Below are 223,967 nucleotides of genomic sequence, written 5' to 3' on the forward strand. Positions count from 1 at the left end.
CGGCGGCCGCCGCGGAGGCCGCGCGCGACGCCGCCCTGCGGGTCTGGCGCAACCGCAACGCCCCCGACGTCCCGCGGGCCCGTGCGGCACTCGCTGCCTTCGGCGCCGCGCTCGACACCACGGATTGGTTCGCCCCGGGCGCGCCGCCTCCGGAGGTCGCGAATGACGCGGCGTTCTTCCTGCAGCAGACCGGCGGCTGCGGGGAGGCCGCCGAGGCAGTCCTGCTGCTCGACGTGGTGCTGCGGGCGGCGCCGTCGCGCGTGCCGGCGCGGCTCAACCGCGCCGACGCTCTGACCCGGCGCGCGGCCTGCGCGACGGACGGCGTGGCCCGGGCCGAGGCGGCGGAAGAGTATCGCCTGTACTGCACGGCGCAGGGGCCGGGCTCCGTCCCGCGCGCCATCGCCCGGCGCATCGCAACTGCACTGGAGGTGCCGCGTCTCAATGCCGCCGCCTGCCGGCCGCGTCTCGGTGCGCACCGCGCCGTCGTGGCGGGCGACGCGGCAGCGCTGGCTGGCCTTCTCGCGCAGGCGCCCGAGGATGCCATGGCGGCAGATGCCCGCGGCCAGTATCCGCTTGGCCACGCGGTTGCGCGGCGCGACGTGGTGGCGGCGCGGCTGCTGCTCGAGGCCGGGGCGGACCCTGATCGCGCCGGACAGTCCGCCTATGCCTATCCACCCCTGGTCAGCGCGGCGTGGAATGGCGATGTCGCGATGCTCGGCCTGCTGGTGGCGCACCGCGCCCGGGTCGATCCGGTCAATCCGCCCGTGCTCCCGCTGCTGGCCGCGGCGCAGGCGGCGCGCAGCCAGGACGCCGGCACCGTGCGTGCCATGCTGACGCTGCTGCTCGACGCCGGCGCGGCCGTGGACGCGACCAATGCCGAAGGTGCGACGGCCCTGATGGAAGCCGCGGGCGCGGCCGCCCCGCCCGAGCTCATCGCGCTTCTGGTCGGACGCGGCGCGGCGGTCAATCGCGTCAACCGCTACGGCCGGAACGCGGCATTCGCCGTCGCACCCTTCGTCCCGGCGGCGGATGCGACGATGGCGGCGCTGATCGCGGCGGGCGTCAATCTCGACCAGCAGGACCAGCGCGGGACGACGCCGCTGAACCAGCTTTTCGCCTGGAGCGGGCGCAGCGGCGCGGTGGTACGCCTGCTCGCCGCGCGCATGCTTGCCGCCGGCGCCGACCCTCGTCTGCCGGACATGGAGCGCCGCAGCGCGCTGTTCCGCGCCGCGACCTCGGGCGACGTGGCGCTGACCGAACTCATGCTGGCCGCACCCGCGCGCGGCCCCTACCCGGCATCCGACGATCCCGTGCCGCTGCTGCGCCGGCGCCTGGCCGACGCCACCCGGCAGGGCTGCCCGTGCGTGGCGGAATGGCGGGCTATCCTTGGGCTGCTCGGCGCGGAATGATGGCCGCCAAGCCGCAATCGCAGAAGAAGGCCACCCCGCCATGCCCGTGAACCCCGCCGACCAGACCGTGTTCGGCGCGCTGTATGGCACCGACGCGATGCGCGCCGTCTTCGCCGAAAGCGCGTATCTGCAGCGCATGCTCGACGTGGAGGCGGCCCTCGCCCGGGCCCAGGCAAAACTCCTCATCGTGCCCGCCGAGGCGGCGGCCGAGATCACCGCCGCCGCCGATGCGGCGCGCCTCGACCTGCCCGCACTCGCTGCGGCGACGCGCAACACTGGGTACCCGGTGGTGGGCCTGGTGCGCCAGCTCTCGGCACTCGCGGGTGCCGAGGCGGGGCGCTGGACACATTGGGGCGCGACCACGCAGGACATCATGGATTCCGCGACGGTCCTGCAGATGCGCGACGGGCTGGACCTGATCGAGGCGGACCTGCGCGCGCTGTGTGCGGCGCTCGCCGCGCGGGTCGCCGAGCATCGGGACACGGTGATGGCCGGGCGTACCCACCTGCAGCACGCGCTGCCGGTCACGCTGGGCTACAAATGCGCGGTGTGGCTTGCGCCGCTTCTTGCGATGCTGGAGCGGCTGGAGCAGCTGCGGCCGCGCGCGCTACGCCTGCAGTTTGGCGGCGCGGCCGGCACGCTGGCCTCGCTCGGCGATGACGGGCTCGCGGTCAGCGCGGCGTTGGCGGAGGAACTCGCCCTGCCCGAAGCGGACATTCCCTGGCACGTCGCGCGCGACGGTCTCGCCGAGGCGGTGTGCTGGCTCGGCCTCGTCGCCGGCGCGCTGTCCAAGCTCGCGACCGACGTGATCCTGCTCATGCAATCCGAAGTCGCCGAGCTGTCGGAACCCCATGTCGCCGGACGCGGCGGCTCCTCGACCATGCCGCAGAAGCGCAATCCCATCTCCTGCGAATACATCATCGCCCAGGCCCGCAGCGTGCACGCGCTGGTGCCGCAGATGCTGGCCGCGATGGCGCAGGACCAGGAGCGCGGCACCGGGCCGTGGCAGGCGGAATCCCTCGCCATCGGTCAGGCGTTTCTCCTCACCCACGGGGCCGTCGTGCAGGCGTGCACCATCGCCGAGGGCATGGTCGTCGACGCCGCGCGCATGCGCGCCAACATCGAGGCGACGGGCGGGCTGATCATGAGCGAGGCGGTGATGATGGGGCTGGCCCCCTCGCTCGGCCGGGGCGAGGCGCATCACGCGGTGAACCACGCCTGCGACGTCGCGCTCGCGACCGGCGTCTCGCTCGCCGAGGCGCTGAAGGCGGAACCCGCGCTCGCCGGGCAAATCGACGACGCGATGATCGCGCGGCTGACCGAGCCCTCGGGCTATCTCGGTGCGGCGGGGGCGTTCTGCGACCGGGTGCTGGCGCGGAGTGCCGCGCTGCTCGGCTGACGCGCGCGCGGATTCACCGGGCGTTTACCTGGCGCGGGCCATCATCGGCCATCGCGCCAGGACGGCGCGCAAGGATGTCCGGCATTGAAAACCAATCCGCGCAGCGTCGCATCCCCCGGGCCGGACACCGGCCGCTTCACCTTCGCGCGCCTCGCCGCCGCATTGCGCTGGCGACGCCCGCCGCCGCCGGCCTCGCCCACCGCGCCGGCGCCGCTCGCCGCGCCGGCGGAAAGCCTCGCGCTCATGTTGCGCGTGCTCGCCGAGGAGATGCTGCGCCTCAAGCACGAGGGCGCCGAGGTCAGCCGCAGCCTCGCCGAGGCGGCCGCCGCCGGCCGCCAGATGCATGACGCCGTGCGCGAGGCCAATGCGCGCCTGGCCGAAAGTGCGAGCCTCAACACCGCGACGGCCGAGGCGCTGTGCCTGCTGCCGGGCATTGTCAACCGCCAGGCGGACCGCATCGACAGCCTCTCCGACAAGGCCGAGGCGCTGCTGTCCCAGCCCGCCGCCGATGCCGGCCTGCAGGCCACCATCGCCCGGCTCGAAGCCGCGCGCCCCGACCCCGCCTTGGCCCAGGGCGTGATCGCGGCGACCGAGCGCCTGGAAGCCCTGATCGCTACGCTGGAACAGCGCGCGGATCCGAGCCTGCTCGATCAGGCCGCACAGCGGATCGACGCCGCATCGCAATCCCTCGAGGCGCTGCCGGCCGCGATGGAGGCGCGCCTGGACACGGCGGCGGCGGCCACGCTGGGCGAGGTGGAGGCCAAGATCGCCCGCGTGGTGGCCAAGCTCAGCCGCCTCGCCACGACCGCGCAGGGCGGCCTCGATGCCCGCCTCGGCACCGGCCCGGCCTGGCCGCCGGAGGCGGCCACACCGATCCGCCGCGTGTCATGAACCCGGCCGCGGGACGCGGCGATAAACAATTGCCGCGTCTCCTGACGCGACCGCCGGAGGCGGCCACACCGATCCGCCGCGTCTCCTGAACCCGCGCCAGCCTTGCCGGACGGGCAGGGCCGCGCCACCTTGCAGGCATGGCGCTCTCCCTCTCCATCCTCGACCAATCCACCATCGCCGCCGGGCGTGACGCCGGTGCCGCGGTCGCCGAAACCCTGGCCCTCGCGCGCAAGGCCGATGGCTGGGGCTATGCCCGCTATTGGCTCGCCGAGCACCACAATTCGCAGGCCCATGCCGGCAGCGCGCCGGAGATCCTGATCGCCGCCATCGCCGCGACTACCCGGCGCATCCGCGTGGGCTCGGCCGGGATCATGCTGCCGCACTACGCCTCGCTGAAGGTGGCCGAGCAGTTCCGCGCGCTCGAGGCCGTCGCGCCCGGCCGCATCGATCTCGGCGTCGGCCGCGCGCCCGGCTCGGATGGCCGCACCGCCATGGCGCTGAACCCGATGGCGATGCGCCAGGTGGAGGACCGCTTCCCCGCCCAGGTGTCCGAGCTGCTCGGCTGGACTGGAGAGGGGCTGCCGGTCACCCACCCGCACGCCGCCATCACCGCCCAGCCCGCGGTCAGCACCCGCCCGCAGCTCTGGATCCTGGGGTCGAGCGAATACGGCGCCCAGCTCGCGGCCTATTTCGGGCTGCCCTATTGCTTCGCGCATTTCATCACCGATGGCGGCGGCTGCGCCGAAGCGCTGGCATTGTACCACGCGCAGTTCCGCGCCGATGCCGGCAACCTCCCGGCCGCACATGCGGCGCTGGGCGTCTTCGCACTCGCCGCCGACACCGAGGCCGAGGCCGAACACCTGTTCGCCTCGCGCGCGCTGTCGCGGCTGCTGCGCGACCGCGGCCGCTTCGTTCCGCTCCCCTCCCCCGAGGAGGCGCTGGCCTACAACTACACGCCGGCCGATCGCTCCCGCATTGCGCAGTTCCGCGAGCAGGCCATCATCGGCACCCCCGCGCAGGTGCTGGGCAGGCTGGAGGCGCTGGCCGGTTCGGTCGGCGCGGCGGAGATCGCGATCCTTTCGCCCTGCCACGACCCCGTGGCGCGGGCGCGCAGCTACGAGCTGATCGCGCGCGAGGCCGGTCTCGCCCAGGCGCTGCCGATCGCCGCCTGAGGCGTCTTTACGCCACGCCTACATCGGCGGCGCACCGATCGCATCGCACGCTTATGGTCTTCCGCCGCATGGTGTCGGGCAGGAGGACTTCATGCCCGTCGCCGCTCTCGCCTCGCCCCGCCCATCCCACGCCAGGCGCTCCGCCGCCCACCCACCCCCTGCCGCCAGCCTGCTCGACGAGGCGGAAGCTGGCCCTGAGGATCGCGTCCTGATCGTCGGCGCGGCCAGCGTGGACCTGCTCTGCGACGCCATGCGGCATGGCTGCCGCGGCGCGATCGAGGCGGTGACGCCCTCGATGCACCCCGAACCCGCCGATGTCGTGGTCGCCCCGCGCGTCGCCACCGAAGCCGAGGCAGTCGCTGTGCTGACCTGCGCCAGCCGAGCGCTCGGCCAGCGGCCGCAGGGCGGACGCCTGGCGGTGCTGCTGCCCGGCGCACCGGCGCGCGGCATCGCCCGCGTCATCACCGCGCGGCTGCACGCGCTGGGCTTCACGCGCATCCGGCTGCGCGCCCTGGCCGAAGGCGGGCTCATGCTCGTCTGCCGCCGCGCGCCGACGCCCGCCGCGTCGTAGCCAGCCCCTTTTTCCAGGAGCTTACCGTGTCCCACGGAGCCATCGGATTCGCCGGCTCGATCCCGGCGCTCGTCACCCCGTTTCGCCGCGAGGATGGCGCGATCGATTCCATCGCACTCGCCGGCCTCGCGGCACGCGCCGTCGCGCGCGGATCGAGCGGTGTCGTCGTCTGCGGCAGCACCGGCGAAGGCCCGGCGTTGACCGCCGAGGAGCATGCGGGTGCCGTGCGCGTGGTCGCCCAGGCGGTGGGCGCGCGGGTGCCGGTGATCGCCGGCGTCGGTGCGCCCTGCACGGAGGCGGCTATCCAGCTCGCCCAGGCCGCCGAGCGTGCCGGCGCCGCCGCGCTGCTGTGCGGCGCGCCACCCTATGTGAAGCCGGGGCAGGAGGGTCTGTTCGCCCATGTCCGCGCCATCGCGACGGCGTCGGGGCTGCCGATCATGCTCTATGACGTGCCGTCCCGCGCCGGCGTCGCCTTCGCGGACGCGACCATCGCGCGGCTGCGGGAGGCGGGGCTGATCCATGCGCTGAAGGATGCCAGCGGCGATCTCTCCCGGGTGCCGCGCCTGCGGGCGCTGTGCGGGCGGGATTTTCCGCAGCTCTCGGGCGACGACGCGACGGCGCTCGCGCATCTCGCCATGGGTGGGGCCGGCTGCGTCTCGGTGAGCGCGAATGTCGCGCCCGCGCTCTGCGCCGCGCTGCAGCAGGCCTGGGTCGCGCGCGATATGGATCGCGCCGCGGAGATCCGCGACGGGCTCGCCCCGCTCGACGCGGTGCTGTTCGCCGAGACGAACCCCATTCCGGTGAAGGCGGCGCTCGGGCTACTGGGGCTTGCCGACGCCATGCCGCGCCTGCCGCTGCTTTTGGCCAGCCAGGCAACCCGGCAGCGGCTCTGCGCCGTTCTTGCCGAGGTCATGGCGCTGGAAGACGGGCGGGCGCGGGCGATCGAAGCGGGTGCACCGCAGGGCCGAGCGGCGGCGTGAATTCACTGGGCTTTTCCGCGCTCGTTGTTCTAGGATTGTTCCGTCCTGCGATATCCCGCGCGCGGTGTGCGCGGGACGGCGCCGAAAGTAAGGAATTCCCATTTGCGGGGCAAAAATCGTTCATTGCCCGATGCTTGCGGAAAACGCGACGGGTAAGGGCTCCTTACTTCCTTACCCGAGCTGGTGGTCCTTCACCATCTCGCGGATCTTCGTCTTGAGCAGCTTGCCCGTGGCCGTGTGCGGCAGGCTGTCCACCACCAGCACGTCGTCGGGCATCCACCACTTCGCGATCTTGTCGGAGAGGTAGGTCAGCACGCTCGCCTTGGTCGGGCTGGTGCCGGGCTTGGGCACCACCAGCAGCAGTGGCCGCTCATCCCATTTGGGATGCGCGACCGCGACAACGGCGGCCTCGGCCACGTCTGGATGCCCCACCGCGAAATTCTCGATGGCGATAGAGCTGATCCACTCGCCGCCGGACTTGATCACGTCCTTGGAGCGGTCGGTGATCTGCATGTACCCGTTCGCGTCGATCGTCGCGACGTCGCCGGTGTCGAAGAAACCCTCGGCGTCGAGGATGCCGGCGGGGTCCACCTTGTAGTAGGCCGCCGTGATCGCGGGGCCCTTCACCTTCAGCCGCCCAAACACCTCGCCATCCCAGGGCAGGGCCGTGCCGGCATCGTCGGTGATGGTGATCTCGACGCCGAAGGGCGGCGGTCCCTGCGTCGATTGCAGGTCGAGCAGCGGCTGGCCTTCGAGATGGGCGACCTCGGGCTTGGTGTAGCAGAGCGTGCCCACCGGCGAGCACTCGGTCATGCCCCAGGCGTGCAGCACGCGCACGCCGTATTCGCGCTGGTAGGCGTCGATCAGCGCCGGCGGGCAGGCCGAGCCGCCGATCGCAACCGTCTTCATCGTGGACAGGCGGTCGCCGCTCGCGCGCAGGTGCTGCAGCAGCATCATCCAGATGGTCGGCACCGCGGCGGAGAAGGTGACGCCCTCGCTCTCCAGCAACTCGTGCACCGAGGCACCGTCGAGCTTGGCACCAGGCAGCACCAGCTCGGCACCGGCCATCGGGGCCGCGAAGGGCAGGATCCAGCTGTTGGCGTGGAACATCGGCACCACCGGCATCACCACGTCCCGCGCGGTGAGCGCGAACATGTCGGCGGCGTTCATCGTCATCGCGTGCAGCACGTTGGAGCGGTGCGAATATAGGACCCCCTTGGGGTCGCCCGTGGTGCCGGAGGTGTAGCACAGCCCCGCGGCGGTGCGTTCGTCGAGGCTGTGCCAGGCGTAGTCGGCGTCGGCCTCGGCGAGCCAGGTCTCGTAGGCAACGGCGCCGCGCAGTGAGGTCTCGGGCATGTTCGCGGTGTCCGTCAGCACGACGAAGCGCTGGATGTGGGGCAGCTGCGGCGCGAGCTTCTCCAGCAGCGGGACGAAGGTGAGGTCGATCAGCGCGAGGCGGCTTTCGGCGTGGTTCAGGATCCAGGCGATCTGCTCGGGGAACAGCCGCGGATTGACCGTGTGGTAGATCGCGCCGATCCCGCTGATCGCGTACCAGGCCTCGACATGGCGCCAGGTGTTCCAGGCGAGTGTGGCGACGCGGTCGCCTTCGACGATGCCTTCCATGCCCAGGCGCTTGGCCAGCTGCAGGGCGCGGGTGCGCAGCGTCGCGTAGTCGGTGCGGTGGATGGGGCCCTCGACGGAGCGGCTGACGACGGCGCGGCGGGGATGCTGGATCGCCGCGTGGTCGATCACCCGATGGATCAGCAATGGCCAATCCTGCATCAATCCGAGCATGGCGTTCTCCCCCGGGCCAGTTTGCGGCCATTCTATTCCCAGTGCTTTACATACTGCCACAGACGCGCTCCGGATGCCGCCATCGGCGCCGATCGTGCGCCAAGAGGAGAGCATCATGAGCATTCAACTCGGCCAGGTCGCGCCGGATTTCGAAGCCGAAACCACCCAGGGCACCATCAAGTTCCATGAGTGGCTGGGCAGTTCCTGGGGCGTGCTGTTCAGCCACCCGAAGGACTTCACCCCGGTCTGCACGACCGAGCTGGGCGAGACCGCCCGCCTCAAGCCGGAATTCGACAAGCGCAACGTGAAGGTCATCGGCCTGTCGGTGGATCCGCTGACCAGCCACGGCCTGTGGGAAGCCGACATCGAGGAGACCCAGGGGACCGCGGTGAACTTCCCCATGATCGCCGACCCAGACCGCAAGGTGGCCGCGCTGTACGACATGGTGCACCCCGAGGCCGACCCCTCGATCACCGTGCGCACGGTGTTCGTGATCGATCCGAACAAGAAGATCCGCCTTTTCCTGGTCTATCCGCCGAGCACGGGGCGGAATTTCGACGAAATCATCCGGGTGATCGACAGCCTCCAGCTCACCGACCGGACCAAGGTGGCGACGCCGGTCAACTGGCGCCCGGGCGAGCGCGGCATCATCCCGCCCTCGATCACGGATGAGAAGGCGCGCGAATTGTTCCCCCAGGGGTGGGAAGCCAAGAAGCCCTATCTGCGCTATGTGGAGGTGAAGTAGCCGGGGCAGGCATCGCATCCGGCCGATGTTGTTGGAAGAGTCCCATGAGCACTGTGCCGGATGTGAGTGCGACCGAAGCCTGGGCGGCGCTGGCGAGCGATCCCGAAGCCGCCCTGGTCGATGTGCGCACCGACGCCGAATGGAACTTCGTCGGCCTGCCGGACCTCGCGCCGGCGGGCAAGGAGCCGGTGTTGATCCCCTGGCAGGTCTACCCCTCCATGCAGGTCAATGGCGCCTTCGCCGAGCACCTGCGCAAGGCGGGGCTGACGCCGTTGAAGAAGATCTATTTCCTGTGCCGCTCCGGCGCGCGCTCGCTCGCGGCGGGGCAGGCGGCGCAGGCGGCGGGGTTTCCGCACGCCTTCAACATCGCCGCCGGCTTTGAAGGGCCGGTCGATGCGGAGGGCCATCGCGGCACCGTCTCCGGCTGGAAGGCTGAGGGCCTGCCCTGGCGCCAGCGCTGAGGACGCGATGCGGCGCACCTTCACCCGCACCGCGTCGCCATATCTCGCCCCCGTCAGCGAGCCATTCGATTTGTTGTTTGAACCGCTCGGCGTGCCGCATGATGGGGGGGAATGGCTGATCCACCCTCACCTTCCGCCGACGACCTTGTACGGGCATGGCCGGCTGCGCCTGCTGCCGGGTGTGCCCAGGCATCGATGCGGCACCGCCGGCTGATGCCGCACATGCGACGCTGACGCCGGCCATGGAGATCGCCGAACTGCCGCGCGAGGGCCTGCTGCGTCGCTTCCGCGTCGTGCTGCCGCCCGGGCCCATCGGCACGGAGTGCGCCCGTCGCCTCGCCGAACTCGCCGCCGGTCTCGACCAGAACGGGGCGCTGCCCGAGGCACAGCGCAGCGCCATGCTGCGGCGTTCAGAGGCCGCCATTCACGCCGACATCCTCGGCCAGGCGATCGAGCGCGCGATAGCCAACATCCTGCGTGACTTCGGCATAAGGCCGGCGGCGCGCCCCTCCATCACCCTCGAACCGCGCGCGACCGATGGCGCCCATGTCGTCGCGATCAGCCTCGAGGCGCTACCGGAGGTGACGCCGCCTGAGCTCGGCACGATCACGCTCGATTGCGTGACGGCAGAGCCGGATGCCGCCGAGGTCGATGCCGCGCTGCAGGCCCTGCGACGACGGCACGGCGTCTGGCACGCGCTGAACGATGCCGGCGCGGCGCCGGGCGACGAGATCACCTGCGACATCAGCGCCTGGGTCGCGCCGAACCTCCTGCGCAACCCCGGCGCCCAGTGTGTCGACGAACATGGCCAGGCCTTGCCGCTGCATTGGGAGCTGCTGCCGCACGGCACGCTGGTGCCGCGTGTCGCCGGCAGCGGCATGACGGACGGGCATGGCTACCTGGACCTGCGCTACCAGGGGCGCGTGACGCCTGATACCCCTGCAGTGCTCGCCTTCGACGCCCGGAACGCGGTGCCGGCGGCGCCGGGCCAGTTGTTCACGCTCATGGCCGACATCCGCCTCGTCGCCGGCGTGCTGCCGCAGGACGTCGAGGTCACGCTGTCGCTCGACGAGTTTGCCGGCCCCGCGCCGCGCGCGCTCGGTGCCCATGCCGCGCGCGTCATGCCGGGCGATGGTGCGGACTCACCCGCCCTGGTCTCGCTGGCGGCGCAGGCCGGGGCGGATGCGGCGCTGTCCCATATCCGCGCTGCGCTTTATGTCGGCGGCACCGCGCATGACGCGGTCGACTTCACCCTCCGCGTGGCGTCGCCCTGCCTGCTCTCGCCGACCCTCCCGCCGGCCACGCCGCACCCGGCGCTGCGCGCCGAGCGCTTCGCCTGGCGCCTGGGCGAGGATGGCGCGCTGCCGGGCCTCGATCCGGAGTTGGCGGGGCTACGTCCGGGCGAGGTGCGGCGCGTGAGCCTCACCGCGCCGCTGCGCTCCGCCGCGCTGCCCGATGAGCTCGCCGGCCGCGAGCTGGTGGTGGAGGCCCGCGCCCATGCGCTGCGCCGCCTGGAATTGCCGCCGCTGGACGAGGAATTCGCGAAGCTCTGCGGCCAGACGGATCTCGCCGCGCTGCGCGTATCGCTGGCCGATGATCTCCGCCAGGAGTTCGCGGCCATGACGGTGCGGCTGCTGCGTCACGCGCTGCTCGCCCGCCTCGCCGATGCCGATGCGGCGCAGGGCCTGCCGCCCTCGCTGGTGGAGGCGGAATACCGGATGCTGGCGAAGACCGCGCCCCAAAGCGAGGGCGCCACGCTGCGCGCGCTGGCGGAGCGCCGGCTGCGGCTGCGGATGGTGTTGCGCAAGCTCGGCGAAGGCTTCGGCCTGAACATCGCCGCGCGCGACCTTGAGGCCGCGCTCACCCAGGAAGCCGCACGGTTTCCCGGGCAGGAGGCGGAGGCGCTGGCCTTCCTGCGCGGCAATGCCGCCGCGGCGCGGCGCGTGGCCGACCAGCTCTGGACGCGGCGCGTCATCGAGCACGCACTCACCCGCGTGCAGCTGCGCGAGCAGGTGGTGAGCGCGAGCGCGTTGCGCGACGCGGCGACGCGCGCGGCCGCCGGGCCCGGCCTCGACGATGCGCATGGCTGAGGACCGATCGCCGAACCCGAAGCTTGTCGTCTTTTTACCGAAACCATGGATGGGGGACCAAGTCATGACCGAGCGCCTGACGATCGAGACGGAGTTCCTGTTCCGCCTGACGCTGGAGGTCGCGGCGCCGGAGAACGTCGGCAGCGCGGCCGACCATGAGCTGCGCGTCATTGCGATCACCGGCGGCAACTTCGAAGGTCCGCAGCTGAATGGCACCGTGCTGCCGATCGGCGCCGACTGGCTGCGCGTGGAGCCGGACGGCACCGCGCGGATCGACGTGCGCATCACCTTGCGCGAGGCGAGTGGCGCCCTGATCCAGGTGAACTATGCGGGTATCCGCACCGGTCAGCGCGACGTTCTCGCGCGTCTCGCCGGCGGCGAGGCCGTGTCACCCGACGAATATTATTTCCGCGCGACCATGCGCTTCGAAACCGCGGCGCCGCAGCTGCTTTGGCTAAACCGAACACTCGCCATCGCCACGGGTCAGCGGCCACCAAGCGGTCCCTGCTACGATGTCTATGCGGTGAAATGACGACGGCGCGGTCGTGCCGCATCGGGCGCGCCGCTCCTTCGGCTCAGCAGGTCGGCACTGTGTTCTCGCGCCGCTGACGGAATGATGCGCGGTTGGCATAAAGCCATCGCGGATGTGTTCGCCGCGCTGCTTGTCCAGCGTGGACCAGATGCAACCCGCATTGCACGACCTCGTTAATTGCGGCGACCGGCTGCGCTCTGCTGCGATGCACATGGGCGGGCGACGGCGAGCGAAAGCACCACGCCAGCACCTCGGAGGGGATATCCTCATGCACTACATCATCAACGCACAACCGATGGATGTGATCGCCGATCCGCGCACGTCGCTGCTGGATATGCTGCGTGACAATCTCGGCCTGATGGGCACGAAGAAGGGATGCAACCAGGGCGCATGCGGCGCCTGCACGGTGCTCGTGGACGGCGAACGCATCAACGCCTGCCTCGCGCTCGCCGTGCAGTACGAGGGGCGAGAGATTACGACCGTCGAGGGATTGTCGGGTGGCAGTGACGCGCTCCATCCATTGCAGAGCGCCTTCATCGAGCATGATGGATTTCAATGCGGCTACTGCACGCCCGGCCAGCTCTGCTCGGCGATCGGCATGCTCGGCAAGATCGAGCGCGGCGTGCCCAGTGCCGTGACCGCGGACCTCTCCGCCGAGACCATGGCGCTCGACCACGACGAACTGCGCGAGCGGATGAGCGGCAATCTCTGTCGCTGCGGGGCCTATAACGGCATCGCCGAGGCGATCACCAAGGTGCACGCCAAGGTGCCGGCATGAACCCCTTCACCTATGAGCGCGCCGCGGACGGCGCAGCCGCGATCCGGCTCGTGAGCGACAATCGCCAGGCGAAGTATCTCGGCGGCGGCACCAACCTCGTGGACCTGATGCGCGAGCAGGTGGAGCGGCCCAAGCTTCTGGTGGACGTCACGGCGCTCTCGCGCGAAATCGAGGCGCGCGAGGATGGCAGCGTGCTGATCGGCGCCGGCGCGACGAACACCGCCGTTGCCGCCGACCGCACCGTGCGCGAGCGATTTCCCCTGCTGTCGCGCGCGATCCTCGCCGGCGCGAGTGGGCAGATCCGCAACATGGCGACGGTCGCGGGCAATATCCTGCAGCGCACACGCTGCACCTATTTCTATGACGAGGCCGCCCGCTGCAACAAGCGCGAGCCCGGTGCCGGGTGCGATGCGATCGACGGCGTCAACCGCATCCACGCCATCCTCGGCGCCTCGCCGAGCTGCGTCGCGACGCATCCTTCTGATATGTGCGTGGCACTCGCGGCGCTGGACGCTGTCGTGCATGTGCAAGGCCCGGGCGGCGATCGCACGGTGAAGCTCGTCGACCTGCATCGGCTGCCTGGCGGGCGGCCGGATATCGAGACGGTGCTCGACGCGCAGGACCTCATCACCGGCGTCGAATTGCCGGCGCTGGGCTTCGCTTGGCGAGCCACCTACCGGAAGGTGCGCGACCGCGCGAGCTATGCCTTCGCGCTTGTCTCCGTCGCCGCCATGGTCGACGTGCAGGGCGGCACCATCCGCGACGTGCGGCTCGCCCTCGGCGGCGTCGCGCACAAGCCTTGGCGCGCCTGGAAGGCCGAGGAGGCCCTGCGCGGCCGCCTCGCGACGCGCGAAAGCTTCGCCCAGGCCGCCGAGGCGGAACTCGCCGATGCGGCGGGGCTCCGCGACAACGCCTTCAAGATCGAACTGGCCAAACGCTGCATCGTCGCGACGCTCGGCGATCTGATCGGAGAAACCGCATGACGAGCATCCAGGACGCCGCGCAGAGCCTTCTGAAGACCGCGATCGGGCTGGTTCCCGCGCGCTGGCTGCCTGGCGGCTCGCCTGATCCGTTGATGCAGAAGCATGGGCTGATCGGCGCGCCGGTATCGCGGCTCGACGGCGCGCTGAAGGTGCGCGGCAAGGCCCGCTTCGCCGCCGAGGTGCCGATGCAGGGGCTGACCTACGCGGCCCTGTTGCACAGCACGGTCGCGCGCGGCCGCATCGTTGCACTCGACATCTCGGCGGCCGAGGCGGCGCCGGGCGTCGTCTTCGTGATGACCTACCGCAACGCGCCGCGCATGGCGTCGCCGGCGCTGATGAACACCAAGCCCAAGGCGGCTGGCACCTCCAACCTTCCGGTCATGCAGGACGCCGAAATCCACTGGAACGGCGAGCCTGTCGCCGTGCTCCTCGCCGACACGCAGGAGCAGGCCGACCACGCGGTGACCTTGATCCGCGTGACCTATGAGACGGCACCGGCGATCACCGATTTTGATGCCGCGAAGGGCAGCACCCGCGTGCCTGCCAACATCCTCGGCGAGCCGCCCTCGATCGAGCGGGGGAATGCCGAGGCCACGCTCGTGCAGGCCGCGTTCCAGGTGGACTGCACCTACGCCACGCCGGCGCACAACCACAACGCCATCGAGCTGCATGCCGCGACGCTCGCCTGGGAAGGCGACAAGCTGATCCTGCACGACGCCACGCAGATGGTGAACAACGTCGCGTGGACGCTCTCGCAGATATTCGGGATCAAGGAGGAGCAGGTCCATGTCCGCTCGCCCTATGTGGGCGGCGGCTTCGGCGGCAAGTCGTTGTGGAACCACCAGATCCTCGCCGCCGCCGCATCGCGCGTGAGCGGACGGCCGGTGCGCATCATGCTGCCGCGCGAGGGCGTGTTCCGGTCCGTCGGCGGCCGCACCATGACCGAGCAGCGCGTCGCCCTCGGCGCGCGTTCGGACGGCAAGCTCACCGCGCTCATCCACACCGGCACCGCGGCGATGACCCCGCACAATGAATGCCCCGAGCAGTTCAGCTTCCCCGCCCGCCACCTCTACGCGGCGGAGAACATCATGATCGCGCAGCGCGTCGCAGACATGAACATCGTGGCCAACACCTTCATGCGCGCGCCGGGTGAATCGATCGGCACCTTCGCGCTGGAATGCGCGATGGACGAGCTCGCCGAGGCGATGCAGATCGACCCGATCGAGCTGCGCCGCCGCAACGAGCCGGCCAAGGACCCGACCTCCGGCAACGAATTCTCCTCGCGCCACCTGACCGAGGCCTATGGCCGTGGCGCCGAGCAGTTCGGCTGGGAGAAGCGCAGCGCCACGCCAGGGGCGCGGCGAGACGGCGAGTGGCTCATCGGCATGGGCATGGCGACGGCGACCTATCCCTACTACCGCATGCCTGGCGGCGCGGCGCGCATCCGCCTCACCGCCGATGGGCGCGCGACCGTCTCGACGGCGGCGCATGAGATGGGCATGGGCACCGCGACGGTGCAGACGCAGCACATCGCGGAACGGCTGGGCCTCGCCATGGACCAGGTCGTGTTCGAGCATGGCGACACGGCGCTGCCGCCCGGCTCCATGGCGGGTGGTTCCTCGCAGACCGCATCGATCGCGGCAGCGATCATCGCCGCGCATGACGCGTTCAAGGCGGCGCTGCTGAAGCTCGTCGGCAATGATTCACCGCTCGCCGGCCTGAAACCGGATGCGGTGGAGGCGCGCGACGGCGGCCTGTGCAGCAGCGAGGAGCCGGACAAGCACGAGACCTACGTCTCCATCCTTCGGCGCGCGGGCCGTGAGGAATTGGTCGCCGAGGCCTCGGCACCGCCGCCGCTGGAGGCGCAAGAATTCTCCATGCACTCCTACGGCGCGCAATTCTGCGAGGTGCGCGTGAGCGAGATCACCGGCGAGGTGCGCGTCAGCCGCTTCCTCGGCTCCTTTGATTGCGGGCGCATCCTCAACGCGAAGACGGCGGCCAGCCAGTTCCGCGGTGGCATCATCATGGGCCTTGGCCTCGCGCTCATGGAGGAGACGCATCGCGACCCGCGCACGGGCCGGATCATGAATCCCTCGCTCGCCGAGTACCACGTGCCGGTGCACATGGACGTGCCCAAGATCGACGTGATCTGGACCGACATCCCCGATCCACACTCGCCGCTGGGCGCGCATGGCATCGGCGAGATTGGCATCACCGGCGTTGGCGCCGCGGTCGCGAATGCCGTCTACAACGCGACCGGAAAGCGCATCCGCAAGCTGCCGATCTCGCTCGACAAGCTGCTGTAGGCATGGGTTATCCGCGCAACGCCTTGATCTGCGCGGGATAGCCGGAGGGGTCGACGGTCACGTCGATCAGCGAGGGCCCGGGCAGCGCCAGCGCTTCGGCGAAGGCGGCCTCGAGTTCCGCTTCGCTCTCGGCGCGGAACCCGGCGACACCCAGGGCGCGCGCAGCCGCGGCGAAGTCGACCCGCGGCCAGTCCAGCGCGCCGTCCGGCAGGTAGCGCGTGCCTTTCTTGATGTCGATGAGGCTCAGGCATGCATCGTTGAACACGAGTACGACCACGCGCGCGCCGAGCGTGGCCGCCGTCGCCAACTCGCCGAGCTGCATGAGAAGGCCGCCATCGCCGATGCAGGCGATGGCGCCCCGCACGGGATCGTGCTGCGCCGCAGCGATGGCCGCTGGCAGCGCGAAGCCCATCGTCGCCAGACCGTTCGAGATGAGAAGATCGCCGGGACGTTCGGCCTCCCAGAAGGTGGTGACCGGGAACATGTGGGCGCCGGCATCGACCGCCACGCGCGGGTCGGCGCCGGCGCGTCGGCAGGCGGCCTGCGCGATCTCCACGACCGCCTGCGGCCCAAGGCCGCGCCCGCTGCCGGCATTGCCCAGGGCCTGGCGCCAGGCGGTCCGCAGCGGCACGATCTCGCCCTGGTTCCATGCGCTCGGCGCGGCATCCTCGGCGAGCGCGGCCAACATCGTGCCCAGGGCGCCGTAGCAGCCGACCTCCGTTGCGCGATAGGCGAGCGGTCGCGGCGCCGTTCCGCAATCCAGCACCGGCACCGACCATCGCCAGGGGCGGGGGATGAACTCCACCGGGTCGGCGCCGAGCAGCAGGATGAGGTCGGCCTCATCCAGGACGGGTCCTTCGGCCGCGCCGCCGGTGAACACGCCGGCGAAGTGGGTATCAGTGTCGGCGATCGCGCCCTTCGCCTTGTAGGTCACCAGTGCCGGGCAGCCGAGCGCCGCCACCAGCGCGCGCGCGCCCTCGGCCGCCGCAGGGTCCAGCATCTCCAGCCCGAGGATCGCGACGGGGCGCTTTGCCGACGCGAGCAGCGCCCGCGCGGCGGTGAGGTCCGGCGTAGGATTGGCGGGCTTGGGCGGCAGGGGCTCTGCGGTCGCCGGCCCACGTGCGGCCTCGGCGGATAATTCGATCAGCGCGGCGCCGCGCGGGGCGGTCATCACGGCGGCAAGGGCACCATCAACCGCGGCCCCGGCGCCCGACGCGCCGACGTCGAAGGCGACTTTGACCACCGGTGCCAGCATAGCCGCATGGTCGAAATACTGGTGCGTCGCGAACGCGCGTTCTGCCGGCGCGAATCCGTCCGCCACCAGCACCAGCGGCGAACGTTCCAGCGCGGCATTCGCCATCGCGTTGGCCATGTTGCCGACGCCAGGCCCCCGGGTGCAGAGCGCCACACCCGGCGCTCCGGACAGCTCCGCCGTCACCGACGCCATCACCCCGGCGGCGAATTCATGCCGCGCGAGCACGAAGCCGATGCCGACGCGCCGGGCCGCGGCGATGAGGTCGAGGCTGGAGCCACCCCCGGGCACGCCGAAGATGCGCTGCACCCCGGCCCGCGCGAATGCGGCCGCCAAGACATCCGCCGCCGTCATCGCTGTCATCCCCGCATTCTCCCTGCCCGACGAGACTACGCAGGCCCGCGGCGGCACAAAACCCCATCCGCCGCATGGCTGGGCAACGCGCTGCCGCAGGCTTGGGCAGACCAGGTCGGCGCCGAGCCATTTCCCTGGGAGATCGCGCTTGCACCCTGGCCCGCTTCCTGCAACCTCCTCATTGGAACTGCATTCTGGACGAGCGCCAAAGGGGAGCCTCACCTTCTATGCCGATGGAGCCTTTTGCGCTGCCCAAAGCTTTTGATGAAATGAACGGCAATGACGGGCTGCGCGCCTGTTTCGCGGGCGTCGCCAGGTGGCTCGATGGCACCAGCCACGATGCGCTCGGCGTGAAGCGGCGCGAGGCGGAGCTGCTGTTCCGCCGCATCGGCATCACCTTCGCTGTGTACGGGGAGGGCGGCGACCCGGAACGCCTGATCCCCTTCGACCTGATCCCGCGCGTACTCGGCCAGGGTGAATGGCAGCGCCTGGCGCGTGGCCTGGAGCAGCGGGTCCGCGCGCTGAACCTGTTCCTCAAGGATGTCTACGGTAAGCGCGACATCATCCGCGCCGGCAAGATCCCAGAGAGCCTGATCCTGGGCAACGAGACCTACCGCCCGATCATGGAGGGGTTCGTCCCGCCGGGCGGTGTCTACACCCATGTCTCGGGAATCGACGTGGTCCGCACCGCGCCCGACGAGTTCTTCGTCCTCGAGGATAATTGCCGCACGCCGTCGGGCGTCTCCTACATGCTGGAGAATCGCGAGGCGATGATGCGCCTCTTCCCCGAGCTGTTCGCGACGCACCGGATCGCCCCCGTCGGCCACTACCCCGAGGAACTGCTCGAGACGCTGAAATCCGTGGCCCCGGAACGCTGCCCCGGCACGCCCCGCGTCGTGCTGCTGACGCCCGGCGCCTACAACAGCGCCTATTACGAGCACTGCTTCCTTGCGGACGAGATGGGCGTCGAGTGCGTCGAGGGCGCGGACCTGTTCGTGCGCGACGATATCGTCTTCATGCGCACGACCAACGGTCCCCAGCGCGTCGACGTGATCTATCGCCGCATCGACGATGAATACCTCGACCCCGAGGCGTTCCTGCCCGATTCGATGCTGGGCGTCCCCGGCCTGATGCGCGCCTACCGCGCCGGCAATGTCGCACTCGCGAACGCGCCGGGTGCGGGCATCGCCGACGACAAGGCGATCTACCCCTACGTGCCGGAGATGGTGCGCTTCTATCTCTCCGAGGAGCCGCTGCTCTCCAACGTCCCCACCTACCTGTGCGAGCGCGATGCCGACCGCGCCTATGTGCTGGAGCACCTGGACGAGCTGGTCGTGAAGCTGACCCATGGCTCGGGCGGCTACGGCATGCTGGTGGGCCCGCATTCCACCCACGCCCAGCGCGAGGAATTCGCCGCGAGGATCAAGGCCAAGCCCGCCGAATACATCGCCCAGCCAACGCTCGCGCTCTCCACCGTGCCCACGCTTGTCGAGGCCGGCATCGCGCCGCGCCATGTCGATCTGCGTCCCTTCATCCTGACCGGCGGCAAGGGCGTCCGCATCATCCCCGGCGGTCTCACCCGCGTGGCGCTGCGGGAGGGCTCGCTGGTGGTCAATTCCAGCCAGGGAGGCGGCACAAAGGACACCTGGGTGCTGGAGGATGACGCGGTGCCGGCATCGGGCCAGTCGCAATCCCAATCCCAGTCGGGTGGCGGGTTCCAGTCGCAATCGCAGGCCCAGTCGCAATTGCATGAGGGCGGGCCGCAAGCGCAATCGCAGTCGCAGCGGCAGGGGGGCTGACGCCATGCTCAGCCGCACCGCCGACAGCCTGTTCTGGCTCGGCCGTTACACCGAGCGCGCCGGGAATGTTGCCCGTGGGCTGACGGTCGCCGCGCGCATGGCCGGCCTCACCCATCGCGACGAGGAATGGCAATCCCTGCTCGTCGCGACCGGCGCCGAGACGGGTTTTTTCGAAAAACATGAGGAGCCGACGCGCGAGGCGGTGCTGCACCACCTCATCCTCGACCCCGACAACGCGTCGGGGCTGCTGCCCTCCATCGAGGCGGCGCGGCGCAATGCGCGACAGGTGCGCGCGGCCCTCACCGTCGACATGTGGGAAGCGATCAACGACACCTGGAACGAGGCGCGCAAGCTGGCACCGGCGGCCCTCACCGTGGACGGGCTCGCGCCGTTCCTGGATTGGGTGAAGGCGCGCTCCCTGCTGTTCTACGGCGCCGCCGCCGACACCATGCTGCGCGACGAGGCGTGGCGCTTCACGCACCTGGGCACCATGCTGGAACGCGGCGACAACACCGCCCGCCTGCTCGACGTGCGCCACACCATGCTCGCCAAGCAGCCCGAGGCCGAGGGCAGCGCCATCGACTACCTGCAATGGCAGGCGGTGCTGCGCTCCGTCTCGGCGCAGCGCGCCTACCAGTGGCTCTATCACACCCGGCTGCAGCCGAACCTGGTCGCGGAACTGCTGATCCTGCGCCAGGAGCTGCCGCGTTCCATGATCGCGTGCTACCGACGCGTGGACCAGACGCTGGACGCACTGGCCAATGCGGGCGGGGGCAGGCGGGGTGAGTGCCACCGGCTCGCCGGGGAATTGCACGCCAAGCTCAAATTCGGGCGGATCGAGGCGATCATGGATGGCGGGCTGCACGAGTTTCTCACCGAGTGCATCGACCGCAACGTGGCGTTGGGCGGCCAGATCGCGACGTTCTATCTGACGCATTGAGAAGCAAAGCCGAGCGATCAGCTCCGACAGCGCGAAATATGCGCGATATCCGGCACCCCATTCGATTGAAGGTTGATGCACGTTCAGGTTGCATTAATGATGATCGTTGCGCCCTCTGGGCGAGAACGCTCACCAGAGAGCAAGCGCGCCATGTGGCTGATGAGGATGTTGCGACGTAGTCTTGCCGGCTTGGACCGCGCGCCTCGTATCGCGCAGACCGACCCGTCGCGTCTCAGCGGTCGGCTGCACCCGGGGTTCGCGGAGGATGCCGGCGCGACGCAGTTCGGTGTCAGGCCTAGGTTCCTCCCATCGAGGGCAGCCCAGAGCACCCGGACAGGCTGGCAGGGACAAGGGACCCGCAACGCCGCCGATCATGAGGCGCCATTTTCCAGCACCGGTCCGACCGGCCATCGAAGCCGCATGCGGGAAAAGCTGCTCGAACGCGGACCGGGCGCCCTGGCGGACTACGAGGTCCTCGAGATGCTGTTGTTCTTTGCGTTCAAGAAGGGCGACACCAAGCCGCTCGCGAAGGCGCTCATCAACAGGTATGGCAGCTTCGCCGCCGTGCTGACCGCGCCGCAGAAGGACCTGCTCGACATGCGTGGGCTCGGTGAGCACAGCGTCACCGCCATCAAGCTGGTGCAGGACGCGGCATTGCGCTTGGCCAAGGCCGAGGTCGTGGACCAGCCGCTGCTCAACAACTGGGACCGGCTGATCGACTACCTCAACGCCGCGATCTCACGCGAGAAGGTCGAGCAGTTCCGCGTGCTGTTTCTCGACGCCAAGAACCGTCTGCTCGCGGACGAGGCGCAGGCGCGCGGCACCGTCAACCACACCCCCGTCTACCCGCGCGAAGTCATCAAGCGCGCACTCGAATTGCACGCGACGGCGCTGATCCTGGTGCACAACCACCCGAGTGGCGACCCGACGCCGAGCCGCGCCGATATCGAGATGACGGCCGAAATCAAACGGGCCGGTGAGGTCTTCTCCGTCGTGGTCCATGATCACCTGATCATCGGCAACGGGCGGCATTTATCGTTCCGGCGGGAGCGTTTGCTGTGACCTGATCACACTCCGACCGCCTTTTGGGTTTTGATGCGCGGCGGCAGGGCGGTCTAGACTGATCTCATGCAGGCCCTTGCTCCACGCGAAGCGCTTTCGGATCTCTGCCGCCGCTTCGGCGTGGAGACGCTGGACCTGTTCGGCTCCGCCGCAACTGATCGCTTCGATCCGCTGCACAGCGACGTCGACCTCCTTGTGCGCTTCGGCCCTCATGCGCGGGAGCATCGCTACGCCGAGGCATTTCTGAGCTTCCACGCCGCGCTGGAATCGCTTCTCGGACGGCCCGTGGACCTCCTGTCCGAAGCGTCCATCGAGAACCCCCACCTCCGCGCCGCCATCATGGCCGAATGCGTGCCGCTCTTTCCATGACGGATCGCGCCGCGGCGCTGCTGTGGGACGCCGCACGCTCTGCCGATCGCATTGCTCAATTCCTCAACGAGCGCGCCTGCACAACTTTGGCCAAATACGTGGAAGACGAACTGCTCCACGCGGCAGTCGAGCGCCAGTTCGAAATCATCGGCGAAGCCCTCGCCGCGCTTCGGCGCGATCACCCGGAGCGCGCATCCGCGATCCCGGACCTTGCCACCATCATCGCCTTCCGCAATCGCCTGATCCACGGCTACGCCTCGGTCGATCACGCCCTCGTCTGGAGCGTCATCACCGACCATCTGCCCGGCTTGCGCGCATCCCTGCCGCGCACCTGATCACTCCCCCAGCGCCGCCCCTTCACGCCGCCGATCCGCGCCGCCATCGATGGCGACCGCACTCCCGTCTCGCCGAATGCGGATCGCCTGCAACCCCGACCCGAGCGTGCCGATCACCACCCGGTGGCCCATCGCCTCCAGCGCCGGGCCGAGTGCTGCCATCGGCGTCTCCGCCTCCAACTCAACCGTCGCGCCCAGGGTCAGCACGTGCGGCAGGTCGATTGCCGCCTGCGGCGAGAGGTTCCAGTCCAGCAGCCCGACCAGGGTCCGCGCGACGAAGCCGATGATGCGCGCCCCACCAGGCGAGCCCACGATGAAAGCGAGCCGACCCTCCTCATCGAACACCAATGTTGGTGACATCGAGGATCGTGGCCGCTTGCCCGCACCCACCGCATTGGCGACCGGCCGGCCCTCCACCTCCGGGCGGAACGCGAAGTCGGTCAGCTCATTGTTCAGCATGAAGCCGCGCACCATCACCTGCGAACCGAACACGGCCTCGATGGTCGTGGTCATGGACACCGCATTGCCCGCCTCGTCGACGATGGCAATGTGGCTGGTGCCGTGTTCGGGTTGTTCCTCCTGCGCCGCATAGGCCGCCTCGCGCCAGGGCGGGTTGCCGGCACGGGGCAGGGCGGGCATCGCGCGCAGCCGGTCCACCAGCTGGGCGCGCGCCGTCAGGTAGGCACGGTCGAGCAGCCCGCGCACGGGCACGCGCACCTGGTCCGGGTCGCCTAGATAGGCGGCGCGGTCGGCGAAGGCGAGGCGCCCGGCCTCGGCGATGAGGTGCGCGGCGTCGAGGCTGTTGGGCGCGAAGTGCGACATGTCGAAATGCTCGAGCACGCCGAGGATCTGGCCGATCGCGACACCGCCCGAGGAGGGCGGCGGGAAGCCGCAGACGCGCCGCCGCCGGTACTCGGAGCACACGGGCTCGCGCAGCCGCGGCTGATACGCGGCGAGGTCGTCCATCGTCATGAGGCCGGGGTTGGTCGGGTGGCCGCGCACCGCATCGGCAATGTCGGCGGCGATCGGGCCGCGATGCAGCGCCGCAGCGCCATGCGCCGCGATGGCGCGCAAGGTGGCGGCGAGTGCGGGGTTGCGCAGCCGTGTCCCGGCTGCAACCGGCTGTCCCCGTGCATCGAAGAAATAGGCGCGCGCGGTGGGGTCCTCGGCGAGCCGCCGGCCATCCCGCGCGATCTCGCGCGCGAGGCGCGGGGAGACGGTAAAGCCGGCCTCGGCCAGCGCGATGGCGGGCTCGAACAGCCGTGCCCAGGGTAGCTTGCCGTGCAGCCGATGGGCGGCCTCCAGCGCGGCGACGGTGCCGGGCACGCCGACCGCGCGGCCGCCCACGACCGCATCGGCAAAGGCCATGGGGTCTCCGCTGCGCAGGAACAGGGCAGGGGTCGCCGCGGCCGGCGCCGTCTCCCGCCCGTCGATCGCCGCGATCCGGCGTTCGGCGGTGTCCCAGTGCAGGATCAGCGCGCCGCCGCCGATGCCGCTCGACTGCGGCTCCACCAGTGTGAGCACCATCTGCACCGCGACCGCCGCGTCGATCGCTGTTCCACCGTCGCGCAGCATCGCGAGCCCGGCCTCGGCGGCCAGCGGATGCGCCGCGGCCACCATGTGCCGCTGCGCGAGCGGCTGCGCCGAGGCCGGGAGCGCGAGCAGCAGGAACCCGAAGATCAGGCGGCGCATGGCGTCTCTCGATTTGTTCCGACATGCTCATGCCATGACCGAAGCCCGCCGCCAACGAGGCCGCCGCGCCGGCGCGACCGGGACAGGCGCCGAAGCCATCGCGGCCGCCCTGCTCATGGCCGAGGGCTGGACTGTGCTCGCGCGGCGCGCCCGCACCGGGGCGGGCGAGATCGACCTCATCGCGGAGCGCGACGGGCTGCTCGCCTTCATCGAGGTGAAGGCGCGCCCCTCGCTGGCCGAGGCGGCCTATGCGCTCGGCCCGCGCCAGCGCGCGCGGCTGATCGCAGGCGCCGAGGCCTGGCTCGCGGCCAATCCCAGCCATGGCGGCGCGGGGATGCGCTTCGACGTGATCCTCGTCGCGGCGGATGGAAGCGTGCGGCGCGTCGCCGACGCTTTCCGGATCGGCGACTTATGACGCCCGCGGGCGGATGAAGAGCTGTTCCATCACCGGTTCGCCCCACTGGTCGCCGGGGCGTTCATCCGCCATCGCGAAGCCGTGGCGCTCATAGAGGCGGCGCGCCGGGTTGAGGCCGGCGAAGGTCCACAGCCGAGTCTCGGCAAAACCCTGCGCATCGACATGGGCGAGAGCGGCCTGCAGCAGCGCGCGCCCGATCCCCGTGCCTTGGGCAGCTTCGTGCAGGATGAACCAGCGCAGATGCGCAGCCGGGGCCATGTCCTGCCCGTCGATGGCGATGGTGCCGATCACCGTCTCCCCATCGAGCGCAGCCCAGATCTGGTTGCGCGTATCGCGAAGTCGGGGGACGAATTCCGCGAGGCCGCCGGCGACCACCGCCTCGAAGCGCGGGCCGAACCCGAACGCCTGGGCGTAGTAGCGCGCGTGCAGTTCGGTGGTGCGGCCGAGCAGGCCGGGGCGCCAGCCGCAGGCGATGGTAAACGGCATCACGGCACTGCGCTCCCCTTCGCTCCCGATGCATCCCGCCTGGAAGGCTGACACACGCTTGCCATATGCGGTCCCATGGCGAGCCCGTGCATTGATGTCTGCAAGTTCGACGACGAGACCGGATGGTGCCTCGGCTGCGGGATGCGGCGGAAGGACAAAAAGCTGTGGAAGAAGGATCGCGACACGCGCCCTGACATTCGCGCCGCGCTGCCGGCGCGGCTGAGCGCGCTCGCCGCCTCGGGCAACCGGGTGGGTACCGACGCCAAGGGCCGCAAGCACGACTGAACGCGGGTCGGGGCGCTGCCCCCGTCGGAGGGTGGGGGAGGGCACTCCCGCTGCTTGCTTACCCTGCTTTCCGATGCCTGTAGGCCAGCGCTTCGGCCACGTGCACCCGCGCGATCTTCGCCGCTCCCGCCAGGTCGGCGATGCTGCGCGCCACCCGTAGCGTGCGGACATGCGCGCGGTTGGACAGGTAGAGCTTCGTCGCGGCTTGTTCGAGCAGCCGCGCCGCCTCCGCATCCAGGCTGTCCTGCAGCGGCCGGAACTCGGCCTCCGCATTGTCCACGCCCCAGCGTCCACGCGCCCACTCCCGTGCGCGAGCCACGCGCTCCGCTACCGCGCTGCTCGCTTCGCCTGGTGGCGCATGGATCAGCTCCGCCGGCGTCAGCGGCGCGATCTCGATGCTCATATCCATCCGGTCGAGCAGCGGCCCCGACAGCTTGGCCTGGTACGCCTCCCCGCAGCGCGGCGCCTGGGAGCAGGCCCGGCGCGGATCGGCGAGATACCCACAGCGACAGGGATTCATCGCCGCCACCAGCTGGAACCGCGCGGGGTAGTTCACCCGCGCATTCGCCCGGCTGATCGTCGCACGCCCGGTCTCCATCGGCTGGCGCAGCGCCTCCAGCGCCGGTCGCGGAAATTCCGGCCATTCGTCGAGGAAGAGTACGCCGCGATGGGCCAGGCTGATCTCGCCCGGCTTCGTGCGATGGCCGCCGCCGACCAGCGCCGCCTGGCTTGCCGAGTGGTGCGGGTCGCGGAAGGGTGGGCGCTGCACCAGCCGCCCGCCTTCGAGCATGCCGGCGACGGAGTGGATCATGCTCACCTCCAGCGCTTCCTCCGGCGCGAGGTCCGGCAGCAGGCCGGGGATGCGCGCGGCGAGCATGGATTTCCCCGCCCCTGGCGGCCCGAGCATGAGCAGGTTGTGCGCGCCGGCCGCCGCGATCTCGATGGCGCGCTTGGCGGCCTCCTGCCCGCGCACCTCTGACAGGCAGGGCCCCCGCGCCGCACCAGACGTCATCTCCGGCAGCTTCGGCGGGGCGAGCAGCTGCACCCCGCGGAAATGGTTGAGCAGCGACGGCAGATCCGGTGCCGCGAGCACCGAGATCCGCCCCGCCCAGGCCGCCTCGCCACCCTGCGCCGCGGGGCAGATCAGCCCCAGCTCCTGCGCCGAGGCCCCGATCGCGGCCGGCAGCACGCCCGCCACGGGATGGATGCCACCATCCAGCGCCAGCTCCCCCAGTGCGGCGTATTCCGCGACTTCCTCCGCCGCGATTACGCCCATCGCGACCAGTACGCCGAGCGCGATCGGCAGGTCGAAATGCGACCCCTCCTTGAGCAGGTCGGCCGGTGCGAGATTGACCAGCACGCGCTTGGGCGGCAGCGACAAGCCGAGCCCGATCAGCGCCGCGCGCACCCGCTCCCGGCTTTCACCCACGGCTTTGTCGGCAAGCCCCACCAGCAGGAAGGCCGGCAGGCCCGGCGCAATCTGCACCTGCACCTCCACTGGCACGGCCTCGATGCCGGAGAATGCGAATGTGGCGATGGTGGCGAGCGACATGGTGCAACCCTGCCGTGCGCTTCATCCACTTACAACCCAGAATTGTTACGCGGCCGCGGCAGTCTCCGCCGCGCGCATAAGACGCAGGAAATTCCCCGACCAGAGGAGGCCCAGCGCCGCATTATCATAGCCGCGCCGCTCCAGCTCCTCGGTCACCGCCGCGCTCTCCGCGGCATTCGCCCAGCCGATCACGCCCCCGCCGCCGTCAAAATCCGAACTCAGCCCGACATGTTCGATCCCGATGCGCTTCACCGCATGGTCCACATGGTCCGCGATGTCGCTGACATACGCCACCACCGGCTTGCCCGGCTCCCCGCTGCGCAGGAAGGAGGACACCGCCGTGATCTGCGCCAAGCCGCCGGAGTCGCGCAGCGCATCCAGCTGCTCGTCATCCACATTGCGCGGATGCGCGCGCAGCGCCGCGCAGCAGGTGTGCGTCGCCACCACCGGAACGCGCGAGACCTCCACCGCCTGCATCATCCCCTTCTTCGAGACATGGCTGACATCGACCAGCAGTCCCACCCGATTCATCTCGGCGACCGCCTTCACCCCCAGCGGCGACAACCCGCCATGCTCCTCGGCCGGATCACCCAGATCCGGGCGCGGAATCGCACTGTCGGACAGCGCGTTGTGGCCGTTATGCGTGAGCGTCAGGTAGATCGCGCCCATGTCGCGCCACTTCGCCAGCAGGCCAAGATCACGCCCCATCGCATAGCCATTCTCGACCGCGGCGATCACCATCTGCGCGCCGGCTTCATGCGCGGCGACAATCCCGGCGCTCGTCGTGCAGTACCGCCGCGCCTGGCCATCCGCACGACCACGGATGTGATGCAGCATCGCCTCCGCGCGCGCCGCGGCGGCGGCATGGCCGGCATCGTCGCGCCGCGCCTGGGGCAGGTAGGCGATGAACACCACACCCTTCAGCCCGCCACGCGCCATCTTGGGGAAATCGACGCAACGGTCGGTCTCGAAAGTGGCGTCAGGCGGGTTGGGCCACCGAATGTCGACGTGGGTGTCCAACGTCAGCAGATCGAAGTGGTTCATTGAAAGACTCCAAGAAGGCTGGGGAAAAGAATCTCCCCAGACCCCATTCTTTTATTTTTGCTTACTGGGGCGGCGGCAAGCGCGGTCATCGTCCGAGAAAACCACCCAGGAACCGCGCGAGCAAATCCCCCAGATGATCGACCGCGTAGCCACCCTCCTGCACGAAAACCACTGGCACCCGCAGCCCCGCAATCAACCCACCCGCTCGCGCGAAACCCTCATCGGAGACGCCCAACGCATTCAGCGGCTCATGCACCGAAGCATCGAAGCCCAGGCTCACCACCAGGGCATCCGGCGCGAATGTATCGACCCGCGAAATCCCCGCCGACACCGCCTCCAGCCAAGGCCCGTCATCACTCCCGACCGCCACCGGCAAGTTCACGTTGAACCCTTCGCCAGAGCCACCGCCCCGCTCATGCGCACGGCCAACATACCAGGGGTAATAGCCATCGGGATCACCATGCACCGAGACGGTCAGCACATCCGGCCGCTCCCAGAAAATCCCTTGCGTGCCATTGCCGTGGTGGCTGTCGATGTCCAGCACCGCCACCCGCGCGGCACCACCGCGCAGCAGAGCCTCCACCGCCACCGCCGCATTGTTCAGGTAGCAATGGCCGCCGGCGCGCGCCGAATAGGCGTGATGACCGGGCGGCCGACACAACGCATAGGCGGAACCGCCCGCCAGCACCGCCTCCGCCGCCGCCAGAGCACAGCCCGCGGCATCCACGCTGGCCGCCCAGGTCCCGGCCCCGATCGGGCACGCCGTATCCGCCGTGTACCACCCCACCTGCCCAATCAACCCGCCTGGCGCCGCACCCTGTGCCGCCATCTCCGGCGCGGGGTGGATATTGGCGACAACCTCCGGGCCGGCGCCGCCCAGCCGCTGCCACGCCGCATGCACGCCTTGAAGAAAATCAAGATAAGCGGCGCTGTGCACCGCCTCCAGCGCATCGCGTGGCGCCCGTGCAGCGACCTCCGGCGCCAAGCCCAGCGCGGCCAGACCGCTACGCAGCGCCTCCGCCCGCGCGGGCACTTCGAAGTTCGGGCGAACCGCGCCGCGCATCAGGAAAAACCGCGGCGCGTGCTGCGCATCGCCCGGGGCATGGAACGTCTTCATGCACGAAGGCTAGAAGCCCCGCACATGCCTTGTCCATGCGCGGCGCGCCGCCTAGCCTTTGCGCCATGCCCAACGCACCCCCGCTCGACCCCGGCGTCCGCCGCGCCATCCTCGATGCCGCGAAGTCCCTGGAGGCGGAGAGTATCGATGCGCTGAGCACGCTGGTCCGCTGCCCCTCCACCCTCGGCCACGAGCAATCCGCGCTCGCCGCGATGACCACCCTCTACCTCTCACTCGGCCTGGAACCACAAGGCGTCCCCACGCGGGCCGAGACGCTGGCATCCCACCCAGGATTTTCGCCTCCGCTCATCCCCTATGAAGGCCGCGACAACGTCGTCGCCATCCACCGCCCGCGCACCACGCTCGGCCGCAGCCTGGCCCTGCAAGGCCATGTCGACGTGGTGCCCGAAGGTGCCGCCGACCTCTGGATCACGCCGCCCTTCGAACCCGCCATCCGGCAGGGGCGCATGTACGGCCGCGGCGCTGGCGACATGAAGGCCGGCATCGTGAGCTATTGCATGGCCTTCAAGGCGCTCACGCTCGCTGGCCTGCAACCCGCCGCCGAAGTGCAGATGCAATCCGTCATTGAGGAGGAATGCACAGGCAATGGCGCGCTGGCCTGCATGCTCGCCCTCCCCCCCACCGACGCCGTCATCATCCCCGAACCTGGCCCCGGCCTGCCGGCGATGTACTCCGCGGAAGTCGGCGTTGTCTGGGCCTGGATCACCGTCACCGGCCGCCCCACCCATGTGCGCGACATGCAGGCCGGCGTGAACGCCATCGAGGCCGCCACCGCCATCGCCGCGCGATTCAAGGACTACCAGCGCGAGATGAACAAGGGCGAGCGCATTCACCCCAGCTTCCACGGCGTGAACCACCCGGTGAACGTCAACTTCGGCTCCATCGAGGGCGGCGAGTGGAACAGCTCCGTCCCCACGCGCTGCCGCATCGGGCTACGCGTTGGCGTGATGATGGGCTACACGGCGCAACAGACGAAGCGCGACATCGAAGAGATCGTCGCCGAAGCCGCGCGCGACGAGACCTTCCGCGGCGCCAAGGTGGCACTCGAATTCAAAGGCTTCATGGCCGATCCCTGCGTCTTCGACATGGCCTCGCCCATCGCGCTGATGGCGAAGCGCAACTTCACCGAGGTCTCGGGTGCGACGCTGCGCGACTATCCCGCCACGGGGCTGACGGATGGCCGTTTCTTCGCGCTTTACCAGAACACGCCGGTCGCCTGCTTCGGGCCGGACGCGCAGGACATCCACGGCATCGACGAAAGCGTCGGCCTCGACTCCATGCACGACATCACCAAGACCATCGCGCTCTGCATCGCCGAATGGTGCGGGGTGGAGACGCGCACATGAGCAACATCCCCCTCTCGCCCCAGCGCCTCTGGGACAGCCTGATGGACATGGCGAAAATTGGCGCGACGCCGGCAGGCGGCAACAGCCGCCAGGCGCTGACCGGCGCCGACGCAGAAGGCCGCCGCCTGTTCATGGAGTGGGGCCGCGCCCTTGGCCTCACGCCCATCATCGACCAGGCCGGAAGCATCGGTCTGCTGCGGCCCGGCCGCGATCCGTCGCGCAAGCCCGTGGCCGTCGGCAGCCACCTGGATACCGTGCCGACCGGCGGCCGCTTTGACGGCGTGTACGGCGTTCTCGCCGGCCTGGAGATCCTGCGCGCCCTGCACGAAGCCGGCGCGGAAACCGAAGCCCCCATCCTCGTGATCAACTGGACCAACGAGGAGGGCGCGCGCTTCTACCCGCCCATGGGGGCGAGCGAGGTTTCCATGGGCCTGCGCCCACTGCCCGACCTGCTCGCAACGCAGGAACGCGCCGGGCCGGAAACCTTCGCCGACGCGCTCGCGGCAACCGGCTTCGCGGGCGAAGCAAACCCCGCCATCTTCCGCGACATCGCCGCCTATTTCGAAACCCATATCGAGCAGGGCCCCATCCTGGAGCGCGAGGGCGCCGAGGTCGGCATCGTCAGCCACGCGCTGGGCGTGATGACCTTTGCCGTCACCGTCGAGGGCCGCGACGGTCATGTCGGCTCCCCCATGGAAGGCCGTGCGGATGCGCTCGTCGCCGCGGCCGCCCTGGTGCTGGCCGCCGAACGCATCGCGCTCGCCCATGCGGGGCTCGGCTCGGTCAATCGCCTTGCGCTGTTTCCCGACACGCGCGGGACCATTCCCTCCCGCGTCAACCTCGGCGCCAGCCTGCGCGGGCAGACGCAGGAAGGGCTCGATGCGATGCTCGCGGAATTCCGCGCCGAGGCCGACCTGGTGGCGCTGTCGCGCGGTGTCACCATCACCATCACGCAGGATTGGGGCTACCCGATGGTCCCCTTCGACCCGGTGCTGAAGGGCCGGCTGGAGGTCGCCGCCGACCGCCGCGGCATCGTCCGCCGCACCCTGGCCACGCCGATCGGGCACGACGCCATCCATGTCGGCCGTGTGCTGCCGGCGGCGATGCTGTTCATCCCCTGCCATGGTGGCCTGTCGCACAACGAGGCCGAGAGCATCACCCCACGCTGGGCTGAGGCGGGCCTGATGGTGCTGGCGGATGCCGTGCTCGAAACCGCCGGCCTGGTGCGCGCGCCATGAGAATCGCGATCGGCGGCTTCCAGCACGAGAGCCATTCCTTTGCGCCCATGCCCACGGGTTGGGCGCAATTCGCCCGACCCGGCGGCTTCCCGGCGCTGCAACACGCCGCCACGCTCGTGGACACGATGCGCACCACCTCCGTGCCCATCGCCGGCGCCATCGCCACGCTCGAAGCGGCGGGTGCGACCATCGCGCCGCTCGCCTGGTGCTTCGCCAACCCCGCCGGCCCGGTCACGCCCGACGCCTTCGAGCGCATCGCGGCCCTCACGCTTGCTGCGCTGTCCGACGCGCTCGATGCCGGCCCCATCGACGGCGTCTTCCTCGAACTCCACGGCGCCATGGTCGCCGTCGATTTCCCGGATGCCGAGGGCGAATTGCTGCGTCGCGTCCGCGCGGTGGTCGGGGCAAGCGTCCCCATCGCATGCAGCCTCGACCCGCACGCGAACAAGACCGCCGCGATGGTCGAACTCTCGGACGTGATGGTGCCCTACCGCACCTACCCGCATATCGACCAGAAGCAGGCCGGCGCCCAGGCAACGCGCATCCTGCTCGACATGATCCGCACGGGAACCCGCCCCGCGAAATACTTCCGCGAGCTCGACTTCTGGACCCCGCTGCCCGGCCAATGCACGCTCGTCGCGCCCATGGCGGACGTGATGGCCGAACGCGCGCGCCTGGCTGAAGCCCCCGGCATCGTCGAGCTCGGCTTCTGCTTCGGCTTTCCCTACGCCGACTTCCCCGGCTGCGGCATGGCCATCGCCACCTATGCCGACACGCCCGCGCAAGCCGCCGAGGCCACCGACGCCCTCGCCCGCTTCATCACCTCGCGCGAAGCCGAATTCGCCCGCGGCGCCATCCCCGCCAGCGAGGCCGTCGCCGAAGCCATCCGCCTGGCCGCGACCGCCACCAAACCCATTGTCCTCGCCGACACCCAGGACAACCCCGGGGGCGGCGGCCACGGCGACACCACGGGCCTGCTCGCCGAACTCATCGCTCAAGACGCGCAGGGCGCCGTCCTCGCGCTGATCAACGACGCGGATTCCGCCGCCGTCTGCCACGCAGCAGGGCAGGGCGCCACCATCACCCTCAGCCTCGGCGGCAAAAGCGACAACGCACCACTCCCGGTCACCGGCACCATCGAAGCCCTGACCGACGGCCGCTTCATCTGCACCGGCCCCATGGGCGCCGGAAACCCCGCCGACCTCGGCCCCACTGCCCTCCTGCGCATCGGCGGCGTCCGCGGCATCATCGTCACCCGCAAAATGCAGGCCCTCGACCAGGCCCTCCTCCGCCACATCGGCATCAAACCCAGCGAACAGAAAATCCTCGCGCTGAAATCCTCCGTCCACTTCCGCGCCGACTTCCAACCCATCGCTGCCAACGTCATCATCGCCGCCGCCCCAGGGCCCGTCGTCGCCGACCCCTCGACCCTCCCCTTCACCCACCTCCGCGACGGCCTCCGCCTCCGCCCTGGCGACAACCGCACGACACAGGGCGGGCGGCGGGAAGAGTAAGCAAGGCCAGGGGCTCTGCCCCTGGACCCCGCCAGGATCGTGTCGATCCTGGACCTCCATTCGTTGGTTCTTGGGATCGGGGTTGGTTCTGGGTCGTTGATCCGGAATGCCTGTCATCGGGAGAGGGTGGCCGTCACGCGCTCTCATCTGGTGATCGCTTCCCGGCCACCCTCTCCCGATGACAGGCCCTGATAAAAGTCCAGAGCCCACCATCCAAACCCAGGACCAACACAGGCAGGGGCCCGGGGATCGGCGCGATCCCCGGCGGGGGTCGAGGGGGCGGAGCCCCCCGCCTTTCTTTCCCTTCACCCTCGCCCCGCCCTGGGTCATGCTGCGTCTGCACAGTGCAGGGGTGGGTGTCATGGCGGAGCCGTTGTCTCGGGTGGTGTTTGATGCCGTCATGGCGCGTGCGGGCATTGTGTTGAGCGATGCGGAGGCGGAGGGCATTCGCGCGGCGTCGGCGCATGTGCAGCGGTTTGCGGCGGCGGTTCGGGTGCCGCGTCCGGTGGGTGCGGAGCCGGCGACGGTGTTTGCGCCATGAGCACGCCGAGCATTGCCGAAGCGCTGAAGGGGTTTGCTGACAAGACGTTGTCGCCGCGCGAGCTGGTGCATGATTGCCTCGATCGCGCGCAGCGGCTGAACCCGGTGATCCATGCCTTCATCCGCTTCACGCGGGAGGCGGCGATGGCGGCCGCGGCGGAGAGCGAGGCGCGGTGGATGGCGGGCACGCCGATGGGGCCGTTGGACGGCATCCCAATCGCGCACAAGGACATCTACGAGACGGCGGGTGTGCCGACGACGGGGCATTCGCGCGTGCTGCTGGACAACACGCCTGCCGAGGATGCGGCGGTGGTGCGGCTGTGGAAGCAGGCCGGCGCGATTTCGCTGGGCAAGCTTGCGACGCATGAGTTCGCCTGGGGCGGACCGTCGTTTGATCTGCCCTGGCCGCCGGCGCGCAATCCTTGGGACATCTCGCGATTCACTGGCGGCTCATCGTCGGGGACGGGCGCGGCGGTGGCGGCGGGGGTGATCCTTGGGGGCACGGGGTCCGATACGGGCGGGTCCATCCGCATGCCGGGCGCGCTGTGCGGCGTGGCGGGCATCAAGCCGACTTACGGGCTGTGCTCGCGCGTCGGCGTGCTGCCGCTGGCGTCGAGCCTCGACACCACCGGGCCGATGGCCTGGACGGTGGAGGATTGCGCGTTGCTCCTGCAGGCCATGGCCGGGCATGATCCGCACGACCCGTCCTCGGCGGATCGTCCCACGCCGGACGTCCTGACGGGGCTGCGCGATGGCGTGAATGGCGTGCGCATCGGCGTGATCCGGCATTTCCATGAGGTGGACATGCCGGTGAGCCCGGCGATGCAGGGCGCCATCGACGCCGCCATAGGCGCGCTGCGTGAGGCCGGCGCCACGATCGGGGAGGCGACGCTGCCCCCGCTCGACGCGTTCAACGCCGCCGGCTGGCTGATCCTCGCGACCGAAGCCTTCGCCGCGCATGAGCCCTGGCTGCGCGCCCGCTTCCGCGACTATGGCGAGTTCCTGCGCGAGCGCCTGGCGGTGGCGGCGACGGTCTCGGGTGCCGACTACATCCAGGCGCAGCGGCGCCGGCGGGAGCTGTGCGCGGCGGTCACCGGGAAGATGGAGCAGTTCGACATCCTGCTCACCGCGGCCGCCCCGGGCGAGGCGCGGCCGATCGAGCAGATGACCAAGTGGGCGAGCTTCGAGGGGCCGAACTTCACCATGCCCTTCAACCTCACGGGGCAGCCGGGGCTGGTGGTGAATGCGGGCTTCTCGCCGGCCAACCTGCCGCTGGGCGTGCAGCTGATCGGGCGGCCCTTCGAGGATGCACTGGTGCTGCGCGCCGGCCAGACTGTCGAGCAGGCGCTGGCGCTGGGCGGGCGGCGACCGAAGCTGCCGGTCTGAGACGCCGGGCGGACATGTCTCGGGCTTGTCCGTCGCACCTAACCGCAAGTCGCGCTATGGCTGGCGCGACCGAGGGAGCGAGGCCGATGACCGAGGACGAGAAGACCGCACTGCTCGCGCAGATCCACATGATGCTGGATGACCGCGCCGAGGGCGCCTACGGCCTGACCGACATCACCCAGAAGCAGCACGCCCTGCAATCCGCCTGGCTCGCCGAGCGCGACGGGCACCCGGCGTCGATGATCGCCGCCGCGCTGATGCATGACATTGGCCACCTGGTGCACGACCTCGGCGAGAACCCCGCCGCGCAGGGCATCGACGACGAGCACGAGGATGTCGGGAACGCGTGGCTCGCCCGCGCTTTCGGGCCGGAGGTGACCGAGCCGGTGCGCCTGCACGTCGCCGCCAAGCGCTACCTCTGCGCGACCGAGAGCGACTATTTCGGGAAGCTCTCGCCGGACAGCGTGCGCTCCCTCGCGCTGCAGGGGGGCCCGATGTCGACCGAGGAAGTCGCCGCCTTCCGCGCGCTGCCGCAGGCGGAGGCGGCCGTGCAGCTTCGTCGCTACGACGAGGAGGCGAAGGTGAAGAACCTGGTAACTCCGCCGGTCGGGCATTTCATGCCTTATGTGGAAGCCTGCCTGGCCTGACGCCTATTCCGGCATGATGCCGGCGCGGGTGATGAGATCGCGCCAGGCCGGCACCTCGCGCGCAACCCGCGCGGCGAGGGCGGCCGGCCCGTCGGGGCGAACGATGAAGCCCGCGTTGCGCATTCGCCCGCGCGTCTCCGCATCGCCCATCACCGCGGTCGCCACCTGGGCGAGCCGGTCGATCACGGGTTGCGGCGTACCGGCCGGCGCATAGCTGCTCAGGAAGGTCTCGCTGATGAAATCGGCATGCCCGAGCTCCACCATCGTGGGCACCTCGGGCAGGTCGAACCAGCGCTCCGGTCCGGTCAGCGCGATGGCGCGTACCCGCCCGGCCTGAATCTGCGCATGCGAGGAGGCGAGCGCCGTCGCGCCGATCTCGGTGGTGCCGACGAGCACGGATTGCACCGTCAGCGCGGCGCTGCTGTGCGTGACCTGGACGAAGCGCAGGCCCTTGAGGATCGCGAGCCGCTCGCCGGCCAAATGCGGCGTGGAGCCGGTGCCGGGGTTGGCGAAATGCAGCCCACCCTCGGTGGCCCGCGCCCGCGCGACGAGATCGTCGAGGTTGCGGATCGGCGAGGCGATCGAGGCGAGGAACACGTCGGGCGAGGCGCCGAGCTCCGTGATCGGGGCGAAGTCGCGCACGGGGTCGTAGCCGGGGTTGCGGAACAGGGAGGGGTTCACGACGAAGCCGCTCGAGGCGATCAGCAGCGTGTGCCCGTCGGGTACCGCGCGCGCGGCCATCGCGACGCCGATATTGCCGCCCGCCCCGCCGCGATTCTCGATCACGACGGGCTGTCCCAGCGCGGGGGAGAGACCCTGTGCCAGGATCCGCGCGCAGATATCGGTCGGACCGCCGGGACCGAAGGGCACGATCAGGCGGATGGGTCGGTTGGGCCAGGATTGCGCGTGGGCGGGCAGGGCGAGGAGGGCTGGGGCGGCCAGCAGCGCCCGGCGTGCGATGGCGGCGTGACGTGGCGGCATGGCGCCTGGTTCCCCCGTGTTTTGCGCGAGCCTGCGGGCGCCGTACGGGCCGCGTCAAGCGTGCGTCAGAACCAGGCGCACACCGCCTGCGTCGTGACCAGGACGGAGCGCTGGGCAAAGCGCGCGCGGTAGGCGGTCTCGACAGGGGCAAAGCGCGCGCGCGCGTCGGGGCCCGCGAGGATCGTCAGCGTGCGGCTCGCCTCGCGGATGATGCGGCCTTCGGGGTCGCGCCATTGCCCGCGCGCCTCGCTGGCGGTGAGCCCGTCGGGGAAGGCGGGCGTCACGGTGCTGGCGAGGAAATCCTGCCAGTCGCGCTCGGCGACGCTGCCGCCGAGATAGGCGGTGAGCTGGGTCATCGGCGCCGTGCCGCCGTCGCAAGCGGGCACGCCGCCGGCGCAGCCGGCAAGCAGCAGCAGGGCTGGCACGCCCCTCACGGCAGATCCTTTCCGAAGAAGACCGTCCCCGGCACCTGGCTGTCATTGTAGCGCGGGATCGGCCGGAAGCCCGCCGCCCGGTACAGCGCCTGCGCCGCGGTCATGGAGGGGAGCGAATCCAGCCAGATCGCCCCATGCCCCAGTCCGACCGCCGCGCGCGTCGCCGCCTCCAGCAGCGCCCGGCCCAGACCCAGGCCGCGCGCCTCGGGCGCGACGTAGAGGCGCTTGATCTCGCCCCGCGCATCCCCGATGGACCGCAGCCCGACGCAGCCCAGCGGCGTCCCCTCCGCGGCGCGCGCCAGGATCAGCGCGCCGCCGGGTGGCGCGTATTGCCCCGGCAGGGTGGCGCGCTCCGCCGAGAAATCCTGCACGCCGATCCCCGCCGGCAGGCTCGCCGCATAAGCCTCGAACAACGCGGCGACGGCGGCGACGTCCGTCGGCGCCGATGCCTCCATGATGACGAAGCCCGTCACCGCCTCAGGCGGTGGCCAGCAGCACCACGCCCACCGAGATCAGCGCGATGGCGGCGGCGTGTTGCAGCGAGATGGTCTCGTTGAAGACGAAATACCCGATCAGCGCGACCACCACGTAGCTCGCTGCCGAGGAGGGCAGTGCGACGCTCATCGGGATGCGGCGCAGCGCCATGATGTAGAGCAGCGCCGAGCCGCCATACAGGCCGAGCCCCAGGATGGTGTGCACGCGGAACAGCTGCGCGATGAAGCCGCTGCCCTCCGCGACCGAGCCGGATGCGCCGTATTTCAGCAGCACCTGGCCGCCGAGCGAGGTGATGATCGCGGTGCCGAGTGCGAGCCAGTACAGCATCATCGCGCCGGCCTCACGATGGCGCGGACGACGCCGCGAACGACCCCCTGGGGCTTGCCATTCGCACTCATGAAGGCGCGCCCGACATATTCACCCATCACGCCGAGCACGAGGAACTGCACCCCCGCGATCAGCAGCGTCACCACCATGAGCGAGGCGTAACCGGACGGCGTCGACCCCATCATCGCCTCGATCACCACGATCAACGCGATGAACAGCCCCAGTGTTCCCATCGCGACGCCCGCGATGATGGCCAGGCGCAGCGGGAGGACGGAAAAATTGGTCGCGAGGTTCATCCACAGCCGCACCAGGCGCTTGACCGTGTAGTTCGACCGCCCCTCGACGCGCGCGAAATGCTTCACCTCGATGCTGTCGAGCCGCTGCGTCACCTGCATGAGCAGCCCGTCCACATAGGGGTAGGGACCGGCGTACTTCACCACCTCGCGTACGGCCAGCGCGCTCATGCAGCGGAACGAGGAGAGATACAGGCCGGGCGGCTTGTCCATCAGCTGGTCGGCGACCCAGTTGGCGAAGCGGGAGCCGAGATTGCGCCAGCCCTCGTGCTCCTTCACCGCGTAGCGGGTGTAGACGACGTCGTAATCGCCGTTGCGCGCGTGGTCGTAGATGCGCACGACCTCCTCGGGCGGGTTCTGCAAATCGTCGTCCATGGTGATGACATAGGCACCGCTGGCGTGGCGCAGCCCGGTCATGACCGCGTTGTGCTCGCCGAAATTCCGCGCATGCTCGATGTAGGTGAGCGGCACGGTGGCCCGCGCCGCGATGTCGCGGCAGACCTCTGCGGAATTGTCCGGGCTGCCGTCATTGACCAGGATGATCTCGAGCCCGCCCTCGGGCCTCAGCGCGGAGAGTGCGTCGACCAGCAGGCCGACGGTCGCGGCGCCGTTATACACGGGCACGACGATACTGAGCCCGATCGGCGCGGGCGGGATAGGATCCATCGGCAGGTCTTCCTCGTTCACGGCCGCGTCGCCACCACCAGCACGGAGCCGCCGGCGGGATAGCGGAGCCGCCGCCGCGCCAGCCAGTGTTCCACGACCGTCACGCCATGCAGGCTCGCATCCAACCATGGCGGGAAGGCGGCGACGTCACTGGCGCCGCCGGGCTCGCGGGCCATCACCTTGCGCTGCAACACCATCAACGGCAGCAGCAGCGCATTCCAGTAGCCGGCGTCGATCGCCGTGAAGCCGGCCGAACCCAGCAGCGCGCGGATACTGCGCGTGGTAAAGCGCCGCGCATTGTGGACCCGCGCGTCATGCGCGCTCTTCAGCCATTCGAAGGCCGGCAGGTTCAGGATGAGCGTGCCACCGGGCGCGAGCACGCGGTGCAACTCCGCCAGTGCCGCCGGCGGCTCGAGCGAGCGATGGCCCAGCACGTCCAGGCTGATGGCGGCGCCGAAACTGGCATCGGGGTAGGGCTGGCAGGTGATGTCGCCGACGGCAATAGGCAGTCCGGTCTTGGCCCGCGCACGGGTGGCGGCCTCGGCCACGTAGTCGAAGGCGACGATCGGCCGGGTTATCCCCGCGGCGAGCAGTGCGGCGACCATGCCCCCGGTGCCACAGCCGGCATCGAGCAGGGGACCCGGCGCGCCAGGCCGGTCTTCCAGCGCCGTGACGATCCGGGCACGCAGCGCGCGGTACCACCACATGCGGTCCTCGACCGCATCCATCAGCGCGTATTCGGCAGCGTCCATGCGCGGCTTCTGGCATCGGGTGGGGGCGACGTCCAGCGTCCCGGGACCGGCGGGTCTGGGATGCACGGCGCATTTTGTTGCAGGGGGCGCCTCGCCTTGGCCGCAATGGCGTTGCATGTTGCGCAAGCCGCAATGATGGGCGGCGCCAGGGAACATGACGCCACCACCCGCCAAAGCCGCAGACCCCTCTCTGGATGCCGAGCCGATTGCCCTGCCGGCCCCGCGCGTCTCCGGGTTGTCGGCGCGCATCGGCCTGTTGCGCGCCCTGGCCCTGGTGCCAGCGCTGGCCTTCCTCGTCGTGGTCCTCGCGCCACCGATGAACCATGACGTCGCGGCCGTGCTCAACTTCGCCGAGCGTTGGCTGGGCGGCGAGCGACTCTATCGTGACCTGATCGACGTCAACCCGCCGCTGATCTTCATGATCACGCTGATCCCGGCCGCACTCGGTTCCTGGACGCCGCTCGACGGGCCGGAGGCGCTGCTGGTCTGCGTGCTCGCCCTCTGCGTGGGTCTCTGGCGCATGTCGCACCTGCTGCGCCGCGGTCGCGCCGAGGGGCCGATCGAGGCGGCGGTGCTCGGCGCCATGATCCCGCTCACCCTGGTCATGGCGGGGTATGATTTCGGCCAGCGCGAGCACCTGATGGCGATCTGCGCCATCCCCTACGCGATCCTCGCCGCGCGGCGGATCGAGGGCCTCTACACCGGCCGCGCCCTGGCGATCGGCGTCACGCTGCTCGCTGCCCTCGCCTTCGCGCTGAAACCGCACTTCCTTGTCGTGCCGGCTCTGATCGAGGGCTTCGTGCTTCTCAAGCGCGGGCCGCGCCGGGCGCTGGCGGATGCGCTGCCCTGGCTGATGGCGGCGATATGGCTGGTCTATCTCGCCTCCATCCCGCTGCTGTTCCCCGAATATTTCGGCTACGTCGTGCCGCTGGTGTGGCAGTTCTACATCGACCTCGGCACCTTCGACGCCCTGGGCGTGCTGATGTCGCCGGTCCTCGGGCCGGCGGTGCTGGTGATGTTGTGCGCCATCGGCATCGCGTTCCGCCCGCGTGGTGCCAACCTGCCCAACCTGCTGCTGCTCGCCGCCATCGGCGCCTTCATCTCGGCCTGGGTGCAGCACAAGGGCTGGAGCTACCACGCTATCCCGGTGATCATGCTGAGCTGCCTCGCCATCGCGGCCGCGACCGGGCATTGGCTGGATTCCGTGGTGACGCCGGTGCGCCAGCCCGGCGCAGGGCGCGCCGTCGCCGTGGTCATGGCCGCGGGCATCGGCCTGTTCGCGGCGCGCGGCGAGGCGCCGTGGCGCGAGATCTGGTTCACCCAGCACATCGCCTCGCGCCTGACCAACCTGCTGCGCGCGGAAGCCTATGGGGAGCGGGTGCTGGTGCTCAGCCCCGACCTGTATCCGGTCTACCCGGCGCTGAACTACGCCCACGCGCAGATGACGCTGCGCACGATGAACCTGTGGCTGCTGCAGGGTGCGAATAGCGCCTGCCCAGCCTCGGGCGAGCGCTATCGGCAGACCTGGGAGATGAGCCGGGCGGAGTTCTTCGTCTACCGCACCGTCGCCGAGGATTTCGCCGCAGCCCCGCCCGCCGCGGTGCTGGTGGCCGACAATCCCGGCATTCCCTGGTGCGGCAGCGAGTTCAACTTCATCGAGTATTTCTCCCGCCATCCGCTGTTCGCCGAGACCTGGGAGCATTACCGCGAGGGTGGTCGGATCGACAATTACAGGCTCTACGTCCGGGAGAATTGAGTGGCCTACGAAGACTATCTCGGAAAAACCCAGACGCGCGAGGACCGGCTCGACACCCGCCTCGTCGAGGGGCTGTCGGCGACGCTCGGCCTCGTCCGGCCGGAAGGCGACATCCCGCCGCTGTGGCACTGGATGCTGTTCCAGGACTGGCGGGCGCCGGACGAGCTCGGCGAGGATGGTCACCCCAGGCGCGGCGGCTTCCTGCCCCCGGTGCACGACCTGCCGCGCCGCATGTGGGCGGGCGGGCGGCTCGACTTCACCGACAACGCGCTGCGCGCGAGCGACGGCGTCAGCCGCACCAGCACCATCGCCAAGATCAGCGAGAAGACCGGCGGGTCCGGCCGGCTGGTCTTTGTCACGGTGCGCCACGAGATCGCCAATGACCGCGGCCCGGTGCTAAGCGAGGAGCACGACATCGTCTATCGCGGCGCGGAGGGCGCGGCGGTGAAGCCGGCCGCCCCCGCACCGGACTGGCCCGATGCGGCACGCGCCACGCTCACGCCCGACGCGGTGATGCTGTTCCGCTTCTCCGCGCTGACCGGCAACGGCCACCGCATCCATTACGACCACCCCTACGTCACGGGGGTCGAGGGCTATCCGGGCCTGATCGTGCATGGACCGCTGCAGGCCACACTGCTCGCCGGCCATGCGCTGGCGCAGGCGCCGGGCAAGCGGCTTGCGCGGTTCGGCTTCCGCGGCCTGCGCCCCTGTTTCGATGGCCGCCCGCTGACGCTGCTCGCGCGCCACGAGGGCACCCGCATCCTGCTTGAGACGCGCGACGCGGAGGGGTGCACCTGCATGGCCGCCGAGGCTGATCTTGCCTGACATCCGCGCGCTCTCGGTGCCGACCGGCGCCGAGGCGACGCGGGGCATCGGGCTGGTTGTCGCGGGCTACTTGGTCATCACGCTCGCCGATGCCGCGGTGAAATGGGTGCTGCCGGAGATCGGCGCGGCGGCGGCGATGATCTGCCGCGGCGTGATCGGTGGCGCGGTGTTGCTGGCCATCACCCGGGGGCGGGGCATCTTCCCGCGCGACCGCTGGCTGCTCACCCGCCGGAGCCTCGCGCATTGCTGCGTCTCGGCGAGCTGGTACTGGGCCTGGGCGAACGGCATGCCGCTCGGCGACAGCTACGCGGTCGCCTGCCTGACGCCGCTGCTGATGACGCTGCTCGCCATCCCGATGCTGGGCGAGACGGTCGGCTGGCGGCGGATGACCTCCACGGCGGTCGGCTTCTGCGGCGTGCTGGTGATGCTCAACCCCGGCGGCGACCTGTGGCGCTTCGAGACGGCGGTGCTGCTCGTCGCCACCTGCATCATGGCGGTGACCCGCATCTGGACCCGCGTGCTCAGCCGCACCGACACGCCGGCCGCGATCGCCTTCTGGCTGATGGCCGCGCACATCCCGATGGGCCTGGCACTGCTGCCGGTCTTCCCGCCGCCGCAGGCTGGGCTGCCGGGGGCGGGCATCATTGCCGCGCTGCTGATCTTCGGCGCAGCGAACGCGGTCGCGCATTTGCTGTTCAGCCGCGCCTTCGCCCTCGCCCCGGTCTCGGTGCTGGCACCCTACGACTACACGCCCTTCCTGTACGGCATCGGCATCGGCTTCGCCGTGTGGTCCGAGGTGCCGGCCTGGAGCACGCTTGCCGGTGCGACGCTGGTCATCGCGGCCGGGATCTACAACCTCCACCGCGAGCGTGTGCGCCGTGCGGCGGAGCGCGCCTGATGGCCGAGGCACCGCGGCCCATGCGCCACGACATCCGCCGCGGTGCCCTGTTGATGCTGGGTGCGACGGCGCTGTTCACCGTCATGGGCGCCTTCGCCAAGGAGGCGAGCGTTCACCTGCCCTTTGTCGAGCTGATGTTCTTCCGCTCCGCGCTCGCGTTGCCGGTGGTGGTGGCCCTGGTATTCCGCGGCAATGCCTGGCGCGCTCTGCGCACGAAGCGCTTTCCCGGCCATGTGCTGCGCGCCTGTTCCGGCACCGCGGCGATGGCCTGCGGCTTCTACGCGCTGAGCGTGCTGCCGCTCGCCGAGCAGGTGGCGCTCACCTATACCTCGCCGCTGTTCGTGACGATGCTGGCGATCCCGTTCCTGGGCGAGAAGGTCGGCATCCATCGCTGGTCGGCGGTGCTGGTGGGCTTCGGGGGCATCGTCATCATGGCGCTGGGGCAGGGGGCATTCGCGGCCGGCGCGGCGGCGGGGCTCCTGTTCGGCACCATCGCGGCGGTGAGCAACGGGGCCTTCTCGGCGGTCACGACGCTGCTGGTGCGCGGCCTGTCCGCGACCGAGACCTCGACCACCATCGTGCTGTGGCAATCGGTGCTGATGACCACGATCATCGGGATGGCGCTGCCCTTCGTCTGGGTCACGCCCACCTGGTCCGAATGGCTGCTGCTGCTCGCGATGGGTCTGTTCGGCGGCATCGCGCAGGTGATGATGACGGAAGCCAATGCGAGCGCCCAGGTCTCCGCACTCGGCCCCTATTCCTACGGCGCGATCCTGTGGTCGATGCTGCTCGGCTGGACGGTGTGGGGGGACGTGCCGGGGGTCTCGACATTGGCGGGTGCGGCGCTGATCGTGGCGGCCGGCCTCTATATCCTGCATCGCGAATGGCAGCGGAGAATACGATGAGCATCGTCCATGTGCGCGAGGACAACCTGCCGCACGGCGCGGTCGAGGACACGGCGCCCGGCGTGCGGCGCATCATCTGCGCCAACCCGGGCCCCTTCACTTTCCGCGGCACCAACACCTACATCATCGGCAGCGGCCGGGTGGCGGTGCTCGACCCCGGGCCGGCGGACGCCGCGCATCTGGACGCGATCCGCCGCGCGACGGACGGCGAGGTGATCGAGCGCATCCTCGTCTCGCACACCCATCGCGACCATTCGCCCGGTGCGGCGCCCTTGCAGGCGCTGACCGGCGCGCCGACGCTGGGCTTCGGCCGCCATGCCGAGGGCGCCGATGGCGGCGACCATGATTTCTCCCCGGACGAGGTGCTGCCCGACGGCGCCCTGGTGGAGGGCGACACCTATCGCCTGACCGCCATCCACACGCCCGGCCATTGCGCCAACCACCTGTGCTTCGCGATGGAGGGCGGGGTGATGTTCAGCGCCGACCACGTGATGGGCTGGAGCACGACGGTGGTCGGCCCGCCCGACGGCAACATGGCGGACTATATGACAAGCCTCGCGAAGCTCGCCGCGCGCGACGGCGACGCCCCCTATCTGCCCGGCCACGGCCCCGCGATCCACGAGCCGGCCGCCTATGTCGCGGCCCTCGCGGCGCATCGGCGCGAGCGCGAGCAACGCGTGGTGGACGCGCTGGCCGCGCATGGCCCCGCGACGGTGGACGCGCTGGTCATGCCGGTCTACGGCCCGACGCTGGACGCCAGGCTGGTGGGCGCCGCCGCCCGCAGCCTGCTTGCGCACCTGATCAAGCTGGAGCACGAGGGCGCGGCGCGGCAGGACGGCCCGCTGTGGCGCCGGGCCTAGCCTTCTACTCCGGCCGGATGTTGCGCCGCCGGATCAGGCCCCCCCAGCGCTCGCCCTCGGCTGCCAGGTAGGCCGGAAACGCCTCCGACGTCCCACCGATCACGTCGATGGAGGCGTCCGAGAGCTTGGCCCGGACTTCGGGATTGTTCAGCGTGTCCCGCGCCGCCGCGGCGAGGCGCAGGATGATCGGCGCCGGCGTGCCGGCGGGCGCGAACAGACCGAAGTCGTTCGTCGCGAAATAGCCGGGCAGCCCGGCCTCGGCCAGTGTCGGGACGTCCGGCGCCTTGGCGTCGCGCGCGCGGCCAGTCACCGCCAGCGCCCGGAGCTCGCCCGAGCGGAGAAATGGGATCGCCGTGACGGTATCGACGAAGCCCATATTCGCCTCGCGCGTCAGCAGCGCCTGCAGCGCCGGCGCACCACCGCGATAGGAGACGTGCAGCATGTCCGTCCCCGACATCTCGAGCATCAGTTCCGGCGCGAGCTGCCCCACCGTGCCCGCACCGGGCGAGGCGTAGGAGAGCGTCCCGGGCGCGCGCCGTGCTGCGGCGAGGAGGTCGGCGACACTGGTGATGCCGCTCGCGGGATGGACGCAGATGAACATCGCGTTGCTGGCGAGCAGGCTGATCGGCGCGAAGGCGCGGTCATTGTCGTAGGGCAGCGGGGAGAACAGGTAGGGCGCGATGGCGAAGGTGCCGGTCGGCGCCACGCCCAGCGTATAGCCATCCGGGCGCGCGCGCGCGACGGCGCCATGGCCGATGGTGCCGCTGCCGCCGGTCCGGTTCTCGACCACGAAGGAGCCGCCGATGGTCGCGGGCATGTACTGCGCGAGCAGCCGGGCGACGTAGTCGGTCGATCCGCCGGGGGCGAAGGGCACGATGATCGTCACCGGGCGGGTGGGGTAGTCCGGCGCCTGCGCCCGGGCGGCGGGGATGCCGGTCGCGCCGAGCGCGGCCAGGCCGCCCAGCAGGGCACGGCGTTGGAAGGCCGCGTGGGGCCGGTGGATGTCGTTCATGGTCGTTCTTCCCTTGTCGTCGCTCAGTCCAGCAGCTCGAGCATCGCGCGCACGGCGGTCGCGTAGCCCTTCGCACCCAGGCCCGCGATCACGGCGGTCGCCGCGGTCGAGACGAGGGAGCGGTGGTAGATCGCCTCGCGCTTGTGGATGTTCGAGATGTGCAGCTCGATCAGCGGCCCGGGGAACATCTTCAGCGCGTCCAGCACCGGGATCGAGGTGAAGGTGAGCCCGGCCGGGTTGATGATGATGCCGGCGGCGGGCAGGTCGATGGCCTCGTGGATCCAGTCGACCAGCTGGCCTTCGTAGTTGGTCTGGTGGAACACGATGCCGGTCTCGCCGGCGGCGTCGCGGCACATGGCCTCAACCTCGGCGAGGGTGGTGTGGCCGTAGATTGCGGGCTCACGACGGCCGAGCCGGTTCAGGTTCGGTCCGTTCAGGACGTGGATGCTGCGGCTCACTGCGATCTCCTCGCGGCCAGATCCGTGGCCTTGGCGGCGAAGGTGGCGGAAGGCGCCGATATTGTAAACCGACAAAGCTATGATGCTCGGACGATAAGACGAACCTCATACGAAAAACGGGCTGGCTTGCCTTGCGCTCGGGCGACGGCTAGGTCGGGCGGACAACGGCACGGGCCAGTCCATGGAGGATGTTTCCGTCGGCGAGGCGGCCTATCGCAGGGTGCGCACCGACATCCTGTTCGGTCGCCTCACACCCGGGCAGCGCCTGGGCCTGGACTGGATGCGCCAGACCTACGGCATCAGCGTCAGCACCCTGCGGGAACTGCTCAGCCGCCTGTCATCGGAGGATTTCGTCACCGCCGAAGGCCAGCGCGGCTTCGAGGTCGCGCAGGTCTCGCCCGCGGATTTCCGCGAAGTGGCGGATCTGCGGCTGCTGTTGGAAACCCACGCGATAGGCAACTCCTTCGCCGCGGGAGGCCTCGACTGGGAGGGCCATGTCGTGGCGGCGCACCACCGGCTCGCGGCACTCGAGCGCCGCCTGATCGCCGGCGAGGCCTCCGAGGCGGAGGTCTGGAAGCGCTACGACTGGGAGTTCCACCGCGCCCTCATCGCCGCTTGTGGCTCCCGCGCGCTGCTGCAGGCGCACGCCGCCGCCTACGACCGCTATTTGCGCTACCAGATGGTGGCCGTGGTGTTCCGCGGCGCGGTCGCCGCCGAGGAGCACCAGCGCCTGCTGGAATGCGCATTGGCGCGGGACGCGGCGGCGGCCAGGCGCGTCCTGCAGACGCATATCGAAAGCTGCGTCTCGCAGGTCCTGCAGGCGGGCACGCTGGAAGCCCTAGCCAATGGCAATGCGGAGTCGACAGGGTCGCGTCGCCGGCGCGCCGAGGCCAAGCCCGCCTCCGGCGCTTCGAGGTAACTCCGTCCAGCGCTTGCGCACCGTACACGCGGGCGCGTTCTTTGATGCGCAGGCGCCGCCCCTGCGTCGGGCGCGCGTGCCCGACGCCTGAGAGTACACCTTACGCGCGCGGCGTGTAGCGCCAGACGCTCGCGGGGGGGAAGTTCAGCGGCGTCCACTCCTCGCGCTTGGCCACCAGGTCATGCTTCTTCCACGGCAGCGGCGAGGTGACGCAGTAGGAGAAATGGATGAACCCACGCCCCGGCGCCACCGCCTCCATCGCGTCGATGAAGCGGCGCTGCTCCGGCACCGGCAGAAGCACCAGCGGAATGCCGCACACCACGGATCCGATGCGGCCCTGGAAGCGGGCGGGCAGCAGCCGGGCGGTTTCCCGCGCATCGCCCTGGATGACCGTCACGCCGGGCAGGATGGCCCGCAGCATCTCGACCATGTCCGGCTCGATCTCGACCACGACCAGCTGCTCGGGCGGCAGGCCCGCCGCCAGCAGCGCGCGCGCGACCACGCCGGTGCCGGAGCCGAGTTCCAGCACGACCTCCCCATCCTTCGGCCAGGCCTGGCGCACGACGCGGGCGCAGAGCGCGGCGGAGGAGGGGATGATCGAGCCCATCCGCAGCGGGTGCGCCATCCAGCGCTTGAAGAACAGCATGGCACCACGGCCGGCATTGCCCTGCGGCGAGGCGGAGCGCTTCTGGTCGACGGTGAGGGAGGAAGTCCCGTTCGGAGGCGTCATGTGGCGGAGACCTGACCTTTGCTTGACGTTGGCGTTGCAGCACGCCTGACCATGGAGCGGCTAGCGCCGCTTTCGCGACAAACGTGTGACGATTCGACGACTCTGCGCTGACACAACCCGTTCAGGTCACCCGCGCCGTGTATCCTCTATCGTATGGCAATGAGTTTGCCGAGGCTGCCGGCCTGTAACAAGCGCCGCAGTGCACAAAACCGGACGCGCAACGATGGTCCGGTCCTCAACGCTGCCGCCAGGCCTGGGTCGCGCGGTTCACCACCCCACCCATGGCGACATGGAACAGCTTCACCGCCGCGGTGATGGCGAGGATTGTGCAGGCCATGGCGGCGGCGGCCGAGCCCTGTCCCGCCTCGTCCATATGGACCACCGCGATGGCTGCGAGCTTGGTGTCCGGGCCATAGAGGAAGATCACCGCGCTTACCGTCGTCATTGCGTTGACGAAGAGGTAGACGGCGATGTCGAGGATGGCGGGCAGGCAGATCGGCACGGTGACGCGGCCGAAGGTGACGAAGACCGGCACCCGCAGGCTCGCGCCCACCGATTCGAATTCAGGGTCGAGCTGCCGGATGGCCGTCATCGCGGTCAGGTGGCCCACCGTGTAGAAATGCACCAGGCAGTTCGCTACCAGGATGACCAGCCCGCCGTAGAAATACCCCAGCGGATTGGCCGGGTGATTGAAGAACAGGATGTAGGCGAGGCCGAGGACGAGGCCCGGGATGGCCAGCGGCAGCTGCGCCGTCAGCCGCAGCATCCCGGGGATCGGCCCACCCTGCGGCCCCCGCTCGAGCAGCCAGGCGATGGTGAAGATCGCCGGCGCCCCGATTACCGCCACCAGCGTCGCGAGCTTGACCGAGTTCCACACAGCGCCCCAGCCCGCCGGGTCGAAATTCTCGAAGGCGTAGTTCGCCGTGGTGAGCGTCAGGTTGTATGGCCAGAAGGTGATCAGCGACCCCCAGATGGCCACGCCCGTGAGGCCCAGCAGCACGCCCGCCACCACCAGGCAGTGCAGCAGGCACAGCCCGTCGCGCGCCGCGTTCGGCTTGGGCTGGTAGGACACGGCGCGGCCGGACATGGTGGCCTCGCGCTGGCGCTGCGCCCAACGGTCGATCAGGAACGCGGCGACGGCGGGCAGCAGCAGCACGATGCCGACCACCGCACCCATGTTGAAGTCGAGCTGGCCGACGACCTGCTTGTAGACGTCGGTCGCGAGGACCGGGAACTGCCCGCCGATCACCTTGGGGATGCCGAAATCCGTCATCACCAGGGTGAAGACGACGATCGCGGCCGAGACCAGCCCGTAGCGCGCCTGCGGCAGTGTCACCGTCATGAACACGCGCAGCGGCTTCGCCTTCAGCGCCGCGGCCGCCTCGTAAAGCCGCCCGTCCGAGGTCCCGAGTGCGACCGCCAAAATCAACGCCGCATGCGGGAAACAGGAAAACACCTGCGCCATGATGACGCCGACCGGCCCATACAACGGCTGCCCGAACAACGCCCCGCGCAGCATTCCCTGGTTGCCGAACAGCGTGATCAGCGCAAGCGCGGGCAGCAGCGAGGGCGCCAGCACCGGGATCAGCATCGCCGCGCGGAAGAAGCCCTTGGCCGGGATCCGGCTGCGGGTGAGCGCAAAGGCGTAGAAGAAGGCCAGCGGGATCACCAGCGCCGTGGTGAGCGCCGAGGTCCAGAGCGAATTCCAAGCGGCGGTGAACAGCGCCGGCGTCGTCACGTAGGTGGCGAAATTCGCCAGCCAGACGAATTGCCCCGCCTGGTTCGAGAAGGCGCGGCTGAGCAGCACGCCCATCGGCAGCAGCAGCGCCATCGCGAGTGTCATGAGCGCTACCCATTGCCCCAGGCGCATGATCTGCGCCGCGCGCGACAAGCGCGGCCGCACCACCGGCGGCGCCGGGATCAGCGAGGCGGGCAGCGTGCCGCTAGACATCCGTGGGGAACACCATCAGCGCCTCGGGCGGGAGTGCCACCGGGATCGCGGAACCCACGAAGGCGCCCAGGGCCGTGACCATCCCGGCCGGCACATCGGCGTCGAGCCGCAGCCGGCCGAGCTCGACCGAGACGCGGCTGAGCGCGCCCATGAACTCGACATGGGTAACCACGCCCTGATGGTGGCGCATGACCAGCGCCTCCGGCCCGATGCGCACATCCTCGGGGCGGATGAACACCTCCACGCGCGCGCCGTAGAGCAGGTGGGCGAGGCCGCGGGCCTCGAGGCGCAGGCCGTCGGGGGTGATCAGCATGTTGGCCGGCGTGTCGATCTTGGCGTCGAAATGCGCCGAGCGGCCGACGAAGCCCGCGACGAAGGGGGTGGCGGGGCGGCGGTAGATGTCCTCGGGCGTGCCGACCTGCTCGATGCGCCCCTGCGACATCACCACGATGCGGTCGGAGACACTCATCGCCTCCTCCTGGTCGTGGGTGACCATGATGGTGGTCACACCCAGGCGCCGCTGCAGGCTGCGCAGCTCCTGGCGGAGGTTGATGCGCACGATGGCGTCGAGGGCGGAAAGCGGCTCGTCGAGCAGCAGCAGCCCCGGCTCATTGGCCAGCGCGCGGGCCAGGGCCACGCGCTGCTGCTGCCCGCCCGAAAGCTGCGCGGGGTATTTCTGCGCCTGTTCAGGTAGGCCCACGGTGGTCAGCAGCTCGGCCACGCGCTCGGCGACGCGGGCGCGGGTCCATCCTCCGCCGCGCAGCCCGTAGCCAACATTCTGCGCAACCGAGAGGTTGGGGAACAGCGCGTAGGACTGGAAGACGATGCCGAAATCGCGCATCTCCGGCGGCAGCCCGGTGATGTCGCGCCCGCCCTGGGTGATGGAACCCGTGGTCGGCGGATCCAGCCCCGCGATGGCGCGCAGCAGCGTGGTCTTTCCGCACCCCGAGGGACCCAGGAAGGCCACGAACTCGCCCTGGGTGATGGTCAGGCTCACCCGGTGGAGTGCTGCGAAGGTGCCGAAGCTTTTCGCGACCTGCTGGATCACCAGATAGGGCGGCGCGGTGGGCGCCGTCGGCGCCTCCGCCTCCGCGCGGACGACGCCCGAGGCCATCAGCGCGGCGCCGACTTGCCGTCGAAGCGGCTCGCCCATTCGCGCAGGATGCGCTCGCGCTCGTTCGCCATTGCGCGGATGTCCTGGCTCACCAGGCGCTGCTCGAACTCGGCCGGGTAGCCGCGCACGGTGGACTCGACGCCGGGCAGCGCGAGCAGCGCGTACCAGCGGCCATAAAGCTGCATCGCCGGGCGCGAGACCGCGAAATCCGCCAGCCGCTGCGCGGCTTCGAGGTTGCGGGTGCCGCGGACGATCGCCGTCGCCTCGAGGTCGTAGCCGACGCCGTCGGTGGGCACGATGATCTCGAGCGGCGCGCCCTGGTTGCGCAGGGTCACCGCGCGCATGTCGAAGCTCAGGCCCATCGCGTATTCGCCGCGCGCGGCGTTGTTGCACGGCGCGCTGCCGGAGTGGGTGTAGACCTGGATGTTCTCGTGCAGGCCGGTCATGTACTGCCAGGCCCGCGCCTCGCCCTGCGCGCCCACCCAGCCGGCGATGGTCAGGAACCCGGTGCCCGAGGAGTTCGGGTTCGGCATCACGATCTGGCCGCGATAGGCGGGGTTGAGCAGGTCCGCCCATGTCGACGGGCGCGGCAGGTTGCGCTGCGCGGCCACCGCGGTGTTGAAGCAGATCGCCGAGACGAACGCATCCATCCCGGTCCAGGTCATCGGGCTGCGGTCGGAGCGCATTGCCGGGCGCAGGGCTTCCGCGCCGCGCGGCGTGTAGGGCTCCAGCATCTCCTGCGCTTCCATCTGCAGCAGCGAGAATGCGGACAGCCCCCAGATCACGTCGGCGCGGGGATTGGCGCGCTCGGCAATCGCCCGCGCGGTGATAACGCCGGTGGAATCGCGGACCCAGGCGATCTCGATGGTGGGCACGGCGGCCTCGGCGGCGGCCTTGAGCGGGGCGAGCTGCTCGGTCTCCAGCGCGGTGTAGACCATCAGCCGCGTGCGGGTCTGCGCCTCGGCCATGGCGGATGTCGCCGTCAGGGCGGCGAGTGCGAGCAGCGCGCGCTTGAGCATGGTGGTCCCCCTCGATGTTCAGAGCGGGATAGAATGCTCGCGACGACGTGCGTGTGACAATGCTGTGGCGCTTTGGGGAGGCTAGTGCAGCGCCATGCCCTTGAGCACCGCCGCGCGGTCATAGGGCGCCTCGGCGAGACTTTCGGGGTCCCACATGGACCGCTCGGCGGCGAAGAAATCGCCGTCATAGACGTGGATCGCGGCGCTGATCCGGCCGAGCGGATTGACCACCGAATGGATGATGTCCCGCCCCAGCAAGGCCACATCGCCCACGCCGAGCGCGGCGCCGCCGGCCGGCTCGATCTGGTACTTCTCCGGGTTGGGCAGCTTGCGCCAGAACACGTTGTCTTCGCGCCCCGAATACATGCCGATCACCGCCGCGAGCAGGTGGTTGTGCGGCAGCGTCACCTGCTGCGGCGCCCAGGCGATGTTCATCACGGTGAATTCGGCGCTGTGGTGCAGCACCTGGATGGCAGGCTTGTCCGGCGCGCCGAGGCAGCGCGCGATGCCGGCGGGGTCGCTGACGGCGCGCGCGACGACCTGGCGCATCGCCTGGCGGGAGCGTTCGGGCAGCGTCTCCCGAAGGTCGGCGATGAACTGGTCGAGGTCGAACATCGTGCAATCCCCTTGCGGCGGCAGGAGGAGATTACACGGGGATGAAAGTCGAAAATACCAAAATCGTCGCCGAAAAGGGAAATTTCATCCCTCGACCACTCAACCAGTAGGAAGTTGTCCTTCTGTCAGCCTGGCCTCGATGGCGTCCATCGCTGCCGGCAGGTCGGCGACGGAGTCGATCACGAGGTGCGCCCCACCCTCTATGAGCTGGCGGGTCGCCTCGGCGCGAAGCTCGGTGATCTCAGCCTCGTGCAGGGCCGCGAGTTCCTCGGCCGACAGCCCCGCGATGTTGCCCGACAGCGCCAGCCCCACGGCCCAAGCGCCGGCATTGCGCGCCTCCCCCAGTCCGGGCGGGGTGTCGTCGAACTTCACCACCGTCTCGGCCGGCCAGATGCCCATCTTCGCCATGGCGAACCACATCTGCAGCGGCGCGGGGCGGCCCTCGGGCAGATCGCCGGCGCAGACCATCACCTCGGGGGAAAAACCTTGCGCGGCGGCGAGGGGGGCGAGGCGCTGCATGATCGGGCGCGTGTAGCCTGTCGTGGAGCCGATGCGGATGCCACGCGCGGCGCACCAGTCGAGCGCGTCCTTGGCGCCGGAGATCAGGGCCGAATGGGCCTCGACGGCGGCGATGTTCAGCGGCTCGAAGATGTCGAAGATCGCGTCGATATCGGCGTCGCCGAAATCGCGCCCGTGCTTTGCGCGCCAGGCCGCAGCCACCGTGGGCGCGGTGCCGACCAGGCGAATATGGTCGCGCTTGGCCATGCCCATCGGCCCGCGCGCATCGGCAATGGCGATCGCGACGCCCATCTGCGCGAATGCCTCCACGAAGGCGCCCATCGGCGCACGCGAGCCATGGTCCAGCACCGTGCCTGCCCAGTCGAAGATCGCCGCCTTGATCATGTTGCGTACTCCAGTCCCATGAGGTCGTGCAGCACCTCCTGCGCCAGCCCGAAACCGGTGCTGGCCCCGGTGCCGGAGGTCACGGACACCAGCCGTACCCCCGGCAGAGGCGTCTCGAAGAACGCATCCGTCTCGCCGGAAGGATAGACGCCGATCCAGCGCTCGATCACGCGCGGTTCGATGACGAGCACGCGGCGCAGCTCGTCGAGGATGATGTCGTCCACGAAGCCGGGCTGGAACGGGTCCGGCGTCGCGGAATAATGATGCGAATCGCCCACAACCAGCGACCCGTCCGCGCCCTGCACGACGATGAGGTGGACGCCATGCTCCAGCGCCTCGGGCTGCTCGGCGGCTAACCGTGCACGTAGCGCCGGAAGGGAGGACGCGCCGTGATAGCCGCGGTAGCGATGCAGCCCGAGGTCGCTCATCACCGCCGCCGGCAGCCGCCAGCCGGGGTCCGCCACACGCAGCATGTGCAGCTTGCACAGCGTGACGCCGCGCGCGGCAAAACTCTGGCCGAACAGCGTGGTGATGTCGGTCCCTGGGCAGACCACGATGTGCTTCGCCGCGATGGCGCCGCCGGTGGTGCGCACCTCGCCCTCCGCGATGGCGGTCACCGCGGTGCGCCACTGGAACACCACGCCCATTGTCTCGAGATAGGCGGCGAGCTTGGGGATCGCCTCGCGGCTTTCGACGCGCAGCTCATGCGGGGAATGGAGCGCACCGGCGAGCGCGTCGCGCCGCAGCGGTTCGGGAAGCTCCGCGCCGCGCAGCAGACGGCAGCCTTCGCCCATCGGGCCGGCGGAAAACTCTTCCAGTACGGCCAGCGCCTCGGGCCGACGCGCCGCGACCAGCGTGCCGCGGTGATGCACATCGATGCGCGCGAGCGGCGCGATCTCCGCCCAGATGTTCCGCGCGCGGCGCGCCCTTTCCCAGGTCGCGCCCGCGCCCTGGCCGGTGACGGTGACGAAGCCGAAATTGCGGATCGAGGCGCCGTTCGCCTGCGCGTCGCGCTCGACCACCACCACGCGCTTGCCCGCGCGCGCCGCGAGATAGGCATGGGCGAGGCCGATGATGCCGGCGCCGATGATGATGATGTCGGGGGATCGATTGGGCATGGCTGATCCAAGCCGCGCGGGACATGGGACGCAAGCGCCATTCCACGCCGCGCGCCGCCAGGCTAGCGTCGCGACGTTCGGGCGGTGAAGGGATGGCGATGGCGGCGGGCGTGACATGGCCGTTGCGGCTGGCGGCCATGGTCGCGCTGGCGATCGGCATCGGCTGCGGCCTTGGCGCGTGGCATATCTGGTCCGACAATGCCCGCATGGTCCGGGTCGGCGTCGAGGTGCAGGGACGCATGACCGGCGCCTATCGCGAGGTGCAAGGGCGCGGCGGTTCCAGCCTCTACCCCACCGTCAGCTACCGCACGCGCGAGGGCCGGCTGATCATCGGCCAGGTCGAGCATGCCGTCGACAGGGCGGACATCGAAAGCAACCGCGTGGTCGCGCTTCTCTATGACCCCGACGACTCGCAGCGGGTCGATCTCGCCGCCACCGTGGCGGCGGGTGCGGGCGTGCTGCCCTGGCTCCTGGCCGGGCTCGGCCTTGCCGTCGCCGAGCTGAGCGCGATGGCTCTGCTTCGCCGGTGGCGCGCGATGCGGGGCCGACCCTAGATGAATTCGCCGCGCAAGAACCCCAGCGCCGGCAGCGGCCGCCAGCTGCGCGGCAGGTCTGCCCGCTTGATGGGTGCGACCGAGTAATGCGGCACGGGCTGCTTGGCGCGGCGGAGGAAATCCGCATAGGCGCGCACCTCGTTCGCCCGCCAGGCACGGTCGGCTAAGGCCGCGTCGCGGGAGCGGAATACCTCGGCCACGCGGTCGGCCTTGCCCGCCGTCGCGATGACGGCCCAGAGCGTATCTTCGTCCCCGCGCGGGATCGGCAGCAGCTGCATCACCCGCATGCAACGCCCGCTTGCCCGGCGGGGTCAAGCCCCGGCGCGGGACGCGTCGATCAAGCTCCGGCGCGGGACGCCATGACGAATGCGACGATCCCGGCCATGCTGCGCCGCATGACGCCGCCCCTCCTGCCAAGCCTGGCCCATCTGCCGCTGGGGCTTTTCGCCGCGCCGATGGGGGTTTGCGGACTGGGACTCGCCTGGCGCACGGCCGCCGAGACGCTGGCTGCGCCGGCGATCCTGGGCGAAGCCCTGCTCGCGCTCGGGGCCGCGACCTGGCTGTTGCTGCTGGGGCTGCATGGTCTGCGCGGCCTGCGCCACCCGGGCGCGCTTGCCGCCGACCTCGCCCACCCCGTCCGCGGCGCCTTCATCGGCGCCGTCACCATCGGCGCCATGCTGGCGGCCGGGGCGCTCGGGCCCTATGCGCCCGGGGCGGCGCATGCGCTGTGGTTCGTGGGTGCCTTCGGGCACCTCGCGGTCGCGGCGGTGACGCTGCGCGCGCTGCTGACCGCGCCGCGTGCGGTCGAGAGCCTGACGCCTGTCCTGCTGATCCCGCTGGTCGGCAACATCGTGGCCCCCGCGATCGGGGTGCGGCTCGGAGAACCCGCCCTGGGATGGGGTTTCTTCGGCATCGGCGCCTTCCTGTGGCTGGCGCTGCACCCCATCCTGCTCGGCCGGCTGGTCGCCGGGCCGGCCCTGCCGGCGCCACTGCGCCCGACGCTGGCCATCCTGCTCGCACCGCCCGCGGTGGGTGCGATCGCGCTGGTGCAGCTGAGTGGGACGCATGGCGTGGCGGCGTTGGGGTTGTGGGGCGCGGCACTGGTCGTGGCGCTCGCGCTGCTGCTGAACCTGCGCGACTTCCTGCGCCTGCCATTCAGCCTGAGCGCGTGGGGCTACACCTTTCCCGCCGCTGCCTTCGCCATCGCGACAATGGAGATGCTTTGGGCGCATGCGCCGGCCTGGGCCATGGCGGCCGCCTGGCCGGTGCTGGCCGCGGCGAGCGCCATCGTGGCGCTGGTCGCGACGGGGACACTTCGGCGCGCGATCAGCGGCGCGCTGCTGCGGCCCGAGCAGGAGCCTGTCCCTAAATGCTGACGACGCGAGCCAACCGTGCTTTTCCGCGTCGGCTGCGTCGCCCTCCTAGCCGACACGAAAAATCCCTCGCCGGCTTATCGCCGCCCGCCCTTCGGAGCAGGCTCGGTCCTCAATCCTGCCATTTCACCTGCAGGAAGGGTGCGGGCATCAGCAGCTTGTTCTCCTGCGTGACGATGAACGGCCGCACCTTGCCCAGATAGGCCTTCCAGGCTTCGCTCGCGCCGAGCTTGGCGCGGCGCTCGGCACGTTCTTCCAGGCTCTCATAGGCCCACATGTGGATGACCTGGTTGAGCGGGCCGAATTCTGTCGTGTAGTAGCCGACCAGCCGCCCCAGGATCGGCTTCTGGATCGCCAGGCCCTCTTCCCCATAGGCTTTGACGTAGGCGGGCGACGTGCCCGGCGCCAGCGTGTAGATGCGTTCCTCGACGATCATCGCGTTCTCTCCCTCGGATGCGTGATGAGGGACTAGAGCGCAGCCCGGCCCTTCGCGCCAGCCGGGGCGCGTGGCACAAGCGGGCCGTGCAGGAATACGACGCGATCATTCTGGGTGCCGGTGCCGCCGGCCTGATGGCGGCGATGACGGCGGGGGCGCGCGGCAAGCGCGTGCTGCTGCTCGACCACGCGGAGGAGGCGGGCAAGAAGATCCTGATCTCCGGCGGCGGCCGGTGCAATTTTACGAATTTGAACATCGCGCCGGACCGGTTCATCTCAAACAACCCGGCCTTCTGCCGTGCGGCCCTCGCAGGGTACACGGCGGCGGATTTCGTCGCACTCGTTCAGAAGCACGGCATTGCCTTTCATGAGAAGACACTCGGGCAGCTGTTCTGCGACGGTTCGGCGCGCGCGATTCTGGCCATGCTGCTGGAGGAGTGCGCGGCGGTGCACATCGACCTGCGCCTGGGCCAGCGCGTGACGGGCGTCACGCATGATGGGCGCTTCCGCGTGGCGACCGCGCACGCGACCCACACCGCGCCGGCGCTGGTGCTGGCGACCGGCGGGCTGTCGATCCCGAAGATGGGCGCGACGGACTTCGCGCATCGCATCGCGCTTCAGTTCGGGCTGCCGGTGATCCCGCCGCGCGCCGGGCTGGTGCCGCTGACCTTCGCCGATGATGCGCTGACGCTGATGCAGCCGCTCGCGGGGGTGGCGCTCGACTGCGTCGCCCGCGCCGGCAAGGCAGCCTTCGCCGAGGCGATGCTGTTCACCCATCGCGGCCTCTCCGGCCCCGCCATCCTGCAGGCGAGCTCCTACTGGAACCCCGGCGAGGCGATCACGCTCAACCTGCTGCCCGGGCGCGACGCGAATGCCAGCCTCGTCGCGCTGCGCGAGGCCCGCCCCAAGGCCGCGGCGCACAACGCGCTGGCGGATCTGCTGCCCGCGCGCCTGGCGACTGCGCTGGCGGCTGCCTACCTGCCACCGCGCACAATGGCTGAGCAGCCGGGTGCCGCGCTGCGCAAGCTGGCACAGATGCTGGGCGGCTGGCAGCTCACGCCGATGGGCACGGAAGGCTACGCCAAGGCGGAAGTGACGCTGGGCGGCATCGATACCGCGGCGCTTTCGCAGCGCGACATGCAGGCGAAATCGGTTCCCGGCCTCTTCGTCATCGGCGAGGCGGTGGACGTGACCGGCTGGCTGGGCGGGTATAATTTCCAATGGGCGTGGTCGAGCGGATACGCGGCCGGCGCGGCCATCTGAGGGAGGCCATCGTGGATTTCGCCCCCACCCCCGAACAGGATGCCGTGCGCGACGCCATCGCCCGCATCTGCACCCGCTTCGACGATGCCTATTGGCACGCGCGGGACCATGACGGTCGCTTCCCGAACGAGCTGCACCAGGCGCTGGCCACCGATGGCTGGCTCGGCATCTGCATGCCCGAGCGCTTCGGCGGCGCAGGCCTCGGCATCACCGAGGCCGCGATCATGATGCAGGCCATTTCCGAGAGCGGGGCGGGCATGTCGGGCGCGTCCGCGATCCACATGAACATCTTCGGCCTGCAGCCTGTCGTCGTTTTCGGCACCGAGGCGCAGCAGGCGCGCATGCTGCCGCCGCTGATCGCGGGCCGCGAACGCGCCTGCTTCGCGGTAACGGAACCCAACACGGGCCTGGACACGACGCAGTTGCGCACGCGGGCCGAGCTGCGTGGCGACCGCTACGTCATCAATGGCCAGAAGGTGTGGATCTCGACCGCGCAGGTCGCCGAGAAGGTGCTGATCCTCGCGCGCACCACGCCGATCGACCAGGTCAACAAGCGCACCGACGGGCTGAGCCTTTTCTACACCACTCTCGACCGCAGCCGCGTCGAGGTGCGCGAGATCGAGAAGATGGGCCGCAAGGCGGTCGATTCGAACCAGCTCTTCTTCGACAATCTCGAGGTGCCGGTCGAGGACCGCATCGGCGAGGAAGGGCAGGGGTTTGGCTACATCCTGCACGGCCTCAACCCCGAGCGCATCCTGATCGCCGCCGAAGCCGTGGGGCTGGGCCACGCGGCACTGCGCAAGGCCACCCAATACGCGAAGGAGCGCCGCGTCTTCGGGCGCGCCATCGGACAGAACCAGGCCATCCAGCACCCGCTGGCCGAGAACTGGATGCAGCTCGAGGCCGCGCGGCTGATGATCCTCAACGCCGCCTGGCGCTACGACCAGGGCCTGTCCTGCGGCGCTGAAGCGAACAGCGCGAAATACCTCGCGGGCGAGGCCGGCTTCAACGCCTGCCAGCAGGCGGTGATGACGCATGGCGGCTTCGGCTATGCGAAGGAATACCATGTCGAGCGCTACCTGCGCGAAAGCATGATCCCGCGCATCGCCCCGGTCAGCCCGCAGCTGATCCTGTGCTTCATCGCGGAGAAGGTGCTGGGCCTGCCGCGCAGCTACTGATCCAGCGCGCGGGCCAGCCCCGCGCCGATCCCACCCATTTCCGCGATCAGGCCGCCGGCGAAGGCATCGAGCGCGGGCAGCATCGCCGCCGCATGCGCAGCCGGAAAGGGACCAGGCGGCGCCATGCCCGCCCGCAGCTTCGGCGCGGCCACCACTGCGCGCGCGATCAGCGTATCGCGAAGCGTCGTGACCGCGCCGGCCGCGACCATCGGCGCGAGGGCCATGCGTAGCGGCGCCAGCAGGCCAGGGATCAGCGCGAGGTGGAGATACAGGCTCGGAACCGCATCGCCGATGCCGCCATGGAAGGCAGCCAGCGCGCGCACCTCGGCCGCGATTTCGGCGGGCAGCTCGGCAAGCTTGGGCTGCGCGGGCAGCGCCGGCAGCATCGGCGGCGGCAGCGCGTCGAGCGTGAGCGGCGCGCCCCCGATCGGTTCCCCCGCGATGGCCTGGCGCAGCGCCGTCAGCACCTGCAGGTTGGTGAGATTGCCGCGATTGTAGGTGTCCACCATCACGCGCAGCATCGCCTGGTCCACGCCATTCAGCCGCCGCGCGACCACCACGAAATCCGCGAAGCCGCCGGGTTCGCCCAGGCCCAGCATCGCCTCGCGCTCGCTGCGCACCGTCGCACTGCGGATCACGCCCTCGGCCGTCTCCACCATCCAGGCGAGCACGCCCGGCAGCGTCGCCGCGTGCCGCCAGATCAGGTTGACGACGGGAATGCCCATCGCGTCGCGCAGCCGCGCATAGAGCAGCGCGATTTCGCGCGGTGCCTCGCCCTCATGGATCTCCGCGAACGCCATGCCCGACTTCCCCCGTGATTGGACGCCTCCCGCGCACCCCGATAGGCTCGGCGCAAGCTCAGCAGGAGGGACCCCCATGATCCATGTACTCGCCATCATCACCGCGCTGCCCGGCAAGCGCGAGGAGATCCTCGAGCATTTCCGCGCCAACATGCCCGCGGTGCACGCCGAGGATGGCTGCATCGAATATGGGCCGGCGACCGACACGCCCGATATGGGGAAAATGCAGACGCAGCTCGGCCCGGACACCTTCGTGGTGATCGAGAAATGGGCGAGCCCCGAGGCGCTTAAAGCCCATGCGGCCGCACCCCACATGGCCGAATACGCCGCCAAGACGCGACCGATGATCGCGAGCCGCGTGATCCACATCCTCTCCCCCGCCGCCTGAGATGGCGCTGCATCTTCTCTCCACGCTCGGCCTGCAGGGCGTGATCGAACCGCAGCTCGGCGCGTTGTCCACGCGGCTCGGCACGCCGGTCACGGCCGAGTTCGCGCCCACCCAGGTGATGCTCGCGCGCATCGCCGAAGGGGCCCGCGGCGACGTCGCCGCCATCACCGAGGCCGGCATCGCCCGGCTTGCTGAACAGGGCATCGTCGAGGGCCGCCAGGTGAACCTCGCGCGCTCCTCGGTGGGTGCCGCGGTGCGCGCCGGCGCGACGCCGCCCGACCTGTCCACCGAAGCCAGCACGATCGCCGCGCTGCAAGCGGCGCCGTCGATCGTCTATTCGCGCCAGGGTGCCAGCGGGCTGTTCTTCGCCAAGCTGATTGCGCGCCTGGGCATCGCCGATGCGGTCAACGCGAAGGCCACCATCATCCCCGAGGGGTTCACCGGCGCCCTGGTCGCGCGGGGCGAAGCCGCGCTCGCCATCCAGCAGATGAGCGAGCTGCTCGCAGTGCCCGGCCTCGCCCCACCCGTGCCGCTGCCCGATGCGCTGCAGGAGAAGCTGGTCTTCACCGCCGCCGGCTTCGTCGGCGGCGATGCGGCGGCGTTGCTCGACGCGCTGGTCGCGCTGTGCACGCCTGACGCTTTGGTGGCACAGGGCCTCGCCCCGGCATGACGCAGCGCGGCGCCCTTCGTTTGGCCGTCGCGCTCGCCTGCATCGTGCCGCTGGGCGCGGGCGGGGCCGGGGTCCTGCTCGGCAGCGATTTCCTGCGCCTGCCGTCCGGCTACGTCTCCGCCGACAGCCATGTGCGCTACCTCTCCGGCCTGCTGCTCGGCATCGGGCTGGGGTTCGCGGCACTCATTCCGCGCATCGAGGTGCAGGGCGAGCCCTTCCGGCTCCTCACCTTCATCGTCTTTCTCGGCGGCCTCGCGCGGCTGGGCGGGATCTTCGCCATCGGCGCGCCGGACGCGCCGATGCTGTTCGGCCTGGCGATGGAACTGGTCGTGACGCCCGCGCTGTGCTGGTGGCAATCGCGCGTCCAGGCGGCCGCTCAGATCATCCCCAGCGACAGCGGCGCGATCTCGTCCCCGCTCCGCCCGCGATAGTCGAACTGGCCCGCATCGCGCAGCATCTTCGCCTGGGATTGCGCGAGGATGCCCGCGGCCTCCCGCACATCCAGCCCCACCGGCTTGCCGTCGCGCAGCACATGTTCGCCGCCCACCAGCACATGGCGCACGGCGCGGTCGGCGGCGTGGAAGACCAGGGAGCGCAGCGGGTCGCGCACCGGCTGCATCATCGGGTGGCTGAGGTCGAGCAGCACGCAATCCGCCTTCGCGCCAACCGCGAGCCGGCCCAGATCAGCCCGCCCCAGCGCGTCTGCGCCGCCCACCGTGGCCGCGTGGAACACGCTTGCCGTGTCGGCCGCCACCAGGTCCCTCGCGGCGTTGCGTGCGAGGAGGATGGCCAGCCGCATTTCCTCGATCAGGTTGTGCGGCGCCACGTCGGTGCCCATCGCCATCCGCACGCCGGCGCGGGAATAGCGCCCGAGGTCGCACAGATGCTCGCCATACCGCGCGAAGGGCGAGGGGCAATGCGCCACCGCCACGCCGCGCTCGGCCATAAGCGCGACGTCGCGCGACCCGTGCCAGCCGATCGAGGGATGGTCGTCGGTGAAGATCGCGTGGCCCAGAATGCTGCGCGGCGTCAGCAGCCCCAGCTCGCCCGCCCACTGGATCGGGGTCATCCCGTGCCGGCGGATCATCTCCCGCACCTCGACCACGGCCTGCGCGATATGGGTTGTGAAGGGCCGCCCGGTCGCTTCCGCCAGCGCCACGGAATCGCGCAGCAGGCCTTCCTCGCAGGTGTCGATCTGGGCGGGGAAGACGATGCCGGAAAGCCGGCCCGAATTGTCCCGCTCCGCCGCGTCCATGATCGCCTGAGCGGCGGCGAAGCCACGCCGGCCGCCCTCCGCATCCCACAGCCACTCCACGCTCTGCGGTGCGCTCATCCCCCATCGCGCCGAAGCATAGCCGGGGCCTACCCACACCCGCAGACCCGACTGCCGCATCACATCCATCCAGCCCTCGAAGGGCGCCGAGAGGTCGACCACGCTGGTCACCCCCGCGCCCATCAGCTCGGCATAGGCCAACCGCATCGCGGCCTCGCGCCCGGCGGCATCGAGCCGCATCGACTGGCTACGCTCGAACAGCCCGGTCATCTGCTGCTCCGGCACGCCGTGATCCTCGCGCACGCCGCGGAAGCTAGGCTCGGTGGTCGGGTGGGTATGGACGTTGACCAAGCCCGGCAGCAGCGCCATGCCGCTGGCATCGATGCCCTCGCCTTCCGTCTGCGGGTCATGCGGGCGGATGGCGGCGACCGCGCCATTCTCGATCCGCAGATCGACGCCGCGTGCATAGGCGTGGCGCCCCGCCGCCGCATCCCACAGCACTGCCCAGTCCGCATTCCTGATGAGCATCGCCGACCCCCTTCCGTGCAGGCGGGGATCGTGAGCCGCCCGGGCACGCCACTCAAGCCCGGATCTGGCCTTGGTTTCTGCGGGCGCGCGGGCGTATGAGAGAAAAATGGACACCGCCCTCGCCGACACCCTGACCGCCTGGCGCCGCCACCTGCACGCCCATCCCGGCCTCACCCTGCACGAGGAAGACACCGCCGCCTTCGTGGTGGAGAAGCTGCGCGAGCTCGGCGTCACCGAGATCGCCGAGGGCATCGGCGGCAACGGCGTGGTGGCAACGCTCCGCCGGGCGGGAACCGGCGGCAACCGCGCCGTCGGCTTGCGCGGCGACATGGACGCGCTGCCGATCCAGGAAGTCGCCCAGGACTTGCCGTGGAAGTCCCAAAATCCTGGCGTGATGCACGCCTGCGGGCATGACGGCCACACCACCGCACTGCTCGGCGCGGCCGCCCTGCTGCTCGCCGATGAGAGCTGGTCGGGCGCCATCCACCTGGTCTTCCAGCCGGCCGAGGAGGGCGGGCGCGGCGCCGAGGCGATGATCAAGGACGGCCTGTTCGCGCGCTTTCCGATGGAGCGCATCTTCGGCTGGCACAACTGGCCGGGGCTCGAGGCCGGCACCATCGCCGTGCATGACGGCCCGGTGATGGCCGCCGGCGCCCGCTTCATGCTCACCTTCGAGGGCCATGCCGGGCACGCCGCCCTGCCGCACATGACGCGTGACCCGGTGCTGGCCGCCGGCCACGCCATTGCCGCCGCGCAATCCGTGGTCGCGCGCAACATGGACCCGATCGCCGGCGGCGTCGTCTCCATCACCATGATGGAGGCCGGCGAGGCGCAGAACCAGATCCCGTCCCGCGCCGTGCTGAAGGGCACCGCGCGCTGGCTGCGCCCGGAGGATCGATCGGTAATCGAGGATGGGCTGCGCCGCGTCGCCGAGGGCATCGGCGCCACCTTCGGCGTCACTGGGTCACTGGAGTTCCGCCAGGGTGTCTACCTCACCTCGAATAGCCCGGCCGAGCGCGACATCGCGGCCGGCGCGGCCGCGGTGGGCGGGGCAGTGCGCCGCGATCTGCCGCCGGCGATGACCGGGGAAGATTTCTCGCGCTTCCTGGTCGAGGTGCCCGGCGCCTTCGTCTGGATCGGCAACGGGCCTTCGGAGGGCGGGCGCGAGCTGCATCACCCGCATTACGACTTCAACGATGCCATCCTGCCGCGCGCGGCAGGGTTCCTGGCCGAGGTGGCGAAGCGGGCGCTGGCGGGCGGTTAGCGCTTGCCTTTCACATGGCGCAACGATAGTCTAGGTATATAATCCTTGACAGGAACTCCGTTCCATGGCTGACTTCGCCCGTCGTGCCGTCATCGCGCTGGGTTTCGCCGCGATCATCCCCGCACGCGCCCAGGCGCCGCTGAGGGTGCTGTGCTCGACCGCGCTGCAGCCCGCGATGGGACCGATCGGCGCCGGCTTCGCGCAGGCGCAGGGCAGCCCCGCCCACGTCACCTTCGCCACCACCGGCGCCGTCCTCGCCCGCCTGCGCGCCGGCGAGCCATTCGCCGTCATCATCGCGACGCGCGCGGCGCTGGCCTCGCTCGCCGGCGAGGGCCGCGTCGCGGCGCCGAGCATCATCGGGATCGCCACCATGGCGGTCGGCGTCGCCATCCGCGCCGGCCAGCCGCGCCCCGACATCGCCACTCCCGAGGCGCTGCGCGCGGCGCTGCTCGGCGCCGGCCGCATTGCCTATTCGGACCCGGCGAGCGGGGGTACCAGCGGGGTGCATTTCGCGGCCATCGTCGAGCGCCTGGGCCTCACCGAGGCGCTTCGCGCGAAGGCGGTGCCGGTGTCGGGCGGCGGCAGCGTGGGCGAGGTGGTCGCGCGCGGCGAAGCCGATCTCGGCATCCAGATGCTGAGCGAATTGCGCGCGGTACCGGGGCTCGACCTGCTCGGCGCGTTGCCCGACCCGCTCGGCAACACCACGCCGCTGGCCGCCGGCCTAGCGCCGGGCGAGCCGGATGCGGGCGCGATGGCCTTCCTCGCCTTTCTGCGCACGCCGTCGGCGCAGGATGCGATGGGCGCCAGCGGATTGACGGTAAGCATGTAAGGCCACCTTACTTTCGGGCAAAAATCTGTTCGGATTCAACGTGTTGCGCGCTGGCGAAAGCAAGGGCGGAAGCAAGGTAGTAAGCTCTCCTTATCGCATGACGCGCCGCAGCCAGTCACTCGCCTCCGCGACCGCCCGGTCCGCCGCCGGTACCTGGCCGAGCGCGCGCAGGAAGCCGTGGATGGTGCCGGCGAACACCGCATGCTCCACGCCAACGCCGGCCTCGCGCAGCTTCGCGATGAAGGCGTGGTTCTCGCCGGCGAGCACGTCGAGCTCGGCGATGTGGACCAGCACCGGCGGCAGGCCGCGCAGATCCGCGCGCAAGGGAGCCGCGAAGGGCGTGACCCGCAGCGACGGGTCGAGGCAGTAGCACTCCCAGTAGAAGCGCATCTTCGCCTGGGTGAGGGTGAAGCCCTCGGCGAATTCGCGGTAGCTCGGCGTGTCGGTGGCGCTGTCGAGCACGCCGTAATTCACCAGCAGGCCGGCGAGCCTGATATCGGGATCCGTTTCGCGCAGCAGGAGCGCGACCCCGAGCGCGAGGTTGGCCCCGGCGGAATCGCCGCCCAGCACGATGCGCGCGGGATCGATCCCCCATTCGGCCCCGCCGCGGGCGAGCTGGCGCACCACCTCGGCGCATTCCTCGAGTGCGACCGGGAAGCGCGCCTCGGGCGAGAGGGAATAGTCCGGGCCGACCACCATGCACCCGGCGCCGGCCGCGTAGCCACGCATCAGACGGTCATGGGTATCAACCGAGTTCCACACCCAGCCGCCGCCATGGATATAGACCAGCAACGGCAAGGGGCTTTCGAGCACGGGCTTGTGCACCCGGCACAGCAGCCGCCGCCCGCGCACGGAGAGCCAGCGATCGCCCGATGCCGCCATCGCCGGGCCGCCCTGAGCGAGCGGGGCGTTCAGCGCCTCGGTCGTCTCGCGCCCGGCGCCGAGCGGGAGCGTCACGGGCAGCGGCGGGAAACCGGCGCCGCGCGCCTCCATCATGCGCTGGAACGCCAGCATGGCGGGGTCCCAGCGCGGGTCATCGGGCATGGTGAAGCCTCCTTGTCCAGGCAAGGTTGAATCCGCAACACATCGCGGCGCAAGGTCCGCCCGCATGCCGGACCCCAACCTTCTCTCGCTGCGGCGCAAGCCGGGCTTTTCTGACGCCGCCCTGCTTCGCCCGGCGAGCGTCGTGCTGGTCGCCGAGGAGGGCGAGCCGGCGGTGGCGCTGCTGGCGCGCAACATGGCCGCGGGCGGGTTCGCGGGGCGGCTGCTCGCGGTGGGCGTCGCGCCGGACGGGTTCGAGGCGTTCGGCACCATCGCGGCGCTGCCCGCGGCCCCCGACCTCGCCGTGCTGTGCCTGCCGGCCGCAGCGCTGGAGCCGGCGATGGTCGCGCTCGCCGCGCGCGGCTGTTTCGCGGCCATCTGCCCGGGTGCGGCGCCCGACCTGCACGGCATCGCGGCGCGCACCGGCGTGCGGGCGATGGGGCAGGGGAGTTTTGGACTGGCGATCCCCTCGATCGGGCTGAACGCCACGCTGTCGCACCTGGCGCCGCGGCGCGGACGGCTTGCGCTGGTGACGCAATCCTCGGCCCTCGCCCGCGCCGTGATCGACTGGGCGGAGGCGGAGAAGCTGGGTTTCTCGCTCATCGCGGGGATTGGTGGCAATGCCGATATCGGCTTCGCGACGGTGCTGGACTGGCTCGCGCGGGACACGGCAACGGGGGCTATCCTGCTCGACATCCGCCGCATCCGCGAACCGCGGCGCTTCGTCTCGGCGGCGCGCGCGGCGGCGCGGACCCGGCCGGTGGTGGCGTTGCGCGCGGGGGGGCGGCTGTTCGACGCCTCGGGCATCGCCGATGCGGTGATGGGGGCGGTGCTGCGTCGCGCCGGCGTGCTGCGCGTGGCGGGCCTCGAGGACCTGCTCGCCGCCGCGGAGACGCTGGCACGCATAGGCCCGATGAGCGGCACGCGCCCCGAGGGCATCGCGATCGTGGCGAACGGCACCGGCATGGCGCATCTCGCGGCGGATGCGATCCTGGCCGGTGGCGGACACCTCGCGCCCTTCGCGCCCGCGAGCGAGGCCGCCCTGTCGATCGCGCTGCCGCAAGGGGTGGCGTTGCGCAACCCGCTGATCCTCGGCCCCAACGCCTCGACCCGCCTGGGCGAGGCGGCGGTGATGTTGGCGGGCCTGCCGGAGGTCGGCACCGTGATCGCGCTGCACGCGCCGATGCCCGGCGAGAATGCCGGCGCCATCCGCGAGGCGCTGACGGCCGCCGCCCGGGCCAGCCGCGCCGCGCCCATCCTGGTCGGATGGGCCGGCCAGGCGACCGGCGGCTCGGAGCGGGCGGCGCTGGCCGATGCCGGGATCGCGGTGTTTCCCACGCCCGAGGCCGCCGTGCGCGGCTCGCTGCACCTCGCCGCCGATCGCCGCAACCGCGCCGCCGCCGCGGAACTGCCCGCCGCCGATATTCTCGACGTCGCGCCGGACCGCGCGGTGGTGGCGCGCCTGGTCGCGCGGCTGCGGGCCGAGGGCCGCCGCGCGATGAGCGAGGAAGAGGCGCTGATGGTGCTCGCCGCCTATGGCATGCCCACGGTGCCCGGCCGCGGCGCGCAGGGCGTGGAGGAAGCGGCCGCGGCGGCGCAGATGCTCCGTTATCCAGTGGTGCTGAAGGCGTGGGCGCCGGAGCTGCGGCACAAGACGGAGAAGGGCGGCGTGGTGCTGAACCTTGCTTCGGCGGAGGCGGTGCGAGAGGCGGCGCGGGCAATGGCGCGACGCATCCCGGCGCTCGCCGGCTATCTGGTCCAGCGCCAGGCGGCGCCGGGGCTGGAGCTGCGGCTGCGGCTTGGCGACGACGCGATGTTCGGACCCTGGATCGGCTTCGGGCGCGGCGGGACGGCGGCGGATATCGACCCTGACGAAGGTATCGACCTGCCGCCGCTGAACCGCACCCTGGCCCTGGCCCTGATGGCGCGGACCCGCGGCGCGCGCCTGCTCGACGGCTATCGCGACCACGCGGCGAAGGACCGGGGCGCCATCGCCGACAGCCTGGTGCGCCTCGCGCAGCTGGCTGTGGATTTTCCGGAGATCGAAACCCTCTCGATCAATCCCCTGCTGGCGGGCGCGGAGGGTGTGCTCGCGCTCGATGCCGCGCTGACCCTGCGCGCGCCCGGCGAGCGCGCGCGACTGTCGATCCCGCCCTATCCTGCCGGGCTCGCCAGCCCCTGGACGGCGAAGGATGGCAACCTTCTCACGATCCGCCCGATCCGGCCGGAGGATGCGGCGGCGCTGGGTGATTTCTTCCATGGCCTGAGTGCCGAGGATATCCGGCGGCGGTTCTTCTCCGCGCTGAAGGACCTGTCGCCGGCGATGAAGGCGCGGCTGACTCAGATCGACTACGACCGGGAGATGGCCCTGGTCGCGACGCGCCCCGTGCCGGGTGGCGCGGACGCCATCCTGGGCGTCGCGCGGCTGATCCGGGAGCCTGGGAGCCAGCGCGGCGAGTTCTCGGTGGTGGTCGCGGGCGCGCTGAAGGGGCAGGGGCTCGCCCGCACGCTCATGACGCGGATCCTGGACTGGGGCCGCGTCGAGGGCCTGCGGGAGGCGGTCGGCCAGGTGCTGGCGGAGAATGCGCCGATGCTGGCCTTCATGCGGGCGCTCGGCTTCACCATCCACCACCTGCCCGAGGAGGAGGGCGTGGTGGAGGCCCGCCTCACGCTATAGCGACATCCTTGAGCAGCATGCGCAGGCGTTCCGCCGCCGCTTCGCCCTTGAGCGCGTCGCGCCAGGCGGCTTCGGTCACGCGCTGATGGATGGCGACGGCGTCCTCGCCGGCGGTGATCATGGCGACGCCGATGCCGCCCGCCGGCGCCGCGTCGGGCGGAAAGGGGCCGGTGACCACGTGGGAGCGCTCGCGCCCGCGCAGCAGGATGAAGCCCGCCGCCGGCTCGGGCCCGGCGATGAGGCCGATCTGGACGCCGATCGGGCCACCCTCCATCAGGTTGGCGAGGTGTTCGATCTCCATCCGCGCCGCGTGCCGGCAGCGCGCCCGAACCCGGTCGGACAGGCGGTGCCCGGCGCAAAGGCCCTCATGGAGCAGGCGGCGCAGCCCGCTTTCGCCGAGCAGCGCGGTGATGGTGGGCTTGCGCTCGGCATGCAGACGGCGGCGCGCCTGGATCAGCCCGAGCAGCTGGTCGGCGGCGGCGCGTGCCTGGGCACGCTCGCTGCTGGCCTCGGCCAACTCGGTCCAGGCTTCGGTGAGGGCGCCCTCGAGGCCGTCGGTCGCGACCTGCAGGCACAGGGCGCCGCCGGCGAGCAGAATCTGGTCGGCCTGCTCCTCGGTCTGGCGCAGCCGCTCCTGGAAGCCGGCGGGGCGGGCAAAATACTCGACGCCGATGCCCAATAACGACAGGGGCGAGATTTTCAGCAGCTCCGCGAGGCGCCGGATCGTGTCCAGCTTGATGACCTCGCCCTTCTCATAGCGGTAGAGCGCGGCCCGCGAGACGCCGAGACGCGCGGCGATCTCCTCGGCGCGCAGCCCGGATTCAAGCCGGTAGCTGCGCAGCTGTTGTCCAATGTCTGCGAACCGCATGCTGATCTCCGAATGCCCGACATAGGCAAGGCCGCGTGACACGGTGTTGAATGTTATGAGACATGTCCCATAGCGAGCCACGCGGTGGAGTTTGCGGTCCTTTTTCGTGATAAGCAAGCGGTGATCGCGAGACCTTGTAGTAGGAGATGCGAACTTCAGCTCTCCTGCACCACCGTATACGAACCTAGCGTTTCTAATGCCTTGACCATCGCGGAATGGTCCCAGTCGGCGCCGCCGAGGCCGGCGCAGGCGGAGAAAAGCTGCTGGGCGTTCGCGGTGCCGGGAAGGGCCAGTCCCAATTCGCGCCCCGATTGCAACGCGAGGTTGAGATCCTTCTGGTGCAGCCGAATCCGGAAGCCGGGGGCGAAGGTGCCCTTGATCATGCGTTCGCCGTGCACCTCCAGGATGCGCGACGTGGCCAGCCCGCCCATCAACGCTTGGCGCACCTTGGCGGGGTCCGCGCCGGCCTTGGCCGCGAAGAGCAGGCCCTCGGCGACGGCCTCGATCGTGAGGGCGACGATGATCTGGTTGGCGACCTTGCAGGTTTGCCCGGCGCCGTTCTCCTCGCCGACCAGGGTGATGTTCTTGCCCATCAGGGCGAACAGGGGCTCCGCGCGAGCGAAAGCGGCCGCACTTCCGCCCACCATGATGGTGAGGCTGGCCGCCTTCGCACCCACCTCGCCGCCCGAGACCGGCGCGTCGAGGTAGTCGCCGCCTGCCGCGTTGATCTTCTCGGCGAAAGTCTTCGTCGCGGTCGGGCTGATCGAGGACATGTCGATCACGAGGCTGCCGGGCTTCAGGCCCGCGGCCACGCCCCCCGTGCCGAACAGCACCGACTCGACATCGGGGGTGTCGGGTACCATCAGGATGATGACCTCGGCGGCGGATGCGACCGCCGCCGCATCGGCCACCACCGTGACGCCGGCGCGGTCTTCGGCGGTGAGGCTGGCGCGCTCGGGCACGATGATGGTGTGCCCGCCGGCGCTAAGATGGCCGGCCATCGGCCGCCCCATAATGCCGAGGCCAATGAATCCGATCTGCATGGATGTATTCCTTCTCAGGCGCGGTAGGGGGCGAACCAGCCCAGGCCCGCCAGGGTGTCGCCGCGGGGGCGGTATTCGCAGCCGATCCAGCCGCGGTAGCCCAGGCCGTCGATCGCCTCGAACACGAAGGGCCAGTTGACCTCGCCGGTGCCGGGTTCGTTGCGGCCGGGATTGTCGGCGACCTGCATGTGGGCGATCAGGGGCAGGTGTCTTTCCACGCGCTTGACGATGTCGCCCTCGGTGATCTGGCAGTGATAGAGGTCGAACTGCATCCCCAGCTTCTCGGGCCCGACGGCGGCGATGATCGCGGCGGCCTGGTCGGTGGTGTTGAGGAAGAAGCCGGGGATGTCGCGGTGGTTGATCGGCTCGATCACCGGCTTCACGCCGATCTTGGCGCATTCCTCGGCCGCCCAGGCAAGGTTCGCGCCGTAGGTCGCGGTCAGGGTGTCCTGGGCGACGCCCGCCGGCGCCAGCCCCGCCATGACGTGCAGGCGCGGACATTCCAGCGTCGCGGCGTAGTCGAGGGCCTTGCGGATCGCGTCGCGGAACTCGGCCTGGCGGCCGGGTAGGGCGGCCATGCCGCGTTCGCCGCGCGACCAGTCCCCGGGCGGTGCGTTGAACAGCACCTGGGCGAGGCCGTTATCCTTGAGCCGGGCCGCGATATCGCTCGCGGGATGCTCGTAGGGGAACAGGAACTCGACGGCCTCGAAGCCCGCTGACCTGGCGGCGGCGAAGCGATCCAGGAAGGGGATTTCGCCGAACATCATCGACAGGTTCGCGGCAAATCTGGGCATGGGTCGGTTCCTCCTAGGCCGCGACGCTAGGCGCGGCACGCGCGCCGCGCCAGGGGCGCCACCGGCCGTGCGGGGCAAAATGACGGGTACGGTCCGGATTGCGGAACGGAAAGGATTGGCTGCGGCGTATTCCACTGCCATGACGGTTCGCGATGTTCGGTGCCTGCGACCGGACCGGCAGCAGGTTGGAGAGCAATGGAAGCTGATCGTCTGAAACCCGCCCGCCTGATCGGCATCGGCGCATTGGTCGCGCTCGGCATCGCCTGCTTCCTGGTGTTGAAGCCGTTCATCTCGGCACTGCTCTGGGCGGCGATCCTGTCCTACACCACCTGGCCGGTCTTCCGGCTGCTGCGCGAGCGCCTGCGGCTATCCGCGGGGGCGGCGGCGCTGGTCATGGTCACCGCGGAGTTCCTGCTGATCGGCCTGCCGCTTGTGCTCGCCGCCCCGACCCAACGCGAGGATATCGAAGGCCTGCGCCGCGCCATCGAGCGGCTGTTCACCGAGGGCATCCCCAATCTCGGCGCGTGGGCCAGCAACCTGCCGGTCGTCGGCCCGACCATTGCCGGGCTGATCGGCCAGGTGGACCTGGACCTGTCCGGCATCTTCGACCTGATCAAGCCCTATGCCGGCAACATGGCGCAGCTGGTGCTGGCCGGGCTGTTGTCGCTGCTGTCCGGGCTCGCCGAGCTGCTGGTCGCGATCCTGCTCGCTTTCTTTTTCTACCGCGACGGTCCTGCCATGGCCGAGCGCGTCGAAGCGCTGGTGGTGCGGATCGGCGGGGTCGATGCCGTGCGGCTCATCGCGCTCGTGGCGAACGTGACGAAGGGCGTCGTGTGGGGCCTGATCGGCACCGCCGTCGCGCAGGGGATCATGACCGGGCTGGGCCTGTGGATCGCCGGCGTGCCGCAGCCGGTGCTGTTCGGCATCGTGGCGGGCGCCGTCTCCATCCTGCCGGTCGGGGCACCGGTGGTGTGGATCCCCGCCTCGATCTGGCTGTTCACGCAAGGGTCCACGGGATGGGGCATCTTCATGGTGGTCTACGGCGCGCTCGGGATTTCCTCGATCGACAACATCATCCGGCCGATGATGATCAGCCGGGGTGCGGACCTGCCGCTGCTGCTGACCGTGCTCGGCGCGCTGGGCGGCGTCTTCGCCTTCGGCTTCCTCGGGCTGTTCCTCGGGCCGGTGGTGCTCGCAGTCGGCTATGTGCTGGTGCTGGAGTTCGCCACGGGCCGGAAGGTGGCGCCGGCGGATTGAGGCCTTTCCCCGGCGCGCCGCGCTGGGCTAAGGGAATTGACTTGCAGGGCGACGCTGGGATGGGGGCTTTCATGCGGCAATGGATTGCGGTGGCCTTGCTGGCCATGGTGCTCGGCGGCCATGAGGCCGCGGCGCGCACGGTGCGCTGGGCCGCCTCGGGCGACCCCAACACGCTCGATCCGCACAGCCAGAATGTCGGCACAGTCGCGATGGTGCTGCAGCAGATCTACGACACGCTGATCACCCGTACCGAGACCCTTGGCCTGGCACCCGGGCTCGCCCTCACCTGGGAACAGGCCGAGCCGAACCGCTGGCGGCTGACGTTGCGCGAGGGCGTGCGCTTCCATGAGGGTGAGGCCTTCACGGCGGATGACGTTGTGTTCTCGCTGACCCGCGCCCTGGCACCGACTTCGAATTTCGGCATCTATGTCGACACCATCGAGAGCGTGCGCGAGGCGGGGCCGCTCGCCGTCGACATCATCACCAAGACGCCCGACCCGATCCTGCCGAACAAGCTCGCCTCGGTCTTCATCATGTCGCGCAGCTGGTCCGAGCGGAACAACGCTCCCCGCCCGCAGAACACCCGCACGCGGGAGGAGATGTTCACCGTCCGCAACACCAACGGCACCGGTGCCTTCCGCATGACCGTGCGCGAGCCCGACGTGCGCACGGTGATGGCGCGCAACGATGCCTGGTGGGGCTGGCGCGAGCCGACCAGCGCCAATGCCAACGTCACCGAGATCGTCTTCCGCCCCATCACCTCGGACCCGACGCGCATCGCGGCCCTGCTCTCCGGCGAGGTGGATTTCGTGCTCGACCCGCCGCTGCAGGACCTCGCGCGGCTACGCGCCGCGCCGGGCATCCGCGTGCTCGAAGGGCCGGAGGTGCGCACCATCTTCCTCGCCTTCGACACCTTCCGCGACGAGCTGCTCTATTCCGACGTCCGCGGCCGCAACCCGTTCCGCGACCTGCGCGTCCGCCAGGCGCTGTACCACGCGATCGACATCGCCGCGATCAACCGCACGACCATGCGCGGGCAGTCGGTGCCGACGGGCACGCTGTTTCCGGCGCAGGTGAATGGCTACGTCCAGTCCGAGGATGTGCGCCTGCCCTTCGATGCCGCCCGTGCGCGCGCCCTGCTGACCGAGGCGGGATACCCGCAAGGCTTCGGGATCACGCTCGACTGCCCGAACAACCGCTACATCAATGACGAGCAGATCTGCCAGGCGATCGCCGCGATGTGGGCGCGCATCGGCGTGCGCACGCAGCTGAACGCGATGCCGCTCGCGCCCTTCTTCGCCAAGATCCAGCGTGACGACACGTCTGCCTACCTGCTCGGCTGGGGCGTGCCGACGCTGGACGCGCTGTATTCCTTCCAGTCGCTGCTGGCGACGCGCAACGGCGGGCAGGGCGACGGCATCTGGAATTACGGGCGCTATTCCAATCCGGCAATGGATACGCTGATCCAGCGCATGAAGGTGGAATCCGGCCCCGCGCGCCAGGCGACCATCACCGAGGCGCTGCGCCTGATGCGCACCGACGTGCCGATCATCCCGCTGCACCACCAGATGATCCCCTGGGCAATGCGCAGCACCATCGCCATTCCGCATATGGCGAACAACCAGCCCTACTTCCGCTGGGCGCGGGTGGAGTGATCGCGCAGGGCGGCACGCGCTGATGTTCGCCTTCATCGTCTCGCGCATCCTGCAATCGGTGCCGGTACTGCTCGTCGTCGCGCTGATCAGCTTCGCGATGTTCGCCTATGTCGGCGACCCGGTGTCGATCATGCTCGGGCAGGATTTCACCGAGGCGCAGCGCACCGCGCTCGTGGCCGAGCTGGGGCTGGACCAACCCTTCTTCGTGCAGTTCGCGCGCTTCGTCGGCAATGCGGTGCAGGGCGAGTTCGGCCTTTCCTACCGTCTGTCACGACCTGTCGCGCAGCTCATCGCGGAGCGCGCCCCGGCCACGCTGGAACTGGCCTTCTGCGCCGCGGGTGTCGCGCTGCTCGTGGGCGTGCCGATGGGCGTGTATACGGGGCTGTACCCGCGATCGCTGCTCAGCCGCGCCTTCCTCACCTTCAGCCTGATCGGCGTGAGCCTGCCGACCTTCCTGATCGGCATCCTGCTGATCCTGGTTTTCGCCGTCTGGCTCGGCTGGCTGCCGAGTTTTGGGCGCGGCGACACAGTCGCGTTGGGCTGGTGGAATACCGGCTTCCTGACGCGGAGCGGCCTCAAGGCGCTCATCCTGCCGGCAATCACGCTGGGTTTGTTCCAGCTCACCCTGATCATGCGTCTGGTGCGGTCTGAGATGATGGAGGTGCTGCGCACCGACTACATCAAGTTCGCCCGCGCGCGCGGCCTGACCAACCGGGCGATCAATTTTGGGCACGCGCTGAAGAACACCATGGTGCCGGTGATTACCGTGGTCGGGCTGCAGCTCGGCGCCATCATCGCCTTCGCCATTGTCACCGAGACGGTGTTCCAATGGCCAGGGATGGGGCTGCTGTTCATCCAGTCCGTGAGCTCGGCGGACATCCCGGTCATGGCGGCCTACCTGCTGCTGATCGCCTGCCTGTTCGTCACCATCAACCTGATCGTCGACCTGCTCTACTATGCGGTCGATCCGCGGCTGCGCGCCGGCCGCGGCAAGGGGCATTGAGGCCATGGCGAATGCCCTCGCGCGGTTGCGGGATTCCGATATCTGGTGGTCGTTCAAGCGTTCGCCGATCACCGTGCTGTCGGCGATCGTGGCGCTGGTCTGCATCGTGACTTCGGTCGCGGCGCCGCTGATCGCGCCGCACAATCCTTTCGATCTCGCCACGCTGAACCTGCTCGATGCCTTCAAGCCGCCGGCCTGGGTGGCGGAGGGCGAGGCGGACTACCTGCTCGGCACCGACGACCAGGGGCGGGACGTTCTGTCGGCCATTCTCTATGGCGCGCGCATCTCGCTGCTGGTGGGCTTCGCCGCCACCATCTTCGCGGCCTTCGTGGGCGTGAGCGTCGGGCTGCTTGCGGGCTTCCTCGGCGGCACGGTGGATGCGCTGCTGATGCGCATCGCGGACATCCAGCTGACCTTCCCTTCGATCCTGGTGGCCCTGCTCGTCGATGGCATTGTCCGCGCGGCGGTCGCGCGGGAGGTGCATGACCAGATTGCGCTGTTCGTGGTGATCGTTGCCATCGGCATCAGCGAATGGCCAAAATTCGCCCGGCCCGTGCGCGGCTCCACCATGGTCGAGCGCAACAAGGAATATGTGCTGGCGGCACGCGTGATCGGCGTCTCCTCCTTCCGCATCATGACCGGCCATGTGCTGCCCAATGTGCTGGGGCCGGTGCTGGTGATCGCGACGCTGAACCTGGGCCTGGCGATCCTGTCGGAGGCGACGCTGTCGTTCCTGGGCGTCGGCGTGCCGCCGACGCAGCCATCGCTGGGCACCCTCATCCGCATCGGCAATGATTTCCTGTTCAGTGGCGAGTGGTGGATCACCATCTTCCCGGGCATTGCACTGGTCGTGATGGTGCTGTCGGTCAATCTTTTGGGAGATTGGCTGCGCGATGCACTTAATCCGAGGCTGCGCTGATGGCGGCCATCCTCGAGGTGCGCGACCTGCGCGTGGAGTTCCCGACGCGGCGTGGCACGCTGGTGGCTCTCGACGGCGTCTCCTTCTCCATCGCGCCAGGTGAAGTGCTGGGCGTGGTGGGCGAATCCGGTGCCGGCAAGTCCATGACGGGCGCGGCCATCATCGGGCTGCTGGAGCCACCGGGACGCATCGCCGGCGGACAGGTGCTGCTGCAGGGCAAGCGCATCGACAACCTCCGCTACGAACAGATGCGGCGCATCCGCGGGCGCGAGATCGGCGCCATCTTTCAGGACCCGCTGACGACGCTGAACCCGCTCTATACCGTGGGCGACCAGCTCACGGAGACCATGCTCACCCATTTGCCGATCAACCCCGCCGAGGCCAAGCGGCGCGCGGTCGAATGGCTGGAGCTGGTCGGCATCCCCGCCGCGGCGCAGCGCGTGCAGAGCTACCCGCATGAATTCTCCGGCGGGATGCGCCAGCGCGTGGTGATCGCGCTCGCACTCTGCGCGGAGCCCAAGCTGATCGTGGCCGATGAGCCGACCACCGCGCTCGACGTATCCATCCAGGCGCAGGTGATCGCGCTGCTCAAGCGCCTGGCGCGGGAGAAGGGGACGGCGATGATGCTGGTCACCCACGACATGGGCGTGATCGCGGAGACCGCCGACCGCGTGGCCGTCATGTATGCCGGCCGCATCGCGGAGATCGGGCCGGTGCGGGAGGTGGTGAAGAACCCGCAGCATCCCTACACCGCCGGCCTCATGGCATCGATCCCGCCGCTCGACCGGCGCGTGAACCGGCTGGCGCAGATCGACGGCGCGATGCCGCGGCTGTCGGCCATTCCGCAAGGCTGCGCCTACAATCCCCGTTGCCCCAAGGTGTTCTCGCGCTGCGCAGTCGAGCGACCGGAGCTGATGGATGCCGGGACCACCCAGGCCGCGTGCTGGCTGCATGCGAAGGCGATGACCGATGCCTGACGCACCGCCCTTCGTCGAAGCGCGTGACCTCGCACGGTACTTCGATGTCTCCCGCCCCGCCTTGCAACGCCTGCTTGCGCGCGAAGGCAGGCGCACGCTGCGCGCCGTGGATGGCGTGTCGTTCTCGATCCCGAAGGGCACCACGCTGTCGCTGGTGGGCGAATCCGGCTGCGGCAAGTCCACCGTCGCGCGGCTGATCGTGGGACTGTACCCGCCCACTGACGGCCGCGTGCTGTTCGACGGCCAGGATCTGCGCCAGGCGCGTGCGGCGGCGTCCCAGCGCAGGCGGATGCAGATGATCTTCCAGGACCCCTATGCCAGCCTCAACCCGCGCTGGCGGGTGGAGGATATCGTGGCGGAACCGATCCGCGCCTTCGGGCTCGAGAAGGACGCCGCGGCCGTGCGCAAGCGGGTCGGCGCGCTGCTCACTCAGGTCGGGCTCGCGCCGCAGGACGGGGCCAAGTTCCCGCATGAGTTCTCCGGTGGACAGCGCCAGCGCATCTCCATCGCGCGCGCGCTCTCCTCCAACCCGGAGTTCCTGGTCTGCGACGAGCCGACCAGTGCGCTCGACGTCTCGGTGCAGGCGCAGATCCTGAATCTGATGATGGACCTGCAGCGCCGCCTGGGCCTGACCTACCTGTTCATCAGCCACAACCTCGCGGTGGTGCGCCAAGTGAGCGACACGATCGGCGTGATGTATCTCGGCCGCCTTGTCGAGGTGTCTCCTGCCGAGACGTTGTTCAACGCGCCGCGCCACCCCTATACGCGGGCTCTGATGGAGGCGATCCCGGACATGGCGATGACCGGCCGCGCGCGCGCGCCGGTCGGCGGCGAGGTGCCCAGCCCGATCAACCCGCCCTCGGGCTGCGCGTTCCACCCGCGTTGCCCCCTTGCCGATACGCGCTGCAAGGCCGAGCGTCCGGTGCTGCTCGCGGCGGGCGGTGCCATGGTGGCCTGCCACGCAGTGCAGGAGGGCCGCACCGCGGCCATGCCGGAGGCCGCATGACCTATTGCGTCGGGCTCTACCTCGATGACGGGCTGGTGATGCTGTCCGACACCCGCACCAATGCGGGCATCGACCACATCTCCACCTTCTCGAAGATGCATGTCGCCGAGTATCCCGGCGACCGCGTGATCTGCATGCTCTCGGCCGGCAACCTCGCCATCAGCCAGGCAGTGTGGAGCCGGCTGGAGGAAGGCGTGATGCTCGACGGTTTCCGCCAGACGCTGGGCGGCGTGCCGTCCATGTTCCGGGCGGCGCAGCTGTGCGGCGCCGCCGTGCGTGAAGTCTACGCGGCGGATGGGCCGACCATGTCCTCCCAGGGCATCTCCTTCGACGTGTCGCTGCTGGTCGGTGGGCAGATTGCGGGGCAGCCCCACCGGCTCTTCCTCATCTACGCCGCGGGCAACTTCATCGAGGCGACGGAGGACACGCCCTTCCTCCAGGTCGGCGAGCTGAAATACGGCAAGCCCATCCTCGACCGCGTCGTGCACCACGAGACCACGCTGATGGATGGCGTGAAGCTCGCGCTGATCAGCATGGATTCCACGCTGCGATCCAACCTTACGGTGGGCCCACCGCTGGACCTGATGGTGCTGCGGCGCGATGCGCTGGCTGTCACCTTCCGCAAGCGCATCACCGAGGACGATCCCTATTTCCGCTCCGTGCGCGAGGGCTGGTCGAACAGCCTGCGCGACGCCTATAGGGCGATGTCGTCGCCGGACTGGGCGATCTGACGCGCCTGACGCTTGGGGAAGAAACACCATGATCACACGCCGCCTCGGCATCGCCGCCGCCGCGCTCCTCGCCGCGCCCGCGCTGCGCGCGCAGCCCGCCTGGCCCGCGCGGCCGATGCGCATCATCGTGCCCTTTGGTCTCGGCGGCAGCGCGGATGTCGCGGCGCGGTTCCTGGCGGAGCCGTTGCAGCAGGCGTTCGGCCAGCCCTTCGTCATCGAGAACCGTCCCGGCGCCGGCGCCTCCATAGGCACCGAGGCGGTCGCGCGCGCGGCACCTGATGGCCATACCCTGCTGCTGATGTCGAACACCCACACCGCCAACGAGACGCTGCTGCCGAACCGCCCCTACGTGCTGCTGCGCGACCTCGCTCCGGTGGCCGCGATCAACGTCGCCTATCACGTGCTGGTCGTGCACCCCTCCGTTCCGGCGCGCAGCCTGCCGGAGCTGATCGCGTACCTGAAGGCCAATCCCGGCCGCGTGGACTACGCCTCCTCCGGCCCCGGGACGCCCTATCACATCGCCGGCGAGGTGTTCGCGGCCATGGCGGGGGTGGAGCTGAACCACATCCCCTTCCGCGGCTCGAATGAGGCGCGGACGGCTGTCATCGCGGGGCAGGTGCCGATGATGTTCGATGCCATCCCCACCATGCGCGAGCAGATCAGCGGCGGGCGGGTGATCGGGTTGGCGACGACGGGGCCCAGCCGCAACCCGCTGCTGCCGGAGCTGCCGCCGGTGGCGGAGACGCTGCCGGGGTATGAGGCCTCCATCTGGTTGGGGCTGATGGCGCCGGCCGCGGTGCCGCGGCTGATCGTCGACCGGCTGAACACCGAGGTGAATCGCCTGCTGTCGCTGCCGGCGACGCGGGAGGCGCAGGCACGCGCCGGGGCGCTGCCGCTGGTGATGTCAGTCGATGAGTTCCGGGCGTTCTTGGAAGCGGATGTACTGCGGCAACGCGAGTGGATCCGCATGGCGCGTATTACGGCGGGTTGAGCATGTCCGAGGTGTTGACGCTGTCGCTGGGGTGTTCGCTGTCGGACCGGACGCGGCCGGTGATCGATGGGCGGGTATCCATTCCGAATGTGCGGTTCCAGGTGGTGCAGGGGGAGCCGGAGGATCTGTTCCGCCGCGCCCTGCGGGAGCGGGCCTTCGAGATCGCGGAGCTGTCGATGGGGAGCCACATCGTCACCTCGGCGCGGGGGGATAGCGCGTATATCGGGGTGCCGGTCTTCTTGAGCCGGTCGTTCCGGCACAGCGCGATCTATGTGCGGAAGGATCGGGGGATTGCGACTGCGGCGGACCTGGCCGGGTGGGTGATCGGGCTGCCGGAGTATCAGCAGACGGCGGCGCTGTGGGTGCGCGGCATTTTGCGCGAGCAGTATGGGGTGGATACGCGGGCGATCCGCTGGCGGATCGGGTCGGAGCGGATTGCGATCACGCTGCCCGAGGGGTTCGACGTGGCGCCGGCGGGGGAGAGCCTGGATGTGGCGCTGGCGGAAGGGCGGATCGATGCGCTGATCGCGCCTCGGCCGCCGGGGTGCTTTTTGAACGGGACGGCGCCGGTGGCGCGGCTGTTTCCGGATTATCGGGCGGAGGAGGAGGCGTGGCACAAGGCCACCGGATTCTTCCCCTTGATGCATTGCCTGGCGGTGCGGCGCGATGTGGTGGAGAAGCATCCGTGGCTGCCGGTGGAGCTGTTCCGGGCGTTTGCGCGGGCCAAGGCGATGTCCTTGGAGGAGCTGGCGCAGGTGAATTTCCTGCGGGTGTCTCTGCCGTGGATTGCGGCGGAGGCGGCAAAGCAGAGCGCGTTCATGGGGGGGAACCCCTGGCCGTATGGGTTTGCGCGCAACCGGGATGAGATTGCGGCGATGATCCGGTTTGCGGTGGCGGATGGTCTGGCGGGCAGGGTGATGGAGCCGGAGGAGCTGTTTCACCCGAGTGTGCTGGGGCTGGCGGAGTAAGGTGGTAAGGTGGCTTTACCGGGTGGGGTGGGGTAAGTGGTTGATTTCGTTGGGTGTATGGTAAGGAAGTAAGGTTTTCCAGTATTTTTACTGGCTTCGCGAAGGGCAGGGCGCGCGTCGGCTTCGGCTAATATTTCTATAATGCGCCGGGGGGCCAAAAGCAAGCGTTCCGGCTGGGCTTGCCGGATATGCCGGCGCGCGGGACGGCGGTGTTGTGCGTCATTGTGTTCACGATGAGCCTATTCATCATGCTGCTGGCGTGTCGGGCGAAGGCGCAGCTGCAGATGGAGTCGAAGATCGGGACTCTGGCGGGGCCTCTGGTGGCTGGGTTGGCAGGGTATGGGTTGCTGCGGGTGGCCCGGCAGGATGTGGCGGGGAGGGGATAGGGATGGATTTGAACTCGGTTAAAGCCAGAGCGCGGAAGGCAACTGGTCCGCTAAAGGTAGCAGACCCAGGATCTGAGTATTGGGGCAATCGGACGAATGCAGGCCGTTCGCTTCCGCCCTACTATCTTGTCTACTTTCTTTTGGTTGATCTTTTGAATTTTAGAGATCTCGGGCGCAGTGAAAAGATAGCTTTTTCAATTCCTATAAAAATCAATAACACAACACTCATGATTGAATATCGTAAATTCGGCCTTGGAATTTTTGTCAAAGATTCTGTTGACGAGGTGGCAGCAGATAAAGCAGCAAAATTTATTCGTGCGGGAGTTGAGGCCGCGCAGCCGTATTTTGAATCCCTCGCAAGCGCTGCGGCCAAAGGTTCATCTCTAAATGTCAGAAACAACGCTGGAGAGCTTTTTGAGAGATTCACTTTCTTTGCGGAGTGTTACGCGTCAAAAATAAAAGAGGCAGAAGAAAGAAAGGATGAAAGAATTAGGACTAAATTACCACAAACTGGTAGTGCTTTAAGCGGTTATTCAATCACCTTTCCTTCGTACGATTTAAGTCGGGAAGCACGATGGTATGGCACAGCGGCCATAGAAGCATTTTTCAGCTGGACCGAGCACGTCTTCATTTTAATCGCTATACTCCAGGGAAAAATTGCAACCGGTGATGACATTGCAATCATCGCTGGAATAGAATGGAAGGAAAAATTCAAAAAATCGCTAGATATTTCTGACGCACTTACAAAAAAATTCTACGATCAACTGACACTACTTCGTAGTCAGGTGAGGAATTTTGTTGCCCACGGTGCCTTTGGAAAGAATGGCGAGGCGTTAAGCTTTCATTCTTCGGTTGGTGCTGTTCCACTGATTCTGCCAAGTCAACGATTGAAGAAAAAATTTATATTCGGAAATGGCATAGATTTTTTGCTTCCGGAAGCAATAAAAACAATTCAAGATTTTATTAGTCATATGTGGTCTGGAGATTTGTCTCCAGCGAAAATATACATAGAGACTGGACTTCCACTCATATTATCTTACGTAATCAACGGCAGATACAATAGCGCAATGATATCAGACGAAACAATGGAGGAATTTACTCATTTTCTTGGCCGCATGGTTGATGATGCAGCGAATATGGATTGGTGATAGGTCTATTTTGACGCCCGACCTGCGTCTGTGATGCATCTTTCCCCACCTTACGCCGCCCCCATCCCCAACCGCTCATCCCGCCGCCGCAGCAGCACAATCAACGGCAGCGCCGCCAGCACCATCCAGCTTTTCCCGATCACCTGCCCCCACAGGTAGGTCAGGCTCCCGAAGGCCAGCGTCAGGAACACGATGCTGTCCACCACCAGGCCCACAAAGCTGCTGGCGGCGACGGCGGTCAGCAAACCGCGTTTTTGCAGCGGCGTGTAGATGGCCAGGTCCGCGGTCTCGGAGATCAGAAAGGCGGCCGCGGAGGCCAGCACCAGCGCCGGCGGCGCGATCGCGGCGCTCAGGACCGTTCCCGCGAGAATGGCTGCAAACGTGTAGCGCAGGCCGAGGCGGCGCTGCACCAGGTCTCGCAGCACCAGGGCGGCGCCGATCATCAGCACGCCCGAGGGTGCGGTGATGCCGGGCGCCACCGGGATCAGGCAGGGGCCGTTGGGCACGCAGAAGGTGCCGACATTGCCGATCAGCCAATTGGCCGCGGGGATGCAGAGCGCGAAGGCGGCGAGGAAGACAAGGCCCTCGCGGGTGCGGCGTGTCATGGGGTGCTCGTCCAGGATTGCCAGCCGGTGCGGCGGAGGTCGCAGGCGGGGCAGGTGCCGCAGCCGTAGCCCCAGGGGTGCCGGGTGCTGCGGTCGCCGAGGTAGCAGCTATGCGTGTGTTCTTCCACCAGGGCCGTCAGCGTGGTGCCGCCGAGGCGGTGGGCCAGGTTCCAGGTGGCGTGTTTGTTGCGCCACATCAGCGGCGTGTGGAGGACCAGGCGGGTTTCCATGCCCAGGTTGAGGGCGACCTGGAGCGCCTTGATCGTGTCGTCGCGGCAGTCGGGGTAGCCGGAGTAGTCGGTCTCGCAGACGCCGGTGACGATGTGTTTGGCGCCTCGGCGGTAGGCCAGCGCCCCGGCGAAGGTGAGGAAGATGAGGTTGCGGCCGGGGACGAAGGTGGTCGGCAGGCCATTGGCACCCATGGTGATGGCGGTTTCGCGGGTCAGGGCCGTGTCGGAGATGGCGCGCAGCGCGTCGAGGCTCAGCGTGTGGTCCTCGCCCAGCTTCGCGTCCCAGGCCGGCCAGGCCGCGCGCAGCTGCGCGAGGAACGCCTGTCGCACCTCCAGCTCCACCGCGTGCCGCTGCCCATAGGCGAAGGCGAGCGTCTCGACGTGGGCGAAGCGGTCGAGTGCCCAGGTCAGGCACGTCGCGCTGTCCTGCCCGCCCGAGAACAGCACCAGCGCCGTGTCGCCGCTCGCATTGTTCCTTGGTTCGGTCAAAGGCGCTGTTCCTCCGTCCCGGCCACGCATTCGCAGCGCGCTCGGGTGGCGTCGGAGTCAAGGATCGCCGCAGGCGACCGGCGGAGCCGGCGCCCCCCGCGGCGGAGCCGCGAGACACCATGCGCGTCCTTGATGCCGGTGCCGACCGGGCGCGAGGCTGGAGTGAACCGGGCGACCCTCACAACCGCGCCACCGCCCAGCGCGCCGCTTCCGCCACCACGGGGTCCGCATCCTCGCAGCGGGCCACCGCGTGCTCCCGCAGCGCAGCGCTCCCGGAATTGCCGATAGCGATCATCACGTTGCGCACGAAGCGATCCCGCCCGATGCGCTTGATCGGCGATCCCGAGAACAGCGCGCGGAACCCCGCATCGTCCAGCCCCGCGAAATCCGCGAGCAGCGGGGCGGTGAGGGAGGCGCGGGGCGCGAAGTCGGGCTCGGCATGGGCATGGGCGAATTTGTTCCAGGGGCAGACGGCCAGGCAATCATCGCAGCCGTAGATGCGGTTGCCCATGGGCGCTCGGAACTCCTCCGGGATGGGGCCCGGGTGCTCGATGGTGAGGTAGGCGAGGCAGCGGCGGGCATCGAGGCGATAGGGCGCTGGAAAGGCGTCGGTCGGGCAGATGGACAGGCAGGCGGCGCAGCTGCCGCAATGGTCGGTCTCGGGTGGGTCGGGGGGGAGGTCGAGCGTGGTAAAAATCTCGCCCAGGAACAGCCAGGAGCCGTGGGTGCGGGAGACGAGGTTCGTGTGCTTCCCCTGCCAGCCGAGGCCGGCCTGCTGGGCGAGGGGCTTTTCCATCACCGGTGCGGTGTCGGTGAACACCTTCACCTGCTCGGCGGGGTGCGCCGCGACGATCCAGCGGGCCAGCGCCTTCAGCCGCTTCTTGAGCGTCTCGTGATAGTCGCGGTTGCGCGCATAGGCGCTGATGGAGGCACGCTCCGGCTGGCCGAGCGTCGCGAGCGGGTCGTCCTCCGGCGCATAGGAGAGTCCGAGCGCGATGACGGACACCGCCTCCGGCCACAGCGCCTGCGGGTGGGCGCGCTGTTCTGCGCGGCTCGCCATCCAGTCCATGGCGCCGTGGTGGCCCTCGGCGAGGAAGGCGTTGAGACGCGTGCGGGTCGCGTCGGGCAGCGTGGCACGGGTGATGCCGACAGCGTCGAAGCCCAGGGCGCGGGCCTGGGTGCGGATCGCGTCAGCCGCGGCCACGATAGGGTTCGACCTTCTGGTCCGGGATCCACACGCCTTCGGGCGCCGGGCTGGACTGCCAGAACACGTCGATCGGGATGCCGCCGCGGGGATACCAGTACCCGCCGATGCGCACCCAGGTCGGGCTCAGCAGCGCCACGATCCGCTGCGCGATGTCGAGCGTGCAGCTCTCGTGGAAGGCGCCGTGGTTGCGGAAGGATTGCAGGTAGAGTTTCAGCGACTTGCTCTCGACGATCCATCCATCCGGAACGTAGTCCAGCACCAGGTGCGCGAAATCCGGCTGTCCCGTGAGCGGGCAGAGGCTGGTGAATTCCGGCGCGGTGAAGCGGATGCAGTAGCGCAGCGCGGGGTGCGGGTTGGCGACGCGCTCGAGCAGCGCCGCCTCGGGCGAGGCGGGGGTGGGCGTGGTGCGTCCAAGCTGGGTGAGGTTTTCGGTCATGCGGGGTCCAGGGCGGCTTCGAGGCGAGTGGCCACCGCTTCGAAGCGGCCATCGAGGATGGCGGCGCGCAGCGTGCCGGTGACCTGCTGGTAATAGGCGATGTTGTGCCACGTGAGCAGCATCGGCCCCAGCATTTCCTCGCATTTGAACAAATGGTGCAGGTAGGCGCGGGAATGGTTGCGGCAGGCGGGGCAGGCGCAGCTGGCGTCGAGCGGCGCGCCGTCATCGGCGTGGCGCGCGTTGCGCAGGTTGAGCTGGCCGGCGCTGGTATAGGCGCGGGCCGTGCGGCCGGAGCGGGTGGGGATCACGCAGTCGAACATGTCGATCCCCCGCCGCACCGCGCCGATGATGTCGGCCGGCGTCCCCACCCCCATCAGGTAGCGCGGCCTGTCCGCCGGCAGCAGCGGCGTGGTCACGTCGAGCGTCGCGAACATCGCCTCCTGCCCTTCGCCCACCGCGAGGCCGCCGATGGCATAGCCCTCGAAGCCGATGGCGGTCAGCGCCGCGACGCTCTCGGCGCGAAGCTCAGCAAAGGTGCTGCCCTGGACGATGCCGAACAGCCCGTGGCCGGGGCGGGCGACAAAGGCATCGCGCGATCGCGCCGCCCAGCGCATCGACAGGCGCATGGACTCCGCCGCCTGCTCCTCGGTCGCCGGGAATGGGGTGCATTCGTCGAAGCACATCGTCACGTCGGCGCCCAGCAGATGCTGGATCTCGATGCTGCGCTCGGGCGTCAGGCGGTGCTTGGAGCCGTCGATATGGCTCTGGAAGGTGACGCCATCCGCGTCGAGCTTGCGCAGCCCCGCAAGCGACATGACCTGAAAGCCCCCCGAATCGGTCAGGATCGGCCCGTGCCAATCGGCGAATTTATGCAGCCCGCCCAGGCGCGCGATCCGCTCCGCCGTGGGGCGCAGCATCAGGTGGTAGGTGTTGCCCAGGATCATGCGCGCGCCGGTGGAGCGCACGGCGTCCGCCGTCATCGCCTTGATCGTGCCGGCGGTGCCGACCGGCATGAAGACCGGCGTGGGCACCTCGCCATGGGCGGTGTGTAGCGTGCCCGCGCGGGCGGCGCCGTCGATCGCGGCCGCGGTCCAATGCAGCGTCATGGCGCGCGCTCCAGCAGGCAGGCGTCGCCGTAGGAGTAGAAGCGATACCCCCCCGCGATCGCGTGCGCATAGGCGGCTCGGATGCGCTCACTCCCCGCGAAAGCGCTGACCAGCAGCAGCAGCGTCGAGCGCGGCAGGTGAAAATTTGTCAGCAGCAGGTCTGCGCTGGCGAAGCGATGGCCTGGCAGGATGTAGATGTCGGTGAGCCCGCGGAATGGCGCGATGCCGGTCGGCGTCGCAGCCGATTCCAGCAGCCGCAGCGCGGTGGTGCCGATGGCGATGACGCGCCCGCCCGCCTGGCGGGTGGCGTTGATCTCGGCCGCAGCATGCTCGGTTACCTCGCCCCATTCGGCGTGCATGCGGTGTGCGCGGGCGTCGGCATCCCGGATCGGCAGGAAGGTGCCGGCGCCGACATGCAGCGTCACAGTGCTCCGCGTCACGCCGCGCGCCTCCAACGCCACGAGCAGGGCAGGGGTAAAGTGCAGGCTCGCCGTGGGTGCCGCGACGGCGCCAGGGCGAGCCGCGAAGATCGCCTGGTAGTCGGCGCGGTCGCGCGCGGTCGGGCCATGCTCACGGGTGATGTAGGGGGGAAGGGGGACTTCGCCCGCGTGCTCCAGTGCGGCCTCCAGCCCGGGGCCGAAGCGCAGCAGCGCCGCACCGCCCTCCTGCCGCTCCACCACCGTGCAGTCGAGCGCCGGCCCGCCTTCGATCACGAGCGTATCGCCCGCATGCAACCGGCGCGCATTGCGGATGAGCGCATGCCAGCGCCCCTCGCCCTCGGCGCGGTTGAGCATGATCTCGATCCGCGCCTCGCCGCGCCGCGCGTGCAGGCGCGCGGGAATGACGCGCGTGTCGTTCACCACCATGCGATCACCAGCGCGCAGCAGGCCCACCAAGTCGGGAATGCGCAGATCGGTCAACCGCTCCGCCCCCACCTGCAGCAGCCGCGCCGCGTCGCGCGGTTCGGCAGGCCGCTGGGCGATACGCTCCGCGGGCAGGTCGAAATCGAAATCATCGAGGGAGAGTGGCTGCGGCACCGGGCGCCGGTAGCCCCTGGGACCGGCGGGCGCAAGCGCCCCGCGCCCGCAACGCTGCCGATTCTTCATCCCCCCGCCATGGGCGGCGCGGCGCCGAGGCGCTAGCCTTCCCCAACGGGACCAAAGGAGGGCGTGATGATCTGTCGTCTCTGGCGCGGCTGGGCGACGCCGCAGAATGCCGATGCCTACCAGGCCATCGTCCTGGGCAAGGTGATCCCCGAAATCGAGCAGCGCCACATCCCCGGCTTTCGCCAAATCGACGTGCTGCGCCACGACCGGGCCGACGAGGTCGAGTTCTGCACGATGATGTGGTTCGACAGCCTGGACGACGTCCGCGGTTTCATGGGCGCAGACTACACGGCGAGCCACGTCATCCCCGAGGCCCGCGCCGTACTCAGCCGCTACGACTCCCACGCGACGCATTTCGAGGCGCTGGATCGCCGCGTGCAGCATGCTTAACCCGGCGCGCGTCCTCTTCACGCTTGCGCTGCTCGCATTGCCGCTCGCGGCACAGGCGCAGCCCTTCACCTTCCTCGCCTTCGGCGACATGCCCTATTGCCGCCCGGGCGACGCCGCGCATTGCGAGCAGGAACAGCGGCGCCTCGACACGCTGATCGGGCGCATGAACGCCGCGCAGCCAGCCTTCTCGGTCTTCCTCGGCGACACCAAGGCCGGCAACGAGGCCTGCACGGATGCCATCGTCTTCGTCCGCACTGCGCGCTGGTTCGGACTGTTCGACCATCCCCTGGTCTATACGCCGGGGGACAATGAATGGACCGATTGCTGGCAGCCGCGCGCCGGAGGGCATGACCCGGTGGCCATTCTCGCGCGCCTGCGCCAGGCCTTCTTCGCGCGGCCGGAGAGCCTCGGGCGGGTGACGATGCCGCTGACCCGGCAGGCGGATATCGACCCGGCCAACACCACCTTCGTGGAGAATGCGCGCTGGGAGCATCACGGCGTCGTCTTCGCCACCGTGCATGTGGTGGGCTCGGACAACAACCGTCCGCCCGAGACGGGCGCGCAGCCGCCCGGCGCGGCCGAGGAATTCCCCGCCCGCGACGCCGCCAACCGCGCTTGGGTGGCCGCCGCCTTCGCCGAGGCTGAGCGCACCGGCGCATCGGCGATGGTGCTGATGTTCCAGTCCGACATGTTCTTCCGCGACCGCTGCGGCTTCGGCGATATCGAAGGCGTGCGCGCCACCCGTGCGGCGATTGCGGAAGCCGCGGCGAGGTTCGCCCGCCCGGTCCTGCTGCTGCATGGCGACAGCCATTTCTTCCTGGCCGACTACCCGCTGCGCGATGGTTCGAACCGCGTGCTCGGCAATGTGCTTCGGGTGATGGTACCGGGGGCCGAGGATATCCGCGCCGTGCGGATCGAGGTGGACCCCACTGCCGCGGAGCCCTTCGCGATCGCCCCCCTCGGGATCGCCGATCGCCCCCGCGGCCCGACCTGCCCCTGAACGGGCAGGCCGTGCCGCGCGCGGCGGCAATCCCGCGCCGGCGCGGGTTTTCGTGGCCCCCAAGGTGGATTGCGCGGCCTGCACCGGCCGGGCAGCATCCGCTCCTCGGATAGGGGGAGTTTTGGGATGTTGCGTTCGCTGATGACGGTCCTGGGCGCGATGCTGGCGCTGCCCGCCCTGGCGCAGATGCCCGCGAGCCTGCCTGCCGGCCCGCGCGTGCCGATCGTGGCCGTGACGCAGCCGCTGCCGACGCAGCCGCAATACACCCGTGTCGATGTGCCCTACCTGCGCGAGATGATGGCCGCGCGCACGGGCGGGCGGATCGAGGTGAACCTGTCCACCCATGCCGAGCGCAACCTGGGCGGGTCCGAGATCGTGCGCCTGGTGCGCTCCGGCCAGGCGGACATCGGCGGCGGCACGCTGACCACGCTGTCGGGCGACGTGCCCATCCTCGACGGCATCGATCTGTCTGGCCTGGCGCCGGATATCGCGGTGGCGCGGCGCATCGCCGATGCGGTGCTGCCGGTGGCGAACCGGGACCTGGAGCGGTTCGGCACGCGGCTCGTGCTGATGTATCCGTTTCCCGCGCAGGTGCTGTTCTGCCGCGCGGCTTTCACCACGCTGAACGATCTGCGCGGGCGGCGGGTGCGCACCTTCGGCAATTCACTGGTGGATCTGATGACGGCCATCGGCGCGCAGCCGGTCTCGATCGGCTTCCCGGAAGTCTATTCGGCGCTGGAGCGCGGCGTGGTCGATTGCGCCATCACCGGTACCGGCAGCGGAGCCGCGGCGCGCTGGCCCGAGGTCTCGACCCATGTCTCGACCTTGCCGCTGTCCTGGGCGGTCGCGGGGTATCTCGTGAACGTGGCGTGGTGGAACCGGCTTGATCCGGCGGTGCGGACCTTCCTCGAAGGCACCTTCGCGGAGATGCAGGACAAGCTGTGGGAGCTGGGCGCGGCCGCGACGCGCGACGGCATCGACTGCAACATCGGCAATACCGCCGCCTGCCGCATTCACAACATCGCGGCGCGGCCGATGACGGAAGTGGTGCCCACCGATGCCGACCGCGCGCAGGTGCGGCAGATCTTCGAGAGCACCGTCCTGTCCGGCTTCGTCCGCCGCTGCGGCGCGCGCTGCGGGGAGGTGTACAACCAGGTGATCGCGCCGCTCTCCGGTATCCGCTTCGGCGGGTGAGGGCGCTCACCGCTTGCCGGAAGGGATGCGCTTTGGTGGCATCCCTGATGGCGCATGTTGCGGGGTGGAACCACGTCGCCTGCGCGCTGTTCATCACCTTCGATATCGTCGCGCGCAGCCTGTTCGGATTCTCCTCACAGGCGACGGTGGAGGTGACGGGCTACATGCTCGCCGGCGGCATCGCCTGGGGGCTGGCACACACGTTGGCCAGGCGCGCGCATATCCGGGTGGATGTGCTGGTGAACCGGCTGGCGCCGCGGCGGCGCGCCTGGCTGCACATCCTCTCGCTCGCGCTGCTGCTGGGGCTTTCCGTGTTCATCACCTGGGCGGCGTGGGAGCTGGTGGATGAGAGCGCGCTGTTCAACGCGCACGACAACTCCGCGCTGCGCGTGCCGATGGTGGTGCCGCAGGGCATCTGGTGTTTCGGGATCGCGGCCTTCGTGGTGATGGCGGCGGTGCTGCTCGCGGAATCGATCATGTCGGTGTTGCTGGGCGACCCGGAGGCGGTGGATGCGCTGCTCGGCGCGCGCACGCTGGAGGATGAGACGGCGGAGGCGCTGGAGGCCGTTGCCATGGCGAAGGAAGCGCCATGATCGCGATCATTTTTCTGCTGCTGCTGCTGGTCGCGTCCATCATCGGCGCGGCGGCGACGGGGCAGGCGCTGCCGGTGGCCGAGATCATGATGCTGGTCGCGGTGTTCCTCGTCTTCTTCGGAGCGGGCGTCTATATCGCGGCGGTGCTGGGCGTGCTCGGCGTGCTGATCGGGCTGATCTTTTCCGACCGGCCCTGGTGGGCCTTCATGGGCCAGACGTTGTGGACGCCGACGAGCAACTACGTGTTGGTCGCCGTGCCACTCTTCCTGCTCATGGGCGAAATACTTCTGCGTGCGGGGCTTTCCGAGCGGCTGTATCGCGCACTCAATGTCTGGCTGAACCGGCTGCCGGGGGGCCTGCTGCACACCAATATCGCGAGCTGCGCGGTGTTCTCGGCGATCAGCGGAAGCAGCGTGGCGACGGCGGCTACGATGGGCTCCGTCGCGCTGCCGTTCTTCCAGGGCACGGCCTACAACCAGCGCATGGTGCTGGGCTCGCTCGCGGCGGGTGGCGCGCTCGGCAACCTGATCCCGCCGGGGATCACCTTCATCCTCTATGGGTTGATGACCGAGACGTCGGTGGGCGCGCTGTATATCGCAGCGCTGTTGCCCGCGGCGCTGGTGACGGCGCTGTTCCTGCTGGTCATCTTCGTCCACGGATTGCGCCACCCGATGGAGAAGCCGCCGAAGCTGCCACTTGGTGTAAAGATCCGTGCGCTGAGCGACCTCGTGCCGACGGCGCTGCTGATCCTGCTCGTGCTGGGCTCCATCTATGGCGGCTTCGCCACGGCGACGGAGGCCGCGGCGCTGGGTGTCGTTGGTGCGGCGTTCTTCGCGCTGCTCGAGGGCAAGCTGTCCTTCCGCATGATCAATGCCTCGGCCGAGGCGACGGCGCGCAACACCGCCCTGTTGGGCCTGATCCTGTTCGGCGCCTACCTGCTGAACTACCTGCTGACGACGATCAACGTGCCGCAGGCGCTCTCGGCCATGATCGCGGGCCTGCCGCTGCCGCCCTGGGCGATCATGCTGTCGATCATCGGGCTCTATATAGCGCTCGGGACCTTCATGGAGGGGTTTTCCATGATCATCACGACGGTACCGGTGGTGTTCCCGATCGTGATCGCGCTGGGGTATGACCCGATCTGGTTCGGGGTGATCGTGACCATGCTGGTGGAGATCGCGCAGATCAGCCCGCCGGACGGGACGGTGATGTATGTGCTGCAGGGGATGCGGCGGGATCGCGGTCCAATCACGGATGTGTTCGCGGGGGTGATGCCGTTCCTGGCCGTGTATCTGTTGGCGGTGGGGTTGATGATGGTGTGGCCGGGCATTGCGACTTGGCTGCCACTGGTGATGGGATCGGTGCGGTGAAGCCAATTAGGGTCGCGGTGGATATCGGGGGTACGTTCACCGACCTGCAGGTGTTCGACGGGCGTTCGGGCGCTGTGCATGCGTGGAAGACGCCGACGACGCCGGATGATCCCTCGGTCGGGCTGTTGCGCGGCGTGACGGAGGCGGGCGAACGCTTCGGGTTTGCGTTGGATGAGGTCGGGCTGCTGCTGCATGGCACCACCATCGCGACGAATGCGGTGCTCGAACGCAAGCTCGCGCGCGCGGCGCTGATCACGACGGCAGGGTTCGAGGATGTGCTGGAGATCAACCGGCATGTGCGCCGCGACATCTATGGGTTGGCGCCCGATCCCAACCCGGTGCTGGTGCCGCGCGATGCGCGCTTTGGCGTGGTGGAGCGGATGCGCGCGGATGGGAGCGTCGAGACGGCGCTGGATGGCGCGAGTGTCGCGGATTGCCTCGCGCGGATCGCCGCGATCGGTGCAGAGAGCGTCGCTGTCACGCTGATAAACAGCTTTGCCAACGCCGCGCATGAGCGGGAGATCGGCGCGATGATCGCGGCCGCGCGGCCGGATCTGCCGGTGTCGCTGTCGTGCGAGATCAGCCCGGAAATTCGCGAGTATGAGCGCAGCTCCACCACCGTGCTGAACGCGGTGCTGGTGCCGGTGGTGAAGGCCTATCTCGACCGGCTGGAGAAGCGCCTGGGCGAAGGCGGTTTCGCGCCGCTGGTGTTTCTGGTGCAGTCCAATGGGGGTGTCTGCTCGCTGGGGTTGGCGGCGGAGCAGCCGGCGCGGCTGCTGCTGTCGGGCCCTTCGGGGGGCGCGTTGGCGGCGGGGCGGCTCGCGCATCTGCTGGCGCGGCCGAACCTTGTTGCGGTGGATATGGGCGGGACGAGTTTCGACGTCTCGGTGGTGCAGGGCGGGCGTGTGTCGGTGATCACCCAGGGCGAGATCGATCGGCTGCCGGTGCGCCTGCCGATGGTGGAGATGCGCACCATCGGCGCCGGCGGCGGCTCGATCGCGGCGGTGGATTCCGGCGGGCGGCTGAGCGTGGGTCCTCGCAGCGCGGGTGCCAAGCCGGGGCCGGTCGCCTATGGGCGCGGCGGCGTGGAGCCGACGGTGACGGATGCGAACCTGGTGCTCGGGCGGCTCGATCCGGATTTCTTTCTGGGCGGGATGATGACGCTGGACATGCCGGCCACACGCGCGGCGATGGATGCGCGCGTGGGCGGGGCGCTGGGGCTTTCAGCGGAGGCGGCGGCGGAGGGAATCCTCACCGTCACCAATGCTGGGCTGGGGGCGGCGATCCGTCTTTCGCTGTTCGAGAAGGGGCTCGACCCGCGCGATTTCTGTCTGCTCTCCTTTGGCGGCGCCGGCGGGCTGCACGCGACCGATGTCGCCGCCGAGATCGGCATGCGCGAGGTCGCGTTTCCGCGCGAGCCGGGGACGCTGTCGGCGTATGGCATCCTGTTTTCCGACCTGGTGCAGGATTTCTCGCGCAGCGTGATGCTGCGGGCGGAGGCTGCGGCGCTGCCGAAACTGGCCGAGGCGATCGCCGCGCTGCGTGGCCTTGCCGATGCGCGGCTGGCCGCCGATGGCGTGGCGGCGGACGCGCGTCGCATCGAGATCGCGGCCGACATGCGCTATCAGGGGCAGGCCTTCGAGTTGCTGATCCCGTGGGGGGAAGTCGCGGTGCCGGACGCGACGTCGCTGGCCGCGCTGGAGGCGGATTTCCACGCCACCCACAAGCAGCGCTTCAGCTATGCCAACCCTGGCGATGTCGTGGAGATCGTGACGCTGCGCGCCATCGCGGTGGGCACGCTGCCCAAGCCCGAGGTGGGCGAGCCGGTGCCGGCGGCGCGACCCTCGGTGAAGGGCCGCCGCCGCGTCTTCGCGAACGGCGCCTGGGCGGAAGTCGATGTCTGGGACCGCGAGGCGATCAAGGACAGCGATGCCATCACCGGCCCCGCGCTGATCGAGGAAGCCTTCGCCACGCATTGGATCGCGGCGGGGTGGCGGGCGGCCCTTGGCCCCGCGCGCGCCATCATCGCGACGAGGAGCACGCCATGAGCCTGGGCCCCATCGAGATCGAGGTCATCCGCAACGCGCTGACGGCGGCGGCGGCGGAGATGGATGTCACCATCTGGCGCACCAGCCGCAGCACCATCGTGCGCGAGTTGTTGGACTACTCCACCGCCGTGTTCGATGCGGAGGGCAACAATGTCGCGCAATCCGCGCGCATTCCGCAGCACCTGAATTCCATGGGGGCGGCGTTGCGCACGCTGCTGGATCGCTTCGTCGATGCGGATGCCTGGGGCGAGGATGAGGTCGTCGCGACCAATGATCCCTATTGCGGCGCGCAGCACCTGAACGACGTCCTGGTCTTCAAGCCGGTCTTCGTCGAGGGCGTGCGCGTCGCCTATGTCGGCGCGCTGTGCCACCACATCGACATGGGCGGGATGGCGCCGGGCAGCTATGCGGCGACGGCCACCGAGGTGTTTCAGGAAGGCCTGCGCATCCCGCCGCTGAAGCTGATCGAGAAGGGCGTGCTCAACCAATCCGTCTGGGCGATGATCGGGCAGAATGTGCGCAAGCCCACGCTGATGCTGGGCGACCTGCAGAGCCAGTTGGCGAGCCTGGATGTGGGTGCGGCCTCGATCCGTCGCCTCGCCGCGCGCTACGGCTCCGCGGGCATTCTCGAAGCCTGCGTCCGCATCCTCGACATGAGCGAGGCGGCCATGCGCGCGGCGATCCGCGCCATGCCGGATGGGCGCTATGAGTTCGAGGATTGCCTCGACGAGGATGGCGTGAGCGGGCAGGTCGTGCGCCTTCATGCGGTGATGACCATCGCCGGCGACGAGATCAGCGTCGACCTCACCGGCTGCGCGGACCAGCAGCGGGGCCCTATCAACTGTACGCCGGCGATGTCGAACTGCGCGGTGTACTACTCGATAATCGCGGCGACGGATGGCGCCATGCCGGCCAATGCCGGGTGCTATCGGCCCATCCGCATCATCCACCGCGAAGGGAGTGTGACGCATTGCCAGGCGCCGGCCTCGGTGGCGCATCGCGTGGCGGTGTCGCATCGCCTGGCCAACGTGATGTTCGGCTGCCTGCACCAGGCGGTGCCGGAGCGGATGCCCGCGGCCTATTACGGCGGCTCCTATGTCGCGACCTTCCAGACCATCGCGGCGGACAACAGGCGCGAGGTCCTGGTCGAGATCGAGATCGGCGGCACCGGCGCGGCACCCGCCAAGGATGGCGTGAATGCCTGGTCCTTCGGGATGCACAACAATTCCAACATCCCCGTCGAGATGATCGAATCCTCGATGCCGCTGTCGATCACGCGCTACGGCTTGCTGCCTGGCTCGGGCGGGGCCGGGCAGTATCGTGGCGGGCTCGGACTGTTCCGCGAATGGCGGGTGGAAAGTCCCAGCGCGGTGTTCACCGCGAACATGGATCGCTTCCGGTTTCCGCCCTACGGGCTTGCCGGCGGCGCGCCGGGGAGCCTTGGGCGGCTGCTGCGGATCCGCGATGGCGTTGAGACGCCGATCGCGCCGAAATCCGATGGCGTGATGCTGCAGAAGGGCGATGTGGTGCGGCTCGAGACCTCGGGCGGTGGCGGGTTCGGGGCGGGGTCCGTCCGCAGCGGCGAAGCACGCGACCGGGACGCCGCGCTGGGCTACGCGTGAGCTTCGACCCGCGCGACCATCGCGTGGTGCCGGCCCAGCGCTGGTTCGAGGATTTCGCGCTCGGCGAACGCTTCGTGCTGCCGAGCCGGACCATGACGGAGGCGCTGTTCGCCGCGTTCCAGTTGGCCTCGGGCGACAATCATCCGGTGCATTACGATGCCGAGTATTGCCGCGCGCGCGGGATGCCGGGGATGCTCGCGCATGGCTACCAGGTGGTGATCCAGACGGCGGCGGGGGCGGGGCAGTTTCCGCACATGGTCGAGGACTCGCTGAAGGGGTTTCTGGAGCAGTCGAGCCGCTTCCTGCATCCGGTGTTCGCGGGGGATACGCTCTACGCGGCGCTGACCGTCGATGAGGTCACGCCGCAACGCACGACCGGCGTGGTGGGTCTCGCCAGCACGGTGCACAACCAGAACAGCATGCTGGTGATGGAGGGGCGGCAGCGCTACCTGCTGCGGCGGCGGCCGGCCTGACTTTCCGTGCGCGGCGCGGCAGGGCAAGCTGCGCGCAACACGGAGGAAAACCCATGGCCCGCATCCCCTACGCCGACCCGGCGCTGCCCGAGCACGCCGCCGCCGCCGCGCATATCCGCGCTTCCCGCAAGGGCATCAGCCACCTGCATCGCGCGCTGCTCAACGCGCCGCCGATCGCCGCGGGATGGATCGATTTCTACGATGCGGTGCGCTACAAATCCGACCTGCCGGGCAAGCTGCGCGAGTTGGTGATCTTGCGCATCGCAGCGATCAACGGTGCGCCCTATGAGTGGGATGCGCATGCGCCGATCGGCCTGCGCGAGGGCATGACCCAGGCGCAGCTCGACGCCGTGCCGGAATGGGAGTCCGCCAGCGTCTTCGATGCCACCGAACGCGCGGCACTCGCCTATTGCGACGCGATGACGCGGCACATCCATGTGCCCGATGACGTCGCGGCCGGCGTCGCCGCGCTGCTGTCGCCGCGCCAGGTGGTGGAGCTCACCGTCACCATCGCCGGGTACAACTGCGTCTCGCGCGTGCTGGAGGCGCTGCTCATCCGTGGCGATGATCCGCTGCCGCCTGACTGATCACGGCGTCAAGCGAAGCAGCCGGTCCGCATTGCCATGCGCGATCTTGGCGCGATCCACCGGCGAGACCGGCAGCGCGTCGAGAAACGCGCGCGCCTTCGCGTTGGACGCGAAGGGATGGTCGACCGAGAACATGATCCGGTCGGCGCCGAAGGTGGCCAGCGTGGCCTGGAACGGCACGATGTCGAAGAAGCCGCTGGTCGTGATCCAGACCTGGTCGAGCAGAATCTGCTCCACGCTGCGCGTGAGGCGCTGCTTCGCCTCCGCCGCCAGCGTGTGTTCCAGGCGCGACATCATGAAGGGGATCGCCTCGCCCATGTGCCCGATGACGATCTGCAGGCGCGGGTGGCGGTCGAGCGCGCCGGATAGGATCAGGCGCAGCGTGTGGATCGCCGTCTCCATGTGCCAGCCCCAGGAATACAGCGCGAGCGACAGGCCGAAGGTGCCGGGCAGGTCGCCGTAATAGGCTTCCCGCACCGGCGATTCGGGGATGCCGGGGTGGATGTAGATGGGCACGTCCAGCGCCTCCGCGCGCGCCAGCAGCGGCGCGTAGGAGGGGTGGTCGAGGAACAACCCCTGCGTGGTGCCGTTGACCAGGAAGCCGTGGAAGCCGAACTCGCGCACGCACCGTTCCAGCTCATCGGCGGCGGCTTCCGGTGAGCGCAGCGGCAGATGCGCGAAGCCGCGATAGCGCGCCGGGTGCGGGGCGATGGCGGCGGCGAGCGCGTCGTTGAACGCCCACGCCAGGGCCACGCCCTCGGCGCCATCGACCAGATCCGCCCCCGGCCCCATCAGCGAGAGCACCTGCACGGTGATGCCGCTCGCATCCATGTCGGCGAGACGCTCGGCGCCGAGATCGGCAAGCGCGTCGCGCTTGAGGGTCTGGCTCCACACCGTCTCGGGCGGCGGGAAGCCGCGCGCGACGATCGCCGCAGGGTCGATGCGCGCGCCCAGCGCGGGGATCGTGAAATGTTCCTCCAGGGCGACGATGCGCATGCGGTGCGGTCCCGTGTTGTGTGCCGGCACACTGCCACGCTCTTGCCGCGCGCGGCGGCTCGGCGCAGGATTTTCGCAGAAGAATTTTTGGGGGAACGACCATGGCGCTCAGCGGTGCCGATTGGCTGGCGCAGAGCCTTGCGGCCTCCGGCCAGACGCATGTGTTCTTCGTCGATGCCGTGCTGCGCAAGACGCTGCTCGCCTTGAGCGATGCGGGGGTGCAGCCGGTGCTCGCGCATACCGAGAAGGCGGCCGTGTACATGGCCGATGGCCATGCCCGCGTCAGCGGGCGGCCCGGCGTGGTGGCGGCGCAATCGGTGGGGGCGGCGAACCTCGCGGCCGGGTTGCAGGATGCGTATCTGGGGCGCGCGCCGATCGTCGCGCTCACCGGGCGCAAGGTGCCCGCGCACCAGCATCGCAACGCCTATCAGGAGCTGGATCACAAGCCGCTGTTTGCGCCCGTGACCAAGCTGTCGAACGACGTGGCGGAGGCCGCCGACCTGCCGCGCATGCTGCGCCAGGCCTTCGCGGCCTCCGTGTCGCTGCCGCCGCGCCCGGTGCATCTGGACCTGTTCGGGTTGCAGGCGGAGGTGGTCGAGGGTGGCTCCGTGGATGCGCCGCCGGCGGACCTCTCCGCCTTCCGCGTCATGACGCATCGGCCCGAGCCTGAAGCCGCCGCCATCGCCGCCGCCGCGCGCGCGCTGCTCGGCGCGCAGAAGGTCGCGATCGTGGCCGGCGACGCCGCCGCGCTGTCGTGCTGCGGCGAGGCGTTGCTGGCGGTGGCCGAGGCGCTGCACGCGCCGATCGCGACCGCGCTGGGCGCGCGCAACATCATCGACACGCGCCATCCGCTGCATGTCGGCGTGGCGGGCGCCTATGCCGGGCCGGTGACGAACCAGGTGCTGGCGGAGGCGGATCTGATCCTGTTCGTCGGCGCCGATACGGGCGACATGCTGACCAACTACTGGCGCACGCCCAAGGCCGGCACCGCGATCATCCAGATCGACGCGGACCCCGCCGAGTTCGACCATTCCTACCCGGCGGCGGTCGCCGTGCAGGCCGATCCGCGTGCCGGGCTGGTGGCGCTGGCGGCCGCGCTGGGCACGCCATCGCGCGATGGCGCCTACCTCCATCGCGCCCAGGCGCGCATGGCGGCATGGCGGCGCGAATGGGCGGAGCGCCGCACCCAGCCGGGCATCGCGATCGACCCCGCCGATCTCGGCCGCGCCATCACCGCGGCGCTGCCGGAGGATGGCATCCTGGTCGCCGACACCGGCTACTCGGGGATCTGGACCGGCAACTGCGTGGAGCTGACGCCGCGGCAGACCTACCTGCGCGCGGCGGGGTCGCTGGGATGGTCGTTTCCGGCGGCACTCGGGGCGAAATGCGCCGCGCCCGATCGCAAGGTGATCTGCTGGTCCGGCGACGGCGCCTTCTATTATCACCTCGCGGAATTGGAGACGGCGCGACGGCGCGGCATCGCCGTGGTGCTGGTGGTGAACAACAATTCCGGCTTCGGCCAGGGGTGGCCAAATTTCCTGCGCAACTCGGGCAATCGCCCGCAGGCGGCCGCCGAATTGCTGCGCTTCGGGCCGACCGATTTCACCGCCGTCGCGCGCAGCTTCGGGCTCTCCGGCATTCGCGTCGAACGCCCGGAGGAGATCGGCCCGGCGCTGGAAAAGGCGCTCGCGAGCAAGGAAACGGTGGTGGTGGATGTGGTGACGGATATCGACGCGCGCGCACCCGCGCCCTGGACCCCGGAGGGCTGAGACGATGGCGAATGTGGCGGTGATCGGCGCGGGGACGATGGGGCATGCGCTGGCCCTCGTCTTCGCGCTGGGTGGGCACACGGTGCGGCTGACGGATTCCAACCCGGAGACGCTGGCCCGCGCCGAGGGGCTGATGGTCAAGGCGCTGGCGACGCTCGAGGCGGCGGGCGAGGCCCCGGAAGGGTGGGGCTCCGCGCAGCTCGCGCAGGCCGTGACGCGGCATGCCGGCCTGGCCGAGACGGTGGACGGTGCTGCGCTGATCGTCGAAGCCATCATCGAGAAGCCGGAGGCGAAGCAGGCGCTGTTCGCGGCTTTGGACGCGGTGGCGCCGCGCGATGCGATCATCGCGTCCAACACCTCCTACCTCGATGTGTTTCCCTATGTGCCGGAAGGCCGGCGCGCGCGGACGCTGATCGCGCATTGGTACACGCCGCCCTACCTGGTCGACCTCGTCGACATCGTCGGCAGCGCGGACACCGATTCGGCTTGCGTCGAGACGGTGCGCGCCATGTGTGCGGCGATGGGCAAGCAGCCGATCGTGATGCGCAAATTCGTCCCCGGCTACATCGCGAACCGGCTGCAGAGCGCGATGGGGCTCGAGGTGCAAAAACTGCTCGATGAGGGGGTGGCGACGGCGGAGGAGATCGACGCCGCCATCATCCACGGCATCGCGCTGCGGCTGCCGATATTGGGCGTGCTCGCGAAGGCGGATTTCACCGGGCTGCCGATGATGCAGCTCGCCATGGCGAACCGGATGTACACGCCGCCCGAGGTCCGCGGTCGTTCGGAGGCTTTGGATGCGGCCGTCGCCGCGGGACGCACCGGCGTGATGGCGGGGGCGGGATTCTATAATTGGCATGGGGCCGATCCGGCGGCGCTGTTCGAGGCGCGGGACCGGCGGCTGCTGGCGCTGAAGCAGGCGCTTCGGCGGATCGGGACGATGGCGGGAATGGAGCGCGACCAATGAGTGCGAAATACGATCTGGCCGGCAAGACGGCGCTGGTGACGGGGGCGGCCTCCGGCATCGGCCTCGCGACCGCGGAGATGCTGGCGCGCAGCGGGTGCAAGGTGGCGATCAACCACCTCCAGGGCGACAATCGCGGCGGCGAGGTGGTGGAGCGCCTCAAGGCCGAGGGCTTCGACATCATCTCCGCTCCGGGGAATGTGGGCGATGCGGAGGATGGGCCGCGGATGGTGGAAAAGGCGGTCGATGATCTCGGGCGCTTGGACTACCTGGTGAACAATGCCGGCACACCCGGGACGTCCAGCATCATTCGTCCGGCGGAGCTGGACCGGCTGACCGAGGAGCTGTGGGCGACGGTGTTGCAGGTGAATCTGCTCGGCGTGTTTCGCTGCACGAAGGCGGCCGCACCGGCGCTGCGCGCGGCGCGGGGGGCGGTGGTGAGCGTGGCGTCGATCGCGGGCTTGGACAGTCCGGGGTCTTCGATGGCGTATGGGGCGACGAAGGCGGGGGTGATTTCGCTGACCAAGAACCTCGCGCGCAGCCTGGCACCCGAAGTGCGGGTGAACGCGATCGCGCCGGGGGCGGTGGACAGCACCTGGATGGTCGAGTGGACGGAGGAGCGCCGCAAGGCGAGTGCGGAGAAGGCCTTGCTGAAGCGCCGCTGCCAGCCGGAAGACCTGGCCGAGGTGATGGTGTTTCTGCTGGCCGGCGCCGCGATGGTCACCGGCCAGACCGTGGTGGTCGATGGCGGGCTGACACTGGAGGCGCGCTAGTCCCGCTCCGGCGCGCCGAGCGGGAAGAAATGGCGGTACTTTCGCGCCCCATCCACGGCGCGGGCGAAGGACGGCCGCGCGAGTAGCCGCGCGCGGTAGCCGCGCAGCACCGGATAGGTGTCCGCGATCGGGTGCGTCCAATCCGCGTAGAACAGCGACGGCGCGGCGGCGCAATCGGCCAGGGTGAAGGCTTCGCCCGCCGCCCATTCCCGGCCGGCAAGGTGCTCTTCGAGCCAGGCATAGGAGCGGTCCAACGTCTCGACCGCCACCGCCATGGCGTCCTGCCGCTTCTCGGGGTCGCCCGTGAGCGCTCCGTCGACGGCGCGCTGCATCGGGCTCATCACATGCAGGTCGAAGAAGCGGTCGAGGAAGCGCACGTCGAGCGCCGCCATCGGGTCCTCCGGGATCAGCGCGACGGGTCCGGGCTGCGTGAGCTGAAGGTATTCGATGATGATGCTCGCCTCGGCGACGGTGCGATCGCCCTCGGCCAGGATCGGGAATTTGCGCAGCGGCCAACGACGTAGCCATTCGGAAGCATTCTCGGGCGTCTCCGGGCCGATATTGCGGAACGCGAAGGGCGTCGCGTTCTCGTACAGCGCGACGAGCACTTTCTGCGTGTAGGAGGAAAACGGGTGGCCATAGAGCGCGAGATCCGTCATGGGCGTGCCTCCCTGTCTGGCGCGCCGATGGTGCTATCCGCCGCGTCGTTCTTCCAGCCGGAAAATCGATCCTCGGTTGCGCACGCAGAGGCCGCGAGGCAGGCTGTGCGGTGCAGCAGAGTAGGGAATTTGGCGCGATGGCGTTGGTTGATACCGGTGCGTTCCTGCGCGATCTGAAGGAGCTTCGCCAGATCGGCAAATTCAAGACCGGCGTGCATCGCCCGACCTATTCGCCGCAGGATATGGAAAGCCGGCACTGGCTCATGGGCAAGCTCGCCGAATGCGGGCTGGAGGCGTCGATGGACGGCATCGGCAATGTGTTCGGGCGGCACCAGGGCAGCGGGCCGCATGTGCTGTCGGGCAGCCACATCGAGAGCCAGAACGAGGCCGGGTGGCTGGACGGCGCGCTGGGCGTTGTGGGCGCGCTGGCGCTGGCCCGCGCCGGGTTGCCGGTGGATGTCTGCGCCTTCGCCGATGAGGAGGGGCATTTCTCGATCGGGTTTCCCGGCAGCCGCTCGATCATCGGCGACCTGCCGGAGACGGAGATCGATGGCGCGAAGGACCGCACCACGGGCACGCCGATGCGCGATGCGCTGGCCGCCGCGGGCCTGGCCGGCGTGCCGCGGATGGGCCTCGAGGAGGGCCGCTACAAGGGCTTCTTCGAGATGCATATCGAGCAGGGCACGCAGCTGGAGCGCGCCGGGCTGCGGATCGGCGTGGTGACCGGCATCGTCGCGATCTGGCAGTTCCGCATCGTCATCGAGGGGCAGCAGGACCACGCCGGCGGCACCACGATGGCGGAACGGCGCGACGCTGGCCTGGCGGCGGTGCGGCTTCTGGCTGCGGTAGATGCGGCTTTCCCTCTGCTTTGTGGCGAGCGGACGGTGTGGACGACGGGACGGTTCCGGTTGGAACCGGATGCGCCTTCGATCATTCCCGGCCGGGCGGAGGTGCTGTTCCAGTTCCGCGACATCGAGATGCCGGTGCTGGAGCGGCTGCACGCGGCGCTGAAATCCCTCGTGCAGGAGAGCAACCGCCGGGAGCGCTGCACCGCGCGGCTGGAGGCGATCCGCCTGGACACGCCCGCCTTGTGTGATCCGGCGATGATGACGGCGCTGGAGGGGGCTGCAGAGGCGTTGGCGCCTGGGGTCTGGACGAAGATGCCCTCGGGTGCGGGGCATGATGCGCAGATCATCTCGCAGAAGCTGCCGGTGGTGATGCTGTTCGTGCCCTCGATCGGGGGCATCAGCCATCACTGGGCGGAGGATACGAAGGAGGAGGACCTGGCGCTGGGCGCGAGCGTGCTGGGGGAAGGGGTAAGGCGGTTCCTGGCGCGGTGAGGGCTGCGCTACGGCGCCATCCAATCCGCCGTAGGGCCGGCGCCTCTCTCACGGTGGTGCGGCTGTCCGCGATCCGGCAGGTCCGTGTTGGGAGCGTCGAAGAAATGGTCCCAGCTCGCGTTGATAGGAGTGACGATGCGACGCGGCCCGTCGCGGTCGATCGAAACATTGCGCACGTTTGGCGGGATGGCCGGGCCGATCGGCAGAACGACGAGCCGAAGTCTGCCGTGTGGGGACAAGAATAGAAGATTGGTGGTCTGGGGGAAATTCTCTTCCCCCAAGCTGTCACCCCGGCCGGATGCCATCCCCGACCCGAACCGTCCCGCCCTTCAGGATCATGCAGTTCAGCCCGCTGCGGTTGATCAGCGGCTTGAACACCTTCTTCCCCAGCAGATCCTCCAGGTACAGGCACGGCACGTTCAGCCGGCCGCCAACCAGCAGCGTATCCCCCACCCAGAACTCCCGCCCCACCAGGTGGTTCAGAGGCACGCCGAGCGTGGTAAGATTGCGCCGCGTTTCCTCCGGCGCCAGCCCGATGCCGTGGTCGCGCAGCAGCGCGTCGAGCGTCTCCGTCTCGATCAACGTCACCTGGCGGTCGGCGGCCGGCTTGTTGCTGTAGGTGCCGGTCGCGGTGGCGTAGCGGTCGCCATCGATGCCGACACCCTCGATCAGCCGCGCGGCGTCGAGCGAGCGCATCGGCGCCGAAGCGCGCTCCGCGACATGGATCGCGGTAAGCGTGCCGGACCAGCTCATGCCAGCAGGTCGGCCGCGGCGCGCAGCAGCATCCCACCGGGCTTCGACAACGCGTCGAGTACGCGGAAATGGTCCGCGTTCGGCACCGGGATCAGCGGGCCCGGCGCCTGGGATTCCGCGCGCATCGCGTGGAAATCGCGGCTCTGGCGGCGCAGTTCCGGCAGCTCCGTGCCGCCATAGGCTATGGCGATCGGCTTGTTCACCACCGGTCGGCGCATTGGCGAGAACTCCGCGATCTCGGCATAGGTCAGGTGCAGCTTGTCGTTGAGGTAGGTGTCGCGGATCGGCGCCAGCTCATAGATGCCCGAGATCGCCAGGGCGCCAACCACGCCCGCGTTTTCCGCGGCGAGGGCCGCGAGATGCCCGCCCGCCGACCAGCCGGAGGCGATGATCGACCCGCCGGCGCCGTGTTCGCCCCCATGCGTCGCCAGCCAGTCGAACGCCGCCTGGATCTGCCGGCAGAGGGTGGCGAAGGGCACGTCCGGCCCCAGCCCATAGCCGCACATCGCGACCGACCATCCCATGGCCAGCGCGCCTTCGCCGAGGGCGGCGAATTCCTCGCGCCGGTTGCGCTGCCAATAGCCGCCATGGATGAAGGCGAGGACCGGGGCGGATGCGTCGCCGCCGGGGTAGATGTCCCATTGCTCGCGCTGGCTCTCGCCATAGGCGAGGTCGAGCTGGGTGTTGTGCTTCGCGCGGAAGGCAGCGCTCGCTTCGATCCGCGCGGCATTCAGCGCCGGGCTGTCCTCGACGGCGGCCGAGTTGTTGTAGGCGGCGTCGCGCTCCGCCTGCGGCATGCGGTTCCAGCCGGGGATGAGGATCATGGCGCCATTGTCCTGATGGGGTGACCGGCTTCGAAGGCGTTTATCGCCTCGACCGCACCCTTGAAGTACGCGCGGTAATTCTGCTCCGAGACGTAGCCCAGATGCGGCGTCAGCACCGTGTTGGGTGCCGAGAGAATGGGGTGGTTTGCCGGCAGCGGCTCCTCGTCGAAGACGTCGAGGCCGGCGCCGGCGATGCGGCCTTCCTGCAGCGCCGCGATCAGCGCGGGCTGGTCGACAAGCGGCCCGCGGCTGGTGTTCACGATGAAGGCGGTGGGCTTCATCTGCGCGAGATCCGCCGCACCGACGACGCCGCGCGACCGGTCGGACAACACCACGTGCAGGGTGAGCACATCGGACTTGGCCATCAGGGTGGCCTTGTCGACGCGCGTCGCCCCCGCTTCGGCGGCGCGTTCCGCCGTGAGGTTGGGCGACCAGGCGATCACGCGCATGCCGAGCGCGGCGCCGACCTTCGCCACCTTCGCGCCGAGCTTGCCCAGGCCAAGCACGCCGAGCGTCTTGCCCTCCACCCCGATACCCACCTTAGTCTGCCAGGTGCCGGCGCGCAGGCTCGCCTGCTGGTTGGGGATGTCGCGGGCGAGGGAGAGGATCAGGCCCCAGGTGAGATCGACCGTGGGGGCGCCGGCGTCGGGCGTGCCGCAGGCGGTGATGCCGAGCTCGGCGCAGGCCTCGAGGTCGATGGAACGGTTGCGCGCTGCGGTGGAGATCAGCAGGCGCAGGTTGGGCAGGCGCGCGAGCAGCGCGCGCGGGTAAGGGGTGCGTTCGCGCATCGCCAGGATGGCGTCGAAGGGGGCCAGACGCTCCACCAGCGCGTCGGCGTCCTTCAGCGTGTCGCGAAAGGTGGTGATGGCCAGCGTCGGTGGTGCGTCGCCCCAGGGGCCGAGGTCGAGGGTGACGCCCTGGTAGTCATCGAGGATGGCGAGGCGGGCGAGGGGGGCGAATTTCGTCATGGCGGGAGTGTCGGGGGTTTGGCGGTGGGGTGCAACGGGGCGCCTCGACCGGTCACCAGCCCCTCCAGCGCCGCACGCAGCCGCGCCGGGATCGGTGTGGAGCGGCCCTGGTCCGCCCGTTCCACATAGACATGCACGAAATAGCCCTCGGCGCAGGCCGCATCCTCGTCATTGCGGAAGATCGCCAGCTCGTATTGCACCGAGGCGGTGCCCACCCGCGCGCAGCGCAGGCCGCACGTGACCCGGTCGGGGAAGCTGACCGGCGCGAAGTAGCGGCACTGCGTCTCCACGACCAGGCCGACCGCCGGGCTGGTCGGGATTTCGAGCACGCCCTCCTCAGTCAGGAAGCGGGCCACGGCGGTGTCGAAGAAGGCGTAGTAGACAACGTTGTTGATGTGGCCATAGGCGTCGTTGTCGTGCCAGCGCGTGTCGAAGGCGAAGAAGCGGCGGTAGGCGGCGCGGGTGTCGGGCATGGTTCAGCGGCCCAGCGCCTCGGTCACAATCGCCTCATCCACGCATTCCTCGAAGCTGGGCAGGCGCGGGAGCCGTCCGGCGGTCGCCATGGAATCGCGCAGCCGCTTGAAGGCCTCGCGCGGGAAGTGCGGTGTCTCCGACCACAGCCGCTTGGCCTGGTAGCGGGCCAGCGCCTTGGCCAGCATCGCCAGTTCCACATCAGGAAAATACGCGGCGACGGTCGCGGCGATTTCGGCCGCGTCGGTCGCATACATCCAGGCGAGCGATTCGGCGACGGCGCGGATCATCGCGCAAAATTCCTCGTGGCGTTCGCCGATGCGGGCCTCGGTCGCGTAGAAGGCGGTGTAGGCGGTGGGGCCGCGATCCGAGGCCGCCTGCCAGACATGGCCGCCGGCGGCCTCCACCCGGCTCGCAAAGGGTTCGAACATCTGTGCGACGTCGAGGGTGCCGGCGAGCATCGCAGCGCTGTTCTCGGCCATCGACGGGCCCATGGTGACGTTCAGCCTGGCGGCGTCGAGCCCGGCTTCGGCGATATCCTGCAGGCTGCACCACCAGGGCGTCGGCACCTCCGCGACGGCGCCTATCCGCAGCGTCGCCAGGTCAGCCGTCTTGAAGACCGGGTTGGGTTTGGCGCCGAGCAGGTAGAAGGGGTCCTTCATCACCACCGCGCAGAAGCTGCGCAGAGGGCAACGGGGATCGCTCGCGCGCATCAGGATGGGGCGCATCGGGCCGGACCAGGCGATGTCCACGCTTCCGGCGAGCAGGTTTTCGGCCGCCTTGCTCGGATCGCCGGCGGTGTCGCGGGTGACCTCGACGCCCTGGCGCTTGTACAGGCCGCGCGCCTCGGCCGCGTAGAAGGGCGTGTAGAACACCGCTCGGAACGGCTCGTTGAGGATGATGGGGCGCATCGGCCGGGGTCCTTCCTGATCCGCACGACTATGCGAGGGAGGTGGGCGCGGCGGAAGGGCTTCGCCGGGGGCGCCGCTGCCTGTATAGGGGCGGACCGTCCACGCTCGGCCTTCGCATCGAGTCGCGGCATCATTCCAGGAGTGTTCAGGGCCGCCATGTCCGCCGAGCCCCAACCCCGAGCCGAACCGTTCCGCCTGCGCGGCGCAAACTTCAATCTGCTCGTGCTGCGGCTGCTCGATGCGCGGATCGATGCGGTGGTGCCGGCCCTGGGCGACCAGTTCAAGCGCGCGCCGGGCTTCCTGCGCTTCGCCCCGGTGGTGATCGGCCTGGGCGACCTCGCCGTTCCGCCGGCCGAGATGGATTTCGTGGCGCTCGTGCGCGAGTTGAAGGCGCTGGAGATCGTGGCCATCGGGACGACCGGCGGCACGCCGGAGCTGCGCCAGGCGGCGATCGCGGCCGGTCTGCCGCCGCTGCGTCAATCGGGCGGCGACGAGGCCGCCCCGAGCAGCGCGCCGGCCGCGCCCGCTACTGCGCCGGTCAACCCGCCGCCGGCGCCGCTAGCGCCGAGCGGGTTGCGGCCGACCATGATCGTCGACCAGCCGGTGCGCGCCGGGCAGCGCGTCTGGGCCCAGGGCGCGGACATGATCGTGACCTCCACCGTGAATGCGGGCGCCGAGGTCATCGCGGATGGCAACATCCACGTCTATGGCGCGCTGCGCGGCCGCGCGATCGCGGGTGGTGCCGACAATCTCGGCGCGCGGATCTTTGCGCAGAATTTCGACCCGGAGCTGGTGTCCATCGCCGGCTTCTACGCAGTGCGGGAAGGCTTAGGCAAAGCGCCCATCGGGCGTGCGACACAGGTGCGTCTGGCGGGCGAGAGCCTGCGCTTCGATCCGTTCGGCGCGTAGAGGGAGAATGCGCATGGCGCAGGTTGTGGTCATCACCTCGGGCAAGGGTGGCGTGGGCAAGACAACGAGCTCAGCGGCCATCGCGACGGGCCTTGCGCAGCGCGGCAAGAAGACCGTGGTGATCGATTTCGACGTGGGGCTGCGCAACCTCGACCTGATCATGGGCGTGGAGCGGCGGGTGGTGTTCGACATCGTCAACGTCATCCAGGGCGAGGCGAAGCTCAACCAGGCGCTTATCCGCGACAAGCGGGTGGAGAACCTCGCGATCCTGCCGGCCAGTCAGACGCGCGACAAGGACGCGCTGACCAAGGAAGGCGTGCAGATCATCATCGAGGAGCTGTCGAAGGAGTATGACTACGTCATCTGCGACAGCCCCGCCGGCATCGAGAAGGGCGCGCTGCTGGCCCTGTATTTCGCCGACCAGGCGATCGTGGTGACGAACCCGGAAGTGAGTTCGGTGCGCGATTCCGACCGCATCCTGGGCGTGCTGCAATCCAAGTCCAAGCGGGCGGAAGAGAAGCGCGAGCCGGTGAAGGAGCATCTGCTGGTGACGCGCTACGACCCGGCGCGCGTCGAGCGCGGCGAGATGCTGAAGCTGGAGGATATCCAGGAGATCCTGGCCATCCCGCTGCTGGGCGTGGTGCCGGAGAGCGAAAGCGTGCTGCGCGCTTCCAACACCGGCACGCCGGTGATCCTGGATGCGGAGAGTCCGGCCGGGCTCGCCTATGGCGATGCCGTCGCGCGGTTCCTCGGCGAAGAGCGGCCGCACCGGTTTCTCGAGGTCGAGAAGAAAGGTCTGTTCAAGCGCCTGTTCGGCGGGAGGGCCGCGTGATGGGATGGCTCGACATCTTCCGCGGCCGGAAACCGGTGGCGGCGACGGCAGGGGCGGCGAAGGAGCGGCTGCAGATCGTGCTTGCGCATGAGCGGATCGGGCGCACGCGGGAGGATTTCCTCCCGAAGCTGCAGGCGGAGCTCGTGGCGGTGGTGGCGCGGTATGTGGCGATCGATCCGGGAAAGGTGGCAGTCAACCTGGACCGGGGTGGGGATATGAGCACGCTGGCGATCGAGATCGAGCTGCCGGGGCCGCGTGGGTTGGCGGCGCGGTAGGAAGCCTCAGCCCAACGCAGCGTCCACCACCTCCTCCGCCACCATCCCCACAAAGCCATTGCTGTGTGAGATTGCGCCGGCGGAGAGCATCGCGGTCTCCAGTCGCTCTAGCGCCTCCACCGGAAACCGCGGATCCTTGGTCCAGATCCCCAGCTCCCGGTATCGCCCGATACAGCGCGCGACCAGCGTCTCCACCATCTCCGGGAAGAACGGCGCGACCATCCGCGCGCATTTCGCATCGGAGGCATCGTCGAACCAGTCGAGCGTCACGGCCAATGCCCGCACCATCGCCTCGAACTCCGCCCGCCGCTCCGCGATGCGGGCGACCGTGCTGTAGAAAGCCGTGTAGCTGGTCGGGCCGCGTGATGCCGCCGCGTAGTAGATGTGGCACCCCGCATCCACCAGCCGCGTCAGGTAAGGCTCGAACAACTGCGCGCAATCCAGCGTGCCGGCGAGCACCGCCGCCGCGTTCGCCTCCATCGTACCGTCTGTGACACGCCTCACGCTGTCCGGGTTCATCCCGGCGCGGCGGAGATCATCCTGCAGGGTCCACCACGGCGTCGGCACTTCGCTCACCGTGGCCAGTGTCATCCCCGCCAGGTCGGTCAAGGCAAATCCCGGGCGCGGCGCGCGGCCCACCAGGCAGAAGGGATCGCCCATCACCACTGCGCCGAACAGCCGCAGCGGCGACCTGTGGTCTTTGTCGTGCGCCAGGAACAACCGCATCGGCCCACCCCAGGCGACATCCGCCTCGCCCTCCAGCACCGCATCCTTCGCGAGCGACGGCACCAAGCCTGACCGCAGCGTCACCGCCACGCCTTGTGCCGCATAGTCGCCGCGCGCCAAGGCCGCGTAGAAGGGCGCGTAGAACAACGCCCGGAACGGTTCCTGGAGGATGATGTCGTGCAATGCGGCGGCTCCGGTCTGGACGGGCCCCCAGCTTGCGCCATGATGCCTCCACCGCAAACTCGGGAGACCGCTTTATGCCGACACGCCGCCTGTTGCTTGCAAGCCTGCCCGCGGGGATCGGCCTCGCGCGCCCGGCGCTGGCGCAGGAGCGGTTTCCGGCGCGCCCCATCCGCATGGTGATCCCGGTGGGCGTGGGCGGCGTGACCGACGTGGTGGGCCGCATCATGGCCGAGGGCATGCAGACGCTGCTCGGCCGTCCCGTGGTGCCGGAGAACATCCCCGGTGCGGGCAGCACCGTGGGCGCGGCCGCCTTCCATCGCGCGCCGGCCGATGGCTACGCGATCTACATGGCCACCAACAACCACGCGGTGATGCGCGCCATCTATCCGAACTTCCCTTACGACCCGATCACGGATTTCATTCCCCTCGCGCTGGTCGGCCGACAGCCCTTCGTCCTTGCCGTGCATCCCGACGTGCCGGCCCAGGACATGGTGGGCCTGCTCGCCTGGCTGCGCACACGCGGCGAGGCGGCGAATTACGGCGCCACCAACCCAGGTGCGACGAACCATCTGGCGGGCGAGCTCTTCAAACAGATCCTGGGCGCGGATTTCACCATCATCCCCTACCGCACGGCGGCGAATGCGGTGCAGGACCTGGTCGCGGGTCGGATGAACTTCACCATCGATAGCCCGACCATGCTGCTGCCGCTGATCCAGGCCGGACGGGTACGCGGCCTCGCGGTGTCGTCGCGTGACCCCTCGACCCTGGTCCCCGGCCTGCCGAGCCTCTCGCAATCGGGGGTGACGAATTACGAGTTGACCGCCTGGCAGGTGCTCTACGCCAAGCCCGGCACGCCGCCCGATGTGGTGGCGATCCTCTCCGATGCAGCAAAGCGCGCACTGGCCGACCCCGGGATGGCCACGCGCCTCGCCGCCGCGGGGTTGAGCTGTGGCCGGACACCTCGCCCGCCGCGGCCGAGGCGCATGTGCGCGCCGAGATGGTCCGCTGGGGCCCGATTGTGGGCCGCATGAATCTGGGGGGCAACTGATGCAGCTTCGCGCGCACCGGCCACTGATCATGGGGCGGCGCGGCGCCGTCGCCTCCAACCACCCCGTGGCGACGCAGGCGGGGGTCGACGTGCTGCGCGCCGGCGGCAATGCGGCGGATGCGGCGGTGGCGGTGGCCCTGACGCTGGGCGTGGTGGAGCCGCACATGTCCGGCCTGGGCGGGGATGGCTTCTATCATGTATGGGATGCGGCGCAGCGGCGCGGCCGGGTGTTCAACGGCACCGGCGCCGCACCGGCTGGGGCGACGGCCGACGCCTATCGCGCCCGCGGCGGCATCCCGCTGCACGGCCCGCTTTCGGTTTCGATCCCCGCGATGCTGGCTGGGCTCACTCTGATGCATCGCAGTTGCGGCGCGCGGGACTGGCGCGGGCTGTTCGGCCCGGCGATCGAGGCGGCGCGGGACGGCTTCGCCGTGACCCATCACCTGCGCAAATTCGCCGAGGCGCAGCGCGCGCGCATGCCGGAGGGCGAGTGCGCGGCGGCGATCTTCCTGCCCGGCGGCGCGCCTCCCTCCCTCGGCGCCCTGCTGCGTCAGGAAGGACTTGCCGCGACGTTGGAGGCGCTCTCCGGCGGCGCCGACTTCGCGGCCCTGCTCGCCCCGGGCGTGGCGGCAGCGGGGGTGCCGGTCAGCGCCCCCGACCTCGCCGCCATGGAGGCGGAGGAGCTGGCGCCCATAGCGGTACCGTATCGCGGTTTCGAGGTGGCGCAGACGCCGCCCAATTCCACCGGATTCACCCTGCTGCAGATGCTGCGCATCCTGGACCGCTACGACCTGGCTGCCCTCGGCTGGGGCAGTGCTGCGCTGATCCACATCATGGTGGAGGCGAAGAAGCGCGCCTTCCTCGATCGCGAAGCCCAGGGCGGCGATCCACGCGGGCGCGAGGTGCCGATCGCGATGCTTCTCTCCGAGGCGCGCGCCGCCGAGCACGCCGCCGCCATCGATCTGACCCGCGCCGCCGACCTGCCGCTCAAGCCCTGGCCCGGCAGCGGCGACACCACCTATTTCTGCGTGGTCGACCGGTCAGGGAATGCCGTCTCGGCGATCCAGAGCCTCAACTCGCCCTTCGGGTCCGGCGTCATCGCGGGGGAGACCGGTGTGCTGCTCAACAACCGCATGAGCTACTGGCATCTGGAACCCGGCCACGCGAATGAACTCGTCCCCGCCCGTCGCGTGCGGCACACGATGAACGCGCCGATGATCCTGCGCGACGGCCGCCCCTGGTGCGTTCTCGGCACGCCGGGTGCCGACAACCAGGTGCAGATCAATGCCCAGGCGATCGTGGGCCTGTGCGATTTCGGCATGGATCCGCAGCAGGTCGCCGAGGCGCCGCGCTGGACCTCCTCGCAATACGGCCAGCCGGCTAACTACCCGCATGAGGGCGATGACGTGCTGACCATGGAAGACGGGCTGGCCGGGGCCGCGCCGGAACTGCGAGCGATGGGCCACCGCGTGAAGCTGGTTCCCCCGCTCGAAGGCCCGTGCAGCCTCGAGGCGATCCGCCTGTTGGACAATGGCGTGCGCATGGCGGGCTCCGACCCGCGCCGCGACGGCTGGGCGGGGGCCTTCTGAGATGCATGAGGATGTCCTTCTAAGAACTCGCGAGGGTGCGGTGCTGCGCGCCACGCTCAACCGGCCGGCCAAGCGGAACGCGTTGAACGGCGCGGTGTTCGGCGCACTCGAGGAGCTGATCGCGGATTGCGCGGTCGATCCCAGCTTGCGCGCGGTGGTGCTGTCCGGCGCGGGGGGGCATTTCTGCGCCGGGCTCGACCTCACCGAACTCGCGGAGGGCGAGGCCGCGCTCGCCCGCAACCACCGCATGGGCGCGATCCTGGCCGGGCTGTCCGGCCTGCCGCAGGTGGTGATCGCGCAAGTCTCAGGCGCGGCGCATGCCGGCGGCCTGGGCCTCGCCTGTGCCGCCGACCTGGTCTTCGCCAGCGCCGATGCCCGCTTCGCCGCCCCCGAGACGCGGCGCGGCCTGGTCGCCGCCCAGATCCTGCCCTGGATCGCCAGGCGCACCGGCCGCAGCGAGGCGGCGCGGCTCGTCCTGCAGGCCCATGTCATCGGCGCGGCGGAGGCGTGGCGAATAGGGCTGGTCCATGGCGTCGCGGAAGACGCGGACGCGCTCGCCTCCCTCGTCGGCCAGGTGCTCGCGGACGTGCTGCAGGGCGCGCCCGAAGCGCTGGCAGAAACCAAGGCCCTGCTCTGCGCCCTGGGCCCAATCGTCCCCGACGGCTACGCCGAGGCAGGCGCCCAGAGCTTCGCCAAATCCGCTGCCGGGAGCGAGGCCACCGAGGGCATCGCGGCCTTCCGTGAGAAGCGCCCTCCCTCGTGGACAACCCACTGAACTTGCATAGCGCGGCCATGGTGGCTATCTGAAGGGTTCAGCGGTTCGCCGCACCCCCATCCCAATTCCGGAGCCTCCATGGCACGCGTCACGGTCGAAGACTGCATCGTCAAGGTCCCCAATCGGTTCGACCTGGTCCTCCTCGCGGCGCAGCGCGCCCGCAACATCGCCCGCGGCGAGGAAGCCACGGTCGATCGCGACGACGACAAGAACCCGGTCATCGCCTTGCGCGAAATCGCCGAGGAAACGATTGAACTCGGCCCGCTGGAGGCCGATCTCGTAAAGTCGCTGCAGCGCTCACCCGAGCCCGAGCCCGCGGAGGAGGAGGTCCTCGACCTTATCGCCACGGACGAGAACATCTTCGGCGTGATGGATGTGAACGAGGAACAGCTGCCCGAGCTGACCGCCGAGGATCTCGCCACCGACGATATCGAGGCGCAGATCGCGGCGGAACTCGCCGGCAAGCGCTGATCCCAACCGATGAGGTGATGCTTGGCCTTGGGTGATGCGAATCTGGGCGGGTCTTCTCCGCCGCTTCGCGCGCCCGAGGGCCTGTCCGCCGGCGGCCCCGTCTCGCCGGGCGTGCGCCTGGCGCGCATGGTCGGCGCCTACGACCCGCGCGCCGACCAGGAGCTGATCGCAGCCGCCTATACCCTCGCCGAAGCCGCTCACGCGCCCCAGCAGCGCGAGAATGGCGAGCCCTACATCGTCCACCCCCTCGCGGTGGCCGAGATCCTGGCGGGCTACAAGCTCGACCAGGGCACGATCATAACCGCGCTGCTGCATGACGTGGTCGAGGACACGCCGACCTCCCTGCTCGAAATCGAGCGCAAATTCGGCAAGGAAGTCGCCAAGCTCGTCGATGGCGTGACCAAGCTGACGCGCCTTGAGTTGCAATCGGAGCGCACCAAGCAGGCGGAGAATTTCCGCAAGCTGGTCCTCGCAATGAGCGAGGATATCCGGGTGCTGCTGGTCAAGCTTGCGGACCGGCTGCACAACATGCGCACGCTCAACGCTGTCTCGAAGCCGGAGAAGCGGCGACGTACAGCGCGCGAAACGCTCGAGATCTACGCCCCGCTCGCCGAACGCATCGGGATGGACGCGCTCAAGACCGAGATCGAGACGCTGGCGTTTCGCGAAATGGATGCGGACGCCTGGGCCACCATCGCCGCGCGCCTGACCTTCCTGCGCGGCCAGGGGGCCGACCTGATCGAGGCGATCGAGCAGGATGTGAAGCGCGTGCTGCACGAGGCGGAGGTGAAGCTCGTCGATGTGAGCGGGCGGGAAAAATCGCCCTATTCCATCTGGCGCAAGATGCAGAAGAAGAACGTGGCCTTCGAGCAGCTGTCGGACATCATGGCCTTCCGCGTCACCGTGGCTGACAAGGGCGATTGCTACGCGGCACTCGGTGCGATCCATTCGGCCTATCGCGTCGTACCAGGGCGGTTCAAGGATTACATCTCGACGCCCAAGACCAATGGCTACCAGTCGCTCCACACCGGTGTGACGGTGCCCGAGCGGCGAAACGCCAAGATCGAGGTGCAGATCCGCACGCGCGAGATGCATGAGGTCGCCGATCTCGGCGTCGCCGCCCACTGGATCTACAAGCAGGGCGACACGGCGGCGAAGGACCGCAAGCGCTACCCGTGGGTGCGCGACCTGCTGGAGATCCTCGACGCCGCCAACGACCCGCAGGATTTTCTGGACCACACCAAGCTGGAGCTTCACCGCGACCAGGTCTTCTGCTTCACGCCCAAGGGCGACCTGATCGAGCTGCCCAAGGGCGCGACGCCGGTCGATTTCGCCTACCAGGTGCACTCCGTGGTGGGTGACACCTGCGTGGGTGCGAAGGTCAACGGCAAGATCGTGCCGCTGCGCCACCAGCTGGAAAACGGCGACCAGATCGAGATCATCACCGCCCGTGGCGGGACCCCCAATCCAGGCTGGGAACGCTTCGTTGCGACCGGCAAGGCGCGCGCGCGCATTCGGCGCTTCGTCCACGCCCAGCAGCGCAGCGAGCACCAGGAGAATGGCCGCGCCGCCATCGCCAAGGCGGTTCGCGCGGAGGGCCTCGATTTCTCCGAAAAACTGATCGAGCCGGCGATCAAGATCCTCAAGCAGACGGATTTCGCCATGCTCTGCGTGGCGGTGGGCGCGGGCAACCTCACGCCGCGCGAAGTGGTGCATGCCGCGGTGCCGGAGCTCAAGGGACCGCCGCGCGTGCATGAGACGCTGCCGCTCGCCCGCCCACGCGGACGCCTGGGTGAAGGCAAGACGCTGACCAAAGCGGGCAAGGGTGATAAGGCGGTTTCCTCGACGCGGCGCGATGCCGCCATGGGCATCACGGGCCTGGTCGCCGGCATGGCGGTGAACTTCGCCGGCTGCTGCCATCCGCTGCCCGGCGATCGCATCCTTGGTATCGTCACCACCGGCCGCGGCGTGACGATCCACAAGAACGACTGCCATTCCCTTGAAAGCTTTTCCGCGACGCCGGAACGCTTCATCGACGTGGATTGGGAGGATGATGCGGCGCCCAAGGGCACCCATATCGGCCGTATCGAGGTGGTGACCGAAGGTGCAAGCGGCAACGCCCTCGCCGGCGTCACCACGGCGATCGCCAAGCAGGAAGGCGCGGTCGCCAGTCTCAAGATCACCAACCGCGCGACGGAGTATTGCGAGCTGCTGGTCGATGTGGAGGTGCGCGACCTGCGCCACCTCTCCACCATCATCGCCGCACTCCGCGCCTGCCCGGGCGTGACCGGCGTGAACAGGGCGCGCGGTTAGTGATCCTGGGTCTCGGCAGCGACATGGTCGATATTCGCCGTATCGAGCGGGTGATCGAGAAGCATGGCGACCGCTTTCTCGAACGCATCTTCACGCCGCTCGAGATCGCCAAGGCCAATCGCCGCACCGAGCGCATCCGCGTCGCGACCTACGCCAAGCGCTTTGCGGCCAAGGAGGCGGCGTCGAAGGCGCTCGGTACGGGGTTCCGCGCGGGGGTGTTCTGGCGTGACCTCGGCGTGGTGAACCTCTCCTCCGGCGCGCCGACGCTGCGCATGACCGGCGGGGCTGGCGCGAGACTCGCCGCCATCACCCCGCCAGGCCATGCGGCGCAGGTCGCGCTGACCATGACCGACGAATACCCCTACGCCCAGGCGGTGGTGATGATCACCGCGGTGCGGCTTCCTTGACAATCGTCTCTGCTGGGGGCTTCCCTCCGCGCGCTCGTGGTCGCGCTGACCACGCACCCCCTCGGCGCGGTTGCGCTGGATAGACCTCAATGCGGGCGAACACTCCTTCCATGGCGAAAAAGACCGGCGGCTGGGGCGAGAGCATCAAGACGGTGCTCTATGCGGGCCTGATCGCGATCGGCGTGCGCACCATCGCGTTCGAGCCCTTCAATATCCCCTCGGGCTCGATGATCCCGACGCTGCTGGTGGGCGACTACCTGTTCGTCTCCAAGTACAGCTATGGCTATTCGCGGCATTCGATGCCGTTCAGCCCCAACCTGTTTTCGGGGCGCATCTTCGGGCGCCTGCCCAATCGCGGCGATGTCGCCGTCTTCAAGCTGCCGCGCGACAATTCGACCGACTACATCAAGCGCATCGTTGGCCTGCCGGGCGACCGCATCCAGGTCGTGGGGGGCATCCTGCGCGTGAACGGCGTGCCGGTGACGCGCGAGGCGCTCGGTCCCTACATCGTCGAGGGCGACGGGCCGCGCATGACGGTGCGTTGGTACCGCGAGACCTTCCCCGGACCGGGCGGCATTTCGCACCAGATCGTCGAGACCTCGGACGACATGCCGTTCGACAACACGCCGGAGTTCATCGTCCCCGCCGGGCATGTGTTTGCGATGGGCGACAACCGCGACAACAGCCTCGACAGCCGTGCGACCTCCGCGGTGGGTTTCGTGCCGATCGAGAACCTGGTCGGGCGGGCGGAGTTCATCTGGTTCTCCGTCGATGGCTCGGCAGCCTGGTGGGAGGTGTGGGGCTGGCCCTTCGCGATCCGTTGGGGTCGGCTCTTCACGCCGGTCAGATGATCGAGGACCGCATCGGTCATGTCTTCGCCAACCGCGCGTTGCTCGACCACGCGCTGACGCATCGCTCGGCGGCCAAGGGCCAGCTCGACAGCAATGAGCGGCTGGAATTCCTGGGCGACCGGGTGCTCGGCCTCATCATGGCGGAATGGCTCGCGGCCCGGTTCCCGGAGGAGCGCGAGGGCGCGCTGACGCGGCGCCTGTCGCAGCTCGTAGCGTGGGAGATGCTGGCGCGTATCGCCGAGGAGATCGGCTTGCGCGGCGAATTGCGGGTGCCCCCATCCGAAGGCCGCGCCGGGCTGCTCGACCAGGCGAGCGTGATGGCCGATGCGGTCGAGGCGATCTTGGGGGCGGTCTACCTCGATGCTGGGCTGGAGGCGGCGCGCGGCGTGGTCAAGCGCATCTTCGCAGCGCATCTGGAAGCCGCACTCACGCCGCCCGTCTCGGCGAAGAACCGGTTGCAGGAATTCACCCTCGGGCGCGGCAAGGGTCTGCCCGTCTATGAGGTCACGTCGAATGTCGGCCCCTCCCACGCGCCCGCCTTCGTCGTGCGCGTGACGGCGGAGGGGCGCGGCGCGGAGGGTTTGGGCCGGACCAAGCGTGAGGCGGAACAGGCGGCAGCGGAGGCTTGGATGCGCGATGTCTGACAGCACACGATGCGGCCTGGTCGCCATCCTCGGCGCGCCCAACGCCGGGAAATCCACCCTGGTAAATCGCCTCGCCGGAAGCAAGGTGACCATCGTTTCGCCCAAGCCGCAGACCACGCGCTTCCGCATCCGCGCCGTGGTGATGCAGGGCCCGGCGCAGATCGTGCTGGTGGACACGCCGGGCATCTTCGCCCCGCGCCGGGGCTTGGATCGCGCGATGGTCGCGGCCGCCTGGACCGGTTCGCGCGATGCCGATGTCACCGTGTTGATCGTCGATGCGCAATCCGGCATCACCGAGCGCGTGCAGGCCATCCTGGACGGTTTGGCGAAGAGCGGGCGGCCCTGCTGGCTGGTGCTGAACAAGGTGGACCTCGTGGACCCGCCCGTGCTGCTGCCGCTGGCGGAAAAGCTCAACGCCGAGCAGGCTTTCGTGCACACCTTCATGGTCTCGGCCGAGAAGGGCAGGGGGCTGGACAAGCTGATGGAGACCATGGCCGAGGCGATGCCCGCCGGCCCCTGGCTGTTCCCGGAGGATGAGCTCTCCGACCTGCCCAACCGCATGCTCGCCGCCGAGATCGTGCGCGAGCACATTCTCCGCCTCACGCATGAGGAAGTGCCGCACCACGCGACGGTGGAGACCGAGAACTGGGAGGAGCGCAAGGACGGCTCCGTGCGGATCGACTGCACCATCTACGTGCTGCGCGCGACGCAGAAGGCCATCATCATCGGCGACAAGGGCTCCAAGGTGAAGGATATCGGCCGGCGCGCGCGGGCCGAGCTGATGACCCTGCTGGACAAGCCCGTGCACCTGTTCCTCAACGTAAAGGAACGGGCAGGGTGGGATGAGGAGCGGGCGCGGCTGCGCGCCATCGGGCTGCGTGACGAGGATCGCTGAGCGCGGCTGAACCTGGGCTATCCTGCCGTCGGAGAATGATGATGCGTCGCCGGCTGCTGCCCCTTGTCGCTTTACCCTTCCTGCCCGCAAGCGCGCACGCCGCGGCGCTTCGCGTGCTCAGCGCGGGTGCGGTGGAGCCCGGGCTGGCGCCGGCCGTGGCGGGCTTCGGCGATGCGCCGGTGGTGATCGAATACGCGACTGCGCCTGAACTGCGCGCGCGGATACTCGCGGGTGCGCGCCCCGATCTGCTGGTCGCCCCAATCGCGCTGATTGAGGAATTCGCCGCCGCCGCCGGGCGGTTGCGCGGCGTGCCCCTGCTGCTTGGCCGCGTCGGCATCGGTGTTGTGGTGCGTCCGGGCGCGCCGGTGCCCGACATCGCCGATGCGGCGAGCCTCCGGCGTGCCGTGGAAGCGGCGGAAACTGTGGTGTTCAACCGGGCCTCTACAGGCCAGGCCATGGACCGCCTCTTCGCGGCCTGGGGCATCACTGACGCCGTCACGCTGCGCGCCGTGCGCTTTGCCACCGGGGCCGAAGTCCTGGCGCGCGTCCTGGCCGGCCAGGGTGCGGAAATTGGTTTCGCAGCGATCACCGAAATCCACATGGTGCCCGGGCTGCGCTACCTCGGCCCAGTGCCCGCGGAGGTCCAGAACTACACCACCTACGGCGCCGCCCTGACGCCGCAATCGCCGCCTGAAGCAGCCGCCCTGCTGCGCCATCTGGACAGTGCCGCGACACGCGCCGTGCTGAATGCCGCCGGCATCGAGCCGGCGCGGTGAGCACCGAATGGCAGGCCCCGGCCATCATCCTTTCCGCCCGCCCCTTCGGCGAAGGCGGCGCGGTGGTCAACGTCATCACCCGCGACCATGGCCGCCATGCCGGGCTGGTCCGCGGCGGCGCCTCGCGCGCGCAATCGGCTCTCTGGCAGGCCGGCAACATGATCGAGGCGCGCTGGATCGCCCGCCTTGCCGACCAGCTCGGCAGCCTGAGCGGCGAGATGGTGCACCCCGCCGCCGCGCTGGCCATGGAGGAGCCGCTGGGCCTGGCGCTGCTGACCTCCCTCTGCGCCGTCGCCGAGGGGGCCCTGCCGGAGCGCGAACCCCACCCGGTGCTGTTCGAGGGCATGATCCGCGTCGTCTCCCGCCTGGTGCACGGCGCCGGGCAGGCGATGGCAGACTACATCCGGTGGGAAGCAATGCTCCTGGCCGAGCTGGGCTTCGGCATCGATCTCGCCTCCTGCGCGGTGACAGGCGCCGTCGAGGACCTCGTCTTCGTCTCCCCCAAATCAGGCCGGGCCGTCAGTGCCGCGGCCGCCACCGGCTGGGAGGCGCGGCTGCTGCCGCTTCCCGCCTTCCTGCGCGCCGCCGACGACGACGGCGCCGTAGCTGCCTGGGCCGATGGCCTGCGCCTCACAGGGCACTTCCTGGAGCGTGACGTGTTCCACGGCCACCACCGCGCGATGCCGGAAGCGCGGGTGCGGCTGGTGGAACGCGTGATGGCTTGATGGGAGCAAGGCCAGGGGCTCTGCCCCTGGACCCCGCGAGGATCGTGTCGATCCTCGACCTCCCTTTGTTGGTTCTTGAGTTTGGAAAGGGTTCTCGCCGTAGGCGAGCTGGGTTGGGGAGGGGGCGCCAGAAGTAACAGCGCCCCGGCGGCTCCCGCGATGCGCCCCCCCAACCCAGTCCATTCAAACGAGCACACGCTTTATCCAACTCAGGACCAACAAATGGGGGTCCAGGGGGCACTGGCTCCCGGCGGGGCTTCGAGGCGGCGGAGCCCCCCGCCTTGCCTCCTCAGAACATGGCGTCTTCCATCGCGCGCAGCGTCGCGCCTCCGGCCATCACCGCTGCCGCGTGGCCGGTGGAGCGTGGCAGGATGCGCGCCATGAAGAAGCGCGCGGTGGCGAGTTTGGCGCGGTAGAAATCATCGTCTGGTTTCTGTAGGGCGATCTCTGCCATGCGTGTCCATACGTAGGCGAGGGCTGTGAGGCCGAACAGTTTCAGGTAGTCGCTCGCGCCGGCGCCGGCCTCGAAGGGGTCGGAGAATCCCCGGCGTGCGAGTTCGGCGGTGGCCTGCTGCAGGCGGCCGAAGGCTTTGGACAGCGGCAGGATGAATTCGCCTAGCGGCTCATTCTCGCTTTTCGCTTCGATATAGGCGAGCACGGGGTGGAAGAAGCGGCGCAGGTAGCGGCCGGTGTGGGCGCCCATCTTGCGGCCGACGAGGTCGAGCGCCTGGATGCCGTTGGTGCCTTCGTAGATCTGCGCGATGCGGGCGTCGCGGACGAATTGCTCCATGCCCCAGTCGCGGATGTAGCCATGGCCGCCGAGCACCTGCATGCCCATCGCCGTCGCCTCCCAGCCCACATCGGTGAGGTAGGCCTTGATGATCGGCGTCATGAGCTGGACCAGGTCATCGGCGGCTTCGCGCGTCGCGGCGTCGGGGTGCAGCGTGGCGATATCCTGTTCGAGCGAGACCCACATGGCCAGCGCGCGGCAGCCCTCGATCTCGGCGCGCATGGTGAGCAGCATCCGCCGCACATCGGGGTGGACGAGGATCGGGTCGGCGGGTTTGTCGGTGTTCGCGCTGCCGTTCAGCGCGCGGCCTTGCAGGCGTTCGCGGGCATAGGCGACGGCGTTCTGGTAGCTGACTTCGGCGAGGCCCAGGCCCTGCACGCCCACCGAAAGCCGCGCCTCGTTCATCATGGTGAACATGGCCGACAGACCCTTGTGCGGGCGGCCCACGAGCCAGCCCTGCGCGTCCTCGAAGGCGAGTGCGCAGGTGGCCGAGGCCTTGATGCCCATCTTGTGCTCGAGGCCCGTGCAGGTGACGCCGTTGCGCGCGCCGGGGCGGCCATCGGGCGTGGGCAGGAATTTCGGCACCAGGAACAGCGAGATGCCGCGCGTGCCTGGTGGCGCATCCGGCAGCTTCGCCAGGACAAGATGGAGAATGTTTTCCGACAGGTCGTGTTCGCCGGCGCTGATGAAGATCTTGTTGCCGGTGATGCGGAAGCTGCCGTCTTCCGCGGGGATGGCGCGGGTGCGGATGAGGCCGAGATCGGTGCCGCATTGCGGCTCGGTCAGGCACATGGTGCCCATCCATTCGCCGCTGACCAGCTTTTCGAGATAGGTCGCGCGCAATTCGTCGGTGCCGTGCTTCAGCAGCGCGGAATAGGCGCCGTGCGAAAGGCCGGGATACATGCCGAAGGACATGTTGGCGGAGCAGATCATCTCCTCGATGAGCAGCCCTACCGATTTGGGAATGCCCTGGCCGCCATATTCCGGGTCGCAGGCCAGCGAGGGCCAGCCGCCGTCGCGGAACTGCGCCCAAGCTTCCTTGAAACCGGCGGGCGTGGAGACGGTGCCGTTGGCGAGCGTGCAGCCTTCCTCGTCGCCGCTGCGGTTGATCGGGAACAGCACCTCCGAGCACAGCGTCGCCGCCTGGTCGAGAATTGGGTCGACCAGGTCGGGGCCGATCTCGGCGCAACCGGGGAGGGCGCGGAGGCGCTCCGGGTCCACGAATTCGTTGAGCAGGAAGCGCATGTCGCGCAGCGGCGCGGTGTAGCTCGCCATGGGGTGTGCCTCAGTTGCGCAGCGCGCGGCCGGTGTCGAGCATGTGCTCCACACGGGCCAGGGTGGGGTCGGTGCGCAGCAGCGCCATGAAGGCCTCGCGCTCCAGCTTTCGGACTTGGTCGTCGGTGACGTCCTCGGTGATGTCGGCGCGGGGGCCGCCGGTGAGCGCGGTGGCAAGATGCCCGCACACCGTCACGTCATGCGGCGTGGCGCGGCCGAGTGCGACGGCGCCATCCACCGCCATCATCAGCGCCGCGCGGCCGGAGGGGCCAGGCAGGCGCAGCGGCTTGGGCTCGGGCGGCGCGTAGCCCTCGACCATGGCCAGCGCGCGCGCCTTGGCGGCGGCGAGCAGGCGGTCGCGGTTCATGGTGATGCCGTCGGCGGGGCGCAGCAGCATCCAGTCCCGCGCTTCGTGGGCGGATTTGGCGACGGTCGCGGTCGAGATCATCTCGAAGGCCTTGGCGACGGGGGGCATCGGGCCGCGCGGCGCGCCCTTGGCTTCCGTCCAGCGCCGGAGCATCGCGGCGCATCCGCCCCAGCCGGGGATGACGCCGACGCCGACCTCGACCAGGCCAATATAGGTCTCCGCATGGGCCTCGATGGCGTCGCAATGGAGTAGCACTTCGCAACCGCCGCCGAGCGCCATGCCCGATGGCGCGCCGACCACGGGGAAGGGGGCGGCACGCAGCGCGGCGAAGGCTTTCTGGCCCTGCTCGATCATGCTTTCGATCTCGCCCCAGGCGGCGATGTTCGCGGCGAAGAGTGCCAGGCCGAGATGGGCGCCGACCGAGAAATTCTCCGCCTCGTTGTGGATGACAAGCGCCTTGAAGGCGCCCTTCTTGCCGAGCGCGATCGCCTTGCCGACCGTGGCGAGCACGTCGGGGTCGATGGCGTTCATCTTGGTGTGGAATTCCAGGCAGGCGACGCCGTCGCCGATATCCCAAAGGCTGGCGCCGGCGGTCTTCTCCATCGGTTTGCCGCGGCGCTTGATGTCGGCGAGCAGAAGCACGCCGTCGGGGCGCACGATGGGTGCGTGGCGGCCGTCGAGCTGCATCACCTCGGCCACACCATCCGTCTCGCGGTAGAAGCGGCCTTCGCCCACGGTGTCGAGCAGCGGCGGCACCGGGTGCCCCGCCTCGCGCAGCATGGCCGCAAAGCGGGCGGGACCGATGCGGTCGATCAGCTCGAACGGCCCCCAGCGCCAATTGTAGCCGAGGCGCATGGCGGCATCGACGGCGGCGATGTCGTCGGCAACCTCAGGCACGAGGGCAGCCGCATAGCCCAGCGTGTCGAGCAGCACGGCGCGCGCATAGCGGCCGCCGCGGTCTGGGTGCGACACCAGTGCGACGATGTCGCGCTTGCCGGCAGCGAGGCTTTCCAGCACCGCGCGCTCGGTCGGGCGATCCTTGCCGGTGCCGAGGTCGATCGCGAATTTCTCTGACGCGCCATCGGCGCCCTTGGTGCGGGTGTAGAAGCCGCCCTTGCCGCCCTTGCGGCCGATGCGGCCTTCCCCGATCAGCCGGACGATCAGCGGCTGGTCGCGCATGGCGGCGACATAGGCGTCATCGGCCGGAAGGCTCGCTTTCATGCTGGCCGCGATGTGCGGCATCAGGTCGATGCCGACCAGGTCCAGCAGGCCGAAGACGCCGGTGCGCGGGATGCCGAGCGGGCTGCCCATCACCGCATCCGCTTCCTCGATGGTCAGGCCTAGGTCCATCGCGTTGTTGATCGCGGACTGGATCCACTGCCCGCCGATGCGGTTGGCGATGAAGCCCGGCCGGTCCTTGCACGGGATCACCGTCTTGCCGAGCGCGTGGTCCGCCACCTGCGTCACCGAGGCCACTGCGTCGGCGCGCGTCGCCGGTCCGGTGACGAGTTCCAGCAGGCGCATGTAGCGCGGCGGGTTGAAGAAATGGGTGATGAGGAAATCCGCGGCCCAGGGCGCGTCGTCGGTCAGCGCCGCGAGCGGGATGGTCGAGGTGTTGGACGACAGGATGGAGCCGGGCTTGCGCACCGCCTGGAGCTGTTCGTAGAGGGCGCGCTTAGCCTCGGGCTTTTCCACGATCGCCTCGATGATCCAGTCGCAATCGGCAACGAGCGCGAGTTCCGTGCCGAGGTCGCCCGTGGTCACGCGGCGGGCGAAGATGCGATGCATGAAGGGCGCGGGATCGGCGCGGATCATGCGCTCGACGGCCTTCGCCGCTCCGCCGGGGACGATGTCGAGCAGCACCACGGGGATGCCCGCGTTCGCCACATGGGCGGCGATGCCGGCGCCCATGACGCCGGCGCCGATGACGGCGATCTTGTTCATGATTGCCTCCGGCCGCCGGGTGCTGACCTCACAACCAGCACCAAAAAATCAAAAATGAAAGAATGGGGTTCGGGGAAATTCTTTTCCCCGACCTGCTTCAAGAGACCGCCTCCAACACGGTCGCAATCCCTTGGCCCCCGCCAATGCACTGCGTCGCCAAGGCATAGCGCCCGCGCTCCCGCTGCAGCAGTGCCGCAGCCTTCCCCGTTATCCGCGCCCCGGTCGCCCCCAGCGGATGGCCCAGCGCAATCGCCCCGCCATCGATGTTCACCGTCGCCGGGTCCAGGCCCAGCTCGCGCATGCACGCGATCGCCTGGCTCGCGAAGGCTTCGTTCAGCTCCACCACGTCTAGGTCGCGCACGGTGATCCCGGCCCGCTCCATCGCCTTGCGCGAGGCACCAACCGGACCCATGCCCATCACCTCCGGCGCGCAGCCCGCGACCGCGATGGACTTGATCCGCGCGAGCGGCTTGAGGCCATGGGCGCGCGCGTACTCCTCGGTGCAGACCAGCACGGCGGCCGCGCCATCGGTGAGCGGGGAGGCGGTGCCCGCGGTCACCGTGCCATCCGTGCGGAAGGCTGGCTTCAACCCGGCGAGGCCCTCGGCGGAAGTATCGGGGCGCAGGCAGCCGTCCGCGGCGATGGATTCCTTGCCGACCGTCACCGGCACGATCTCAGCGGCGAGCTTGCCCGCGGCCTGCGCGGCGGCGGCGCGGCGCTGGCTTTCCACCGCGAACTCCTCCTGCGCCACGCGCGGGATCTGGTGGCGGTGCGCAACATTCTCCGCCGTCTCGCCCATGCCCATGTAGGCGGCGGGATAGTCGGCGGCGAGGCCGGGGTGCGGGAGGACGTTGTAGCCGCCCATCGGCACCCGGCTCATGCTCTCGACGCCGGCGCAGAGGAAGGCCTCGCCCGCGCCCATGCGGATCGCGCCGGCGGCCTGGTGGATGGATTGCATGGATGATCCGCAGAAGCGGTTCACGGTGACACCCGCAACGCCCTGCGGCAGGCCCGCGATGAAGCCCACCAAGCGTGCCACGTTCAGCCCTTGCTCGCCCTCGGGGAAGGCGCAGCCGAGGATCAGATCCTCGATGGTGCCGGGGTCGATGCCGCTATCGGCGACGAGCGCGCGGATCACCTGCGCCGCCATCTCATCCGGGCGGAGCTTCGTCAGCGCGCCCTTGCTGGCGAGGTGGAAGGGGGACCTGCGATAGGCGGCGATTACGATATCGGACATGGGCTTTGCCTTCAGGACATGCTCTTACGCATGCATATGGGGTTGCTCGCGCAATTCCTTCTTCGAGAGTTTGCCCACCGCGGTGCGGGGCAGCGTCTCGCGGAATTCGATGAGCCGGGGCATTTCGATGGAGGAAAGCCGGTCCTTGAGGAAGGCGCGAACCCCGGCCTCGTCCAGCTCGGTGCCGGGACGCAGCTCGATATAGGCGGCGGGGCACTCGCCCTGTCGCTGGTCGGGGATCCCGATGACGCAGACGGCCGCGATAGCGGGGTGGGCGTAGAGCGCTTCCTCGATGACGCGGGGATAGACGTTGAAGCCGGAGACCAGGATCAGGTCCTTGATGCGGTCCACCAGCGTGACATAGCCATCCGCATCCATGATCCCGACATCGCCGGTGCGCAGCCAGCCATCCGCCGTCATCGCCGCCTTGGTCTCCTCGGGGCGTTTCCAGTAGCCGGCCATGATGTTGGGGCCCTGGAGGCAGAGCTCGCCGCGCTCGCCATCGGGCAGGGCGCGGGCAGGGTCCTCGAGGCTGCGGATCTCCGCGCGCATGAGCGGCAACGGCAGGCCGATGGTGCCCTCGCGGTTCTCGCCGCGCAGCGGGTTGCAGAAGCACACCGGCGAGCCCTCGGTGAGGCCGTAGCCCTCGACCAGCTTGGCACCCGACTTCGCCTCGAACTCGTGCTTGAGCGCCAGCGGCAGCGGCGCGCCGCCGGAGATGCAGGCGCGCACCGAGGCAAGGTCCGCGGGCGTCGCCCCGGCATCGAGCAGCGCCTTGAACAGCGTGGGCACGCCCGGCAGCATCGTGGGCCGGCGGCGACGGATGGCAGAGAGCACGGCTGCCTTCTCATAGCGCGGCTGCATGATGATCTCCGAGCCCCAGCCGATGCCGACATTCATCGCGGTCGTCATCGCGAAGACGTGGAAGAAGGGAATCACCGCCATCATCCGCGCACGCTCCTCGGTGGAGGTGCCGCACCAGGCCTGCACCTGGCGCAGATTGGCGCAGAGGTTCGCGTGGGTGAGCATCACCCCCTTCGGGCGCCCGGTGGTGCCGCCGGTGTATTGCAGCACCGCCAGCCCCTCTGGCGAGATGACGGGCGGCGTGGCCAGCGGCGCGGCCGCCAGAAGCTCCACGAAGCGGCTGACGCGGGCGTCGCCGATGGGGATTGCAGCGAGCGATTTGCGCTTGAGCAGGGAGAACATGACGCCCTTCACGAAGGGCAGCGCCTCCGCGAAGCGGCAGACCACCACGCGCTTGAGCGGCCCGTCGCGGTCGAGCACCTGCAGCACGCGCGGCAGCAACGGCGCCAAATCCAGCGTCAGCATGACCGAGGTGCCGCTGTCGGCGGCCTGATAGCCGATCTCGTCGGCGACCATCAGCGGGCTGAAATTCACCACGATCCCGCCTACCTTCAGCACCGCGAAATAGCTGGCGACGAAGAAATGCGTGTTCGGCAGGCACAGCCCGACCCGGTCGCCAGGCTTTACGCCGAGTGCGCGCAGCCCGCCGGCGATGCGATCCACCATCGCGCCGAGCTCGCCGTAGCGCCACTGCCGGCCCATGAACTCCAGCGCCGGCTTGTCTGCATGCGCTGCGACCGACCCCGCGAGGACATCGACCAGGGTCTCGCGGGGCAGTGCGAGATCCCAGGCGATATCCGCGGGATAGGTCCTGGGCATGGCGCGCCGGTCAGAATCCGATGCGCAGCTGGGCGGTGACGATATCGACCGAGGCGGAGTAGCGGGCGGTGAGGTCGCCGCGAAGGAAGTTGTTGCTGGTGGGTCCGCCGCTGGTGAGCGCGAGGTCGGCGGTATTGCCGAAGATATGCGTGTAGCCGGCGGAGAAGGCGACGTTGGGCATCACCTCCCAGGTGAGGCCGGCGGAGAGCCAGTAGCGGTTGGAATCGGGGATGCGCGGGGTGCGGTTCTCGGTGCGGATCGGGGACTGGTCCCAGGCGACGCCGGTGCGCAGCGTCACGCTCTCGCTCACTCGGTATTCGCCGCCGACGGCCAGGAAGACCGTGTCGCGCCAGCGCTCCTCGGTGACGTTCGGGGGCAGGCCGGTGTCGAAGGTGGCGACCAGCGTGCGGAAGCGCGACCAGTTGGTCCACTCGGCGGTCGCGAGCAACGTCAGGCCCGGGGCGATCGCCTGGGTGAGGCCGAGGCTCGCGGATTCCGGCGTGGTCAGCTTCACCCGCCCGCCGCCGTCGCGGAAGGTGGTGGCGAGCGGCGCGGGGACGCCTTCGAAGCGCACATCGCCTTCGAGTTCGTGATGGATCGCCGAGCGGAAGGCGAAGCCGAGCGCGGTGCCCGGCGCGGGCCGCCACTGCGCGCCGACCTGCCAGCCGAAGGCCAGGTCGTCGCCGCTGAGCGTTGAGCGGCCATCGAGCGACCCGGGAGCGACGCGCGCGCCGCGCCCGGCGAGGATGGCGCCGAAATCGACCGCATTGGAGATGCGCGCATCGGCGTGCTGGATCTGCAGCCCGGCGCCGATCGACAGCGTCTCGAACGGCCGCCACGCGATCGAGGGCGTGACGTTGATCGTGCGCAACTCGCTGGTCAGGCCGTGGTAGCGGCCGATGAAATCGGAGTCATACTTGGTCACCAAGCCAAAGGGCGTGGTGACGGCGAGGCCAAGATGCCAATCCGTGCCCAGGGCGATGGTGGTGTAGAAGGCCGGGACGAGGGCATCCGATGCCGCGTCGCCGCTGAGGCTGCCGGTGATCGTGCTGCCGCCCAGCGCGGTGGCGCGGCGTGCGCTGCCGCTGTCGATCTCGGCGCGCGGCATCACCAAGCTGCCGACGATGGTCGCCTGGTAGCCGGGGAGCCAAGCCATGGAAGCGGGATTGAAAAACAACATGGAGGGGTCGTCGCCGCGCGCCGTGACACCGGCGAAGGAGCTGCCCTGGCCGATCGCGCTCTGCTCGCGCAGCGCGTAGCCGGAGGCGTACGCGGTTCCCGCATGCGCGAGAAGGGCAAGGCCGAGGATGCTGGCGGAGAGCCGTCGAGGGGTTGTCATTCTTCTTGTTTTCCACCTCAGGATTCGTTCGCACAAACGATACGCGTGACGCTAGACCTCGCTTCGCGCTTGCGTCAATAAATGCGTGAACGCCTGATATTCGCGCCAGGAGGCGACACCGTGACCGATCCGGAGACCATCCTCGCCGCGATGCGCGACGCCGTGCCGAAGCTGCGCGGGCTCGGCTATCGGGTACGGTTCGACCTGCTCGATGCCGGCCAGTCCTACCTGCTCGATGGCACCACCAACCCCGTCGAGGTCGGCACGTCCGATGCCGATGCGGTGGCCGATACGGTGCTCGCGATGACCTCGGAAAACCTCGGCAAGCTGATGGCCGGCAAGCTCAGCCCCATGCTCGCCTTCGCCACGGGCAAGCTGAAGGTCGAAGGCTCGAAAGGCGTGGCGCTCAAACTCGCGGGGATGCTCGACGAGGATTGAGCACGCCGGCCCGCGTCAGGCCGGGCTCGCCAGGGGCTTGTCCTTCTCGACCGTGTAGGTGATCGCGAGACGCGTCGCGCGCGGTCCGTTGCGCACGCCATGCACGGTGCCGGCGGGGATCTGGAAGCCATCGCCGGTGCGCACCGTGCGGTCGGGCACGCCCACCATCTGCAGCACGCTCTCGCCTTCGAGGACATAGGCCGATTCGATGCCCGGATGGGTGTGCCGCGCGACTTCGGCATTGGCGGCGATCTCGGCGGTGACGAGCACCGCCACATGCGTCCCGCCGGGCAGTTCGGTGGTCTGGAGGATGGTGCGCGTCACGCCGCCGGTCTGCGCCTGAACCGACGCCGCCGAGAGCCCGATTGTCGCGGCGCAGAGCGCACAGCCGAACAGGGTCCTGCGGGTTGCCATGGATCTTCGTCCTTCGCGGTTCGTGGTTGCTCCCGACCGGAGCCTAGGCGCGTGGCCGAGCCGCCGCCACAGAAACCGCGCTCAGCTTGCCTTCGCGAAGCGTGTTCAGGACGCCTTGGCGGCGGCGCGGGCGAAGCGGATCGTGACGCGCACGCCGGCGCCGGGCTCGGAGGCGACACTGAACTGCGCCTTGGCATTGTCGCGCAGCGACTGGACGATCAACGCGCCGAGCCGCCCTGCGATCGGCCAGGTCTGGCCCGGCGGCAAGCCGACACCGTCATCGGCGAGGATCACCTGGCAGCCATCCGCATCGACCAGGCTTTGCAGCGTGATGGTGCCGCCCTCGCGCCCGGCGAAGGCGTGCTTCAGCGAATTGGTCATGATCTCGTTCACCACCAGCCCGGTCGGCATCGCGACGTTGATCGACACCGGCCAGGTATCGACCTTCATCTCCAGGCGGATGCCCTCCACCGCATGGGCCTGCATGACCGCAGAGGCGACCTGACTGAGATAAATGCCGAGGTCGACGGTGTCGTCCTGCGCGGCTTCCCCCAAGGTGCGGTACAGCAGACCCAGCGCGCCGATCCGACCGGCCAGGCGTTCGAAGGATTCCTCGGCCGCGTCATCTGGCATGTTGCGGCTTTCGAGCCGGATGAGCGCCGTGATCATCTGCAGGTTGTTCTTCACGCGATGCTGCAATTCGCGCAGCTGGGTGTCCTTCTCGCGCACCCGCTCCTCGATCTTCTCGATCATGTCCGGGTCACGCGCCCCGGTCGCGGCGAGTGCGACGAGGCGGAACATCGGCGTGCCGGCCTCGTCCTCGATGACGTTGGCCCAGGCATCGACCTGGATCGCATCCTCCCCGCGCGTCACCTGGAACACGCCCAGGTGGTCCTCGCCCTCCCGGATGGCGTCGCAGAGCTTGCGGTTGTCATCGGCCGAGGCGGCGATGGCGTCCACCTCCTCCCAGCTCGACCCGACCAGGACGTCGAGCGACTGGCCGGACAACTCCTCGAATTCCAGGTTCGCGTAGGTGACGCGTTCCTGCGGCTTCAGCGACGCGACGGCGATGGCGACCGGGATATGGTCCAGGAACTGCTTGAAGTGATCGCTGTCCAGCGCAGCGGCGAGCCCCGTATCCTCCATGAGGTGCGCGAGCGGCTTCGGGGGATTGGTGTCATGCGTCATGGACGGAGCTCTTTCCGAAGGCTGCGACGCCGCGGGAATAGTCGATCGCTCATTTTCCTAAACATCGACGGGCATCGCAGCAAGTTCTGCGCCGCAATACGCGCTTGGACGCCATGGCGCAGCACCCACGGCTGGGCTAAGAGCGCGGCACAGGAACGAAGCGCGAATCAGACCCATGCCAGATGATGTTTTGACCGAGGGCGGCGAGACGCGGGACACTTCCCTGTCCGATGCGCTGTCGGAACGCTATCTCGCCTATGCCATGTCCACCATCATGGCGCGCTCGCTGCCGGATGTGCGCGACGGGCTCAAGCCGGTGCACCGGCGCCTGCTCTGGGCGATGCACCAGCTGAAGCTGGACCCGGCCTCGGGCTTCAAGAAATGCGCGCGCATCGTGGGCGACGTGATGGGCAAGTATCACCCGCATGGCGATGCCGCGATCTACGACGCGATGGTGCGCCTCGCGCAGGAATTCGCCGCGCGCTACCCGCTGGTCGAGGGCCAGGGCAACTTTGGCAATATCGACGGCGATAACGCTGCGGCCATGCGCTACACCGAGGCCCGCCTCACCGATGTGGCGCAGGCGCTGCTCGAGGGCATCGAGGAGGACACGGTCGACTTCCGCGCCACCTATGATGGCGAGGAAAAGGAGCCGGTGGTGCTGCCGGCGGCGTTCCCGAACCTGCTGGCGAATGGCGCGAACGGGATTGCGGTGGGCATGGCGACGTCCATCCCGCCGCACAATGCCGGGGAGCTGTGCCTGGCCGCGCTGCTGCTGATCGAGGACCGGCAGGCGAGCCTGGATGCGCTGATGGCGGTGCTGCCGGGGCCCGATTTCCCCACCGGCGGCGTGCTGGTGGAAGGCCCGGAGAGCATGCGCGAGGCCTATGCCACGGGCCGCGGCGGCTTCCGCCTGCGTGCGCGCTGGGACAGCGAGGCGGTGAAGGGCGGTGGCTACCGCATCATCGTCACCGAGATCCCCTACCAGGTGCAGAAATCGCGCCTGATCGAGCAGATCGCGGCGCTGATGGAGGAGAAGAAGCTGCCGCTTGTTGGCGACATCCGCGACGAAAGCACCGAATTGGTGCGAATGGTAATCGAGCCGCGCGCGCGCAACGTGGATGCCGGCGTGCTGATGGAAAGCCTGTTCCGGGCGACGGCCTTGGAACAGCGCATCAGCCTCAACATGAACGTGCTGGACGCGACGCGCACGCCGCGCGTGATGGGCCTGCGCGAGGTGCTGTGCGAATGGCTCGATCACCGGCACGTGGTGCTGGTGCGGCGGACGGAGCATCGGCTGGGCGCCATTGCGCGGCGCCTTGAGATTTTGGGCGGCTACCTGATCGCCTACCTCAACCTCGACGAGGTCATCCGCATCATCCGCGAGGAGGACAAGCCGAAGGAAGCGCTGATGGCGCGCTTCGAGCTGACCGAGCTGCAGGCGAACTCCATCCTCGACATGCGGCTGCGGTCCTTGCGCAAGCTGGAGGAGATGGAGATCCGGCGCGAGCACAAGAAGCTGAGCACGGAGCAGAAGGCGCTGCAGGGCCTCATGGCCAGCGAGAAGAAGCGTTGGACCACCATCGCCGACGAGGTGCGCGCGACCGGCGAGAAGCTCGGCGGCGCGCGGCGCACCTCGCTCGGCACAGTGCCGATGGTGGGCGCCATCGACGAGACCGCTTTCGTGGAGCGCGAGGCGATCACCATCATCCTGTCAGAGAAGGGCTGGATCCGCGCGCAGAAGGGCCATCTTGGCGCCGATGCGGAGCTGCGCTTCAAGGAAGGCGACGCGCTGAAGCTCGCGATCCATGCGGAGACGGTGGACCGCATCGTGCTGATCGCGACGAATGGGCGGGCCTATACGCTCAAGGCCGATGCCATTCCGCGCGGCCGGGGCGATGGCCAGCCGGTGCGGCTGCTGCTCGACCTCACCAATGAGGATGATGTGGTGACCTTCTTCATCCATCGCGACGGCGCCCGCTTCCTGGTGGCGGCGACCGATGGGCGGGGTTTCGTCGTCAAGGGCGAGGAATTCCTGGCCGAGAAGCGCACCGGCAAGCAGGTGCTGGTGGTCGATGGCCAGCAGGAGCTGGCGCTATGCATCCCAGTGACGGGCGACGCGGTCGCGGTGACCGGCAGCAACAACCGCCTGCTGGTCTTCCCGCTGGACCAGGTTCCCGAGATGACGCGCGGCCGCGGCGTGCAGCTGATGGCGCTAAAGGATGGCGCCACGCTGGTCGATGCGGTGGTCTTCACCCTGGCCGAGGGCCTCGCCTGGAAGCATGGCGGGGGGATGAAGGTGGAGACGGATCTGCGCCTGTGGCGCGGTCAGCGGGCCGGGGCAGGGAAGCAGCCGCCGGACCGCTTCCCGCGCAACCGGCGGTTTGCGGGGTAGTCAGTCGCTGACGCGCAAGCCCAGGCGTTCGATCACGGCGATCCAGCGCGCGGCCTCGGCGGATTGGAAGCGAGCGAAGTCCTCCGGCGTGGAGGCGGTGAACTCCACACCCTGGGCGTCGAGGCCGGCGCGGCCCTCGGGCCTTGCGACGGCGGTGCGGATGGTGTCCGCAATGGCGGTGGCGCGCTCGGCGGGGAAGCCCGCGGGGCCGACCAGGCCGGTCCAGCCGAAGCATTCCAGGCCCGGCTCGCCGGCCTCGGCCGCGGTGGGTGTTTCAGCGAAGGCCGGCACGCGCGAGGCGCCGGTCAGCGCGAGGGCGCGGATGCGGCCATCCTGGACGAAGGGCAGGGCGGAAAAATAGGTGTTGAGTCCGCACTGGATGCGACCGGCGGCGAGGTCGAGCGTCATCGGCGCGAAGCCGCGATAGCTGACATGCTCGATGTCCAGACCGTGACGCGCCTTCAGTTCCTCCATCGCGAGGTGGGTGACGGTGCCCGGTCCGATGGAGCCATAGGACAGTCGGCCAGGATTGGCGCGGGCATGGGCGATGAAGCCGGCGAGGTCGGTTGCCGGAAGGCCGGGATGGGTGGCGAAGACGAAACCTGTTCGGAAGACCAGCGAGATGGACGTGAAGTCGCGCGCCGGATCATAGGCGAGCGCCGGATTGAGCGCGCGTGCGGTCGTGGTGGGTCCGCCCTGCATAACGCCGAGCGTGTGCCCATCGATCGATTGCGCGACCGCGAGCGCTGCGATGGTGCCGCCGCCACCGGGGCGGGGTTCCAACAGGAAGGGGCGGCCGAAGCGCGCGAGGAGGTCGGGCGCGATGGCGCGGAACACCACGTCGGCGCCGCTGCCGGCGGGCAGAGCGGTCAGCAGACGCACCGGGCGGTCCGGCCAGGGCGATTGAGCGGTGGCGATGCGCGGGCCCAGCGCCACCATGGACGCTCCGACCAGGCGGCGGCGGCGGAGATGGCCAAGGGCGGCATTGTGGGGCAGGCGGGCGGGGTGGGGCATGGGTCACACCTATGGGTTCGCGGCCGCGGCCACGGTTGGGGTGTGCCTCGCGCCTTTTCGGTTATTGCTTGCGAAGCGGAGGCCAGCTTGCCGGAGGCGAGTGGGTCTTGTCCACCTCGATGCGGGCCGTTCAGGCCCGCCGGCGCTTCCGGGCGACAGGCGCTTCTATCTCCGGCAACAGCGGCTTGAGGAATCGCCCAGTGTGGCTCTCAGGCGCCTGCGCGATCGCCTCGGGCGGGCCTTCGGCGATCAGCCGCCCGCCGCCCTCGCCACCCTCGGGGCCGATATCGAGCACCCAGTCGGCGGTCTTGATGACCTCCAGATTATGCTCGATCACGATCACCGTGTTGCCCTGGTCGACCAGCGTGTGCAGCACTTCGAGCAGCTTGCGCACATCCTCGAAATGCAGGCCGGTGGTGGGCTCGTCGAGGATGTAGAGCGTGCGGCCGGTAGCGCGGCGCGACAATTCCTTTGACAGCTTGATGCGCTGCGCCTCGCCGCCCGACAGCGTCGTCGCCTGCTGGCCCAGATGAATGTAGCCGAGACCCACATCGCGCAGCGTGACCAGCTTCTCGCGGATAGAGGGGACGGCGGAGAAGAAGTCGACGCCCTCATCCACCGTCATGTCGAGGACATCGGCAATGGACTTCTCGCGGAAGCGGACCTCCAGCGTCTCCCGGTTGTAGCGCTTGCCCTTGCAGGTGTCGCAGGTGACGTAGACGTCGGGCAGGAAGTGCATCTCGATCTTGATGAGGCCGTCGCCTTGGCAAGCCTCGCAGCGGCCGCCCTTGACGTTGAAGCTGAAGCGGCCGGGCTTGTAGCCGCGGGCGCGCGATTCCGGCAGCTCGGAGAACCAGTCGCGGATCGGGGCGAAGAGGCCCGTATAGGTGGCCGGGTTGGATCGCGGGGTGCGGCCGATCGGGGACTGATCGATGTCGATGATCTTGTCGAGCTGGTCGAGGCCTTCGAGTTTTTCGTGCGGTGCCGGCACCTCGGCGCTGCCCATCAGGCGGCGCGACGCGGCCTTGTAGAGCGTCTCGATCACCAGCGTGGATTTGCCACCCCCCGAGACGCCGGTGACGCAGGTGAATGTGCCCAGTGGGAAGGTGGCGGTGACGCCGTGCAGGTTGTTGCCTGTCGCGCCCACCACACGCAGCGCGCGCTTGAGGTCTGCCTTGCGGCGTCGGGCGGGAATCTCGATGCGGCGCGTGCCGGAGAGATACTGGCCGGTGATGCTGGCGGAATTCGCGGCGACTTCCGCCGGCGTGCCCTGCGCGATCACCTGGCCACCATGCTTGCCGGCGGCGGGGCCAATATCGATCAGGTGGTCGGCGCTGCGGATCGCGTCCTCGTCATGTTCGACCACCAGCACGGTGTTGCCGATATCACGCAGCCGCCGCAGCGTGACGAGCAGCCGTTCATTGTCGCGCTGGTGCAGGCCGATGCTCGGCTCGTCCAGCACGTAGAGCACGCCGGTGAGGCCCGAGCCGATTTGCGAGGCCAGCCGGATGCGCTGCGATTCACCGCCCGAGAGCGAGGCCGACCCGCGCCCGAGTGTGAGGTAGTCGAGACCGACGTCAACAAGGAAGTTCAAACGCTCGTTGATCTCGCGCAGGATGCGCCGGGCGATCTCCTGTCTCTGCGGCGTCAGCGTCGCCTCCACGGTCGCGAACCAGTCGCGCGCACGGCGGATAGACAGCGCCGAGGCCTCGCCGATGTGGTGTCCTGCGATCTTCACGCTCAGCGATTGCGGCTTCAGGCGGTGCCCGCCGCAGACATGGCAAGGCTTTGAAGCCTGGTAACGGGAGAGGTCCTCGCGCACCCAGGGATTGTCGGTTTCGCGGTAGCGGCGTTCGAGGTTCGGGATGACGCCCTCGAAGGGCTTCTTCACCTCGTAGGCGCGCAGGCCGTCCTTGTATTGCAGGGCGACGACCTCGCTACCGGTGCCCTGCAGGATGGCCGTGCGCACGGCGTCGGGGATGTCCGCCCAGGGGCGCGTCATCGGCTGCTTGTAGTGCTTGGCCAGGCTTTGCAGGGTCTGATCGTAATAGGGCGAGGCGGTGCCGCCGGCCCAGGGTAGGATGGCGCCATCCTTCAGACTGCGCGTCTCGTCCGGGACGACGAGCTGGGCGTCGAAATAGTCTTCGGTGCCGAGGCCGTCGCAGGACGGGCAGGCGCCCTGGGGTGAGTTGAAGGAGAACAGCCGCGGTTCGATTTCCTCGATGGTAAAGCCGCTGACAGGGCAGGCGAATTTTGCGCTGAATGTGACGCGCTCTTCGGGCTTGTCGGCGTTTTCTGCATAGGTGATGCCGTCTGCCAAGGCCAGCGCGGTCTCGAAGCTGTCGGCCAGGCGCGGCTGGATGCCGTCTCGGACCACGATGCGGTCCACCACCACCTCGATGTCGTGCTTGAACTTCTTGTCGAGCTTGGGCGGGTCCGACAGCTCGTGCAGCGTGCCGTTGACCTTCACGCGGGTGAATCCCCGGCGGAGGAACTCGGCGAATTCCTTCTTGAACTCGCCCTTCTTGCCGCGCGCGATCGGGGCCAGCAGCAGCAGCCGCGTGCCCTCCTCCATGGCCGTCACGCGGTCGACCATCTGGGAGACGGTCTGCGCCTCGATCGGCAGGCCGGTCGCCGGCGAATAGGGAATGCCGGCGCGCGCCCAGAGCAGGCGCATGTAGTCGTGGATCTCGGTGACCGTGCCGACGGTGGAGCGCGGGTTATGCGAGGTGGTCTTCTGCTCGATGGATATTGCGGGCGAGAGGCCCTCGATGCTGTCAACGTCGGGCTTCTGCATCAGCTGCAGGAACTGGCGCGCGTAGGCAGACAGTGATTCGACGTAGCGCCGCTGACCCTCGGCGTAGATCGTGTCGAAGGCGAGAGAGGATTTGCCCGAACCCGAAAGGCCGGTGATGACGGTCAGCGTGTCGCGCGGGATATCGATGTCGATGTTCTTGAGGTTGTGCTGGCGCGCGCCACGGACGCGGATCAGGCCCGAGGGTGAAGGCATAAGGGGCTTTGTTCCAGGAATGTTCCGCTTATATATGCGGTGCAGCGCGCGGCTTGGGAAGGGGCATTCCCGCGGGGTGGTTGCGCGGCCTGTGACAGGGTAAAGTCATGCGTGTTTTGAGGAATCGGCGACCATGGCGGGTGTGAACAAGGCGATTATCCTGGGCCGGCTCGGGAAGGATCCCGAGGTCCGGAATTTCCAGAATGGCGGCAAGGTGGTGAGCCTGCGGATTGCGACGTCCGAACGCTACAAGGACCGCGAGGGCAACCAGCAGGAAAAGACCGAGTGGCATGCCGTCTCGATCTTCAATGAGAAGCTTGGCGAGATTGCCGAGAAATATTTGAAGAAGGGCAGCGAGGTCTATATCGAGGGCCAGATCGAGACCCGGAAGTGGCAGGACCAGACTGGCGCCGACCGCTATTCCACCGAGATCGTCCTGCGCCAGTTTCGTGGTGAGCTCTCCCTGATCGGTGGCCGCTCGGGTGGTGGTGACTCGGGCGAGATGTCCGAGCGCAGCGAGCGCCCGGCCCCAGCGAAATCCGGCGGCGGCTGGGACAGCGGCGCGCGCAAGCCCGCCAAGGGCGCTGACCTCGACGACGACATCCCGTTCTGATTTGGGATGCCCACAGACAGAAATAAAAGAATGGGGGTCCGGGGGAAAATCTTTTTCCCCGGCTTCCTTTGCGGAGTTAGCGCGTGAGCGACACCGATAAGCCCCGGCCCGACGAGCACCAGCCCGTCGCGCTTGAGGAGGAGATGCGTCGCTCCTACCTCGACTATGCGATGAGCGTGATCGTCGCGCGTGCGCTTCCGGACGCGCGCGACGGCCTCAAGCCCGTCCATCGCCGCATCCTGTTCGCGATGAACGAGAACGGCTTCACGCCGGACAAGCCGCACCGAAAGTCGGCGCGCGTGACCGGCGACGTGATGGGCAAGTATCACCCGCATGGCGACGCCTCGATCTATGACGCCTTGGTGCGCATGGCGCAGTCTTTCTCGATGCGAGTGCCGCTGATCGACGGCCAGGGCAATTTCGGCTCCATCGACGGCGATCCGCCGGCGGCGATGCGCTACACCGAGGCGCGCTTGGCGAAGGCTGCGGCCGCGCTGCTGGAGGGGATCGACGAGGACACGGTTGATTTCCAGGCCAACTACGACGAGACGGCGGAGGAGCCGCGGGTGTTGCCGGCGGCATTCCCGAACCTGCTGGTCAACGGGGCCGGCGGAATCGCGGTCGGCATGGCGACGAACATTCCGCCGCACAATCCGGGCGAGGTGATCGACGCGACCCTGATGCTGATCAAGGACCCGGCGACGTCGCTTGCCGACCTGATGACGGTAATCCACGGGCCGGATTTCCCGACCGGCGGCATCATCCTTGGCCGTGCGGGCATCCGCAGCGCCTTCGAGACCGGGCGTGGCTCCATCCCGCTGCGCGCGCGCTGCGCGATCGAAGAGATGCGCGGCCAGCGGCAGATGATCGTCGTCTCCGAAATCCCCTACCAAGTGAACAAGACCACGCTGCTCGAACGCATCGCGGAGATGGTGCGCGCCAAGCAGATCGAGGGTATCTCCGACCTGCGCGACGAGAGCGACCGGGATGGGATGCGGATCGTCATCGAACTCAAGCGCGATGCGACGGCGGAGGTGGTGCTGAACCAGCTCTACCGTTCGACGCAGCTGCAGACCTCCTTTCCGGTGAATTTCCTCGCCCTTGATGAGGGGCAGCCGCGGCAGATGGGGCTGAAGGACGCGATCGGCTGCTTCATCCGCTTCCGCGAGGAAGTGATCCTGCGTCGATCCCGCCACCGGCTGATGAAGGCGCGCGAGCGCGGGCATCTGCTGATCGGATTGGCGATCGCGGTGGCGAATATCGATGAGGTGATCCGGGTGATCCGGGCGAGTGCGGATGCCGCCTCCGCGCGCGTCGCACTCATGGACCGCGCCTGGCCGGCCGGCGATGTCGGCACGCTGCTGGCACTGGTGGACGACCATCGCAACCAGATCACCGAGGACGGCACCGTCCACCTCACCGAGGAACAGGCGCGCGGCATCCTTGAGCTTCGCCTGCAGCGCCTCACCGGCCTTGAGCGCGAGAAGATCGTCGCCGAGCTTGGCGAGGTCGGCGCGCGCATCACCGACCTGCTGGACATCCTGGGCAGCCGCACCCGGCGGATGGAGGTCATGACCGATGAGCTCATCGCCGTCCGCGCGCTGATCGCCTCGCCGCGCATGAGCGAGATCGTCGATGGCGTCGCGGATGTGGACGACGAGAGCCTTATCGAGCCCGGCACCATGGTGGTGACCATCACGCGCGATGGCTATGTGAAGCGCACGCCGCTCGAGACCTTCCGCGCGCAGCACCGTGGTGGGAAGGGAAGGCTGGGCGCGGGCACGCGCGACACGGATGTGGTGATGCGCAGCTTCATCGCGCACACGCACCAATGGGTGCTGTTCTTCACCGATCGTGGACTGGCCTTCCGCGAGAAGGTCTGGCAGCTGCCGGAGGCGGGTGCCATCGGTCGCGGGCGTTCGCTGCGCCAGGTGCTGGCGTTGGGCGATGGCGAGAGCGTCACGGCCGTGTTGCCGCTGCCGCAGGAAGAAGCGATGTGGGAGAACCTGCATCTCGTCTTCGCGACCGCGCGCGGCAATGTCCGGCGCAACAAGCTCTCGGATTTCCGCAACGTCATGTCGCGCGGACTGATCGCGATGAAACTTGATGAGGGCGACACGCTGATCGGCGTCGCCACCTGCCGCGAGGGCGATGACGTGCTGCTCGCCACGCGCGGCGGCCGCGCCATCCGCTTCCAGGCGGAGAGCGACACGCTGCGCGTCTTCGCGGGGCGGGATTCCTCGGGCGTTCGCGGCATCCGGCTCGGCGAGGGCGACGACGTGATCGCACTGACCGTGCTGCGCCATATGGATGCAAGCCCGGATGAGCGGGCCGCCTACCTTGCGCAGCGCCGTCGCGCCGAGGCGGTGGAGGATGACGTCCCCCCCGCCGCCAATGGCGAGGAAGGCGAGGAGGTCGCGGCCGAGATCGCACTCACCGACGCGCGCTTCACCGAGATGGCGGATGCCGAGGAAGTGCTGCTGGTGGTGACCGATACCGGCTTCGGCAAGCGCGTCTCCGCCTATGAATACCGCGTCACGGGCAGGGGCGGGCAGGGGATCACCTCGATCCCGCTCGGCGGGCGCAAGGGAACGCGCGTGGTCGCCACCTTCGCCGTGCGCCAGGGCGACCACCTGATGCTGATGACCGATGGTGGCCAGCTCATCCGCATGGCCGCCGACAGCGTGAGCCGCTATTCCCGCTCCGCCCAGGGCCTGACGCTGATGCGCGTACAGGAGGGCGAGCACGTGACCGCCTGCTTCCCCGTCGCCTTCGAGGACGACGACCAGCCCGAGGAAGGCCCAGCGGATGCCTGAATATGCAGGGCTCTATCCCGGCACCTTCGACCCGGTGACCAACGGCCATATCGACGTGATCTCGCGCGCGGCGCGTGTATGCTCGCGCCTCGTGATCGGCGTCGCGGTCAATATCGGCAAGGGGCCGCTGTTCCCGCTCGAGGAGCGGGTCGAACTCGTGCAGGCCGAGATCGCACCCATCGCGGAGCGCACCGGCTGCATCATCGAGGTGCGGCCCTTCGAAGGTTTGCTGGTAGCCTTCGCTCGAGAGGTTGGTGCACGGATGATCATCCGTGGCCTGCGCGCGGTCACTGATTTCGACTATGAGTTCCAGATGACGGGCATGAACCGGCGGCTCGATCCCGAGATCGAGGCGGTGTTCCTCATGGCGTCCGAGACGAACCAGTTCATCTCCTCGCGCTTTGTGAAGGAGATTGCGCGGCTTGGGGGTGACATCACCAGCTTCGTGCCCAAGCTGACGCTCGAACGAACCTTGGCCCGCGTGCGGGCGCCTCAAGCGGAGTGAGAACGATGCTGCGCCGTGACCTGATGCTGACGACCACCGCCATTCTGACCGTAGGAGCGTGCATGTCTGACGTTGAACCCGCCGAAGCCCAGGGTGCCCCCGACCTGGAGAACACGCTCTACATGGAGCTGAAGGATGGCCGCGTGACCATCCAGCTGCTGCCGGAGCTGGCGCCGCTGCATGTGGAGCGCATCAAGGTGCTGACGCGCCGCGGCTTCTACGACAACACGCCCTTCCACCGCGTGATCGAGGGCTTCATGGCGCAGGGCGGCGACCCGACCGGCTCTGGCACCGGTGGGTCGGACCTGCCCAACCTGCAGGCGGAATTCTCGCCCCCCTCCCGTGCGCGCTTCATTCGCGGCACCTGCGGTGCGGCCCGCACCCAGGATCCGAACACGGCGAACAGCCAGTTCTTCATCATGTTCGCCCCGGCCACCTCGCTCGATGGGCAGTACACCATCTGGGGTCGCGTGACGTCCGGGATGGATGCGGTGGACAAGATCAAGCGCGGCGCCGGGCAGAGCGGCCAGGTGCGCGATCCGGATCGCATCCGCAGCATGAAGATCGCCGCCGACGCTCGCTAGAGAGCCGACACGATCGCGCTTGAGGGTTGATCGGACGGCGCGGGGGTGGGATAGCCCCCGCGCGCTGTGCCCGTAGCTCAGTTGGTAGAGCACGAGACTTTTAATCTTGGGGCCGTGGGTTCGAGTCCCACCGGGCACACCAGGCGCCCCCCACAATTTTTGACCTTGCGGCCTGTTTCAGCGGTTACCAGAACCCGCCACAGGCTTACAAAACGCCGTGAAATCGCCACGCGCAGCCCAAAGAACGGCCAGCTCGATCTCCATCAATGGCGTCACTGTCGAACAATCATCGACAGCCATGGACACGCAGGAGTGAGATCATGTCGTTCTATCGTCGCAGTCGGAACTTTGCCTTGGCTGCCGTGGCGTCTTTGACGCTGGCGCTTCCGGCCTGTTCAGGCCTTAACCGTACCGAGCAGCGCGCCGTGACCGGCGGGGCGATCGGCGCAGGTGGTGGCGCCCTGGTCGGCGCCGCGACCGGCGGTTCGCCGTTGACCGGCGCGCTGATCGGCGGCGCGGGCGGCGCGGCGGTGGGCGCGCTGACGCGCTGATCCGGCACTCTCACGGGGTCGCACCGGGCGTCGCCCGGTGCGACCCCTGCCGCACAGTTCAGGCGGTGCGCGGAAACATCTCCGCCTCGATGATGGCGCACAGCGCGTGGCCCAGGACCTCGTGGCCTTCCTGGATCTGCGGTGTGATGTCGCTGGGGATGCGGATGCACAGGTCGCAGAGCACCGCCATCTTGCCGCCGCCGCGACCGGTGAACCCCACGATCGCGATGCCCTTGGCCCGCGCCGCTTCGACCGCCGCGAGGATGTTGGGCGAATTGCCGGATGTGGAGAGCGCCAGCAGCACATCACCCTTCGCGCCCAGCGCTTCGACCTGGCGCGCGAAGATGCGCTCATATCCATAGTCGTTGCCGATGGCGGTGAGGATCGAGCTGTCGGTCGTCAGCGCGATCGCGGCGAGCCCCGGCCGGTCGTAGTGGAAGCGCGCGACCAGCTCGCCGGCCCAGTGCTGCGCATCCGCAGCACTGCCGCCATTGCCGCAGAGCAGAATCTTGCCGCCGGCGCGCAGTGCCGCGGTGCAGAGCGACGCGGCGCGCGCCGTCGCCTCGCACAAGGCGACGTCCGCCTCCATTGCGGCGAGCACCCGCGCCGAGGCGCCGATCGCCACCTGGATATCCGTCATCGTCGCCATATGGTCTTCCCTCCGCACCCCGCCTCCGGATCACGCCGAAGCCGGTGCATCCATGACCGCGAGGTGATCCTCGATCATGGCGCGCATCGGCGCCGGCACCACCTCGCGCCAATGATCGACTCCCGGCAAGTGGCCGGGATTGCGGCGCACCAACTCGGTCTTCAGATAGGGAAATCCGTGTCGTTCGACCAGCACCCGCCACAGATGGTGCGTCGGGTTCAACGGATAGCGCAGGACGGCAGCCGTGTCGGTGAAGCGTGGACCGAAACCCGCCTGATCGACCGCGTCGAGCGCCGCGCAGACCCGGCGATAGCCGAACAGCGCCGCGCAGCGATACTCTTCGGCGAGCATCCTGCGCGTCAGCCCGATCTCGCCACCCTGCACGGTGCGCCACTTGCTGCGGCTGTCGCGGTGCTGCGCCAGATGCGTCCGCAAACCGGCGACCGCACCCTGCCCGCGCGCGAGCAGTGCGTAGGATTGCAGGTGCGGGCCGCCGCCCCAGCTCTCCGTCATCCCGAACAAACCTTCGCCGCCGCCACGCCAGGCATCGATCAGTGGCTCGAGCGGCTGGAAAGGCCCGAGCACGCTGTCATTGGCCAGAAGCAGCTCCTCCGGCGTCCCCAGCCGCTCGCAGGCCAGCGTGGCCGCATCGCGCCAGGCGCCGAAATCACGCCCGACATTGCGACGACGGATGCGCAGCACCGTCTCGGCGGCGACGGCATCCCAGTCTTCGCGCGGTGGCGTGGCATTGGTGACGAAGACCATGTCGAACCCGGCCGCGCGCCACAGCGCGAGCTGCCGCAGCACCATCGCCGAGACGCGCCCGCTGGCCGACCAGTGCAGGTAGAGGCCCGTCGAGCGCCCCTGGCGCGGCGCATCCCCGGCTTCCATGGCGAGGATTTCCGCCCGTAGCGGGCGAAGCCGATCGAGCAATTCGGCGAAGACCAGCTCGGCACCCACCTCCAGCACCCGGCGGGCGAAGCGCAGCCGGGATTTGCCGGCCAGGCCATGCGCCGCACGCCCGAGGCCGGAGCCCGCCGCATCCACATCGCTCAGCACATAGCCCATCGCCGGGCGATAGCAGGCGCGCCCCCCACGGTCGAGACGCGGGCAAGCGCCCGCCTGTCGGGGCGCGGCCCGCCATGCTACCAGCCGGGCATGAGCCTTTCCGTGCCGGCGCGCTTCGCAATCGTCATTCCCTGCTTCAACGAAGCGCCGAACGTCGCGCCGATGGTGGAGCGCGTGGCCGCCGCGCTCGAGGGCGTCGCCTGGGAGGCGGTCTTCGTCGATGACGACAGCCCCGACGGAACCGCTGCGGCCGCCCGCGCGATCGCAGCACTCGATCCTCGCGTGCGCTGCATCCGGCGCATCGGGCGACGCGGCCTCGCCTCCGCCTGCATCGAGGGCTGGCTTGCCAGCTCCGCGCCCTTCCTCGCCGTGATCGACGGTGATCTCCAGCATGATGAGCGGCTGCTGCCACGCATGCTGGAGGCGCTGGAGCAGGGTGCCGAGATGGTGGTGGGCTCGCGCCATGTCGCGGGCGGCGCGGCGGAGGGCGGCTTCTCTCCGTTTCGCGCGCGGCTGTCGCGGGCGGGCACCGCGCTTGCGGCCGCGGTGCTGCCGGTGCGGGTGAGCGACCCGATGAGCGGCTTCTTCGCGCTGTCGCGCCCGGTCTTCGAGGAGGCGGCGCCGCGCCTCACCGGCACCGGCTTCAAGATCCTGCTCGACCTGCTGCTGACGCTGCGGCGGCCCGTCCGCCTGGTCGAGCTGCCCTATGAATTCCGGGCGCGCGAAGCCGGCGAATCGAAGCTCGACGCCACGGTGATGCTGGAGTTCCTCGGCCTGCTCGCGGACAAGGCGCTCGGGGGCTGGGTGCCGCTGCGCTTCCTCGCCTTTGCCCTGGTCGGTGGTGCCGGCGTGCTGGTTCATCTTGCGGCCCTCGGCGTGCTGCACGGGTTGCTGTCGGTGCCGTTCGGCGCGGCGCAGTGGGGGGCGACCTTCTGCGCAATGACGGTGAATTTCTGGCTCAACAACCAGGTGACCTATCGCGACCGGCGCCTGCGCGGGCCACGCCTGTGGCAGGGGCTTGCCCTGTTCTACGCGGTCTGCGGGATCGGCGCGGCGGCCAACGTCGGCGTCGCAGCGCTGCTGGTGCGCGATGGCGTGCTCGCCTGGGGCCTGGCGGGCGCCGCGGGCGCCGCGCTGACGGTGGTGTGGAACTTCGCCATGTCGTCGACCCTGGTCTGGCGGGCGCGGTGAGCGCGTGAGCGCGACCCGCTGGCTGGCGCTGCTCGCCCTCGCCACCCTCGTGCGGCTGGCGCTGGCGGCGCTGATCCCGCTGGCGCCGGACGAGGCCTATTACCGCATCTGGGCGTTCAGCCTGCAGGGCGGCTATCTCGACCATCCGCCGATGGTGGCGCTGTTCATCAAGGCCGGGATGGCGCTGTTCGGCGACACCGCGCTCGGCATACGCGCGCTCGGCTCGCTCGGCACCGGCCTCGCCTCGCTGATGATCTGGCGCGCGACGGAGCTGGTATTCCCGGGCCGCGGCGTGGCCGCCGTGCTGATGCTCAACGCGACCCTGCTGGTCGGCATCGGCGCCGTGGTGATGACGCCGGACACGCCGCTGCTGCTGTTCTGGTGCGCCGCACTCTGGGCGCTGGCCGAGCTGAGCACCTCCGGCGATGGGCGCTGGTGGTTCGCGGTCGGGCTCGCCGCGGGCGGCGCGCTGCTGTCGAAATACACCGGCGCGTTGCTGGGCCTGGGGATCCTGCTTTGGCTCCTGGTCGAGCGTGGGGCGTGGCGCTGGTGGCGGGACTGGCGGCTCTACGCCGCGGGCGGCCTGGCAGTCGCCATCTTCGCGCCGGTGGTCGCCTGGAACGCCGCCCATTGCTGGGTGAGCTTCGCCAAGCAGGGCGGCCGGGCAGGGGCGGAGAGTGCCGGCGTCGGGCTACGCTTCGTCGGCGAGCTGATCGGTGGCCAGGTCGCACTGGCGACACCGGTGCTCTTCGTTATGTTCGTGGCTGGCGTGGCAATCGCGGTGCAACGGCGCAGCGTCTTCCTCGCCGCCTTCGTGCTGCCCGGCGCGGCGATCTTCCTGTGGCAGGCGACGGGCAGCCGCGTGCAGGGCAATTGGCCGGCGATCCTCTACCCCGCCGCCGCCATGCTGGCCGCGGGGCATCTCGGCGCCGCGTGGCGGCGCTGGCGGCAGGCGGGCATCGTTGTCGGCCTCGCGATGGGCGTTGCGGTACAGATCCAGGCGCTGGCGGCGCCCATCCCGCTGGCGCGGAGCCGCGACCCGACCTTGGCACGGCTTGCCGGCTGGCCGGATTTCGCGGCCTCGGTGCAGCGCGCGGCGCGGGCTTCGGGAGCGGTGTTCGTCGCGGCCGAGGAGTACGGCCTCGCCGCCGAGCTGGCGCTGCATGCTGGCATGCCGGTGGTCGCGATGGAGGCACGCTGGGCCTATCTCGCGCTGCCGGCCCCCCCGCCGGGCGCACCCGGGCTGCTCGTCCGCAGCCTCCGCCGCGGCGAGGGCGCGCCCAATTGGCCGGATGCGATTCCGGTGGAGGGCGAACTGATCCGCTCGCGGCGCGGCATGGAGGCGGAGCGCTATCGGCTCTTCCGGGTGACCTCGGGGACCGGTCCGGCACCGCAGGTGGTGTTGCCCCCACCGTGACGTCATCCGGCGGCGCGCGATTTGCGTGTAACCTCCGCGGGGTGCCGGCGTAGACCCAGGAATGGCGGACAGGAGACTGCGATGCTGATCAAGCGCAAGCGTGGGTGGGAACTGCCGGAGAGCGCGGCGACGCCCGAAGCCGTGGTGCTCGGGCGCCGCAAGGGCCTCGCACTCGGCGCCGGCGCCATCGCGGCGCTGGCATCGGACGGCGCCCAGGCGCAATCGGCGCTGCCGGATCTGCCCGCCATGCGCAACCCCCGCTATCCGGGCGTGCGTGCGCTGACCCCTGAGCGTGACGCCACCACCTTCAACAACTACTACGAGTTCGGCACCGACAAGGGCATCTCGCGCGTCGCGCAGCGCATGCCTCTCAGCCCCTGGACCCTCAAGGTGGAGGGCATGGTCGCGCAGCCGATGGAGTTCGACGTCGACGACCTGCGGCGCCGCCTGCCGCTCGAGGAGCGCGTCTACCGGCTCCGCTGCGTCGAGGCCTGGGGCATGACGGTGCCCTGGACCGGCTTTCCACTCTCTGCGCTGCTCGCCCTGGTGCAGCCGCAACCCGCCGCAAAATACGTGGTGTTCGAGACGGCGCGCCTGCCGGCTGTCATGCCGGGGCTGCGGCAGTCCTGGTATCCGTGGCCGTATACCGAGGGCTGCACCATCGAGGAGGCGCGTAACGAGCTCAGCTTCATGGCCGTCGGCCTCTACGGCAAGCACGTCCCGCAGCAGAATGGCGGCCCGATCCGGGTGCTGTTCCCGTGGAAGTATGGGTTCAAGTCCGGGAAGTCGTTCAGCCGCATCATCCTCACCGACCAGCGTCCGGTCAGCTTCTGGGAAAGGATCCAGGGCCAGGAATACGGCTTCTGGGCGAATGTGAACCCTGAGGTGCCGCACCCTCGCTGGAGCCAGGCGACAGAAAGATTGTTGGGCAGCAACGAACGCGTGCCGACCCAATTGTTCAATGGTTACGGTGAGTTCGTCGCCGGTCTTTACACGGCGCTTTCACAGGAGCGCCTCTGGACTTAATCCACTATCGTAAAAAAACACTTGACGGAACGGCGCCGTTACGACTTTTGTCGAATCTCAATTTCATGATGCGTTGAGATTTCGATGACCTATCCCACGCCAAAACCACTCATGTTGCCGTCCGTGGCTCGCTGGAGCCAGCATGAGAAACCTGCTCCGGAAAGGCGATCGTCCATGTTCGGCCTTGCTGCTTTCCTCGTGATCGCAGCGGGTGCGGTCGCGTTCTTCTTCGGCCACCTGACATCCTTCGGCATCGCGCTCACGCGGGTCCTGCCGGGGATGATGGCGTCGTCGCAAAGCTTCATCGTGCGCAACGGCGGCACCGGGCTCTGGTACAACGTCGTCCTCCCGGTGATGGAGACGCCGTGTTGGGTGCCCTTCCTGGCTCTGGGCGCCCTGTTCCTGATCATCGGCATCCTGCGCCGGGTCTGACCGGCCCGACGAGGTCGGGGCCACCGGCCCCAGCCGCCTCACACCACCGTGATGCTTTCGCGCCGTGCCTGCACCGCCAGCTCGTCGAGCGCGTGGCCGAAGCGTTCCACCATTTCATCCACCTCATCGATTTCCATGATCAGCGGCGGCGAGAAGGCGATCGCGTCGCCTGGCAGTGCGCGCAGGATCAGGCCATGCGCCTCACCGAGCTTCACCAGCCGCGCGCCCATCTTGCGCGCGGGGTCGAAGGGGCTGCGCGCGGCCTTGTCCGCGGAGAGTTCGACCGCGGCGATCATGCCGATGCCGCGGACTTCGCCCACCAGCGGATGGTCCGCGAAGGCGGCCCGCAGGCTCGCCTGCATATGCGCGCCGACGCGCTTCACATGGCCCACGATGTCCATCTCGTCGTAGATCTTGAGTGTCTCGATCGCGACGGCGGCCGGGACGGGATGGCCCGAATAGGTGAAGCCATGGCCCCAGGTGCCCACGGACGCGGAGCCATCGGCGAGGCCCTGGAAGACCCGGTCGTTCACCATCACTGCCGAGATTGGCAGGAAAGAGGCGGAGAGCGCCTTGGCACAGGTGATGATGTCCGGTTGCACGCCAAAGGTCTGGGTGCCCCAGTATTCGCCGGTGCGCCCAAAACCGCAGATCACCTCGTCGGCGACCATGAGCACGTCGTACTTTCGCAGCACCGCCTGGATCTTGGCGAAGTAGCCGCGCGGGGGGATGATGACGCCGCCCGCACCCATCACCGGCTCGGCGAAGAAGCCCGCGACCGTGTCCGGGCCCTCGGCCAGGATCATGGCTTCGAGCTCATCGGCCATGCGGGTGGCGAAGGCATCCTCGGTCTCGCCCTCGGCCCCGAAGCGGTAGAAATGCGGACAGCTCGTGTGCAGCACACCGGCGATCGGCAGGTCGAACAGCTTGTGGTTGTTGGGCAGGCCGGTGAGCGAGGCGGCGGCCAGCGTGACACCGTGATAGCCCTTGATCCGGCTGATGATCTTCTTCTTGTTCGGGCGCCCGATCGCGTTGTTGTAGTACCAGATCATCTTGATCGCGGTGTCGTTCGCCTCGGACCCCGAATTGGCGAAGAACACCTTGCTCATCGGCACCGGGGCGCGGGCGATGAGCATTTCCGACAGCTCGATCAGCGGCTCGTGCGAGCGGGAGGTGAAGCCGTGGTAGAAGGGCAGCTTGCGCATCTGCGCCGTGGCCGCCTCGACCAACCGCTCATTGGAAAAGCCCAGCGAGGCGCACCACAGGCCGGCCACCGTCTCGAGGTATTCGCGTCCCGCATCATCGGTGACGCGCACACCTTTGCCCGAGATGATGATCATCGGCCCGTTCTTCTCGTGCGCGCGATGGTCCGTGTAGGGGTGCAGTGCATAGGCGATGTCGCGGGCGGCGGCGGAATTCGGCGCGGCGGGGGGCGTCATGGGGCGGGTCTTCCTTGCGATCGGGTCGCAAGCACCATAGGCGCGTCGCGCGCGGCGGCGAAAGGCCGAAGCCCGCCAACGGCCGAGGACGCCCGGCAGCTCCTTGCCGTTCCGCGAGTGGCGCTACGCGGAAGCGGATGCCTTGGCCGGACGCTCGCCGATTGCGCCGTCGGCCTGCGTCTTGAGGGCCGCAGCGTGTGATAAATCTTGGCCAGCGTGAACATAAGGTGGGCGATGCACCAAACCCCACGCAAACGTCATAACAATTTCGCAACGATAACCTGCGCGCCCAGGTTGCGGTCTCGTGAATGCGGCGCGATGCTTGTGCGGCAGAGGATGTTGAGCATGACCGTTATCACGCCGCACGCGAGCCATTGGGGTGCCTATGACGCCATAGTCGAGCACGGCCGCGTTGTCGGCGTCCGCCCCTTCGCGCGCGACCCAGTGCCGGGCCCGTTGATCGAAAGCGTGCCCGATGTGGTGCACGCCGCTTGCCGGATCGACCGCGCCTATGTCCGGCGTGGCTGGCTGGAGGGCAAGCGCGCCGGCCATCTGCGCGGCGGCGATCCCTTCATCCCGATCCCCGCCGACCAGGTCACGCGCCTGATCGCCGCGGAGGTATCGCGCGTGCGCGCCGAGCACGGGCATGATGCGATCTTCGGTGGCTCCTATGGCTGGTCCTCGGCCGGGCGCTTTCACCATGCCCGCGGCCAGTTGCATCGCTTCCTCGGCCTCGGCGGCGGCTACACCGCGCAGATGAATTCCTACTCCTACGCCGCCGGGCAGGCGCTGCTGCCACATGTTTTGGGCACCAACGAGGTGCTGCTCGGGCGCGTGACGGACTGGGCGGCGATCGCGCGGCATGCGGGCGTGATGCTGTGCCTGGGCGGGCTGCCGCTGAAGAACGGGCAGGTGACCTCGGGCGGCGCCGGCGCTTCGGAATACTCGGTGAATTTCCGCAAGGCGGCCGAGGCCGGGGTACGCTTCCTTTGCGTCTCACCCTACCTCGCCGACATGCCCGAATGGATGCATGCCGAATGGACGCCGATACGCCCGGGCACCGACGCGGCGCTGCTGCTTGCCATGGCGTACTGGCTGATCGCCGAGGGCCGCGAGGATCGTGACTTCCTCACGAGCCATTGCACGGGATGGGACAGGCTCGCCGCCTATGTCACAGGGGCTTCCGACGGCCTGCCCAAGACGCCGGACTGGGCGGCGCCGATCACCGGCATCTCCGCCGAGCGGATCATCGCCATCGCCCGCGCCATCTCCGACGCGCCGGCGATGCTGACGGCGACCTGGTCCATCCAGCGCGCTGATTTCGGCGAGCAGCCCTTCTGGATGCTTACCGCTCTCGCCGCCATGCTGGGCGGCATCGGCAAGCCGGGGCAGGGGGTGGCCTTCGGCTACGGCAGCATCAACGGCATGGGCACGCCGCGGCGCGAGATCCCGTCCTTCTCGCTGCCCGCGACGCGCAACCCCACCGGGCGATACATCTCGGTCTCGTCGATCACGCGCATGCTGGAGAGCCCGGGCGGGGTGGAATCCTTCAACGGCCGCGAGGTGCCTTTCCCCGACACGCGGATGATCTGGTGGGCGGGCGGCAACCCCTTCCATCATCACCAGGATCTGAACCGCCTGCTGCGCGCCTGGGCGAAGACCGATACGATCATCGTGCAGGAGCCGTGGTGGACAGCGGTCGCGCGCCACGCCGACATCGTGTTGCCGGCCACCACATCGCTCGAGCGCAACGACATCGCCAGCTCCGGACGCGACCGCTTCCTGCGCGCCATGCACCAGGCGATCCCGCCCATCGCCGGCGCGCGCAACGACCATGACTGGCTCGCCGACATCGCGGACGAGCTCGGCTACCGCGATCGCTTCACCGAGCAGCGCAACGAGAATGCCTGGCTGCGCCACCTGTTCGACCGCTGGCGCCGGGCCTGTGCCGCAACGGGCGTCGAGACGCCTGATTTCGACCGCTTCTGGGCGGACGGCTATTGGGAGGCACCGCCGCCCGAGCCATGCCGCGCCTTTACGCAATTCGCGGAATTCGCGCTCGACCCGGTGGCGCATCCGCTCGACACGCCATCCGGCAAGATCGAGCTGTTCAGCGAGACGGTGGCCGGCTTCGGCTATGCCGAGGCGCCGGGCCATCCGGTCTGGAACACGCCGCGCGAATGGCTCGGCGCGCCCGAAGCGAGGCGTTTCCCCTTCCACCTGCTATCCTTCCAGCCTTCGACGCGGCTGCACGGCCAGCTCGACCCCGGCCGCGTCGCGATGGCCGACAAGATCCAGGGGCGCGAGCCTATCATCATGCACCCCGAGGATGCGGCGGCGCACGGGTTGGCGGCGTGCGACATCCTGCGCGTGTTCAACGATCGCGGCGCGTGCCTGGCCGGCCTGCGTCTCAATGAGGGCTTGCTTCGCGGCGTGGTGATGATGGCGACGGGGGCGTGGTTCGATCCGCTGGAACCCGGTGTGCCGGGCAGCCTCTGCGTGCACGGAAACGCCAATGTGCTGACCGCGGATGTCGGCACGTCGCGTCTGGGGCAGGGGCCATCGGCGCAATCCTGCCTGGTGGCGGTGGAGCGCTTCGAAGGCGCTTTGCCGCCGGTGCGCGTGCATGCGCCGCCGGTGATCGAGGAAGCGATGTGACCCTGGCGATGCGGGAGCGCGGACCCCCGCATCGCCGGAATCCTAGGCCGCGATGTGCGGGAACATGTGGCGCTTGGCCTCGGCGTCCATCTCGGTCTTGAAGGCGTGGCGGTCCTTGATCGCGATCGCGCGCTGGGCGGCCGGGCGCGCGTTGATGGCGTCCAGATGGCGCTTCACATGGGTCAGCGTATCGAACACCTCCGCACCGAGCGCGAAGCCGCCGATCCGCGACCAGCCCCACACCGCCATGTCGACGATGGAATAGGCATCGCCCACCATCCATTCGCGCGATGCCAGGCGATCGTTCAGAATGGTCCAATGCCGCTTCGCCTCGAAGGCGTAACGGGTCTTTCCGTATTCGCTGCCCGGCGGGGCCACGTTGCGGAAATGCACGTTCTGGCCGGTAAAGGGACCGATGCCGCTGGCCACGAACATCATCCAGGAGAACATCGCCCCGGCATCCTCCGGCTTGGGCAGGAACTGGCCGGTCTTCTGCGCGAGGTAGAGCAGGATGGCGTTGGAATCGAACACCGGCTTGCCGTCATCGACGATGGAAGGTGCCTTGGCATTCGGGTTGATCGCGAGGTAGGCGGGGTCGTGTTGCTCGCCCTTGCGGGTGTCGAGAGGGATCGCCTCATAGGGCAGCCCGGATTCCTCAAGGAACAGCGCCACCTTCATCGGGTTGGGCGCGGTATTGTAGTAGAATTGCAGCATGGCGGGTCTCCCGTTGATGCCGCGGATGAGACGCCGACGCGGGCGCCCGCGCAAGCCGACCGGATGGCACGCGAATTGCTGCATCGCACCCGAACCGCAGGAGCGGTGAGAGGGTCTTTGCCATGCAGGTCGGCGTTTTCATCCCCATCAACAACAACGGCTGGATCATCTCGACCACCTCGCCGCAGTACCTGCCGAGCTTCGAGCTGAACAAGACCATCGTGCAGAAAGCCGAGAGCTACGGCCTAGATTTCGCCCTATCGATGATCAAGTTTCACGGCTTCGGCGGGGCCAGCCGCTTCTGGGATTACGGGCTGGAGAGCTTCACCCTGATGTCCGGCCTCGCCGCCGTGACCACGCGGATCAAGCTGTTCGCTTCCATCGCGGTTCTGACCATGCCCCCGCCGCTCGCCGCGCGCATGGCAGTGACCATCGACTCCATCGCACCCGGCCGCTTCGGCGTGAACATCGTCTCCGGCTGGCAGGAGGCCGAGTACTCCCAGATGGGCATCTGGCCCGGCCCGGTGCATTTCGCGAACCGCTACGTCTACTGCGCCGAATACGTGAAGATCATGCGCGAGCTGTGGGAGACGGCGGAGAGCGATTTCAAGGGCCAGTTCTTCCAGATGGACAAGTGCCAGCTGCTGCCCACGCCGTCCGCGCCCATCCCCATCATCTGCGCCGCGCAGAGCGATGCGGGCACCAAGTTCGCCGCCGAATACGGCGACTACAATTTCTGCGTGGGCTTCGGCGTCAACCAGCCCCAGCGCGTCGCGCCCTCGATCGCCCGCCTGGTGGAAGCCCGCAAGCTGACCGGCCGCGACGTCGGCGCGCTGGTGATGCAGATGATCGTTGCCGACGAGACCGACGCCGCGGCTGAAGCCAAGTGGCAGCACTATTGCGACGGCTACGACCATGAGGCCTTCGCCTGGCGCAACGCCCAGGCGGGCGCGGACAAGACAACAGACCCCTACGCCACGGCGAACCGCCAGAAGATGCAGGGCGACAACTACCCCACCAACCAGGGCGTCTTCGTCGGCTCCTATGCCAAGGTCGCCGCCCTGCTTGATGAGATGTCGGAAATTCCCGGCCTCGCCGGCGTCATGCTCACCTTCGATGATTTCGTCATCGGCATGGAGCAGTTCGGCACGCGCATCCAACCCCTGATGAAAAGCCGCGCCCGCGTGCTTGAAGCCGCCTGAGGAAGCCGAGAATGACCCAGTTCACGCGCCGCGCCGCCATCGCCGCGCTTGCCGCGCCCGCCTTCATCCGCAGCGCCTCCGCCGCGCCCGAAACCACCACCTTCGACATCATCGCCGTGCGCGACCCGCAACTCGGCGCGCAGATCGCGCTCGCCGCCGAATTCGACCTGTTCCGCCCGCAAGGCATCACGCCCAACATCCGCTGGACGCAATCCGCCGCCGATACCCTCACCATCATGGGCGGCGGCTCCGCTCCGGTCGGCACCGGGGGCAGCTTCACCCAGGTGGTTTTCGGCGGGCAGCGCCTGCCGATCCGCACCATCTCGGCACTCGCCGACATCGCCGAGACGCAGGGCTTCGTGCTCAGCCCCGGCGTGCGCCTCGCCCACCCGCGGGAGCTCGAAGGCAAGCGCATCGCCTTCACCCAGGGCAATTCGCAGGTGCTTCTGCTCGCCAAGCTGGCAAGCCTCTACAGCTTCGACGCGACCAAGGTCCAGCTCGTCAACATGAACCAGAGCGAAGGCGTCGTCGCCGCCTCGCGCGGCGACGTCCAAGGCCTGATGGGCTGGCAGCCGAACCTCTACCGGCTCATCCAGCTCGGCGGCACCATGTACTGCACCGGCGCCACCCTGCACGTGAACGGCCGTCCGGAGCCTCGCCCGGCCGACGACCTGCTGCTGTTCAACCACTCCACCCTGCTCGCCTCGCAGGAATGGATCGACAGCAAGCCCAACACCCTCACCGCCCTGCTCAAGGCGCTGATGGCGGCCAACACCATCCTCACCGACGACAAGCCGCGTGCCATCGCCGCGCTCGGCCGCACGCTGCGCATCGACGCGCCCGCCCTCGAAGTCATGGCCAACGCGAACAAATACGCGCTCGGCATCAGCCCGGCCCTGATCGCCAGCCACCGCTTCCAGAGCGAATGGGCCGTCAGCATCGGCCGTGCGCCCAGCCCACCGCGCGCGGAGGACTGCTTCACCACCCGCATCGCGGAAATGGCAGACCCGGCGCTGGTGACATGGCGACCCGTGGCGTGAGGGGAGGCAGCAAGGCTGGGGCGCTGCCCCAGACCCCGCCGGGGATCGCGCCGATCCCCGGGCCCCTGCGTGTGTTGGTTCTGGCCGTGGGAGGGCTGGGACTTGCGATGAAGCGCCGGGTTGGGGGGAGGGCGCATGGCGTTGCCCGCGGCGAAGGCACAACCGCGATGCGCCCTCTCCCCAACCCGGCCCGCCTCTGCAGAGCCGCAACACCCTCCCAAAATCGAGAACCAACAGATGGAGGTCCAGGATCGACACGATCCTGGCGGGTCCAGGGCAGAGCCCTGGCCTTGCTGTCTTCCCTCTCACCCCACGAGGTCCACCCATGACACCAACGACCCGTCGCGCATTGCTCGCGATGCCGATGCTGATCCCGGCGCTCGCGCGCGCTCAGACTGCGCCCGAGCAGCGGGAGGTGGAGTTGTTGGGCGTGCGCGATCCGCAGCTGGGCATGCAGCTCGCGGTCGCCTCGCATTTCGGCATGTTCCGCGAGGAGGGGCTGGACGTCACGATCCGCTGGCAGTCGTCGGGCGGCGAGGTGATGACGATCATGGGCGGCGGCTTTCCGATCGGGATCGGGTCGCAGTTCGGGCAGATCGGTCTCGCCGCGCAGAATATTCCGGTGAAGATCATCTGCGGTTTCGCCGATATTGCCGATACCCAGGGCGTGGTACTGGCACCGCACACGCGGCTGTCGCATCCGCGCGAGCTGGAGGGCAAGCGCTGCGCCTTCACCCAGGGCAACAACTCGCCGCTGATGCTGAAGAAGCTGGGCCAGCGCTTCGGCTTCGACGAGACCAAGATCCGCATGATCAACATGAACCCGTCCGAGGGTGTGGTCGCGGCGGCGCGCGGGGACGTGGATATCCTCCTCGCCTGGCAGCCCTTCCTCCATCGCCTGACGACGCTTGGCGGCACGCTCTACGTGGTGGGCAGCAAGCTGCTGTTCACCGACCCGGTGACGATCCTGCCCGAGGCGGAGAAGCTGCTGTTTTCCCATTCGGTGATGATGGCGACGGAGGAGTGGATCCGCACCAAGCCCAACACGCTCAAGGCCATGCTGCGCGCGCTGATCAAGGCGGACAACCTGTTCAAGACGGATCGGCCGCGCGCCTTCGGCGCGGTGCAGGAAGTGCTGCGCATTCCGGCCGAACCACTGCAGGTGATGACCGAGGCGAACAAGTATGGCGTGCTGATCGACCAGCCGCTGGTCAATTCCTATGATTTCACCGTCGAGTGGGCGCTGGATATCCGCCGCATCCCGACGCGGCTCACCGCGGCGAGCGGCATCTCCACCACACTGCTCAGCCAGGTGGATCCGGCACGCGTGACATGGAGGCCGCAGGCATGAGCGGCTGGAAGAAGCATCTGCCGGGGCTGGCGGGGGCGCTGTTCTCCATAGCCATCTTCCTCGGCTTCTGGCTGTTCATCAGTTACGGCAATCGCTTCTGGTTCAAGTGGTTCAACCCGATCCTGCTGCCCACGCCGATGGAGGTGCTTCAGGCGGGGGTGAATTCCTACCGAAGCGGCGACTTGCAGCGCGACATCTGGGCGAGCCTGAGCCGCGTGTTCCAGGGCTTCGCGCTGGCCTCCGTCGCCGGCGTGTTCCTCGGCGTCGCGGTCGGCACCTGGAAGCCGCTCGAGCGCCTGGTCGAGCCGATGGTGGAGATGCTGCGGCCGATCCCGCCGCTCGCCTTCCTGCCGATGATGGTGCTGTGGTTCGGCATCGGCGAGTTGAGCAAGATCGCCTTCATCACCTATGCAGCGTTCTTCCCGATCTTCACCACGACGCTGGAGGGGATCAAATACGTCGATCCGCTGCTGATCCGCGCGGCGTCCTCGCTGGGCGCGTCGCGGATGGACATGTTCCGCCATGTTGTGCTGCCGGCGGCGTTGCCGGCGATCATCACCGGGCTGCGGCTGGGGTTTGGACTGTCGTTCTTCGTGATCGTCGCGGCGGAGTTCATCGCGGCGGATAGCGGGTTGGGCTACCTGATCAATGATGCGCGCACCTTCTTCCTTGTCAGCCAGATGCTGATGGGTGCTGCGGTGATCGGCATCATCGGATTTTTCGTCAATGTCGGTCTGCGTGCGCTTGAGGGCCGACTGCTGCGCTGGCGCGTTTCGGTGAGGGCCTGAGCCATGGACATCGCAACCAGCCTCGACGCAGCGCCCGACCTGGCCATGCGTCCGACGAAGATTTCCATCCGCGGGGTGGGAAAGGTGTTTGGCGACAATGTCGCGCTGGAAAAAGTGGACCTCGATCTGCCTGAGAACAGTTTTACCTGTTTGCTCGGACCCTCGGGCTGCGGCAAATCGACGCTGCTGAACATGATCGCGGGGTTCTTGAAGCCGAGCTCCGGCCAGATTTTGGTTGATGGCAAGGAGGTGACGGCGCCTGGCGCGGATCGTGGCGTTGTGTTCCAGGAATACGCGCTGTTTCCGTGGCGCACCGCGCTCGACAATGTCTGCTTCGGTCCGATGCTGAAGGGCAAGAGCAAGTCCGAGCAGCGTGCCATCGCGATGAAGCATCTGGCGACGGTGGGGCTTGCGGGGCACGAACAGAAGTACCCGGGCAATCTCTCGGGCGGGATGAAGCAGCGCGTAGCGATCGCGCGCGCGCTGGCCAATGACCCCTCGGTGCTGCTGATGGACGAGCCGTTCGGCGCGCTCGACGCGCAGACGCGCGAGGTCTTGCAGGAAGAAATGCTGCGCATCTGGGAGCAGGACCGCAAGACTGTGGTCTTCGTGACGCACTCGATCTCTGAGGCGATCTTCCTCGCCGACCGCATCGTGGTGATGGGCACGCGCCCGGGCTGCGTGAAGGAGGTGGTGGACCCGCAGCTGTCGCACCCGCGCGAGCGGACGGATGCGGATTTCATCGCGCTGGAGCGGCACCTGAAGCATCTGGTGCGCGCCGAAGTGCAGAAGCTGGGGGTGCATTGAGATGACTGACCTGGCCTTCATGACCATCGCCGAGGCGTCGTCGCGCATCGCCACGCGCGACCTCTCGCCGGTGGAGCTGACGGACGCGCTGATCGCGCGCGCCGAGGCGCTCGACCCGCAGATCAATGCCTACCTGTTGCCCACCTTCGAGGCCGCGCGCGGCGAGGCGAAGGCGGCGGAGGCGGAGATTGCAAAGTCCGGCGCGAAGTCGCCGCTGCACGGCATCCCCTATGGTCTTAAGGATGTCTATGACGCGGCCGGCACGCCCACCACCGGGCATTCACGCTGCTACGCCGATTGCCGGCCGCGGGAAGACGCCGCCACGACGGCCAGCCTGCGTGCCGCCGGCGCGGTGCTGCTGGGCAAGCTCTCCACGCATGAAGGGGCGCATGGCGGCCCGAGTTTCGACCTAGCCTGGCCGCCGGCGCGCAACCCTTGGAAGGCCGACCATTTCACCGGCGGTTCCTCCTCGGGTTCCGGTGCAGCGGTCGCGGCGGGGTTCATGCCACTCGCGATGGGCACCGATACTGGCGGGTCCATTCGCAACCCCGCGGGCCTGTGCGGCCTCGTCGGGTTGAAGCCGACGCAGAGCCTGATCTCGCGGCGCGGCATCATGCCGAATTCCTGGAGCTACGACACCGCCGGCCCGATGGTCTGGACGGTGGAGGATTGCGCCATCGTGATGCAGGCCATCGCCGGGCATGACCCGCGCGACCCAAACAGCGCGACGCGCCTGGTGCCGGATTATCGCGCCGCACTCACCGGCGATATCCGAGGCCTGCGCATCGGCGTTCTTCGACACGTCTTCGAGGAAGACGTGAAAATCCCCCCCGCCACTAAGGCGGCGCTGGAGGCCGCTTTCGACGTGCTGCGCGGCCTGGGTGCCACGCTGGAAGACGCGCGCATCCGCCCGATGGGCGAGTATTTCGACGTGAAGGTCATCGCCGCCGAAGCCGAGATCTTCGCCGTGCACGAAGCCAACCTGCGCGAACGCCCGAACGACTTCGGCGAGGATTTTCTGGCCCGCAGCCTGCCGGCCATGCTGATCCGCGGCACCGACGTGGTGGCTTCGCACCGCCAGCGCCGCGTGATGCTGGCGGAGTTCGAGGCGCTGTATGCGAAGTACGATGTGCTGGTCACCGCGGCACCCAGCCTCGCGCCGCGCCTGGATGGCTGGCAGCCCATCCATTTCTGGTCGAAGCATTCCTCGCTGACCACCGCCTTCAACTGCTCGGGCGGCCCCGCGCTGGTGCAGTGCATCGGGCATGAGGGCGGGCTGCCGATGTCCATGCAGATCGTGGGCCGGCCCTTCGACGATGCCACAGTGATGAAGGTCGCCCATGCCTATGAGAGCGCCACCCCCTGGCGCGCACTGCGGCCGGTGCTGGAGGCGGGCGCTGCGGTCAACCCGCTGCCCAAGGTGCCCGACCCCGCGCCGGTCACCATCCCCCAGGCCGAGCAGGATGAATACCTCGCCATCGCGCGGCGCGCCGGCATCACGAAGCTGAACGCGCGCAACACCGCGCATTTCCTCTCCGCGGCGCCGATCATGCGCGAGATGCTGGCGCGCATGCCACGCCCCGCGGGCTTCGCGCAGGAACTCGCCAACATCTTCCACTTCCTGTCATGATCACGCGCCGCGCCACGCTGGCACTGGCCGCCTCGGCGCTGGCGGCGGAGGAGGCCATCGCGCAAACCCCGCGCGGCGGCGAGCTGCGCATCGGGATGACGCTCAACGACATCCCCACCGCACGCGGCGCGCCGGACCAGGGCGGCGAGGGCATCCGCTGGATGGGCTTCACCATCTATGACAGTCTGGTCTACTGGAATCTCGGCCAGGAGGAGACGATCCCGCGCATCGTCCCGGCCCTCGCCGAACGCTTCGCGCCGAACCCCGACAACCAGTCGGAATGGATCTTCCACCTCCGCCACGGCGTGAAGTTCCATGACGGCAGCGACTTCGACGCCGACGCCGTCATCTTCAACCTCGAAAAGCTGCTGGTCCGCGAAGCCCCACATTACGACCCGCAGCAGCGCCTGACGCTCGCCTTCCGCCTGCCCGACGTGAAGAGCTGGCGCAAGATCGATGACTTCACGCTCGCCATCGGTACAGGCACGCCCAACGCCTATCTGCTCGACCAGATCGTGTTCCTGCACATCTCCTCGCCCGCGCAGTGGCGCCGGCTGGGCGGGTGGGAAGCCTTCGGCCGCCAGCCCTCCGGCACCGGGCCGTTCCGCGTGACCGAGATCGTCCCGCGACAGCGTTGCGTCATGCTGCCCTTCGCGGAATACTGGGACGTCGCGCGGCGCCCGAAGCTCGACCGCCTGGTGCTGCTGCCGATCCCGGACGCCAATACCCGCGTCGCCGCGCTGCTCGCGAACCAGGCGAACTTCATCGAGGCGCCGCCGCCCGACGCCATCCCTGCGCTCCGCGCCCAGCGGATGACCATCAAGGTCAACCCCTATCCGCATGTCTGGCCCTACATCCTGCGCATCGTGGGCGACGGCACGCCGCTGGCCGATGTGCGCGTGCGCCAAGCGCTGAACCTGGCTGTCAACCGCGAGGAGATCGTGCAGCTCCTGGGCGGCATGGCGGTGCCGGCCACCGGGATGGTGCTGCCCGACAGCCCCTGGTTCGGCAACCCGCGCTTCCGTATCCGCCACGATCCCGCCGAGGCGCGTCGCCTGCTGGGCGAGGCCGGCTACAACGCCGCGCGCCCGCTCCAGATCACCTTCCAGATCTCGACATCCGGTTCGGGCCAGATGCAGCCGCTGCCGATGAACGAGGCCATCCAGCAGCAGATGCGCGCCGCCGGCATCGACCTGCGTTTCGACGTGGTGGAGTGGAACGCAATGCGGGTGCAGCGCACGCGCGGCCCGCTCGACCCGACCGCGCGCGGGCTGCACGCGATCAACAACTCGATGGGCATCTCCACGCCCTTCGATGCCTTCCAGCGCTTCTTCTCCTGCAACATGGCCCCGCCCGAGGGGCTGAACTGGTCAGGCGTGTGCGAGCCCGCGTTGCAGGCGCTGCTCGACGCGGCCGTGCTGGAGTTCGACGAGACGAAGCGCGACGCGCTGCTCGCCCGCGCCCACGAAATGGTGGTGGACAATGCCTATTGGCTCTGGGTCGTCCATGACGTGAACCCGCGCGCGCTGCGGCCCGAGGTGCAGGGGTTTGCCCAGGCGAAAAGCTGGTACCAGGACCTGACCCAGGTGAGCGTCCGCCGCTGATGTGACGCCTCGATGAAAACCGGGGCCGAGCCCGTCCTGGCCCTGGCGCATTCCGGCGCGCTGACCATGATGTGACGTGATCGCCCTCGGCTCGGCCGCGCCCGCGCGCCAAGCCCGGGGCCTGGTGCGCGCGATCTGAACCCTGGAAGCGGACTTCCCACATGCTCGAGAATGATCCCGACGACATCGCATCCAACCCCGATCCGCGCGAGCCGGTCGGCCTGCTGATTGAACGCCGCCTTTCGCGCCGTGCCGCGCTGCTGGGCCTCGCCGGTGCCGCCACGCTCACCGACCAGCTGGTCGCGAGCGCGCAGGCGCAGGTGCCCGTCCAGGGCGGTCCATCCAGCCTCGCCTTCGGCGAGGTGCGCCACCAGCTCTCCCAGCATGACGCGGTGCCGGAGGGGTACGAGACCCAGGTCGTGATCCGCTGGGGCGACCCGATCCTTGCCGAAGCGCCGGCCTTCAACCCCAATGCGCAGACGCCCGCCGCCCAGGCCGGCCAGTTCGGCTACAACAACGACTACATCGACTTCAAGCCGCTGCCGCAGGGCTCCAACACCGCTGATCACGGCCTGCTCTGCGCCAATCTCGAATACACCAATACCAACCTGATGTTCGCCGGCATCGGCAGCGGCAGCGGCGCGCGCATCCGCGCCAATGCCGAGCAATCCCACATCGAGCGCATGGCGCATGGCCACGCGGTGGTCGAGATCCGCAAGACCAACGGCGTCTGGGGCTATGTGCGCGAGAGCCGCTACAACCGTCGCATCACCGGCGACACGCCGATGCGCATCTCCGGCCCCGCCGCCGGCCATGCGCTGATGAAGACGAACGCGGACCCGACCGGCACGCGCGTGCTCGGCACGCTCAGCAACTGCGCCGGCGGCAACACGCCCTGGGGCACGGTCCTGGTCGCCGAGGAGAACTTCAACGGCTATTTCGGCGGCGCCTCCGCCGGCACCGGCCCGCAGGGCGAGATGCACCGTCGCTATGGGATCGTCGCCGCGGCGCAATACCCTTGGGGCCGCTTCGAGGACCGCTTCAACCTCGACAAGGAGCCCAATGAGCCGAACCGCTTCGGCTGGGTGGTCGAATACGACCCCTACGACCCGGAGAGCGTGCCGGTGAAGCGCACCGCGCTCGGCCGCGTGAAGCATGAGGGCGCAACCCACGCTGTCAGCCATGACGGCCGCGTCGTCATCTATTGCGGCGACGACCAGGCGATGGACTACGTCTACAAGTTCGTCACCGCGCGCCCGTTCAACCTCAATGACCGCGCTGCCAACCGCGACATGCTCGATGAGGGCACCCTGTTCGTCGCCAAGCTGCAGGATGACGGCAAGCTCGAATGGCTGCCCGTGGTGCACGGCCAGGGACCGCTGACGGCGGCCAACGGCTTCGCCAACCAGGCCGAGGTGCTGATCAACACCCGCCGCGCCGGGGACCTGCTGGGCGCGACGCCGATGGACCGCCCCGAGGACGTGGAGACCAACCCGGTCAATGGCCGCGTCTATGTCGTGCTGACCAACAACACGACTCGCGCGGAAGGCAACGCCGCCAATCCGCGTCCGCGCAACGCGCATGGCCACATCATCGAGCTGATCCCGCCGCGCGTCGGCAATGCGGTGGACCACACCGCGACGGAAGGGCGTTGGGAGATCTTCCTGATGGCGGGCAAGCCCGGCCAGGATGCCGGGGCGCGCTACCATCGCGCCACCTCCGACCAGGGCTGGCTGTCCTGCCCGGACAATTGCGCCTTCGACAGCAAGGGCCGCATCTGGATCGCGACCGATGGCGCGCCCACGGCAGCGGGTATCGCCGATGGCCTCTACGCCGCCGACACCGCCGGTCCGGGACGGGCGCTGACGAAGCTGTTCTACCAGGCGCCGACGGGCGCCGAGGTGTGCGGGCCGTGCATGGCGCCGGATGACCGCACCATGTTCCTCGCCATCCAGCATCCCGGCGAGGATACCGGCAGCACCTTCGAGGCGCCCTCGACCCGTTGGCCCGACTTCGCCGAGGGCATGCCGCCGCGCCCGGCCGTGATCGCGATCGTGAAGAAGGATGGCGGCATCATCGGCAGCTGAGAGGCGGGGGCGCCGGCAGGGAGGCCGGCGCCCTCCCTTACCGTGCGCGCACGCCGTCCGCGATGAGAGTGCAGCCCGCGACCGCCATCAGGATGGCGAGGCCCGGCCACACCGCGGCCATCGGCGCGGAGAAGACCAGCTCCTGCGCATTGGCGAGCATGTTCCCCCAGGACGGGTTCGGCGGGGCGATGCCGAGGCCGAGGAAGCTGAGCGTGCTCTCGGCGAGGATTGCGCCCGCCACCGCCAGCGCCGTCGCCACACTCACCGGCACGGCGAGGGCGGGCAGCACATGGCGCATCAGAAGCCGCGCCTCGGTCACGCCCAGCGCGCGCGCTGCGCGGACATGGTCGCGCGCGAGCACCGAGAGCGCGGCCGCACGCGCCAGGCGCGCCACGCCCACCCAGCCGAAAAGGGTCAGGATGCCCACGATGCGGATCATGTCCGACGCCGCCTGCCCGCGCGGCAGGCCCACCACCGAGGGATCCACGGCGGCCAGGACCACCAGCAGCGGCAGCGCCGGCAACGCGAGCATCCCATCGGCCAGGCGCATCAGAAGCGCGTCCACCACGCCGCCGCGCCACGCCGCGAGCAGCCCGGCCGCGGTGCCGATGATGCTCGCCGCCAGTGCCGTCGCAATGCCGACGGCGAGCGAGACTCGCGCGCCTTCGAGTAGCCGCGTCAGCAGGTCGCGCCCGAGATCATCTGTGCCCAGCCAGTGCTCGGACGAGGGCGCGGCGTAGCGGTTGAACAGATCGGGTGCTGCGGAATCCTGCCCCAACAGGGGCGCAGTCAGAGCGCCGGCCACCAGCGTGCCGAGCAACGAAACACCGAGCCAGAACCGCATCAGGCGGAGATCCGCGGGTCGATCACCCGTTGCGCCACATCCGCCGCGAGGGTCGCCAGCATGGTCACCAGCGCCACCAGCAGCAGGGCGAGCAGCGCGAGGTTGTAGTCGTTCCCCATGATCGCGTCGTAGATCAGCTTGCCCATGCCGGGCCGCGCGAAGACCGTCTCCGTCACCACAGCGCCGGAGACCAACGCGCCGGCATCGAGCGCGGCGATGGTCAGCACCGGCACCGCCGCATTGGGGAAGACGTGTCGCCACAGCACGCGCGGGCCCGACGCACCCTTGGCGCGCGCGGTGCGTACCCAGGGCTCGGAGAGTGCGACGCGCATCGCAGCCGCGGTGTGCCGCGCATAGGCGGCAATGTTCGCGACGGCCAGCGTGGCGACCGGCAGCACCAGGAAGCGCAGGCCGAGACCGTCATCGGCGGACCCGCCCGCCGGCAACCAGCCGAGCGTCACCGCGAACAGGATGATGAGCAGGATGCCGAGCCAGAAGGAGGGCATGGCCTGGCCGAGCACCGCCACGGCGTCCACCCAGGGGCCGCTGCGCGGTCGGGCGGCGGCCAGCACGCCCAGTGCGATGCCGCCGGCCGCGGCGATGGCCAGTGCACAGCCGAGCAGCAACAGCGTCGACCACAGAGCCGGCCACAACACGCTCGCGGCCGGCACCGCGAAGAGGCGCGAGTAGCCGAACTCGCCGTGCAGCACGCCCGTCGCCCAGGCGCCGTAGCGGGCGAGCAGAGGCCTATCCAGTCCATGCAGCGCCCGCATCCGCGCCGCATCCTCCGGCCCAAGCCGCGGGTCGCCGGCGATGGCGAGCTCGATCGGGTCGCCGGGCATCAGCCCGATCAGCGCGTAGCTCGCGAAGGAGAGCAGCCCGAGGACGATGGCGATCTGGAGAAGGCGGCCCGCAATCACCGTACGCGCCACCCCTCCACCCAGAGTGAGGAGTAGTTCAGGTGCCCGGTCGGCCGCACACCCTCGAGCCAGGTCGGCCAGACATGCGCGTCGGAGCGGAACCACAGCGGCAGCGCCGGCAGATCCTCGGCGTAGATGGCCTGCAGGCGACGGAACATCTGGGCGCGCTCGTCGCGGTCCAGTTCCTCGGGCAGGGCTTCGAGCAGCGCGTCCAGTTCCGGGTTGCGGTAGGCGCCAAAATTCTGCCCGGACCAGTTGCGCTCGGCGCGGGGGATTTCGTCGGAATGCAGCGTCGTGCGAGGCACGCCCTCCGGCGCGCTGACCCAGGCAAACAGCACCCCGCCCTGGAAGCGGCGGCGCGACAGGGTCTCGGCGAAGAGCACGCGCGGGGGCTCGTTGCGGATGCGCGCCTCGATGCCGGCCGCGCGCCATTGCGCCTGCACCACCTGCTGCACCTGTTCGCGCGAGCGGTTGCCGGCGGTGGTCATCAGGTCGATCGACAGGCGTTCACCGCCGGCATTGCGGCGGATGCCGTCGGGCCCGCGCCGCCAGCCGGCCTCATCGAGCAGCGCGCCGGCGCGGGCTGGGTCGTGTGGCCATTGCCGCACATCCGGATCGCTCATGGGGTCGAGCGGGTTGACGGAGGTATGCGCGACCGGCTGCCGCCCCTCGAAAAGGCGCGCCACGATCTGCGCGCGGTCGAGCGCCAGGATCAGCGCTTGGCGCACGCGCCGGTCCGCAAGTGCGGGGTTGTCGTGGTTGAGGTCGAGATGTTCGTAGGTGAGGCCGGGACGGTATTCGAAGCGGAAGCGCGCGCCGACCCGGCGTTCGAGTGCCGCCACCTGGTCGAGCGGCAGGCCCAGTTCGCCCGCGATCATGTCGATCTGCCCGGCGAGAAGCTGGGCTTCCATCGCGGCGGTGCTTTCGATGGTGCGGATCTGGATGCGGCGGAAGGCGGGCGCGGGGCCAGACCACTGCGCGTTGCGCTCGAGCGTGACGCCGGCGCCGGGCTGCACCGCGGTCACGCGGTAGGGGCCGTTCCACAGGCCGGGATTGGCCGTCTCCGTGTCGTAGGCGGTGCGGGTGCGGTAGGTGGCGGGAGCGGCTTCCCAACGCGCGCGGTCGATATGCGCCGGCAGCGGCTGGAAATCGCCCATGGAGGCGAAGTCGAAGGTCAGCTTGTCGAAGCGCAGCGTCACCGTGCGGGCATCGACGACGATCAGTTCATAGGCGCTGCGGTAGAATTCGGCGGGGCCGAATCCGGTGGCGTCATTGCGCCCCGCTTCCCAAGCGAAGCGGAGATCCTCGGCGCTGACCGGCACGCCATCGCCCCAGCGCAGTCCCTCGCGCAGGCGGTATGTCACGCGCACCCCGGGGCGGCCATTGGGCGCGGTCTCGCGCACGGCGAGGCCGTTCTCCAGCGTCGGCAGGGTCTCGCAGGTGAGGCAGACGAGGCGCCAATCGGCATCCCAGGCGGTGAGCGGGCGGCGGGCGAAGCCGAGCACGTAGGATTTGGCCGCCATGGACTCGATGTTGGGGTGGAAGGTGGAGGGGAATTGCGTGATGCCGATGGTGAGCGTGTCGCGGGGTTGGGCGAGCGCGGGGCCGGCGATCAGGCAGGCAAGGATCAAGCGGGGCCAAAGGGCCATTGTCGTGCTCCATGCCAGACGGCGAGGATGAGGATCATGCCGTCCTCCGGCGCCATGCGATACACCAGTCGGAACGGCGAGCGTGGAATGGCGAAGACTCGAAGATCCGTGCCCAGGGGGCGGCCGATCTCAGGGAAATCCATGAGCCGACCGGCGGCCGCTTCGCTTCGGCTCACCAGCGCATCTGCCGCATCCGGGTTGTCGCCGGCGACGTGGTCCCGGGCGGCGCGCAACTGGGCGCGCGCGACGCCCGACCCGCCGAGCCTCATGTCAGCCCGGCTTGCGGGCGCGGAGGGCGGCGGCCCAACCGCGCATCTCCTCCATCACCTCGTCATGCGGCATGATCAGCCCTGCGGCGATATCCGCCTCAGCCTGCGCGAGCTCCGCCCGTGCTTCCTCGAAATCCGCGATGCGCCACGACGGGACAGCCAGCGCCACCGCCTCCGGCGAGCGCCCTTCCGAGGCTGCCAGCGCTGCGATGCCGGCGCTCAGCGCCTCCGGCAAATCAAGCGTCAGACGCATCGCGCCCATGGCAAAGAACCTCCGATCATCCGGCGCAACCTCCAAGCCGCCCAGCCTGACTGTCCAAGCCTTCTGCGGCTCACTCCATCCCCTTGGGCTTGGCCTCCGCCAGGCTGCCGATGCCGCCATGGCTTTGTGACCACCCCACCGGGTTCTCCAGGAACTTCCGCACTTCCTTGAGCGCAGCTTCCGAGAAATAGGGCCGCTCCCGGCAGACTTCCAGCACGTCCCACCAGGTGCACAGCGCGTGCAGCTGCAGGCCCATCTCCTTCATCGTCTCGAAGCTGCCGGGGAAGACGCCGTAGTAGAACACCACGAAGGTGTGGTCGCAGATCGCCCCCGCATCGCGCAGCGCCTTGCAGAAGGCGATCTTGCTCGCGCCGTCGGTGGTCAGGTCCTCGACCAGCAGGGTGCGCTGGCCTTCGGGCACGTCGCCCTCGATCTGCGCGTTGCGGCCAAACCCCTTGGGCTTCTTCCGCACATAGGCCATCGGCGCCATCATCCGGTCCGCGATCCAGGCGGCGAACGGGATACCCGCGGTCTCGCCGCCGGCGACGCATTCGATCGACTCGTAGCCGATGTGGCGGCCGATCTTCTCGACGGCCAAGTCGCAGATGCGCTTGCGCGCACGCGGGAAATAGATGATGCGGCGGCAGTCGATGTAGACCGGGCTCTTCCAGCCGGATGTAAAGGTGTAGGGTTCCTCGGGGCGGAAATTCACCGCCTTGATCTCGAGCAGGATGCGCGCGGTGGTCAGCGCGGCATCGCGGTCCCAGTCGGAGGCATGGGTGGCGGACATGGCAGGTTCCCTTCGCTCCGCCTGTGGTAGTGCGCGGGGCGCGTGACGTCCACCGATCCCGCGATCTGGGTCCTGGCCGACCCGCGCGCGGGGACCGCGGCGCAGGCCCTGGGCATTGCCGAGGCGATCGGCGAGCCGTTCCGCACCATGCCCCTTGCTTGGTCGCCCTTCGCCCGGCTGCCGCTGCGCTGGGCGACGCTGGCGGGGCTGAGCCGGGCGTGCCGTGCGCAGTTCGCACCGCCCTGGCCTCGCCTGGTGATCAGTGCCGGGCGGCGCGCGGCGCCGGCTGCGCTATGGCTCGCGCGCCGAGGTGTGCGCACCGTCCACTGCATGGACCCCGGCTTCGCGCGCGCCCGCTTCGACATGCTGGTGATCGGACAGCACGACGCGCCCCCGACGCGCCCCAATATCCTGCCCATCCTGGGCGCGACCCACCGCATGCCGCAGGCACGCTTGGCCGCCGCGCGTGAGGAGTTCGCGGCGTTGGGCACGCTGCCGCCCCCGCGCGTCGCCCTGCTGCTCGGCGGGCCGGTGCGCGGCGAGGCCATGGACCCGGCCGTGGCGGTCGCGATCGCCGAGCAGGCCAAGGGGCTCGGCGCCAGCATCCTCGCCAGCGCGTCGCGCCGCACGGGCCTCGCGGCGACCGATGCCCTCGCGCGCGCGCTGGAAGGCACCCCGCACCGGCTGTTCCGCTGGGGCGATCCCGGCCCGAACCCCTATGCCGGCTTCCTCGCCTGGGCCGACCTGCTCGTCGTGACCGGGGACAGCGTTTCCATGCTGAGCGAATCGCTCGCGACGGGCGCCCCGCTGCTGGTTGCCGATCCTGGCGGCCTGGGTTCGCGGCACCGCCTGCTCTCCGAGTCGCTGTTCGCCAGCGGTCTCGCCGCCCCGCTAGGCGCGGGCACCGCGCCGGGCCCGCGCGCCGCGCTCGATGAGACCGGACGCGTCGCGACGCGGGCGCGCGGGCTGCTGTGACATCCGCGCGTCGGTTGTTACGGGGCTGGCGCGCGCAGCGCCGCTGCCGTTAAGACAGGCTGCGGTCCTAGGGAGAGCACGCTTGCGCATCGCCGCCTTCACGATGGTGCACAACGAGGCGGATTTCCTGCCGCTCTGGGTGCGCCACTACGGGCGCGAGTTCGGCGTCGAGAACCTCTACTGCATCGACCATGGCTCCGATGACGGCTGCACCGATGGCCTTGGCATCTCCGTCACGCGCTTTCCGCGCAGCCGGAAATTCGACACCGCCGTGCGCTCCTTCCTGGTCGCGAACTTCCACGCCTCGCTGCTGCGTACGCACGACGTCGTCGTCTTCAGCGACGCGGACGAGTTCCTGGTCGCGGATCCGGCGAAGTTCACCGGGCTGCGCGAGGCGATCGCCGCGTCCGGCGCGCCGCTGCTCCGCGCGATGGGGCTCGACGTGCTGCACGAACCGGCGCGGGAGGCAGCATTCGATCGCCGCCTGCCGATCCTGGCGCAGCGGCGGCGGGTGAAATTCGCCAGGCACTACTGCAAGACGCTCATCGCCTCAGTGCCGGTGCGCTGGGGGCCGGGCTTTCACGCCTGTTCGTCGCATGTTCAACCCAGCGGCGAGCTGTTCCTGTTCCACCTGAAATACGCCGACCGCGACATCTTCATCCGCAGCCTGGAAACGCGCCGCCAGGTCGAGCGCTCGGCGATCGATGTGGACAAGGGCTATGGCTACCAATGGAGGATGGGCACGGCGGAATACCTCGATCTCGCCTATGCGAACCCGGCCTTGGCGCCGCCCGGCGGCGATGCGGCGCTCGCCCCGTTCGACGCCTACATGGAGCACTGGCGCACGCAGATCATCGACAACGCCGTCATGCCCGACGAATGGCTCACCCCGCCGGTGGTCCTGCCGGAGCGATTCCGCGACACCATCCCGGGGCTTGCGGCACCGGCCTGATGCCATCAGCTCCCACCGTGAGCAGCGCGGCGCGCGTCGCAGGCAGGGCGAGGAGCACCAGCACAGTGCTCCGCCCATCCCTTTCGGCGGACATCAACAGCGAGCCAGGTGAAAAGCACGGGGAGCGCGAGCGCGATCAGCCACTCGGGAAAGGTCGCGTCGGTCAGCATCCCGTCGCGCGCACCCATGATGAAGAAGCCGGGTCCCGAGGATCAGGGCGCGTACGAGGACCAAGCCGATGTGAACAGGACCATCCCGCATCGAGCGCCGCGCGGGATGGAAGATCCAGTCAGCCCGCCATGAAGCCCGCCAGGTTGCGGCGGATACGCGTGAGCACCGCCTCGTCGGTGGGCGGCAGCGGGAAGTCCGTGCCGGTGATCGCCTCATAGACGCTGATGTAGATCCGCGACGCCTCGAGGTTCACCTCGGCGGGGATTTCCGGGATCGCGTCCACATAGGGGTCGCAGCGCGCGACGACCCAGCTGCGGACGAAATCCTTGTCGAAGCTCTGCGGCGTCTGCCCGGCGCGGTGGCTCTCGGCGAACCAGTAGCGGCTTGAATCGGGCGTGTGGATCTCATCGGCGAGGACGATGGCGCCCGCTTCGTCGAAGCCGAATTCATATTTCGTGTCAGCGAGGATGAGGCCGCGCTCCGCAGCCACCTCGCGCCCGCGGGCGAACAGCGCGAGCGCGCGGGCGGAGACCTCCTCCCACTGCGCGCGCGTGAGCAGGCCCTCCGCCAGGATGCGCTCGGCGCTCAGCTCCTCGTCATGGCCGGCGTCAAAGGCCTTGGTGGTTGGCGTGATGATGGTCTGGGGCAGCTTCTGGTTGGCCAGCAGGCCGTCGGGGAAATGATGGCCGTAAATCTCCCGCCGACCGGCCTTGTACATGGTCAGGATGGCCGTGGACGTCGTCCCGGCCAGGTAGTCCCGCACCACGATCTCGACCGGCATGATGGCGAGGCGCTTGCACAGCAGCGCGTTCGGATCGGGGTAGGACAGCACGTGGTTCGGGCAGAGATCCGCCGTGCGTTCGAACCAGAACCGCGCGGTCTGCGTCAGCACCTCGCCCTTCAGCGGCACGGCGGTGATGATGCGGTCAAAGGCGCTCAGCCGGTCGGTCGCGATGATGATGCGGCGCCCGTCCGGCAGGTCGTAGTTCTCACGCACCTTGCCCCGGTAATGGCCAGGCAGCTCCGGGATGAACGCGTCCTGCAACGCGTGACCGGCATAGGGGCGGAGATCTTCGAGTGTATGGGTCATGCGCCGTCATAGCGCGGCGTGTGCCGCGCGATAAAGCGGCGCTAGACTAGGTCGCCCAGATACTCCCAGCTGCCGCCCGGCGTGGTGCGCTGCAGGATCCAGTTACGCAGATCCTTGGGCAGGGTGTGCTTGCCGTCGAGGTCGATGAAGTAGCCCACGCTCTCGTCGCCCTTGGCCGCGATCTGGTAGGCCAGGACGACGTATTCCGAGCAATACAGCGTTGTGACGAAAGGCCCGTCCGCGCCGAGCCGCAGCAGGTACTTGGCCACGCGCCCCTTGGCAGAGGAGCCGTAATCCGAGGTGCCGGTCCAGCTTTTGAAGAAGGCGCGGCCCTTGCCGTAGCTGCACCGCGTGGACAGCGCCACGGCGGCATCGGCGATCTTCTTCTCCGCGCTCACCCCGCCCTGGGTGATGAAGCGCAGTGACTTGCACCGGAACACGCCGGTGGGACCGCGACCCTGCGCCCAGGTGCCGGCCTCGTCCTGGGTGACGCCCTTCGAGGAGGTCGCGTGATAGACGATGTTCGGACGATCCACGCGGCCGCTCGCTGCGTTGATGCTCGTCGTGCCTGCGACCAGCCCGCAATGGGAGACAGTGTTGCTGGCGGCGGTGATCAGGATATCGCCCAGCTTGAGGGTTTTCGGATCGACTGCCGGCACGATGACCTCCACAGACCTTCAGGGATCGAAACGATAGCATTTTGATCGACCCTGTCGCTGGTCATTCGATGCTCATGAGGAATATTTCGTCGCCTTCAGGTCCTGGTGACCCGCCCTGCGGGGGTGGCCCCTTGCCGCCGGCGCGCCTGGACGCCACTCTCCGCCCCCTTTCGGCAGGACCACGCCCCATGACAAAAACGCACCGCATCGCCGTCATTCCCGGCGACGGCATCGGCAAGGAAACGGTTCCCGAGGGGCTGCGCGTGCTCGACGCCGCGGCGCGCCGCTTTGGTTTCGACCTCGCGCTCACGCATTACGACTGGTCCTGCGAGACCTACGAGAAAACCGGCAAGATGATGCCCGATGACGGCATCGACCAGCTGCGCGATAGCGAGTCCGTCTTCCTCGGCGCGGTCGGCTGGCCCGGCGTGCCGGACCACATCTCGCTCTGGGGCCTGCTGATCCCGATCCGGCGGCAATTCGATCAGTATGTCAGCCTGCGCCCCTGCAAGCTGCTGCCGGGGTCCAAGACGCCGCTGGCGAACCGTACGCCCGCCGAAATCGATTTCTACGTCGTGCGCGAGAATACCGAGGGCGAGTATTCCTCCGTCGGCGGGCGGATGTTCCCGGGCACCGAGCGCGAATTCGTCTCGCAGCAATCCATCCTGACGCGCATCGGCACCGACCGCATCATCAAATACGCCTTCGAGCTGGCGATGAAGCGGCCGCGCAAGAAGCTCACCAGCGCCACCAAGTCGAACGGCATCACCTTCACCATGCCCTATTGGGACGAGCGCTTCGCTGAAATGGGCAAGTCCTACCCGGAGGTGACGACCGACCAGTTCCACATCGACATTCTCTGCGCCCATTTCGTGCAGCACCCGGACTGGTTCGACGTGGTGGTGGGCTCCAACCTGTTCGGCGACATCCTCTCCGACCTCGGGCCCGCGGTTGCGGGGTCGATCGGCATCGCGGCCTCGGCCAACATCAACCCGGAGAAGAATCACCCCTCGATGTTCGAGCCGGTGCATGGGTCGGCCCCCGACATTGCGGGGAAGTTCATCTGCAACCCGATCGGGCAGATCTGGTCAGGCGCGATGATGCTCGACCACCTGGGCGAGCCGGAGGCCGCAAAGGCGATCACCACCGCGATCGAGAAGCTGCTCGCCGAAGGCGGGCCGCGCACCCGCGACATGGGTGGCCAGGCCGGCACCGAGGATGTCGGCCGCGCCATCGCCGAAGCGGTCGCGGCATCGTGAGCGCTCTTCCCGACCGCCTCTCCAACGACCCGAGCAGCCCGTTCTACGACGAGGCGCTGCTGGCGCAGGGCGTGGGCATCCGCTTCAAGGGTGTCGAGAAAACCAATGTGGAGGAATATTGCGTCTCCGAAGGCTGGGTGCGGGTGTCGCTGGGCAAGACGCTCGACCGGCGCGGCCGGCCGCTGACGATGAAGCTCAACGGCGCGGTCGAACCGTATCTGCGCAGCATAAGCCCGCTTGATGCGGCGCCGCCTCCGGACTAGTCTTTGCTGACACATGCGAGTGATTCGCATCTGGAGGCTCGGACTGACCTATGGGTAGCGACTTCAGCCATATCGCCCGCCGCTGCGAACGCGCCGTCGTCACCGCCTATCGCGAGCTGCGCGTGGTCGGCAATCCCGACCTCGCTGCGTTCCGCGCCTGCACCGCGCTGTATCGCATCCACCACCCCGAGGCCTCGGTGAACGAGGCGCGGCTGCTGGTCTCCGAATGGATCGACCATCACGTCGTGCGTGGCGACACCGGCCCGACGGATGGTTGCGACTGCCCCTGAGGGCTAACGGCTACTCCACGACGACGGGCACGCGCGCCAGCACCACGGCGCGCGATGTCGCGGACACGTAGCGAAGCTCATACGAACCGGGTTCGGCAGGCGCATTGATGCTGGCGCGCCCATCGGTGATCCCTTCGAGATAGGTATCGCTGCCGCCCATGCGCTCCTCCGGCGGGTCGCCGGCGCGCGCGAAGGTCAGGTAGTCCGACGCGGCGGCAGGCCCTTCGAAGCGCAACGCGATTTCGGCGCCGCGTAGCGCTCGCGCCGGCGCTTCCACCCGGGCGACGCCCGCGCTGACCGCGACCGCGACGCGCTGGAGCACCTCGCGCTGGCGCACATAGCGCAGCTCCTGCGCACCGGCGTCGGGTAGGGGCTGCAGGAGCACCGGCGAGCCGGAGCTGACCAGCCCACGCAGCCAATGGCCATCAACATAGTCCCCATCCGGCGTGCCAACGGCAACGACCCCTATCCAGTCGTCGTCGGTCGGGGTGCCGGTGAAGGCGACGCTCATCGGATAGCCCGTGCGCGCGGTGGCGGACGCCGTCATGCGCAGGGAGGACGCGACCACCCGCAGCGGCCGGCGCGCGAGCACGACGCCCTCGCTCGCATCCACATAGCGCAACTCGTATTCGCCGATGGCGGTGGGCGCGGTCATCTCGCCGCTGCGCGGCTCGGTCATGCGGACCTCGTTGCCGACTGAGGCGCCGGCCTGCGTGCCGATTTCCAGCCACAGCCCGTCGCCGGTCGGCCCTTCGACGGTGAACGCCACGGGCGTTCCAGCCTCGACCGCGTCGGGTGCGGTGATCCGCGCGGTGAAGGGCTGCACCGCGATGCGCGCCGTGCCGATCACGGCGCCGGTGCGGGCGTGCAGGTAGCGCAGCTCGTAGTCACCAGCGGTGGCGGGCATGCGCATCGCCGCAGGGTTGCCGGCCCTGGTCGCCACATAGGGCCGCGACTCCAGCGGCGACGTTGCGCCGGCGGCAATGATGGCAATGACGTCGCCTGGCTCGTCCGGCCCCCGCCAGGCGATTGGAAGGGTCGCGATCGCGGCGGGCGTGGCGGTCTCCGGCGTCAGCGTCGCGGTCGGCACCGGCAGAGTGATCGGAACCACGATGCGCGCCGGCACATTGGCGGTGACGGTCGCCTCGACCGCGCCGCTGCGCCCGGCGGCGATGCCGGCCACGCGATAGCGGCCCGGCGCGAGCGCGACGTCGCCTGTCACGTCCTCCAGGAAGGCGGTGTCCTCGCCGATCCGTGTCACCGCGAAGCGCGCGCCGTCCAGCGCGCGCGGACCATCCATCGCGACCAGCGGAATCCGTCGCTGCGCCGCGACCTGCGCGGGCCGCGCAGCTGCCACCTGGCGCAGCGCGGCGCCGAGCTCGCTTGCGTTCTGCGCCGCGATGAATCGCCCGCCGGTGCGCTCGGCGAGGCAGGAGACCCGCGCCCGCTCCGCCGGCGTGCGCAGGTCGAAGCCCACCACATGGATGGTGAAGGCGGCATTGCTGCGTTCCAGCTCGGCCGCCAGCGCGCAGGGATCGCCCTCGCAGGTCTCGATGCCGTCGGTGACGAGGATCACCGTGCCGCCGCGCCGCGCGACATCCAGAGCGGTAGCGGCCTGGCGGAGCGATTCCGTGATCGGCGTGCGCCCGCGCGGCACCATCGCATCGGTTGCGCCCGCGAGGCGCGCGGCATCCAGCGCGCCCAGCGGCACCAGCATTTCGATATCGCCGCAGTCATTGGCGCGGCGATGGCCATAGGCCATGAGCCCGACGCGCCCACCCGGCGGCAGCGCGCCGTACAGCGTCCGCGCCGCCTCGCGCGCGATCTCGATCTTCGTCCGCCCATCGATGCGTCCCCACATCGAGCCCGAGGCGTCGAAGATGATTACCGTCTCCTGTGCCCGCGCCGCGGACGACAGCAGCAAGACAATCAGCACAACAACTGCGCGCATGGGTCGGACGCCTCGTTTCGAAATCGTCCCGGCGGCGCGAGAATGCGGCGCCGGCGCGCCGGCATCAAGATACAGGGCATGACCGCGCTATGCGTAAGGACAGCATTCGAGGATGTGGAGCCCCGATGGCTTGAAGAACCCTGATCCACCAACGCTTGTGTGACCCACATCGGTCGGGCGAGCGGGCAACTCGGTTGAACGCGATCGGTTCCCCTTGCTCACAAGGAGGACTGCGTCATGTTCCTACGGATCGATAAGCTGCAAGCCGAACTTCCCGCCCCCAAGCGCCGCGACCCGAATGCGGCTGCCGCGCTGCAGGAATTGCTCGGCGGCAAGTACGGCGAGATGTCCACGCTCAACAACTACATGTTCCAGAGCTTCAACTTTCGCAGCAAGGAAAAGCTCCGCCCCTTCTACAGCCTGGTCGCTTCCATCACCGCCGAGGAGCTCGGCCATGTCGAGCTGGTGAGCAACGGCGTGGCGATGCTGAACAACGGGCCCGACAGCGATCTCGACGAGAGCGATGGCGGCGACATCAGCGGTGCGCCCTTCGAGGCGATGAAGGACATCCGCCTCGCGGCCGGGTTCTATTCGAACGGCGGCGGCGCGATGCCGATGAACAGCAACGGCGCCTCGTGGAACATGGACTTCGTCACCACCACCGGGAACGTCGTGGTGGACCTGCTGCACAACTTCCATCTCGAATGCGGCGCGCGCCTGCACAAGCTGCGCGTCTACGAGTCACTCAGCGACCCGACGGGGCGTGAGGTCTGCGGCTACCTGCTCGTGCGCGGTTCGGTGCATGCCCACGCCTATGCGCTGGCGCTGAAGCAGATCACCGGTGTCTCCATCGAGGACATGCTGCCGACGCCGAACATCGATCTTTCCAACATCCCGGAGTGCCAGAAGTACCTCGACGAAGGCTCACACCGTCGCCTCTATACCTTCAGCCCGAGCAACTACAAGGAGATGGCGGGCATCTGGGGCAATGGCGAGATGGCGTTGCCCGGCGACCCCGATGGCGAGCTGACCGTCGTCGACGGTGCACCGGAAGGCGGCAAGATCCACCAGCTGACTGGTGTTCCTTCGGCCTTCACGCCCGACTATGCGCCTGAGGAAATGTTCGAGATCGCCGAGAAGCTCTACAAGAAGGCGCGCTGAACAACAGATGCGCGCCGCAACGTGCGGCGCGCATCATCCGGCCGGCCGCGCCCAGCTGATCGCGGCGCGTGCCAGTCCGTCGATCGTGTCCGCGACCGGGAAGGGCAGGGCAGGGCCCGCCAGGATGCCGAGCGGAATTTCCGTGCAGCCCAGCACTACGGCCTGTGCACCGCGCGCGACAAGGCGCGACGCCATCTCGGCTAACGGCGCGTAGGCATCGGCGACGCGGTTCGCCTTCACCTCGGCGATCGCCGGCGTCACCAAGGTGGCCATTTCCGCGTCGTCTGGCGTGATCACCTCATAGTCCAGCCGCTCCTGATACAGGCGCATCGCGAGCGTCGCCGCGGTGCCCATCAGCCCGATCTTCCCCGAACGAACGCCAAGCCGCACAAGCTCGGCAGCGGCGGCATCGACAATGTGCAGGATCGGCAGATCGGTCTTCATCCGCATCCGGTCGAACCAGCCATGCGCCGTGTTGCAGGGGATGGCGATGGCGCCGCAGCCGGCCGCTTCCAGACCGCGAATGCCACGCAGCAGTGCGGGCAGCGGGTCCGGCCCGGTGCCGTCATGGCCGAGCTTGCGGTCCGGCACGCGCGGATCCGACCACAGGACAGCCGGGATATGATCCTGGTCGCGGGCCGCGGGCGTGAGCAGCGTCAGGCGCAGCATGAAATGCGCCGAGGCCAGAGGACCCATGCCGCCAAGCACGCCGAGGATGCGATCACTCATGAGATAATTCTCCCGCAGCGGGTGACGCCACCGCGCCTTGTCTGTATGCCACGCCGCTCCGCCACGCAAAACTCGTAAGGCATTCGATGGACCCCATGACCCACCCGCTCTGGCTCGCCCTGCTGGCGGGCGCGATGGCGGTGACGGGGCTGTTCTCCGGACTGCTCGCGGGGCTGCTCGGCGTCGGCGGCGGCATCGTGATCGTGGGCGTTCTCTTCGCCATCTTCCCGATCTTCGGCATCCCGGAGGCGATCATGATGAAGCTCGCGGTCGGCACCTCGCTCGCGACGATCATCCCGACCTCCATCCAGTCGGCACGGAAGCACCACGCCAGGGGCACCATGGACCTGCCGCTGCTGCGCTCCATCTGGCCGTCGATCATGGTTGGCGTGTTGCTGGGCACCATCCTCGCGATCAATCTTCGTGGACAGGTCTCGACGATCGTCTTCGCGACCATCGCGCTCGCGGTCGCCATCAACATGGGGTTTTCCGGCGCGGAGTTCCGCCTACGCGAGAGCTTTCCGCAGGGCTGGGTGCGACAGGCGATCGGCGGCTTCATCGGCACGGTGAGCGCGATGATGGGGATCGGCGGCGGCACCGTGGGCGTGCCGATCCTGACGGCACTCGGCGCCCCCATACGCAGCGCGGTCTCCACCGCCTCGGTGTTCGGGCTGATCATCTCGATCCCCGGCACCATCGGCTTCATCTGGGGCGGCTGGGATGATCCGCGCCTGCCGCCCTTCTCGCTGGGCTACGTCAACCTAGTGGGCGTGGCGCTCATCGTGCCCGCGAGCATGGTGGCCGCGCCCTGGGGCGTGACGCTCGCGCACACCATCCCGCCGTTGCTGCTCAAGCGCGCCTTCGCGGTGTTCCTCGCGGTCACGTCGCTGCGCATGTTCTACAGCCTGGTCGTATGATCAGACCTTCGCCAGCAGCCGCTCCGCCAGAGTCGCCCACCAGCTCGCGCCGATCGGCAGGATCGCATCGTTGAAATCGTAGCGCGGGTGATGCACCTGCGGATCATGCGGCCCGCGTCCGGCGCCGAGCATGAGGTAGGCGCCATCCTTGGCGTTGAGCATGAAGGAGAAATCCTCCCCGCCCATGGTGGGCTTGGCCATCGGCACCACGCGGGCATCGCCCTGCACGGCGCGCGCCGCGTCGGCGGCGAGGCCGGTGGAGACTTCCTCGTTTACGGTCGCCGGATAGAGCCGCAGGAACTTCGCCTCGGCGCGCGCACCCATCGCGGTGGCGATGCCCTCAGCCGTCTCGACGAAGCGCGTCTCCAGCAGGTCGCCGACCTCGGGCGCGAACCAGCGCGCGGTGCCGAGCATGCGCACCGTCTCCGGGATCACGTTGTAGGTCATGCCGCCCAGGATATGGCCGATGGTGATGACGCCGGCATCGACCGGCTCCACGCTGCGCGAGACGATGCTCTGCAGCGCCTGCACGATGGCCGCCGCGACGACGATCGGGTCCACGCCCTGGTGCGGCATTGCGCCATGGGCGCCGCGGCCGGTGATGGTGACCTCGAGATTGGCGACGGCCGCCATGATCGGCCCGACCCGCCAGAGGAACGTGCCCTCCGGCGCGCCCGGCCAATTGTGCAGCCCGAAGACGCGCTCCATCGGGAAGCGGTCGAACAAGCCCTCCTTCACCATCACGTCGCCGCCGCCGAAATTCTCCTCTGCCGGCTGGAAGATGACATAGACGGTGCCGTCGAAATTGCGCGTCTCGGCCAGGTAGCGCGCGGCCCCCAGCAGCATGGTCGTGTGCCCGTCATGGCCGCAGGCATGCATGGTGCCAGGCGTTTTCGAGGCGTGGGGCACGCCCGATTCCTCGAGGATCGGCAGCGCATCCATGTCGGCGCGCAGGCCGATGCCGCGACCGTTGCGCGTGCGCCCGTGGATGACGCCCACCACGCCCGTCTTCGCGATGCCGGTCACCACCTCGTCGCAGCCGAATTCGCGCAATTTTGCAGCGACGATGGCGCTGGTGCGGTGCTCCTCGAAGGCGAGTTCGGGGTGCTCATGGAAATCATGCCGCCACGCCGTCATGTCGGGGTGGAAATCGGCGATGCGATTGATGATCGGCATGGGCGGTCCTGGTGGTGGAATGTCGGCGCGGCTGGCGTCAGGCCGCGCGCGCGATGCTGCGCTGATAGGCCAGCAAGTCGAGGACAGGCGCCTTTTCCTGCCCCAGCGCAAGGCCGACGAGGTGGTGCGCATGGCCCCGGTGGTGGGTCTGGTGGTTGAACAGGTGCGACAGCACCTCGTGCAGCGGCTGGGATTGCGCCACCCCTGTCGTCGTCGCGTAGGCGAGCGGCTGCGCGAGCCGCTCCTCGCTCATGCCCTCGACGAGCGCGACGAGCGCCTGGTCCTGGCCCTGCCGCGCGACGCGCAGTTCCGCGAAATCATGGTGCAGCATCGCGTTCAGCCGCGTCCCGCTCTGGCTCGTGCCTTCGATGCGGGCCATCCAGAGGCGATCGGTCACGAGCAGGTGGTTGAGCGTGCCGAGCAGCGACCCGAAGAAGGCGCCGCGATCCTCGGCCAGGGCCTGCGGCGAAAGCTCGGCCGTGGCGGCGTAGATGCGGTCATTCGCCCAGGCATTATAGCGCGCGAACATCCGAAAATGGTCTTGCCGAACGCCCATGGCCGATCCCTCACTCGCCCGACGCAGTGAGAAAGCGCAGATCGGCGCCCAGCGGGGCCTGCGTCACCTGCTCATGCACCAGCCGGTCCCAGCCGCGCTTGGGCGCCGGCGCTTCGCGCCACGCCGCGCGGCGCTCGGCGAGGACGGACTCCTCCACCAGCAGGTCCAGCCGCCGCTCCTTTACCGACAGCCGGATGCGGTCGCCGGTCTGCACCAGCGCGAGCGGGCCGCCGACCGAGGCCTCGGGCGCGATATGCAGCACGATGGTTCCGAAGGCGGTGCCGGACATGCGGCAATCGCTCATCCGCACCATGTCCTTCACGCCCTGGCGCGCGAGCTTCTTCGGGATGGGCAGGTAGCCCGCCTCGGGCATGCCGGCCGGGCTGCGCGGGCCGACATTCTTCAGCACCAGGATGTCCTGCGGCGTGACATCCAGATCCGGGTCGTCGATGCGGTTGGCGAGGTCTTCCAGCCCGTCGAACACCATGCAACGCGCCTCGGTCTCGAACAGGGCAGGGGTCGCCGCACTCCGCTTCAGGATCGCGCCTTCGGGGGCGAGCGACCCGTGCAGGGCGACAAGGCCGCCCACCGGCGAGACCGGCTCGCCGCGGGCGCGGACGATCTTGCGGTTGACGTAGTGATCGCCGTCGCCGATCCGCTCGCCGAGCGTGACGCCGTCGAGGTCGAGCGCGCCGAGGTCGAGCAGGTCGCGCAATTCCCAAAGCAGCGCCTGCATCCCGCCCGCAGAGTGGAAATCCTCCATGTAGCCCTCACCGGTGGGCTTGAGGTCCACCAGCACAGGCGTCTCCTCGGACAGCGCGTCGAGGCGCTTGAGGTCGAGCGACAGCCCCGCCCGTCCCGCAATGGCGGCGAGGTGAACAATGGCGTTGGTGGACCCGCCGATCGCGAGCAGCACGCGCACGGCGTTGTCGAGATTGCCCTGGGACATCAGGCTTAGGGGTGTGACCGGCTTGTGGATCAGCCGCACCGCCTGCGCCCCGGCTTCCTCCGCGATGCGCAGGCGGTCCGCATGCACCGCCGGCGCCGAAGCCGCGTCGAGCGGCATGAATCCCAGCGTTGCGGCCAGGCACGCCATGGTGCTGGCCGTGCCCATCACGCCGCAGGTGCCTGCCGTGGTCGCGAGCTTGCCTTCGAGGGTGTTGATCTTCTCCTCGCTGACCTCGCCCGCCCGGTAGCGTGCCCAATACCGCCTGCAATCGGTGCAGGCCGACAGCCGTTCGCCCTCGAACGCCTGAGCCAGCATCGGGCCGGTAACCAGCATGACCGAGGGCGTACCCGACGAGATGGCCGCCATCAGCTGCGCCGGGACAGTCTTGTCGCACCCGCCGATCAGCACGGCCGCATCCATCGGCTGGTTCGCCAGCATGGTCTCGGTGTCGAGCGCCATGAGGTTGCGGTAGTGCATGGAACACGGGCTGAGCGAGGGCTCGCAGATGCTGATCGTCGGGAAGGCCAGCGGCAGCCCTCCGGCCGCAAGCACCCCGCGCTTCACCGCCTCGACCAGCTCGGGGATGGTGCGGTGGCAGTTGTTGTAGTCGCTCGCTGTATCGGCGATGCCCACCACGGGCCTGTCCAGCATGGCCTGGCTGTAGCCCATGGACTTGGCGAATGTCTTGCGAAGATAAAGCGCGAAGTCGCGGTCGCCATAGTTGGAGGTGTTGCGGGCGAGGCCCAGCTTGCGGGGTGTATTGGTCATTGGGCGTCTCCGCGTGATTTCGGGCAAAGTGCCACGCCGGAGCGGGCGCGCGAAGCGGGCAAAACAGCCGCGGTATCATGCTACCGACTACAGGAAACCCCATTGCTGCTTGACCGCACAGCGCATCCCCGCCATAAGCCGCGCTCTCATTGCCCAGGCAGCACACATGCTCACCACGCAGACCCGGTCCATCCGGCCGGCCGACGTCACCAAGAACTGGATCGTGATCGACGCGGAGGGCCTGGTGCTCGGCCGTCTCGCCACGCTCGTCGCCAACCGGCTGCGTGGCAAGCACAAGGCGACGTTCACGCCGCATGTCGATTGCGGTGACCACGTCGTCATCGTCAATGCGCGCAAGGTCGTGGTCACCGGCAACAAGGCCGAGCAGTCGGTCTTCTACTGGCACACCGGCTTCCCCGGCGGCATCAAGGGCCGCACCGTGGGTGAGCGGCTGGCCGGCCGCTACCCGGAGCGGGTTATCGAGAAGGCCGTCGAGCGCATGATCACGCGCGGGCCCCTCGGCCGCGAGCAGATGCGCAACCTCCATGTCTATCCGGATGCCGAGCATCCGCATGCCGGCCAGCAGCCCACCGTCTTCGACGTCGGCGCGCTGAACCGCAAGAACAAGGTGATCTGAGATGAGCGAGCAAACCACCGCGACGTCGCTCGCCGACCTCAAGGGCCTGGTCACCGGCGTTGTCCCGGGCGTGGCCCCCGCGGCCCCCGTGATGCCGAAGCGCGATGCGCTCGGCCGCAGCTACGCCACCGGCCGCCGCAAGGATGCCGTGGCCCGCGTCTGGGTGAAGCCCGGCAAGGGCTCCATCGAGATCAACGGCAAGCAGCAGGCGAAGTATTTCGCGCGCCCGGTGCTGCGCATGCTGATCACCCAACCCTTCCTGGTGGCCGACCGCTACCAGCAGTTCGACGTGGTCTGCACGGTCGTCGGCGGCGGGCTCTCGGGGCAGGCGGGCGCGGTGCGCCACGGCATCTCCCGTGCGCTGGTGAATTACGAGCCCGAGCTGCGCGGAATCCTCAAGAAGGCCGGGTTCCTCACGCGCGACAGCCGCACCGTTGAGCGCAAGAAGTACGGCAAGGCGAAGGCCCGCCGAAGCTTCCAGTTCTCCAAGCGCTGAGCGCCGGCGGATCGGCGCGCAAGCGCCGGCCGCATGGCTGTCATCGAAGAAGGGTGGATCCGCAAGGGTCCACCCTTCTTGCTTTTCGGGGCGCATCTGGGCGCCAATGCATCATCAGGAGGCCACCATGGCGAAGGGTTCGATTCCGAGGGTGTTCATCGACGGCGAGGCCGGCACCACCGGCCTCGAGATCCGCGAGCGTCTTGCGCTGAACCCTGCGCTGGCCATCCGCTCCATCGACCCCGACCGCCGCAAGGACCCCGACGCCCGCCGCGCGATGATGGAGCAGGTCGACCTTGTCGTGCTCTGCCTTCCGGACGTCGCAGCGAAGGAAAGTGCTGCCATGGCCGCCGAGATGGGCGATGCGGCGCCGAAGCTGATCGACGCCTCGACGGCGCACCGCGTCAACCCGGCTTGGGCCTATGGGCTGCCCGAACTCACGCGCGACCAGCCCGGCATCATCGCGCGCGCCATGCGCGTGGCCAATCCCGGCTGCTATCCGACCGGCCCCATCCTGTTGCTTCGCCCGCTGATTGATGCCGGGCTGATGGCTACGGATTTCCCCGTCACGGTCAACGCCATCTCCGGCTATTCGGGCGGCGGCAACGCGATGATCGCGGCCTACGAGGCACGCCAGGCCCCGGATTTCGAACTCTACGGCCTGACGCTCGAACACAAGCACATTGCCGAGCTGCAGCATTACACCGGGCTGACCAGGCGCCCGATCTTCATCCCCTCGGTCGGTGATTTCCGCCAGGGCATGATCGACTGCGTCCCGCTCCACCTCGACATGCTGCGCGGCAGCCCGAAGGCGGCCGAGATCGAGGACCTGCTCCGCGCCCGCTACGCCGGCGCCGAATTCGTCCGCGTCGTGGCGCCGGAAGCGAAGCTGGAACCGCAGGCGCTGAACGGCACGAACATGATTGAGCTCAGCGTCCACGGCCATGACCGGAACGGCCAAGCGGTGCTGACGGCGCGCTACGACAATCTCGGCAAGGGTGCCTCGGGCGCCGCGGTGCAGAATATCGGGCTGATGCTCGACATCGCGGTCACCGCGACGCTGCCGCGCGCGGCATGAGCAACGTCCTGAGCTTCGAGGAGCACCACCCGGACATCGCCCCCGATGCTTGGGTGGCGCCGACCGCGCTGGTGCTGGGCCGCGTCACCATCGGCGCGCGCAGCAGCGTCTGGTACCATTGCGTGCTGCGGGGCGACACGAACTTCATCCGCATCGGCGCGCGCACCAACATCCAGGACGGCACCATCATCCACGTGAATCGCAACGCCGAGGCCGCCATCATCGGCGACGACGTGACGGTCGGCCATGCCTGCATCATCCACGCCTGCACGCTGGAGGATGGCGCCTTCGTCGGCATGGGCGCGACCGTGCTGGACGGCGCGGTCATCGAGGCGGGCGGCATGCTCGCCGCCGGCGGGCTGCTGCCCCCGCGCAAGCGCATTGCGCCCGGGGAACTGTGGGCCGGGTCGCCCGCCAAGCTGATGCGCGTGATGGATGCCGAGGAGCGCGCGAAATTCGCCCGCACCGCCGTCCATTACAGCGAACTCGCCGAGCGACATGGCGCGAGCCTCGCCAAGACTTAACCCGGGCCGCCTTGCCGCGCCGGCCCCGGTTGCCCAATTGCGTGGGTGCGGCGCCGCCACCGGCGCCGGTGCAAGGAGAGACCCCATGGTCACCCGGATCGCTGCGGCCGCTTTGCTGGCCCTCGGCCTCGCTGGCTGCGGCACCGTGCCGCCCAGCGCCACGCTGTACGGCCAGCAGGAGAGCTTTGGCGAGCCCACCCGAACCGCCATCCTCAATACGGCTTTCGCCTTCTCCTCGCCCGCGAACCTCAACCAGCAGCCCGCCGATGCGGCGCTCGCCGTGGCGCAGGCCGAGCACCTCGCGGTCGAGCTCGCTTACGGGACGCGCTGGCGGCAATTCTCGCCGCTGGTGCCGGCCGCCTTCGAGACGGCCCGGCCGGAATGGCGCGCCGCCCTCGGCATTGTTCCGAATGCGCCACCGCAGCAGGTGATCAATGCGATGTTCCAGGCGCGGCGGGCGCTGCAGCAGGACAACCTCGTCGATGCGCGCACCGCGCTTTCCGGCCCGATCTTCACCCAGGGCGGCCAGGCGACTCTGGCGCGCCTGGCCGCCTTGCCGCCGCTGCCGCAAACCAATTACGCGACCAGCAGCGCCGAGGGCGAACTCATCCGTCGCGACGGCGGCCGGCGCGGCCGCTAAGGAGCCCGGCTTGTTGGCGCGCCCGGCAGGCGTCATCCTGGGTGGGATGCGCCAGGCTGCGCGCGGGAGGCTTGCCGGATGATACCACTTCGCCCCATCGCCTCGGCATTCATGGCGCTGCTTGCCCTGGGTGGCTGCGCGGAGATGCTTCGGCCGCGCGTGGCGGCCCCGCCGCCGGCGGGTCTACTGCCGCCGATGGCCGATCCGGTCGGCGGCGCCCTGGCGGCGACGACGGCGGCCTTCACCGACCAGGGCTCGGGCCTGCGCAGTCGCCCCGCTGAAGCGGCGCGCGCCGCGGCGCAGCTGGAATACCTGGTGGAACAGGCGCCGGCCTGGACTCCTGTCTCCTCTGCCGCCGAGATCGCGCTCGCCGCTGCCCGCGCCGAGCTGCGCGCCGCAGTCGGCGTGCCGGAGAATGCGACCCCGCGCCAAGCCATGGTGGCGCTGACCAATGCCGCGAACGCGCTGGACCGGCGCAACGAGGGTGCCGCACTCGCGGCCCTGGCGCCGGTCGGCGGCGAACCCACGCTGCGCCGCCTGGGTGATCTCGGCGCACTGCCGAATGCGGAACAGGCGACCATCCTGCTCACCCGCGAAGTGGCGCGAAGCGAGGCAGAGCTGCGTGTCGGCGCCCTGCAGGACACCGGCAACCAGCGAAACGACGTGCTGACCGAAGGTCTCGGCCGCGGTTTCTGAAGCATGTGCTTCAGCGCGGGGCGGCGATGATCAGCGCGGCTCCCGCGAGGCACAGCGCCGCGCCTGCCGCGTCCCAGCCATCCGGCCGCAACCCCTCGACCAGCGCCGCCCAGGCGAGCGACGCCACGATGTAGACGCCGCCATAGGCCGCGAAGACCCGCCCCGCGGCGGCGGCCTCGACCCGCGTAAGCAGCAGCGCGAACCCCACCAACGCCAGCGTGCCCGGCACCACCCAGAGCGCCGAGCGGCCCAGCCGCAGCCAGGCCCAGAAGGCGAAACAGCCGCCGATCTCGGCCAGCGCCGCGCCGAGATAGAGGGCCGCCGTCCTCAATCGCTGGCCATCACCTTCACATAGCTGCCGGGTGCGGGTTCGAGCGCCGGCAGCCCCCCGGCGCCGGGCTGCCGCGCCGGTACCGTCTCCGGCGCCTGCGCCGCGATCCAGCGCTGCCAGTCCGGCCACCAGCTGCCGGCGAGTTCCGTCGCGCCCTGTAGCCAGGTATCCGCCTTCTCCGGCAGGTCCTTGCCGACCCAATGACTGTATTTGCCGCTCTCCGGCGGGTTCACCACGCCAGCGATATGGCCCGACGCCGCGAGCACGAAGCGCATCGGTCCCTTGAACAGCTGCGTCGCGCGATAGGTGCTGGCCCAGGGCGCGATATGATCCTCGCGCGTGGATAGCATGTAGGTCGGAAGCTTGATGCGTCGAAGGTCGATCTTGACGCCGTTGAGCTCGATGCCGCCGGGCTTCACCAGGTCGTTCTGCTGGTACATGCGGCGCAGGTAGAAGCTGTGCATCTTGGCCGGCATGCGCGTGGAATCATCGTTCCAGTAGAGCAGGTCGAACGGAAACGGCTCCTGACCGAGCAGGTAGTTGTTCACCACGAAGGACCAGATCAGGTCGTTGGCGCGGAGCATGTTGAAGGTGGTCGCCATCTCGCGCCCATCGAGGTAGCCGCGGCTGCCCATCTTCTCCTCGAGCGCCTGCAGCTGCTCCTCGTCAATGAAGACGCCGAGCTCGCCGGATTCCTCGAAGTCGAGCATGGTGGTGAAGAAGGTCGCGGACTTGATGCGCGTATCCTTTTTCGCCGCCATCTGCGCGAGCGTGGCCGCGAGCAGCGTTCCGCCCAGGCAGTAGCCGACGGCATTCACCTCACGCTCGCCCGTTGCCTTCTCGATCGCGTCGAGCGCGGCGTAGGGCCCCTCGCGCATGTAGCTGGAGAAATCCTTCTCGGCATGGCGCTCATCGGGGTTCACCCAGGAGCAGACGAACACTGTGTGCCCCTGCGCCACCGCCCATCGGATGAAACTGTTCTTGGGACGGAGGTCGAGGATGTAGAACTTGTTGATCCAGGGCGGCAGGATCATCAGCGGCCGCTTCAGCACCGTCTCGGTCGTCGGCGTGTACTGGATCAGCTGCATCAGGTCGTTCTGGAACACCACCTGGCCAGGCGTGACGGCGATGTTGTCGCCCAGCGCGAACTTCGTGTCGTCGGTCATGCGGATGCGCAGCTGGCCGCGGCCACGCTCGAGGTCGGCGAGCAGATTCGACAGGCCCTTGAGCAGGTTCTCGCCGCCGGTCTCGACGGTGCGGCGCAGCACCTCGGGGTTGGTCAGCAGGAAGTTCGTGGGGCTCATCGCGTCGACGAATTGCCGCGTGTAGAAATCGATTTTTTGCGCCGTGCGCGGGTCCAGGCCTTCCTTGTCGTCGACCACGTTGCGGAAGAAACGCGCCGAGAGCAGGTAGGATTGGCGGATGAAGTCGAACACCTCGCTCTCGCGCCAGGCCTCGTCCTTGAAGCGCTTGTCCTTGGCATCCTCGGCGATCACCGGCGTGATGGCGTCGCCCAGGATGCGCCGCGTGGTGTTCTGCCACAGCGTCATGTAGTCCTGCCAAAAGCCGAGCTGCGCCTGCACCAGCCGCTGCGGGTCGCGCATCAGCCGCGTGGTCATCTCGAAAAATGCGGAACCGATGTTGAAGGGGTCGATCGGGGCCTCGGCCACGGCGCCGGGGTGTTCGGCCTGGCGCTTGAGGAAATCATTGACGATGCGCTGCCCGCGCTCCGCGACATCGGCCATGGTGCGCGAGACGATGGCGGGATCGGGCAGTCGGAAATCCGGCGCGGCGTGTTCGGTGTCATCGGCCATGATCGTCCCTGACGGCTCCGTTCTGGCGCGGTTCCCGGTTCGGGTGCCACGCACGTGCTTGTTCGGCGCTTCCGCCATGATCAGGTTCGGGCTACCCATGCCCGCGGTTACGGGATGAGGGCGCGAACGCGCATGCGGGACGCTGTGTCTGGACAGAAGGGTAGGGGTCCGCTCCCCCGCAATCAAGCACGGGGCCGTCTGCCGGTCGCGGGACTGCTTTGCGCCGTGCTTGCTCTGGCCGGCTGCGGCGGCACCGACCCACGCACGACCATCGCGCGCGCCTTCGGCCCCTCCACTGAGGGACGCGACGCTCCGCCCGGCCTCGAGGAGGGGACACCCTACCCGGCGATCGGCAGCGTGCCGGCACGGCCGACGCGCCCCGACGCCGCGCTGCGCCTGGCGCTGACCGAACGCCTGGCGCGGGAGCGCGCCGTATCCCGTATCGAGGTCCCGGTGGCGGCGAGCGCCCGGGAGCCGGTTGGCGCCGGCGGTGGGCTGCCCGGGCCGCCGGAGCGCCCGCGCCTCGGCCCCAGCGTGGTGGCCGGGCCGCCCGTGCCGAACGCTCCAGCGCTGCCCACTGCACCGACGCCGCGCGGCGCGGCGCCCGAGGCACCACCGGCCGACATGCTGGCCCCCGGTGCGCCGGCGCTGCCGGGGTCGGACCTGCTGGCACCGCCGCGGCTGCCGTGACCCGCGCGGGAGCCATGTTGCCGGGCCGTGGCTTGCTCTATGGTCCGCGTCCTTGCCGATTTGGACCTGAATGATGACCGAGGATTTCCACCGCATCCGCCGCCTGCCGCCCTATGTCTTCGCGGAGGTCAACGCCGCAAAGGCCAAGGCGCGCGCTGCCGCCGAGGACATCATCGATCTCGGCATGGGCAATCCCGACGCCCCGACGCCGCCGCACATCGTCGCCAAGCTGATCGAGGCGGTGCAGGACACGCGCACGCATCGCTATTCCATGTCCAAGGGCATCCCTGGCTTGCGAAAGGCGTGCGCTGGCTACTACGAGCGCCGCTTCGGCGTGAAGCTGGATCCGGAGACGGAGGTGGTGGCCACGCTAGGCTCCAAGGAAGGCCTCGCCAACCTGGCGCAGGCGATCTCCTCGCCCGGCGACACCATCCTGGTGCCTAATCCGTCCTACCCGATCCACCAGTTCGGCTTCATCATCGCGGGTGCCTCGGTGCGCTCCATTCCCTACACGCCGGACGACGCGATGCTGCGTGCGCTCGACGTGGCGGTGCGCCACTCCGTGCCGAAGCCGACCGCCGTGATCGTGAACTTCCCGTCCAACCCGACCGCGCTCGTCGCCGACATCGCCTTCTACCGAGACCTCGTCGCCTTCTGCCGCAAGCACGAGCTCTTCATCCTCTCCGACCTCGCCTATGCCGAGCTGTATTTCGGCGACACGCCGCCGCCCTCCGTGCTCGAAGTGCCCGGTGCGAAGGATGTGACGGTCGAGTTCACCTCGATGAGCAAGACCTACAACATGCCTGGCTGGCGGATGGGCTTCGCCGTCGGCAATCCGCGCTTGGTCGCCGCGCTGACACGCGTCAAATCCTACCTCGACTACGGTGCCTTCACGCCCATTCAGGTCGCCGCCGCGGCCGCGCTGAACGGTCCGCAGGATTGCGTTGCCGAAATGCGCGCTCTGTACCGGGACCGCCGCGACGTGCTGGTGAAGGGCTTGCGCGGGGCCGGCTGGGACGTGCCATCCATCGAGGGCTCCATGTTCCTCTGGGCACCGATCCCGGAGAAATTCCGCCACCTCGGCAGCGTGGGGTTCTCCAAGCTGCTGTTGGAGAAATCCAAGGTCGCGGTCGCGCCAGGCCTGGGCTTCGGCGAGCATGGCGACGGGCATGTCCGCATTGCGCTGGTCGAGAACAATGCCCGCATCCGCCAGGCGCTGCGTGGGATCAAGACCTTCCTCGCCGGGGACAATGCCGGACCCGTCGAGGCCGAACCCGTGCTGACCCACGCGTGAGGACGATGGACCACATGGATCACGCCTCGTGACTGCCCGTCCGCTCGCGATCGCCATCGCCGGCCTCGGCACCGTGGGCGCCGGGGTCGCGAAACTGCTGCGCGACAACGCCGATCTCATCGCCGCCCGCGCCGGCCGGCCCATCGTGGTGACCGCCATCTCCGCGCGCGACCGGCACAAGGATCGCGGCGTCGCGACTGGGGGGATGCGCTGGTACGACGACCCGGTCGCACTCGCCGATGATGCCGGCGTCGATGTGGTGGTCGAGACCATTGGCGGCAGCGAAGGCCCGGCGCGCGCGCTGGTCGAGGCGGCACTCACGGCAGGCAAGCCCGTGGTGACGGCCAACAAGGCACTCCTCGCCGTCCATGGCGCCGCACTCGCACGCATGGGCGGCACGCTGGCCTTCGAGGCCGCGGTCGCCGGCGGCATTCCCGCCATCAAGGCCATCCGCGAAGGCCTCGCCGCCAATCGCCTCAGCCGCGTGGCGGGCATCCTCAACGGCACCTGCAACTACGTCCTGACCACGATGCGCGAACGAGGGCTGCAATTCGCCGAGGTCCTGCACGAGGCGCAGAAGCTGGGCTACGCCGAGGCCGACCCGGCCTTCGACATCGACGGCGTCGATGCCGCGCACAAGCTGGCCATCCTCGCCGCCCTCGCCTTCGGCCGCCCTGTCGATCTCGCAGCCGTGCATATCGAGGGCATCCGCGGCGTCAGCGCGCTCGACATCGCGCTCGCCGAGGAACTCGGCTTCCGCATCAAGCTGCTCGGCATCGCAACGCGCAGCGCTGGGGGCGTGTCGACCCGCGTCCATCCCTGCATGGTGCCGAAAGGCGCCGCCATCGCCCGCGTCGAAGGCGTGTTCAACGCTGTCGTCGCCGAGGGCGATTTCTGCGGCCGTGTCATGCTCGAAGGCCGCGGCGCCGGCGCGGGCCCGACCGCAAGCGCGGTCGTCGCCGACCTCATCGACATCGCGCGCGGCCGCCTCACGCCCGTCTGGGGCGCGGAAGCATTGGACGACGTCCCCTCCCTGCCGATGGAGGCCCATGTCGGCGCCTACTACCTGCGCCTGATGGTGCTCGACCGCCCCGGCGTGATCGCCGACGTCACCGGCATCCTGCGCGACGAGCGCATCAGCCTCGAATCCATGCTCCAACGCGGCCGCGCCCCCGGCGAGGCCGTGCCCGTCGTGCTCACCACCCATGATTGCGAGGAACGCCAGATGCGCGTCGCCATCGCCCGCATCGCCGCACTCGAGACCGTCGTCGAACCCCCCGCACTGATCCGGATCGAGGCGCTGTGATGCGACGCCTTGCCTTCCTCGCACTGCTGCTGGCCAGCTCGGCGGCCACCGCGCAGCAGGTGAGCGCGACCTGGGTTGGCCACTACACCTGCCCGCAAGGCAACACCGCGGTGAACCTCACCATCATCGAGCCCAAGCCAGGCGTGCTGAACGCCTGGTTTCACTTCCAGGCCCCGCCCGACAACCCCTTCGTGCCGACCGGCTGCTACACCATGACCGGCACCTACGATGCCGCCAGCCGGCACGTCCGGCTCGATCCTGGCGCCTGGCTGCACCAGCCTTTCGGCTACGTGATGGTCGGGCTCGACGGCGAGGTCTCGCCCGACGGCACAACGTTTGAAGGGCAGATCGATCACCCCGCCTGCGGCGACTTCGCCACCAGCCGCCGTGCCGGCCCGTCGAACGCGTCGCCGTGCCAGGACGGCGGCCCGCTGCTGTCGATGCGCTAACTGGACGCGTCGCCGGACTGACGCGCCCTCGGTTTCCGGCTAAGCCGACGCCTCACCTACCCCCACGCACCAGACGAGTCGGAGACACAGCAATGGCCGAACAATCCCCCGAATACGGCATGGTCGTCGACCGCAACCTGGCCCTCGAACTCGTCCGCGTCACCGAGGCCGCCGCACTCGCCGCCTCCCGCTGGATGGGCCGCGGCGACAAGAACAGCGCCGATGGTGCGGCCGTGGACGCCATGCGCCGCGCCTTCGACACCGTTGCCATCACCGGCACCGTCGTCATCGGCGAAGGCGAGATGGACGAGGCGCCGATGCTCTACATCGGCGAGAAGATCGGCCTCTACGCCAAGACCGGCGAAGGGCCGGAAGTCGATATCGCCGTGGACCCTCTCGAAGGCACCACCCTCACCGCCAAGGGTGGGCCCAATGCCATGGCCGTCGTCGCCCTCGCGCCCAAGGGCGGGTTCCTGCACGCGCCCGACGTGTACATGGAGAAGATCGCCGTCGGCCGCGGGCTGCCCGATGGCGTCGTCCACATCGACGCCTCGCCCGCCGAGAACCTGAAGAACCTGGCCGCCGCCAAGAAATGCGCGATCTCCGACCTGGTGGTCTGCATGCTCGACCGCGACCGCCACCAGCCCGTCATCGCGGCCTGCCGCGAAGCCGGCGCGCGCATCATGCTCATCTCCGATGGCGACGTGTCCGGTGTGGTCGCGGTCAGCCAGCCCGAAACCGGCGTGGATCTCTACCTTGGCTCCGGCGGCGCCCCCGAAGGCGTGCTCGCGGCCGCCGCACTCCGCTGCATCGGCGGGCAGATGTACGGCAAGCTGCTGTTCGAGGATGACAGCCAGGTCGAACGCGCGCGCACCATGGGCATCACAGACGCCAACCGCATCTACAGCCTTGAAGAAATGGCCAAGGGCGAAGTGATGTTTGCCGCCACCGGCGTGACCACTGGACCCATGCTGCGGGGCGTGCGCCGCTTTGCCCACAGCGCCATCACACACTCCATCGTCATGCGCTCGAAGTCCGGCACCGTCCGCTACATCGAAGGCCACCACAACTTCGCCCTGAAACCGACTGCCTTCGTCGCCTGAGGGTGGCACGGGAGCAAGGCGGGGGGCTCCGCCCCCTCGACCCCCGCCGGGGATCGCGCCGATCCCCGGACCCCTGCATGTGTTTGTCCTCGGTTTGGAAGGGGTGTGTTTCATCGATGTGCGCCGGGTTGAGGAGGGGGCGCGTCATGGGAGTTTGCGCGACACAGCCGCTCCATGCGCCCCCTCCTCAACCCGGCTCGCCTCCGGCGAGCCTCAACCCCCTCCCAAGCCCGAGAACGAACAGATGGAGGTCCAGGATCGACACGATCCTGGTGGGGTCCAGGGGCAGAGCCCCTGGCCTTCTCCCATGACCATCCTCGGCGTCGAGCGCAGTGTTACGGGGCGGCGATGGTTGTGGCGCGAGGGGGATGCGCGGGTTGGTGCGGGCATTGCGCAGCGTCTGGGTGTTTCGGAGTTGGTCGGGCGGTTGATGTCGGCGCGTGGCGTTGGGATTGCGGGGGCTGGGGATTTCTTCGAGCCGACGTTGCGGGCGTTGCTGCCGGACCCTTCGGTGCTGCGCGACATGGATGCGGCGGCGGAGCGAATTGCGGATGCGGTGCGTCGTGGCGAGCATGTGGCGGTGTTCGGCGATTACGATGTGGATGGGGCGTGTGCCGGCGCGCTGATGACGCGGGTGCTACGCGATCTTGGGTGTGCGGTGACGGCCTACGTGCCGGACCGGATGCGGGAGGGGTATGGCCCGAACCGGGACGCGATTGCGCTGCTGTGCAACCGGGGTGCGACGCTGATCATTTGTGTCGATTGCGGGATTGCGGCGCCGGCGGAGTTGGCGGTGGCGGAGGGGCGCGCGGATGTGGTGGTGCTGGACCACCACAAGGTCGAGGGCGCGTTGCCGCGCGTGGTGGCGGTGGTCAATCCGAACCGGTTGGATGACACGAGCGGGCTCGGCCATGTCTGCGCGGCGACGGTGGCGTTTCTGGCCTGCGTCGCGGTGCTGCGGGTGTTGCGGCGGTCGGGGCATTTTGCGCAACAGGCGGAGCCGGATTTGCGCACGCTGCTGGACATCGTGGCGCTGGCGACGGTGTGCGACGTGATGCCGCTGACGGGGATCAACCGCGCGCTCGTGACGCAAGGGCTGAAGGTGCTGGCGCGGCGGGAGCGGCCGGGGATTGCCTCCTTGTTGGATGTCGCTGGTGCGCGCGATCCGTACAACGCGCATACCTTCGGCTTCGCGCTGGGCCCGCGCATCAACGCCGGCGGGCGGATCGATGCGGCCGATCTCGGGCTGCGGCTTCTGCTGGAGGAGGACCCTATCGAGGCGCGCGCGATGGCCGAGCAGCTTGATGCCGTAAACCGCAAGCGGCAGGAGGTGGAAGCGCATGTCATCGCGTCCGCCTTCGCCGCGGCCGAGGCGCAGGCGAATGCCGGGTGTGCCGTGCTGATGGTGATGGGGGAGGGCTGGCACCCCGGCGTCGTTGGCATCGTGGCCGGGCGCGTGAAGGAACGCTTCAACCGGCCGGCCTGCATCGCGGGGCTTGGCATGGGCATCGCCAAGGGCTCCGGCCGCTCGGTGCCCGGGGTGGATCTGGGCAGCGCGGTGATCGCGGCACGCCAGGCGGGGCTGTTGCTGACTGGCGGCGGCCACGCCATGGCGGCGGGCTTTTCCTTCGTCGAAGACCGCTTCGCCGAGGTGCACGCCTTCTTCGAGGATCGCATGGTGGCGGCGAAGACGCTGCCGCAGGCCGCCGATCTCTCGCTCGAGGGCACGCTGAACGTCGGCGCCGCGACGGTGGAATTCGCCACGCAAGTGGAGCGCCTCGCCCCCTTCGGCGCCGGCAATGAGGAGCCGCTCTTCGCCATCGCCCGCGCGCGCGTGCTGAAGGCGGATCGCATCGGCAAGGAGGGTGCGACCATCCGCGCCATCATCGAGGGCGAGGGCGGCGGGCGGCTCAAGACCATCTGCTTCCGGGCGAAGGATGGCCCGCTGGCCGAGGCGTTGCTGGCGAAGGATCGCGTGCCGATGCATCTCGCCGGCCATCTGCGCGCCGAGCGCTGGAATGGCGACGTCTCGGCCTGTCTCCAGGTGGTGGACGCCGCGCCGGTCGGCTAGCCTCGCTGCAAATCCGCAGGAGGAAACGACCCATGCCGCATGCCCCATCCAACGGCGCCAACCTCTATTATGAGGAGACCGGCACCGGTCACCCGATCGTCTTCGTGCATGAATACGGTGCCGATCACCGCGAGTGGGAGACGCAGGTGCGTTTCTTCTCGCGCGAGTATCGCTGCATCACCTTCGCCGCGCGCGGCTACCCGCCCTCGGACGTGCCGGAGGATGGCGCGCTGTACGGTCAGGACCACTCGGTCGCCGACATCAAGGCGGTGATGGACCACCTGAACATCGCCGAGGCGCATGTCGTGGGCTTGTCGATGGGCGCCTTCGCGACGCTGCTGTTCGGCATTCGTCATCCGGATCGTGCGACGGCGCTTGTCGTGGCCGGCGTGGGCAGCGGCAGCGTCACGGACCCGGCGGCGCTGGCCGCCTTCCGAGCGGAGAATGTCGGCAAGGCGGATCGTCTTCGCGAACTTGGATGGCAGGACCTTGCGATCGAGGCCGGCACCACGCCGACCCGTATCCAGCTGCGCCACAAGGACCCGCGCGGCTGGGACGAGTTCATCGCGCATCTGCGCTCGCACTCAGCCATCGGCTCGGCGCTGACGACGCAGCATTACCAGGGCGCGCGCGACCCAGTCTACGCCTGGGAAGCGCAGCTGCGAACGATGGCGGTGCCGACCTTGCTGGCTGTCGGCGACGAGGACACGCCCTGCGTCGAGCCGAGCATCTTCATCAAGCGCATGCTGCCCAACGCGGGGCTGTGGATGCATCCGCGCACCGGGCACGCGATCAACCTGGAAGAACCAGCCGCCTTCAATTCCGCGGTCCAATCCTTCTTCTCGACGGTCGAGCGCGGGCGATGGAGCCTCGCCGCGTCAGGCGGCGGCGGGGAAGCCGATCGCCCATAGGGTTCCCGCACCAGGCTGCAGCTCCAGCGTGCCACCGATCCGCGCGACGATGCGGCGGCACAGGCTCAGGCCGCGCCGCGAGCTGCCGTCCTGCGGGCGATAGCCGATCCCGTCATCATGGATCGTCAGCATCGCGGTCTTGCCGCCGGAATCGAGCGCAAGATCGATCAGGATCTGCCCATCCCGGTCTGGGAAGGCGTGGCCGTAGCTGTTCGTGATGAGCTCGGCGACGACGATGCCGAGCGAAGTGACCGCGTCGAGGTCCAGCAGCAGCCGGTCCGCCCGGCAATGGATCGCGACGCTGTGGGCACGCGGTCCCTGCAGGCCCGGCATGCTGACGCAAAGCGCATCGAGGTAGCCGGCGAAGTCGATGGTCTTGCTGAGGCCCACGCCGAGCAGGCTGTCATAGACCTGCGCCAGGATCGTCACCTGGCGGATCATCGCATCCACACTGTGCCCGGCGACGCCAGCCTCGTCGCGCGCATGCGCCGAGAGCATGCTGGCCAGCATCTGGAGATTGTTACGCACCCTGTGTTGCAATTCCTCTGCCAGCAGGTTCTTCTGTTCGACGGATTCGCGCAACGCCTGGACGCGCGTGGCCGTCGCCACCGCTTCGGCCAGGACATTGGCGAAGCCGGTCAGGAAGTTGATGTCGTGGACGTCGTACTGATGCTGCGACGGGCTATCGATCTCAAGCACGCCAAAGGGCTTTCCGTCGAAGCCGGGAATGACGACGTCGACCGTGGAGATGATCCCGTGCTCGGCATAGAATTCCGGCAGCGCCAGGTCATTCGCGGTGATGATGTTGCGGATGATGACGGGCTTGCCGGTGACATAGGCGCGACCCTGCGGCGAGGTTTCATTGGCCTGCGAGACGACGCCGCCGATGACGCCCGGCTTCCACCCGCATCCTGCGACGATGAGCAGGTCGTCCTCCGCCGGGCGATAGCGGCACACCTTGCAGAACGGCACTTCGAGCGAAGCCGCGCAGATGCGCGCCGCTTCGGTCAGGATCTTCTGGAGATCGGTCTCGCGAAAAGCGAAGCTGCCAAACGCCGCGAGGGCGGCCTGCTGGCGTTGCAGCTTCTCGACCGTCCGTTCCGTGACGCGTTGGGAATTGGGCATGCGATCGCCTAGGTGCAAAGTTCTATTTCGCCGGCGCAATGTGCGCGACGTGGAAGGCACCCTGGAGGCACGGGAGGCTTTGGAAAGACGCTGCCGGTCGGAGCGGGAAGGTATCGTCGTGACCTTCAACAGCTTTGTGACCTAGCAGGATTTCGCGCTCGCAATAAAGCTATAATGCGGCAGGCCACGCGACCGCAGGACTCAGCTGCCTTGCAGCCAGACCGCGTCAGCGCCGAGTTCGGGCCAACCGATCGCGCGGTACGCCAGGGTGGCCTCGCTCCAGCCTGCAGCGATGATGCGGTGGCCGGTAAAGCCATCTGCCGCGTCGCTGAGCAGCCAGGCGAGCGGCGGGCCCATGATCGCGGGCTTCAGCATCGCGGCGCGGTCCCAGCCGGTGGCGTCGGAGATGAAGGGCGTGTCGGTCGGCCCGCCGGGGATCAGCACGTTGACGGTGATGCCGCTGCCCGCGAGCTCCTGCGCCCAGATCGCGGAGGCGGATTCGAGCGCCGCCTTGGTCGCGCCATACGGCAGCACGCGCAGCATGGTGCGGAAGCTGGTCGTGTTGTTGACCACCCGCCCCCACCCTGCTGCGCGCATATGCGGCAGGGCGCCGCGCAGCAGCAGCATCGGCGCGCGCAGGTTGATCGCGAAGAAGCGGTCCCAGGTCGCGGCGTCGAGCTCCTCGATGGCCGGCAGGCGCGTCTCGGCGTCGGGGCGGAGGCTGCTGACGCCGATGCCGGCATTGTTGACCAGCGCATCGATGCGCCCGAAATGCGCAAGGGTGTCGGCGATGGTCCCGGCGCAACCGGCCTCGGTGCCGAGGTCGGCGCATAGGGCGTGCAGCCGCGGCTGGTCCGGGTGCAGCGCGCGCAAGGCATCCAGCGCGGCGGCGTCGCGATCCATCGCCGCCACCGCGTGCCCGGCCTCGAGCAGGGCCGCCACCATCGCGCGGCCGATGCCGCCAGCGGCGCCGGTGACCAGGGCGACGCGGGGTTTCGTCGGGGTCATGGCGCATTCTCCCTGGCAGGCCGCCATGAGGTTAGGCGAACCGCGGCATGCGCGGCCAGGAGGTTCCGCCCGCGGCGCGCTGTGCCAAGCTGCGCTCAAACACCGACCGAGGGACGCACGATGAACACCACGACGCCGCAGCACTACCTGCCGGTGCGCGAAGCCTGGCTCAATGCGCGGCAGGAGGAGATCCTGGACCCGGCGCAGCGCATCGTGGACCCGCACCACCATCTGTGGGAACGGCCGGGCTGGCGCTACCTGCTGCACGAGTTCCTCGAGGATTTGCGCAGCGGCCATGACGTGCGCGCGACGGTCTTCATCCAGGCCCGCTCCATGCACCGCGCCGACGGGCCGGAGGCGATGCGCCCGGTCGGCGAGACCGAATTCGCCAATGGCGTCGCCGCCATGTGCGCGAGCGGCGGCTACGGCAATGTGCAGGTGAATGCCGGCATCGTGGGCTATGCGGACCTCACCCTGGGCGATGCCGTGCGGCCGGTGTTGGAGGCGCATATCCACGCCGGCGGCGACCGCTTCCGCGGCATCCGCCACATCGCGACCTGGGATGAGGATGCGGCGTTGCTGAACCCCGCCTATCGCCCAGCCGAGGACATGCTGGGCAGCGAGGGCTTCCGCGCCGGCTTCCGGCACCTGGGCGCGCTGGGGCTCAGCTACGATGCCTGGCTGTACTTCCCGCAGATCCCGCGCCTGACCGCGCTCGCCCGCGCCTTCCCAGAAACGCCGATCGTGCTCGACCATTGCGGCGGCATCCTAGGGATCGGGCGCTATGCCGGGCGGCAGGACGAGAATTTCGCTACCTGGCAGCGCCACATGGCGGAGCTCGCCGCGTGCCCGAACGTGATGGTGAAGCTCGGCGGCCTGGGGATGCGGCTGCCGGGCTTCGGCCTGGAGGAGGGCGCGATCGCGCCGTCTTCCGAGATGCTCGTCGATGCTTGGCGCCCGTGGATGGAGGGTGCGATCGAGTTGTTCGGCACCGCACGGTGCATGTTCGAGAGCAACTTCCCGGTGGACAAGGGCGGGTTTGGCTATGCGGTCGGGTGGAACGCCTTCAAGCGCCTCGCCGCAGGTGCCGGCGCCGACGACAAGGCCGACCTGTTCTGGCGCAGCGCCGCGAGCTTCTACCGGCTGCCAGCTATCGCCTGATCAGAGGATCGGCTCCAGCCCCAGCCCCGGGGTGTCCGGCACCGCGACGAACCCGCCGCGCGGCAGCAGCGCGTCGCCATATGGCGCGCGGGCGAGGTCGGCGGCGTAGATCTCGATGGGCTCCTCGGCATCGAGTGCGGCGAGCAGGTGCAGCGTGGCCAACAGGCCAGGCCCGAAATAGGGGGAATGCGGCACCATGCGGATGCCGGCACGCCTTGCCATCGCGCCGACCTCGAGCATGGCGGAAAGGCCGAGCTTGCTCACGCTCGGCTGCACCACATCGACCGCACCGGCCGCGATCATGGCGCCGAGTTCGGCCACGCTTCCGGTGCATTCCCCGGCGCTGATCGGGCAGGGAGCGGCCGCACGCACCGCGGCGATGGCGGCGAAATCCTCGGGCGGCCAGACCGGCTCCTCGACCCAGGCGATGTTCATGTCTGCCACAGCCGCGCAGAAGACGTGCGCCTCCTCGACGCCGTTCCAGGCGCAGTTGATGTCGAGCATCAGGGGGATGTCCGCCGGCGCCGCGTCGCGGGCGGCGCGGATGCAGGCGAGGTCGACCTCGTGCAGCTTGATGCGGCGATACCCGGCGGCGACGGCGGCGCGGGTGTTACGCGCGACGTCCTCGGGCACGCCGTAGCGCAGCAGGCTGGCATAGGCGGGCACCCGTTTCCGCGCGGCTTTGCCGAGCAGCGCGTGCAGCGGCTGGCCCGCCGCCTTGGCCGCGATGTCCCACAGCGCGATGTCGATGGCGGCGATGGCGAAGCTCGCCGCACCGTTGCGCCCGAAATTGTGCAGCCGCCGCTGCAGCCGATGGCCGAGGCCGCCGATGTCGCTGGCATCCTCACCGAGGCAGGCCGGGATCACGAGGCGGTCCAACGCGTCGCGCGTGGTGTCGACCAGGGTGAAGCCGAAGCCTTCGCCCCACCCATGCAGGCCCGTGTCGGTCTCCACGCGGACCAGCAGCGTGTCCATGCTGCGCAGATGCAGGTTGCCGCCGACACCCGCGGCACTGGCGCCGAAGGTGAAGGGCGTGCGGTGGATGTGGCTCTCGACCTTCACGATGCGCATGGCACTTCTCCCTGATCGGTTTTGGGCGATACTCGCATCGATGGGTGGTGCGCAGAAGCCACCGGGAGGATCCTATGAAAGCAACGCGCGCGATCGCCGCCGCACTCACCACGCTGCTCGCGCTGCCGCTCGCCGCGCAGGAGGCCTATCCGACGCGGCCCATTCGCCTCATCGTGCCCTTTGCCGCCGGCGGGCCGAGCGACATCGTCGCGCGCCTGATCGGCCCGAAGATGGGCGCCGCGCTGGGCCAGCCGATCATCGTCGAGAACCGCCCAGGGGCAGGGGGTGTCACCGCCATCGAGGTCACCGCGCGCGCGGCACCGGATGGCTACACCTTCGCGATCGGGAGCGCCGGCGGGCTCGCCATCTCGCCGCGCCTGGACCGCGGCACCAGCTATGACCCGCTGCGCGACCTCGCACCCATCACGCTCGGGGTGCTGGTGCCCGAACCGCTGGTGGTGCCGGCGGCGAGCCCGTTCCGCAGCCTCGCCGACCTCATCGCGGCGGCGCGTGCACGGCCAGGGGCGCTGAACTACGGCTCCTCCGGCTCGGGTTCCATGCCGCATCTGGCGGGCGAATTGCTGCGCACCGCCGCGGGGCTCGACATCACGCACGTTTCCTACCGCGGCGGTGCGCCGCTCACGACCGCCCTGCTGCAGAACGAGATCCAGCTGGGCTTTGCCGACCTGCCGATCCTGTTGCCGCATATCCGCGCCGGCGCGCTGCGGCCGATCGGCGTCGGCACCGAGCAGCGGCTGTCCTGGCTGCCCGATGTGCCGACCATGGCGGAACTCGGCTTGCCCGGGGTGGATGCCAACAACTGGCATGGCCTGGTCGCGCCGGTGCGCGTGCCGGAACGCGTCCTCGTCGCACTGCACCGGGCTGCGGCAGATGCCCTGCACGACGCCGAGATCATGCGGCTGCTGAACGACCAGGGCGCCATTCCGGGCGGCGACACGCGCGAGATCTTCGGCCGCTTCCTGCGTGCGGAGCTGGAAAAATGGGGCGAGGTGATCCGCCGCGGCAATATCCGCGCCGAGTGAGCGGGAGCGCAGGATTGCGCAAAGGGGCTAGCCGCTGGGGAGCGGCTTGTGTATGCAGCGGCGCGCCCGCGATTTATGGCGGTTGCGCGTCTGCACCGGTCCCGTTCGTCTAGAGGCCTAGGACACCAGCCTTTCACGTTGGCAGCACGGGTTCGAATCCCGTACGGGACGCCATACGTCATTTTAAGCTATTGAAATTGCTGCCGACATCTAGAAGGGCCGCCAATCGTCCCCACAAAAATCCCCACTGCCGGCGGAGGTCGGGCGGATCATCCGCCGTCACCGCCGCCCGGCGCGTTGAAACCGGCGTAGGCGCCAGCGGCATCCGGCGAGGCATAGCCGGTATTCGAGGAAAAGACGGTGCCGGGGTCGCTATTGGCCGCATCGGCCAACGACAGCGGCGTGAAGTTCGGATTGAACGGAATGCTGGGGTCGCCGTACTTGGCGTAGTAGGCCGCCCACCCCGCCTCCGGCGTCGGGTTGTTGCCAGCCTGGGTGAAGTAGCCCCACCCGCGCAACCGGTCATAGGCGCTGCCGAGGGCTTCATCGAAGTTGCCGGGCCGGCGGATGTCGAGAGGAGTGACGCCCTGCTCGCGGGCCGCCTGGAGATAGGCTGGGTCGCTCAGGTCGCCATAACCGCCACTTTCGGCGTAGCCCTGCGATGCGTCGGCGCCTGCGTAGAGGCCCCATATGTCGGGGCGGACCTCGCCTGCGCCGCGCTCATTGGGCTGCAGGAACCAGCCGCCCTCGCCGTCATGGGCGCCGCCTCCGAAGAAGTAGCCCTGCCCGGCCAGGCCGGTGTTGGGCACGAGGCCATCAGCCGCGGCGCGCTGGGCGAAGTAATCGGGGGCCACCTGCGCGAGCAGGTTGGCGTCATCCCACTTGCCGCCGCCGCGCGCCACGCCCGAGGCGTTGAAGTTGCCATCGGGGCCATAGAACCCCTGCGCATAGGCGCTGGGCATATTGGGCTCGCCGCCGATATTGGAGCCGATGAGGCCGCCGAAGTAGGCGCCAACCAGCGTGCCCACGACCGGGATGGGGATGAAGGAGCCGATCGCGCCGCCGATTGCCGCGCCGATCTGGCCGTTTTCACGGCTGTCCAGTCGGCCATCGTTGATGCTCTGGCCGATATAGTTGCCGGCGTAGCCGCCTACCGCGCCGCCAATACCGCCCGCTGCGCCGTCTACTAAGCCACCGTAGCCCAAGCTGCCGGCAGCGTTTTGCCCTGCGCTGCCTGCTGCGATATCCGCACCGCCGCTATAGGACGCCACGCTGTTGGCAAAGCTGTCAGCGGGCGCTGCCGCCCCACCGGGGACAACGCCGGACGCGGCCCCGCCCTGCCCGCTAACGAAGCTGTCGCCGAAGCCGCCCACTCCGTTGCCAAAGCTGTCGATCGCTCCCTCAGCGCCTGGCAGCGGCGCCGTGTACGGCACGCTGTTGTCGTAGCTGTTGATGCTCGGGTCGTCGCCAAACAGCCCGCGCGCCTTATCCAAGTTGCGCAGCGCGGTCGGCCCGTACCGCGCCACCAGCGCAAGAAGGTTCGTCTCGCCGCCGCCGCCCTGATCGACCACCGAAACCGGTGCGCTGGGCGCGTAGCCGAACCCGCCGCCTCCGCCGTCATACTGCGCGGCCTGGGCAATGTAGGGATCGAACTGCACAGGCGCGCGCGACGCCACCTGCTGGAACCCGAAGTCCGGCGTAAACCGGCCATCGAGATGAGTCCCCGTGGACCTTGTCGGATTGTAGGTCAGCGCGTTCTGGTAGCGAGATGCGGTCTCTGACACGGTTTACAGTCTCCAATTGCCACGGGCGTCAATGCGCGCTTCCACTGAACAACTATAACACACTAGGGTGCGGCACCGGCCTGTATTTGCATCCGGGACAAGAGATTGGGGGACTGAAATGCACGACAGATTTACTGCCCCGCCCTTTCTCACGGGCGCCGCCCCGATGAACCTCACCCGCTTTGCCGCCATCGTTGTTGTGGCGCTTGCCATGTCTGGGTGCGGCGCGGTCTATGACACGCCGTCTTTGACCGGTGCGCGGATGAACCCGGCCGGCCCAACCCTTCCGGAGGGCATTCAGATCTTCGAAGGCGAGCCGCCACATCGTTATGAGTTACTCGGCATAGTCCGAACGACGCTGCGGCAGGCCAACGTCATATCTCCCATACCTACCCAGGAGCATGTGGCGGAGCGGCTACGCCAAGCTGCAGGGAGGCTTGGCGCCGACGCGATCATCAACGTTCGGTATGAGCCAGTGGGGATCGATCGTTTTGGGATGCTGCAAGTAGGGCTCGGCGATTTAGTCGGTTTGTCTGCAGCACAGAGCATGGCCGGACAGGGGCAAGCTGTGGTGTGGCGGGCAGGCCCGAACGAAAACCCTCCCCAAGGTGCTGGATCGCGGCAGTGACCGGATCTCAGTATCTTTTGTTCTTTGGCTTAGTCGTAAGCGCCAGCGCTTGCGCCGCGCCAAATACGGCCCCGCCGCAGGTGATCGCACGCACGCCCGCGAATGTTGTGCTTGTGGCCGGCGCGCGCAGCCATATTCAAGAGACCTTGACCGCGGCAGAGAACGAGTGTCAGCGGCAGGGGGTGCGGAATGCCGTGCAGCGCAGCGCTGTCCTGTTAGGGGACAGCACATCTGGGAACGTCCGATTTACATTCGAGTGCGTGCGCGACCCGCAATAGGGCGGAGGCGAGGGCTGTGCGCCAGTCGTTAGCGGGCTGTCCCGCGCCCTAGCACCACGCCCGTTTAGCGAGGTGCGCCGTCACCACCGGGTCCGCATTGGCAGCTTCGATGATGGCTGCGTGCAATGCTTCCTCGATGCGCTCCGGCAGGAATAGCGCCGGCTGATTGTCTGGATCGCGCGGAGGCGTGACCACCCATCGTTGCCCACGTCTAGCGGCAAGGTGGAACACCACCTCCGCCGGACCAAGCCGCACCCGTGCCGCTGCCAGGGGGGTGCGGCGCGTGTCCGGAAGAGCGGTCAGGCCCAGGATTGTGAAGGGGACAGAGCCTTCAGAGCCCTCGCGCGCGGGCGCCTCTGCGCGCGTGTTTTTCGCGGTCTCAACCATTGCCGTTAGCCTCCATGATGTGTGGAATTGCAGTGACTAGCGCCGCGGCGATGTCAGCTCTCGCCCAGAGCTCCCTTCCGTCCGGGAGGCGGAGTAGCAGTCCACCGGCCGGGCAGGCCTCGCGCACCGCGCCATCTTCGAGGGCTGCGCGAAAGGTCTGGGTCATGCTGGTCAACGGGCTTTGCGGAGCGGCCGTGTCGGCAGGCTTGCAAAGCGTAGCGCGGCCGGAAACTGGCGCAGGTTGCGCCCCTCTCAGGAGACCATCGCGCAGGTCGCACGGATCGCTCGGAAGGTAGGGGGTAGTGCTCGGCGGCGCCGCGTAGTGTGCCGCCATCGCCTCGCGCTCCGGATCGTCGCAAGCGGACGGAGAAGGCTCCGGCGCCACCACAACACCCGGCAACCGCCAGCGCGCCGCCATAGCCCAAAGTGCCCCCATCGCTGCCCCATCTCTGTTTTCGGCTGGGGCAAGTGGGGCAGAGTGGGGCAAGGCCCATTCTGCATGGGTTTCCTCGCTTTTTGGGGCGTTGGGGCAAGCTGGGGCAAGTGGGGCAAGGGCTGGGGCAATCATGCCTCGCCCTCCAAGCCGCCGATGATCGCGCCCTGAATGGCGTAGACGCGGGGCCTGCCGACGCCAGTGATGGCGGCCGCTTTGGTATCGAGCCGCCCGTCATCGTGTCGGAGAAAGCCGGCGCGCCTAAGGGCGGCCAACACCGTCCTATGATCTCGCCCGGCGCAAATTTCGGCACGGAACACGCTGGTTTCTGCCAGGTACTCCTGTTGCCGGCCCGTCTGCGCCTGGCCGTCCGCTGGCACCCACCGCCAGCCAACGCGTCCCCCGAGGATGCGATCGCCGCCTTCGATGAGCCGCACTGGCTCGCCCTCGCGGAGCAGAGGCGCGAAGCGGGCTGTGCCGTGCGCCACGAGAAAGCGCCGAACATGGTCGACGGCTTCTGCGTCCTCATGCGCCCCGGCGCCGCCGCGATGACGTACCCAGAGCCGGAAGCCTGCCGCCGCCGCGCGTGACGCCTCGCCTGCCGGCCAGGGCAGGATGCCGAAGCTGGCGGCCAGCTCGCCGGCCGCAGCGATGATGCCAAAGCGCCGGGCCGCAGCGGAGACTTGCCCCTCCGCATCTGCCGGCAGGTTGCTCGCTACCCAAGCATCCCGCGCCGCGTTGATGATCGCTGCTAGGCCCGCAGCATCTTCCGCCCTCATCGCCGCGAGCCTTTCGAGGAAGGCCGGGGCAGCCGTGCCATGGAAGCGGCGGGCGGCCTCATTAGCTGCGATCAGCAGAGCGCCGCTGGTCTCGCGCCCATGCAAGGCTTGCCCCATCGGCCCGGCCTCGGGCAGTGGGATGTTCAGCAGCCGGACCAGCTGCCCGGCCATCGCGCGCTTGCCGCCTTCCGCAAGCTTGGCGGCAAGATCCATCTCGCCAGTCGAAAGAAGCATAAGGCGCCAGCTTCGCGCCGCCCTTGCACTGCCATCGCGTGCGGCGCGGGACTTCCCGGCGCCATTCGCGAAAAGGTAGGCAATCTCGCCCGCCTCCCGCGCATCGCACTGGCCAAGTTCATCGAGGGACAGCAGCGCGTCATTGCAGGCAGCCGCCACGCCCTCGATGCCGTTCGACGTGCTGCGCCACGTCCTGAGCGCGGCACCCGCCTCAGGCTTTCCCCACACGCTCGCAGCCAAGCGAAGGATGGTCGTCTTGCCCTTCTGCGATGCGCCGAAGGCGTGCAGCCCGCCCGAAGGTTCGCCGGCGATATCGAGGATCGGCCCGGCGAAGGCAGCGGCGAGAAACAGCGCGGCCAGATCGTTTCCCACCGCCATCGCCGCGACATGCTCTTGCCACTCTGCAAGCGTCCCGCTTGGCGCCACCGCCGCCGCTGCATCGGGCGAGGCGCCCTGCAGAACGATGCGCTCCGCTGAAGGCCCGAAGCTTGCACCATCGCCGGCGATGTAGACCGCGCCCCCGGCGCTATGGTGCCAGCCCATTCGAGAGACGCTGGTAATCCGCTGGGTCGTGCGGAGGTTCATCAGCGCGTCGCGGAACCTCTGCCGAAGTGGCGGCGAGCTTGCGATGCGCATGCCCCTGCTGAGTAACTCGCCCTCAAACTCGCGCGCCTCGCCGAGCAATAAGCGCCGCGGCACGGCGAAAGTGTGGGGCCGCTTGTCGCTGTCCTGCCAAGAAAGCAGAAAGCCCCACTCCATCCCCGCGCCCGTGCGCGTTTCGCCCTCAACCGCGAAGGGGGATGTCAGCCAGAGAACCGGCGCATCCTCCGCCGGCCCCTGCCAATGGAGCCCGCTGGCTTTCATCGTGAAGCCCCGCGGCCAGGTCACCGCCGCAGCGTGGATCTCCGGCGCTGCGTCGGCGCGCGGGCCGTCCTCCGCGTCGCGCATGTCGATGCCGTCAACCATTGGCCACCTCCGGCGCGAGGCGGGCGCGCAGCATGTCGTTGAAGTCCTGGCCGGCGGGCGGTGTGGCCACCTTCACCGAACGGCCCTCGGCTCGCCATCGCGTGGCCGCCGCCCACGCCTCGCGCTGCCCTACAGGGTCAGGGTCGGCGGCGATAATCACGTCGCGCGCCTCTTCCGGCAGCAGGATCTTCGCGAAGTTACCTGCCGCGATGGCCGCCCACGCCGCACCGCTGCCGAGTAGTAGCCTCGCGGAAAGCGCAGTCTCGATGCCTTCCGCGATCACGAGCGGCCCGGCGCTGGTCACAGGCTCTAGGGCGATGACACCGCCCCCAATACCGCCCTGTGTCTTCTTCGGCGTATCAACCGCCGCCTTCCCGCTGCCATCGGCGGCCAGGAAGGTGCGATGGATCGCGATCACCTCAGGCGAGCCGGGCAAGGTGACTGCCGCCACCATGGCGGGAAGACGTTGTCCGACCTCGGTGTTGTAGAGGGCGGCGTGGAACCGGAGCGCGCCAGAAGCGACGCACGGCAATCCGCGCGCGGCCAGGTATACCGCCGCAAGCGTGCCGGGGATGGGCACCGCCTCGCCCCAGATCGCAATTGCGCGGAGGCGGGCTTTCTCGCGCTCTGCGGCCTTCGCGGCGTCGTCGGCGACGAATGCTGCGGCGGGGCGTGACGGTGGAGTGTAGCCGCTTCCCAGCGCGTCCCTGATGGCAGCGCCAATGGCGCGCCCATCACCGCACGAGTGGCAGTGATAGAGGGCGCGCCCGTCCTCAGACTGGCGAACAGCGAAGGTCGTCGCGTAGCCGCAGGCGGGGCAATCGCCCTGCCAGCCGGCGCCAGCCCTCTTCATGCGGAAGGCTGCGGCAATCTCATTGGCCATCATGGCGGGCCTCCATTTCGCGGAGCGCGGCAAGTGCGGTCGAAAGTGACGGGAAGGCGCGGAGAGGTCCGCCGGGGGCCGCAATGCAGGCGCGCGGCTCGCCCTCGGCGTCGCGCAGATCGGCTCGGAGGTAGAGCCTTGCTGGGCAACGCTTGGCGCCCTGATTTGCCGCGCCCCAGGCGAACAGGGGCAAGGGCGCCGGCCTAGCCATGTTGGCACTCACAACACACCTCGCACGCGCAGGCGGATGTTGGCCTCTTCAGCCATAGCGTTCGCGATCAGGAGAACCATGGCCGGGGCGCTGGTCACGTTCCGCAGGATCGGAGTGGCGGCAGCAAGTGCGGCCTGCATCACCGCCTCATGTGCTTGGCCGGCCGACTCGCCCCAAGGCGTCATGGCCAAGCCTTCCCAGGCTTTCGCTTCCAGCTCCGATGCGGCGTACGCGGCATCGAGGGCTTCTTGCAGCACCGCGCCGGAAGCGCGGGGCGGGAAAGGAACGACGCTCATTGAAGCACCGTCCCGGCGGGAATGACCGCGCTCGGATGCTGGCCGCCCTTGGGGGGCGCGACGACCAACCCGGGCGTGCCGGGCGCAGTCACCAACTTGAAGTCGATCCAGTCGCGCAGGCAGGCGGTGGTGGTTTCCGCAATAACCACCCGACCATGCGCACGCGCAGCATCTCGGGCGATTTCGTAGTGCAGCGGATGGCCCCCGGCGCCGTGCACCATGATGAACCGCGCCCAGCCGAACAGGTGGCGTGCTTGGGGGAAGTGGCCGGGACCCGCCGGCGGGTCATTATCGCCAGCGAGGATCACGACCAGCGGGATCGGGCGCTTCGCCATGTCGAGCAGATCGAGGGGCACTCGCCCTTCCGGCGAGAGCATCAGCAGCCGCAACTCATCGGTCATCGCGGCGCGGATCAGAGGCGCGTGCCAGCCGGCTCCGGCTTGTTCAAGGCGCACAGCGAGATCCGCCATTTGCCTCTTGGTTTTCAGTATCGAGATGGTCATGCGTCACCTTCAAGGGAGGTGCGCGGAGTGCTGGAAAGACGCGGCCGAGTGGGCTACATAGCGGGGGCCAGAGTCCGCTTGAGCCTACCCGAACCCCTGCCAGCGCAACCGCGCGGCGGGGGTTTTAGGTTTTGGAGCAGCCAGCGAGAGTGGGGGCGATCACGGTTCCACCCCCAGTAGTTGCCGAAGGCTCGAACCAACGATCAAGGTGCGCGAGCCGACCTTGCGGAGCGTCAGCTGCCCCTCCGCTGCTCGCCGGCGCAAACTCGAGATGCTCAGGCCAGAGGCGCTGGCCGCCTGCTGCAGTGTGAAAGAAAGCGGCTCTGCCGCGGGACGCAACGTCGGTTTGGCCAAGGGGTCGCGCATCACGCTATCACCGCCAGCCAGGACAGGCGCCAGCGCGGAGCCCTTGGGGTGACGCGAACGGGCGGCTTCACCGTGCCAGCGCGCACGTCACGCCAAAAAGTCGAAAGGCCTTGCCGACGATAGGCTGCCGCTTCACGCGCGGTCAGCAGCGGGTCGCCGCCCGCGAAGGACGGAACCGGCGGCATCGGCACCTTGCGGCGTGGGCGAGGTTTGTTGGTCATGGTCGCGGTCACTGGGATGCACCTCCGTCTTGGAATGTGCTTCTCAGGCTATGGATGGAGGTTCGCTCTCGCCCGGCGGAACCCGGCGGAACCCGGCAAAACTAGTCTGGTGCAAAAAGCTCCGGCAGAACGAGATCGTCTATCTTCCGCTCAATTGTGCGTTCGTCAGGCGGGTGAAGCATATTCCGGCCTACCCAATCCTTCATCTCGCGTCGGAACGCAGTCCGCGTCAGGTTCCCGCCGTCTAAAGCAAGTCGCCGTGTCACCTCCCGCTGAAATGCAGCCCAGCCTTCGCGCGGCGGTCGTCCTCCAGGGTGGGATCGAACCGGTGTGGGTAGGGACGGCACAACCTCTAAGTCAGGCGGCGTTGTCGTATTATCCGACCGCGCTTCTCGATCTTGGGGCTTGGTCGCGTGAGGTTCGTTTGCAGGGCTTGAAACACCCCAGGAGCCAATGCCTCTTACAGTCCGCGGCGGCGGAGGTGCTTTGCTTATCTGCGCCACGAGTGGGCGCTTGTCTCGTGCCCAGTCTGGAATTGAACGGGGAGCCCGGGAGGCAAGCTCGGGCCCAGGCCAGCCGGGAGGACGTTCAAGCGGAGCCGGCGGTGGGTGCGCCCCCATCCAATTGCAGAGGTCGGCTTGTGCGATCATGGGGATGACCTGAACGCCGTTGCCAAGATCCATCTTGCGCCCCTCGACTGCCTCGTCGAAAGGGTCCAGGGCGCGGTTGGGGGGGGCATCTTGAATGATCTTCGCGCGCCAAAACTGCTGGCGGAGAAGCACCAAGTCTCCGGTCTCCTCGCACAGGCCGACCGCGAAGATATCGCCAGACCGAAGGGACTCGCGCAGATCGGCTCGAGCCACTTTGGCAAGCGGTGTCGATGCGCTTTCCGCATCCGTGCGGCACTGATCTTCTTGCCACTCTGCAACTTGAAGCGCCTTCACAAGGCTCCAGTAACCCCTCAAGGGCTCCGCCGATGAAACAGCGGGGCTGCCAAACTCTGCCATTCTATGCGCCTCCGCTGCGCCCTCCGCTGGGTATCGGCGGGGGCGGCCCAGCGCGGAGTTACTGGGCACGCAGGTGGCCACCTGGCCCCCACCGAGTCGCAGTGTACGGCATGCCCTAGGTCCGAGGACATGCCTCCAGAGCTCGGACCCCAGCTCGGACCTGCCGGCCCGTGCGTGGGGGCTTCGAGGGCGCCGGCGGCGGCAGTGGCACCGTGCGAGGCGGCCAGACAAAGCCGCGGGTCACAGTGGCAGCCCCGGAAAGAACCGCTCGATCTCGAGAGAGGCGCCCTCGAGGCAATCCTTCTCGCAATCCATGAAGTTCCAGTCGTTGTCCTTCATGCGCCGGAGCATGAACGCGACCTTCAACAGCGCGTCGCGCGGGGTTTGCGACTGTGCCTCAGCGAGCGCCTCAGCGGCATCCCAGTCGTCCTGGCACCAGGCGTCGACCTCCTCTTGCGTGCTATCGACCCGGTTGATCCAGTCCCTGCGATCCTGGACAGCCTTGAGCGCCGCGCAGGCGAGCGCCACGGGCGTCAGCGGCGCGCCGGGGGTGCTGGCCAAAAGCTCGGCGCTGGCCGCCGGCAGGGGTACGCCCAGCGACAGGCCGAATAGTGCGGCGAGATTGCGCCTGCCGATTGGGTTCGAGGGTGTGATATTGACGTCGTCAGCCATAGCCTTCTCCTTCACGAGAGGGTGGTGGTCAGCAGGCCGGGAGGGTTGGGTGCAACACCCCTCTCGGCCGTCATCCGCGGGGATAACGAATTTCGTTATACCTACCCTATTAGGTAGCGGCAACGAAAATCGTTATGTTCCTTCGCCAGCGCGTGGCATATTCCACGAATGGAATCGTTGACCCCGGCGACATGCCGAGCCGCTCGTGGCCTTGTAGGTGTCTCGCAAGAGGACCTCGCTAGACGTGCTGGCGTGGGGCCTTCCACCGTCAGGAACTATGAGGCGGGCCGCTCGGTACCCGTGCCCAGCAATCTCAGCGCAATCCGCTTGGCGCTCGAAGCAGCGGGCGTTCAATTCATCCCGGAGAATGGAGGAGGTGCCGGCGTGCGGCTCGTGAAGGCTGCGGTGTCTTGAGTAAGGACCCTCCTCGGGAGGCCCCGCCCTTCACCGCCCTTCTCAGCCTTACCCAGGCCAGCGCTCGCCTGGGCAAGTCAGAACGCACCATGCGGCGCCTGTTGCCTGCAATCATGCGAGAAAACCCGTCTCTCACAATTACGAAGGCGGGGCGCACAGTGATGTTCACTGAAGCGCAGTTCGCAGAGCTACTGAAGGCGATGGAATGGCGGCCCCCGTCAGTGATCGGCGGGCCAGGCACCGCGATTGGAGGAAGACGCCGCGTCTCGCACGCGACTGCCCAGGAGATTGCGCTAGAGCTGATGCGTGAGAGGTTAAAAAAACCACCGAAAAAGGCGACGCGTTAGCTTTCACTGAATATCAACTGAGAATGGCATGGCAAGACCTGCCCGCCACCACACTGTAAAGTCGCTGTCCACCACCTAGGGCGTCAGCACCACCATGGTCTGTCACCCCATCGCCCGAAGCGAGAACGGCCACATCCGCATTGGTTCCGCCATCCGCATTCGACGCGAGGACGTAGCAACGTACGAAACCTCTCGATGGCAGGCGCCTAGGCGCGCCGACCTAGCTTTAGCCTTGCCCACCACCACGCGCCCGCTGAAGGCCGAAAGTTCGCCTATGCCAGCCAACACGGCGTTTCTCCCGGGCAGGCGATGAGAAAGAAGCACGATCAAACCTAGTCGCAAGGCTGCGCCCAGCATGGCGACGCCGGCACTTGAGGTGAGGGCGGAGTTTGAAAAGGAATTGCTCGCGGCTTTTGTCACGAACCCCCTAGCGGCAGCAGAAATGCGCCGGCCGGGCTGGTGCCACTAACTAGGGAAGTGCGTTTTTCCCTTCAATCACAGTCGTCGCCAGTGGGAGCGGTAGCGAACTTCGATTGAATCCCAAGGCGGCGATCGTATTGGCCGACCATAGTCGGCGCCAACCTCTCCTCGAGCGCAGTGTCTGCGATCAAAAGATGCCGCCCCTCTCTCTCCAGGATGTAGAGAGCGCACGGGCGCTCGGCCTCGTCTGCGATCGTTGTCTTCGTCAACTTGCAGCCGTGCCGGCTAGCCTCAGCTAGGTAGTCGTTCAGGGTGGGGTGGCCACCGAATGGAAACGACACCAGCCGCCTCTAGGCAGCGAGACGGAAAGGCGGAACCTGCTTCGCCCCATCGGAACTTACGTTCAAATAGGCGGCATCAAACATGTCGGTCACATACTGCGGAGCACGACCAACGCCCTCGAAAATCGCTTTGTCATGTTGCTCTGCGTAGACCCGCTCGGCCTCGACGGTGAGTCGAAGGCGACGGATGGCAGCGTCCAGCGACACGGCGCTCGCCGCGATATCATGGTCCACACAATGAGCGATGAACATGCCATCCTCTTGGAAAGCAATGATTCTCACGGGGGTCTTTTCCATTGCGTTTCTCGCTCCTGAAGGCATAACACCCAACCACTACCATGAGATGTACGACTGCCGTCAAATTCGTTTGGCGAGCGGCGTAGATCTGGACGTGCTTGAACGATCGATATAACGCTCGTCACCAATTTCCTGATGCCAAGCGCTCGCCAGCGCGGTCTTGCGCCCTGAAGGATTTAGACACGCTTCAGAACCAAGCTGTAGCCAACTCAAGCTGCTTGGGCGCGTGGGCCGGTCGGGCGTGCCGCCCTACGGAATGCGCAGCACCTTCCTCGACTGCGCAGGGGACGACCAGCACGCCGCGCGAGGTGGTGGAGATGGCGCTGGCCCTCCGGCTCGGCGACAAGGCGAAGCAGGCATATGCGCGAGGGGATCTGTTTGCCAAGCGTCGGGCGCTGATGGACGTATGTGGCGCCTACTGCACGTCCGTCGCAGAGCGCGCTGCCGCCTGAGCCAGGCCGAAGCGGTCCTCTCAACCCGCCGAAAACGCAGCGAAAATCGTTGCGGTTTGGGCATGCACGCTTTACCAGAGGTTGTTTGGTCATTGCGAGGTATCGACTTGTTCTTCTCGGAGCTGGAAGAGCAATTAGCGGTTGTAACAAGCTACGCTGCGGCGTTGTCCACGGCGTATGTCAGTTTGGTGCAAACACTCGCCAAGCGCGGGGTGATTACCTCAGCCGAATCAGAAGAACTCTTGGCGATCATGCCGCCCCCCGTGCCCCGGGCGGTGGCGCCGCTCTCGCCAGAAGAGGCGGCGGCGGAAACGCTTCGAGCTGTCGATTCCATTTAGTCAATCAACAGGGCCAGGCTTCAGAGGCGTGGAACCGTGCCGCCTGGCAGGAGCATCAACCAATCTTGGATGGACGAGAGAACATAGCTAGAACAATGTCGGCCCATGACGGACGATCCCAAGCCACCACCCGAGATTGATCGCGCCACCATCACCACCATGCAGATGATGGTCCGCGGTGCCGTCAACGACCGCCATGTGACCGTGGGAGAGGCCGCAGAGCTTGTCCGGGGCTATTGCTATGCCCGCCACCCTGCCTTGCCCGCCACTGCGCTCAGCGCCGCCGTCGACTACGTGCTGATGAGCCTGCAGCTGCTACGCCCGGTGCCATTCAGTGTGGAGCGCGACGGCCGGGAATACAGCGAGGTCAGCCCGCATCATCTCGCCCAGCACATCGGTTACATGTTCCGGTTCGATGAGCGCGGGAAGCCATACGGTGCGGCCTCGTTGAAGGAGGATCTAGCTTCCGTTGCGGCGCTCTACCTCGTCAGGCACATGACCGCCCGTGGCTACATCGTGCTAGCCCCGAAGCAGACCAAGGTAGCGTCAAGCGCCGGCAACCATTGGCCGAAACCTTAACCGACGCCAGGTCGTTACCTCCCGTTATCATGAGAGGGTCCGCCGTGAGTGAGACCTATCAATGTCCCGACGGGCGCACGATTCTCCTAAGTTTTAATGAGGAAGACTTGAGCGTGGAGGCCTCGAACCAGGGAGGTGAGACCATCGGACGCTACCAATTCGAGTTGATTGGGCCGGATGGCGAAGAAATCGACGCGATGGATGACACTAGCTGGGCGGTATGGCTCAAATTGGCGCACAGCGACCTGCACGACGTGTGGCACCACCAGGGCATTACCGAACGGGTTATGTCCCTAGTTGCGGAAGAGACTCGCGTATCGCCGCACGATCCCTCGCCTTCCTAGGTCGCGGTTGCCATCCTCTCCGGGTCGGGGTCCCTCTTCGATCCTCTAGCCACAACCATCAGTGCGCCATCGGGCAGCGGCCTTTGCAGCGACAGCGCCTCCATCGGATCAGCGGACAACCAGGTCTCAATCTCCGCAGGCGTCGTCAGGATGACCGGCATCGCCTTCGGGTGGATCGCGCCCACCTCGGCGTTTGGCTCCGTGGTGAGGAAAGCGAAGAGATCGCAGGTCTCCTCGCCCGTCCGGACCTTCCTCACACAGGTGAATTGAGGCACATGGATGCCCGCGAAGAACGCCAGCGGGCGTTCCGGCGCGAGCGCAAACCAAATATCGCCCCCGGCCTCGCGGTTGAACTCCGAGAAGGACGTAAACGGCACCACGCAGCGATTGTCGCGGCCGAGCCAGCGCTTCCAATGGGAAGATGCAGTGTTCCTAACATTGGTAGTCCCGCTATCCGGCTCCATGCGCAGGAGGGCATCGAAGTCGACGGGCTTCCCCTTGGCGCGCAGCTTGTCAGCTCGCTTCGTCGCAGCATCGAGGAGCGCCTTGCGCGAGGAAGGCAGGCCCCACCGAGACATGCACAGTTCGCGACCTGTCGGCGTGTTGCGCACGATCGGCGCGGCGTAGTCGGGGAAGATACCCGGCAGCGTTGGCATATTGCCGATGGCATCGGTCCAGCCGGCGATCAAGTCGCGGATCGCCTGCTGATTGCTTGTCATGGAGTACAGGTTGCACATGCGAGTAAGCCTGCCACACCGGGACGTTAGAGTCGCGGCCTGGACCCACAAGCACACATCAGCGGGGTCTGCGGATTCACGAAAAAGACTTCTGCACGGCAATCGATTGTCAGAGTTGTCGCTTTAGAAAGAGGCTTATCGGCGATGGCTGGTAAGGCGAAAAAGGCTCGCAGGGTTCATAGCCAGATCTTCGATAAAGGGCTTGTGCTTCCGCATTGCGGACACCCACCTCCAGGACGATTGTATCGGCGCCGAGGCGTTTAGCTTCAGCTTCTACGCCGCGCAGCAGCGCAGCTCCGACGCCGCGCCCTCGTGCCCCCTCTGCCACGATCATGCGCTTCAACTCTGCCGTACCGTCGCCCCGCTCGAACACAGCGCAGAGCCCAACTGCCGTGCCGGCGCAGCGCGCGATCAGGACATGGGTTCCCGACCTAGTCAGCGTCTCGGCGGTGATCGGGCGTCGAGGCTCTCCTGGGTAAAGCCGCTCAGCAACCGCATCCGACTGACACAGAAGGGTTGTCACCTCTTCCTGTAGGGGGCTTTCAACTTCGACGAGCGCCGCTTCCATCATCCTACGGTATTCCGGATGTTGCTGGGGGCGGAAGCGTCTGTAGCAGTAGGAAACCCCTGTAGAACAAGGCTTGCCCCACTTGGCTCAGCTTCGCGCTTGTCGGCCAAGACGGTGCGACGATCGACCTGTCAGGCGGCCAGCTGTCGGCGAAGCGTTTGATTGAAGCTCCGTCCCGCGTGGGCTACCGATGCATAGATGGAGAACCTGTGGCTGGCAGCGGGCATCACGGCGGTCGCCACGCTGGCGTTGCTCCGGTTGCGTCAGATGCTGCGCTGGGTGCGGTGCGAGGCGACCTTTCAGGCGATCGAGAGCCCAAGTGTCTGGCGTGTGTCTCATATGGTCCAGGCGCTAACGCCGAATGGGCCTCGGCTGTTCCGCTGCTGGCATTGATCTCCGCATTGCTAGTTATTGCTCTCGTCGTAGTTCTGCGTGGAAGTTAGGCGCTCCCCACGCCGGAATGCGCCGGGAAATGGCTGAAATCCTCTCTTTCGCGCGCCTGCGGCCGCACCGAGACGATACGCCGGCCGGCGCTGCTGCAAAAGCCGCCAAGCCAGTTTTGGGGCCAGACAGCTTCAATGAACGACTCGCAATCAGGAAAAAACCGCCGTAGCGTCAGCCCATCCAGGGATGAAATCATCCTTCATCTTTTGGTGGCCGCTTTGCCCCTGACTATCGCGGCCGGGTGCAAAGCAGGTGGCGGGGTGTATCGCGCATGCGCCCCGCCACTCTGCCCGCATGGTGGAGGGCGTCATGGACGAGTTGCAGAAGACGTTCCGACAGGAGGTCGAACGCGCGCTCGATGAGCGTTGGTTGACCTCGAGCTTGGCCCAGTGGATGGACTCCAATCACGGCGAGGCCGCGGCGCTGCTGGGCCACGAGCGCATGGACTGGGAAATGGCCGCGGCGGCGCTGGGGGCGCACGGGCTGAAGGATCATGCCGGCAGACCACCTTCCGCGGCGATCGCGCGCGAGACCTGGCTGCAAGTAGAGGCTCGCCGACGAGTCGGAATGATGTTTCGTGAAACGAATGGAGAGGTCACATCAATCAAGCGCGCGCAACCATGATCTTTCTCAGGTAGTTGGCAATCTTCCACATAGGAAGGGCCCCATGAAAACGACCTATCGCTGCCCCGACGGGCGAGAGGTGGTGCTGTTCTTGAAAGAGGACACCCTGCGGGTAGACGCCAGCACACGAGAGGGCGAACGCATCGGCAGTTTCCAATTCGCTCTGGTCGGGCGCGACGGCAAGGTTATCGACCTGATGGACGATATTGGCGAGACCGGGGACGCCGTGTCGATCAAGTTGGCGGAGGGCAACCTCGATGAGGGCTGGCGGCACGAGGGCATCACCGAGCGCGTCATGAACTTGGTGGCGGACGAGATCAGCGTCTCGCCAAAGTTCGAGTTGCCGAAGGGGTAGGGCTGCCTCCGGCGCTGTGCCCGGCTTTGGACTGGATGGCCGGCGGGCTGAAGTCGGCGGCGCTGGATCGCCGGCTCTGAAGTGCGCTGTGTCTCGCACTCTTGGCATTTGCAGATACGGCACCATACCGCAATCGGCGGTGTGAACCCCGCCCCATTACCGGAGCGTGCCGCGCATGTCGCAATCCCTGACCGCCGGCTCGATCGCATTCACCTTCTACGACGCCGATGGCGGCAATGGCTTCGCGTTCGTCGCCGTCGATGCGATCGCTGCCGGCACCGTCATCCACTTCACCGACAATGAGCCCAGCGGCCCGGGCGCGCTCAATACCGGCGAGGGTTCGATCACCTGGACGGCACCCGCCGGGGGCGTGCCGGCCGGCCGCGAGGTCGTCTTCAGCAACGTCACCGTTTCCGCGACGCGCAGCGTATCCACCGGGTCGATCACTGTGACGGGCAGCTTCGACCCCGGCGCCGAGAATGAATCGCTCTACGCTTTCCAGGGCACGAACAACACCACGCCGACGACTTACCTCTCGGCCATCTCGAACAACAATTTTTCCGCAGTGTCCGGCACCGGCACGCTCGCCAACACGGGCCTGACCGTGGGCGTCAATGCGGTCGGCCTGACCGGCAATGTCGATGTGGCGCGCTATGTCGGACCGACTGATTTCAACGACAGCGGCAACCAGGCCACCAGCCGCGCCGCCGCACTCGCCGCGCTCACCGACACCGACCCGGTGACCGGTACCCAGGACACGTCGACGCAGGCGAGTCAGGGCTATTGGATCACGCAGGGCGGCGCGAACGCCCAGGATGCCGACGGCATCGGGCCCGATGCCGGCGCCCCGCCGCGCCAGTTCGACATCATCTGCTTCTACCCCGGCACATTGATCGCGACGCCTGGCGGAGAGCGTGCGGTCGAGACGCTCGCTATCGGCGACCTGGTTTTAACCAACACGGGCGTGGCGGCGCCTGTGCGCTGGATGGGGCGCCAGACCGTCTCCACGCGCTTCGCCGATCCACTGCGCGTGCTGCCCATCCGCATCGCCGCGGACGCCCTGGCGGAGGGTTTGCCGCTGCGCGACCTGTTGCTCTCCCCGGACCACGCCGTGCTGTTGGGGGGCATCCTCATCCAGGCCGGCGCGCTGGTGAATGGGGCGTCCATACGCCGCGAAGACGCCGTGCCGGAGGTGTTCACCTATCATCATGTGGAACTCGCCGATCACAGCCTGATCCTGGCCGAGGGCGTGGCAGCGGAGACCTTTGTCGACAATGCCGGCCGCCTCGCCTTCGACAATTGGGAGGAGCACGAGGCGCTCTATGGCCACCTTCCCAGCATTCCCGAGATGGCCATCCCGCGCGCCAAGGCACAGCGGCAGGTGCCTGCTCGGGTGCGTGCAGCACTGGTCTCCCGCGCCGCCTGACCTGGGGAAGACGCGGAAGAAGTGATACAGCGCACCGCCCCGGAGCCCGGCGGTGGCGGGATCGCTTCTACGCCTTCCCCTCCGGTCGTTTCGGAAGCGCCGCCAGGCCATCTTCGACCAGCGCCGTCGGAGTAGGCGGCTGCCTTGCCCCACTTGCCCCAACGCTGCCCCAAGGCTGGGGCAAGCGAAAAAGCCTTGTAGAATGGGCCTTGCCCCACTCGCCCCAGTTGCCCCAACGCAAAACAGATAGGGGAGGGCTTGGGACACCATCACGCGCTCTCGCGAGCCAAGGTGCGGATGGGCTGCCCCGAAGCGGAGGGCGCCGCGCAGTGCGTCGCCCATGCCTCCATCAGGCCAATCCGCCGGTCGAACAGGTCGGAGCGGCGATAGGCACCCGAGACCACGTTGCGATCCTCATGCGCCAAGGCGCGCTCCGCCGCCTCCGCCTCGCCCGGCATGGTGTCGTCTACCCAGGTCCGGAAGGTGGCGCGGAAGCCGTGTGGCACCGCTTCGCGTCCGTCAGCATCCCGCCACGGCGGCGGCGCGCCCTCCGGCCGCGCCTCGTTCAAGCGCCGGATGCAGGCGGAGAGGGTCATGTCGGAAAGCGGCTTGGTGAGGTTGGAAGATGGGAAGATGAGGGAGTTCCCCCGCAGCGCCGCAAGCTTGGGCAGCTCCGCCGCCGTGACCGGCTTGCCAGCCAACAGGCTGTAAGCGCGCGCGAGCGTATCGATGGCGGCCCCCGACAAGGGCACCCGATGCGGCTGCACGGTCGACGCCTTCTTTTGCTTCATGCGCTCGCCCGGCACCGTCCATGCCGGGGCGCCATCAAATGAGACTTCGGACCAGCGCGCGCCGCGAACCTCGTTCGAACGCATGGCCGTCAGCACTGCAAATCGCAGCGCCAGAGGCCCAAACCCGTCCATGGTGTCGAGAGCCACAAGGAAGGCGGGCGCCTTGGCCCATGCGAGGGAAGGTAGCTTGCGCCCGCCCGGAAGCGAGGGAAGCCCAAGGTGGCGCAGCATGCGGGGATCCGCCGGGTTGTCGTTCAATCGCCAGCCGTGCGCCGCGGCATAGCGGAGGATAGAACCGATGCGGCGCAGCACCTTGCGAGCAGTGGCCGGGCGGGTTGTCCATACGTCCTCGATGGCGCGCATCACCGCAGCCCGATCGATCTCGGCAATGGGCATGTCACCAAGCGTGGGGTGGGCATGGGAAGCAAGGGAGGCGCGCCACAGGTCGACCGTGCGCTTGCTCTTCCAGCCTGGCGCCTGACCTGCGATGCAGGCTTCCGCCACCGCCTTGAAGGTGCGGGGGCCGGCCTCTGCAGCCGCCTTCTCCGCGGCTATTGCTGCGACCCTGGCGGCCTTGTCGGCATCGCGGGCAGCGATAGGGTCAACTCCGCTCCGGGCGGCCTGCCGCGCCGCCGTCGCAGCCCCTCGGGCAGCGGCAAGCGTCACCACCGGATAGCCGCCAAGGCCCATATCGCGGCGCCGGCCGTCCACAGTCAGGCGGCACACCCAGATCTTCGCGCCGGTCGGACGCACTTCGAGAAGAAGCCCACCTCCATCGGTGATCCGATAAATGGATCCGCGTGGCTTCAGTGCGTCGATGGTCTTGACGTCCAGAGACTTGCCGGGGCGCTTCATGAGGAGAGAGCCTTCTGTGGGGACCAGCTTCGACGTCCCCACCTTAGTCCCCACAATATTCTAGCGCTAGCCTGAACCGTCCTGCATCACCCCGCGACGGTAAATACAATAATAATATGGCTTTCTCGGGGTGTGCAGCGTCGGCCTGCATCACCCTGATTGTGGGGCGTGGCGTCCGTACGGGACGCCAGGATCCAGGCGGAAAGGGCCTTCACGACAAATCAAGTCGGTAGTCCCGACACAGCGGCTTCAGGCTCGTGAAGCAAGACATGACGCGGTGGCACAATTGCGCGCACATATTCGTTGACGGTATCGGGTTCCTTCATCACCACGTAGCGCCTCGGCTCATCGACCGCAGAGGCGTGCCGAAGAACAGCCATTTTGCGACCTCGACCAATGCCAGATAGGCGAGGGTCGTGCCGAACAGAAAAGCAAAGAACAGCGGCGGTGGCGCTACGAAGCCGAACCACGCGCCAACCGGCAGTAGCGGCAGCACAATGGCCAGGGCCACCACCCCGAGGGCCAGGCCGACGAGCAGACCGCGCGGCCGGCTGCGGAAGAACGCACGCCGGGTTCGGATGGCGAACACCACCAGCACCTGCGTCGTCATCGACACGATGAACCACCCGGTCTGGAACAGCGCCTCGCCGGCGCCGAAGACGTGCAGCAGCACGTAGAAGGTCAGGAAGTCGAACACCGAGCTGAGCGGGCCGAACACCAGCATGAAGCGCTCGATCAGCCGTACATCCCAGCTCACCGGAGCGGCGACCTGCTCCTCATCCACCCGGTCGAACGGGATCGCGATCTCAGAGACGTCGTACATCAGGTTGTTGAGCAGGATCTGGATCGGCAGCATCGGCAGAAAGGGCAGGAAGAGCGCTGCTCCGGCCATGGAGAACATGTTCCCGAAGTTCGAGCTCGACCCCATCAGCACGTATTTCGCTACGTTCTGCACCGCCGCGCGGCCGGCCAGCACCGCCTGGTTCACCACCGACAGGTCGTGGTCGAGCAGGATGATGTCGGCGGCCGCGCGTGCGGCATCTGCCGCGCCATCGACGGAAATTCCGACATCGGCGGCATGCAGCGCGGGCGCGTCGTTGATGCCGTCACCCATGAAGCCCACGACATGGCCGAGCCGCTTGAGGCCGAGCAGTATGCGGTGCTTCTGCTGCGGATTGACCCGGCAGAACAGATTCACCCGCGGCAGCTGCCCCAGCAGCGCCTCGTCGGAGAGCTCGGACAGCGCGTCGCCGGTGAGAACGCCGGTGACGGCGACGCCGATCTCCGCGAAGACGTGCCGCGTCACCTGCTCATTGTCGCCGGTCAGCACCTTGACGGTGATGCCGGCTGCGGCCAAGGCCCGGATCGTTTCGCCGGCACTCACCTTGGGCGGGTCGAGGAAGACGGCGAAGCCGCAGAACACCAGGTCGCTCTCGTCGCTGATCGCGGCGATAGCATGATCGGCGGCGACCTCTCGGCGCGCGATGCCGAGCGCACGGAAGCCCTCGCCGCCCAGGCCATCGAGCGTCGCCTGGCAGGCCGCACGCGTGGCCGCGTCCAGCGGGCGTTCCTGCCCATCGGCCGTCTCGAACCGGCCGGACAGCCGCAGCAGGTCCTCCGGCGCGCCCTTGACGATGAGGCTGCGCGCGCCGCCGTGCTCGACCAGCACCGAGATGCGGCGGCGCTCGAAGTCGAACGGCACTTCGTCCAGCTTGGTCCATCCCGCGGCCTCGGACGCGGTGGCGGCGAGGATCGCCTCGTCGAGCGGGCTGCGCATGCCGCTCTCGAAGCGGCTGTTGACCACCGCCAGCGCCAGGGCGCGCGGGCTTTGTGTCCCAACCCCGTCGATCGTGCGCACCAGCCGGATCGTCGCCTCCGTCAGCGTCCCGGTCTTGTCGGTGCACAGCACGTCCATCGCTCCGAGGTCGTGGATCGCTGAGAGCCGCTTCACGATGGCACGCCGCTCGGCGAGTGCCGTCGCCGCGCGCGCAAGAGTGACGGTGACGATCATCGGCAGCAGCTCGGGCGTGAGGCCCACGGCCAGCGCTAGCGCGTAGAGCAGCGATCCACCACCGGGCGCTCGAGCGCGATGTTCACCACCAGCACGAACAGCACCATGAACATGGTGAAGCGCAAGATCAGCATGCTGAAGCGGTGGATGCCGGTGGCGAATGCCGTCGCCGGCGGCTTCTCCGCCAGCGACTTGACCAGCGCGCCCAGCGCGGTGTCCGCCCCGGTGCGGCAGAGCAGGATGGTGGCCTTGCCGGAAATGACGGAGGTCCCGGCGAAGACGCAGTTGGACGCACCGGCCGGCGTGTCGGTATCGGCTGCCTGGTCGCCGGCCTGCTTGGCCGCGGGGTAGGGCTCGCCGGTCAACAGCGCCTGGTTGATGAACAGGTCGCGGCTGTCGAGCAGCCGCGCATCGGCGGGCACCAGGTCGCCGGCGATCAGCTCGACCACATCGCCGGGCATCAGCGCCGCCATGGCGACCGAGACCGCCATGCCGTCGCGGCGCACCAGCGCCTGCACCGCGACCGAGCGGCGCAGCACGTCGACCGCGTTCTGCGCCCGCATTTCCTGGACGAAGTCGAGGCCCATGCTGGCGACGACGATCATCGTGATGATGACGAAGCTCGCGATGTCCCCGGTCAGCGCCGAGAGCCCGCTCGCCACCAGTAGGATGATGATCAGCGGGTTGGAGAAGCGGCGGAGGAACTGCAGCCAGGCGGGGGCGCGCTTCTCGGTGCCGGTGTCGTTCGGCCCGCAGTGCTGCAGCCGCAGGCGCGCCTCGGCGGCGCTGAGGCCGTGCGGGGCG

220 protein-coding genes and 2 tRNA genes (1 of these 222 running past the window's edge) are annotated in these 223,967 nt (G+C 68.8%); 133 read left to right on the forward strand and 89 right to left on the reverse strand.

Annotation, left to right across the window (positions count from 1 at the left end; translation table 11 throughout):
* The 6 genes from GXW79_RS00005 to dapA form a co-directional block, all read left to right on the forward strand.
* Positions 1-1,409: ankyrin repeat domain-containing protein (locus GXW79_RS00005; RefSeq protein WP_211872162.1), on the forward strand; the 1,409-nt coding region annotated here is incomplete at its 5' end.
* A gap of 40 nt (positions 1,410-1,449) precedes the next feature.
* Complete coding sequence (pcaB, locus tag GXW79_RS00010; protein WP_211872163.1) at positions 1,450-2,808, forward strand: 3-carboxy-cis,cis-muconate cycloisomerase; 1,359 nt, start codon at positions 1,450-1,452, stop codon at positions 2,806-2,808.
* An 84-nt stretch (positions 2,809-2,892) separates the two neighbouring features.
* Positions 2,893-3,699 (forward strand): hypothetical protein, encoded by an 807-nt coding sequence (locus GXW79_RS00015; RefSeq protein WP_211872164.1) that lies wholly within the window; start codon positions 2,893-2,895, stop codon positions 3,697-3,699.
* A gap of 137 nt (positions 3,700-3,836) precedes the next feature.
* Positions 3,837-4,871: an LLM class flavin-dependent oxidoreductase gene (locus GXW79_RS00020; protein WP_211872165.1), complete on the forward strand. Its 1,035-nt coding sequence runs from the start codon at positions 3,837-3,839 to the stop codon at positions 4,869-4,871.
* A 91-nt stretch (positions 4,872-4,962) separates the two neighbouring features.
* On the forward strand, positions 4,963-5,442 hold the full coding sequence (locus GXW79_RS00025; protein WP_211872166.1) for a hypothetical protein: 480 nt from the start codon (positions 4,963-4,965) through the stop codon (positions 5,440-5,442).
* Between the two features lie 26 nt (positions 5,443-5,468).
* Positions 5,469-6,422, forward strand: coding sequence for a 4-hydroxy-tetrahydrodipicolinate synthase (gene dapA / locus GXW79_RS00030; protein WP_211872167.1), 954 nt, complete (start codon positions 5,469-5,471; stop codon positions 6,420-6,422).
* 171 nt (positions 6,423-6,593) lie between these two features.
* Here the strand turns inward: dapA and GXW79_RS00035 are convergent, their stop codons facing one another.
* On the reverse strand, positions 6,594-8,216 hold the full coding sequence (locus tag GXW79_RS00035) for a long-chain-fatty-acid--CoA ligase (protein ID WP_211872168.1): 1,623 nt from the start codon (positions 8,214-8,216) through the stop codon (positions 6,594-6,596).
* Between the two features lie 115 nt (positions 8,217-8,331).
* Between GXW79_RS00035 and GXW79_RS00040 the strand changes: the two genes are divergently transcribed.
* The 7 genes from GXW79_RS00040 (at position 8,332) to GXW79_RS00070 (ending at position 16,111) form a co-directional block, all read left to right on the forward strand.
* Positions 8,332-8,961, forward strand: coding sequence for a peroxiredoxin (locus GXW79_RS00040; RefSeq protein ID WP_211872169.1), 630 nt, complete (start codon positions 8,332-8,334; stop codon positions 8,959-8,961).
* A 44-nt stretch (positions 8,962-9,005) separates the two neighbouring features.
* Positions 9,006-9,422 carry a rhodanese-like domain-containing protein gene (locus GXW79_RS00045; protein WP_211872170.1) on the forward strand — a complete coding sequence of 139 codons (417 nt, stop codon included), beginning with the start codon at positions 9,006-9,008 and terminating at the stop codon, positions 9,420-9,422.
* 155 nt (positions 9,423-9,577) lie between these two features.
* A complete protein-coding gene (locus tag GXW79_RS00050) occupies positions 9,578-11,512 on the forward strand; it encodes a trigger factor (protein ID WP_211872171.1) in 1,935 nt (644 codons plus the stop codon).
* A gap of 64 nt (positions 11,513-11,576) precedes the next feature.
* Positions 11,577-12,044, forward strand: coding sequence for a DUF3237 domain-containing protein (locus GXW79_RS00055; protein ID WP_211872172.1), 468 nt, complete (start codon positions 11,577-11,579; stop codon positions 12,042-12,044).
* A gap of 268 nt (positions 12,045-12,312) precedes the next feature.
* Entirely contained in the window at positions 12,313-12,822 is a 510-nt protein-coding gene (locus tag GXW79_RS00060; RefSeq protein ID WP_246503584.1) for a 2Fe-2S iron-sulfur cluster-binding protein, read from the forward strand.
* Positions 12,819-13,805 carry an FAD binding domain-containing protein gene (locus GXW79_RS00065; RefSeq protein ID WP_211872173.1) on the forward strand — a complete coding sequence of 329 codons (987 nt, stop codon included), beginning with the start codon at positions 12,819-12,821 and terminating at the stop codon, positions 13,803-13,805. Before GXW79_RS00060 ends, GXW79_RS00065 begins: the two co-directional genes overlap by 4 nt.
* Positions 13,802-16,111 carry a xanthine dehydrogenase family protein molybdopterin-binding subunit gene (locus tag GXW79_RS00070; protein ID WP_211872174.1) on the forward strand — a complete coding sequence of 770 codons (2,310 nt, stop codon included), beginning with the start codon at positions 13,802-13,804 and terminating at the stop codon, positions 16,109-16,111. The genes GXW79_RS00065 and GXW79_RS00070 overlap by 4 nt, the downstream gene beginning before the upstream one ends.
* Positions 16,112-16,118: 7 nt before the next feature.
* On the opposite strand, the gene GXW79_RS00075 is transcribed toward GXW79_RS00070, so the two are convergent.
* Positions 16,119-17,726: a thiamine pyrophosphate-dependent enzyme gene (locus GXW79_RS00075; protein WP_211872175.1), complete on the reverse strand. Its 1,608-nt coding sequence runs from the start codon at positions 17,724-17,726 to the stop codon at positions 16,119-16,121.
* Positions 17,727-17,986: 260 nt separating this feature from the next.
* Here GXW79_RS00075 and GXW79_RS00080 point away from each other — a divergent pair, with 260 nt between their 5' ends.
* From GXW79_RS00080 to GXW79_RS00100, 5 genes are all read left to right on the forward strand, one after another.
* Complete coding sequence (locus GXW79_RS00080) at positions 17,987-19,516, forward strand: circularly permuted type 2 ATP-grasp protein (protein WP_456315823.1); 1,530 nt, start codon at positions 17,987-17,989, stop codon at positions 19,514-19,516.
* 4 nt (positions 19,517-19,520) lie between these two features.
* Complete coding sequence (locus GXW79_RS00085; RefSeq protein ID WP_211872176.1) at positions 19,521-20,456, forward strand: alpha-E domain-containing protein; 936 nt, start codon at positions 19,521-19,523, stop codon at positions 20,454-20,456.
* A 96-nt stretch (positions 20,457-20,552) separates the two neighbouring features.
* Complete coding sequence (gene radC, locus GXW79_RS00090; protein WP_246503585.1) at positions 20,553-21,518, forward strand: RadC family protein; 966 nt, start codon at positions 20,553-20,555, stop codon at positions 21,516-21,518.
* 66 nt (positions 21,519-21,584) lie between these two features.
* Positions 21,585-21,887: a nucleotidyltransferase family protein gene (locus GXW79_RS00095; protein ID WP_211872177.1), complete on the forward strand. Its 303-nt coding sequence runs from the start codon at positions 21,585-21,587 to the stop codon at positions 21,885-21,887.
* Positions 21,884-22,222, forward strand: a complete 339-nt coding sequence (locus GXW79_RS00100) for a HepT-like ribonuclease domain-containing protein (protein WP_211872178.1) — start codon at positions 21,884-21,886, stop codon at positions 22,220-22,222. The genes GXW79_RS00095 and GXW79_RS00100 overlap by 4 nt, the downstream gene beginning before the upstream one ends.
* Here the strand turns inward: GXW79_RS00100 and ggt are convergent, their stop codons facing one another.
* A complete protein-coding gene (gene ggt, locus GXW79_RS00105; protein WP_211872179.1) occupies positions 22,223-23,914 on the reverse strand; it encodes a gamma-glutamyltransferase in 1,692 nt (563 codons plus the stop codon).
* Between the two features lie 34 nt (positions 23,915-23,948).
* Here ggt and GXW79_RS00110 point away from each other — a divergent pair, with 34 nt between their 5' ends.
* Positions 23,949-24,329, forward strand: a complete 381-nt coding sequence (locus GXW79_RS00110) for a YraN family protein (RefSeq protein ID WP_211872180.1) — start codon at positions 23,949-23,951, stop codon at positions 24,327-24,329.
* On the opposite strand, the gene GXW79_RS00115 is transcribed toward GXW79_RS00110, so the two are convergent.
* Positions 24,324-24,815: a GNAT family N-acetyltransferase gene (locus GXW79_RS00115; protein ID WP_211872554.1), complete on the reverse strand. Its 492-nt coding sequence runs from the start codon at positions 24,813-24,815 to the stop codon at positions 24,324-24,326. The two genes, GXW79_RS00110 and GXW79_RS00115, sit on opposite strands and share 6 nt — an antisense overlap.
* Before the next feature lie 75 nt (positions 24,816-24,890).
* Here GXW79_RS00115 and GXW79_RS00120 point away from each other — a divergent pair, with 75 nt between their 5' ends.
* Positions 24,891-25,100: a DUF1289 domain-containing protein gene (locus tag GXW79_RS00120; protein WP_211872181.1), complete on the forward strand. Its 210-nt coding sequence runs from the start codon at positions 24,891-24,893 to the stop codon at positions 25,098-25,100.
* A 58-nt stretch (positions 25,101-25,158) separates the two neighbouring features.
* Here the strand turns inward: GXW79_RS00120 and GXW79_RS00125 are convergent, their stop codons facing one another.
* The 3 genes from GXW79_RS00125 to GXW79_RS00135 all read right to left on the reverse strand — a co-directional run bounded on the left by GXW79_RS00125 (position 25,159) and on the right by GXW79_RS00135 (position 28,813).
* Positions 25,159-26,652 (reverse strand): YifB family Mg chelatase-like AAA ATPase, encoded by a 1,494-nt coding sequence (locus tag GXW79_RS00125; protein WP_211872182.1) that lies wholly within the window; start codon positions 26,650-26,652, stop codon positions 25,159-25,161.
* Positions 26,653-26,697: 45 nt separating this feature from the next.
* Entirely contained in the window at positions 26,698-27,696 is a 999-nt protein-coding gene (locus GXW79_RS00130) for a dipeptidase (RefSeq protein ID WP_211872183.1), read from the reverse strand.
* Between the two features lie 85 nt (positions 27,697-27,781).
* A complete protein-coding gene (locus GXW79_RS00135; protein ID WP_211872184.1) occupies positions 27,782-28,813 on the reverse strand; it encodes a histone deacetylase family protein in 1,032 nt (343 codons plus the stop codon).
* A 65-nt stretch (positions 28,814-28,878) separates the two neighbouring features.
* On the opposite strand from GXW79_RS00135, the gene GXW79_RS00140 reads away from it, so the two are divergent.
* The 6 genes from GXW79_RS00140 (at position 28,879) to GXW79_RS00165 (ending at position 35,505) form a co-directional block, all read left to right on the forward strand.
* Positions 28,879-30,180 carry an ArgE/DapE family deacylase gene (locus GXW79_RS00140; protein ID WP_211872185.1) on the forward strand — a complete coding sequence of 434 codons (1,302 nt, stop codon included), beginning with the start codon at positions 28,879-28,881 and terminating at the stop codon, positions 30,178-30,180.
* Positions 30,177-31,418, forward strand: a complete 1,242-nt coding sequence (locus GXW79_RS00145) for a hydantoinase/carbamoylase family amidase (RefSeq protein ID WP_211872186.1) — start codon at positions 30,177-30,179, stop codon at positions 31,416-31,418. The genes GXW79_RS00140 and GXW79_RS00145 overlap by 4 nt, the downstream gene beginning before the upstream one ends.
* The gene (locus tag GXW79_RS00150) at positions 31,415-32,932 is read left to right on the forward strand and encodes a M81 family metallopeptidase (RefSeq protein ID WP_211872187.1); all 1,518 of its coding nucleotides are present in this window, start codon (positions 31,415-31,417) and stop codon (positions 32,930-32,932) included. The genes GXW79_RS00145 and GXW79_RS00150 overlap by 4 nt, the downstream gene beginning before the upstream one ends.
* Before the next feature lie 361 nt (positions 32,933-33,293).
* Positions 33,294-33,473, forward strand: a complete 180-nt coding sequence (locus GXW79_RS00155) for a hypothetical protein (protein ID WP_211872188.1) — start codon at positions 33,294-33,296, stop codon at positions 33,471-33,473.
* Positions 33,470-34,858 (forward strand): amidase, encoded by a 1,389-nt coding sequence (locus GXW79_RS00160; RefSeq protein WP_211872189.1) that lies wholly within the window; start codon positions 33,470-33,472, stop codon positions 34,856-34,858. Before GXW79_RS00155 ends, GXW79_RS00160 begins: the two co-directional genes overlap by 4 nt.
* An 86-nt stretch (positions 34,859-34,944) precedes the next feature.
* Positions 34,945-35,505: a phosphonate degradation HD-domain oxygenase gene (locus GXW79_RS00165; RefSeq protein ID WP_211872190.1), complete on the forward strand. Its 561-nt coding sequence runs from the start codon at positions 34,945-34,947 to the stop codon at positions 35,503-35,505.
* A 3-nt stretch (positions 35,506-35,508) separates the two neighbouring features.
* Here GXW79_RS00165 and GXW79_RS00170 read toward each other — a convergent pair whose 3' ends face one another.
* From GXW79_RS00170 to GXW79_RS00195, 6 genes are all read right to left on the reverse strand, one after another.
* Positions 35,509-36,486 (reverse strand): Bug family tripartite tricarboxylate transporter substrate binding protein, encoded by a 978-nt coding sequence (locus GXW79_RS00170; RefSeq protein ID WP_211872191.1) that lies wholly within the window; start codon positions 36,484-36,486, stop codon positions 35,509-35,511.
* Between the two features lie 65 nt (positions 36,487-36,551).
* On the reverse strand, positions 36,552-36,920 hold the full coding sequence (locus GXW79_RS00175) for a DUF3574 domain-containing protein (RefSeq protein ID WP_211872192.1): 369 nt from the start codon (positions 36,918-36,920) through the stop codon (positions 36,552-36,554).
* Positions 36,917-37,393: a GNAT family N-acetyltransferase gene (locus tag GXW79_RS00180; RefSeq protein ID WP_211872193.1), complete on the reverse strand. Its 477-nt coding sequence runs from the start codon at positions 37,391-37,393 to the stop codon at positions 36,917-36,919. The genes GXW79_RS00175 and GXW79_RS00180 overlap by 4 nt, the downstream gene beginning before the upstream one ends.
* Before the next feature lie 4 nt (positions 37,394-37,397).
* Positions 37,398-37,745, reverse strand: a complete 348-nt coding sequence (locus GXW79_RS00185) for a DMT family transporter (protein ID WP_211872194.1) — start codon at positions 37,743-37,745, stop codon at positions 37,398-37,400.
* A complete protein-coding gene (locus GXW79_RS00190; protein ID WP_367614763.1) occupies positions 37,742-38,722 on the reverse strand; it encodes a glycosyltransferase family 2 protein in 981 nt (326 codons plus the stop codon). The genes GXW79_RS00185 and GXW79_RS00190 overlap by 4 nt, the downstream gene beginning before the upstream one ends.
* Positions 38,719-39,453 carry a class I SAM-dependent methyltransferase gene (locus GXW79_RS00195; protein ID WP_211872195.1) on the reverse strand — a complete coding sequence of 245 codons (735 nt, stop codon included), beginning with the start codon at positions 39,451-39,453 and terminating at the stop codon, positions 38,719-38,721. Before GXW79_RS00195 ends, GXW79_RS00190 begins: the two co-directional genes overlap by 4 nt.
* 154 nt (positions 39,454-39,607) lie before the next feature.
* On the opposite strand from GXW79_RS00195, the gene GXW79_RS00200 reads away from it, so the two are divergent.
* From GXW79_RS00200 to GXW79_RS00220, 5 genes are read left to right on the forward strand one after another with little or no spacing between them, the layout of a single operon-like run.
* Complete coding sequence (locus GXW79_RS00200) at positions 39,608-41,209, forward strand: hypothetical protein (protein ID WP_246503586.1); 1,602 nt, start codon at positions 39,608-39,610, stop codon at positions 41,207-41,209.
* On the forward strand, positions 41,210-42,034 hold the full coding sequence (locus GXW79_RS00205) for an FAS1-like dehydratase domain-containing protein (RefSeq protein WP_211872196.1): 825 nt from the start codon (positions 41,210-41,212) through the stop codon (positions 42,032-42,034).
* A complete protein-coding gene (locus GXW79_RS00210) occupies positions 42,027-42,932 on the forward strand; it encodes a DMT family transporter (protein ID WP_246503587.1) in 906 nt (301 codons plus the stop codon). Before GXW79_RS00205 ends, GXW79_RS00210 begins: the two co-directional genes overlap by 8 nt.
* Positions 42,932-43,837 (forward strand): DMT family transporter, encoded by a 906-nt coding sequence (locus tag GXW79_RS00215; protein WP_211872197.1) that lies wholly within the window; start codon positions 42,932-42,934, stop codon positions 43,835-43,837. The genes GXW79_RS00210 and GXW79_RS00215 overlap by 1 nt, the downstream gene beginning before the upstream one ends.
* Complete coding sequence (locus GXW79_RS00220; protein WP_211872198.1) at positions 43,834-44,697, forward strand: MBL fold metallo-hydrolase; 864 nt, start codon at positions 43,834-43,836, stop codon at positions 44,695-44,697. Before GXW79_RS00215 ends, GXW79_RS00220 begins: the two co-directional genes overlap by 4 nt.
* A 4-nt stretch (positions 44,698-44,701) precedes the next feature.
* On the opposite strand, the gene GXW79_RS00225 is transcribed toward GXW79_RS00220, so the two are convergent.
* Entirely contained in the window at positions 44,702-45,709 is a 1,008-nt protein-coding gene (locus GXW79_RS00225; RefSeq protein ID WP_211872199.1) for a Bug family tripartite tricarboxylate transporter substrate binding protein, read from the reverse strand.
* A gap of 23 nt (positions 45,710-45,732) precedes the next feature.
* Complete coding sequence (locus GXW79_RS00230; RefSeq protein ID WP_211872200.1) at positions 45,733-46,167, reverse strand: type II 3-dehydroquinate dehydratase; 435 nt, start codon at positions 46,165-46,167, stop codon at positions 45,733-45,735.
* Between the two features lie 181 nt (positions 46,168-46,348).
* Here GXW79_RS00230 and GXW79_RS00235 point away from each other — a divergent pair, with 181 nt between their 5' ends.
* Entirely contained in the window at positions 46,349-47,086 is a 738-nt protein-coding gene (locus tag GXW79_RS00235; protein WP_211872201.1) for a GntR family transcriptional regulator, read from the forward strand.
* A gap of 100 nt (positions 47,087-47,186) precedes the next feature.
* On the opposite strand, the gene GXW79_RS00240 is transcribed toward GXW79_RS00235, so the two are convergent.
* From GXW79_RS00240 to GXW79_RS00270, 7 genes are all read right to left on the reverse strand, one after another.
* Positions 47,187-47,816, reverse strand: coding sequence for a class I SAM-dependent methyltransferase (locus GXW79_RS00240; RefSeq protein ID WP_211872202.1), 630 nt, complete (start codon positions 47,814-47,816; stop codon positions 47,187-47,189).
* Positions 47,817-48,051: 235 nt separating this feature from the next.
* Entirely contained in the window at positions 48,052-49,767 is a 1,716-nt protein-coding gene (locus GXW79_RS00245; protein ID WP_211872203.1) for a putative 2-aminoethylphosphonate ABC transporter permease subunit, read from the reverse strand.
* Positions 49,760-50,920 carry a putative 2-aminoethylphosphonate ABC transporter ATP-binding protein gene (locus GXW79_RS00250; RefSeq protein ID WP_211872204.1) on the reverse strand — a complete coding sequence of 387 codons (1,161 nt, stop codon included), beginning with the start codon at positions 50,918-50,920 and terminating at the stop codon, positions 49,760-49,762. The genes GXW79_RS00245 and GXW79_RS00250 overlap by 8 nt, the downstream gene beginning before the upstream one ends.
* On the reverse strand, positions 50,881-51,900 hold the full coding sequence (locus GXW79_RS00255) for a putative 2-aminoethylphosphonate ABC transporter substrate-binding protein (protein WP_211872205.1): 1,020 nt from the start codon (positions 51,898-51,900) through the stop codon (positions 50,881-50,883). Before GXW79_RS00255 ends, GXW79_RS00250 begins: the two co-directional genes overlap by 40 nt.
* Before the next feature lie 81 nt (positions 51,901-51,981).
* Positions 51,982-52,515, reverse strand: coding sequence for a cysteine dioxygenase family protein (locus GXW79_RS00260; protein WP_211872206.1), 534 nt, complete (start codon positions 52,513-52,515; stop codon positions 51,982-51,984).
* 99 nt (positions 52,516-52,614) lie between these two features.
* A complete protein-coding gene (gene phnX, locus GXW79_RS00265; RefSeq protein WP_211872207.1) occupies positions 52,615-53,418 on the reverse strand; it encodes a phosphonoacetaldehyde hydrolase in 804 nt (267 codons plus the stop codon).
* Complete coding sequence (locus GXW79_RS00270; RefSeq protein WP_211872208.1) at positions 53,415-54,536, reverse strand: TIGR03364 family FAD-dependent oxidoreductase; 1,122 nt, start codon at positions 54,534-54,536, stop codon at positions 53,415-53,417. The genes phnX and GXW79_RS00270 overlap by 4 nt, the downstream gene beginning before the upstream one ends.
* A gap of 110 nt (positions 54,537-54,646) precedes the next feature.
* Between GXW79_RS00270 and GXW79_RS00275 the strand changes: the two genes are divergently transcribed.
* The gene (locus tag GXW79_RS00275; RefSeq protein WP_211872209.1) at positions 54,647-55,090 is read left to right on the forward strand and encodes a DUF3592 domain-containing protein; all 444 of its coding nucleotides are present in this window, start codon (positions 54,647-54,649) and stop codon (positions 55,088-55,090) included.
* On the opposite strand, the gene GXW79_RS00280 is transcribed toward GXW79_RS00275, so the two are convergent.
* Positions 55,087-55,377, reverse strand: a complete 291-nt coding sequence (locus tag GXW79_RS00280) for a hypothetical protein (protein ID WP_211872210.1) — start codon at positions 55,375-55,377, stop codon at positions 55,087-55,089. The two genes, GXW79_RS00275 and GXW79_RS00280, sit on opposite strands and share 4 nt — an antisense overlap.
* Before the next feature lie 72 nt (positions 55,378-55,449).
* Here GXW79_RS00280 and GXW79_RS00285 point away from each other — a divergent pair, with 72 nt between their 5' ends.
* Positions 55,450-56,466 (forward strand): SLAC1 anion channel family protein, encoded by a 1,017-nt coding sequence (locus GXW79_RS00285; RefSeq protein ID WP_211872211.1) that lies wholly within the window; start codon positions 55,450-55,452, stop codon positions 56,464-56,466.
* 109 nt (positions 56,467-56,575) lie between these two features.
* On the opposite strand, the gene GXW79_RS00290 is transcribed toward GXW79_RS00285, so the two are convergent.
* Complete coding sequence (locus tag GXW79_RS00290; protein ID WP_211872212.1) at positions 56,576-56,899, reverse strand: NIPSNAP family protein; 324 nt, start codon at positions 56,897-56,899, stop codon at positions 56,576-56,578.
* An 86-nt stretch (positions 56,900-56,985) separates the two neighbouring features.
* On the opposite strand from GXW79_RS00290, the gene GXW79_RS00295 reads away from it, so the two are divergent.
* Both GXW79_RS00295 and GXW79_RS00300 read left to right on the forward strand, forming a co-directional pair.
* Complete coding sequence (locus tag GXW79_RS00295) at positions 56,986-58,161, forward strand: BaiN/RdsA family NAD(P)/FAD-dependent oxidoreductase (RefSeq protein WP_367614764.1); 1,176 nt, start codon at positions 56,986-56,988, stop codon at positions 58,159-58,161.
* 11 nt (positions 58,162-58,172) lie between these two features.
* Entirely contained in the window at positions 58,173-59,339 is a 1,167-nt protein-coding gene (locus GXW79_RS00300; protein WP_211872214.1) for an acyl-CoA dehydrogenase family protein, read from the forward strand.
* On the opposite strand, the gene GXW79_RS00305 is transcribed toward GXW79_RS00300, so the two are convergent.
* Positions 59,333-60,139, reverse strand: a complete 807-nt coding sequence (locus GXW79_RS00305) for a hypothetical protein (protein ID WP_211872215.1) — start codon at positions 60,137-60,139, stop codon at positions 59,333-59,335. The genes GXW79_RS00300 and GXW79_RS00305 overlap by 7 nt on opposite strands.
* Positions 60,140-60,215: 76 nt before the next feature.
* Between GXW79_RS00305 and GXW79_RS00310 the strand changes: the two genes are divergently transcribed.
* The 3 genes from GXW79_RS00310 to GXW79_RS00320 are packed head-to-tail and all read left to right on the forward strand — an operon-like array spanning position 60,216 to position 61,628.
* Complete coding sequence (locus GXW79_RS00310; RefSeq protein WP_211872216.1) at positions 60,216-60,527, forward strand: putative quinol monooxygenase; 312 nt, start codon at positions 60,216-60,218, stop codon at positions 60,525-60,527.
* 1 nt (position 60,528) lies between these two features.
* Entirely contained in the window at positions 60,529-61,197 is a 669-nt protein-coding gene (locus GXW79_RS00315; RefSeq protein ID WP_211872217.1) for a molybdate ABC transporter substrate-binding protein, read from the forward strand.
* Positions 61,194-61,628, forward strand: coding sequence for a DUF4345 domain-containing protein (locus GXW79_RS00320; protein ID WP_211872218.1), 435 nt, complete (start codon positions 61,194-61,196; stop codon positions 61,626-61,628). Before GXW79_RS00315 ends, GXW79_RS00320 begins: the two co-directional genes overlap by 4 nt.
* Here the strand turns inward: GXW79_RS00320 and GXW79_RS00325 are convergent.
* Entirely contained in the window at positions 61,574-62,998 is a 1,425-nt protein-coding gene (locus GXW79_RS00325) for an amidohydrolase family protein (protein WP_211872219.1), read from the reverse strand. The two genes, GXW79_RS00320 and GXW79_RS00325, sit on opposite strands and share 55 nt — an antisense overlap.
* A 106-nt stretch (positions 62,999-63,104) precedes the next feature.
* Between GXW79_RS00325 and GXW79_RS00330 the strand changes: the two genes are divergently transcribed.
* Positions 63,105-64,262: an amidohydrolase gene (locus tag GXW79_RS00330; RefSeq protein ID WP_211872220.1), complete on the forward strand. Its 1,158-nt coding sequence runs from the start codon at positions 63,105-63,107 to the stop codon at positions 64,260-64,262.
* A gap of 64 nt (positions 64,263-64,326) precedes the next feature.
* Positions 64,327-65,091 (forward strand): molybdate ABC transporter substrate-binding protein, encoded by a 765-nt coding sequence (locus GXW79_RS00335; protein WP_211872221.1) that lies wholly within the window; start codon positions 64,327-64,329, stop codon positions 65,089-65,091.
* A 90-nt stretch (positions 65,092-65,181) separates the two neighbouring features.
* Here the strand turns inward: GXW79_RS00335 and GXW79_RS00340 are convergent, their stop codons facing one another.
* Positions 65,182-66,135, reverse strand: a complete 954-nt coding sequence (locus tag GXW79_RS00340) for an alpha/beta hydrolase (RefSeq protein ID WP_211872222.1) — start codon at positions 66,133-66,135, stop codon at positions 65,182-65,184.
* A gap of 64 nt (positions 66,136-66,199) precedes the next feature.
* On the opposite strand from GXW79_RS00340, the gene GXW79_RS00345 reads away from it, so the two are divergent.
* Positions 66,200-68,809 carry a bifunctional acetate--CoA ligase family protein/GNAT family N-acetyltransferase gene (locus GXW79_RS00345; protein ID WP_211872223.1) on the forward strand — a complete coding sequence of 870 codons (2,610 nt, stop codon included), beginning with the start codon at positions 66,200-66,202 and terminating at the stop codon, positions 68,807-68,809.
* Here GXW79_RS00345 and GXW79_RS00350 read toward each other — a convergent pair.
* From GXW79_RS00350 to otnI, 3 genes are all read right to left on the reverse strand, one after another.
* Positions 68,799-69,677 carry a helix-turn-helix domain-containing protein gene (locus tag GXW79_RS00350; protein WP_211872224.1) on the reverse strand — a complete coding sequence of 293 codons (879 nt, stop codon included), beginning with the start codon at positions 69,675-69,677 and terminating at the stop codon, positions 68,799-68,801. The two genes, GXW79_RS00345 and GXW79_RS00350, sit on opposite strands and share 11 nt — an antisense overlap.
* 155 nt (positions 69,678-69,832) lie before the next feature.
* The gene (locus tag GXW79_RS00355; protein WP_211872225.1) at positions 69,833-70,720 is read right to left on the reverse strand and encodes a 2-hydroxy-3-oxopropionate reductase; all 888 of its coding nucleotides are present in this window, start codon (positions 70,718-70,720) and stop codon (positions 69,833-69,835) included.
* A 14-nt stretch (positions 70,721-70,734) separates the two neighbouring features.
* Positions 70,735-71,514 carry a 2-oxo-tetronate isomerase gene (gene otnI / locus GXW79_RS00360; RefSeq protein WP_211872226.1) on the reverse strand — a complete coding sequence of 260 codons (780 nt, stop codon included), beginning with the start codon at positions 71,512-71,514 and terminating at the stop codon, positions 70,735-70,737.
* 195 nt (positions 71,515-71,709) lie between these two features.
* On the opposite strand from otnI, the gene GXW79_RS00365 reads away from it, so the two are divergent.
* The 11 genes from GXW79_RS00365 to GXW79_RS00415 all read left to right on the forward strand — a co-directional run bounded on the left by GXW79_RS00365 (position 71,710) and on the right by GXW79_RS00415 (position 82,555).
* Positions 71,710-72,771: an AI-2E family transporter gene (locus GXW79_RS00365; protein ID WP_211872227.1), complete on the forward strand. Its 1,062-nt coding sequence runs from the start codon at positions 71,710-71,712 to the stop codon at positions 72,769-72,771.
* A 71-nt stretch (positions 72,772-72,842) separates the two neighbouring features.
* Entirely contained in the window at positions 72,843-74,426 is a 1,584-nt protein-coding gene (locus tag GXW79_RS00370) for an ABC transporter substrate-binding protein (RefSeq protein ID WP_211872228.1), read from the forward strand.
* A 22-nt stretch (positions 74,427-74,448) separates the two neighbouring features.
* Complete coding sequence (locus GXW79_RS00375) at positions 74,449-75,429, forward strand: ABC transporter permease (protein WP_211872229.1); 981 nt, start codon at positions 74,449-74,451, stop codon at positions 75,427-75,429.
* A 4-nt stretch (positions 75,430-75,433) separates the two neighbouring features.
* Positions 75,434-76,348 carry an ABC transporter permease gene (locus GXW79_RS00380; protein WP_211872230.1) on the forward strand — a complete coding sequence of 305 codons (915 nt, stop codon included), beginning with the start codon at positions 75,434-75,436 and terminating at the stop codon, positions 76,346-76,348.
* Positions 76,348-77,325, forward strand: a complete 978-nt coding sequence (locus GXW79_RS00385; RefSeq protein WP_211872231.1) for an ABC transporter ATP-binding protein — start codon at positions 76,348-76,350, stop codon at positions 77,323-77,325. The genes GXW79_RS00380 and GXW79_RS00385 overlap by 1 nt, the downstream gene beginning before the upstream one ends.
* Positions 77,318-78,331, forward strand: coding sequence for an ABC transporter ATP-binding protein (locus GXW79_RS00390; RefSeq protein ID WP_211872232.1), 1,014 nt, complete (start codon positions 77,318-77,320; stop codon positions 78,329-78,331). The genes GXW79_RS00385 and GXW79_RS00390 overlap by 8 nt, the downstream gene beginning before the upstream one ends.
* The gene (locus GXW79_RS00395) at positions 78,328-79,062 is read left to right on the forward strand and encodes a proteasome-type protease (RefSeq protein WP_211872233.1); all 735 of its coding nucleotides are present in this window, start codon (positions 78,328-78,330) and stop codon (positions 79,060-79,062) included. Before GXW79_RS00390 ends, GXW79_RS00395 begins: the two co-directional genes overlap by 4 nt.
* 28 nt (positions 79,063-79,090) lie before the next feature.
* Positions 79,091-80,053 carry a tripartite tricarboxylate transporter substrate binding protein gene (locus GXW79_RS00400; RefSeq protein WP_246503589.1) on the forward strand — a complete coding sequence of 321 codons (963 nt, stop codon included), beginning with the start codon at positions 79,091-79,093 and terminating at the stop codon, positions 80,051-80,053.
* A 2-nt stretch (positions 80,054-80,055) separates the two neighbouring features.
* Complete coding sequence (locus GXW79_RS00405; RefSeq protein ID WP_211872234.1) at positions 80,056-81,021, forward strand: type 2 periplasmic-binding domain-containing protein; 966 nt, start codon at positions 80,056-80,058, stop codon at positions 81,019-81,021.
* Positions 81,022-81,269: 248 nt separating this feature from the next.
* Positions 81,270-81,407 (forward strand): hypothetical protein, encoded by a 138-nt coding sequence (locus GXW79_RS00410; protein WP_246503618.1) that lies wholly within the window; start codon positions 81,270-81,272, stop codon positions 81,405-81,407.
* Between the two features lie 2 nt (positions 81,408-81,409).
* Complete coding sequence (locus GXW79_RS00415; protein WP_211872235.1) at positions 81,410-82,555, forward strand: hypothetical protein; 1,146 nt, start codon at positions 81,410-81,412, stop codon at positions 82,553-82,555.
* A gap of 50 nt (positions 82,556-82,605) precedes the next feature.
* Here the strand turns inward: GXW79_RS00415 and GXW79_RS00420 are convergent, their stop codons facing one another.
* The 6 genes from GXW79_RS00420 to queA all read right to left on the reverse strand — a co-directional run bounded on the left by GXW79_RS00420 (position 82,606) and on the right by queA (position 87,665).
* The gene (locus tag GXW79_RS00420) at positions 82,606-83,160 is read right to left on the reverse strand and encodes a VUT family protein (RefSeq protein WP_211872236.1); all 555 of its coding nucleotides are present in this window, start codon (positions 83,158-83,160) and stop codon (positions 82,606-82,608) included.
* Positions 83,157-83,879: a 7-cyano-7-deazaguanine synthase QueC gene (gene queC, locus GXW79_RS00425; protein ID WP_246503590.1), complete on the reverse strand. Its 723-nt coding sequence runs from the start codon at positions 83,877-83,879 to the stop codon at positions 83,157-83,159. Before queC ends, GXW79_RS00420 begins: the two co-directional genes overlap by 4 nt.
* A 178-nt stretch (positions 83,880-84,057) precedes the next feature.
* Positions 84,058-85,083 (reverse strand): tRNA epoxyqueuosine(34) reductase QueG, encoded by a 1,026-nt coding sequence (gene queG, locus GXW79_RS00430; protein ID WP_211872238.1) that lies wholly within the window; start codon positions 85,081-85,083, stop codon positions 84,058-84,060.
* Complete coding sequence (queF, locus tag GXW79_RS00435) at positions 85,070-85,522, reverse strand: preQ(1) synthase (RefSeq protein WP_211872239.1); 453 nt, start codon at positions 85,520-85,522, stop codon at positions 85,070-85,072. Before queF ends, queG begins: the two co-directional genes overlap by 14 nt.
* Positions 85,519-86,628: a tRNA guanosine(34) transglycosylase Tgt gene (gene tgt / locus GXW79_RS00440; RefSeq protein WP_211872240.1), complete on the reverse strand. Its 1,110-nt coding sequence runs from the start codon at positions 86,626-86,628 to the stop codon at positions 85,519-85,521. The genes queF and tgt overlap by 4 nt, the downstream gene beginning before the upstream one ends.
* On the reverse strand, positions 86,625-87,665 hold the full coding sequence (gene queA, locus GXW79_RS00445) for a tRNA preQ1(34) S-adenosylmethionine ribosyltransferase-isomerase QueA (RefSeq protein ID WP_367614765.1): 1,041 nt from the start codon (positions 87,663-87,665) through the stop codon (positions 86,625-86,627). The genes tgt and queA overlap by 4 nt, the downstream gene beginning before the upstream one ends.
* 135 nt (positions 87,666-87,800) lie before the next feature.
* Here queA and GXW79_RS00450 point away from each other — a divergent pair, with 135 nt between their 5' ends.
* The 9 genes from GXW79_RS00450 (at position 87,801) to GXW79_RS00490 (ending at position 97,011) form a co-directional block, all read left to right on the forward strand.
* Positions 87,801-88,124: a hypothetical protein gene (locus GXW79_RS00450; RefSeq protein ID WP_211872242.1), complete on the forward strand. Its 324-nt coding sequence runs from the start codon at positions 87,801-87,803 to the stop codon at positions 88,122-88,124.
* Positions 88,117-89,124, forward strand: a complete 1,008-nt coding sequence (locus GXW79_RS00455; RefSeq protein WP_211872243.1) for a hypothetical protein — start codon at positions 88,117-88,119, stop codon at positions 89,122-89,124. The genes GXW79_RS00450 and GXW79_RS00455 overlap by 8 nt, the downstream gene beginning before the upstream one ends.
* Before the next feature lie 126 nt (positions 89,125-89,250).
* Positions 89,251-90,318, forward strand: coding sequence for a TRAP transporter substrate-binding protein (locus tag GXW79_RS00460; protein WP_211872244.1), 1,068 nt, complete (start codon positions 89,251-89,253; stop codon positions 90,316-90,318).
* Positions 90,319-90,353: 35 nt separating this feature from the next.
* Positions 90,354-90,911 carry a TRAP transporter small permease subunit gene (locus GXW79_RS00465; RefSeq protein ID WP_211872245.1) on the forward strand — a complete coding sequence of 186 codons (558 nt, stop codon included), beginning with the start codon at positions 90,354-90,356 and terminating at the stop codon, positions 90,909-90,911.
* A complete protein-coding gene (locus tag GXW79_RS00470) occupies positions 90,908-92,281 on the forward strand; it encodes a TRAP transporter large permease (RefSeq protein WP_211872246.1) in 1,374 nt (457 codons plus the stop codon). Before GXW79_RS00465 ends, GXW79_RS00470 begins: the two co-directional genes overlap by 4 nt.
* Entirely contained in the window at positions 92,248-94,329 is a 2,082-nt protein-coding gene (locus tag GXW79_RS00475; protein ID WP_246503591.1) for a hydantoinase/oxoprolinase family protein, read from the forward strand. Before GXW79_RS00470 ends, GXW79_RS00475 begins: the two co-directional genes overlap by 34 nt.
* Positions 94,326-95,951 (forward strand): hydantoinase B/oxoprolinase family protein, encoded by a 1,626-nt coding sequence (locus tag GXW79_RS00480; protein ID WP_211872247.1) that lies wholly within the window; start codon positions 94,326-94,328, stop codon positions 95,949-95,951. The genes GXW79_RS00475 and GXW79_RS00480 overlap by 4 nt, the downstream gene beginning before the upstream one ends.
* Positions 95,948-96,424, forward strand: coding sequence for a MaoC family dehydratase (locus GXW79_RS00485; protein WP_367614766.1), 477 nt, complete (start codon positions 95,948-95,950; stop codon positions 96,422-96,424). Before GXW79_RS00480 ends, GXW79_RS00485 begins: the two co-directional genes overlap by 4 nt.
* A gap of 53 nt (positions 96,425-96,477) precedes the next feature.
* Positions 96,478-97,011 carry a carboxymuconolactone decarboxylase family protein gene (locus tag GXW79_RS00490; RefSeq protein WP_211872248.1) on the forward strand — a complete coding sequence of 178 codons (534 nt, stop codon included), beginning with the start codon at positions 96,478-96,480 and terminating at the stop codon, positions 97,009-97,011.
* On the opposite strand, the gene GXW79_RS00495 is transcribed toward GXW79_RS00490, so the two are convergent.
* Positions 97,012-98,007, reverse strand: a complete 996-nt coding sequence (locus tag GXW79_RS00495) for an amidohydrolase family protein (RefSeq protein WP_211872249.1) — start codon at positions 98,005-98,007, stop codon at positions 97,012-97,014.
* Between the two features lie 101 nt (positions 98,008-98,108).
* Here GXW79_RS00495 and GXW79_RS00500 point away from each other — a divergent pair, with 101 nt between their 5' ends.
* From GXW79_RS00500 to GXW79_RS00510, 3 genes are read left to right on the forward strand one after another with little or no spacing between them, the layout of a single operon-like run.
* Positions 98,109-99,776 (forward strand): thiamine pyrophosphate-binding protein, encoded by a 1,668-nt coding sequence (locus tag GXW79_RS00500; protein WP_211872250.1) that lies wholly within the window; start codon positions 98,109-98,111, stop codon positions 99,774-99,776.
* Between the two features lie 4 nt (positions 99,777-99,780).
* Positions 99,781-100,743 carry a 3-hydroxyacyl-CoA dehydrogenase family protein gene (locus tag GXW79_RS00505; RefSeq protein WP_211872251.1) on the forward strand — a complete coding sequence of 321 codons (963 nt, stop codon included), beginning with the start codon at positions 99,781-99,783 and terminating at the stop codon, positions 100,741-100,743.
* The gene (locus GXW79_RS00510; protein ID WP_211872252.1) at positions 100,740-101,513 is read left to right on the forward strand and encodes an SDR family NAD(P)-dependent oxidoreductase; all 774 of its coding nucleotides are present in this window, start codon (positions 100,740-100,742) and stop codon (positions 101,511-101,513) included. Before GXW79_RS00505 ends, GXW79_RS00510 begins: the two co-directional genes overlap by 4 nt.
* On the opposite strand, the gene GXW79_RS00515 is transcribed toward GXW79_RS00510, so the two are convergent.
* Positions 101,510-102,172: a glutathione S-transferase family protein gene (locus GXW79_RS00515; protein WP_211872253.1), complete on the reverse strand. Its 663-nt coding sequence runs from the start codon at positions 102,170-102,172 to the stop codon at positions 101,510-101,512. The genes GXW79_RS00510 and GXW79_RS00515 overlap by 4 nt on opposite strands.
* 137 nt (positions 102,173-102,309) lie before the next feature.
* Between GXW79_RS00515 and GXW79_RS00520 the strand changes: the two genes are divergently transcribed.
* Positions 102,310-103,512 (forward strand): Zn-dependent hydrolase, encoded by a 1,203-nt coding sequence (locus GXW79_RS00520; RefSeq protein WP_211872254.1) that lies wholly within the window; start codon positions 102,310-102,312, stop codon positions 103,510-103,512.
* 285 nt (positions 103,513-103,797) lie between these two features.
* Here GXW79_RS00520 and GXW79_RS00525 read toward each other — a convergent pair whose 3' ends face one another.
* The 5 genes from GXW79_RS00525 to GXW79_RS00545 are packed head-to-tail and all read right to left on the reverse strand — an operon-like array spanning position 103,798 to position 107,439.
* Positions 103,798-104,265 carry an MOSC domain-containing protein gene (locus GXW79_RS00525; protein WP_211872255.1) on the reverse strand — a complete coding sequence of 156 codons (468 nt, stop codon included), beginning with the start codon at positions 104,263-104,265 and terminating at the stop codon, positions 103,798-103,800.
* Entirely contained in the window at positions 104,262-105,089 is an 828-nt protein-coding gene (locus GXW79_RS00530) for an alpha/beta hydrolase (RefSeq protein WP_211872256.1), read from the reverse strand. The genes GXW79_RS00525 and GXW79_RS00530 overlap by 4 nt, the downstream gene beginning before the upstream one ends.
* Complete coding sequence (locus tag GXW79_RS00535) at positions 105,086-106,057, reverse strand: D-2-hydroxyacid dehydrogenase family protein (protein WP_211872257.1); 972 nt, start codon at positions 106,055-106,057, stop codon at positions 105,086-105,088. Before GXW79_RS00535 ends, GXW79_RS00530 begins: the two co-directional genes overlap by 4 nt.
* Entirely contained in the window at positions 106,054-106,530 is a 477-nt protein-coding gene (locus GXW79_RS00540) for an acyl-CoA thioesterase (RefSeq protein ID WP_211872258.1), read from the reverse strand. The genes GXW79_RS00535 and GXW79_RS00540 overlap by 4 nt, the downstream gene beginning before the upstream one ends.
* A 3-nt stretch (positions 106,531-106,533) precedes the next feature.
* On the reverse strand, positions 106,534-107,439 hold the full coding sequence (locus tag GXW79_RS00545) for an ABC transporter substrate-binding protein (protein ID WP_211872259.1): 906 nt from the start codon (positions 107,437-107,439) through the stop codon (positions 106,534-106,536).
* Positions 107,440-107,595: 156 nt separating this feature from the next.
* Between GXW79_RS00545 and minC the strand changes: the two genes are divergently transcribed.
* Genes minC through minE form a run of 3 tightly spaced genes read left to right on the forward strand, consistent with a single transcriptional unit; the run spans position 107,596 to position 109,455 of the window.
* On the forward strand, positions 107,596-108,348 hold the full coding sequence (gene minC / locus GXW79_RS00550) for a septum site-determining protein MinC (protein WP_211872260.1): 753 nt from the start codon (positions 107,596-107,598) through the stop codon (positions 108,346-108,348).
* Positions 108,349-108,361: 13 nt separating this feature from the next.
* Entirely contained in the window at positions 108,362-109,180 is an 819-nt protein-coding gene (gene minD / locus GXW79_RS00555; RefSeq protein WP_211872261.1) for a septum site-determining protein MinD, read from the forward strand.
* Complete coding sequence (gene minE / locus GXW79_RS00560) at positions 109,180-109,455, forward strand: cell division topological specificity factor MinE (RefSeq protein ID WP_211872562.1); 276 nt, start codon at positions 109,180-109,182, stop codon at positions 109,453-109,455. Before minD ends, minE begins: the two co-directional genes overlap by 1 nt.
* Before the next feature lie 6 nt (positions 109,456-109,461).
* Here the strand turns inward: minE and GXW79_RS00565 are convergent, their stop codons facing one another.
* Positions 109,462-110,364 (reverse strand): ABC transporter substrate-binding protein, encoded by a 903-nt coding sequence (locus GXW79_RS00565; protein WP_211872262.1) that lies wholly within the window; start codon positions 110,362-110,364, stop codon positions 109,462-109,464.
* 74 nt (positions 110,365-110,438) lie between these two features.
* Here GXW79_RS00565 and GXW79_RS00570 point away from each other — a divergent pair, with 74 nt between their 5' ends.
* The 11 genes from GXW79_RS00570 to recO all read left to right on the forward strand — a co-directional run bounded on the left by GXW79_RS00570 (position 110,439) and on the right by recO (position 120,858).
* Positions 110,439-111,395 (forward strand): Bug family tripartite tricarboxylate transporter substrate binding protein, encoded by a 957-nt coding sequence (locus GXW79_RS00570; RefSeq protein ID WP_211872263.1) that lies wholly within the window; start codon positions 110,439-110,441, stop codon positions 111,393-111,395.
* A 16-nt stretch (positions 111,396-111,411) separates the two neighbouring features.
* Positions 111,412-113,001, forward strand: coding sequence for a gamma-glutamyltransferase family protein (locus GXW79_RS00575; protein ID WP_211872264.1), 1,590 nt, complete (start codon positions 111,412-111,414; stop codon positions 112,999-113,001).
* Position 113,002: 1 nt separating this feature from the next.
* On the forward strand, positions 113,003-113,776 hold the full coding sequence (locus GXW79_RS00580; protein ID WP_211872265.1) for an enoyl-CoA hydratase/isomerase family protein: 774 nt from the start codon (positions 113,003-113,005) through the stop codon (positions 113,774-113,776).
* 78 nt (positions 113,777-113,854) lie between these two features.
* A complete protein-coding gene (gene rpoZ / locus GXW79_RS00585; protein ID WP_211872266.1) occupies positions 113,855-114,247 on the forward strand; it encodes a DNA-directed RNA polymerase subunit omega in 393 nt (130 codons plus the stop codon).
* Positions 114,248-114,274: 27 nt separating this feature from the next.
* Positions 114,275-116,560 (forward strand): RelA/SpoT family protein, encoded by a 2,286-nt coding sequence (locus GXW79_RS00590; RefSeq protein ID WP_408901536.1) that lies wholly within the window; start codon positions 114,275-114,277, stop codon positions 116,558-116,560.
* Positions 116,560-116,967, forward strand: a complete 408-nt coding sequence (gene acpS, locus GXW79_RS00595) for a holo-ACP synthase (RefSeq protein WP_211872267.1) — start codon at positions 116,560-116,562, stop codon at positions 116,965-116,967. The genes GXW79_RS00590 and acpS overlap by 1 nt, the downstream gene beginning before the upstream one ends.
* Before the next feature lie 110 nt (positions 116,968-117,077).
* On the forward strand, positions 117,078-117,818 hold the full coding sequence (lepB, locus tag GXW79_RS00600) for a signal peptidase I (RefSeq protein ID WP_211872268.1): 741 nt from the start codon (positions 117,078-117,080) through the stop codon (positions 117,816-117,818).
* Positions 117,815-118,462: a ribonuclease III gene (gene rnc / locus GXW79_RS00605; RefSeq protein WP_211872269.1), complete on the forward strand. Its 648-nt coding sequence runs from the start codon at positions 117,815-117,817 to the stop codon at positions 118,460-118,462. The genes lepB and rnc overlap by 4 nt, the downstream gene beginning before the upstream one ends.
* A complete protein-coding gene (gene era, locus GXW79_RS00610; RefSeq protein ID WP_211872270.1) occupies positions 118,455-119,357 on the forward strand; it encodes a GTPase Era in 903 nt (300 codons plus the stop codon). The genes rnc and era overlap by 8 nt, the downstream gene beginning before the upstream one ends.
* A 35-nt stretch (positions 119,358-119,392) precedes the next feature.
* Complete coding sequence (locus GXW79_RS00615) at positions 119,393-120,133, forward strand: molybdate ABC transporter substrate-binding protein (protein ID WP_211872271.1); 741 nt, start codon at positions 119,393-119,395, stop codon at positions 120,131-120,133.
* Positions 120,130-120,858, forward strand: a complete 729-nt coding sequence (gene recO, locus GXW79_RS00620; RefSeq protein WP_211872272.1) for a DNA repair protein RecO — start codon at positions 120,130-120,132, stop codon at positions 120,856-120,858. Before GXW79_RS00615 ends, recO begins: the two co-directional genes overlap by 4 nt.
* Before the next feature lie 289 nt (positions 120,859-121,147).
* On the opposite strand, the gene GXW79_RS00625 is transcribed toward recO, so the two are convergent.
* From GXW79_RS00625 to GXW79_RS00645, 5 genes are all read right to left on the reverse strand, one after another.
* Complete coding sequence (locus tag GXW79_RS00625) at positions 121,148-122,923, reverse strand: acyl-CoA dehydrogenase C-terminal domain-containing protein (RefSeq protein ID WP_211872273.1); 1,776 nt, start codon at positions 122,921-122,923, stop codon at positions 121,148-121,150.
* Between the two features lie 10 nt (positions 122,924-122,933).
* Positions 122,934-125,234: a 3-hydroxyacyl-CoA dehydrogenase/enoyl-CoA hydratase family protein gene (locus GXW79_RS00630; RefSeq protein ID WP_211872274.1), complete on the reverse strand. Its 2,301-nt coding sequence runs from the start codon at positions 125,232-125,234 to the stop codon at positions 122,934-122,936.
* A gap of 97 nt (positions 125,235-125,331) precedes the next feature.
* A complete protein-coding gene (locus GXW79_RS00635) occupies positions 125,332-126,471 on the reverse strand; it encodes a thiolase family protein (protein WP_211872275.1) in 1,140 nt (379 codons plus the stop codon).
* A 24-nt stretch (positions 126,472-126,495) separates the two neighbouring features.
* On the reverse strand, positions 126,496-128,154 hold the full coding sequence (locus tag GXW79_RS00640; protein ID WP_211872276.1) for a long-chain-fatty-acid--CoA ligase: 1,659 nt from the start codon (positions 128,152-128,154) through the stop codon (positions 126,496-126,498).
* Between the two features lie 10 nt (positions 128,155-128,164).
* Positions 128,165-129,493, reverse strand: coding sequence for an OmpP1/FadL family transporter (locus tag GXW79_RS00645; protein WP_211872277.1), 1,329 nt, complete (start codon positions 129,491-129,493; stop codon positions 128,165-128,167).
* A gap of 120 nt (positions 129,494-129,613) precedes the next feature.
* Here GXW79_RS00645 and GXW79_RS00650 point away from each other — a divergent pair, with 120 nt between their 5' ends.
* Positions 129,614-129,931 carry an SCP2 sterol-binding domain-containing protein gene (locus GXW79_RS00650; RefSeq protein ID WP_367614767.1) on the forward strand — a complete coding sequence of 106 codons (318 nt, stop codon included), beginning with the start codon at positions 129,614-129,616 and terminating at the stop codon, positions 129,929-129,931.
* A gap of 15 nt (positions 129,932-129,946) precedes the next feature.
* On the opposite strand, the gene GXW79_RS00655 is transcribed toward GXW79_RS00650, so the two are convergent.
* Together GXW79_RS00655 and GXW79_RS00660 are read right to left on the reverse strand one after the other, a co-directional pair.
* Positions 129,947-130,345 carry a cupin domain-containing protein gene (locus GXW79_RS00655; RefSeq protein ID WP_211872278.1) on the reverse strand — a complete coding sequence of 133 codons (399 nt, stop codon included), beginning with the start codon at positions 130,343-130,345 and terminating at the stop codon, positions 129,947-129,949.
* Positions 130,346-130,450: 105 nt separating this feature from the next.
* Entirely contained in the window at positions 130,451-131,533 is a 1,083-nt protein-coding gene (locus GXW79_RS00660; protein WP_211872279.1) for a sensor histidine kinase, read from the reverse strand.
* 175 nt (positions 131,534-131,708) lie between these two features.
* On the opposite strand from GXW79_RS00660, the gene parC reads away from it, so the two are divergent.
* Positions 131,709-133,928 carry a DNA topoisomerase IV subunit A gene (parC, locus tag GXW79_RS00665; RefSeq protein ID WP_211872280.1) on the forward strand — a complete coding sequence of 740 codons (2,220 nt, stop codon included), beginning with the start codon at positions 131,709-131,711 and terminating at the stop codon, positions 133,926-133,928.
* Here the strand turns inward: parC and GXW79_RS00670 are convergent, their stop codons facing one another.
* Together GXW79_RS00670 and uvrA are read right to left on the reverse strand one after the other, a co-directional pair.
* Complete coding sequence (locus GXW79_RS00670) at positions 133,929-134,942, reverse strand: Bug family tripartite tricarboxylate transporter substrate binding protein (RefSeq protein WP_211872281.1); 1,014 nt, start codon at positions 134,940-134,942, stop codon at positions 133,929-133,931.
* A 130-nt stretch (positions 134,943-135,072) separates the two neighbouring features.
* Positions 135,073-137,952 carry an excinuclease ABC subunit UvrA gene (gene uvrA, locus GXW79_RS00675; RefSeq protein ID WP_211872282.1) on the reverse strand — a complete coding sequence of 960 codons (2,880 nt, stop codon included), beginning with the start codon at positions 137,950-137,952 and terminating at the stop codon, positions 135,073-135,075.
* 133 nt (positions 137,953-138,085) lie between these two features.
* Here uvrA and ssb point away from each other — a divergent pair, with 133 nt between their 5' ends.
* From ssb to GXW79_RS00705, 6 genes are all read left to right on the forward strand, one after another.
* On the forward strand, positions 138,086-138,565 hold the full coding sequence (ssb, locus tag GXW79_RS00680; RefSeq protein ID WP_211872283.1) for a single-stranded DNA-binding protein: 480 nt from the start codon (positions 138,086-138,088) through the stop codon (positions 138,563-138,565).
* 83 nt (positions 138,566-138,648) lie between these two features.
* Positions 138,649-141,381 carry a DNA gyrase subunit A gene (gene gyrA, locus GXW79_RS00685; RefSeq protein WP_211872284.1) on the forward strand — a complete coding sequence of 911 codons (2,733 nt, stop codon included), beginning with the start codon at positions 138,649-138,651 and terminating at the stop codon, positions 141,379-141,381.
* On the forward strand, positions 141,374-141,886 hold the full coding sequence (coaD, locus tag GXW79_RS00690) for a pantetheine-phosphate adenylyltransferase (RefSeq protein ID WP_211872285.1): 513 nt from the start codon (positions 141,374-141,376) through the stop codon (positions 141,884-141,886). Before gyrA ends, coaD begins: the two co-directional genes overlap by 8 nt.
* Before the next feature lie 62 nt (positions 141,887-141,948).
* Complete coding sequence (locus tag GXW79_RS00695; protein WP_246503592.1) at positions 141,949-142,470, forward strand: peptidylprolyl isomerase; 522 nt, start codon at positions 141,949-141,951, stop codon at positions 142,468-142,470.
* A 66-nt stretch (positions 142,471-142,536) separates the two neighbouring features.
* Positions 142,537-142,612 (forward strand) — tRNA-Lys (locus GXW79_RS00700).
* Positions 142,613-142,790: 178 nt separating this feature from the next.
* Positions 142,791-143,021, forward strand: coding sequence for a YMGG-like glycine zipper-containing protein (locus tag GXW79_RS00705; RefSeq protein WP_211872287.1), 231 nt, complete (start codon positions 142,791-142,793; stop codon positions 143,019-143,021).
* 58 nt (positions 143,022-143,079) lie between these two features.
* On the opposite strand, the gene GXW79_RS00710 is transcribed toward GXW79_RS00705, so the two are convergent.
* Both GXW79_RS00710 and GXW79_RS00715 read right to left on the reverse strand, forming a co-directional pair.
* Complete coding sequence (locus tag GXW79_RS00710) at positions 143,080-143,670, reverse strand: D-sedoheptulose-7-phosphate isomerase (RefSeq protein ID WP_211872288.1); 591 nt, start codon at positions 143,668-143,670, stop codon at positions 143,080-143,082.
* Between the two features lie 30 nt (positions 143,671-143,700).
* Positions 143,701-144,729, reverse strand: coding sequence for a hypothetical protein (locus tag GXW79_RS00715; protein ID WP_211872289.1), 1,029 nt, complete (start codon positions 144,727-144,729; stop codon positions 143,701-143,703).
* 99 nt (positions 144,730-144,828) lie between these two features.
* Here GXW79_RS00715 and GXW79_RS00720 point away from each other — a divergent pair, with 99 nt between their 5' ends.
* The 4 genes from GXW79_RS00720 (at position 144,829) to GXW79_RS00735 (ending at position 148,804) form a co-directional block, all read left to right on the forward strand.
* Positions 144,829-145,929, forward strand: a complete 1,101-nt coding sequence (locus GXW79_RS00720; protein WP_211872290.1) for a glycosyltransferase — start codon at positions 144,829-144,831, stop codon at positions 145,927-145,929.
* A 4-nt stretch (positions 145,930-145,933) separates the two neighbouring features.
* Positions 145,934-147,346: a glycosyltransferase family 39 protein gene (locus tag GXW79_RS00725; protein ID WP_211872291.1), complete on the forward strand. Its 1,413-nt coding sequence runs from the start codon at positions 145,934-145,936 to the stop codon at positions 147,344-147,346.
* Positions 147,347-147,427: 81 nt separating this feature from the next.
* Complete coding sequence (gene msrP, locus GXW79_RS00730) at positions 147,428-148,372, forward strand: protein-methionine-sulfoxide reductase catalytic subunit MsrP (RefSeq protein ID WP_211872292.1); 945 nt, start codon at positions 147,428-147,430, stop codon at positions 148,370-148,372.
* A 174-nt stretch (positions 148,373-148,546) separates the two neighbouring features.
* On the forward strand, positions 148,547-148,804 hold the full coding sequence (locus GXW79_RS00735) for a hypothetical protein (protein WP_211872293.1): 258 nt from the start codon (positions 148,547-148,549) through the stop codon (positions 148,802-148,804).
* A gap of 38 nt (positions 148,805-148,842) precedes the next feature.
* Here the strand turns inward: GXW79_RS00735 and GXW79_RS00740 are convergent, their stop codons facing one another.
* Positions 148,843-150,243 carry an aspartate aminotransferase family protein gene (locus GXW79_RS00740; RefSeq protein WP_211872294.1) on the reverse strand — a complete coding sequence of 467 codons (1,401 nt, stop codon included), beginning with the start codon at positions 150,241-150,243 and terminating at the stop codon, positions 148,843-148,845.
* Between the two features lie 345 nt (positions 150,244-150,588).
* Here GXW79_RS00740 and GXW79_RS00745 point away from each other — a divergent pair, with 345 nt between their 5' ends.
* Positions 150,589-152,901, forward strand: coding sequence for a molybdopterin-dependent oxidoreductase (locus GXW79_RS00745; RefSeq protein ID WP_211872295.1), 2,313 nt, complete (start codon positions 150,589-150,591; stop codon positions 152,899-152,901).
* 42 nt (positions 152,902-152,943) lie between these two features.
* On the opposite strand, the gene GXW79_RS00750 is transcribed toward GXW79_RS00745, so the two are convergent.
* Positions 152,944-153,615 (reverse strand): glutathione S-transferase family protein, encoded by a 672-nt coding sequence (locus tag GXW79_RS00750; RefSeq protein ID WP_211872296.1) that lies wholly within the window; start codon positions 153,613-153,615, stop codon positions 152,944-152,946.
* 122 nt (positions 153,616-153,737) lie between these two features.
* On the opposite strand from GXW79_RS00750, the gene rutA reads away from it, so the two are divergent.
* The 8 genes from rutA (at position 153,738) to GXW79_RS00790 (ending at position 164,124) form a co-directional block, all read left to right on the forward strand.
* On the forward strand, positions 153,738-154,817 hold the full coding sequence (rutA, locus tag GXW79_RS00755; RefSeq protein WP_211872297.1) for a pyrimidine utilization protein A: 1,080 nt from the start codon (positions 153,738-153,740) through the stop codon (positions 154,815-154,817).
* Positions 154,818-154,828: 11 nt separating this feature from the next.
* Entirely contained in the window at positions 154,829-155,857 is a 1,029-nt protein-coding gene (locus GXW79_RS00760) for an ABC transporter substrate-binding protein (protein ID WP_211872298.1), read from the forward strand.
* 325 nt (positions 155,858-156,182) lie between these two features.
* Positions 156,183-157,208 carry an ABC transporter substrate-binding protein gene (locus GXW79_RS00765; RefSeq protein ID WP_211872299.1) on the forward strand — a complete coding sequence of 342 codons (1,026 nt, stop codon included), beginning with the start codon at positions 156,183-156,185 and terminating at the stop codon, positions 157,206-157,208.
* Positions 157,205-157,996, forward strand: a complete 792-nt coding sequence (locus GXW79_RS00770; RefSeq protein ID WP_211872300.1) for an ABC transporter permease — start codon at positions 157,205-157,207, stop codon at positions 157,994-157,996. Before GXW79_RS00765 ends, GXW79_RS00770 begins: the two co-directional genes overlap by 4 nt.
* A gap of 3 nt (positions 157,997-157,999) precedes the next feature.
* A complete protein-coding gene (locus tag GXW79_RS00775; protein WP_246503593.1) occupies positions 158,000-158,803 on the forward strand; it encodes an ABC transporter ATP-binding protein in 804 nt (267 codons plus the stop codon).
* Between the two features lies 1 nt (position 158,804).
* Positions 158,805-160,433: an amidase gene (locus GXW79_RS00780; protein ID WP_211872301.1), complete on the forward strand. Its 1,629-nt coding sequence runs from the start codon at positions 158,805-158,807 to the stop codon at positions 160,431-160,433.
* The gene (locus GXW79_RS00785) at positions 160,430-162,037 is read left to right on the forward strand and encodes an ABC transporter substrate-binding protein (protein ID WP_211872302.1); all 1,608 of its coding nucleotides are present in this window, start codon (positions 160,430-160,432) and stop codon (positions 162,035-162,037) included. Before GXW79_RS00780 ends, GXW79_RS00785 begins: the two co-directional genes overlap by 4 nt.
* A gap of 161 nt (positions 162,038-162,198) precedes the next feature.
* Complete coding sequence (locus tag GXW79_RS00790; protein ID WP_211872303.1) at positions 162,199-164,124, forward strand: PhoX family protein; 1,926 nt, start codon at positions 162,199-162,201, stop codon at positions 164,122-164,124.
* A 37-nt stretch (positions 164,125-164,161) separates the two neighbouring features.
* Here the strand turns inward: GXW79_RS00790 and GXW79_RS00795 are convergent, their stop codons facing one another.
* The 6 genes from GXW79_RS00795 to GXW79_RS00820 form a co-directional block, all read right to left on the reverse strand.
* Positions 164,162-164,968, reverse strand: coding sequence for an ABC transporter permease (locus tag GXW79_RS00795; RefSeq protein WP_211872304.1), 807 nt, complete (start codon positions 164,966-164,968; stop codon positions 164,162-164,164).
* A complete protein-coding gene (locus GXW79_RS00800; RefSeq protein ID WP_367614768.1) occupies positions 164,968-165,900 on the reverse strand; it encodes an ABC transporter permease in 933 nt (310 codons plus the stop codon). Before GXW79_RS00800 ends, GXW79_RS00795 begins: the two co-directional genes overlap by 1 nt.
* Positions 165,885-167,537 carry a peptide ABC transporter substrate-binding protein gene (locus GXW79_RS00805; protein WP_211872305.1) on the reverse strand — a complete coding sequence of 551 codons (1,653 nt, stop codon included), beginning with the start codon at positions 167,535-167,537 and terminating at the stop codon, positions 165,885-165,887. Before GXW79_RS00805 ends, GXW79_RS00800 begins: the two co-directional genes overlap by 16 nt.
* Positions 167,516-167,806, reverse strand: a complete 291-nt coding sequence (locus tag GXW79_RS00810) for a type II toxin-antitoxin system RelE/ParE family toxin (RefSeq protein WP_211872306.1) — start codon at positions 167,804-167,806, stop codon at positions 167,516-167,518. The genes GXW79_RS00805 and GXW79_RS00810 overlap by 22 nt, the downstream gene beginning before the upstream one ends.
* A 1-nt stretch (position 167,807) precedes the next feature.
* Positions 167,808-168,068 (reverse strand): hypothetical protein, encoded by a 261-nt coding sequence (locus tag GXW79_RS00815; RefSeq protein WP_211872307.1) that lies wholly within the window; start codon positions 168,066-168,068, stop codon positions 167,808-167,810.
* A 70-nt stretch (positions 168,069-168,138) separates the two neighbouring features.
* Entirely contained in the window at positions 168,139-168,858 is a 720-nt protein-coding gene (locus GXW79_RS00820) for an orotate phosphoribosyltransferase (RefSeq protein WP_211872308.1), read from the reverse strand.
* 42 nt (positions 168,859-168,900) lie between these two features.
* Here GXW79_RS00820 and GXW79_RS00825 point away from each other — a divergent pair, with 42 nt between their 5' ends.
* Both GXW79_RS00825 and GXW79_RS00830 read left to right on the forward strand, forming a co-directional pair.
* Positions 168,901-169,833, forward strand: a complete 933-nt coding sequence (locus GXW79_RS00825; protein ID WP_367614769.1) for a mitochondrial fission ELM1 family protein — start codon at positions 168,901-168,903, stop codon at positions 169,831-169,833.
* A gap of 82 nt (positions 169,834-169,915) precedes the next feature.
* On the forward strand, positions 169,916-170,785 hold the full coding sequence (locus tag GXW79_RS00830; protein ID WP_211872309.1) for a glycosyltransferase family 2 protein: 870 nt from the start codon (positions 169,916-169,918) through the stop codon (positions 170,783-170,785).
* A 289-nt stretch (positions 170,786-171,074) separates the two neighbouring features.
* Here the strand turns inward: GXW79_RS00830 and GXW79_RS00835 are convergent, their stop codons facing one another.
* Positions 171,075-172,046, reverse strand: coding sequence for a phosphoribosylaminoimidazolesuccinocarboxamide synthase (locus tag GXW79_RS00835; RefSeq protein ID WP_211872310.1), 972 nt, complete (start codon positions 172,044-172,046; stop codon positions 171,075-171,077).
* 41 nt (positions 172,047-172,087) lie between these two features.
* Positions 172,088-172,705: a hypothetical protein gene (locus GXW79_RS00840; RefSeq protein WP_211872311.1), complete on the reverse strand. Its 618-nt coding sequence runs from the start codon at positions 172,703-172,705 to the stop codon at positions 172,088-172,090.
* Between the two features lie 188 nt (positions 172,706-172,893).
* Here GXW79_RS00840 and GXW79_RS00845 point away from each other — a divergent pair, with 188 nt between their 5' ends.
* The 3 genes from GXW79_RS00845 to GXW79_RS00855 are packed head-to-tail and all read left to right on the forward strand — an operon-like array spanning position 172,894 to position 174,517.
* On the forward strand, positions 172,894-173,964 hold the full coding sequence (locus GXW79_RS00845; protein WP_211872312.1) for a tartrate dehydrogenase: 1,071 nt from the start codon (positions 172,894-172,896) through the stop codon (positions 173,962-173,964).
* Entirely contained in the window at positions 173,958-174,227 is a 270-nt protein-coding gene (locus GXW79_RS00850; RefSeq protein WP_211872568.1) for a DUF3297 family protein, read from the forward strand. Before GXW79_RS00845 ends, GXW79_RS00850 begins: the two co-directional genes overlap by 7 nt.
* 50 nt (positions 174,228-174,277) lie before the next feature.
* On the forward strand, positions 174,278-174,517 hold the full coding sequence (locus tag GXW79_RS00855; RefSeq protein ID WP_211872313.1) for a hypothetical protein: 240 nt from the start codon (positions 174,278-174,280) through the stop codon (positions 174,515-174,517).
* 10 nt (positions 174,518-174,527) lie between these two features.
* Here GXW79_RS00855 and GXW79_RS00860 read toward each other — a convergent pair whose 3' ends face one another.
* The gene (locus GXW79_RS00860) at positions 174,528-176,468 is read right to left on the reverse strand and encodes a vWA domain-containing protein (protein WP_211872314.1); all 1,941 of its coding nucleotides are present in this window, start codon (positions 176,466-176,468) and stop codon (positions 174,528-174,530) included.
* A gap of 237 nt (positions 176,469-176,705) precedes the next feature.
* Here GXW79_RS00860 and GXW79_RS00865 point away from each other — a divergent pair, with 237 nt between their 5' ends.
* Positions 176,706-177,629: a manganese catalase family protein gene (locus tag GXW79_RS00865; RefSeq protein WP_211872315.1), complete on the forward strand. Its 924-nt coding sequence runs from the start codon at positions 176,706-176,708 to the stop codon at positions 177,627-177,629.
* A gap of 33 nt (positions 177,630-177,662) precedes the next feature.
* On the opposite strand, the gene cuyB is transcribed toward GXW79_RS00865, so the two are convergent.
* Positions 177,663-178,358, reverse strand: a complete 696-nt coding sequence (gene cuyB, locus GXW79_RS00870) for a cysteate racemase (protein WP_211872316.1) — start codon at positions 178,356-178,358, stop codon at positions 177,663-177,665.
* Positions 178,359-178,453: 95 nt separating this feature from the next.
* Here cuyB and GXW79_RS00875 point away from each other — a divergent pair, with 95 nt between their 5' ends.
* Entirely contained in the window at positions 178,454-179,275 is an 822-nt protein-coding gene (locus GXW79_RS00875) for a sulfite exporter TauE/SafE family protein (RefSeq protein WP_211872317.1), read from the forward strand.
* On the opposite strand, the gene GXW79_RS00880 is transcribed toward GXW79_RS00875, so the two are convergent.
* Genes GXW79_RS00880 through GXW79_RS00890 form a run of 3 tightly spaced genes read right to left on the reverse strand, consistent with a single transcriptional unit; the run spans position 179,276 to position 182,724 of the window.
* Entirely contained in the window at positions 179,276-180,451 is a 1,176-nt protein-coding gene (locus GXW79_RS00880) for a M20 aminoacylase family protein (RefSeq protein WP_211872318.1), read from the reverse strand.
* A 37-nt stretch (positions 180,452-180,488) separates the two neighbouring features.
* Positions 180,489-180,980: a DinB family protein gene (locus GXW79_RS00885; RefSeq protein ID WP_211872319.1), complete on the reverse strand. Its 492-nt coding sequence runs from the start codon at positions 180,978-180,980 to the stop codon at positions 180,489-180,491.
* Between the two features lie 37 nt (positions 180,981-181,017).
* On the reverse strand, positions 181,018-182,724 hold the full coding sequence (locus GXW79_RS00890) for a dihydroxy-acid dehydratase (RefSeq protein WP_211872320.1): 1,707 nt from the start codon (positions 182,722-182,724) through the stop codon (positions 181,018-181,020).
* Between the two features lie 166 nt (positions 182,725-182,890).
* Between GXW79_RS00890 and rplM the strand changes: the two genes are divergently transcribed.
* From rplM to GXW79_RS00920, 6 genes are all read left to right on the forward strand, one after another.
* Positions 182,891-183,361: a 50S ribosomal protein L13 gene (gene rplM, locus GXW79_RS00895; RefSeq protein ID WP_211872321.1), complete on the forward strand. Its 471-nt coding sequence runs from the start codon at positions 182,891-182,893 to the stop codon at positions 183,359-183,361.
* 1 nt (position 183,362) lies between these two features.
* Positions 183,363-183,857, forward strand: coding sequence for a 30S ribosomal protein S9 (gene rpsI, locus GXW79_RS00900; protein WP_211872322.1), 495 nt, complete (start codon positions 183,363-183,365; stop codon positions 183,855-183,857).
* A 127-nt stretch (positions 183,858-183,984) separates the two neighbouring features.
* A complete protein-coding gene (argC, locus tag GXW79_RS00905) occupies positions 183,985-184,935 on the forward strand; it encodes an N-acetyl-gamma-glutamyl-phosphate reductase (protein ID WP_211872323.1) in 951 nt (316 codons plus the stop codon).
* Complete coding sequence (locus GXW79_RS00910) at positions 184,932-185,459, forward strand: gamma carbonic anhydrase family protein (protein WP_211872324.1); 528 nt, start codon at positions 184,932-184,934, stop codon at positions 185,457-185,459. Before argC ends, GXW79_RS00910 begins: the two co-directional genes overlap by 4 nt.
* Positions 185,460-185,544: 85 nt before the next feature.
* A complete protein-coding gene (locus GXW79_RS00915; protein ID WP_211872325.1) occupies positions 185,545-186,099 on the forward strand; it encodes a hypothetical protein in 555 nt (184 codons plus the stop codon).
* 78 nt (positions 186,100-186,177) lie between these two features.
* Positions 186,178-186,795 carry a hypothetical protein gene (locus tag GXW79_RS00920; RefSeq protein WP_211872326.1) on the forward strand — a complete coding sequence of 206 codons (618 nt, stop codon included), beginning with the start codon at positions 186,178-186,180 and terminating at the stop codon, positions 186,793-186,795.
* Between the two features lie 10 nt (positions 186,796-186,805).
* Here GXW79_RS00920 and GXW79_RS00925 read toward each other — a convergent pair whose 3' ends face one another.
* Both GXW79_RS00925 and GXW79_RS00930 read right to left on the reverse strand, forming a co-directional pair.
* Positions 186,806-187,126, reverse strand: a complete 321-nt coding sequence (locus GXW79_RS00925) for a YnfA family protein (protein ID WP_211872327.1) — start codon at positions 187,124-187,126, stop codon at positions 186,806-186,808.
* Entirely contained in the window at positions 187,123-188,940 is a 1,818-nt protein-coding gene (locus GXW79_RS00930; RefSeq protein ID WP_211872328.1) for a PHA/PHB synthase family protein, read from the reverse strand. The genes GXW79_RS00925 and GXW79_RS00930 overlap by 4 nt, the downstream gene beginning before the upstream one ends.
* Positions 188,941-189,165: 225 nt before the next feature.
* Here GXW79_RS00930 and GXW79_RS00935 point away from each other — a divergent pair, with 225 nt between their 5' ends.
* The 7 genes from GXW79_RS00935 to GXW79_RS00965 all read left to right on the forward strand — a co-directional run bounded on the left by GXW79_RS00935 (position 189,166) and on the right by GXW79_RS00965 (position 196,764).
* Positions 189,166-189,630, forward strand: coding sequence for a hypothetical protein (locus tag GXW79_RS00935; RefSeq protein ID WP_211872329.1), 465 nt, complete (start codon positions 189,166-189,168; stop codon positions 189,628-189,630).
* 73 nt (positions 189,631-189,703) lie between these two features.
* Positions 189,704-190,924, forward strand: a complete 1,221-nt coding sequence (locus tag GXW79_RS00940; protein WP_211872330.1) for an LL-diaminopimelate aminotransferase — start codon at positions 189,704-189,706, stop codon at positions 190,922-190,924.
* A 28-nt stretch (positions 190,925-190,952) separates the two neighbouring features.
* Positions 190,953-192,230 carry a homoserine dehydrogenase gene (locus GXW79_RS00945; protein WP_211872331.1) on the forward strand — a complete coding sequence of 426 codons (1,278 nt, stop codon included), beginning with the start codon at positions 190,953-190,955 and terminating at the stop codon, positions 192,228-192,230.
* A complete protein-coding gene (locus GXW79_RS00950) occupies positions 192,230-192,679 on the forward strand; it encodes a hypothetical protein (RefSeq protein WP_211872332.1) in 450 nt (149 codons plus the stop codon). The genes GXW79_RS00945 and GXW79_RS00950 overlap by 1 nt, the downstream gene beginning before the upstream one ends.
* Positions 192,680-192,771: 92 nt before the next feature.
* Positions 192,772-193,782 (forward strand): class II fructose-bisphosphatase, encoded by a 1,011-nt coding sequence (gene glpX, locus GXW79_RS00955; protein WP_211872333.1) that lies wholly within the window; start codon positions 192,772-192,774, stop codon positions 193,780-193,782.
* Positions 193,783-194,089: 307 nt separating this feature from the next.
* A complete protein-coding gene (gene recJ, locus GXW79_RS00960) occupies positions 194,090-195,853 on the forward strand; it encodes a single-stranded-DNA-specific exonuclease RecJ (RefSeq protein WP_211872334.1) in 1,764 nt (587 codons plus the stop codon).
* A gap of 32 nt (positions 195,854-195,885) precedes the next feature.
* On the forward strand, positions 195,886-196,764 hold the full coding sequence (locus GXW79_RS00965) for an alpha/beta fold hydrolase (protein WP_211872335.1): 879 nt from the start codon (positions 195,886-195,888) through the stop codon (positions 196,762-196,764).
* Here the strand turns inward: GXW79_RS00965 and GXW79_RS00970 are convergent.
* Both GXW79_RS00970 and GXW79_RS00975 read right to left on the reverse strand, forming a co-directional pair.
* Positions 196,732-197,889, reverse strand: coding sequence for a GAF domain-containing protein (locus GXW79_RS00970; protein ID WP_211872336.1), 1,158 nt, complete (start codon positions 197,887-197,889; stop codon positions 196,732-196,734). The two genes, GXW79_RS00965 and GXW79_RS00970, sit on opposite strands and share 33 nt — an antisense overlap.
* 201 nt (positions 197,890-198,090) lie before the next feature.
* The gene (locus GXW79_RS00975; RefSeq protein ID WP_211872337.1) at positions 198,091-198,897 is read right to left on the reverse strand and encodes an SDR family NAD(P)-dependent oxidoreductase; all 807 of its coding nucleotides are present in this window, start codon (positions 198,895-198,897) and stop codon (positions 198,091-198,093) included.
* 120 nt (positions 198,898-199,017) lie between these two features.
* On the opposite strand from GXW79_RS00975, the gene GXW79_RS00980 reads away from it, so the two are divergent.
* On the forward strand, positions 199,018-200,058 hold the full coding sequence (locus tag GXW79_RS00980) for an amidohydrolase family protein (RefSeq protein WP_246503594.1): 1,041 nt from the start codon (positions 199,018-199,020) through the stop codon (positions 200,056-200,058).
* Here GXW79_RS00980 and GXW79_RS00985 read toward each other — a convergent pair whose 3' ends face one another.
* Entirely contained in the window at positions 200,059-201,129 is a 1,071-nt protein-coding gene (locus tag GXW79_RS00985) for a mandelate racemase/muconate lactonizing enzyme family protein (RefSeq protein ID WP_211872338.1), read from the reverse strand.
* Between the two features lie 74 nt (positions 201,130-201,203).
* Here GXW79_RS00985 and GXW79_RS00990 point away from each other — a divergent pair, with 74 nt between their 5' ends.
* The gene (locus GXW79_RS00990) at positions 201,204-202,172 is read left to right on the forward strand and encodes a Bug family tripartite tricarboxylate transporter substrate binding protein (RefSeq protein WP_211872339.1); all 969 of its coding nucleotides are present in this window, start codon (positions 201,204-201,206) and stop codon (positions 202,170-202,172) included.
* 98 nt (positions 202,173-202,270) lie between these two features.
* Positions 202,271-202,346: transfer RNA gene (locus GXW79_RS00995), tRNA-Glu, on the forward strand.
* A gap of 95 nt (positions 202,347-202,441) precedes the next feature.
* Here the strand turns inward: GXW79_RS00995 and GXW79_RS01000 are convergent.
* Positions 202,442-203,956 carry a hypothetical protein gene (locus tag GXW79_RS01000; RefSeq protein ID WP_211872340.1) on the reverse strand — a complete coding sequence of 505 codons (1,515 nt, stop codon included), beginning with the start codon at positions 203,954-203,956 and terminating at the stop codon, positions 202,442-202,444.
* Positions 203,957-204,122: 166 nt separating this feature from the next.
* Between GXW79_RS01000 and GXW79_RS01005 the strand changes: the two genes are divergently transcribed.
* On the forward strand, positions 204,123-204,584 hold the full coding sequence (locus GXW79_RS01005) for a YbjQ family protein (RefSeq protein ID WP_211872341.1): 462 nt from the start codon (positions 204,123-204,125) through the stop codon (positions 204,582-204,584).
* Between the two features lie 326 nt (positions 204,585-204,910).
* On the opposite strand, the gene GXW79_RS01010 is transcribed toward GXW79_RS01005, so the two are convergent.
* The 7 genes from GXW79_RS01010 to GXW79_RS01040 form a co-directional block, all read right to left on the reverse strand.
* Positions 204,911-205,249, reverse strand: a complete 339-nt coding sequence (locus GXW79_RS01010; protein WP_211872342.1) for a hypothetical protein — start codon at positions 205,247-205,249, stop codon at positions 204,911-204,913.
* Positions 205,250-205,813: 564 nt separating this feature from the next.
* The gene (locus tag GXW79_RS01015; RefSeq protein ID WP_211872343.1) at positions 205,814-207,661 is read right to left on the reverse strand and encodes a DUF927 domain-containing protein; all 1,848 of its coding nucleotides are present in this window, start codon (positions 207,659-207,661) and stop codon (positions 205,814-205,816) included.
* Positions 207,654-208,547, reverse strand: a complete 894-nt coding sequence (locus GXW79_RS01020) for a DUF7146 domain-containing protein (protein WP_211872344.1) — start codon at positions 208,545-208,547, stop codon at positions 207,654-207,656. Before GXW79_RS01020 ends, GXW79_RS01015 begins: the two co-directional genes overlap by 8 nt.
* Positions 208,548-208,763: 216 nt before the next feature.
* The gene (locus GXW79_RS01025) at positions 208,764-209,051 is read right to left on the reverse strand and encodes a hypothetical protein (RefSeq protein ID WP_211872345.1); all 288 of its coding nucleotides are present in this window, start codon (positions 209,049-209,051) and stop codon (positions 208,764-208,766) included.
* A complete protein-coding gene (locus tag GXW79_RS01030) occupies positions 209,048-209,554 on the reverse strand; it encodes a hypothetical protein (RefSeq protein ID WP_211872346.1) in 507 nt (168 codons plus the stop codon). Before GXW79_RS01030 ends, GXW79_RS01025 begins: the two co-directional genes overlap by 4 nt.
* A 365-nt stretch (positions 209,555-209,919) precedes the next feature.
* The gene (locus GXW79_RS01035) at positions 209,920-210,153 is read right to left on the reverse strand and encodes a helix-turn-helix transcriptional regulator (RefSeq protein WP_211872347.1); all 234 of its coding nucleotides are present in this window, start codon (positions 210,151-210,153) and stop codon (positions 209,920-209,922) included.
* 1,235 nt (positions 210,154-211,388) lie between these two features.
* Positions 211,389-211,820: a hypothetical protein gene (locus GXW79_RS01040; RefSeq protein ID WP_211872348.1), complete on the reverse strand. Its 432-nt coding sequence runs from the start codon at positions 211,818-211,820 to the stop codon at positions 211,389-211,391.
* 168 nt (positions 211,821-211,988) lie between these two features.
* Between GXW79_RS01040 and GXW79_RS01045 the strand changes: the two genes are divergently transcribed.
* Positions 211,989-212,234: a helix-turn-helix domain-containing protein gene (locus GXW79_RS01045; protein WP_211872349.1), complete on the forward strand. Its 246-nt coding sequence runs from the start codon at positions 211,989-211,991 to the stop codon at positions 212,232-212,234.
* Between the two features lie 1,117 nt (positions 212,235-213,351).
* Here the strand turns inward: GXW79_RS01045 and GXW79_RS01050 are convergent.
* Positions 213,352-213,639 (reverse strand): hypothetical protein, encoded by a 288-nt coding sequence (locus GXW79_RS01050; RefSeq protein WP_211872350.1) that lies wholly within the window; start codon positions 213,637-213,639, stop codon positions 213,352-213,354.
* A 317-nt stretch (positions 213,640-213,956) separates the two neighbouring features.
* Between GXW79_RS01050 and GXW79_RS21560 the strand changes: the two genes are divergently transcribed.
* The 4 genes from GXW79_RS21560 (at position 213,957) to GXW79_RS01065 (ending at position 215,352) form a co-directional block, all read left to right on the forward strand.
* Complete coding sequence (locus GXW79_RS21560) at positions 213,957-214,091, forward strand: hypothetical protein (RefSeq protein WP_281414637.1); 135 nt, start codon at positions 213,957-213,959, stop codon at positions 214,089-214,091.
* A 107-nt stretch (positions 214,092-214,198) separates the two neighbouring features.
* Positions 214,199-214,429 (forward strand): hypothetical protein, encoded by a 231-nt coding sequence (locus GXW79_RS01055; protein ID WP_211872351.1) that lies wholly within the window; start codon positions 214,199-214,201, stop codon positions 214,427-214,429.
* Between the two features lie 105 nt (positions 214,430-214,534).
* Positions 214,535-215,008 carry a hypothetical protein gene (locus tag GXW79_RS01060; protein WP_211872352.1) on the forward strand — a complete coding sequence of 158 codons (474 nt, stop codon included), beginning with the start codon at positions 214,535-214,537 and terminating at the stop codon, positions 215,006-215,008.
* A gap of 44 nt (positions 215,009-215,052) precedes the next feature.
* Entirely contained in the window at positions 215,053-215,352 is a 300-nt protein-coding gene (locus tag GXW79_RS01065; RefSeq protein WP_211872353.1) for a hypothetical protein, read from the forward strand.
* Here GXW79_RS01065 and GXW79_RS01070 read toward each other — a convergent pair.
* Together GXW79_RS01070 and GXW79_RS01075 are read right to left on the reverse strand one after the other, a co-directional pair.
* On the reverse strand, positions 215,349-216,089 hold the full coding sequence (locus tag GXW79_RS01070) for an SOS response-associated peptidase family protein (RefSeq protein WP_211872354.1): 741 nt from the start codon (positions 216,087-216,089) through the stop codon (positions 215,349-215,351). The two genes, GXW79_RS01065 and GXW79_RS01070, sit on opposite strands and share 4 nt — an antisense overlap.
* Before the next feature lie 109 nt (positions 216,090-216,198).
* Positions 216,199-216,660, reverse strand: coding sequence for a GNAT family N-acetyltransferase (locus tag GXW79_RS01075; protein WP_211872355.1), 462 nt, complete (start codon positions 216,658-216,660; stop codon positions 216,199-216,201).
* Positions 216,661-217,410: 750 nt separating this feature from the next.
* On the opposite strand from GXW79_RS01075, the gene GXW79_RS01080 reads away from it, so the two are divergent.
* The 3 genes from GXW79_RS01080 to GXW79_RS01090 all read left to right on the forward strand — a co-directional run bounded on the left by GXW79_RS01080 (position 217,411) and on the right by GXW79_RS01090 (position 219,506).
* Positions 217,411-217,725, forward strand: a complete 315-nt coding sequence (locus tag GXW79_RS01080) for a hypothetical protein (protein ID WP_211872356.1) — start codon at positions 217,411-217,413, stop codon at positions 217,723-217,725.
* Positions 217,726-217,768: 43 nt separating this feature from the next.
* Complete coding sequence (locus tag GXW79_RS01085; protein WP_211872357.1) at positions 217,769-218,080, forward strand: hypothetical protein; 312 nt, start codon at positions 217,769-217,771, stop codon at positions 218,078-218,080.
* Between the two features lie 175 nt (positions 218,081-218,255).
* Complete coding sequence (locus GXW79_RS01090) at positions 218,256-219,506, forward strand: Hint domain-containing protein (RefSeq protein WP_211872358.1); 1,251 nt, start codon at positions 218,256-218,258, stop codon at positions 219,504-219,506.
* A 269-nt stretch (positions 219,507-219,775) separates the two neighbouring features.
* Here the strand turns inward: GXW79_RS01090 and GXW79_RS01095 are convergent, their stop codons facing one another.
* The 3 genes from GXW79_RS01095 to GXW79_RS21320 all read right to left on the reverse strand — a co-directional run.
* Positions 219,776-221,152 (reverse strand): tyrosine-type recombinase/integrase, encoded by a 1,377-nt coding sequence (locus GXW79_RS01095; RefSeq protein ID WP_211872359.1) that lies wholly within the window; start codon positions 221,150-221,152, stop codon positions 219,776-219,778.
* Between the two features lie 325 nt (positions 221,153-221,477).
* Complete coding sequence (mgtA, locus tag GXW79_RS01100) at positions 221,478-223,190, reverse strand: magnesium-translocating P-type ATPase (RefSeq protein ID WP_367614770.1); 1,713 nt, start codon at positions 223,188-223,190, stop codon at positions 221,478-221,480.
* Between the two features lie 8 nt (positions 223,191-223,198).
* A protein-coding gene (locus GXW79_RS21320; RefSeq protein WP_367614771.1) for a P-type ATPase crosses the window boundary here: on the reverse strand, positions 223,199-223,967 show its 3' portion. Its footprint extends 86 nt past the window's final position; 769 of the gene's 855 nt are visible here — the last part of the coding sequence; the start codon falls outside the window, past its right edge; the stop codon is at positions 223,199-223,201.

The sequence above is a fragment of the Plastoroseomonas arctica genome, assembly GCF_018128965.1.
GTDB lineage: Bacteria > Pseudomonadota > Alphaproteobacteria > Acetobacterales > Acetobacteraceae > Plastoroseomonas > Plastoroseomonas arctica.

Coding starts and splice junctions, on each gene's coding strand:
- GXW79_RS00040 (WP_211872169.1), top strand. CDS start 8,332: ATGAGCATTCAACTCGGCCAGGTCGCGCCGGATTTCGAAGCCGAAACC.
- GXW79_RS00020 (WP_211872165.1), top strand. CDS start 3,837: ATGGCGCTCTCCCTCTCCATCCTCGACCAATCCACCATCGCCGCCGGG.
- GXW79_RS01075 (WP_211872355.1), bottom strand. CDS start 216,660: ATGATGGAAGCGGCGCTCGTCGAAGTTGAAAGCCCCCTACAGGAAGAG.
- GXW79_RS00640 (WP_211872276.1), bottom strand. CDS start 128,154: ATGCCCAGGACCTATCCCGCGGATATCGCCTGGGATCTCGCACTGCCC.
- GXW79_RS00185 (WP_211872194.1), bottom strand. CDS start 37,745: ATGATGCTGTACTGGCTCGCACTCGGCACCGCGATCATCACCTCGCTC.
- GXW79_RS00235 (WP_211872201.1), top strand. CDS start 46,349: ATGGAGGATGTTTCCGTCGGCGAGGCGGCCTATCGCAGGGTGCGCACC.
- GXW79_RS00965 (WP_211872335.1), top strand. CDS start 195,886: ATGCCGCATGCCCCATCCAACGGCGCCAACCTCTATTATGAGGAGACC.
- GXW79_RS01020 (WP_211872344.1), bottom strand. CDS start 208,547: ATGATGGCCAATGAGATTGCCGCAGCCTTCCGCATGAAGAGGGCTGGC.
- GXW79_RS01095 (WP_211872359.1), bottom strand. CDS start 221,152: ATGAAGCGCCCCGGCAAGTCTCTGGACGTCAAGACCATCGACGCACTG.
- GXW79_RS00770 (WP_211872300.1), top strand. CDS start 157,205: ATGAGCGGCTGGAAGAAGCATCTGCCGGGGCTGGCGGGGGCGCTGTTC.
- GXW79_RS00410 (WP_246503618.1), top strand. CDS start 81,270: ATGCTGCTGGCGTGTCGGGCGAAGGCGCAGCTGCAGATGGAGTCGAAG.
- rpoZ (WP_211872266.1), top strand. CDS start 113,855: ATGGCACGCGTCACGGTCGAAGACTGCATCGTCAAGGTCCCCAATCGG.
- minD (WP_211872261.1), top strand. CDS start 108,362: ATGGCGCAGGTTGTGGTCATCACCTCGGGCAAGGGTGGCGTGGGCAAG.
- GXW79_RS01005 (WP_211872341.1), top strand. CDS start 204,123: ATGAACCTCACCCGCTTTGCCGCCATCGTTGTTGTGGCGCTTGCCATG.
- GXW79_RS00100 (WP_211872178.1), top strand. CDS start 21,884: ATGACGGATCGCGCCGCGGCGCTGCTGTGGGACGCCGCACGCTCTGCC.
- GXW79_RS00350 (WP_211872224.1), bottom strand. CDS start 69,677: ATGCGGTTCGCAGACATTGGACAACAGCTGCGCAGCTACCGGCTTGAA.
- GXW79_RS00940 (WP_211872330.1), top strand. CDS start 189,704: ATGACCGAGGATTTCCACCGCATCCGCCGCCTGCCGCCCTATGTCTTC.
- GXW79_RS00120 (WP_211872181.1), top strand. CDS start 24,891: ATGGCGAGCCCGTGCATTGATGTCTGCAAGTTCGACGACGAGACCGGA.
- GXW79_RS00125 (WP_211872182.1), bottom strand. CDS start 26,652: ATGTCGCTCGCCACCATCGCCACATTCGCATTCTCCGGCATCGAGGCC.
- GXW79_RS00990 (WP_211872339.1), top strand. CDS start 201,204: ATGAAAGCAACGCGCGCGATCGCCGCCGCACTCACCACGCTGCTCGCG.
- GXW79_RS00420 (WP_211872236.1), bottom strand. CDS start 83,160: ATGACACGCCGCACCCGCGAGGGCCTTGTCTTCCTCGCCGCCTTCGCG.
- GXW79_RS00615 (WP_211872271.1), top strand. CDS start 119,393: ATGATGATGCGTCGCCGGCTGCTGCCCCTTGTCGCTTTACCCTTCCTG.
- GXW79_RS00835 (WP_211872310.1), bottom strand. CDS start 172,046: ATGACCCATACACTCGAAGATCTCCGCCCCTATGCCGGTCACGCGTTG.
- GXW79_RS00345 (WP_211872223.1), top strand. CDS start 66,200: ATGCCGGACCCCAACCTTCTCTCGCTGCGGCGCAAGCCGGGCTTTTCT.
- GXW79_RS00910 (WP_211872324.1), top strand. CDS start 184,932: ATGAGCAACGTCCTGAGCTTCGAGGAGCACCACCCGGACATCGCCCCC.
- GXW79_RS00580 (WP_211872265.1), top strand. CDS start 113,003: ATGCATGAGGATGTCCTTCTAAGAACTCGCGAGGGTGCGGTGCTGCGC.
- era (WP_211872270.1), top strand. CDS start 118,455: ATGTCTGACAGCACACGATGCGGCCTGGTCGCCATCCTCGGCGCGCCC.
- GXW79_RS00625 (WP_211872273.1), bottom strand. CDS start 122,923: ATGGCGAGCTACACCGCGCCGCTGCGCGACATGCGCTTCCTGCTCAAC.
- GXW79_RS00880 (WP_211872318.1), bottom strand. CDS start 180,451: ATGCCGATCATCAATCGCATCGCCGATTTCCACCCCGACATGACGGCG.
- GXW79_RS00710 (WP_211872288.1), bottom strand. CDS start 143,670: ATGGCGACGATGACGGATATCCAGGTGGCGATCGGCGCCTCGGCGCGG.
- GXW79_RS00950 (WP_211872332.1), top strand. CDS start 192,230: ATGCGACGCCTTGCCTTCCTCGCACTGCTGCTGGCCAGCTCGGCGGCC.
- GXW79_RS00885 (WP_211872319.1), bottom strand. CDS start 180,980: ATGTTCGCGCGCTATAATGCCTGGGCGAATGACCGCATCTACGCCGCC.
- GXW79_RS00340 (WP_211872222.1), bottom strand. CDS start 66,135: ATGCCCGATGACCCGCGCTGGGACCCCGCCATGCTGGCGTTCCAGCGC.
- GXW79_RS00025 (WP_211872166.1), top strand. CDS start 4,963: ATGCCCGTCGCCGCTCTCGCCTCGCCCCGCCCATCCCACGCCAGGCGC.
- GXW79_RS00765 (WP_211872299.1), top strand. CDS start 156,183: ATGACACCAACGACCCGTCGCGCATTGCTCGCGATGCCGATGCTGATC.
- GXW79_RS01080 (WP_211872356.1), top strand. CDS start 217,411: ATGGACGAGTTGCAGAAGACGTTCCGACAGGAGGTCGAACGCGCGCTC.
- GXW79_RS00515 (WP_211872253.1), bottom strand. CDS start 102,172: ATGACGGATCTCGCGCTCTATGGCCACCCGTTTTCCTCCTACACGCAG.
- GXW79_RS00245 (WP_211872203.1), bottom strand. CDS start 49,767: ATGTCTAGCGGCACGCTGCCCGCCTCGCTGATCCCGGCGCCGCCGGTG.
- GXW79_RS00570 (WP_211872263.1), top strand. CDS start 110,439: ATGCCGACACGCCGCCTGTTGCTTGCAAGCCTGCCCGCGGGGATCGGC.
- GXW79_RS00270 (WP_211872208.1), bottom strand. CDS start 54,536: ATGCCCAATCGATCCCCCGACATCATCATCATCGGCGCCGGCATCATC.
- GXW79_RS00095 (WP_211872177.1), top strand. CDS start 21,585: ATGCAGGCCCTTGCTCCACGCGAAGCGCTTTCGGATCTCTGCCGCCGC.
- GXW79_RS00115 (WP_211872554.1), bottom strand. CDS start 24,815: ATGCCGTTTACCATCGCCTGCGGCTGGCGCCCCGGCCTGCTCGGCCGC.
- GXW79_RS00250 (WP_211872204.1), bottom strand. CDS start 50,920: ATGGGCGAGCCGCTTCGACGGCAAGTCGGCGCCGCGCTGATGGCCTCG.
- GXW79_RS01050 (WP_211872350.1), bottom strand. CDS start 213,639: ATGGAAAAGACCCCCGTGAGAATCATTGCTTTCCAAGAGGATGGCATG.
- lepB (WP_211872268.1), top strand. CDS start 117,078: ATGGCGAAAAAGACCGGCGGCTGGGGCGAGAGCATCAAGACGGTGCTC.
- GXW79_RS00750 (WP_211872296.1), bottom strand. CDS start 153,615: ATGCTGCAATTCTACTACAATACCGCGCCCAACCCGATGAAGGTGGCG.
- GXW79_RS21560 (WP_281414637.1), top strand. CDS start 213,957: ATGGCGCTGGCCCTCCGGCTCGGCGACAAGGCGAAGCAGGCATATGCG.
- GXW79_RS00380 (WP_211872230.1), top strand. CDS start 75,434: ATGGCGAATGCCCTCGCGCGGTTGCGGGATTCCGATATCTGGTGGTCG.
- GXW79_RS00805 (WP_211872305.1), bottom strand. CDS start 167,537: ATGGCCCTTTGGCCCCGCTTGATCCTTGCCTGCCTGATCGCCGGCCCC.
- GXW79_RS00320 (WP_211872218.1), top strand. CDS start 61,194: ATGACGCAGCGCGGCGCCCTTCGTTTGGCCGTCGCGCTCGCCTGCATC.
- GXW79_RS00970 (WP_211872336.1), bottom strand. CDS start 197,889: ATGCCCAATTCCCAACGCGTCACGGAACGGACGGTCGAGAAGCTGCAA.
- GXW79_RS01030 (WP_211872346.1), bottom strand. CDS start 209,554: ATGACCATCTCGATACTGAAAACCAAGAGGCAAATGGCGGATCTCGCT.
- minC (WP_211872260.1), top strand. CDS start 107,596: ATGTCCGCCGAGCCCCAACCCCGAGCCGAACCGTTCCGCCTGCGCGGC.
- GXW79_RS00355 (WP_211872225.1), bottom strand. CDS start 70,720: ATGCAGATCGGATTCATTGGCCTCGGCATTATGGGGCGGCCGATGGCC.
- GXW79_RS00575 (WP_211872264.1), top strand. CDS start 111,412: ATGCAGCTTCGCGCGCACCGGCCACTGATCATGGGGCGGCGCGGCGCC.
- GXW79_RS00405 (WP_211872234.1), top strand. CDS start 80,056: ATGTCCGAGGTGTTGACGCTGTCGCTGGGGTGTTCGCTGTCGGACCGG.
- GXW79_RS00500 (WP_211872250.1), top strand. CDS start 98,109: ATGGCGCTCAGCGGTGCCGATTGGCTGGCGCAGAGCCTTGCGGCCTCC.
- GXW79_RS00080 (WP_456315823.1), top strand. CDS start 17,987: ATGAACGGCAATGACGGGCTGCGCGCCTGTTTCGCGGGCGTCGCCAGG.
- GXW79_RS00670 (WP_211872281.1), bottom strand. CDS start 134,942: ATGCCCCACCCCGCCCGCCTGCCCCACAATGCCGCCCTTGGCCATCTC.
- GXW79_RS00145 (WP_211872186.1), top strand. CDS start 30,177: ATGAGCAACATCCCCCTCTCGCCCCAGCGCCTCTGGGACAGCCTGATG.
- parC (WP_211872280.1), top strand. CDS start 131,709: ATGCCAGATGATGTTTTGACCGAGGGCGGCGAGACGCGGGACACTTCC.
- GXW79_RS00740 (WP_211872294.1), bottom strand. CDS start 150,243: ATGACGCCCCCCGCCGCGCCGAATTCCGCCGCCGCCCGCGACATCGCC.
- argC (WP_211872323.1), top strand. CDS start 183,985: ATGGCGAAGGGTTCGATTCCGAGGGTGTTCATCGACGGCGAGGCCGGC.
- tgt (WP_211872240.1), bottom strand. CDS start 86,628: ATGACGCTGCATTGGACCGCGGCCGCGATCGACGGCGCCGCCCGCGCG.
- GXW79_RS00400 (WP_246503589.1), top strand. CDS start 79,091: ATGATCACACGCCGCCTCGGCATCGCCGCCGCCGCGCTCCTCGCCGCG.
- GXW79_RS00705 (WP_211872287.1), top strand. CDS start 142,791: ATGTCGTTCTATCGTCGCAGTCGGAACTTTGCCTTGGCTGCCGTGGCG.
- GXW79_RS00525 (WP_211872255.1), bottom strand. CDS start 104,265: ATGAGCTGGTCCGGCACGCTTACCGCGATCCATGTCGCGGAGCGCGCT.
- GXW79_RS00255 (WP_211872205.1), bottom strand. CDS start 51,900: ATGCTCAAGCGCGCGCTGCTCGCACTCGCCGCCCTGACGGCGACATCC.
- GXW79_RS00285 (WP_211872211.1), top strand. CDS start 55,450: ATGACGAATGCGACGATCCCGGCCATGCTGCGCCGCATGACGCCGCCC.
- GXW79_RS00290 (WP_211872212.1), bottom strand. CDS start 56,899: ATGATCGTCGAGGAACGCATCTACACGCTGGCGCCGGGCACGTCGCCC.
- GXW79_RS00335 (WP_211872221.1), top strand. CDS start 64,327: ATGGCTGACTTCGCCCGTCGTGCCGTCATCGCGCTGGGTTTCGCCGCG.
- GXW79_RS00130 (WP_211872183.1), bottom strand. CDS start 27,696: ATGAACCACTTCGATCTGCTGACGTTGGACACCCACGTCGACATTCGG.
- GXW79_RS00865 (WP_211872315.1), top strand. CDS start 176,706: ATGTTCCTACGGATCGATAAGCTGCAAGCCGAACTTCCCGCCCCCAAG.
- GXW79_RS00915 (WP_211872325.1), top strand. CDS start 185,545: ATGGTCACCCGGATCGCTGCGGCCGCTTTGCTGGCCCTCGGCCTCGCT.
- GXW79_RS00780 (WP_211872301.1), top strand. CDS start 158,805: ATGACTGACCTGGCCTTCATGACCATCGCCGAGGCGTCGTCGCGCATC.
- GXW79_RS00890 (WP_211872320.1), bottom strand. CDS start 182,724: ATGACCAATACACCCCGCAAGCTGGGCCTCGCCCGCAACACCTCCAAC.
- GXW79_RS00815 (WP_211872307.1), bottom strand. CDS start 168,068: ATGGGCGCGATGCGTCTGACGCTTGATTTGCCGGAGGCGCTGAGCGCC.
- GXW79_RS00855 (WP_211872313.1), top strand. CDS start 174,278: ATGGGTAGCGACTTCAGCCATATCGCCCGCCGCTGCGAACGCGCCGTC.
- GXW79_RS00520 (WP_211872254.1), top strand. CDS start 102,310: ATGGCGTTGGTTGATACCGGTGCGTTCCTGCGCGATCTGAAGGAGCTT.
- GXW79_RS00630 (WP_211872274.1), bottom strand. CDS start 125,234: ATGAACAAGATCGCCGTCATCGGCGCCGGCGTCATGGGCGCCGGCATC.
- GXW79_RS00490 (WP_211872248.1), top strand. CDS start 96,478: ATGGCCCGCATCCCCTACGCCGACCCGGCGCTGCCCGAGCACGCCGCC.
- GXW79_RS00720 (WP_211872290.1), top strand. CDS start 144,829: ATGAGCCTTTCCGTGCCGGCGCGCTTCGCAATCGTCATTCCCTGCTTC.
- GXW79_RS00110 (WP_211872180.1), top strand. CDS start 23,949: ATGACCGAAGCCCGCCGCCAACGAGGCCGCCGCGCCGGCGCGACCGGG.
- queF (WP_211872239.1), bottom strand. CDS start 85,522: ATGACCGAAAACCTCACCCAGCTTGGACGCACCACGCCCACCCCCGCC.
- GXW79_RS00930 (WP_211872328.1), bottom strand. CDS start 188,940: ATGGCCGATGACACCGAACACGCCGCGCCGGATTTCCGACTGCCCGAT.
- GXW79_RS00375 (WP_211872229.1), top strand. CDS start 74,449: ATGTTCGCCTTCATCGTCTCGCGCATCCTGCAATCGGTGCCGGTACTG.
- GXW79_RS00920 (WP_211872326.1), top strand. CDS start 186,178: ATGATACCACTTCGCCCCATCGCCTCGGCATTCATGGCGCTGCTTGCC.
- GXW79_RS00280 (WP_211872210.1), bottom strand. CDS start 55,377: ATGCGGGTGATGCAGCTGCTGCCGATCCCGCGCGGGGACGAAGATACG.
- GXW79_RS00695 (WP_246503592.1), top strand. CDS start 141,949: ATGTCTGACGTTGAACCCGCCGAAGCCCAGGGTGCCCCCGACCTGGAG.
- GXW79_RS01045 (WP_211872349.1), top strand. CDS start 211,989: ATGGAATCGTTGACCCCGGCGACATGCCGAGCCGCTCGTGGCCTTGTA.
- rutA (WP_211872297.1), top strand. CDS start 153,738: ATGCAGGTCGGCGTTTTCATCCCCATCAACAACAACGGCTGGATCATC.
- GXW79_RS00810 (WP_211872306.1), bottom strand. CDS start 167,806: ATGAGGCTCGGCGGGTCGGGCGTCGCGCGCGCCCAGTTGCGCGCCGCC.
- GXW79_RS00395 (WP_211872233.1), top strand. CDS start 78,328: ATGACCTATTGCGTCGGGCTCTACCTCGATGACGGGCTGGTGATGCTG.
- GXW79_RS00065 (WP_211872173.1), top strand. CDS start 12,819: ATGAACCCCTTCACCTATGAGCGCGCCGCGGACGGCGCAGCCGCGATC.
- GXW79_RS01040 (WP_211872348.1), bottom strand. CDS start 211,820: ATGGCTGACGACGTCAATATCACACCCTCGAACCCAATCGGCAGGCGC.
- GXW79_RS00790 (WP_211872303.1), top strand. CDS start 162,199: ATGCTCGAGAATGATCCCGACGACATCGCATCCAACCCCGATCCGCGC.
- coaD (WP_211872285.1), top strand. CDS start 141,374: ATGCCTGAATATGCAGGGCTCTATCCCGGCACCTTCGACCCGGTGACC.
- recJ (WP_211872334.1), top strand. CDS start 194,090: ATGACCATCCTCGGCGTCGAGCGCAGTGTTACGGGGCGGCGATGGTTG.
- GXW79_RS00385 (WP_211872231.1), top strand. CDS start 76,348: ATGGCGGCCATCCTCGAGGTGCGCGACCTGCGCGTGGAGTTCCCGACG.
- GXW79_RS00170 (WP_211872191.1), bottom strand. CDS start 36,486: ATGCCGCCACGTCACGCCGCCATCGCACGCCGGGCGCTGCTGGCCGCC.
- GXW79_RS01060 (WP_211872352.1), top strand. CDS start 214,535: ATGACGGACGATCCCAAGCCACCACCCGAGATTGATCGCGCCACCATC.
- rnc (WP_211872269.1), top strand. CDS start 117,815: ATGATCGAGGACCGCATCGGTCATGTCTTCGCCAACCGCGCGTTGCTC.
- GXW79_RS00455 (WP_211872243.1), top strand. CDS start 88,117: ATGCTTAACCCGGCGCGCGTCCTCTTCACGCTTGCGCTGCTCGCATTG.
- GXW79_RS00785 (WP_211872302.1), top strand. CDS start 160,430: ATGATCACGCGCCGCGCCACGCTGGCACTGGCCGCCTCGGCGCTGGCG.
- GXW79_RS00215 (WP_211872197.1), top strand. CDS start 42,932: ATGGCCGAGGCACCGCGGCCCATGCGCCACGACATCCGCCGCGGTGCC.
- GXW79_RS00220 (WP_211872198.1), top strand. CDS start 43,834: ATGAGCATCGTCCATGTGCGCGAGGACAACCTGCCGCACGGCGCGGTC.
- radC (WP_246503585.1), top strand. CDS start 20,553: ATGATGATCGTTGCGCCCTCTGGGCGAGAACGCTCACCAGAGAGCAAG.
- GXW79_RS00660 (WP_211872279.1), bottom strand. CDS start 131,533: ATGACGCATGACACCAATCCCCCGAAGCCGCTCGCGCACCTCATGGAG.
- minE (WP_211872562.1), top strand. CDS start 109,180: ATGGGATGGCTCGACATCTTCCGCGGCCGGAAACCGGTGGCGGCGACG.
- GXW79_RS00470 (WP_211872246.1), top strand. CDS start 90,908: ATGATCGCGATCATTTTTCTGCTGCTGCTGCTGGTCGCGTCCATCATC.
- msrP (WP_211872292.1), top strand. CDS start 147,428: ATGCTGATCAAGCGCAAGCGTGGGTGGGAACTGCCGGAGAGCGCGGCG.
- GXW79_RS00075 (WP_211872175.1), bottom strand. CDS start 17,726: ATGACAGCGATGACGGCGGCGGATGTCTTGGCGGCCGCATTCGCGCGG.
- GXW79_RS00085 (WP_211872176.1), top strand. CDS start 19,521: ATGCTCAGCCGCACCGCCGACAGCCTGTTCTGGCTCGGCCGTTACACC.
- GXW79_RS01010 (WP_211872342.1), bottom strand. CDS start 205,249: ATGGTTGAGACCGCGAAAAACACGCGCGCAGAGGCGCCCGCGCGCGAG.
- GXW79_RS00745 (WP_211872295.1), top strand. CDS start 150,589: ATGACCGTTATCACGCCGCACGCGAGCCATTGGGGTGCCTATGACGCC.
- GXW79_RS00985 (WP_211872338.1), bottom strand. CDS start 201,129: ATGCGCATCGTGAAGGTCGAGAGCCACATCCACCGCACGCCCTTCACC.
- uvrA (WP_211872282.1), bottom strand. CDS start 137,952: ATGCCTTCACCCTCGGGCCTGATCCGCGTCCGTGGCGCGCGCCAGCAC.
- GXW79_RS01090 (WP_211872358.1), top strand. CDS start 218,256: ATGTCGCAATCCCTGACCGCCGGCTCGATCGCATTCACCTTCTACGAC.
- GXW79_RS00225 (WP_211872199.1), bottom strand. CDS start 45,709: ATGAACGACATCCACCGGCCCCACGCGGCCTTCCAACGCCGTGCCCTG.
- GXW79_RS00200 (WP_246503586.1), top strand. CDS start 39,608: ATGACGCCACCACCCGCCAAAGCCGCAGACCCCTCTCTGGATGCCGAG.
- GXW79_RS00505 (WP_211872251.1), top strand. CDS start 99,781: ATGGCGAATGTGGCGGTGATCGGCGCGGGGACGATGGGGCATGCGCTG.
- GXW79_RS00370 (WP_211872228.1), top strand. CDS start 72,843: ATGCGGCAATGGATTGCGGTGGCCTTGCTGGCCATGGTGCTCGGCGGC.
- GXW79_RS00535 (WP_211872257.1), bottom strand. CDS start 106,057: ATGACGAAATTCGCCCCCCTCGCCCGCCTCGCCATCCTCGATGACTAC.
- otnI (WP_211872226.1), bottom strand. CDS start 71,514: ATGCCCAGATTTGCCGCGAACCTGTCGATGATGTTCGGCGAAATCCCC.
- GXW79_RS00060 (WP_246503584.1), top strand. CDS start 12,313: ATGCACTACATCATCAACGCACAACCGATGGATGTGATCGCCGATCCG.
- GXW79_RS00860 (WP_211872314.1), bottom strand. CDS start 176,468: ATGCGCGCAGTTGTTGTGCTGATTGTCTTGCTGCTGTCGTCCGCGGCG.
- GXW79_RS00645 (WP_211872277.1), bottom strand. CDS start 129,493: ATGACAACCCCTCGACGGCTCTCCGCCAGCATCCTCGGCCTTGCCCTT.
- GXW79_RS00635 (WP_211872275.1), bottom strand. CDS start 126,471: ATGTCCGATATCGTAATCGCCGCCTATCGCAGGTCCCCCTTCCACCTC.
- GXW79_RS00540 (WP_211872258.1), bottom strand. CDS start 106,530: ATGCCCGACACCCGCGCCGCCTACCGCCGCTTCTTCGCCTTCGACACG.
- GXW79_RS00050 (WP_211872171.1), top strand. CDS start 9,578: ATGGCCGGCTGCGCCTGCTGCCGGGTGTGCCCAGGCATCGATGCGGCA.
- GXW79_RS01070 (WP_211872354.1), bottom strand. CDS start 216,089: ATGTGCAACCTGTACTCCATGACAAGCAATCAGCAGGCGATCCGCGAC.
- GXW79_RS00775 (WP_246503593.1), top strand. CDS start 158,000: ATGGACATCGCAACCAGCCTCGACGCAGCGCCCGACCTGGCCATGCGT.
- GXW79_RS00305 (WP_211872215.1), bottom strand. CDS start 60,139: ATGGCGTTCGCGGAGATCCATGAGGGCGAGGCACCGCGCGAAATCGCG.
- GXW79_RS00315 (WP_211872217.1), top strand. CDS start 60,529: ATGGCGCTGCATCTTCTCTCCACGCTCGGCCTGCAGGGCGTGATCGAA.
- GXW79_RS00260 (WP_211872206.1), bottom strand. CDS start 52,515: ATGTTCGACCTCGACCAGTTCATCGCCGACCTTCGGGAGACGCTGCCC.
- GXW79_RS00330 (WP_211872220.1), top strand. CDS start 63,105: ATGGACACCGCCCTCGCCGACACCCTGACCGCCTGGCGCCGCCACCTG.
- GXW79_RS00975 (WP_211872337.1), bottom strand. CDS start 198,897: ATGACCCCGACGAAACCCCGCGTCGCCCTGGTCACCGGCGCCGCTGGC.
- GXW79_RS00140 (WP_211872185.1), top strand. CDS start 28,879: ATGCCCAACGCACCCCCGCTCGACCCCGGCGTCCGCCGCGCCATCCTC.
- GXW79_RS00165 (WP_211872190.1), top strand. CDS start 34,945: ATGACCGAGGACGAGAAGACCGCACTGCTCGCGCAGATCCACATGATG.
- GXW79_RS00055 (WP_211872172.1), top strand. CDS start 11,577: ATGACCGAGCGCCTGACGATCGAGACGGAGTTCCTGTTCCGCCTGACG.
- GXW79_RS00390 (WP_211872232.1), top strand. CDS start 77,318: ATGCCTGACGCACCGCCCTTCGTCGAAGCGCGTGACCTCGCACGGTAC.
- GXW79_RS00365 (WP_211872227.1), top strand. CDS start 71,710: ATGGAAGCTGATCGTCTGAAACCCGCCCGCCTGATCGGCATCGGCGCA.
- GXW79_RS00760 (WP_211872298.1), top strand. CDS start 154,829: ATGACCCAGTTCACGCGCCGCGCCGCCATCGCCGCGCTTGCCGCGCCC.
- rpsI (WP_211872322.1), top strand. CDS start 183,363: ATGAGCGAGCAAACCACCGCGACGTCGCTCGCCGACCTCAAGGGCCTG.
- ssb (WP_211872283.1), top strand. CDS start 138,086: ATGGCGGGTGTGAACAAGGCGATTATCCTGGGCCGGCTCGGGAAGGAT.
- GXW79_RS00160 (WP_211872189.1), top strand. CDS start 33,470: ATGAGCACGCCGAGCATTGCCGAAGCGCTGAAGGGGTTTGCTGACAAG.
- GXW79_RS00195 (WP_211872195.1), bottom strand. CDS start 39,453: ATGGACGCTGCCGAATACGCGCTGATGGATGCGGTCGAGGACCGCATG.
- GXW79_RS00495 (WP_211872249.1), bottom strand. CDS start 98,007: ATGCGCATCGTCGCCCTGGAGGAACATTTCACGATCCCCGCGCTGGGC.
- GXW79_RS00325 (WP_211872219.1), bottom strand. CDS start 62,998: ATGCTCATCAGGAATGCGGACTGGGCAGTGCTGTGGGATGCGGCGGCG.
- GXW79_RS00450 (WP_211872242.1), top strand. CDS start 87,801: ATGATCTGTCGTCTCTGGCGCGGCTGGGCGACGCCGCAGAATGCCGAT.
- GXW79_RS00545 (WP_211872259.1), bottom strand. CDS start 107,439: ATGCGCCCCATCATCCTCAACGAGCCGTTCCGAGCGGTGTTCTACACG.
- GXW79_RS00035 (WP_211872168.1), bottom strand. CDS start 8,216: ATGCTCGGATTGATGCAGGATTGGCCATTGCTGATCCATCGGGTGATC.
- GXW79_RS00045 (WP_211872170.1), top strand. CDS start 9,006: ATGAGCACTGTGCCGGATGTGAGTGCGACCGAAGCCTGGGCGGCGCTG.
- GXW79_RS00135 (WP_211872184.1), bottom strand. CDS start 28,813: ATGAAGACGTTCCATGCCCCGGGCGATGCGCAGCACGCGCCGCGGTTT.
- GXW79_RS00310 (WP_211872216.1), top strand. CDS start 60,216: ATGATCCATGTACTCGCCATCATCACCGCGCTGCCCGGCAAGCGCGAG.
- GXW79_RS00150 (WP_211872187.1), top strand. CDS start 31,415: ATGAGAATCGCGATCGGCGGCTTCCAGCACGAGAGCCATTCCTTTGCG.
- GXW79_RS00460 (WP_211872244.1), top strand. CDS start 89,251: ATGTTGCGTTCGCTGATGACGGTCCTGGGCGCGATGCTGGCGCTGCCC.
- GXW79_RS01025 (WP_211872345.1), bottom strand. CDS start 209,051: ATGAGCGTCGTTCCTTTCCCGCCCCGCGCTTCCGGCGCGGTGCTGCAA.
- GXW79_RS00240 (WP_211872202.1), bottom strand. CDS start 47,816: ATGACGCCTCCGAACGGGACTTCCTCCCTCACCGTCGACCAGAAGCGC.
- GXW79_RS00415 (WP_211872235.1), top strand. CDS start 81,410: ATGGATTTGAACTCGGTTAAAGCCAGAGCGCGGAAGGCAACTGGTCCG.
- phnX (WP_211872207.1), bottom strand. CDS start 53,418: ATGATCAAGGCGGCGATCTTCGACTGGGCAGGCACGGTGCTGGACCAT.
- pcaB (WP_211872163.1), top strand. CDS start 1,450: ATGCCCGTGAACCCCGCCGACCAGACCGTGTTCGGCGCGCTGTATGGC.
- GXW79_RS00480 (WP_211872247.1), top strand. CDS start 94,326: ATGAGCCTGGGCCCCATCGAGATCGAGGTCATCCGCAACGCGCTGACG.
- GXW79_RS00820 (WP_211872308.1), bottom strand. CDS start 168,858: ATGTCCGCCACCCATGCCTCCGACTGGGACCGCGATGCCGCGCTGACC.
- GXW79_RS00845 (WP_211872312.1), top strand. CDS start 172,894: ATGACAAAAACGCACCGCATCGCCGTCATTCCCGGCGACGGCATCGGC.
- GXW79_RS00795 (WP_211872304.1), bottom strand. CDS start 164,968: ATGCGGTTCTGGCTCGGTGTTTCGTTGCTCGGCACGCTGGTGGCCGGC.
- GXW79_RS00510 (WP_211872252.1), top strand. CDS start 100,740: ATGAGTGCGAAATACGATCTGGCCGGCAAGACGGCGCTGGTGACGGGG.
- ggt (WP_211872179.1), bottom strand. CDS start 23,914: ATGCGCCGCCTGATCTTCGGGTTCCTGCTGCTCGCGCTCCCGGCCTCG.
- glpX (WP_211872333.1), top strand. CDS start 192,772: ATGGCCGAACAATCCCCCGAATACGGCATGGTCGTCGACCGCAACCTG.
- GXW79_RS00655 (WP_211872278.1), bottom strand. CDS start 130,345: ATGGCAACCCGCAGGACCCTGTTCGGCTGTGCGCTCTGCGCCGCGACA.
- GXW79_RS00155 (WP_211872188.1), top strand. CDS start 33,294: ATGGCGGAGCCGTTGTCTCGGGTGGTGTTTGATGCCGTCATGGCGCGT.
- GXW79_RS00530 (WP_211872256.1), bottom strand. CDS start 105,089: ATGATCCTCATCCCCGGCTGGAACCGCATGCCGCAGGCGGAGCGCGAC.
- GXW79_RS00875 (WP_211872317.1), top strand. CDS start 178,454: ATGACCCACCCGCTCTGGCTCGCCCTGCTGGCGGGCGCGATGGCGGTG.
- GXW79_RS01085 (WP_211872357.1), top strand. CDS start 217,769: ATGAAAACGACCTATCGCTGCCCCGACGGGCGAGAGGTGGTGCTGTTC.
- GXW79_RS01015 (WP_211872343.1), bottom strand. CDS start 207,661: ATGGTTGACGGCATCGACATGCGCGACGCGGAGGACGGCCCGCGCGCC.
- cuyB (WP_211872316.1), bottom strand. CDS start 178,358: ATGAGTGATCGCATCCTCGGCGTGCTTGGCGGCATGGGTCCTCTGGCC.
- rplM (WP_211872321.1), top strand. CDS start 182,891: ATGCTCACCACGCAGACCCGGTCCATCCGGCCGGCCGACGTCACCAAG.
- GXW79_RS00070 (WP_211872174.1), top strand. CDS start 13,802: ATGACGAGCATCCAGGACGCCGCGCAGAGCCTTCTGAAGACCGCGATC.
- GXW79_RS00735 (WP_211872293.1), top strand. CDS start 148,547: ATGTTCGGCCTTGCTGCTTTCCTCGTGATCGCAGCGGGTGCGGTCGCG.
- GXW79_RS00980 (WP_246503594.1), top strand. CDS start 199,018: ATGAACACCACGACGCCGCAGCACTACCTGCCGGTGCGCGAAGCCTGG.